Annotated in this window: 139 protein-coding genes, 2 tRNA genes and 1 pseudogene; 69 read left to right on the forward strand and 73 right to left on the reverse strand. The window is 41.3% G+C overall.

The features are described 5' to 3' along the window. Positions 1-138 precede the first annotated feature (138 nt). The 4 genes from P2W73_RS16625 to P2W73_RS16640 all read left to right on the forward strand — a co-directional run bounded on the left by P2W73_RS16625 (position 139) and on the right by P2W73_RS16640 (position 3728). Positions 139-870 (forward strand): DUF4435 domain-containing protein, encoded by a 732-nt coding sequence (locus tag P2W73_RS16625; RefSeq protein WP_276503207.1) that lies wholly within the window; start codon positions 139-141, stop codon positions 868-870. Between the two features lie 323 nt (positions 871-1193). Next, the gene (locus P2W73_RS16630; protein ID WP_276503208.1) at positions 1194-1853 is read left to right on the forward strand and encodes a DUF4145 domain-containing protein; all 660 of its coding nucleotides are present in this window, start codon (positions 1194-1196) and stop codon (positions 1851-1853) included. A gap of 196 nt (positions 1854-2049) precedes the next feature. Then, the gene (locus P2W73_RS16635) at positions 2050-2604 is read left to right on the forward strand and encodes a DinB family protein (protein ID WP_276503209.1); all 555 of its coding nucleotides are present in this window, start codon (positions 2050-2052) and stop codon (positions 2602-2604) included. Positions 2605-2654: 50 nt separating this feature from the next. Further along, the gene (locus P2W73_RS16640) at positions 2655-3728 is read left to right on the forward strand and encodes a serine hydrolase domain-containing protein (RefSeq protein WP_276503210.1); all 1074 of its coding nucleotides are present in this window, start codon (positions 2655-2657) and stop codon (positions 3726-3728) included. Between the two features lie 256 nt (positions 3729-3984). On the opposite strand, the gene P2W73_RS16645 is transcribed toward P2W73_RS16640, so the two are convergent. The 3 genes from P2W73_RS16645 to P2W73_RS16655 all read right to left on the reverse strand — a co-directional run bounded on the left by P2W73_RS16645 (position 3985) and on the right by P2W73_RS16655 (position 12014). After that, positions 3985-8739, reverse strand: a complete 4755-nt coding sequence (locus tag P2W73_RS16645) for an FG-GAP-like repeat-containing protein (RefSeq protein WP_276503211.1) — start codon at positions 8737-8739, stop codon at positions 3985-3987. A 541-nt stretch (positions 8740-9280) separates the two neighbouring features. Further along, a complete protein-coding gene (locus P2W73_RS16650; RefSeq protein ID WP_276503212.1) occupies positions 9281-11431 on the reverse strand; it encodes a xanthine dehydrogenase family protein molybdopterin-binding subunit in 2151 nt (716 codons plus the stop codon). A 124-nt stretch (positions 11432-11555) separates the two neighbouring features. Beyond that, a complete protein-coding gene (locus tag P2W73_RS16655) occupies positions 11556-12014 on the reverse strand; it encodes a (2Fe-2S)-binding protein (protein ID WP_276503213.1) in 459 nt (152 codons plus the stop codon). Between the two features lie 445 nt (positions 12015-12459). On the opposite strand from P2W73_RS16655, the gene P2W73_RS16660 reads away from it, so the two are divergent. From P2W73_RS16660 to moaCB, 5 genes are all read left to right on the forward strand, one after another. Then, the gene (locus P2W73_RS16660) at positions 12460-12693 is read left to right on the forward strand and encodes a MoaD/ThiS family protein (protein ID WP_276503214.1); all 234 of its coding nucleotides are present in this window, start codon (positions 12460-12462) and stop codon (positions 12691-12693) included. Between the two features lie 2 nt (positions 12694-12695). Continuing rightward, positions 12696-13829 (forward strand): HesA/MoeB/ThiF family protein, encoded by a 1134-nt coding sequence (locus P2W73_RS16665; RefSeq protein WP_276503215.1) that lies wholly within the window; start codon positions 12696-12698, stop codon positions 13827-13829. An 18-nt stretch (positions 13830-13847) separates the two neighbouring features. Continuing rightward, positions 13848-14291, forward strand: coding sequence for a molybdenum cofactor biosynthesis protein MoaE (locus tag P2W73_RS16670; protein WP_276503216.1), 444 nt, complete (start codon positions 13848-13850; stop codon positions 14289-14291). A gap of 123 nt (positions 14292-14414) precedes the next feature. Then, positions 14415-14825: a c-type cytochrome gene (locus tag P2W73_RS16675; RefSeq protein WP_276503217.1), complete on the forward strand. Its 411-nt coding sequence runs from the start codon at positions 14415-14417 to the stop codon at positions 14823-14825. A gap of 340 nt (positions 14826-15165) precedes the next feature. Further along, a complete protein-coding gene (gene moaCB / locus P2W73_RS16680) occupies positions 15166-16101 on the forward strand; it encodes a bifunctional molybdenum cofactor biosynthesis protein MoaC/MoaB (RefSeq protein ID WP_276503345.1) in 936 nt (311 codons plus the stop codon). A 101-nt stretch (positions 16102-16202) separates the two neighbouring features. Here moaCB and P2W73_RS16685 read toward each other — a convergent pair whose 3' ends face one another. The 4 genes from P2W73_RS16685 to fdhD all read right to left on the reverse strand — a co-directional run bounded on the left by P2W73_RS16685 (position 16203) and on the right by fdhD (position 20067). After that, on the reverse strand, positions 16203-16352 hold the full coding sequence (locus P2W73_RS16685) for a hypothetical protein (RefSeq protein WP_276503218.1): 150 nt from the start codon (positions 16350-16352) through the stop codon (positions 16203-16205). A 9-nt stretch (positions 16353-16361) separates the two neighbouring features. Then, positions 16362-16820: a DUF6934 family protein gene (locus tag P2W73_RS16690; RefSeq protein WP_276503219.1), complete on the reverse strand. Its 459-nt coding sequence runs from the start codon at positions 16818-16820 to the stop codon at positions 16362-16364. A gap of 91 nt (positions 16821-16911) precedes the next feature. Further along, positions 16912-19224: an FdhF/YdeP family oxidoreductase gene (locus P2W73_RS16695; protein ID WP_276503220.1), complete on the reverse strand. Its 2313-nt coding sequence runs from the start codon at positions 19222-19224 to the stop codon at positions 16912-16914. A 6-nt stretch (positions 19225-19230) separates the two neighbouring features. Beyond that, complete coding sequence (gene fdhD / locus P2W73_RS16700) at positions 19231-20067, reverse strand: formate dehydrogenase accessory sulfurtransferase FdhD (RefSeq protein WP_276503221.1); 837 nt, start codon at positions 20065-20067, stop codon at positions 19231-19233. 263 nt (positions 20068-20330) lie between these two features. Here fdhD and P2W73_RS16705 point away from each other — a divergent pair, with 263 nt between their 5' ends. From P2W73_RS16705 to P2W73_RS16715, 3 genes are all read left to right on the forward strand, one after another. Further along, the gene (locus P2W73_RS16705; RefSeq protein WP_276503222.1) at positions 20331-22502 is read left to right on the forward strand and encodes a xanthine dehydrogenase family protein molybdopterin-binding subunit; all 2172 of its coding nucleotides are present in this window, start codon (positions 20331-20333) and stop codon (positions 22500-22502) included. 153 nt (positions 22503-22655) lie between these two features. After that, a complete protein-coding gene (locus P2W73_RS16710; RefSeq protein ID WP_276503223.1) occupies positions 22656-23111 on the forward strand; it encodes a (2Fe-2S)-binding protein in 456 nt (151 codons plus the stop codon). 27 nt (positions 23112-23138) lie between these two features. Then, complete coding sequence (locus P2W73_RS16715) at positions 23139-23810, forward strand: hypothetical protein (RefSeq protein WP_276503224.1); 672 nt, start codon at positions 23139-23141, stop codon at positions 23808-23810. Positions 23811-23879: 69 nt separating this feature from the next. Here the strand turns inward: P2W73_RS16715 and P2W73_RS16720 are convergent, their stop codons facing one another. The 4 genes from P2W73_RS16720 to P2W73_RS16735 all read right to left on the reverse strand — a co-directional run bounded on the left by P2W73_RS16720 (position 23880) and on the right by P2W73_RS16735 (position 26777). After that, positions 23880-24632 carry an LVIVD repeat-containing protein gene (locus tag P2W73_RS16720; RefSeq protein ID WP_276503225.1) on the reverse strand — a complete coding sequence of 251 codons (753 nt, stop codon included), beginning with the start codon at positions 24630-24632 and terminating at the stop codon, positions 23880-23882. Between the two features lie 9 nt (positions 24633-24641). Continuing rightward, positions 24642-25238, reverse strand: a complete 597-nt coding sequence (locus tag P2W73_RS16725) for an LVIVD repeat-containing protein (RefSeq protein ID WP_276503226.1) — start codon at positions 25236-25238, stop codon at positions 24642-24644. 157 nt (positions 25239-25395) lie between these two features. Continuing rightward, positions 25396-26478, reverse strand: coding sequence for a WD40/YVTN/BNR-like repeat-containing protein (locus P2W73_RS16730; protein WP_276503227.1), 1083 nt, complete (start codon positions 26476-26478; stop codon positions 25396-25398). A 26-nt stretch (positions 26479-26504) separates the two neighbouring features. Further along, complete coding sequence (locus tag P2W73_RS16735; protein ID WP_276503228.1) at positions 26505-26777, reverse strand: MoaD/ThiS family protein; 273 nt, start codon at positions 26775-26777, stop codon at positions 26505-26507. A 324-nt stretch (positions 26778-27101) separates the two neighbouring features. Between P2W73_RS16735 and P2W73_RS16740 the strand changes: the two genes are divergently transcribed. Then, the gene (locus tag P2W73_RS16740; protein ID WP_276503229.1) at positions 27102-27317 is read left to right on the forward strand and encodes a type II toxin-antitoxin system HicB family antitoxin; all 216 of its coding nucleotides are present in this window, start codon (positions 27102-27104) and stop codon (positions 27315-27317) included. 53 nt (positions 27318-27370) lie between these two features. On the opposite strand, the gene fusA2 is transcribed toward P2W73_RS16740, so the two are convergent. Together fusA2 and P2W73_RS16750 are read right to left on the reverse strand one after the other, a co-directional pair. Continuing rightward, positions 27371-29506 carry an elongation factor G2 gene (fusA2, locus tag P2W73_RS16745; RefSeq protein ID WP_276503230.1) on the reverse strand — a complete coding sequence of 712 codons (2136 nt, stop codon included), beginning with the start codon at positions 29504-29506 and terminating at the stop codon, positions 27371-27373. A gap of 192 nt (positions 29507-29698) precedes the next feature. After that, positions 29699-30079 (reverse strand): hypothetical protein, encoded by a 381-nt coding sequence (locus P2W73_RS16750; RefSeq protein ID WP_276503231.1) that lies wholly within the window; start codon positions 30077-30079, stop codon positions 29699-29701. Positions 30080-30269: 190 nt separating this feature from the next. On the opposite strand from P2W73_RS16750, the gene dnaG reads away from it, so the two are divergent. Next, entirely contained in the window at positions 30270-32303 is a 2034-nt protein-coding gene (dnaG, locus tag P2W73_RS16755; protein WP_276503232.1) for a DNA primase, read from the forward strand. Between the two features lie 176 nt (positions 32304-32479). Here dnaG and P2W73_RS16760 read toward each other — a convergent pair whose 3' ends face one another. Then, on the reverse strand, positions 32480-32803 hold the full coding sequence (locus tag P2W73_RS16760; RefSeq protein WP_276503233.1) for a carboxypeptidase regulatory-like domain-containing protein: 324 nt from the start codon (positions 32801-32803) through the stop codon (positions 32480-32482). Positions 32804-33105: 302 nt separating this feature from the next. Here P2W73_RS16760 and P2W73_RS16765 point away from each other — a divergent pair, with 302 nt between their 5' ends. The 3 genes from P2W73_RS16765 to P2W73_RS16775 all read left to right on the forward strand — a co-directional run bounded on the left by P2W73_RS16765 (position 33106) and on the right by P2W73_RS16775 (position 35655). Next, positions 33106-33669 carry a Crp/Fnr family transcriptional regulator gene (locus tag P2W73_RS16765; protein WP_276503234.1) on the forward strand — a complete coding sequence of 188 codons (564 nt, stop codon included), beginning with the start codon at positions 33106-33108 and terminating at the stop codon, positions 33667-33669. 80 nt (positions 33670-33749) lie between these two features. Further along, on the forward strand, positions 33750-34163 hold the full coding sequence (yiaA, locus tag P2W73_RS16770; protein WP_276503235.1) for an inner membrane protein YiaA: 414 nt from the start codon (positions 33750-33752) through the stop codon (positions 34161-34163). Between the two features lie 127 nt (positions 34164-34290). Then, positions 34291-35655: a Gfo/Idh/MocA family protein gene (locus P2W73_RS16775; protein WP_276503236.1), complete on the forward strand. Its 1365-nt coding sequence runs from the start codon at positions 34291-34293 to the stop codon at positions 35653-35655. A 147-nt stretch (positions 35656-35802) separates the two neighbouring features. Here P2W73_RS16775 and P2W73_RS16780 read toward each other — a convergent pair whose 3' ends face one another. The 5 genes from P2W73_RS16780 to P2W73_RS16800 form a co-directional block, all read right to left on the reverse strand. Next, positions 35803-36825 carry a phosphotriesterase family protein gene (locus P2W73_RS16780; protein ID WP_276503237.1) on the reverse strand — a complete coding sequence of 341 codons (1023 nt, stop codon included), beginning with the start codon at positions 36823-36825 and terminating at the stop codon, positions 35803-35805. A gap of 131 nt (positions 36826-36956) precedes the next feature. Next, entirely contained in the window at positions 36957-37877 is a 921-nt protein-coding gene (locus tag P2W73_RS16785) for a LytR/AlgR family response regulator transcription factor (protein WP_276503238.1), read from the reverse strand. 67 nt (positions 37878-37944) lie between these two features. After that, positions 37945-38604, reverse strand: a complete 660-nt coding sequence (locus P2W73_RS16790) for a hypothetical protein (protein WP_276503239.1) — start codon at positions 38602-38604, stop codon at positions 37945-37947. A 33-nt stretch (positions 38605-38637) separates the two neighbouring features. Continuing rightward, entirely contained in the window at positions 38638-40830 is a 2193-nt protein-coding gene (locus tag P2W73_RS16795; protein WP_276503240.1) for a TonB-dependent receptor, read from the reverse strand. 130 nt (positions 40831-40960) lie between these two features. Continuing rightward, entirely contained in the window at positions 40961-41317 is a 357-nt protein-coding gene (locus P2W73_RS16800) for a glyoxalase superfamily protein (RefSeq protein WP_276503241.1), read from the reverse strand. A gap of 207 nt (positions 41318-41524) precedes the next feature. On the opposite strand from P2W73_RS16800, the gene P2W73_RS16805 reads away from it, so the two are divergent. Together P2W73_RS16805 and P2W73_RS16810 are read left to right on the forward strand one after the other, a co-directional pair. Further along, positions 41525-42091 (forward strand): dihydrofolate reductase family protein, encoded by a 567-nt coding sequence (locus P2W73_RS16805; RefSeq protein WP_276503242.1) that lies wholly within the window; start codon positions 41525-41527, stop codon positions 42089-42091. 82 nt (positions 42092-42173) lie between these two features. Beyond that, the gene (locus P2W73_RS16810; protein ID WP_276503243.1) at positions 42174-43097 is read left to right on the forward strand and encodes an alpha/beta fold hydrolase; all 924 of its coding nucleotides are present in this window, start codon (positions 42174-42176) and stop codon (positions 43095-43097) included. Between the two features lie 29 nt (positions 43098-43126). On the opposite strand, the gene P2W73_RS16815 is transcribed toward P2W73_RS16810, so the two are convergent. Further along, complete coding sequence (locus P2W73_RS16815; RefSeq protein WP_276503244.1) at positions 43127-44125, reverse strand: aldo/keto reductase; 999 nt, start codon at positions 44123-44125, stop codon at positions 43127-43129. Between the two features lie 235 nt (positions 44126-44360). Between P2W73_RS16815 and P2W73_RS16820 the strand changes: the two genes are divergently transcribed. Beyond that, on the forward strand, positions 44361-45266 hold the full coding sequence (locus P2W73_RS16820; protein ID WP_276503245.1) for an alpha/beta fold hydrolase: 906 nt from the start codon (positions 44361-44363) through the stop codon (positions 45264-45266). Between the two features lie 125 nt (positions 45267-45391). Here the strand turns inward: P2W73_RS16820 and P2W73_RS16825 are convergent, their stop codons facing one another. From P2W73_RS16825 to P2W73_RS16835, 3 genes are all read right to left on the reverse strand, one after another. After that, positions 45392-45601 (reverse strand): hypothetical protein, encoded by a 210-nt coding sequence (locus tag P2W73_RS16825; protein WP_276503246.1) that lies wholly within the window; start codon positions 45599-45601, stop codon positions 45392-45394. A 185-nt stretch (positions 45602-45786) separates the two neighbouring features. After that, positions 45787-46677: a helix-turn-helix domain-containing protein gene (locus P2W73_RS16830; protein WP_276503247.1), complete on the reverse strand. Its 891-nt coding sequence runs from the start codon at positions 46675-46677 to the stop codon at positions 45787-45789. A gap of 66 nt (positions 46678-46743) precedes the next feature. Next, entirely contained in the window at positions 46744-47559 is an 816-nt protein-coding gene (locus P2W73_RS16835; RefSeq protein WP_276503248.1) for an SDR family oxidoreductase, read from the reverse strand. Between the two features lie 175 nt (positions 47560-47734). On the opposite strand from P2W73_RS16835, the gene P2W73_RS16840 reads away from it, so the two are divergent. Continuing rightward, entirely contained in the window at positions 47735-48061 is a 327-nt protein-coding gene (locus P2W73_RS16840) for a YdhR family protein (protein WP_276503249.1), read from the forward strand. Between the two features lie 430 nt (positions 48062-48491). Then, complete coding sequence (locus tag P2W73_RS16845) at positions 48492-48806, forward strand: ferritin family protein (RefSeq protein WP_276503250.1); 315 nt, start codon at positions 48492-48494, stop codon at positions 48804-48806. Between the two features lie 188 nt (positions 48807-48994). On the opposite strand, the gene P2W73_RS16850 is transcribed toward P2W73_RS16845, so the two are convergent. Both P2W73_RS16850 and P2W73_RS16855 read right to left on the reverse strand, forming a co-directional pair. Then, entirely contained in the window at positions 48995-50545 is a 1551-nt protein-coding gene (locus P2W73_RS16850; protein ID WP_276503251.1) for a serine hydrolase domain-containing protein, read from the reverse strand. Between the two features lie 212 nt (positions 50546-50757). Continuing rightward, on the reverse strand, positions 50758-51036 hold the full coding sequence (locus P2W73_RS16855; protein WP_276503252.1) for a hypothetical protein: 279 nt from the start codon (positions 51034-51036) through the stop codon (positions 50758-50760). Between the two features lie 43 nt (positions 51037-51079). Between P2W73_RS16855 and P2W73_RS16860 the strand changes: the two genes are divergently transcribed. Then, the gene (locus P2W73_RS16860) at positions 51080-51235 is read left to right on the forward strand and encodes a hypothetical protein (RefSeq protein ID WP_276503253.1); all 156 of its coding nucleotides are present in this window, start codon (positions 51080-51082) and stop codon (positions 51233-51235) included. A gap of 163 nt (positions 51236-51398) precedes the next feature. Here the strand turns inward: P2W73_RS16860 and P2W73_RS16865 are convergent, their stop codons facing one another. From P2W73_RS16865 to P2W73_RS16880, 4 genes are all read right to left on the reverse strand, one after another. Next, a complete protein-coding gene (locus P2W73_RS16865) occupies positions 51399-52163 on the reverse strand; it encodes an SDR family NAD(P)-dependent oxidoreductase (protein ID WP_276503254.1) in 765 nt (254 codons plus the stop codon). An 85-nt stretch (positions 52164-52248) separates the two neighbouring features. Beyond that, a complete protein-coding gene (locus P2W73_RS16870; RefSeq protein ID WP_276503255.1) occupies positions 52249-52638 on the reverse strand; it encodes a helix-turn-helix domain-containing protein in 390 nt (129 codons plus the stop codon). Between the two features lie 55 nt (positions 52639-52693). Then, positions 52694-53182 carry a DinB family protein gene (locus P2W73_RS16875; protein ID WP_276503256.1) on the reverse strand — a complete coding sequence of 163 codons (489 nt, stop codon included), beginning with the start codon at positions 53180-53182 and terminating at the stop codon, positions 52694-52696. A 150-nt stretch (positions 53183-53332) separates the two neighbouring features. Then, entirely contained in the window at positions 53333-53719 is a 387-nt protein-coding gene (locus P2W73_RS16880; RefSeq protein WP_276503257.1) for a DUF2147 domain-containing protein, read from the reverse strand. Between the two features lie 264 nt (positions 53720-53983). Here P2W73_RS16880 and P2W73_RS16885 point away from each other — a divergent pair, with 264 nt between their 5' ends. Next, entirely contained in the window at positions 53984-54667 is a 684-nt protein-coding gene (locus tag P2W73_RS16885) for a murein L,D-transpeptidase catalytic domain-containing protein (protein ID WP_276503258.1), read from the forward strand. Between the two features lie 42 nt (positions 54668-54709). On the opposite strand, the gene P2W73_RS16890 is transcribed toward P2W73_RS16885, so the two are convergent. Next, positions 54710-55303 (reverse strand): hypothetical protein, encoded by a 594-nt coding sequence (locus P2W73_RS16890; protein ID WP_276503259.1) that lies wholly within the window; start codon positions 55301-55303, stop codon positions 54710-54712. A gap of 146 nt (positions 55304-55449) precedes the next feature. Continuing rightward, positions 55450-56565, reverse strand: coding sequence for a PAS domain-containing sensor histidine kinase (locus P2W73_RS16895; protein ID WP_276503260.1), 1116 nt, complete (start codon positions 56563-56565; stop codon positions 55450-55452). Between the two features lie 215 nt (positions 56566-56780). Here P2W73_RS16895 and P2W73_RS16900 point away from each other — a divergent pair, with 215 nt between their 5' ends. Both P2W73_RS16900 and P2W73_RS16905 read left to right on the forward strand, forming a co-directional pair. Further along, positions 56781-57185 (forward strand): fasciclin domain-containing protein, encoded by a 405-nt coding sequence (locus P2W73_RS16900; RefSeq protein ID WP_276503261.1) that lies wholly within the window; start codon positions 56781-56783, stop codon positions 57183-57185. A gap of 115 nt (positions 57186-57300) precedes the next feature. Continuing rightward, positions 57301-57654 carry a hypothetical protein gene (locus P2W73_RS16905; protein WP_276503262.1) on the forward strand — a complete coding sequence of 118 codons (354 nt, stop codon included), beginning with the start codon at positions 57301-57303 and terminating at the stop codon, positions 57652-57654. Positions 57655-57673: 19 nt separating this feature from the next. Here P2W73_RS16905 and P2W73_RS16910 read toward each other — a convergent pair whose 3' ends face one another. Beyond that, complete coding sequence (locus tag P2W73_RS16910) at positions 57674-58117, reverse strand: hypothetical protein (RefSeq protein WP_276503263.1); 444 nt, start codon at positions 58115-58117, stop codon at positions 57674-57676. Positions 58118-58412: 295 nt separating this feature from the next. Here P2W73_RS16910 and P2W73_RS16915 point away from each other — a divergent pair, with 295 nt between their 5' ends. After that, entirely contained in the window at positions 58413-58802 is a 390-nt protein-coding gene (locus P2W73_RS16915) for a hypothetical protein (RefSeq protein ID WP_276503264.1), read from the forward strand. Between the two features lie 544 nt (positions 58803-59346). Here the strand turns inward: P2W73_RS16915 and P2W73_RS16920 are convergent. Continuing rightward, the gene (locus P2W73_RS16920; protein ID WP_276503265.1) at positions 59347-61359 is read right to left on the reverse strand and encodes a serine hydrolase; all 2013 of its coding nucleotides are present in this window, start codon (positions 61357-61359) and stop codon (positions 59347-59349) included. A 367-nt stretch (positions 61360-61726) separates the two neighbouring features. Next, entirely contained in the window at positions 61727-62386 is a 660-nt protein-coding gene (locus P2W73_RS16925; RefSeq protein WP_276503266.1) for an alpha/beta hydrolase family protein, read from the reverse strand. Between the two features lie 320 nt (positions 62387-62706). Here P2W73_RS16925 and P2W73_RS16930 point away from each other — a divergent pair, with 320 nt between their 5' ends. Both P2W73_RS16930 and P2W73_RS16935 read left to right on the forward strand, forming a co-directional pair. Then, entirely contained in the window at positions 62707-62874 is a 168-nt protein-coding gene (locus P2W73_RS16930) for a hypothetical protein (protein WP_276503267.1), read from the forward strand. A gap of 233 nt (positions 62875-63107) precedes the next feature. Further along, positions 63108-63644: a YxeA family protein gene (locus P2W73_RS16935; RefSeq protein ID WP_276503268.1), complete on the forward strand. Its 537-nt coding sequence runs from the start codon at positions 63108-63110 to the stop codon at positions 63642-63644. 73 nt (positions 63645-63717) lie between these two features. Here the strand turns inward: P2W73_RS16935 and P2W73_RS16940 are convergent, their stop codons facing one another. Beyond that, entirely contained in the window at positions 63718-64695 is a 978-nt protein-coding gene (locus tag P2W73_RS16940; protein WP_276503269.1) for a helix-turn-helix transcriptional regulator, read from the reverse strand. A gap of 208 nt (positions 64696-64903) precedes the next feature. On the opposite strand from P2W73_RS16940, the gene P2W73_RS16945 reads away from it, so the two are divergent. Further along, positions 64904-65698, forward strand: a complete 795-nt coding sequence (locus P2W73_RS16945; protein WP_276503270.1) for a cupin domain-containing protein — start codon at positions 64904-64906, stop codon at positions 65696-65698. A 353-nt stretch (positions 65699-66051) separates the two neighbouring features. Beyond that, positions 66052-66867: a hypothetical protein gene (locus P2W73_RS16950; RefSeq protein ID WP_276503271.1), complete on the forward strand. Its 816-nt coding sequence runs from the start codon at positions 66052-66054 to the stop codon at positions 66865-66867. Positions 66868-66993: 126 nt separating this feature from the next. Here P2W73_RS16950 and P2W73_RS16955 read toward each other — a convergent pair whose 3' ends face one another. After that, complete coding sequence (locus P2W73_RS16955; RefSeq protein ID WP_276503272.1) at positions 66994-67767, reverse strand: cupin domain-containing protein; 774 nt, start codon at positions 67765-67767, stop codon at positions 66994-66996. Positions 67768-67849: 82 nt separating this feature from the next. After that, positions 67850-68611, reverse strand: a complete 762-nt coding sequence (locus P2W73_RS16960) for a hypothetical protein (protein WP_276503273.1) — start codon at positions 68609-68611, stop codon at positions 67850-67852. Positions 68612-69145: 534 nt separating this feature from the next. On the opposite strand from P2W73_RS16960, the gene P2W73_RS16965 reads away from it, so the two are divergent. Then, the gene (locus P2W73_RS16965) at positions 69146-71086 is read left to right on the forward strand and encodes an adenylate/guanylate cyclase domain-containing protein (RefSeq protein ID WP_276503274.1); all 1941 of its coding nucleotides are present in this window, start codon (positions 69146-69148) and stop codon (positions 71084-71086) included. An 89-nt stretch (positions 71087-71175) separates the two neighbouring features. On the opposite strand, the gene P2W73_RS16970 is transcribed toward P2W73_RS16965, so the two are convergent. Continuing rightward, complete coding sequence (locus tag P2W73_RS16970) at positions 71176-71724, reverse strand: hypothetical protein (RefSeq protein WP_276503275.1); 549 nt, start codon at positions 71722-71724, stop codon at positions 71176-71178. 176 nt (positions 71725-71900) lie between these two features. Between P2W73_RS16970 and P2W73_RS16975 the strand changes: the two genes are divergently transcribed. From P2W73_RS16975 to P2W73_RS16985, 3 genes are all read left to right on the forward strand, one after another. After that, positions 71901-74255 carry a DUF2330 domain-containing protein gene (locus P2W73_RS16975; protein WP_276503276.1) on the forward strand — a complete coding sequence of 785 codons (2355 nt, stop codon included), beginning with the start codon at positions 71901-71903 and terminating at the stop codon, positions 74253-74255. Positions 74256-75160: 905 nt separating this feature from the next. Beyond that, positions 75161-76225 carry a DUF3500 domain-containing protein gene (locus P2W73_RS16980; RefSeq protein WP_276503277.1) on the forward strand — a complete coding sequence of 355 codons (1065 nt, stop codon included), beginning with the start codon at positions 75161-75163 and terminating at the stop codon, positions 76223-76225. 371 nt (positions 76226-76596) lie between these two features. After that, positions 76597-76881 carry a hypothetical protein gene (locus P2W73_RS16985; RefSeq protein ID WP_276503278.1) on the forward strand — a complete coding sequence of 95 codons (285 nt, stop codon included), beginning with the start codon at positions 76597-76599 and terminating at the stop codon, positions 76879-76881. Between the two features lie 356 nt (positions 76882-77237). Here the strand turns inward: P2W73_RS16985 and P2W73_RS16990 are convergent, their stop codons facing one another. Together P2W73_RS16990 and P2W73_RS16995 are read right to left on the reverse strand one after the other, a co-directional pair. Then, positions 77238-79529, reverse strand: coding sequence for a DGQHR domain-containing protein (locus P2W73_RS16990; RefSeq protein ID WP_276503279.1), 2292 nt, complete (start codon positions 79527-79529; stop codon positions 77238-77240). A 7-nt stretch (positions 79530-79536) separates the two neighbouring features. Beyond that, positions 79537-80370, reverse strand: coding sequence for a DNA adenine methylase (locus P2W73_RS16995; protein WP_276503280.1), 834 nt, complete (start codon positions 80368-80370; stop codon positions 79537-79539). Positions 80371-80551: 181 nt separating this feature from the next. On the opposite strand from P2W73_RS16995, the gene P2W73_RS17000 reads away from it, so the two are divergent. After that, complete coding sequence (locus P2W73_RS17000; RefSeq protein ID WP_276503281.1) at positions 80552-81850, forward strand: NCS2 family permease; 1299 nt, start codon at positions 80552-80554, stop codon at positions 81848-81850. A 70-nt stretch (positions 81851-81920) separates the two neighbouring features. Here P2W73_RS17000 and P2W73_RS17005 read toward each other — a convergent pair whose 3' ends face one another. The 6 genes from P2W73_RS17005 to P2W73_RS17030 all read right to left on the reverse strand — a co-directional run bounded on the left by P2W73_RS17005 (position 81921) and on the right by P2W73_RS17030 (position 89517). Next, positions 81921-82400 (reverse strand): DUF5991 domain-containing protein, encoded by a 480-nt coding sequence (locus P2W73_RS17005; protein ID WP_276503282.1) that lies wholly within the window; start codon positions 82398-82400, stop codon positions 81921-81923. Positions 82401-82500: 100 nt separating this feature from the next. Further along, a complete protein-coding gene (gene hutU / locus P2W73_RS17010; RefSeq protein WP_276503283.1) occupies positions 82501-84174 on the reverse strand; it encodes a urocanate hydratase in 1674 nt (557 codons plus the stop codon). A 204-nt stretch (positions 84175-84378) separates the two neighbouring features. After that, complete coding sequence (locus P2W73_RS17015; protein WP_276503284.1) at positions 84379-84807, reverse strand: response regulator; 429 nt, start codon at positions 84805-84807, stop codon at positions 84379-84381. Positions 84808-84978: 171 nt separating this feature from the next. Further along, positions 84979-85692 (reverse strand): DUF6515 family protein, encoded by a 714-nt coding sequence (locus P2W73_RS17020; protein ID WP_276503285.1) that lies wholly within the window; start codon positions 85690-85692, stop codon positions 84979-84981. A 270-nt stretch (positions 85693-85962) separates the two neighbouring features. Continuing rightward, positions 85963-87522 (reverse strand): histidine ammonia-lyase, encoded by a 1560-nt coding sequence (gene hutH, locus P2W73_RS17025; protein WP_276503286.1) that lies wholly within the window; start codon positions 87520-87522, stop codon positions 85963-85965. A 150-nt stretch (positions 87523-87672) separates the two neighbouring features. Beyond that, a complete protein-coding gene (locus P2W73_RS17030) occupies positions 87673-89517 on the reverse strand; it encodes a BamA/TamA family outer membrane protein (RefSeq protein WP_276503287.1) in 1845 nt (614 codons plus the stop codon). Between the two features lie 237 nt (positions 89518-89754). Between P2W73_RS17030 and P2W73_RS17035 the strand changes: the two genes are divergently transcribed. Further along, positions 89755-90702 (forward strand): glycosyltransferase, encoded by a 948-nt coding sequence (locus tag P2W73_RS17035; RefSeq protein WP_276503288.1) that lies wholly within the window; start codon positions 89755-89757, stop codon positions 90700-90702. Between the two features lie 58 nt (positions 90703-90760). Here P2W73_RS17035 and P2W73_RS17040 read toward each other — a convergent pair. Next, positions 90761-90834, reverse strand: a tRNA-Arg gene (locus tag P2W73_RS17040). 138 nt (positions 90835-90972) lie between these two features. On the opposite strand from P2W73_RS17040, the gene ung reads away from it, so the two are divergent. From ung to P2W73_RS17055, 3 genes are all read left to right on the forward strand, one after another. Continuing rightward, positions 90973-91644, forward strand: a complete 672-nt coding sequence (ung, locus tag P2W73_RS17045) for a uracil-DNA glycosylase (RefSeq protein WP_276503289.1) — start codon at positions 90973-90975, stop codon at positions 91642-91644. 31 nt (positions 91645-91675) lie between these two features. Then, the gene (locus P2W73_RS17050) at positions 91676-92260 is read left to right on the forward strand and encodes a GNAT family N-acetyltransferase (RefSeq protein ID WP_276503290.1); all 585 of its coding nucleotides are present in this window, start codon (positions 91676-91678) and stop codon (positions 92258-92260) included. Positions 92261-92380: 120 nt separating this feature from the next. Beyond that, entirely contained in the window at positions 92381-93118 is a 738-nt protein-coding gene (locus tag P2W73_RS17055) for a lysophospholipid acyltransferase family protein (protein WP_276503291.1), read from the forward strand. Here P2W73_RS17055 and P2W73_RS17060 read toward each other — a convergent pair. Next, positions 93115-95799, reverse strand: coding sequence for a putative LPS assembly protein LptD (locus P2W73_RS17060; RefSeq protein ID WP_276503292.1), 2685 nt, complete (start codon positions 95797-95799; stop codon positions 93115-93117). The genes P2W73_RS17055 and P2W73_RS17060 overlap by 4 nt on opposite strands. Before the next feature lie 117 nt (positions 95800-95916). Here P2W73_RS17060 and P2W73_RS17065 point away from each other — a divergent pair, with 117 nt between their 5' ends. The 3 genes from P2W73_RS17065 (at position 95917) to P2W73_RS17075 (ending at position 99867) form a co-directional block, all read left to right on the forward strand. After that, positions 95917-96882: an N-acetylmuramoyl-L-alanine amidase family protein gene (locus P2W73_RS17065; protein ID WP_276503293.1), complete on the forward strand. Its 966-nt coding sequence runs from the start codon at positions 95917-95919 to the stop codon at positions 96880-96882. 122 nt (positions 96883-97004) lie between these two features. Continuing rightward, positions 97005-97994, forward strand: a complete 990-nt coding sequence (locus P2W73_RS17070) for an MlaD family protein (protein WP_276503294.1) — start codon at positions 97005-97007, stop codon at positions 97992-97994. Positions 97995-98001: 7 nt separating this feature from the next. Beyond that, positions 98002-99867 carry an OstA-like protein gene (locus P2W73_RS17075; RefSeq protein WP_276503295.1) on the forward strand — a complete coding sequence of 622 codons (1866 nt, stop codon included), beginning with the start codon at positions 98002-98004 and terminating at the stop codon, positions 99865-99867. A 299-nt stretch (positions 99868-100166) separates the two neighbouring features. On the opposite strand, the gene P2W73_RS17080 is transcribed toward P2W73_RS17075, so the two are convergent. Then, complete coding sequence (locus P2W73_RS17080; protein WP_276503296.1) at positions 100167-102317, reverse strand: carboxy terminal-processing peptidase; 2151 nt, start codon at positions 102315-102317, stop codon at positions 100167-100169. 278 nt (positions 102318-102595) lie between these two features. Between P2W73_RS17080 and P2W73_RS17085 the strand changes: the two genes are divergently transcribed. The 5 genes from P2W73_RS17085 to P2W73_RS17105 all read left to right on the forward strand — a co-directional run bounded on the left by P2W73_RS17085 (position 102596) and on the right by P2W73_RS17105 (position 108426). Then, positions 102596-102671, forward strand: a tRNA-His gene (locus P2W73_RS17085). Positions 102672-102727: 56 nt separating this feature from the next. After that, complete coding sequence (locus P2W73_RS17090; RefSeq protein WP_276503297.1) at positions 102728-103333, forward strand: DUF445 domain-containing protein; 606 nt, start codon at positions 102728-102730, stop codon at positions 103331-103333. A gap of 142 nt (positions 103334-103475) precedes the next feature. Next, on the forward strand, positions 103476-106085 hold the full coding sequence (locus P2W73_RS17095) for an outer membrane beta-barrel protein (protein ID WP_276503298.1): 2610 nt from the start codon (positions 103476-103478) through the stop codon (positions 106083-106085). 121 nt (positions 106086-106206) lie between these two features. Continuing rightward, on the forward strand, positions 106207-107295 hold the full coding sequence (locus tag P2W73_RS17100) for a glycosyltransferase (RefSeq protein ID WP_276503299.1): 1089 nt from the start codon (positions 106207-106209) through the stop codon (positions 107293-107295). Further along, the gene (locus P2W73_RS17105) at positions 107296-108426 is read left to right on the forward strand and encodes a glycosyltransferase (RefSeq protein WP_276503300.1); all 1131 of its coding nucleotides are present in this window, start codon (positions 107296-107298) and stop codon (positions 108424-108426) included. Here the strand turns inward: P2W73_RS17105 and P2W73_RS17110 are convergent. Further along, positions 108407-109096 carry a cell division ATP-binding protein FtsE gene (locus tag P2W73_RS17110; RefSeq protein WP_276503301.1) on the reverse strand — a complete coding sequence of 230 codons (690 nt, stop codon included), beginning with the start codon at positions 109094-109096 and terminating at the stop codon, positions 108407-108409. The genes P2W73_RS17105 and P2W73_RS17110 overlap by 20 nt on opposite strands. 127 nt (positions 109097-109223) lie before the next feature. Here P2W73_RS17110 and P2W73_RS17115 point away from each other — a divergent pair, with 127 nt between their 5' ends. The 3 genes from P2W73_RS17115 (at position 109224) to P2W73_RS17125 (ending at position 113438) form a co-directional block, all read left to right on the forward strand. Then, positions 109224-109595: a BlaI/MecI/CopY family transcriptional regulator gene (locus P2W73_RS17115; RefSeq protein WP_276503302.1), complete on the forward strand. Its 372-nt coding sequence runs from the start codon at positions 109224-109226 to the stop codon at positions 109593-109595. Further along, the gene (locus tag P2W73_RS17120; RefSeq protein WP_276503303.1) at positions 109592-112060 is read left to right on the forward strand and encodes an N-acetylmuramoyl-L-alanine amidase; all 2469 of its coding nucleotides are present in this window, start codon (positions 109592-109594) and stop codon (positions 112058-112060) included. Before P2W73_RS17115 ends, P2W73_RS17120 begins: the two co-directional genes overlap by 4 nt. A gap of 169 nt (positions 112061-112229) precedes the next feature. Next, positions 112230-113438 carry an IS256 family transposase gene (locus P2W73_RS17125; RefSeq protein WP_276503304.1) on the forward strand — a complete coding sequence of 403 codons (1209 nt, stop codon included), beginning with the start codon at positions 112230-112232 and terminating at the stop codon, positions 113436-113438. Between the two features lie 118 nt (positions 113439-113556). Here the strand turns inward: P2W73_RS17125 and P2W73_RS17130 are convergent, their stop codons facing one another. After that, complete coding sequence (locus tag P2W73_RS17130; protein ID WP_276503305.1) at positions 113557-114726, reverse strand: AIR synthase related protein; 1170 nt, start codon at positions 114724-114726, stop codon at positions 113557-113559. A 195-nt stretch (positions 114727-114921) separates the two neighbouring features. On the opposite strand from P2W73_RS17130, the gene P2W73_RS17135 reads away from it, so the two are divergent. Beyond that, positions 114922-115893, forward strand: coding sequence for a bifunctional riboflavin kinase/FAD synthetase (locus tag P2W73_RS17135; RefSeq protein ID WP_276503306.1), 972 nt, complete (start codon positions 114922-114924; stop codon positions 115891-115893). Between the two features lie 115 nt (positions 115894-116008). Here P2W73_RS17135 and P2W73_RS17140 read toward each other — a convergent pair whose 3' ends face one another. After that, positions 116009-116764 (reverse strand): hypothetical protein, encoded by a 756-nt coding sequence (locus tag P2W73_RS17140; RefSeq protein WP_276503307.1) that lies wholly within the window; start codon positions 116762-116764, stop codon positions 116009-116011. 151 nt (positions 116765-116915) lie between these two features. Continuing rightward, positions 116916-117914 (reverse strand): DNA polymerase III subunit delta, encoded by a 999-nt coding sequence (gene holA, locus P2W73_RS17145; protein ID WP_276503308.1) that lies wholly within the window; start codon positions 117912-117914, stop codon positions 116916-116918. Between the two features lie 195 nt (positions 117915-118109). On the opposite strand from holA, the gene P2W73_RS17150 reads away from it, so the two are divergent. Both P2W73_RS17150 and P2W73_RS17155 read left to right on the forward strand, forming a co-directional pair. Further along, positions 118110-119087 carry a DUF8428 domain-containing protein gene (locus P2W73_RS17150; RefSeq protein ID WP_276503309.1) on the forward strand — a complete coding sequence of 326 codons (978 nt, stop codon included), beginning with the start codon at positions 118110-118112 and terminating at the stop codon, positions 119085-119087. A 117-nt stretch (positions 119088-119204) separates the two neighbouring features. Beyond that, positions 119205-120140, forward strand: a complete 936-nt coding sequence (locus P2W73_RS17155; RefSeq protein ID WP_276503310.1) for a DUF8428 domain-containing protein — start codon at positions 119205-119207, stop codon at positions 120138-120140. A gap of 52 nt (positions 120141-120192) precedes the next feature. On the opposite strand, the gene P2W73_RS17160 is transcribed toward P2W73_RS17155, so the two are convergent. The 4 genes from P2W73_RS17160 to P2W73_RS17175 all read right to left on the reverse strand — a co-directional run bounded on the left by P2W73_RS17160 (position 120193) and on the right by P2W73_RS17175 (position 125202). Next, complete coding sequence (locus tag P2W73_RS17160; RefSeq protein ID WP_276503311.1) at positions 120193-121098, reverse strand: TraB/GumN family protein; 906 nt, start codon at positions 121096-121098, stop codon at positions 120193-120195. Positions 121099-121171: 73 nt separating this feature from the next. After that, positions 121172-123121 (reverse strand): menaquinone biosynthesis decarboxylase, encoded by a 1950-nt coding sequence (locus tag P2W73_RS17165; protein ID WP_276503312.1) that lies wholly within the window; start codon positions 123119-123121, stop codon positions 121172-121174. Positions 123122-123192: 71 nt separating this feature from the next. After that, positions 123193-124074 carry a DUF6089 family protein gene (locus tag P2W73_RS17170; protein ID WP_276503313.1) on the reverse strand — a complete coding sequence of 294 codons (882 nt, stop codon included), beginning with the start codon at positions 124072-124074 and terminating at the stop codon, positions 123193-123195. A 102-nt stretch (positions 124075-124176) separates the two neighbouring features. After that, entirely contained in the window at positions 124177-125202 is a 1026-nt protein-coding gene (locus P2W73_RS17175; RefSeq protein ID WP_276503314.1) for a dipeptide epimerase, read from the reverse strand. An 87-nt stretch (positions 125203-125289) separates the two neighbouring features. Here P2W73_RS17175 and idi point away from each other — a divergent pair, with 87 nt between their 5' ends. Then, a complete protein-coding gene (gene idi, locus P2W73_RS17180) occupies positions 125290-125820 on the forward strand; it encodes an isopentenyl-diphosphate Delta-isomerase (protein WP_276503315.1) in 531 nt (176 codons plus the stop codon). A 112-nt stretch (positions 125821-125932) separates the two neighbouring features. Here the strand turns inward: idi and P2W73_RS17185 are convergent, their stop codons facing one another. After that, on the reverse strand, positions 125933-128626 hold the full coding sequence (locus tag P2W73_RS17185; RefSeq protein ID WP_276503316.1) for a 4-alpha-glucanotransferase: 2694 nt from the start codon (positions 128624-128626) through the stop codon (positions 125933-125935). A 124-nt stretch (positions 128627-128750) separates the two neighbouring features. On the opposite strand from P2W73_RS17185, the gene P2W73_RS17190 reads away from it, so the two are divergent. From P2W73_RS17190 to P2W73_RS17200, 3 genes are all read left to right on the forward strand, one after another. After that, entirely contained in the window at positions 128751-129284 is a 534-nt protein-coding gene (locus P2W73_RS17190) for a hypothetical protein (RefSeq protein WP_276503317.1), read from the forward strand. Positions 129285-129489: 205 nt separating this feature from the next. Next, entirely contained in the window at positions 129490-129645 is a 156-nt protein-coding gene (locus P2W73_RS17195; protein ID WP_276503318.1) for a hypothetical protein, read from the forward strand. Positions 129646-129765: 120 nt separating this feature from the next. After that, positions 129766-130185, forward strand: a complete 420-nt coding sequence (locus P2W73_RS17200) for a YqaE/Pmp3 family membrane protein (RefSeq protein ID WP_276503319.1) — start codon at positions 129766-129768, stop codon at positions 130183-130185. Between the two features lie 112 nt (positions 130186-130297). On the opposite strand, the pseudogene P2W73_RS17205 reads toward P2W73_RS17200, so the two are convergent. The 7 genes and pseudogenes from P2W73_RS17205 to dnaK form a co-directional block, all read right to left on the reverse strand. Then, positions 130298-131002, reverse strand: a pseudogene (locus P2W73_RS17205) (transposase). Continuing rightward, positions 130972-131526 carry an REP-associated tyrosine transposase gene (locus tag P2W73_RS17210; RefSeq protein ID WP_276503320.1) on the reverse strand — a complete coding sequence of 185 codons (555 nt, stop codon included), beginning with the start codon at positions 131524-131526 and terminating at the stop codon, positions 130972-130974. The pseudogene P2W73_RS17205 and the gene P2W73_RS17210 overlap by 31 nt, the downstream one beginning before the upstream one ends. A 336-nt stretch (positions 131527-131862) precedes the next feature. Then, positions 131863-132228, reverse strand: coding sequence for a hypothetical protein (locus tag P2W73_RS17215; protein WP_276503321.1), 366 nt, complete (start codon positions 132226-132228; stop codon positions 131863-131865). Continuing rightward, positions 132221-133765, reverse strand: coding sequence for an RHS repeat domain-containing protein (locus P2W73_RS17220; protein ID WP_276503322.1), 1545 nt, complete (start codon positions 133763-133765; stop codon positions 132221-132223). Before P2W73_RS17220 ends, P2W73_RS17215 begins: the two co-directional genes overlap by 8 nt. Before the next feature lie 223 nt (positions 133766-133988). Continuing rightward, positions 133989-134177 carry a hypothetical protein gene (locus tag P2W73_RS17225; protein ID WP_276503323.1) on the reverse strand — a complete coding sequence of 63 codons (189 nt, stop codon included), beginning with the start codon at positions 134175-134177 and terminating at the stop codon, positions 133989-133991. Positions 134178-134426: 249 nt separating this feature from the next. Further along, positions 134427-134642 (reverse strand): hypothetical protein, encoded by a 216-nt coding sequence (locus P2W73_RS17230; protein WP_276503324.1) that lies wholly within the window; start codon positions 134640-134642, stop codon positions 134427-134429. A gap of 283 nt (positions 134643-134925) precedes the next feature. Then, positions 134926-136839 (reverse strand): molecular chaperone DnaK, encoded by a 1914-nt coding sequence (gene dnaK, locus P2W73_RS17235; RefSeq protein WP_276503325.1) that lies wholly within the window; start codon positions 136837-136839, stop codon positions 134926-134928. A 461-nt stretch (positions 136840-137300) separates the two neighbouring features. On the opposite strand from dnaK, the gene P2W73_RS17240 reads away from it, so the two are divergent. The 4 genes from P2W73_RS17240 to P2W73_RS17255 all read left to right on the forward strand — a co-directional run bounded on the left by P2W73_RS17240 (position 137301) and on the right by P2W73_RS17255 (position 140587). After that, positions 137301-137771, forward strand: a complete 471-nt coding sequence (locus P2W73_RS17240; RefSeq protein ID WP_276503326.1) for a DUF456 domain-containing protein — start codon at positions 137301-137303, stop codon at positions 137769-137771. A gap of 60 nt (positions 137772-137831) precedes the next feature. Continuing rightward, complete coding sequence (locus P2W73_RS17245) at positions 137832-138491, forward strand: YdeI/OmpD-associated family protein (protein ID WP_276503327.1); 660 nt, start codon at positions 137832-137834, stop codon at positions 138489-138491. Between the two features lie 137 nt (positions 138492-138628). Beyond that, positions 138629-139036: a VOC family protein gene (locus P2W73_RS17250; RefSeq protein WP_276503328.1), complete on the forward strand. Its 408-nt coding sequence runs from the start codon at positions 138629-138631 to the stop codon at positions 139034-139036. 123 nt (positions 139037-139159) lie between these two features. Next, the gene (locus P2W73_RS17255; RefSeq protein ID WP_276503329.1) at positions 139160-140587 is read left to right on the forward strand and encodes a DUF4403 family protein; all 1428 of its coding nucleotides are present in this window, start codon (positions 139160-139162) and stop codon (positions 140585-140587) included. A 37-nt stretch (positions 140588-140624) separates the two neighbouring features. Here the strand turns inward: P2W73_RS17255 and P2W73_RS17260 are convergent, their stop codons facing one another. Then, positions 140625-141140 (reverse strand): GtrA family protein, encoded by a 516-nt coding sequence (locus tag P2W73_RS17260; protein WP_276503330.1) that lies wholly within the window; start codon positions 141138-141140, stop codon positions 140625-140627. Between the two features lie 97 nt (positions 141141-141237). Here P2W73_RS17260 and argS point away from each other — a divergent pair, with 97 nt between their 5' ends. Beyond that, positions 141238-143037 carry an arginine--tRNA ligase gene (argS, locus tag P2W73_RS17265; RefSeq protein ID WP_276503331.1) on the forward strand — a complete coding sequence of 600 codons (1800 nt, stop codon included), beginning with the start codon at positions 141238-141240 and terminating at the stop codon, positions 143035-143037. Between the two features lie 5 nt (positions 143038-143042). On the opposite strand, the gene P2W73_RS17270 is transcribed toward argS, so the two are convergent. From P2W73_RS17270 to glgB, 3 genes are all read right to left on the reverse strand, one after another. Further along, positions 143043-143612, reverse strand: a complete 570-nt coding sequence (locus tag P2W73_RS17270) for a cupin (protein WP_276503332.1) — start codon at positions 143610-143612, stop codon at positions 143043-143045. A gap of 96 nt (positions 143613-143708) precedes the next feature. Continuing rightward, complete coding sequence (locus tag P2W73_RS17275) at positions 143709-144749, reverse strand: tetratricopeptide repeat protein (protein ID WP_276503333.1); 1041 nt, start codon at positions 144747-144749, stop codon at positions 143709-143711. 115 nt (positions 144750-144864) lie between these two features. Next, positions 144865-146916, reverse strand: a complete 2052-nt coding sequence (glgB, locus tag P2W73_RS17280; RefSeq protein WP_276503334.1) for a 1,4-alpha-glucan branching protein GlgB — start codon at positions 146914-146916, stop codon at positions 144865-144867. 184 nt (positions 146917-147100) lie between these two features. Here glgB and P2W73_RS17285 point away from each other — a divergent pair, with 184 nt between their 5' ends. From P2W73_RS17285 to P2W73_RS17300, 4 genes are all read left to right on the forward strand, one after another. Then, on the forward strand, positions 147101-149884 hold the full coding sequence (locus tag P2W73_RS17285) for an outer membrane beta-barrel family protein (protein WP_276503335.1): 2784 nt from the start codon (positions 147101-147103) through the stop codon (positions 149882-149884). Between the two features lie 28 nt (positions 149885-149912). Then, the gene (locus tag P2W73_RS17290) at positions 149913-150650 is read left to right on the forward strand and encodes a GLPGLI family protein (RefSeq protein ID WP_276503336.1); all 738 of its coding nucleotides are present in this window, start codon (positions 149913-149915) and stop codon (positions 150648-150650) included. A 217-nt stretch (positions 150651-150867) separates the two neighbouring features. Continuing rightward, positions 150868-153633, forward strand: a complete 2766-nt coding sequence (locus P2W73_RS17295; RefSeq protein ID WP_276503337.1) for an outer membrane beta-barrel protein — start codon at positions 150868-150870, stop codon at positions 153631-153633. A 24-nt stretch (positions 153634-153657) separates the two neighbouring features. After that, a complete protein-coding gene (locus P2W73_RS17300) occupies positions 153658-154392 on the forward strand; it encodes a GLPGLI family protein (RefSeq protein WP_276503338.1) in 735 nt (244 codons plus the stop codon). Positions 154393-154430: 38 nt separating this feature from the next. Here the strand turns inward: P2W73_RS17300 and P2W73_RS17305 are convergent, their stop codons facing one another. The 4 genes from P2W73_RS17305 to P2W73_RS17320 all read right to left on the reverse strand — a co-directional run bounded on the left by P2W73_RS17305 (position 154431) and on the right by P2W73_RS17320 (position 160728). Further along, positions 154431-156317 (reverse strand): glycoside hydrolase family 13 protein, encoded by a 1887-nt coding sequence (locus tag P2W73_RS17305; protein WP_276503339.1) that lies wholly within the window; start codon positions 156315-156317, stop codon positions 154431-154433. Between the two features lie 83 nt (positions 156318-156400). Next, positions 156401-157711, reverse strand: a complete 1311-nt coding sequence (locus P2W73_RS17310) for an MFS transporter (protein ID WP_276503340.1) — start codon at positions 157709-157711, stop codon at positions 156401-156403. A gap of 218 nt (positions 157712-157929) precedes the next feature. Next, positions 157930-159210: a glucose-1-phosphate adenylyltransferase gene (locus P2W73_RS17315; protein ID WP_276503341.1), complete on the reverse strand. Its 1281-nt coding sequence runs from the start codon at positions 159208-159210 to the stop codon at positions 157930-157932. A 96-nt stretch (positions 159211-159306) separates the two neighbouring features. After that, entirely contained in the window at positions 159307-160728 is a 1422-nt protein-coding gene (locus tag P2W73_RS17320; RefSeq protein WP_276503342.1) for a glycogen synthase, read from the reverse strand. A 134-nt stretch (positions 160729-160862) separates the two neighbouring features. Here P2W73_RS17320 and P2W73_RS17325 point away from each other — a divergent pair, with 134 nt between their 5' ends. Together P2W73_RS17325 and P2W73_RS17330 are read left to right on the forward strand one after the other, a co-directional pair. Next, the gene (locus P2W73_RS17325; protein ID WP_276503343.1) at positions 160863-162335 is read left to right on the forward strand and encodes an MFS transporter; all 1473 of its coding nucleotides are present in this window, start codon (positions 160863-160865) and stop codon (positions 162333-162335) included. Positions 162336-162415: 80 nt separating this feature from the next. Continuing rightward, the gene (locus P2W73_RS17330; RefSeq protein WP_276503344.1) at positions 162416-163390 is read left to right on the forward strand and encodes an ROK family protein; all 975 of its coding nucleotides are present in this window, start codon (positions 162416-162418) and stop codon (positions 163388-163390) included. The last annotated feature ends 259 nt before the right edge of the window (positions 163391-163649 follow it).

The following is a 163649-nucleotide window of genomic DNA, read 5'->3' on the forward strand; positions in this document are numbered from 1 at the left end:
ACTGACATATCTAGTTTTAGATGCACGGTTTTTTTTCGCTTTTGCCATTTTTCCTTGCACTTTGGTTAATCTAAATTAACCAAACTTCAACATGGGCAAGGCTTTGATACAAAATCAGCAAACCCTAATTAAGTACCCATGGCAATAACACTAACAAAGGAAGAATTATTAGCGTATCTGAAAAAAAGTAGTCTTAATACCATATTAGTAGAAGGTAAAGAAGATGCTTCTATTTATCGTTGGATTGAGAATGAACTTACTTCAGATTGCAGTTTTGACTTACTTCCTTGTGACGGAAGAGATACACTACTTGATATTTTTGAAAAGAAGCATGAAATTAATGATATCAAACTTTTATTTATTGCTGATAAGGATAAATTTGTTTATAGAGAAGTTCCAGATAAGTATAAAGACATTATTTGGACAAGTGGATATAGTATAGAAAATGACCTTTACTTTGGAGGATATCTAGAGGCTTTGTTAACTGAGCCTGAAAAAATTAAGTTTCAAAAAGGACTGGCTAATTTTATAATGTACTATAGCCACGATGTTGAAAAGGTTAAACGGGGAATAGACTCTGAATTGAGGTATCATCCTAATCAAATATTGGATACAGCTTTTGATTTGATTAAAACTAATAACTGCGGCTTCGATGTATCTGAGACAATTAATCAATTAACAGGATCTTATCAACTCTTAATTAGAGGCAAATCTCTCTTTAGTTTATTGTTCTTAATTCTTTGTGACAAAAATAGACCTATTAAACATAAGAAGTCATCTCTGATGGAAGTCTGCTTAAAATGTAATGAGAATAATTTAGTGCGTAACATAATCATGAAAATTAAGGAAGAATTACAGCTGCCAACATAAATATTCCAGTCCTTCCGGGGTTTACCTCAACCCGCCAAATAAGTAAGCGGTCCCGACGGGTTTTGCCATAACTAGATTGGTGTTTAGCTGCAACCCCGGCGTAAAGGAAAGTGTTCAAATATTATCCAGGTCCTTTGCGGTCAGGTGAAAAATCTGTCTAACGTGGCAATTGCATTGGCGCTATAAACAACTTGCCTACCGGCAGGCAGGTATAAAATGTATAATACTACTTGGCTGAATAGCAAGATTTAGTATTTTAGAGTAATAACATAGCATAATATAAATCTACGTGTTGTATGTAATTTTAAGACCCACCATACATAATGAAACATATCCCACCAACCTTAAAGCAAAAATCATTTCACTGCCCACATTGTGGTGTGTTGTCGGAGCAAACTTGGTCAGACAATGTATCTGGACAATATCCCTACGTTCCGCCCCACGGTGGACAAACTCATCTGGCTTCGTTTCGGTTGGTAAAATATTTAGCTGCACGATGCAGCCATTGTAATGACATTTCAATTTGGCTATTAGACAAAATGGTCTATCCATTGACAGGTAATGTTGAAATGGCAAATCCTGACTTGCCAGATGACATAAAAAACGACTACAACGAAGCGAAAGACATTGTAAATATTTCACCCAGAGGTGCAGCAGCTTTGTTACGACTTGCTGTACAAAAGCTTTGCATACACTTAGGAGAGAAAGGTAAAAATATAAATGACGACATTGAAAGTCTTGTAAAAAAGGGTTTACCAAAGACAATGCAACAGGCTCTTGACAGTGTTCGGGTTGTTGGCAACAACGCTGTTCATCCTGGGACAATTGATTTGAATGATAGAATTGAAATTGCATATGCTTTATTCGGCTTTGTAAATGTTATTTGTGAAGTTCTAATTAGCCAACCAAAGAAAATTCAAGAGTTCTATGAAAAGAATATTCCTGAAGGCATCAGAAACGGTATTGAAAAAAGAGACAGTTAATTATGTCCATTGGGGGTTTGCCGTGAATAGACTGGTGTTTAGCCGCAGCCCCCGGCGAATTGGAAACCGTCTCATCCGATTTTATTGACCTCGAATATTTAGTATTTTGAGTGGCCATAGCGCATAATACATCAATATACATGTTGGCTGTAATACGACTAATAATTCATCTGCCATATAAATTATGACCAATCATATGAAACTAATAAGCTTTTTTGTCTTCTATCTTACCTTCATTACTACATGTCTTGGACAACAGTCCATTACTTCTGCAATCGAAAGACAGTTTAATAAAATCGAAAGCGATATTTTGACGACTGCTGAAGCTATGCCAGAAGACAAATTTAATTTCACACCTGAAAACCTTCATATACAGAACAGCGACTTTAAAGGAAGTCGAACCTTTGCGGGACAAATCATGCATTTAGCGACTGACAATATTCTTATTTGGAGTGTAATCACTGGCGACTCAGTGCGTGCTGACATCGAAGATGTAAACGGTCCTAAAAGTATTAAAGCCAAAAAGGATATTATTGAATACCTTAAAAACTCTTTTGCGATTGGGCGTAAAGCAATTTCAACATTGACAAATCAAAATGCAATGGACATGATTGACTTTAGATGGAGAAAATTGCCAAGACTTGACCTTGCCTTTTATGCTCTGACACACGCTAATGAACATTATGGTCAAATGGCCATCTATCTCAGAATGTGCGGAATTATTCCACCACCAACAATTAGTGATAAATAAAATTGCTTCAGTTCTTTCGGGGTCTACCCTCAACCCGCCAACACATTTATATGCAGAAGCTCTTACTCCTTAGTTTACTATTCCCAGTTTTTACTCTTGCTCAAACATCAAAAACACTTAAAAGCTCTGTTGAAGTATATCCGGACAGCGTTTGGGAGAAAATAACAAGTCCAACTGAATATGGTTGGGACGCAGATAAGCTGAAACAACTACGAGGCTTTATAATAGATAGTGCCCACACAACAGGAATGCTGGTAGTTCAAAAAGGTAAAGTGCTTTTTGAATTTGGAGACATCCAGGAACTAAGCTACCTGGCATCCTGTAGAAAAAGTGTCCTTTCTATGCTTTACGGCCCCTTTGTGGAAAATGGAACAATTAAGCTTGACAGGACAATAAACCAATTGGGACTTGATGATATTGGTGGTTTGTTGCCTGTTGAAAAGAGAGCAACGATAAAAGATTTACTTACTGCCCGTTCCGGAGTATATCACCCTGCAAGCAATGAGGGAGATGCCTCCTCTATGGCGCCTGAAAGAGGTAGTGTTCAACCAGGTAGTTTTTGGCTGTATAATAACTGGGATTTTAATATAGCAGGTTATATTCTTGAGCAGCAAACCGGTAAAAACATTTATGATCTTACGGATTCTATTTTGGCAAAGCCGCTGCAAATGCAGGATTGGAAAAAAGAAACACAACGGAAAACCGGTGACACGACAAGGTCAAAATACCTTGCCTATCACATGTGGTTTTCCACCCGTGATATGGCCAGGCTTGGTTACCTGATGCTTAGAAAAGGAAAATGGAAGACTCAACAAGTCTTGCCTGCAAGCTGGGTAACAACAACTACTTTGCCGGTTACTACCTATAGAGAGTCGGAGCATAACAAGACTGCTTACTTTCACTTTGGCTATGGTTTTTTATGGTGGGTTTGGGACACGCCCTATAACAAGGGCATCTATGAAGGAGCATATACAGCAAGCGGCGCTTTTGGACAGTTTATTACCATCATTCCTAAGCTTGACCTGGTAGTTGCTCATAAAACCAAGTATGATTATGAACGCCAGGTACCAACAGATATTTATTTAAGAATCCTCGATAAACTAGTAAGTGCTCAAAAACGATAAAAATAAACCACCGCTAAGATTGTTGTAGTGGCCTACACACCGGGGTTGGCTTTGGCTAAACCCCGGTGAGACCGTTTCTGATTGTTGAAGACGTAAGACCCTGAATGAACGTAAAAAAATGATTACTGGCAAAGATAATTTTAAAATCTATCGGTGACAAAAGCAGCGGTGCATGGCTTTGTCGTTTTACAGATTATAATAATTATTTATTCCTTAAGTGACGGCTATAGTGAGGACACGCACTATGGCGCCGGCATTATCCTTTCATAAACCTCATATAAACTGTTTCCCCGGTTTTGCTTCTTAGAATTACCAGGTAAAGACCCGCAGGCAGGTTAGCTACATCCACTGATCCACGGGTTTGATTCCTGATATCCATTGTTAACAGCTTATGCTTTCCATCCATGGAGGCGATTTCCAGTGATTGCCAGTTGTCCGTTAATCGTAACGAATCAATCGTGAATGTCGTGGTAACCGGGTTGGGATAGATTCGGGGGGCCGTACTGTTTGCGGGCCTGTTGGTGGTAACGGTAAACCCCAGCACATTACTGAAAACGGTTGGCTCAACGATACACGCAGCCATACTGGTGAACCGGCAACGGAGTTTCGCTCCCGTGTGCGGTGGTATATAATCTATGGTAGACCTTTCTGCAAACGGAACGTCCTGCCACGAATGTGTTTCGGAACTGTCCTGCCACTGGTAAAGCGGCGCTGTACCTCCATTTAATGCAGCTGCTGTGATGTTAGATGCCTGTCCTGCAGGCACGGTTGTATTTCCTGAAATGGTCAACGACGCCGGTGCTGCTGGCGGGCTAATAGTAACAGTAATTATATTACTGATTGCTGTTGTTGACGTGGCACATGCTGAATTGCTGGTCATGATCACTTTTACCTGCGCCTGATCCGGCAGGGAATTCGAACTGAATGTTGAGCTATTTGTACCTGCATTCGCATCGTTAACCTGCCATTGATAAACCGGAGCCGTGCCTCCATCGACAGAAACAGCAGTAAATGTAGTATTGGCGCCCGCGCAAATAGTAGGAGACGGTGTGGTGATATTCACCGTAGGTGTGACAGCTTCTGTTACCGAAATGGTGATTGTATTGCTGGTAGCCGAAGGACCGGTAACGCAGCCTACATCGCTTGTCAAGACGACTTGTACCTGGTCGTTATTAGTCAAAGCAGAGGTTGTATAAAAAGGCGTGTTGGTTCCCGTGTTCACACCGTTTATTTGCCATTGATAGGCGGGTGTGCTTCCCCCGTTAATAGGTGCTGCGGTAAACGTTAGCGCAGCACCTGCGCAAATGGATGCAGAAGGCGCACTGATTGAAACAGCGGGTGTGACTTTCGGTTTTACTACCATCGAAATTGAATTGCTGTTTACAGGTGAAACTGCGCAGCTACCCACAGCTGTCATGATTACTTTCACTACATCGCCGTTGTTCAGCGATGCGGGGGTAAAGCTGGTGCTGTTGGTACCGGCATTCACACCGTTGATTTGCCATTGGTAGGATGGTGCTGTGCCCGCATAGACAGGTGTGGCGGTAAAAGTTGAGGTGCCGTCACCACAGATCACTGTGGTGGTTGCAGTAATAGACACCGATGGAATGCCGCCCGTAACTGTCATGGTGATAACATTGCTTGTATCTCTAGTAAGAATGGAGCAACCTCCGTAGCTAGAATAAATGACACGCACCCGGTCATTATTGTTTAATGTAGATGTCACATAACTGTTTGAATTATTGCCAACCGACACACCATTTTTCTCCCACCTGTAAACGGAGTTAGCCCCAGGATTTGCAACCTGTGCTGTAAACGTAATACCGCTGCCACCGCATACTGTGGTGCTGGCGGTGCTGATCGTTACTTTTGGGTTAACCGATGGAGCCACCTGTAGCAGGAATACACTGGAATAGTTTCCATCAACACGGCAACGATATCTATGATTATTCCATGTCAATGGAGTTTTGCTGATTGTCATTGCTGCAGTTTGGGTGCCCGAATAATTGCCATTATCATTGACGTTACTGAAGCCATTTCCACTATCCACCTGCCATTGGAAGTTTGTGCCGTTAACGCCTGCGTATAAGTTGAGGTCTGCCCCCTCACACGTAGCTGTAATGATGTCATCTCCCATGATGTTTCTATAAACGGATACCATTTTGTCTGCAGACCCAGAAAGGATCATGTCCGTTTTTCCATCAAGGTTGAAATCGGCAGTATTGGTGTAATAGGGTACAATATTATAGGGATATGGGCCTTCAATTTTGACAGGCGGTTCAATAGAAATCGTACCTGGAAGGGATATGTTTTTGTAAAGCCAATAATATCTATCACCCCAACTACCTCTTAGCAGGTCAGGTTTGTTATCTCCGTTGAGATTGTCAACTGTACCTCCCTGGCCTCTTCCGTCTATTGGATAAGTTACAGGTTCAGAAAAGGAAATCATTCCTCCCATACTTGTGTTACGGAAGATGTGATAGTTACGGTCTGTAAGGATGATCACATCGAGCTTATCATCGCCATCATAGTCACAGAGCCTGATATCTCTCCCCTGAAATCGAGAGTCGGGAAGCACAACGTCAACACTTGATGCAAAACTAATTTGGCCCACCGCACTAGTATTTTTAAAGAAACTGAAGGTGAGATTATTTGTCTTGTCGATCATGCCCACAATATCTTTTTTCCCATCATCGTCAAGGTCGCCAACTGCCATGCGTATGGATGTACCGTTTCCATCCAATTCCACCTTTGAAGCAAAAGAAAGTTGGCCGATTGAGCTTGTGTTGCGCATTACCGCGATCTTACCATAATTATACCCCCCTACAGCAACATCATTCCGGCCGTCCAGGTCAATGTCTTCAATATAAATTTCATTTGAGCCATTGGTTTGTGGTAAAAGCGCACCAGACTGGAAACTGATTGTACCCGGCGTACTGGTATTTAGGTACGCTGAGAGGCTACCACCGCCAGCGTTGGTTACTATTTCTTTCTTTCCATCACCATCAAGGTCGCCGGTATTAAACGGTGCATACCCGAACCCATACACAGAGTCGAGTCTTATAATTGGAGCAAATGAAAAATTTTCAACCGTACTGGTATTGCGATATATGCCAAGTGAGCCATATCCAGTGGCTGACGAAACCATCAGCTCGGGTTTGCCGTCACCGTCAAGATCGGTACCTGCCACATAACCCGGAGACATACCTTCTGGGCCGTAATTGACAGTGAGCATATGTTTAAAGGAAGTTCGTGTAAAGCTGGCGCCGCCATTCGCAAACGTCACGTGGAATGGCTTTGCCGCATGCCCTGTTAGTTTTGTAATTGTATTTAACACACACGGCGGAATAAAGCTTGCTCCTGTCGGCACGGTGCATGTAAGTCGGGTGGCACTAGCTGACGACACTACGGCTCTTGCTGATCCAAAAAAGACGAGATTGTTAGCTGGCAAAGGATCAAAGTTGGAACCATTGATTGTAACGACCGTACCGACAGGACCCGAGGCAGGTGTAAAAGAATTGATCCGGGGCGGATTTGCTGCGGGCGGCGGTATATAAGTAAAACCGGGCTTTATGAGAGTACTAAACAGATTACTGATCGTTATGTTTCCGCTTGCGCCACCCCCAACTATCGCAATGATCTTATTCGCTGACACTATAGTTAACGAAGCGGCCTTGGTTCCTCCGAAACTTACATCGAGAATGCTACTAAGATTGCTTCCGGTTATCGTCACGGCTGTACCGGTACTTCCTGTCGACGGATAAAAAGACGTCATGGCAGGCTGCAACGGCGGATTGAATCGCTGGTACTTTACCATCGTGTCTGACTGGCTGCCATTACTGGCAATCAACTTCACGGTGTCGATGATACTATTGATCGCATGTTGATAGGAGGTGTTATAATTATTGCTGATAAAAACATTATTTACATACCACTTGTACTGGTACTCGGTCCTGGAATAGTTTATAAGCTTCACTTTTAGGGCGGGAGTTACTTCGGCTGTGTCGATTTTAAAAAACGCTTTGGGCATTGAATTGCCGCCTCCATTATTTGTAATTTCAAGAAAACCATGACCGCCACCGGCCCAGAATTGTGTACTATCCCAAAAATGAAGATCGTTGTGCGAGTACCCCAGATACACAAAGTTATTGTCACGTGGCAGAGGTTCCCATATTTTACCGCCGTCTGTTGTTTTGCAAACCGTATTTTGAGGACCCGCGAGAGCATAACCTAGCTTGTCATTAAAAAATTTCATTTTGAAACAGCTAAATGGTGTGATGACAGGATCATTCTGAAGCGACCAGAATGATCCGCCGTTGGCCGTTTTGTAAACATATTCATCGTTATTTTGACCATACGTAGTCATCCATCCAATATCTTTCGTAAGGAAGTAAGCACTCGTAATCTTCCCGGCAGGAATTGTTAAAGGATACCAGTTTATTCCACCATTAATAGATTTCAGCAATTTGTTAGATTTATACTCAGTGCTAAAGGCAAATAAAATCAAATTGTTTATTGCCTGGATGTTTGTGAAATAGCTGCCAAGCTGTGTACTAATCACCGGCCAACTCAGCCCGCCGTCAGTCGTTTTGATCACCCTATCGCCCTCGACAGCAAATCCTATCGTATTATTCTCAGGGAACACCATATCCGTAATAGGGCCAGGAAAACTCCACGGGTCGAGTCGGGAATGGTAAACGAGCTTCCAGGTGTTGCCTCCGTTACTTGAATACAATATTGCGGGTATCAAACCATAATCACCATAGGCGATCAAAGTATTCTTGTCAAACGCTTTCACGCCGCTGAGTCCAAATCCAAAAGTGAGGTTTACGCTGTAGAATCCATAATCTACATTATAGAGCGTTATATATTTCCGGGTGAATGTCCTGCCGCTGTCCAGTGTATAACCAACCCAGTCATCAAATCCAACGTATCCTTCCGATGCGGAATAGAAACTCAGCTTATATAAATGGTTGTCTGGCTCGCTATTGTCTAGGAATATTTGACGCATTTGGCCGCTTGCGCCAAGAAAAGAATGCTGAAAAACAAAAAGAAAAAAAAGAAACTGGACAGATCTTTTAACAGGCAATGATAGTAAATGCACCATAGCAGCGTTTGGTATTAAAATAAAGGGACAATGACAATCAGGTAATAAAAGTTCAGCCCGAAAACGGGACCTGGTCGAACATATGAAACTGAATTGGAGGCTACAGAAGAGATTGGATAAAATGCGGGTAAATATCAATAAAAAAAAGTAAACATGCAAAGCTTATTTGTTGTCAATTACGCCGTTGCTGGTATTTCTCACCAGCAATCGAATTAAATTCAGTGGCAGTGATGTGAAAGAAATTCGTCCCCTTAGCTCTGAGAAACTTGCAATTTCGCAACCTTATTCTTTCGCTTCATGCGAATTGTTGAGCAGAATTACTGACCCCTCGAACGGAGCGCAAGGCGATGCCATGAAATAACTGCTGAGGGCTAAATAATTTTTACAATAAGGTACGATGACATAGCAGGACGTTTCCGTTTCGATTTGTCGTAAATAGGCCCCATCAAAATCCTTTCGCCGGCTTAAACAGCGGCTCATCAATAAATGGCTGATTCTTTAAACGCTTGCCTGTTGCCTTAAAGATTGCATTGGCAACGGCTCCGCCGGTTGGCGGCAGGGCCGGCTCACCCAGGCCGGTGGGATCTATTCCATTATCAATAAAATGCGCTTCTATCTCCGGAACTTCTTTCATGCGGATAAGGCGATAGGCACCAAAATTATTTTGTGCCGGCGCTCCATCTTTAAAAGTTAGTTTGCCATACATCGCATGTCCGTACCCATCAACGATGCCGCCCATCACCTGCTGCAATGCCCCGCTTTTATTAATGACCTCACCGCAATCGCACACAGCGACAATCTTTTTAACAACCGGCTTCCCCTCTTTCATTATTACATCACAAACCTGTGCCACATAAGATGAATGAGAGAAGTAAACACTGAACCCCTGTGAAACTCCTTTTTGTTTTCCCCATCCTGCTTTTTCAGCCGCCTCTTTGATCACTGTTTCCATCCTGTTGACATTATACCAGGTCTGGCCGACAGGATTCGTTTTTGCCTTTTGCAAAAGATCTAACCTGAATTGCACGGGATCTTTTCCCGCAGTCCAGGCCACTTCATCTAAAAAGCTTTGTTCCGCAAAGGCTAAAAAATTAGTAACCGGTGCCCGCCATGCACCTGTAGTAATGAGAGAAACATGTTCGACGGTATCGATGAGCAAATTATCAACTGCGCCTGAAGGAAAATTATTTTCTCTTGTTGAGTTATTTTGATTGATACCAACACCTCTTAGTTTATAGCCAACCATATTTCCTTTATCATCCAACGCCGCTTCAAAACGATAACGAACAGCGGGGCGGTAACTACCACCCATCATATCATCTTCCCGCGACCAAATTACCTTAACAGGCTTTTTAATCATGCTTGATAATTCTGCGGCTTCCAATACATAATCGAATTTTAACCGTCTTCCAAAGCCGCCACCCAGCCGGGTGATCGTTACGGTAATTTTATCTTCCGGTATATTCAACAATTTTGATACAGCAGTACGGGCACTGGCCGGTGTTTGTGTAGGCCCTACTAATTCTACGACATCCTCACGTACATCAGCGAAAAAATTCATCGGTTCCATCGGGTTGTGTGGAACAAAAGGGCACTGGTATTCGCTCTTAATAATTTTAGCAGCGTTCTTAAATGCTGTTTCCACATCCCCGTCTTTCCTACGCACGGTTGCCTTGTCACTGTTTAGCAGCGAAATAAATAACTGGTCGTGATCGGCAGAGCTTTCAGTATTGCCTTCTTTTTCGTATTCAATTTTCAATGTCTTTCTTGCCTTCATGATTTCCCAGGTGGATTTACCAATGACGGCTACATTGTTTTTGAATGTAACCACATCGATGATACCCGGCATCACTTTGGCCGCAGCCGCATCAACGGATTTTATTTTTGTGCCAAAAGCAGGTGGACGTTGTATCATGGCTAATACCATCCCTTCCCGATGAAAATCCAAACCAAAAACTCCTTTGCCGGTAATGATGTTTTTATTTTCTACATTCTTAATCGCTTTACCGATCAGTTTAAAATCTTTCCGGTCCTTGAGAGGAACATCAGCAGGCACGACCATCTTAGAAGCTTCTTCTGCCAACTCACTATAACCGAATTTATTTCCCGTTTTTTCATGTATCACAAAACCATTGCTGGCAGTGCACTCCGCTGCATCAACATTCCAGCGTTTGGCCGCAGCAGCAATTAATAAGTGCCTGGCTGTAGCACCGGCAGTGCGTAATCTTTTCCATGAATGGGGAATGGCGCCGCTTCCGCCCGTGAGCTGCCGGTCAAATTTTTTCGTATCAAGCGGAGCCTGGACGACTTTCACTTTTGTCCAGTCAGCATCCAGTTCTTCCGCCACAATCATTGGAAAAGAGGTCATGATGTTTTGACCCAACTCGGGATTGGGAGAAAATATAGTGATAGCACCATCTGTTGCAATGGACAGATAACTATTAAACTCCAGTTCACCGGCAACATTGGCGGCATTCATAATCACAGGAGTTCCCGCTTCCGCACTGAACCAGCTAAACCCCAGCAGCAGACCGCCACCGGTCATTGAAGTTATTTTCAGAAAATCTCTTCTGTTGGTTTTATTCAAGGTTGTCATGGTCTGGTGTTATTTAAATGTGACAGTTGTATCTCGTATGAGTGCTGAGTAGCCAGTTGTGAGAACGTTCTATTGGAAGTACATACTTACTATTCACCACTGACAACTCATATTTTATTGATCGCTATACTTTGGTGCTGGCCAATTGTACCGCTTCACGAATACGATGGTAAGCACAGCAGCGGCATATATTGCCCTGCATAGCATCGTCTATTTCCTGCGCAGTCGGTTTTGGCTTTCGTTTTAATAAAGCTGCGGCCGTCATGATCTGCCCGGCCTGGCAATAACCACATTGCGGAACATCTACTTCATCCCACGCCTGCTGCACAGGATGGTCACCGTTTTCCGACAAGCCTTCGATCGTCGTGACTTTTGATGTCCTTACACCTGAAACAGGAAGCATACAAGCCCTCACGGCGTTGGCATCCAGAAGTACCGTGCATGCTCCGCATTGGGCAACTCCGCATCCATACTTGGTTCCAACCAAACCGAGGTGATCCCTGAGCACCCATAAGAGCGGTGTATCGGCTGCTACATCTGCCTGGTATTTTTTTCCATTTACTTGTAATTCGAAAATAGGCATCTCGATAAATTTTGGGTGTTTGAAGTTAGTCAAAACGAATAGCTCTTTAAACAGAATTGTATAAAAGGCTAGAATTATATATAAATATATAGCAAGGCTGCGCCCAGGGGTTTGAAACGGCCTCAGAAAAATGGCGTTAAGAAATTTACGGAATGAAGCGTTAAGCCGAAAACGCTGCCCGGTTTTATTCAAAAGAAGATGTACTGCATCGTGACATCAAGGCCCAAAAGCCCGGCTTTAGACTCGTTTTCGGTAGCGGAATGCAGTAAATTTTAGCCATTTTTCTGAAGCCTTGATTTTTTTGTTACTTTTTGCATCAAGGCAAAAAGTAAATAGGTATAAAGAATTGTAAGAGAGATTTCATATTAACGATTTACTGCAACGGGGTGTAAAAAATCTGTACACTACCTGATTTAACAGTTATCTGAAGTAAATTCGTGTAAATATGCAGATACGAATTTTGATATTTGGCAAATTGGCTGATATAGTAAACACCAGCACACTTACACTTACGGGTATTGAAGATACCAATAGCCTCGTGAATGAATTGAATAAACGCTACCCCGCTCTTGCGGATTGTAAATACATCATGGCGGTCGATAAACAAACAATTACTACCAATACCATTTTAAAAGGAGAAAGCACTATTGCCCTTCTCCCACCCTTCTCAGGCGGATAAAAATGAAAGAAACTAAATCATTGGAAAGATACCAGCGCCAGGTGCTGTTAAAGGAATTTGGCGAAGCGGGACAACAAAAACTGCTAGGAGCTAAAGTAGTGGTGATTGGTGCAGGTGGCCTTGGGTGCCCGGTATTGCAATACCTGGTGGCTGCGGGTGTTGGGACCATCGGTATTGTTGATGATGATACAGTGTCGCTGACCAATCTTCACCGGCAACCCTTGTACACTGTAAAGGATATTGGCCTGTCTAAAGCGGAATTGGCAGCTTCGGGTTTGCGCCAGTTAAATCCGGACATCAATATCATCACCTATAATCAGCGGCTAACTGTTGAAAACGCCCTGGATATCCTTGAATCATTTGACATCATCGTTGATGGTACTGATAATTTTTCGACCCGTTATATGATCAATGATGCCTGTGTATTACTAGATAAACCTTTGGTATATGGAGCCATCTCACAGTTTGAAGGACAGGTGGCAGTTTTTAGCCCCCGTCCCCTAAAGGGGGGTATAGGTGGTGTTAACTACAGGGATCTTTTCCCAATTCCACCAAAGGAAGATGAAGTATTGAATTGTGCACAGGCAGGCGTGTTAGGCGTATTACCGGGAATTATTGGTACCATGATGGCCAATGAAACAATCAAACTGATAACCGGTATGGGCGAAGTGCTGATCAACCAATTGTTTACTTATAACGCTTTGAACAACCAGGTTTATAAATGGAAATTAACAGCAGGAGAAAACACTGCTTCGCTAATTCCAGCAGACGAAGATGCTTTTAAGAAAATGAATTATGCGTGGCTCTGTGGTTCTGCCACCGAAGTGCCGGAAATTGATAGTAATGAATTCGATGAACTGCGGGAAAACAAGGCTGTTGACATCATCGATGTTCGGGAGTTGGACGAATTGCCGGAAGTAAACGAGTTTTATCATCTGAGAATTCCACTGAAACAAATTGGTGAATCAACGCCTGCGATTGAAGCGGAAACGGTAGTGGTGTTTTGCCAATCGGGCATGCGGAGTAAAAAAGCTGTGACCCTCTTATCCGGTATTTTCGGTGACACTAAAAAAATATATAGCTTGAAAGGAGGCATTGTAAATTGGAAAAATCAACAGCATTCGCAACAAATATGAACGATATAAAATAACCGGATGAAAGATCGAAAACCAAAGAACATATTTATACAAGGGCCGGTTACGGCTGCTTTTGTAGCAGAAAGTATTCAAAAACACAGCTCACAAACGGCCATTGGCGGGCATAGTATTTTTTTAGGCCAGGTAAGGGCCGATGTAATTGATGATAAAAAAGTGATGGCAATAGATTACACCGCCTATGAAGAAATGGCCCTGGAAAAAATGCATGTGATAAGAGAAGATATTTTTTCAAAATATCAACTAACCTGTATGCATGTGTATCATAGCCTTGGCAAAGTAGCCGCCGGAGAAATCTCCCTGTTTGTTTTCACCTCCTCTGCGCATCGCAAGGCTGCCATAGAGGCTTGCGAAGAAACGGTTGAACGATTAAAAGCAGAACTGCCTGTGTGGGGAAAAGAATTATTTGAGGACGAAACATACCAATGGAAAGAGAACCCCTGATCCTTCGGCAAGCTCAGGAAATAACCCCTAAAGGGGGCTTTGAAACCTGACAGTAGAAATGATCCTGGAAAACAGTTTGAGGTTTTAAATTAAAATGTCGTCGCACTAAAAGAATAACTCTGTATGATAAAACTAGTAAGCATTATTTTGACCCTTCCCTGCATTTTTATTATCGGTAGTTCTTTTTTTCAAAGCGATGAGTTGGCTAAAAGTATTGAACGTGGTAAAGAAGTGTATGCAAGCTATTGTATGAGCTGTCATATGGAAGATGGGAAAGGCACGCCGGACATTAATCCCCCGCTTGCAAAAGCCGATTATATCAGGTCGCCTTCAAAAAACTTAATCAGGATTATTTTGGAAGGGCAGAGTGGTGAAATTGTGGTGAACAAGAAAAAGTACAACACCCCCATGCTCCCATTTTCTTATTTAAGTGACGAACAGGTAGCCGATGTACTCAATTATGTACGTAATTCCTGGGGAAACAAGGTGGCAGGCATTATAAAACCCGCACAGGTTAAAGCATTGCGTAATTAAAAACAATAGAGTACTTAATTTAAGCCACCTATAATATTGAAGACCGGCCTCGGAAAAAATGCGTTAAGAAAATTTGCCGGGAAGGCGTTAAAAAATGAAATAATTATTCTATTGCATGGCAATATCCTTAGCTCATTGTCGTTCTGGCGTCTGGCTTTGCACGACCGCTTGAGCTATTTCATTTTAGCCTGAGAGGAAAATTTTTAGCATTTTTCTGAAGCCTTGATTTTTTTGTTACTTTTTTGTGTCAAGACAAAAAAGTAAATAGGATATTCAGGATTTATTAGACTTTGCGATCTAAGTTAGGTTATCCTAAAAAGCAATTTATAGATTAACCCTCATCAACGGAAAGTATAAATATAACATGGTTAATATAACACACAAGTCAAATACACTCAGGCAGGCAATTGCGTCGGCAATCGTAACAGTTTCAAAGCAGGAGACCATCGACGCTATCAAAAATAAAAAAGTTCCCAAAGGCGACATCTTCGAATTTTCAAGAGCAGCAGGACTGTTAGCCATTAAAAAAACAAGTGATGTAATTCCCGACTGTCATCCGCTGCCGATTGAATATGCTGCTATCAGACATGAACTAGATGAATTGAAAATCATCATTACAGTTGAAGTGCATACTATTTATAAAACCGGTGTAGAGGTAGAAGCTATGCATGGTGCGTCCATCACAGCCTTAACTATCTATGACATGCTAAAACCCATTGACAAGGGAGTTGAAATTTCAACGATAAGATTGGAAAATAAAAAAGGCGGCAAGACTGATTTTAAAGACCAGGCTACAACTAATTTGAAAACGGCAGTCATTGTTTGTTCGGACGGCGTTTTTCATGGAAAAAAACAGGATACAAGCGGGCAAAAAATAATCGAGAAACTGGAACGTCTCAATATGACTGCAGCTTCGTATGAAATCATTCCGGATGAATTTGAACTAATTCAAGCGAAGGTAAAACAGTTGAGTGAAGAAGCATATAACCTTATTTTGTTGACTGGTGGTACCGGGCTTTCCCCGAGAGATGTAACACCGGAAGCCATCCAGCCATTACTCGACAGGGAAATTCCGGGCATCATGGAAGCAGCACGAAGCTACGGTCAGCAACGAACGCCTTATGCTATGTTGTCAAGGGGGATTGCAGGATTTATAAAAAGCACACTGGTGATCACCTTGCCCGGCTCTACCAAAGGCGTGGAAGAAACGATGGATGCACTGTTTCCTTATTTGCTGCATGTATTCAGGGTGGTGGAAGGAATGAGGCATAATTAACTACCGAAATTAAAGCCTATTGTTACGTCAGAAACAATGCTAAACATTCTGTAAAAAAATGCCACCCAATTGGATGGCATTAATTCATTATGAGATAAAGTTTAACTTGTCTTTAGTTTGCTGATGATTTTATTGGCTGCTTTTAATTTTTCAGGGAATAATACTTTGCCTGAAAGTTTATCCAGTGACTTGGATACCTTCACTTTTACTCCAACTACCTCAGCGCCTTTCAGTTTTTTTGTTTGTTTCATGCACTAAAATTACAATTTTTTTCTTTTAACCATAAAGCCGAAATAATCTACACCTTTCCTGAATAAAACCCTTTCGAAACTGTCCATTCCTTTTAATACGCCATAAATTCGGAAATCCTTTTTCAGTTCTTCAAGATTCACTGTCAATGCCATGCGGTAGAGCCTTGTTCTTTCGGCTGTAATGCCACAAAAGAAAATCATTTTATCAGGGTATTTTGCAGTAAACTCGTAAACAGTTGCGGCAACAGTAGCCAAAATTTTATTTCGGTCCTTATTATCATTTGTCGTCTCGTCATCAATCGAACCATCTTTATTCAGATTTCCAAAAGCAAGATTATAAATATCCTCATTTTGTGTTTGCGCAAACTGAACCATCTTTTTTATCGTCCCCTTAGGTCCCTCACTTTCGAACTGAAATTCCAATTTATCAGAAGATGCAATTACGCTTTCATATTTTTCATATTGCATGTGATAAACCTACTAATTTTTCGTCCCTTACACTGAATTTTGTGAAGCATACATTTAACGCCTATACCGCTACACCGTGCTTAACGGATCATTACAATTTATATTTATTCACTTTTACTATCACCAACTTCGACGTCGGCGTATTACTTTTATCCGCTACGCTGTTGATCGGCACCAATACATTCGCTTCCGGAAAATAAGTGGCTGTACAACTTTGGGGGATGGCATATGGCACCACAACAAATTTTCTGGCCACTCTTTCAACACTATCATGATAATTATACAGATCAACAACATCTTCTTTCTTTAAACCTCTTTTGCTCATATCAAGCTGGTTCATGAGTATCACCCGACGCTCATTGTAAATGCCCCGATAGCGATCATCCAACCCATAGATAGTGGTATTGAACTGGTCATGACTGCGAATGGTCATCATCATTAGTTCATCATCCGCAAGATCAATAGCCGTAGCAGTTGAAATACTGAAATGCGCTTTTTGTGAATGCGTGTTGAAACTGCCATCCCGGTTACAATTGGGCAAATAAAACCCACCAGGGATCCTGATCCGTTCGTTATAGTTTTCAAAACCGGGAATCGTTTTTTCTATATCATCACGGATATGATCATAATGCTGAAAGTATTTATCCCAGTTAACCCTGCTGTTTTTCAAAACAGCTTTTGCCAGCCTGCAAACTATAGCAGGTTCGCTTAGCAGCTCATCCGAAACAGGTTTTAAAACTCCCCTGGATGACTGTATGATACCCATCGAATTTTCGCAGGATACAAATTGTTCTTCACTCTGCTGTATGTCTTTATCACTTCTTCCAAGGCACGGCAGTATCAATGCTTCTTCACCATGCACCAGGTGGCTGCGGTTCAGCTTTGTTGAAACATGCACCGTGAGTTTACATTTTCGCAATGCTTCAGCTGTAAACTTTGTATCAGGTGTAGCGGAAAGAAAATTACCACCCATCGCCAAAAAAAATGTTGCTCTTCCTTCCTGCATGGCTTTGATTGACTCTACCGTATCGTAACCGGGACTAGTGGGTGGACTGAATCCAAAATTCTTTTCTAACGATTGTAAAAAAGCTGCTGAAGGCTTTTCATAGATCCCCATGGTGCGATCACCCTGCACATTACTATGACCTCGTACCGGGCAGGTGCCTGCTCCTGTTTTGCCAATGCTTCCTTTCAGCAATAACAGATTGACGATCTCTTTGATGGTATCAACGGCATTTTTATGCTGCGTAAGACCCATGGCCCAACAGGCAATGATCCTGCTTTTGTCTTTCAGTATTGTAGCCGCTTCCTTTATTTGAACAGGGTCGATACCACATATCCTGCTCAACTCATTTAGATCCTGCTTTTGCAGATGCGCAATGTATTCACTGAATCCTTCAGTCTTATTTTCTATAAATGCTTTATCAACTACCGTTCCCGGCACCTGCTGTTCTTCCTCTAAGAGTTGCAAATTGATGGCCTGCAACAATGCCATATCGCCGTTGATCCTTACCTGCAGAAAGAGATCAGTCAATCCGGTTCCCTGCCCTAGCCATCCCTTCAGTTGTTGCGGATCATTGAAACCCATCAACCCTGTTTCCGGTAGTGGATTAATTGAAATAATGATGGCGCCATTCGCCTTTGCTTTTTGCAAAGCAGTCAGCATCCGCGGGTGATTGGTGCCAGGATTCTGCCCTAATATGATGATGACTTCGGCATGATAAAAATCTTCCAGTTTTACGGACCCTTTACCAATGCCCAATGCTTCCGTCAATGCTACACCACTGCTTTCATGACACATGTTGCTGCAATCCGGCAGGTTGTTGGTTCCAAATTCGCGGACAAATAATTGGTAAAGAAAAGCCGCTTCGTTACTTGTTCTGCCCGAAGTGTAAAAAATGGCTTCATTGGGTGAAGCGAGTTCATGTAGGCGAACGGCAATTTTATTAAACGCATCTTCCCAACTGACCGGCTGATAATGTGTAGCGCCTTTGGGTAAAAACATGGGTTGGCCTATACGTCCTTTTTTCCCAATAGCATGGTCAGACAAAGCAGCCAGCTCGTTTACAGAATGAGAAGCGAAAAAATTGGCATCCAGTTTTTTCAACGTGGCTTCCTCCGCAATCGCCTTTGCCCCATTTTCACAATACTCGGTCTGGCCCCTCCTTTCATCATCAGGATCGGGCCAGGCGCAACTCGGGCAATCGAATCCATCTTTCTGGTTCATTTTGGCCAGGGCCTTCCATCCACGTATAATGCCGGGTTCCGCTGCTATGTGTTTAAATGTCGACAACACAGCTGGTATACCGGCCGCTGATTTTTTTACCGGTCCTAATTTTAATCCCGTCAACTTGCCGGGATTTTCTTCGGGTGCTGATGTATGTAAATTATCGTCTGCCTGCATGAAACATTACTTGTTAAAAATGATGCGGTCTTTACCGGCATAAATATTAAATCGTTCATCCCGTAAAAAACCAATCAATGTAATACCGCATTCCCGGGCTAAATCCACCGCCAGGCTTGATGGAGCCCCCACCGCTGTTACGATTCTGATACCAGCCATATTTGCCTTTTGTATCAACTCAAAACTTGCTCTTCCGCTTAATAGCAGGATATTGTCATCAAGCGGCAGTTGATCATTCAGCAAACAGGCGCCAATCGCCTTATCCAACGCATTATGGCGGCCCACATCCTCCCGAACCAAAAGAAAATTTCCCTGCTGATCAAACAAAGCAGAAGCATGCAGTCCGCCTGTGCAGTCAAACATCGTTTGCTCTACTCTCAACTTTTCATAAATGGTATAAAAAAGATTAGCTCTCAAAAAGATGTCGCCAGTTTTCTCCGTATAAGCAGACACTGTCCTGATACTGTCAATTCCTGATTTACCACAAACGCCGCAGCTGGAGTTGGTAAAAAAACTCCGTTCCAGTTTTTTAAGCCCGGGATCAATATCTTCTTTTAGTGTCACCGCTATCGTATTACCGTCGGAGTCATCCTGCTCAACACGCAAAACTTCTTCCTTGTTAGTGATGATCCCTTCGGTGAATAAAAAACCGATCGCTAATTCAAGGTCGTGGCCCGGGGTCCGCATAGTTACGGTTATATTTTTTCGTTGCCGCATTGCTGACGGACCATAGATCAATTCAATCTGCAACGGCTCCTCCACAGCCAGTTGGTCGTCCGCATCCATTCCCTGGCCAAAATTGATCTTTACAATTCTTGCTTTCGTTATAAAAGGTTGTTCCATTTTTCCTCTTTTAAATGGTGAACTGTTTATCCAACAAAATCAGTTATAAAGTTACAGCCATTTGTTAAGCTGAACGGGGGCAAATGTTTCGTTACTATGTTATCCGAAACAAATTGTCGTTATGAAATGATCTATTTTTTTAATTAGAAATAGTTCTAACTTCAAACAGTGAATCGGACCTGCGCTACAAGCATCCATCTCCTTCCTACCCTGACGTTGCTGCCATAATTTATCATAAGCCTCAAAAAATAAAGGAGGAAACTATGAATGACACAAATACCATCAGTCGTCGCAAATTCATTCAAACCGGCGCTGCTGCTGGCGGCGGATTGTTATTAAGTTTTTATCTCCCCGCCTTTGGAAAAGGAATAAAAAATGCCGGTATTCCGGCTCCTACCAATTTTGCCCCAAATGCATTTGTCCGCATTGGTAAGGACAATATCATTACCGTTATCGTCAATCACTCTGAAATGGGACAAGGCGCCTACACCTCTTTGCCCATGATCATTGCCGATGAACTGGATGCAGACTGGAGCAAAGTAAAATTTGAAGCAGCTCCTGTTGATCCTGTTTATAATCATCCGGGTTTTGGTATGCAGGGTACGGGTGGCAGCACCAGTACATGGGTTGAATGGGATCGTTTTCGCAATGCAGGTGCAACGGGCAGACATTTATTAGTTGCAGCCGCTGCACAAACATGGAATGTTGATCCGTCAACATGCCGTACAGAAAAAGGATTTGTTATTCATGATGCAACCGGGCGCAAACTATCTTATGGTGAATTGGTAGATAAAGCTGCAACGATTACTTCGCCAAAAGAAGTAAAACTAAAAGAGGCAAAAGATTTCAAGTTCATTGGTAAACCCATAAAACGTCTTGACACTCCTGAAAAAATTGACGGCTCAGGGATTTTTGGATTAGATGTAAAAATTCCCGGCTTGTTAACAGCAGTCATTGCAAGACCGCCAGTATTTGGTGGTAAAGTAAAAAGTTTTAATGCCGATAAAGCAAAGGCAATCCCCGGAGTAAAAGATGTTGTGCAAATTGATCGGAGTATTGCTGTTGTTGCAAATGGATTCTGGCCTGCAAAGCTTGGCCGTGAAGCATTGGAAATTGTTTGGGATGAAGGCCCGTTGTCAACATTGGATAGTAAAACACAAACCCAACAATACGCAGACCTCGCAAAACAAACCGGCGCTGTTGCAAAAAAGGAAGGCGATGTTGCTGCGGTAAAGAGTAAGGTAGTGAAAAACCTTGATGTGGTTTATGATATGCCTTACCTGGCTCATGCACCCATGGAACCACTCAATTGTGTGGCAGATGTAAAAGCAGATAGTTGTGAAATATGGGTAGGCACACAATTTCAAACCGTAGAAGCAATGACTGCTGCAGCTATTACCGGGTTAAAACCAAACCAGGTAAAGGTGCATACTACTTTATTGGGTGGCGGTTTTGGTCGTCGTGCTGTTCCTGACGGACATTTTGTAAGTGAAGCGGTGCAGGTTTCAAAAGCAATCAAGTCACCAGTGAAAGTTGTATGGACAAGAGAAGATGATATTCGCGGCGGTTATTATCGTCCGCGAGCCTATCATACGATCAGTGCAGGACTTGATGCTGCAGGCAAGCCATTATATTGGAAACAAAGTATCGTTTGCCAGTCATTCATAGTAGGTACGCCCTTTGAATCATTCATGATAAAAGATGGCGTAGATGCAGTGGCCGTAGAAGGAGCAAATGAATTGCCTTATCATGTTCCCAATCACCTGCTCCAATGGAATATGGCGCCGGGTGGTGTGCCTACACTTTGGTGGCGTTCGGTGGGAAGCTCCCATACTGCGTTTGCAGTGGAATGTTTTATTGATGAATTAGCAAAGGCTGCCGGCAAAGATCCGTTCGAATATCGGCGCATGCTGATGGATAAACATCCCCGACAGAAAAAAGTGCTGGAATATGTTGCGCAGAAAGCCGGATGGAAAAATCCATTGCCTGCGGGCAGAGGAAAAGGAATTGCCGTGCACGAATCATTCGGTAGCGTGGTGGCGATGGTAGCAGAAGTTTCCATAGCAAAAAATAATTTGAAAGTGCATAAAGTAACCGTTGCTGTTGATTGCGGACAGGTGGTAAACCCTGATACAATCAAAGCGCAGATGGAAGGTTGCGTTGTGTTTGGTCTTACCGCTGCGTTGTACGGCGAAATAAGTTTTGAAAATGGCAGAGTGAAACAAGGCAATTTTCATGACTATCGTATGGTTCGTATGAATGAGATGCCTGTGGTAGAAGTGCACATCATGGACAGCAAAGAAAAAATGGGCGGCGTTGGTGAGCCCGGAGTTCCGCCTGTTGCACCGGCTGTGATGAATGCATTGTTTACATTAACAGGAAAACGAGTGAGAAAACTTCCGCTTCAGCCTGATGATCTTAAAAAGAAAGTTTGATTTTTTATGAGGCCAGCGACAGTACTACTATCAGCTTTTGTTGTTGAGCGCAGCGAAATCCCGCAGCATTGCGGGACGTCGCTCCATTCATCGCCTGCCTGCCGGCAGGCAGGTTCTGTAATTCTATTCGACAAAAACTAAAAGAAACTACTCATGATAAGCTTAAAAGTAAACGGTAAAGAATACAATGTGGATGCAGATCCTTCCACGCCCATCTTATGGGTGTTAAGAGATACATTAGAGCTTACCGGAACAAAGTTTGGCTGTGGTGCTGCGCAATGCGGCGCCTGCATGGTTCATTTAAATGGTGATGCAATCCGTTCATGCATTACACCCGTTAAAAGAGCCGAAGGCCAGGAAATAAAAACTATTGAAGCATTGGCTAACGATCCCATTGGCAAGAGACTTCAAAAAGCCTGGATCGAAGAAGATGTGCCACAATGTGGTTATTGCCAAAGTGGGCAACTAATGGCCGCAGCAGTTTTATTAAAAGCCAAACCCAACCCAAGTGATAATGATATTGATTTGGCCATGTCAGGTAATATTTGCCGCTGCGGTACTTATCAGCGGGTAAGAAAAGCCATTCACAGGGCAGCCGCTATGAAGTAAGCATTCTCAACTCCAAAAGAAATTTTTATGCAAAAGAATTTTCGTTTCGGATTCAGGCATGTTTTATACATCCTGTTGTTATCGGGTTTTACAGTTGCCATTGCACAACCATTAAAGAATAAAACAATAACATCTGCTGCAAATAAGATTCCACCTGCAAATGATACAAAAGCAAAATCAATTAAGCCCGTTGACAAAACTGACGCTGAAATAAAAAGAGAACAGGAATCTGCTGCTGCATTCAATGAAGCTTATAAAGTCTTTATGCATCCTCGTTGTATGAACTGTCATCCCAAAGCTGATGCGCCTTTACAAGGTGACGACAGCCATATTCATGCACAAAATGTAACAAGAGGCCCTGACGGCAAAGGATTGTATGCAATGAAATGCTCTAATTGTCATCAATCAGAACATGTGCCGGGGCAACACATGCCGCCCGGTCATGCACTCTGGCATTTACCGCCGGCCAACAGGAAAATGGTTTTCGAAGGAAAAACACCGGCACAATTAGCTGCTCATTTCAAAGACAATAATTTTACCGGCTTTAAAGATTTTAAAAAAGATATGCTTCATCATGTGGAGCATGAGCCACTGGTATTAAATAGCTGGACTTATGGCACGCCGCCACCACTTAGCCACGAAGAGTTTGTTGCAAAAGTGAAAGAATGGATTGATAAAGGCGCTGTGGTGCCGAAATAAGTAAAAACATTTCTATGTTCGTTAATAACAGCTGTTTCTAAAAAATAAACCCTTTGAACAACCGTGACCTTAATAATCAACAGTTCCTATTTTCTTTATCTGCTTCAAGTCACTGATATCATATATCAATAATCCTGTACTTACATAACAAATCAGTAAATTATCGTAAGGAATCACGTCTTTGAAATTTCCGTCAGTAACAGTGTACATTAATTCAGGCGAAGAAGGCCTTTTTACGTTCACTAACGAAAGCCCTGAGCCCCCACGACAAACAAAGACTACGGAATCCTTTAATCCCAGGCCAAAAGGAGTAGAAATTGGAAACAAACTTTTTTGAACAGGAGCGGTAACATTTTTTATGTCATAAATATACAAACCATCTTGTGCAGGCCCGCAGGGGGAGCCACCTTGCAGCGTAACATAAGCAATAGAATCATTCGCTACTACAGGATCGCAACTGCGTACATGACGAGCTTCACCAAATTTTACAGGATGAGATGGATCGGTAATTGAATATATGAACATTCCATCACGGGAACCGATAAATAATTTATCCATGTAGGGATAAATAGTCTCTATACCCCAGCCACCAACATTCACGGACGTTTTTTTAACCGGGTTAGCCGCATCAGTAAGATCATATACTTCGATGCTGTTATAATCGGCGAGGTAAAGATGATTGGCCGCAATAGTAAACCTTGCCAATGATCCTCCTGTTCCCGTACCAGGCGCATCAGCAGATTTACTTCCGTCCTTAGTGCAGCTAATGGTAATCAACAATAAGAACAGTCCTGAACTAATTATCTTTTTTACTAGGCGCATATAATTTTTTTAGGGATAATAACAAGTATTGTCATACACTGAGTCACAGGTCCACCCGGTCTGGACATGTGCAAGCCCATTTGCATATTGCCAGGGACAATCATAATATACTCCATGCTCAGGCAGGGGTATAAAGTTATGCGCAGGATAACCTCCTGCCTGTGCACCCTGGTGAAAAGCTTCTTTTATTCTTTTCACTTCCCTCACAGCTTGCCAGTCACTTACATCCACTACAACCAGATCAGTAAATGAGTTAGCATACAACATATTTCCTTTGATGGATATCTCAGAATTTCCTAATATCTTAATAAAACCTGTCGGCGCCGGAGCGGAAGGATTTGAATTATCTATAACATGTACACCGCTGCCGAGATCATTTTGAAAGATCAGGTTGCCCTTTACATATATTTTTCCGGGAAATCTTACCGGTTGTGGGGCAACAGTCGCAATTTTCAAAATAGATGAATCGAGAGAAAATACCGGTTTATAGCCCCATACTTTTTTAGGAGGAATTATTGGAGGTTCAGGTATTCTGTGATTCGTAAAATCCCAACAGGATGATAACAATAAAATACCTGGCAATAGAAATATTGAAAATTTTCTCATAGCACCATGACAACGATAATATCAGAAGCGCTGCATTATTTCTTAAGTAGCCTAAATGAGCGGTCGAAAATTTTTTTGATGCGCTTCGATGTTTTCATAAGTATCAGTCAAGAGCGTTAAGTATACGAAAGTCTTTATCATTTAAAACCATTCAATCTTACTCCACAAACTGCACCGAATGCACCATCGGCAGATAATTATTTATCGCCTGCCAGTTCTCCCCACGATCAGGAGAGAAAAATAAATTACCCGTAGTAGTGCCAAATGCAACCGCATCGCCGGATGTGGCCAATGCGTGACGATACACAATATCAAAACAATTTTCCTGTGGTAATCCTTTTCTAAAATCCTTCCAGGTCTTGCCACCGTCATCGGTGCGGCAAATACATAAAGCTCCTTTGATCGCAGCTCTTATCTCGTCGCTTTTGGCTGGCGCCACCCAAGCCTGGTCGGGATTGTCATCGGCCACTGCCATGGCAAATCCAAATCTTGCAGGTCCTTCGGGTTGTCCAATATCGATCCAATTTTTTGCACCATCGGTAGACCGAAAAATACCACAATGATTTTGCTGCCACAGCACATCAGGATTGGTTGGAGCTGCCACCAATATATGCGGATCATATCCGGTTTCAGCATTAGGATCGGGAAGAAAATCAGCCCGCATGCCTTTATTTCTTATTGCCCATGTTTTTCCTGCATCGGTTGTCTCAAAGACACCGGCACAGCTAATACCAATATGAATACGATTTTCATCCCTGGGATCAACTACAATGGAGTGAATGCCCGGTTGGTCACGGCCACCGCCAAACCATCCTTCTTTGCGGGTTGGATGTTTCCATAATGATTCAACCAGTTGAAAACTGTTGCCAGTGTCTTCGCTTACAAACAAACCGCCGGGGTCCGTGCCTATCCATAACCGTGAAGGATTTTTTTTGCCGCCATGCGCCATCGCCCAGATATAACGGGTAGCAGCGGGCACCCCGTCTTTAACTTCTTCGCCTTCAGGATAAGCAGGCGCTGTAATTTCCTCCCATGTTTTGCCCCTGTCACCTGAGCGGTGAAGCTTTACCCCCCAATGGCCGTAATCGAGGCTTGCCCACCAGGTGCCTGTCCTGGGATCGGCATAGGCAATGGATACCGGAGCTCCTTCAAAGGAAAGATTCTCAACCGACCAGCGGTTATTTTTAAACTGGTAAGCGATAAGACCCTTGCGGGTTCCAAGCAGCATTGTTGATTGCATAAAAAATTAGTTGTTGATTGTTGAAATTATCCACCCGACAAAGCCTGTATGATATAAATTTCACTTTTCTCGGTAAAATGGTCGCTAAGCGCTACCCGGTCGTTGATCAACCTGCCATCGATAAAAATGTTAACATGCCTGCGCAGGCTCCCTTGTTCATCCAAAATATAATTGCGGATACCGGGATAATTACCATCCATTTCTTTCAACACTTCCTTTAAGGTAGCACCTGTCGCCGGGGTATCTTTCAACCCCGAAAAAAAACGATTAAGTGCATACGTGAATTTAACGGTTGGCATTACTAAAAAATATTGTGGTTACCGCCACACTAAAATTACAACTACACGGGCCTATAATAAATTTCTGTCTGAAACAAAGTTCCTATGAATTTATATAATTGTGAGACTTAAAATGCGACAAATTAAGGGGGCATTTGCGAAGCCTGGATTTTTAGAAATGCCCTACATCACTTCTTCACCGTGTTGTGCCTGCCTGGCATATTACAATACTTGCGCATTTATTATCGCTTAATTATATTTAGTAAATTCGACCATGAAAGCCCGGGAAGTTATCGCTCCCGGCACATTGAACAGCATTTTTAAACAAGCTCAAATTGATAAGAGATGAGAAAGTACCTTGTGGTTTACGAAAAAACAAAAACTGGATATTCGGCCTATGTGCCGGATCTTCCTGGCGTTATTGCTACAGGCAAAACAAAAGCTCTCGTTGAAAAGAATATTTTTGATGCCATTCAATTTCATCTTGAAGGCTTAAAAGAAGAAAATATTAGGATACCAAAAGCCACGGCGGAGAGTGAAATGATGGTGTTTACAGTTTAAGAGACTATAAAACCGGCCACCTTTTCAATGACCGGTTTCAGTATAAAAAAAGATCAAACCAATTCTTCTTTCGCCGTCTTACTATATTCATCAATTAACCGGCGTTGAATATCAAATGGCACCGGTTCATATGCATCAAAGCGCATTTTGAATTTGGCTCTTCCCTGCGTAATAGAACGTAATGAGGAAGAATAACCTTCCATTTCCGCCAGCGGTACTCTTGCTATTACTTTTTGAAAATGTCCTTCGCTATCGATGCCTTCCACTATGGCACGGCGGCTTTGCAAATCTCCCATAACAGCGCCGGTAAGATCATCGGGGCATAATACTTCCACCCGGTAGATGGGCTCCAGCACCTGTGGATCGGCCTGTTGAAATGCATGACGGAATGCCTGCAAGCCTGCAATTTTAAAAGAGATATCATTGCTGTCAACAGGGTGCATTTTGCCATCATATACACTAACACGGATGTCACGGGCATAAGAACCCGTCAATGGACCATTCTGCATCTTCTCCATCACTCCTTTTAAAATCGAGGGTAAAAATCTTGCATCAATCGCACCACCCACAATACAATTGTAGAAAACTAATTTACCTCCCCAATCCAGGTCATACGTATCCCGGCCTCTTACAGTCAGGTCTTTTGGTTCGGGCATACCCTCATGCCAGGGCTCAATGCGCAAAAATACTTCACCAAACTGACCGGCCCCGCCACTTTGCTTTTTATGGCGATAGCTGGCATCGGCCATTTTACGAATCGTTTCCCTGTAAGCGATCCTTGGTTTTACAAACTTCACTTCCAGCTTGTGATTATGTTCGATCTTCCACTTTGCAACTGCCAGGTGCATATCACCCTGGCAATGGATTAGTGTTTGTTTTAACTCAGGTGAAACTTCTACCAACAAAGTAGGATCCTCTTCCCGCAGCTGGTGCATGGCTTGTGACAACTTTTCCTCTTCACCTTTCTTCAGTGTCTCAATAGCCACCGTCATATTTGGCGGAGGAAATTCAATAGGAGGCAATTCATAGTTCCTGCTTCTCGAATGCAGGGTATTGTTAACATGTGTATTTTTTAGTTTTAAAGTAGCGCCAATATCGCCAGCCACCAGTTCATTCACATTGGTCCGCTTATTCCCTTCTACTAAAAACAACTGGGTTATTTTTTCTGTCACCCCGGTTGATTCATTTTCCAGCTCCATCCCTGTTTTAATCGTGCCTGAATACACTTTGAAAAAAGACAGCTCTCCCACATGCGGCTCAGAAACAGTTTTGTAAATGAATAGGCAGGGAGGCCCGCTGGCGTCACAAGCCAGCTTCTCTCCTTTCTTTGTTGTTTGCGGTGGCATTTCATTGGCGCTGGGGCAAACATTGTCGATAAAGCCCATCAGGCGACCGCTACCCATATTCCTTTCCGCCGATAAACAGAACAAAGGAAAGATATCATGACTGATCATGGCTTTCTTCAGTCCCATTTTCATTTCATCTTCATCCAATTCGCCTTTATCAAAATACTTTTCCATCAATGTTTCATCATTGCTGGCTATGGCTTCAATCAGTTCTTTATGTAATTCATCAGCCTTTGCTTTTTCTTCGTCAGGTATAGACAATTTTTCAGGTTTGCCTCCTGCATCTTTAAATTTATACATCGTCATCCGCAACACATCGATGATTTCATGAAAGCCGGATCCTGATTGCCGCGGGTATTGCACTACTACTACTTTGTTGCCAAAATGTGCTTTTGCTTCCCTGACGGTTTTGTCAAAGTCGGCATCGTCATCATCGAGTTTATTGACGGCGAAAATCATCGGCGTCTTAAACTTCTCGGTGTATTCCCAGATGATATCGGTGCCTACTTCAACTCCCATCACGGCATTTAAAAGCATCACGCCGGTATCGGCAACACGTAATGCAGAAATAACTTCTCCTACAAAATCATCATAGCCGGGAGTATCGAGGATATTGATCTTATAACCCCTCCATTTGGTATGAAGGAGCTTGCTAAAAATAGAATTACCACGTTCCTGTTCAAGTTCGTGGTAATCTCCTGTAGTATTTTTATCGTTTATATTTCCCCGGCGGGTTATGAGCTCAGCTTCGTACAACATGCACTCCGCTAAGCTCGTCTTCCCGGAGCCGGCATGGCCCAGCAAGACAATATTTTTTACATGTGAGGTATCAAACTCTGGCATGGCGAAAATGTTTTAAAGATGAATCCGAATGTTTACCTGTTCAATTATTATACTTGTTATACGTGTTCACAAGTTCCATTTCGAATCGGTATGCTAAAACAGTATCGTCAACAGATCTTTTCCATGCGTGAGGCTGGTCACAAGCATAAGCAAACTTGTGAATTATTGAACTTGCAAACTTTAGAACTTTTCTTACGACGTTCGGTTGAGAAAATCGTCAAACTCGTCGCGAAGATCCTGCAAAGTGAGCTCGAGGCTTTGATACTGGTCTAATAAATTTTCATGCTCCGCCATTGTTTCTCCATTCAATTTTCCATTGTTGACGTTCATCTCATAATTCATCTTTTGTTCATGTGTTTTTATGGCATGTTTAAGATCGTGAATGTTGATAAGCTGAATGTGAAATTGGTTGTGGAGATGTTCGACGTCCTGGAGTTGATCTTTGGAGAGTGTTCGGCTGGCGGCATCCTGGAGTTTTGATTTGTTTTTTGAAAATTCGTCGCGGTATTGACGAAGTTTTTCTCTCCAGGCGTTACACTCTCCTGTGAGCTGTGAAGTTTCTACCTGAACCATGGGATTTTAAATTTAAAAGTGAATAAATATGGCGTTACTCAATTCTTTCCCCGGGGTGCTGGATGGTATATGTAAATTAAAACTCTTTTTTGGTTTGAGCCAGCAATTTTTTTACCCAACATGCCATTGATCACCGGTTACCGATTGCCGGCCGGCCGCAACCAGTAACAATATATATTTGCAGTCCTGTATGATCTCTCAAAACACTATACAACAGATTCTCAGCAGAATAGACATCCTTGATGTGGTGGGAGAATTTGTAAAATTGAAGAAACGCGGAGCCAGCTACCTCGGGCTTTGTCCATTTCACAATGAAAAAACTCCTTCGTTTACCGTATCGCCCAGCAAAGAAATTTACAAATGCTTTGGATGTGGCAAAAGCGGCAATTCGATCAGCTTCATCATGGAGCATGAAAAGTATAGCTATGTAGACGCACTGAAATGGCTGGCAAAAAAATATGATATCGAAATTGAAGAGACTTTTGCCACAGACGAACAGCGCCAACAACAGCAGTCTGCCGAAAGCCTTTTTATTATCAACAATTTTGCCCAACAGTTTTTTTCCAAAACGCTGTTTGAAACGGACGAAGGCCAGGATATCGGGTTAAGCTACTTGAAAGAAAGAGGTTTTAGAGAAGAGATCATTCGCAAATTTCAATTGGGCTATTCGCCTGAACGACGGGATGCTTTTGCGAGAGAAGCGATTTCCAAACAGTTCAATACAGACTTATTATTAAAAACCGGCCTGGTTGTTTTACGCAATGAACAATTGGCTGACAATTATCGCGGCCGGGTTATTTTCCCGATCCATAATCATAGCGGTAAGGTTTTAGGATTTGGCGCCAGGATCTTAAAAAGCAATGATAAAGCTCCCAAATACATTAATACTCCCGAAAATGAGATTTATGTAAAAAGTAAGATTTTATATGGTTCTTACCAGGCAAGGCAAGCTATCGACAAAACCGATGAATGTTTGTTGGTGGAAGGATATACGGATGTTATATCACTGCACCAGGCAGGTATTGAAAATGTTGTCGCCTCCGGTGGTACAGCTTTAACACCCGACCAGCTTCGTTTAGTAAAAAAATACACCAATAATCTCACCATTGTTTATGACGGCGATGCTGCCGGTGTAAAAGCAGCCCTGCGGGGGTTGGATCTTGCATTGGAAGAAGGGCTGAATGTAAAACTGGTATTGATTCCCGATAAAGAAGACCCTGACAGTTATGTAAACAAAGTGGGAGCTTCTGCCTTTGCACAATTTGTGCAGCGCAACAAAAAAGATTTTGTCCTCTTCCAACTGGAAGTTGCGTTGAAAGATGCGGGTAATGACTCAGTAAAAAAAGCTGAGGTGGTCAGCAAAATGGCAGAGACCATAGCCCGAATTAATAAAGCAGAAGATTTTACCAAGCAACAAGATTACATAAAACAATGCGCAGAAATCTTAAAGATTGATGAGGCAGGTTTGCATTCACTCGTCAATAGATTCATCCGCGACCGTATCGCCACCCAGGAAAGAAAATTACCCTTCGAAGAGGCAAAAAAACATGAAGAGAATGCCAGGCAAGCTGAACAAACCAATTATGACGACGCTACTTTCAATTTGCTGTTCAAAGATGAATTGCAGGAAAGAGAACTCGCCAGGATTCTATTAGAATATGGCATCAAAAAATGGAACGACACAACGCTTGTGGCCGAATACATCTTTGATGAAATGATGGATGAAAGCCTGATTGATAACAAAGATGTGTTGATATTGCTGGCGACTTTTAAGGACCTGCTGCAAAAAGGAGTGACAGAACCAAACAAAAGCTATTTTGTTTATCACCCCGATACGAAGCTCAGCACTTTCGCTGTCTCGTTGCTCAATTTTCCTTATGAAGAAAGTGAACGCTGGCGGTCCGAATTCAGCCAGGACAGTGGCTTTCAAAAACAATTGTTTGAACAGAGCTATGAAGACTTTATGCGCACCATAGCCAAAGGCAATGACAAGCAGCTAATGGGATTTCTAAAAATAGACGAGGACAAAACCAATGAAGAAGTAGAGTCTGTGGTTAATTATCTAAAGCTCAGAAAAGTAAAACGTATGTTGCTCGAAAACCAGCTTGACCTCGAAAAACCTCACACTGCAGAAGAGTATGAAATGCTTCATCAAACCCATATTCATTTAAAGGGAATGGAGATCGATCTTACAAAGAAATTAGGGACGGTGATACTTAAGTAAGTAGCACCACCCTGGTTAAACGAAAATTGCCTCAACGATCAACGTTCTCCTTTATACTTTTTACACAAATGATATAAGATATAAACGAAACTATTCTTATAACTAAGTAGTTAAATAAAAGCGAGCCGCTAAGATTAGCGACCCGCCTTGCGTTCAGCGTTACTGATCGCAACTTATTATTTAGGCTGTAGCGCAATTTCACCCACATCTGTCACCAGGCTGTCTGCTATTACAACTACATCTTTTTTCCTGGTGCTCGCATATGGCTCCTGGGCCTGAATGATTACTGAATAGGTACCGGGCTTTACATCTTTAATTTCAAATGCACCATTCTTCACTTCCGCATTTAGCGTATCCGTTGGCGACATGGCCCATGCCCGGATCGCTTTATCGGCCGGCGTCACCGTTCCTTTTATCGAATTGCTTTGCAATACATCAAAAGAAAAAAGTGCTCCAGATGAAACTGCCAATGCTACTACTGCTAATTTTAGTTTTTTCATACATGTCCTTTTTTACAGTGTTATTAACCAGGTTAATGAATAAATGTTTTTGAAAAAGATCATTTGCCAATTAAGCAAATGCATCAAAAAGCAAGTTGTTAAACAATGACTGTGCCATATCATTACACTGTTAATTTTTTTACAACGAATGACATCATTTGGACTTAGCATTCTTAATGCTATTTTAGCTAGCAAAGTCGCAGCATTTAAGTGACACCATAGTTTTCAAAAACTTACGCTTTAAGAATACTGGTCAGCTATTTTTTTGTAGTTTAATTTTAGTTAATAACCGCAGCAATAACATGGAAAAGCTTTTAACACATATCAAAAACTATTACGAGTTGAGTGCGGAAGCACAAAATGTACTATACGATTGTTTTGAAGAAGTGGTGTCAGGTAAAAATGAATTTTTAGTAACGGAAGGAAAGGTCTGTCGTCATTTATATTTTGTGCAGCAAGGTGCATTACGAGGTTATTATACACTGGATGGAAAAGAAATAACGCATTGGTTTGGTTTTGAAAAAGATTTTGTCACCTCTTTTCACAGTTTCATTACGCAGGAACCTGCGGTAGAAAATATTCAATTGTTGGAGGGCAGTATTTTATGGAGCATTTCCAAAGACACCCTGACAAATCTTTTTAACCGCTACCATGAAATTGAACGACTGGTAAGAATTGCTTACGAAAAATATTATATCCGGTTAGAAGAAAGATTTGTGAATGCTCATTTTAAAAGCGCCACTGAACGATACGAAAACCTGCTGCAGCAAACCCCGCATATTTTAGAAAGAGTGCCCCTGGGATATATCGCCTCTTATCTTGGTATCAGCCAGGAAACATTGAGCCGGATACGCAGCCGGATTTAACATTCACCGAACCGGTTTTTGATTTTTGTCAAAAGAAATTCCCAACGAGGACAATAGATTCGTTGACTTAAACAACCATCATGGAACAAAAACAAAACCAACAACCGTCAGCCGCTTTTGTGGCTGCCTCCTGGCTGGCATTATTTATTGGCGTTATTGCTTTTTTGATCGGTCTCTGGAATGCCGAAATGGAACTCAACGAAAAAGGTTATTATTTCACCGTATTGATGTTTGGCCTGTTTTCAGCTATTTCCGTTCAGAAAGCCGTAAGAGATCAGATGGAAGGAATCCCGGTTACCAACCTATACTATGGCATCGCCTGGTTTACAACTCTCCTTTCGATCGTGTTATTAACAATCGGTCTCTGGAACGCCGATATAGCCAAAAGTGAAAAGGGATTTTATGCCATGGCTTTTGTTCTCAGCTTGTTTGCAGCTATCGCAGTACAAAAAAATACCAGGGACCTGAAAGCACGACAAAATAGTGAATCATAAAACTGTAGACAAGGTATAATAACAACATGCAGTGATGCGGACGATCCGCATCACTTTTTTATTGGCAAGTTTTGTTAAGCGGGTTAACTTTAAAACAGCGCACATTGATTCAATAAATAATTCCTGTATGAAGCCCCTGCACCGACGTCAATTTATCCGAAACACTTCCGCAACATTAGCCCTTGCTGCAATCGGCCGTTACGGACTGGATATTTTTAATCCGGCGCCGCCGCGGCGTGTAGCGCTGATCGGCACTGGCTGGTATGGTAAAAGTGACTTGTTTCGCCTGATGCAGGTAGCTCCAGTAGATGTTGTAGCGCTGTGTGATGTTGATAAAACCCTGTTGACCGAAGCTGCGCAAATGGTAACCCAGCGACAAGCCGCGAAAAAAAAACCTGCTTTGTATGGTGACTACCGGCAATTGTTATTCGAACAAAAGCCCGACATTGTATTGATCGGCACACCCGATCACTGGCATGCAGTGCAAACCATTGATGCGCTGAAAGCGGGTGCACATGTGTATGTGCAAAAACCCATCAGCGTAGACGTGATGGAAGGCGAAGCTATGCTGGCAGCAGCCCGCAAATACAACCGGGTGATACAAGTGGGTATGCAGCGAAGAAGCACCCCTCACCTGTTCGAAGCCAAAAAGAAAATTGTTGACGCCGGTTTACTTGGAAAAATTTCCCATGCCGAAATATGCTGTTACTATCATATGCGCAACAACGGCAACCCACCTGTGCAGTCAGTACCCGATTTTTTTGATTATGAAATGTGGACCGGTCCGGCACCACTTCGCCCTTTTGACGGATTACCACATACCCGGTGGTGGCGCACCTTTATGGAATATGGAAATGGCATCATGGGTGATATGTGTGTTCACATGCTGGATGCGGTACGCTGGATGCTTGACCTGGGCTGGCCCAAACAAATCAGTTCAACCGGCGGCATATATGTTGATAAAACCGGTAAAAGCAATATTGCTGATACGCAAACCGCCATTTTTGAATTCGATGACCTGAATTGTGTCTGGCAACACCGCAGTTGGGGCACTCCTGCTGATCCTGAATATCCGTGGGCATTTAAGATATATGGCGAAAAAGGCACGCTGATGGGTAGTACGATGAAATACGATTTCGTTCCCATAGGCGATGGACAAAAAATACATGGCGACGTCATGTATGAAAAAGAAAAATATCCGGCAGACCTGCAGGAGCCAAAAATAGAATTGAATGCCGCACCAGCTACCCGGTTACACATGTTGAATTTTTTGGAAGCCATTGATAAAAAAATAAAACCGGTAGCGGATATCGAACAGGGACATATTTCAACAGCCAGTTGTATTCTCGCAAATATTTCAATGCAATTGGGTGGCAGAGGATTGAGATATGATCCGGTAAAAAAAGAAGTCATCGGCGATACAGAAGCGACCAAACTTTTGCAAAGAGAATACAGGGCGCCCTGGGTTCATCCTGTGCACGGGAATGTGTAGCCTGAACCGGGATTTTGGGGATTGTTGGGAAAATAAAAATGGAACACAACGTTCACAAAGAATACACGAAGCACACAATGTATTAAAAACGGAATCTGACCACGTTGTGTCCGGTGTGATTTCTTCATATTACCCTTTGCTCCTCACTTATTGCTTTCTTATTTCAACAATAAATGCTCTTGCCGGGTTAGCAACAAAAAGAAGTTGTATTTCCTCTTGTGTAAATCCATTTTCCAATAATGCAGGGATCAGTTTGTCAGCAATAGTATTGTAATCATTATAAGTTCCACCGCCTGGCTCACCCACATGGTACCAACCTGAGTCGTGCGATAAAAGAACATGTTGAAGCAGGTGTTGCTCTTTCATATCTTTTAAGAAATCTACACACTGTGAAATAGCTCCCGGATTTACTCCATCATAAGAGATCCAGCCTCCCGCTTTGGCTGCACGAATATGTATTTTCCGGTCACTTTCATTTTGTGCATGTATCCAAATCCATGCGTCTGCTCTAACCCTTTTTGAATTAATAATCTTCAATTCTTCTATAGCCGCCTCACCATTGCCACTGTGCACACCGATTGTTAAACCAGTTGCCAAATGAGTGATCGCAGCAGCTTCAATCATTTTTACCTGCACGTCAGACAAAGGATATTTATCTACTCCGCATTTTATAAACCCGGGTTTGATGCCTTGCTCTATCCCATTATCCCATTCATTGATCCACCTCGCCGCTATTTGTTGCGCTGTTTCAGTCCACGCATGAGCCGGCAAATATTTTTCGCCAGCAGCACCATAGTATCCGGTATTGGTAAGAATATACATGCCGCTTGCATCGGCCAATCGTTTTAATAATTTCACATCACGCCCAATATAAGCCGGGGTGCATTCCATGATCGTTTGGAACCCCCTTTGTTTTAATTCCAAAAGGTTTGGCAAGGCCGCCTGGAAAACTTCTTCTGCATTATAACGGGAAGGATCAATTTTGCCGGCGCCGATAAAATCAACTAAAACATGTTCATGTGTCAATGAAAACCCTGGCTGCTCCGTCGTTATCCAGCCATTTACCGTCATTAATCTTTTCTTGTCCTCCAACAAATTATCCGAAAAAAATAAAGGACCGGCAGCAAGACCCGCTGTTTGAGTAATAAATTTTCTGCGATTGATGATCATAGCAATTGATTATTCAAATTTGGCCTGATCGTTACAAAAAAGTATTTACTTCCATTTAGCCGCTATTGGCCGTACATATAAGCAGAATGAATTCATCGTTACTAAAATTACAGTAATTGTCAAGGCCATTGTTAAGGCCCTGCATTATTCCCTGCCGGGTAAATATGAAGGGCACTTCGGATAGCGAGCAAGCGATCTGCAAACTCTTTGTTTAGATTTCTTGAAACAGGGATTCTTTCTTCGGTGCCGTTTAATTTTAACTTATACCCTTGAGCATTTCCCTCCACCTGTTCTATTTTATCAAGATTAACAATAAAAGCCCGGTGACAACGAAACATCCCAGCATTGTCTCCAAGTAGTTCTTCAACTTTTTTCATCGTGGTGCGCAGAATGGTAAACGAGAGTTTTTGCTGGTGCTCAAAATAGATTTTTACATAATTGCTGGCCGACTCGATATAAACCAGCCGGCTTTCTTCAATCGTTAGTTTTTCCTTCTCGTTATCACTGGTTATGGTGATGGCTGAATTCACCAAAGTATTGATAGCAGGCGGCTCTTTTTTCTTTTCGTCCAGTTTTTGCTGTAGCAAAGCAGCTTCCTGCTTAAACCTGTGCAGCCACCGGTTTTGCCGGAAGAGCGTATAGATAATAATAGGAAACACGCCGATGGAAAAAGTAAAGGCCTGCGCTTTAAAGAAATTGGACCAACCCGTATTCATGTTAAACAACAACGGAAACAAGAGGTAATTGACAGTACCTACGAGTAACACGACGAATGCAACATTCATCATTTGCTTTCCCAGCGTCCATTTCTCTTCAGCAAAAATGCCCGGGAAAATAATTTCGATAAGGTAGTTGGTTACGAATATGCAAAGGAACGTGACCAGCCCAAGAATTAAACTGCTTGTAATAATTTTTACCAGGGGCAATTCACCCATATCAAACGGACGAAAGATCAAGAGAAATACAAAAATAAAAATCCCAAACCCGGCGGCGGTGAGTAACCGGCTTTTAAAATCGCTGGCATGTGGAAATGGCTGGTTAAAGAAATGCATAGAATGATTGTACAAAAATATTGAGCCCGGCCGAACTAATATTTTTAATTATCAGCCGGGCCAACACCTATTTATTTAGTGACTGTGATAGTTTTTCCGCTTGCGCCTGTCCCCACACCGGAGCCATGTCATCGGCAGGCTTGAATTGTTTAAACCGGGTTAATGCTTCGGTGATAGCCGGCCTGGCCGCATCTGCACCCCCACCCAACGCACCGGGTGTAAATAGTTTTGTTCTTGCTTCGATAAGATAGGGTCGTGGATTAGCAGGGTCTTGCTCCCGTGATCTTTTCAATAATTCTGTTGATTGCACACTATAGTCTTTCCATCTCGCCATAGGATCAGCCAGGATCCTGGTATTGACGATCATCGCCTGCAGGGCTAAAATTTCGGAATTGTCGGGGCTAAGTACAATCGCTTTTTCCAGCAGCGCTTCTGCTTTTGCAGCCAGCGGATCTATTTTATCTTTCTCTTTTACACCCATTGCCATGATCGCATGACAGAGGGATGCATAATAAAACGGTTGCCAAAAAGTTTTTGCTGTTTCAGCTGCCCGTTCAAAATTATTGGCAAGCACGGCATAGGTAGCCGGATGTGCTGCTGTATCTAACCGGAGCAGGTTTTCTTTCATAACTGCCGCAAATTTTGTGATGCCTGTCGCCGAATTAGTTTGCGCCCAACTGCCTTGATAAAATACCGCCATGATGATTATGAATGTTACTTTTTTCATTGTTTGTATATTTTAAGTTGATTAATAGAATTGCTAATTGTCGATCACCTGTTTTCTCCTGTCATTACCCATGCTCAGGTAAATGCCAAAAAAGAAAAACCGTTTTGCCATAGGTGTAATGGCTTGCCCTGGGTATAGTCCCTCGATGTTTTGATCTTTTGCAAAATGATAACCAAAGACCTGCTTGCTACCCAAAATATTATTGGCGTTGAATATCAATACGGCATTGGCTTTACCAATCATAGTCAGGTAGTTCAATTGCAAGCCAACGTTGTGGTAGCCGGTTGTCCTTTCCGACATAAACTGATCTGGCGATAAGTTGGGATTGGCATAAGGCCTGCCGGAAGCATAGGTATAAGTCAGCGAAAAATTGGTGGCAATTTTTTCAACAAATTGTTTGATCACAACATTGAGGGTATGTTTGGCAGCAAAAGACGGCTGTACTTTTTTCGGGTAATCAATAAATTTTCTTTTGGTGTCGAGAAATGAATAGGCGATCCAGTAATCAAGATGACGAAGGGATTTTTTATCTCTCCAGAATAATTCAATTCCCCGGGCATAGCCGTTTCCTTTGTTGGCAATAATTGAAGGTTGATCGGGAGAAAAGTTTACCAGCTGTTGATATTTTTTATAAAAGATTTCTGTTCTTATGGTTTGTCCATCTTTGATCTGCTGATAATTGAACAGGTAATGGGTTGCTTTTGCGAAGGCAAGCTCTTTGTTGCGAAAAAGATAATTGGTTTCCGGTTTCTGGTAATACATGCCATAAGCCAATGAAAACTGTCCTCCCGTTTTTATCTTACAAGCAAAAGACAAACGGGGTGATAATTTACCCGTCACCATCAATGAACTGTATTCATACCGAATACCCTGCCTTGCCACAAGCCTGGCACTGATATAAATATCAGACTCAGCGAACAAAGCTGTATAATGATCAATCCTTGTTATAAATGGAATGCTGTCAGCAGCATGAATCTTATCTACAAGGTGTTGTTGCTCTATTCCAAAATTGAGCTTATGTAAGCCGGTAAAATTTTTGGTCAATACAGCCCTTGCCTGCGAATGATAATTGTTGATGCGCGGTAAAAATTTTCCCGTCATTGAATCTGCCGCCTTGGTGAATAGATTGATCACATCTTTGTTTGCCGTAAATGCCACACCGGTTTGAAGTCGCCAGTTTCTTTTTAGAATGCCATTATAGGTGAGCAGGGTAAACAGGTGCCGGTTGGTTAGCTGGAAGAAATCTTTCAACCCGTTCCCTCCTATCGAAGGCTTGTTGAAAGCAATGCTGTTATAGTTGCCATATCCATAATACTTCCATATTCCCTGTTTTGTTTGCAGCCGGCCAAACAATTCACCATTGATGACCTCGGGCTCGTGGGTGTAGTGTAGTTTTTGTTTTACAATACTGAAGTAAGGCTTTAAATTATTATAGTTAATGGTTACACCGGCACTGGCATTCCTGGCTTTGTTCAATTGTTGCCGGGTAACGCTGAGCTGCGGAGATGAGATGATCATATTGGTTTCAGACCTCGTCGGCAGGTCATGCGTTTCCAGTGTCAGTACAGCAGACAGACCTTGTCCATATTGGGCAGAATAACCACCACTGCTGAAATGAGTGCCTTTAAACAGTAAGGGTGAAAACCGGCCCCGTTGGGCAATATCCGGTACGCCACTGAAAAATGGGTTGGGCACCATCAGCCCATCAATAAAAACTTTTGTTTCAGCGCCGGTGCCCCCTCTCACAAACAGTCCCTCCTGCTCGCCTACTTGCTGTGCGCCGGGCAATGTCTTTAATGCAGCAACGATATCAGCTTGTTGTCCGGCTGTTGTTACAATATCAAGCGGCTTTAGCACAGTATTTCTCTTCTTATCGCTTGCTTCAAATACGCCGGCAGAAATAGTCACGGCAGTCAGTTCAGTGGTTTCTTCCTGTAATGTGGCGCTAACAATCACTGGCTTCGATCCTAAAACGACCGGCTTTTCAATTCGTTTGTAGCCTAACAGAGTAATGACAAGGGTAAACCGCCCCGTATCAGCAACGGAAAAAGAGTAATATCCATCATGCCCCGAGGTAGCACCATAATAAGTGCCGTCAATGCTGGCGCTGGCGCCTGCCATTGGCACTTTGTTTTTACCGGTGATGATGCCGCTTACCGTTAGCTGACCGGAAACCCGGGTGCAAAAACAGGTGATGCTGATTAAAATAAACAATTTGACTAGCACGATTTTTTTCTCAAAACTATCGTGGCAGTGAGGCGCTTACAAGTTTATGGGTTGTAATGAAGGAATGCGGGACGGAATGCAACACCGGGGATGAACAGAAGCTGCCAGGTATGATTGGTTTACTCCATATTCATTCACATTCTATCCGGTTGCCAAACCGGATGATATGGCCATCCGGATCTTTGATCAGCATTTCCCGCATATTCCATTCTTTGCTTTCCGGTAGTGCTATGATGTTGGCGCCTTTGTCCTTTATACTTTCATAATATTCATCTACGCTGTCCAACACAATACAAAGCCAGGTGCCTGGATGACCCTGGTCTTTTTCACAGAAAAATATTTCTACATCATCTTTCACCACTCCGCCAAAAGTCGGTGGACAGTCCCACTCCCATTTGTCGTCGAAACCCAATTTCTCAGTATAATAAGCAAGGCTTCTTTTGATGTCGGTTGAATAAAGAATGGTGATAGATTTTTCCAGCTTCATAACAACTTTTTTGTTGGAGAAATTTACTGCTTTTAAATCAGAGATGAATTTTCACTTTCAGATCAGCGTCGCCAGGATTTGAAATTGCGCGGAAAAAAATAGTTGTCGCAAAATGCCCTTCAAAAGTCGTTTGACCCACCCTCGCCCATTTGAAACTATTGACAACTTTGTATCACCAATCAATCACAACTTCTAAAAAATAAAAAAATGCGAATACTGAAATTACAAATGCAAATGACGATTGACGGATTTGTTGCCGGCCCGCAGGGTCAATTGGACTGGATGTCTTTTAACTGGAATGACGACCTGGTAGCTTTCGTCAATGAATTTACAGACAGCGGTGATACTATTTTAATGGGTCGCAAGATGACTGACGGATTTATTAACTACTGGGAAAATGTAGTCAATAATCAACCGGAGAGTCCTGAGTTCGAATTTGCCAAAAAAATGGTTGACCTGCCAAAAATTGTATTCAGTAAAACACAGTTGACAATTGCCGGGAAAAATGTAGCGGTCGAAAACGGGGACCTTGTTACTGCAGTCAATGTATTGAAGGCTAAACCCGGTAAAGATATTATTGTATACGGTGGGGCCGGCTTTGTTTCGTCATTAATTGATCATAACCTGATTGACGAATTGTATTTATATACCAATCCTATTGCCATCGGCGACGGGATGCGCATTTTCAACAAAAGGCACCCCCTGCAACTGGCAGCTTCAACCGCTTATAAAAACGGAATTGTTGTGAATAAATATGTCCCTGCTGGTCAATAAACATTAAACTATAAAACAGGATTATCTTAAAGTGGATTGCTGTGAAAAAAATAATGATAGTTTTGCCCGCAATCTATTTGTTATGCGTACCATTTGTTTAAGCATATTCATTTCCCTTTCGGATCCCGCATTTTGCCAATCCCATTTTGTTGATTCGTTATATGTAACCACTTCCGATTCCATTAAACTATTTGTGAAGCGTTCGGGCAACGGCTTTCCAGTTTTGTTTATACACGGCGGTCCGGGCTCCAATTCATTTTATTTCGAAAAAGAAGGCGGCGATATTTTTTCAAAAGATGTTCAGCTGGTATATCTCGACCAGCGGGGTTGCGGCAGATCGGATACAGCCAAAGACAATAACTACTCACTGGAGAGAGTTGTCAAAGACTTTGATGAGGTAAGAGAAAAATTGGGTTATAAACAATGGATAGTAATGGCGCATTCTTTTGGCGGCATACTAGCTACCGAATATTGTCATCAGTATCAGCCTACGATCAAAGCCATGATTTACCTGAACTGTACGATCAACTTAACGGCTACTGCCAAAGACGGAATCAGGAAAGGAGTTGAATTGCTGGGAAATAATCCACAGGATAAAAAACATTTTTTCAATGATTCCATCCCGCTTTTTCAACGCTGGGGTGAAATATTTGGCCGGCTTCAGCAAAAAGGAATTGTTTACAAACTCATGTTTGACAGGAAGGCAAGCAAGGAATACGATGATAGCCTGATGGCTCTCCCATTTTTAAAATATGTATATGCGCAAAGGGTATGGAGCTATCCCGAATATTTTTCCGATTTCGCGGCAAAAACTGAGAAAATTTCTGTTCCTGTTCTGATCATTAGTGGCACAAGAGACTATACTATTGGCGTCAATCATTATAAGCTCATGAAATTTCCCGCCAGTCACATTAAACTTGTGGAAGGCGGTCATGCCTTATATCTTGAGCATAATAAAGAACTCTACAAATCCGTAGCGCCGTTTCTTAAAAAATTCAGGCAGTAAGGAATTTGCCCGGTAGCAAAAAACTGACCTTATTGCTTTACCAGGACAAGTTTATTTAATTCATCTGTAATAAAATCAATTTCGTCCTTCGACAATTTCACCTGCAATGCTTTGGCGTTTTGAATGGCTTGTTCGGCGTTTCTTGCACCGACCAGTGCAATGGTGATGCCCGGTTGTTCTACCGTCCAACGGACCACTAATTGCGAAAGAGAAGCATTATACTTATCAGCCAATGATTTAATTGCCTGTAAAAAGTCGTTGGTGCGTTGAATGTTTTCAGGTTTGAAAAAATAAAGGTCCGCCCGGTGATCACCCTGCGAAAACTGATGACCTGGTTTTAATTTTCCTGTAAGCAATCCTCTTTCCAGCGGACTATAAGCAAGGATAGAAATATTGTTGTCAATACACCAGGGAACAACGGTTTGCCCGATATCTCTCTTCACCATGCTATAAGGCACTTGGTTTGAAACAATGGAAATATGCTGCTGTGCCTCTTTCAATAAGTCAACGCTGTAATTGCACACTGCCGCATGACGAATCTTTCCCTGTTGTTGCAATTTTTCGACAGCTTCCATTGTTTCGGAAACCGGGGTAGTGCTGTCGGACCAGTGTATTTGATAGAGGTCGATATAGTCAGTACCCAACCTGCGTAAACTGTTTTCACATTCCAGGATGACACTTTCTTTGCCGGCATACCGGTAGATGTCAATATCAATACCCTCATTGTTTTTGCTTTTGAAATAAAATTCGCCTTTGCGCAAATCCCATCGCAGCCCATATTTCGTCAATAGCTGCACCTTATCTCTTGGAATATTTTTTATTGCTTCACCTACTATCTCTTCACTGGCTCCTTGTCCATAAATTGGTGCCGTATCGATGGAGGTAACGCCGAGATCATAAGAAGCCTGTATCGCAGTAATGGCTTCCTTTCTTTCTGTTCCGCCCCACATCCAGCCGCCTGCTGCCCATGCACCAAAAGTTACCACTGACAATTCAAGATCTGATGTACCGATTTTTCTATATTCCATGATTAACTTTTATTTCAAACTAAAGTGCAAAAAAATTAGCGAAAGATTGCCCACATGCAGTGCAATGTTAGCGATAAATTTATTTCCGAAAAAGAGAATGGCGACACTGCGACTGGCATAACAATTATTAACAGCCCTTAAAATCAAAACGGCTTCGAATAGAGAAAACGCATCCGCTATTTTTTTAATCATTTGTTATTATAAAAATAAAAGCTCTTCCTAAATTTATATACCCATGCTGAAACAAGTACGAAAAGGAAGATGGTTGCGAAGGACATTGCGTGTCCTGGTAATACTGATCGGTATGATCATTATTGCCTGCCTCATTTTTGATCACTATGTCCAGTTTCGCCGTTCAGACGAAGAATTGAATAAAATATTTACCGAACAAAACATTGATGCAACAATACATTATTATACATCAAAGGGGCGCAGGTTGCGCTATGTAGCTGCGGGGAATGACACTCTCCCCACCTTGCTTTTTCTGCACGGTTCACCGGGTTCTATCAGTTACTACAGCCGGCGGTATAAAGACAGCGCCTTGCACGGACGTTTCAGGATGTATGCGGTAGATCGTCCCGGCTATGGTTATTCCGGTTTGGGTAATCCCGAGCCGTCAATTGAGAAACAAGTGGAAATGATTCGCCCTATATTGGATAGTCTTAATCATGCGCACCACCCCATCTTAGTGGTGGGGAGTTCATATGGCGCATCTATCGCTTGTCGCCTCGCAATGGATCACCCGGAGTTGGTGGATGGTTTGGTCCTGACAGGCCCTGCAATTGGACCAGGCCGCGAAACTTATTTTAGCATCACACCCTATATTGAGCACTGGTCACTGCGCTGGTTTATTCCCCGCATTTTCCGTTCTGCCAATACGGAGAAAGTATACCACAAACAAGAGTTGGAAAAAATGCTGCCACTATGGAAAAATATCCGGGTTCCGGTCTATTACCTGCAAGGCGCCAGGGACGATATTGTTGACACCTCCAATGCAGGGTTTGCCAGGCAACAATTGATAAATGTGCCTTCACTGGAAATAAAATTTTTAAATGGCAGAAAACATTTGCTGGCGCAGTATGAATGGCCAGCCATCAGGCAGGGCATCCTCGATACTTATGAAAAAGCTGCTAGAAAATAAGCAGAGAGTTATAGGAACTCATTTTACTATATCAGATTTTCTCTTTTACCAAAGTGAGAGATTTGACAGTTTCAGTTATCATGTTTGTGGCCGGAATTTCTGTTGATCGGGCTGCAAATTTTTCTTCATACATGCCGATTCTTTTCATCAGCGGATGGTAATGTGTTTCCGATAAAAGGGCTGTCACCATAGAGATCAATCACCTTTTCTTCCAATTTTTTTATTCCCGCCCAGGCCCTTTTATTTTCTTCCGGTGTATTTCCGCCGATGGCCACGATCTCATCTATTTTCTTGTTGATATCCCATCGCTGCCAGATATACTTTAACCCTATCACTGATTTAAAAACAGGGAAGAATAAGGTCAGAGCTGACAATAAGAAAACAATGATGCAACCGGAACATCTTTGAAACGATTTATTTTCCGGTCGACAGGAAGTGTTAGAAGAAAAGATAATAAGCGCAGATTACCTGCTGTTAGTATAAATGGCAAGAATAAATTGTAGTTGACAATCTTACTGCATTAATTCAAAAACTTCTCCCGGTATTCATTCGGACTTAATCCGACTTCCTTTTTAAACAACCGGGAAAAATATGGCGGGTTTTCAAAGCCAAGCCGGTAAGCTGTTTCGGCGATAGTGTTATCCGAGCCAACTAATAAATTTTTGGCTTCATTGACAAGAAAAATATGAATATGCTCAAGAGCAGTTTTGCCTGTTTCCTGTTTTAATAGATCACTCAGGTAGCGTGATGAAATATTTAATTGCAAAGCCATTTGCTTGACGGTGGGCAATCCATTTTCATTCAACAAGCCTTTCTCCGCATAATTCCGCAGTACAGTATTGAATTTTGTTACCAGGGTTCCCGATAGTTCGGTTCGGTTAATGAATTGCCGTTTATAAAAACGCTGGGCATATTTCAAAATGGAATCCAGGTGACCAAGAATAATTCCTTTACTGTATTCATCCTGGTTATTATAATACTCCGTCTCCATTTTATAAAATAGTTCCCAGATGATCTGCTCTTCCCGCGGCGTCAGGTGCAATGCCTCGTTCACTTCATAATCGAAGTAGCCATATTTTTTTATTTCATTATACAAAGGATGACCCATCAAAAAATCTTCGTGAACGTAAATGATGAATCCATTTTCTTCTAATTCAAGATTACGCATGCCAACGAACTGGCCGGGCTTCATAAACGACATGGTGCCACGGTCATGATCATACTTTGTTTTGCCATACAACATGGTTCCGGACTTGAATTTTTTGAACCCGATCATATAAAAATCGCTGCTGTGTTCGATGCCGGGGTTGGTACAGGTGCCGTTACATTTTATTAAACTGATCAGCGGATGTTCCGGCGGCGGAAACCCATGCTCATTGTGTAGATCACTTAAATTCTTTACATGTTTCATTGCTATCAGTTGAAAGCAAAATATACAAGGCGACACTTTGTATATTTTGCTTTTGAATAAATCATTTTAACCGTGTGCTTTCACAGCTACTTCATTCCAGCTTTCCCATTCTGCTAATCTTTCCGTATAAACCTGTTTTACCCATGGAAATGCTACTTTTCCAAGAAACAACCGCATCGGCGGGTTGGGCGAGTCAACCAGTTTAAGAATTGCTTCCGTTGTAGCTTCAGGCTTTCCAAAACTATCTTCAGTCAAACCTTGCTGGAAAGCCTCCTTCACCCTGCTGTAAGCTTCGATCGGTTGCGCATGGGCTGCGGATGTTCCAGCCCAGTCCGTTGCGAAACCATTGGGCTCAACCAATGTAATATTGATACCAAAATCTTTTACCTCGGCCGCCAGTGTTTCACTTAACCCTTCCACGGCAAACTTGGAAGCATTGTAAATACCCAATGTTGGTAAAGTGGCAATCCCCAGCACACTCGATACCTGTATGATATGGCCATGTCTTTGCTGCCGCATAATGGGCAATGCCGCTTGCGTCACCCACAGCAAACCAAATACATTGGCTTCAACCTGGCTCCTGGCTTCTTGTTCAGTCGTTTCTTCAATTGTACCGAATAATCCATAGCCGGCATTGTTTATAACAACATCCAGCCTGCCAAAATGTTCATGAGCTTTTTTTACTACGGCAAAGGATTGTGACCGGTCTGTAACATCGAGTTTTAACGGAAGTACGGCATCACCGTATTTTTTAACTAACTCTTCTAAAGCTTTTGTATTTCTTGCGGTGGCGATGACGTTGTCACCCCGTTGTAAAAATGCTTCCGCCCATATTCTTCCAAATCCGCGGGAAGCTCCGGTAATTAAAATTGTTTGTGCCATTTTTCTTTTGTTTTATAGCACAAAGTTGATTTGATCAAGGCAGCCGGTTGTTATACAAAAGTCGGGAATGGTGATACATTTTGACGTTGCCCGTCAAATCGGGTAACTTGTATTTCAATTGCCGCCTCCTGCCGTCTGGCAAAATTCTTGCGGCTTAAATCAAAAACCACTTGCCATGTCACAGCGAATTTTCATCACCAAATTCAACTACAACTTGCCCGCGAACGAGTTCAGAAGTTTGCTTTCATCGGTAGCTGATGAGTTTGCTAAAGTGCCGGGATGTCAGTGGAAAATCTGGCTGATCGACGAAGCAAAAAATGAAGGCGGCGCCGTTTATCTTTTCAACAGTAAAGAAGCACTGGAACAATTTAAAGCAAGCCCGCTGGTTGCTTCTGTTCTCTCCCATCCTGCCTTATTTAATTTTGATTTTAGGGAAACTGACATTGTAAAGGAACCCAGTGAAATCACCAGGGCGCCGTTAATGGAAATGGCTGTTGCCTGATGATTTGTACAGGTTATTGAAATTATAATCCCGGCAATTCAACCGGGATTATAATTCTTTTGCCAGCCATGAGTTGAAACGCTGATAGAACTTCCATCATCGTCGGGTAACTTTTTCCCCTAAAGATTTCGTATTGCTATCATCATAATTGACGGTAACAAAATTCTTTCTTCTCAGGTTGATGAATTGATTAAACTATTGCAACGATTAAGAGGAAAAGAATAACCGCCAGCACAGCTCCTTTGATTACATATTGCATGGTTATTTATTTTAGTCCCATAAAGAAACGAATACAGAAAGCCGAAGCAAATAACCTCAGTGATGAATTGCTAAATCGGACGGATGAAATGTATAGGAAATGAAACAATGAAAAAAACAGCATAGAATTTGTAACCTGTATTCCGTCACAATAAATATTCAAACAAATAATATGGGATTTGATCAATACCACGAGCCGCCGCAGGAGTTGCCGCAGCGGGTAAGAACTTTTGCCCGCATGATGCAATCACTAATAGAAGAAGCGGAAGCAATTGATTGGTACGAGCAACGTTTAGCGGTAGAAAAAGACAGGGAAGCTAAAAAAATCATGACGCAAACGCAACAGGAAGAGTTTATCCACTTTGCTATGGACCGGGAATTCCTGTTGCGGAAAAAAGAAAAATGGAGAACGATCATGAAAAATATTCTTTTCAAAGAAGGTGATATTGTAGAAAATGGTGAGAAGGCGGAGAAGAAGGTTGAATGATTATTTGATAGCGGCCACGGGCAATGAAAGGGTGACTCAAAAGTCGTCATTAACTGAGGCCATAAGAAGGATCTTCTTCACCAGAAAGAATATGGTTGTAAAGCCATTGCTTATTGGGTGGACGAGAAGCGGGAAACCAGGGGAGCGCTGAGAACTTTTCAACGCCCTATGCAACCTGCACAACGAACTCATTTGATCTCCACTCCGGTCAAGGTTATTTTCTTGTCAGGAGCTGCAAAGCTATCTTTCATGTCAACCGGAAATTTATCAGCATCAAAATGAAAGGTCATAATAAATGTATGGGGGCTATCGATATATCGCAACTGCATTTCCAGTACTGAGGAGCTTTTCCAATGGTAAGTGCCGGCTACCTGCGAAGGTGGCAAACCTTCAAAATGACCTTTTGCTGCTGCCACTAAGGAAGGCCCCAGCAGCCCGGTTGTACCTTCTATCCACTTTCCTTTTCCGAATTTCAGTAGATAAGCATTCTTTTCGGTTGTCAAACCAAGAGTGATTGCATGGTCCTTTTCAGTAAAATTGATTTGCTTAATCTTTTTAGGATTAGGCTCCATCGCAAATTTTTTACCGGAAATAACAGGAACTGCATAACTACTATCGGTCGCAACAGGAAGCGGCAATTTCAGCAGTGACAGTCGCTTTTTAAGAATGGCCGCATTCTTTTTATCCAGGACAGATTTATCTGCCCGCAAAGCTGGTAAGAGATATTTCCAAACAAGATCGAGCTGCCCCTGCATATCGTTCGTTTCAGAGGTAATGGCAATGACAGCATCTTCTTCGGGCAACACTAACATGTATTGACCGAATGCGCCATCGCCACGATAGGAGTTATGCCTGCTGCGCCAAAATTGATAGCAGTATCCCTGCATCCAGTCACTGGAGTCTTTCTTTGACTGTGTAGCACCCGGCGCATTATCGACTTTAAAACTTGTCGCCTCTTCTATCCAGGCCGCTGGTAAGATTTGTTTATTGTTCCATTTCCCTTTTTGCAGATACAATTGACCAAAGCGGGCAATATCTTCCGTCTTTACTCTTAATCCCCAGCCACCGGTGTTGACGCCCATCGGATCAGTTTCCCAATCCACACCTTGTATACCCAGTGGTCCAAACAAGCGGGGTTTCAGGTAGTCGATTATTTGTTGGCCTGTCAATTTTTGTACAATAGCTGAAAGCATATAAGTGGCTGCTGAATTATACAAAAAAACTGAACCGGGCTGGTAAAGTATCGGTGTTGCAAAAAAACCTTTGACCCAATCCGAGTCTTTAACAATCGGACCGGTTGGATCAGGGGCCTGACCTGCTGACATGGATAGCAGATCCTTCACCGTCAATGCAGCTAAGTAATCACTAACCTTTTCCGGTAGCTTATCAGGGAAAAAAGAAATCACCTTATCGTTTACCGTCAATAATTTTTCCTGCACGGCAAATCCAACAGCTGTAGATGTGAAACTTTTGCTGAGTGAATATAAAGTGTGCTTGAGTTCAGGACGATACGGGCTCCACCACCCTTCCGCAATCACGTTACCATGTCGCAAAATCATGAGGCTGTGCATCTCATGCTTGCTTTTATCTATGGCATCGAGAAAATCGATAATGCCTTTAGAGGAAACACCCTGTTCTTCGGGTGTGCTCCGGGGCAATGCAGTTGTTTGAGCGCTAAGTTGAATGGTCCATAGGACCAGTAATAGTAAGAATGGTGCAAAACGTAATCGTTGGTTCATTGCAAGGCTGGTTTAATAAAAGATCTATTAAATATAAATCTTTGTCAGGATACACGGCACCAGCACAAGGATGAAATATCTTAAATATTTTGTGCTACTGATGTTAAAACAAATGAAAGACTCAGCGTACGTTGAACAATAAACACGGTTGGACGTCGTGAGATATTCAGACTGAAACCCTTTATCCACAATCGTTTTAGCAAGTTATTGTTTCAGTGAACATCTATAAACCGGGCATAGTTTGATTTCAACAGACCTGCATCTTGTTTTAGTTTTGTGCCAGAGTTGATCGTACTAGTCTCCAACTTCGAAAGCCGGCCAATAACGGGCCGCACCTGATGGTTGCTCAACCAATTGCCAGCAAAATTATTTATGAACAAAAAAATGAAACTATGAAACGATTCCTGGTTATTCTCAGAAGGGTTTTTGAAAATATGGCCTACCCAATGCCATAAAGCTGTTAGCTCTTCATTTACATTATTCAATCTCATTGGCTAATGGTAGCATTAGTTCCAATGAATAAAATTATCAACTATGCATTTTAATACAAACGAATCACTACAAGAAAATAGTTCAGAAAAATCAGCTAATAAGTATAGGCTGTACAACCTGCTGTTCAACGGAAGAATTTCCCTGCAGGAATATTATGAAGCCCTCCGTGTGCTGGGCAGCCACAAAAAAGAAGGCTAAGATCTTTTTAGGAAATGATCATTAGGTGATGAAAAGGTAATTATTGGATATAAGAAAAGAGAAGTAAATAAGAAGGCCCCGGTGATTCCGGGGCTTTTGATTTTCGTTTAACTACATAAAACTTCGAAGGGCGGTTTTGATGTTTAACAATCAAAACGTCAATCTATCCATTTATACCGCCACTTACTTCAATCCGCTGCCCGTTGATCCAGCCTGCTTCCTCTGTGCATAGAAAAGCAACAACGCCACCAATATCATTTGCATTGCCAACTCGTCCAAGTGGTGATAGTGAACTAAGTCTTTCTTTCATCTGCGGATTGCTACGGATCGCTGCACTGTTAAAATCAGTTTCAATTGGGCCCGGAGCCACTACGTTGGCGGCAATGCCTTTTGCACCTAATTCTTTTGCCAGGTATTTTGTAAACACTTCGATGGCGCCTTTCATCGATGCATATACCGAATAACCGGGATTGGTAAATCGTGTAGTGCCGGTTGAAATATTGATGATTCTTCCACCGCCATTGATATGCGGTACTAACTTTTGGGTTAAAAAATAGATTCCTTTGAAATGAACATTCAGAAAATCATTGAACAACTCTTCGGTGACCTGTTCAAAAGGCACTGTAGCCCCCATCCCTGCGTTGTTGATCAAAAAGTCAAAGGAATTTGCCTGCCATTTTTGTCGAAGCGTTTCCTGTAATAAACTAACGAAATTATCCAGAGAAGAAAACTCGCTCATGTTGAGTTGTATAGCTGCTGCTTTCCTGCCTGTGGCTTCAATAACCGCTACTGTTTCTAATGCTTCTGCTTCTTTGGTACGATAGGTAAGAATTACATCGACCTCTTTTTTGGCGAGGGCCAGGGCCATATCTTTTCCGAGGCCGCGGCTGCCGCCCGTTACTACTGCAATCTTTTGCTGTACTGACATATTAATTGTTTTGTAAGCAAAATTCCTCCATAGATGTAAAAGAAAATGGTGACAGCTTAAGAATAAATGGTGACTATATTAGATTCTATCCGGTAGCAAGATGTTGTTCCCTGAATTTCTTAGGTGTCATTCCCGTAAACTTTTTGAAAAACTTGGTAAAATTCGATGGGTCGTAAGTAAGGCGGATTGCAATTTCGGCAATAGATAACCTTTTGTCCAACAACAATTCCTTAGACACATTCACGAGTCGCTCTTCAAACAGGTCGCAGGTAGAGTGACCTGTTACCTCTTTAATGGTATGACTAAGATGTACCGGGTGAATATGCAACATGCCGGCAAAATCTCTTATCTCCAACACTTCATCGGTTCTACCTTCTTTCAAATCCTGGATATATTTTGATAATTCAGCCAGGTATTGCCGGACGATCTCTTTTTTACGATATGAGCTTGTTTTGCCTGTTTCTATTGTCATCATATAAAGGTTAACTATTTTTCCTTGATTTAATTAATCTGCTCCAATAGTCACTAAACTATTTCAACAACAACATTTGCCCCAAATGATTGGCCAAATGGTTAGTGCGACTGATCACGACATTCAATTTATTGCGATGAGGCTCCTTGATAAAATCTTCGGGGGAAACAGACATGTGCCGGCTTAGCCATTCGTCAGCTGTGCAGGCTTGAAAATGCGCCGCCAGTTCGGCTGTTACTGTCTGCAATTTTTTTTTCAATGCTGAAACGGTGGGCATCGACTGTCCTGATTTATCAGGGGTTTTAATAAAGGGCACTTCTAACTCCGGGAACAACCGTTCTCCAAATCCCAATAACGGCAGTAGTCCGTCACTGACTGCTACCAGATGGCCCAGCAAATAAACACCAGTATTTTTACCCGGTGCAATTTCTTTGGCAAATTGTTCATCTGATAAAGAGCCGATTAATTTATTAAGCTGGTTGTTTTGTGTCTCCCATGCATTGAGTGTCATTTTCACCAATAAGTCCAGTTGTTCTGTAGCTTCCATATTTCTTATTTTAAATAATCAGGGTTTTAAAACGAAAAAACAATTAACGGGAACAAAAGGTTCAGATGATTGGAAATATTTCACCCCAAATTTCCATGTTTCCCGGAGTAAAAGCGGTGATTATTTACACCTGGCTGAAATGATTACACTTCATTTAACCCGCCGGAAATATTTTTTTCTACCAATAAATTTAAACCCCTTGTAGGCGAGGACCTCAAGCGTCCCATTTGACCGGATTCTGGCAGTAGCCTGATAAGTACCTGATGATTTGGGACGATGAATTTTTCCGCCTTCCCATACCTTTTCTTCAGTGGCATATCTCAACCCTTCCAAAATTTGAAACCCTTTAAGCCTGGCAGAATCATTGTCTCTCGTCCAGATTATCTTCCCCTGGTATTCGTCACCCGATTTGTATACTTCGATAATCAAGTCTTCTTTGGAAGTCTTTAACCATTTCCCGATAATTATATCAGCATCTGCCTGCGCATAACCAGTAAGGGATAAAAGCGACGCCATTAGTAGAATCATCCATCTCATAGGTTGCACTCATTAATTTGTTAAGTAGCTTACAAACCATCTGCCAGTTTTATGATCAATGAGCCATAGCATTATTCGATAGTGAATTTATTAGCCGATTTCACCTGCATGCCAATCATGATATGCGTCTGCAATGTATCACCTCGTATTATTTCTCGTAGTATCCCGACAATGGCCACCTGATTTCTCGATGCGCATTTGATAATGTGGCATTTATTCGCCGGCTCCCCGCTGATTTTTTTATATTGATCAAAATTCATTCCTATGAAAAAAACAGGTTTGTTACTGTTGTTGTTGACATCTTTTCTTCTTCTGGTATCATGCACCGCTGACAATAAAAATACTTCCGCTGAAACGGCTGATGCCGGGATTAAAATAACCCAGAAATCGACGAAGGTTGCTGCGAAAAAGAATAAGAAATCTGAGAAAAAGGTAAAAAAGTCTTCGCAAAGTTTAAGCAACCGGGCCAATGAGATGGCTGAATACGCAGAGAAGAAGGGTTACTCCATCGATTATTGTTTTCTGATTGATATGAGTATTCCCAGTGGCAAAAATCGCTTTTTTGTTTACGACCTTGAGAAAGGCGGGGTTGCCTATTCAGGTTTGGTTGCTCACGGAAGTTGTGAAGAACGCTTTCTTTCACGGGCAAGATTCTCCAACGTTGCCAATAGTGGTTGTAGTTCTATCGGTCGCTATAAAGTAGGCGTCTTCTACAATGGCAAATACGGTGAATCATTCAAGCTCCATGGCCTTGACAACAGCAACTCCAATGCTTTTTCGAGAGGAGTTGTTATCCATGGATACGATTGCGTACCTGATGAAGAAATTTTTCCGCGGGTTCTCTGCAATAGTTTAGGATGCCCGATGGTGTCGTATAATTTTTTCGACCGGCTATCCCGTATCATCCAACGTTCAGAAAAACCAATCCTGTTGTGGATTTACCGGTAAAACGAATAATATATTTCGGACACCGCGGAGGCAGTACACTTCCTATGCTGGTATGTTAAACTTCTTTTGAATCTGGTAAAGTATTTTCCATATGACAGCTGATTTTTCGAGAGGAGATGCAATAAAAACGAGGTAAGTTTTGTGGGCAGCGGCATCCACTAAAACTTTCACTTCCAAATTTAATTTTACCGGGGCGCCATCAACAAAAACTCCAAATATATTCATCGAAGCATTGTAAATGGTTTCATTTGCAGCTGTGTTTTTTTTCTTTTCTACAGTAGCAGTTATTTGAGACGTATCAATCACAAGGTTACGATCCTTCGCTGTAACGCTGCACAAACCTTTGTAATAGTTCAATAGATAGTTCCGGATATCGGTTTGTGAAATACCCGTAACATCGTCGAGTTGAACCACGAAAGCATAAGTAAAATAAGCTGCTGAATCTTTGTTGAACATTCCCGGCGCAAAGCGAAGCTCCTCTGCACCTCTATAAGTAATACCCCGTGCAAATGCCGGAGGCAACGCAAATCTTTCAAATTCCCAGCCAGCGGGTTCTTTTAATAGTTGCGGAGTATGCTCCTGTGCTGATGCGGCAAAGGAAAGGGAAACAATAAAAATTGCAAACAAATTTTTCATAGCGTGAAATTATGGTTTTAGGATCTTTTTATATACGAGTTGAAAGACCATACCAGTCATTTCTTTCTTTTATGAATGATGAATTTTCACGTATAAAAAATTGAAACTACTTCCTTACCGTGACCGTGAAAAAAATCGGGCAAAATTTAACCGCTCTTTTTTATAACAACTGAAATCCTCGCTCCTTTTCCTGTCTCGCTTTCTATGCTCAGCCGGCCATTGATCGAAACGGCCAGTTGCTGCATATTCAATAACCCCGGAGATGATACATGTCTTTTAACATCAAACCCTTTACCGTCATCGGCAATGCTAAGCATGATGGTATCGTTGTTGCAATGCAGCATAACGTTGACAGCTTTAGCTTCCGCATGTTCCATGATATTACTCAGCGCCTCCTGGCATATACGATAGAAATCGATTTTAATGCCAGCAGGCATATCGTCCTCGGCACAATGGCTGATAAACCGGCAGGGTATCCCGGTAAGTGCCCGAAACTCCTTGCATTCCCATTCGAGAGTGGCATTAAAACCCAAATCGTCCAGCATATTTGGTCTGACAGAAAAAGAAATTCTCCGGATCGTTCTCACCAGCCGGTCGGATAGCGACAGGGTCTCTTCTATTTTTTCCCTTACCGTTCCGGGTAAACCAGCCTGTTGATGATCGATCCCGGCTATATGTATTTTTATAGTCGCTGCCAGCTGGGCCACTTCCTCGTGTAATTCATGCGCCAGGTATTTTCTATCTTCTTCTGCACGGCTTTTAAAATGAGTGGCCATGCTCTTATACGTATGATACTTTTCCTCCGTTTCTTTTTCCCTGTGCTTGGTTGCTGTAATGTCTTTTGCAATGGCAAACACTATTTTTTTATCTGGCAAAAAGACCGATGTCCATTCCAGCCAGATCACGGTTCCGTTTTTTGCGACATAACGATTTTGAAAATTCAGCAGAGTTTTGCCCTTTAATAATTGACTTCTTTCCCTCGCTGTATACTCCCGGTCATCCGGGTGAATAAAAGTGGAAATCGGGCAGGAAAACAATTCCTCTTCCGTGTAGCCCAATTTATTGATTACAGCAGGATTTATTTTTCTGAAATAACCATCTTCGCCGGCGATGCATACAAGATCCGGTGTCATCTCAAAAAGAGCCAGCATCTCAAATTCAATATTTCCCTCGTTGTTCATAGTTCCGGTAAAAATAATGCCTGCGGACAGACTTTTCAGGCGAATGTAGGAATACATTTCCTGTTTCGTATTTCGCAACACCAGTGAAGTATTTGACTAGATTTAAAACTTTAGCTGTTTTCTATACCGTTAAAACATTTTCCTCCTGGCAAGCCGTTATTTTGTGGTTGTTTGTTAATGTTTTCAACAATTGGTGCTTTATGGTCTGTTTACTCAAAATATAAACTGGTTATTGCTTTATTAATGCTACATTACAGGTAATGCAGGTTATTCTATCTGCAAATCAAATTTATATCATGTTAAGCATTGTAGATGTTGTTGCAGCTGACAAAAACCTGGTTACACTTGCCATAGGGATGAAAGCTGCGGGGCTGAATGAACAATTAAGCAAAATGGGACCGTTTACAGTTTTTGCACCCACAGAACATGCCTTCGGCAAATTGCAAAGGGGTGAATGGCCGGATCTGTTGAGGCCGCAGAACAGGGTTAAACTGGCCGACATCATGAATCATCATGTGATAAATGGTACAATCCATTTTAAAGATCTAACTGACGGGCAAGAACTAACTACACTGAACGGCAAGAAACTTGCAGTTCATGTAAGAAATGGTGAAACCGACATTGACGGAGCAAAAATACAGGGAAGAGATATGGATGCTTCCAATGGCGTTGTACACTCTCTTGACAATTTAGTTCAATAACACCATTATGCCTCAATAGGTGAATCAACACACCAGCCACCCTGTTATAGGGGTGGCTTTTTAACTTCTTATTTCTTTATTTCAACAAAGAGCCTGGCATTATTCAACGCTATTTATGAAACAATATGAGAAATATCTTATCGGCAATCTGGATATATTTGAATCTGGGAATTACCCGGCTGTAAATACTGAGATTATAAACGTAAATCAAAAGACTGCTGGTTCTCCCCTTTTTTACAAAGAAGAGATTATTATTTCTTTCCTTAAAAACCATTCCCTGCGCAATGATTGGATAGATGCCAATCCGCAATTGACAAAACTGGTTACTTCGGGACAAATATTTACAGGAAATATTGAATCTTTATTTGAAGCATGCCGCGACAACAAAACTTTTAGTGACGAGCTTGAAAATCATTTAACCGAAAGGTTTGCCACAACAGGTAAAGGCGCAAAACTATGGGTGATGTAAAATCAATTGTGACGCATAATCAAAGATTCAGTTTTATCCTCAATGCAGGGAAACAGGCGGACACCAGTTTTTGATTATACAATTGAATGCTGTTCTCCATTTTAAACCTTACAGCGCCTGCTTTTCTCCGGTTCTTCTTTGACGCTATGAACAGCGGTATACTTGCAAGAGTCACCACGCCTCCGGCAATGAGCAAAGTCGTTTTAATACCGTCGTTTTTATATTTCTTATCGCAAAATGCGCCAACACAAATACCGTCCTCTTTCAATGTTCCCCTGGGAATAACAAAAGAACTAATGATCAGACCGGCGCCGCTTACCAACAATATCCGGGCTGTCTTTTTCTGGTTTTTACTTTTTTGGAGATAGTCCCGGTCATTTGACAGACGACCGGGAGTTGTTTGCTGGCTAAATAAATTCGCACAACACAAAAACAAGATCGCTGAAAAAATAATCTTTCTCATAACGGGTTAGTTTAGCTTTTTAAATCGATATGTCTGTAACAAAGAAGGAAACAAGAAGGGTCTGCCAGGAACCGATGCCTGGTCGTTTTAACCCCAAGCCTGAAGTGGAATGATATACTAACTTAAAGATAAGTGGAAAAGCTGGCTATGTTAAAAAAAAGAAATATATCCGCAGGGCCAGGGAAGAGATAGACTTGAAATCAACATGAGTTGTTCTGGGTTACAAGGTATAGCAGTGAAATAAAAAAAATCAGCTTTGAATGGGTAACTTAGAAATACAACTAAATACTAAATCATGAAAAAGCTTATTTCCATGGCTGTTATCTGCCTGGTAACTTTTTTTCTATTTGTCAATTTCATGCCTGTCAGACAACAAAAAACAGCAAAAACAACACAGGTGCGGATATTCACGATTAATAAGGGAAAGATGAATGAATTCGTCAGTGCCTGGCAAAAGGGAGTTTATCCATTGCGTGTCAAGCATGGTTTTACAATCGAAAAAGCATGGGTGGTACGGGGGAAAAATAAATTTATCCGGATCCTTAGCTATGACGGGCCCGAAAGCTTTGAAGTAAAAGATAGTCTTTACTATGCATCACAGGCAAGAATAACTCTGCAGCCCAACCCGGCGGATTATATTGCTGATGCTGAAAATTATTTTATCGACAACGCTTTGCCGGAGTAACGAAAAGTTTTCTCCGTAACACGGCGAGTGCCACAAGGCTATGCCCATTTCTATCCAGCAGTCACCTGTGAATTCCATTGCCCTGATGAATAATTTTTAAACGGGTTTGTCACCTAACAAGAATGGTTTTCAAAAACTCTTCTTGCATAAACTTTGATTGAGCTGCAAAGCTGAAATTTAATAAAGCACTGAAAACGGCTATAATGAATGAAATGAAAACAAGTAAATGAATTGAAATACTTATATGTTCTTTTGGCTTGAACCAAAAGAACTAAAAGTTCAAGGAAAAACGAATTGCTCCGCCCGTTTTTCCAGCCAACGCCAAAACAGTCTGATGATTTGAAAGCCTTTTCTTTTATCGAAATGGAAGGACGGAGACTCCACTTCGTGATATTGGAAACAACGAAAGGCGCTGCTTTTTCGCCGGGAGTGTTGATAGCTATACCATTTTTATACCAGGCGAAAAAGAGGCGCTGAATCCCTCCTAAATTGTATTAAATAATGCACTACAGACAGAGCACCGCCGATGATTTTTCTTCCATCTTTAGGGCGTATCCCTCCCTTCCACTAAAAACTTGCGCAGCGACTCTAACAACATATCGGATGTATTGGAATTGGTAAAAATGGCATAGCCCATTTTTAAATCTTTATACACTTCAAACTTGCATTTGAAATCGCCATTGTTACCGCCATGCCCAAATGATTTTCCAAACGGCGTCTCGCGGATCTCCAGGCTCATGCCCATATAAGCGGGTATCTTCGGTTTTTCATCGCCGGGATTATAGTTGAAGTCGGAATGCTTTTGAAACATCGTGTCATAGGTTGCTGCCTTCAGTCCTTTTTGTTCCAATAAATACAACATGAAGCGGGTGAATATGCTTGCTTCCGTATGCATCGAATAGGCCATGCCCGGCGACTCGGGCAAATTATTGTTACTGGGCAAACCATTATAATGACCGAAAGCAACCATGCGTTGCAGCGAATCGTTTTTGGAAAAGAAAGTGTGATACAACCCCATCGGTTCGATCACTTCTTCCTGCAGTACCTGCTCCACTTTCCTGCCGGTAATTTTTTCAATCACCATTTTCAAATATTCGAAACCTTCGCCTGAATAGCCATAGCCAGTGCCCGGTGTGAACTTAAGATTCAGTTTTCCATCTTCGTTCATCCATCGCCAGTTGGGGAAACCTGTGCGATGCGTTAATACATGTCTTGCCGTAATCAATTTATACCGATCGTCGTATTCGATATCGGGGTAAGGAAGATAGAGCCAGAGCGGCTTGTCAAGATCAATCATACCACGTTCTGCCAATCGTTGCACCGCAAAAGCGAATACCGGCTTGGTGATAGAAGCTGCTTCGAATAACGTATTCTCATCCACTTTGGCGCTTGTCATTGTATTACTGACACCGTATGTTTTATGATAAACCAGTTTCCCGTCTTTGATCAATGCCAGTGAAACGCCGGGTATGCCAAAGTACTGTTGATATGTTTTGATGAAGTGGTCCACCTGGCTTGCGTTGGCCGATGTAAAATTGTGAAGCACACCTTTAGCAGGAATTAAATCGGGCACAGGAGTGGCGGGTATAGTAAGATGAGGGACGACTGCCTTTCGACCTGTCTTTACTAAAACAGTGACGGGCTTTTTTTGACCGGTAGCATAAACCTTATTGCCATTTTGAAAATAAGCATCCGGCATGGTGATTTCATATTTGCCTGGCGGAACTTCTACCGAATAGTTTCCTAAACTATCCAGTCCGGTTTCCAACCAAAGTTTCTTATGCTGGATATCGTTTACCCGAACCTCGCCGGGCAACTGCTCTTTCATTTGCTTGTCCCAACCCACATTCCCTCTAATGGTTGCCAGTTTTGCACTAACCGGCAACAGGATCACATCTCCGAGGCTGTTTGGGTTCATGTATTTGGAGCCACCTCTGCCCCAGGCAGAATAGGAAAAACTTCCGTCCGCATCCCTGTCGAAAATATGAAAATCGAAGCCAACGGATTTGCCCACATTCATCTCATTTCCCAATATGATACGCCACTCATAGAAACGTGTAGTACCCCTGGTAGCCATGGCGACCTCCACGATATCCCATGTTGCATTTTTTGCAAAGGGGTCATAAAAGGCATTATTGGTATTGCGTAGTTTTTTACTATACATAAAAGAAGCAACTCCGGAACCGGAAAGCAAATGCCTGGCATCAATGCTTAGCTCCAAACCATCCTGGGTGTTCCACCGCACATTTTGACTGGTATCTTCTATAAAGTCGTCGTCTGTTACTGTAAAAGCAATATACAGGGAGCGGTTATCAAGCCGGTAGCCAAGCTGGAAAAAACCTGAAAAATCAGATTCACCTTTAGGTTTTGTATCCGACAAATGAGTTCCGATCATGTACTTCGTTGCACTCCCCGGCCAATCGGAAAAATCGCCGTCAACAGTGATCTTGCCAAGCGGATAAGCATAAGCTACACTGCCATTATGGGCGAATAAATTTTTACAAAACAAAAAGCAAATAAGAAGAAGGCAAATGGTTTTGCTGAATGTTTTTGACATAGTATTCCGGAGTTTAAGGTTTAAAGAATGGAGGGCTGGATTGCCAATTAGCTGTGACGGTTTGAAACATAGAAATGTTACAAAAACCTGCTATTAATAATGTAACGTTTGTAGAAAATATGTTGCATTGGGAGCTTAGTTTAAAAATATTTTTGTTTTTTATGTTCTTTTGACTTGAACCATCCTTCGACAAGCTCAGGAGAGCCAAAGCTCAAGCCCTGATAGTTATCGGGGCGGCCTACGCACGACAGATTCCGATAGACTGAAGGCCGTTTGCTTTTAAGAACGAAGCCCCCTGTCGTGATATGCGACGCAACTAAAGGCGCTGGAAAACTTTTTTATCTTTAGTCTGAATTTGCCTGAGGTATTATTTCTTTATCATTTTCTCAACCCAATCCCTTGTGGTGTCGGCAAGCAGTTGTAGTATATTTTGTTTCCCGGCTTTAAATGCATGATTCGCTCCTTCTATTTTTATAAGCGTAGCAAGTTTTAGTGATTTACATACCGGTTCCATTAAATCCCATGTAGCCAATTCATCTTTGGTTCCTTGTAAAAACAGCATCGGTGTCTTTACGTCTTTTAAATGTTCTGCTCTTTCAATTGATGGCTTGCCCGGGGGGTGTAAGGGAAAACCATAAAAGATAATTCCCTTTACTGCTGCATCGGGATGGGCTGATAAGTATTGAGAAGTCATTCGGCCACCAAAGGATTTTCCTGCCGCAAAAAGCGGGAGCTCCGGAAATAATTTCTGTGCATTAGCAATAGCTGATGCAATAGCTGCATGAGCCACCGCAGGTATATCGGGTCTTCCTTTTTTATTTTCAGCAAAGGGAAAATTAAAACGCAGCGTAGCGATGCCTTGTTCTGAAAGTAATTGCGCCAATGCTACCATGAAAGAATGATTCATACCAGCACCTGCACCATGTGCAAGGGTCATGATGCATTTACTTTTTTCCGGAATAATACATTCGGCTGAAACAGTACCGATGGAAGGCGAAATTTTCAGCGATAAAGATTTCGTTTTCATTTGCTAATTTTTTAAACCTGCAGTAAAAGTAAGAAGGATAATTATGCTGTCTCCTTAATACTGTTTATTGATGCTACATCTGCTTAGTACGGTCAAAGTCTGATGCCACCGGTGTGGCGGTTAAACTTTCTCTTTTTCTGACAGACGGTCCGGGTTGTAAAAAAATTTTTTCGATTTTTAATACATGGAATTGGCAAACCAAAGGCAAGAAAAATTCATATTGAACAAGCGGAATTGTTTTTGGACTAACTGAGGCATTGTATGGAGAGATTACCATTGAAAATGGAAAAGTACAGAAATCAAATTTTCATGATTATCGGATGATGAGAATGAATGAAATGCCGGAGATAGAAGTGCATATGGTTCCCGGTTCCGGAAAAATGGGAGGCGCCGGGGAGCCGCGTGTTCCACCTGTTGCACCGGCATTGGCCAATGCAATATTTGCTGCGACCGGAAAACGACTGAGAGATTTGCCGTTGCGGCTTTAAAAATAAACATACAAAACCTGGTACTGTTTTCGATTTATATACTGCGGTTATCCGCAGATATTAATGCAATGGGATGCAACTTGTTCTGTCAAAAAGGATACTTTAATATAAAATCTTATGGCCGGTCGGGATAATTTTTTCAATAAAAAATCGTTTAAGCAGGTTACTGAAAGATTTCAGCGGATCTATTAATACGCAACAATTCAAATAATAACTTCTTAACACATTATACTATGAAAAAAGCCTTCCTCCTATATCTATTGCCGGCTGTCCTACTATTTCTATCAGCCTGTTCAAAAAAATCAGATAGTGATCCAAATGACGAAACAGCAGAGAATAGTTGGACCTTCACCGAGGGATCAAAAGTGTTTTCCGGATCATTTCTTTTTGGAACAGCCTCTCTCAACACAACAAAACAAGCAAATAATACCTACACATTTACCATGTTAGGAGCAGAGAAAACTTCAGGGCACTTTTTTAATATAGCGTTGTCCCTTCTTGATCTCAATTTTACAACAAAGACCTACCAATCGGGTATTGATGGCAACGATCATCTTAATGCATTTTATTATACAGAAACACCTGCAAGCGTAGACGATATTTATAAATCTTCTAACCTGGATCCCGGGCCGGTCATGAATTATACTATTACCGCTTATGATGCCACTAATGACGTTGTAACAATCACTTTCAGCGGACAGGCTCAATTATCTAACGGAAACTATGTACCTATTGCTAACGGAAAGCTTAAAGTCAAAATAGAACGCTGATATAAATCTTACTTCAGTCAGTTTTCATCCAATAAATAAAGCAGGAAATATTGTAACATAAATACCCGTAGCACTACACGTTGCCCGGACTATATCCAAACATCTTCTTAAACGCATAGGAGAAACTGCTGAGGTTGTTGTAACCGATATGGTATGCTACTTCCGTAACATTCATGACCCGCTCTGCCAGCAGTTGTTTTGCCTGCTGCATACGTAGCTGGTGTATATCACCAAACACCGTGGTGCGGAAAAAATATTTATACCCCTTCTTCAGCTTGTATTCATTAAGCCCGAACCGGCAGGTAAGCTTCCTAAGGCTTAGTGGCTCCAGGAAGGATGTTGCTATAAATTCTTTTACAGCATACAGTTTCTCTTTGTCGGCTGCTGACCAATATTTTTCCGCAGCATTGGATTGCAGCGCATGCACCTGGTCCATTTGCAGCACAAACAGCTCAAGCAATTTGCTTTCAATAAAAATATAACGGGTAATGCCCTGGAAGGTACATTGCCGTATGGCCGTTATTAATTCCGCCATGCGCTGCTGCCAGCAGAGACCACCTGCAGCGCCAAGGAAATGCGTCTTCTTTTGCACGTGTTTACAAAACAAACCAAGGGCGCCGGTTGGTTCATCTTCTGCCAAGCTGTTTAAATAATCAGGATGGTAGGTAATGGTACACGCATGGAACTGTGGCGAATGAATAGTATGTGTGCCGGAAAAATTGGTATTATACTGTATGTTGTGCTGCTGCCTGCCAAAATAGATAGGCTCCGCGAAGTTGTCGAAGCGGGACTCCACATCGCCACTCAGCACAAATACCGACTCGGCCGTTTCTTTCGGCACGGCATCATATAAACTGAAAGGTTGATCCGCTTCCATAAACAGTTCGGTAAACAGCATACCCGGTGTATTGATGGCATTCAGCTTACCTGTGGCAAGGCCGGGCTGTTGAAACTGTACGGTGAAATGCGTATAGCGTTCACTGCTATGAACTAATTGCTGTTCCGTGGTACCGAAGTACTGGTCCCATTGAGTCAGATTGATTTTATCCATTTTTCCTAAATCTTAATCCGTTGATCTAAACAGGCACGGCGCTGTCGTTGCTCAACTTTGCCTAAAACTAAAAGCAACATGAAATGAGCCAGGTTAATCCTCACCAACCGGGATGATTATTTGGCGAAACAAAGTTCGATGAGGCCAAAATAAAATAACAAATGAACTCATCAATTCCATATGGCCAAAAAACAATAATAAATAACATATGAAAAACATGACTACCGATGCGGTACGTACTGGGGAAAAAGCTGGATTAACTGCACAAAAAAGCAAATGGAAATATAGGCTCTCGCTCCTGTTTTATCCCATAGGTGTAGTACGTATTTGGCGTGGAAATGCCAGGTTATGGGTGAAACTGCTCTACAGCATACTCGTACTACCGGTCTTTTTACTCGTAGCAGCCTGGTTCGGCATTATTTTGTTTGCAACCTTTCTGCCAAAGCTTGATCGCACCACAGGCAACCGTGCCGATAAAACTATTTACAACCAGGCAGGCAATTACTCGGCTACTTTTGTGCAAACAGGAACTGAAACAAACAATGCCTATGAACTCGTGCAGGTAGAACTGGAACCACACGGCGGCAACGACTGGCATTATCATACCAGGTTTGTGGAGCAGTTTACCGTTGTAGAAGGCAGCATAAAAATTGGCAGGAATGGTGAGGAAATTGTACTGGATAAAGGGCAAACCACAATGGCGAATAAAGAAGACATGCACTATTTTAAAAATGCCCTTGATCACAAATCAGTATTATTGGTAAAAGTGACGCCTGCCGGGGGACTGGAAAAAACACTAAGGGTCGCATATGGGCTCATGAATGATGGTTTGTTGAAAAACGATATGACTGAAAACCCCTGGCACATGTGCCTGTTGCTTGCCTACAGCGAATCATTCCTGCCCGGCATGCCCAACTGGTTCCAGGAGCCACTAATCAATGCGCTGGCTAAAATTGCACAATGGAAAGGTGAAGACAAAAGCCTGTATAAGTATTTTATGTAAACAGGGGATGTTGTGGAAACAATCCAGGCATTGGAAGATTTCTTTTGATTGTGGTGATGTGTGGTTCCTTAACCTTAGTAGAAGACCATTCTTTGTTTTTTGAAACCTTATTACCTTATTGAGCTAATAAGGTTGGGATACAGATGAGGATTATTTGCTACTAAGGTTTTTACAAAATGGGATCGTCTGTTTGGTATGATCTTTATCCACGGTACGACGAGTGCCGTAAGACCATGCACAATTGCTATCCGACATTCGCCTGAGACATTGGTGAAAAAGGGAACAATCGGCGGGGAAGCAGGACTAAGTTCCCGGCAGAGAAATAGTACTTTTGATATAGGAAACAGTAAGCCATGAAAATTGAAATATCCATTTCAATATTTCTATTTGTCACCATCACTGCGTCCTTTTCTCAAACCTCAATTAAGCGACAGCAAGAGTCTTTTCCAAAAAATACATGGTATTTTACCTTCGGCTGGCATCGTGCTTATTATACTAACAGCACAATCCATTTCAAAGATTTCAAAACCGCCAATTACGATTTCAAACTGGTAAAAGCAAAGGCCATTGATGATAATGACCTGCACATTGGCCGCGGCATTGATGCACCGCAGTATTCAGTACGCCTGGGTTTGTTTTTTAAAAATAAACCCAACACAGGCATTGAAATCAATTTTGACCATGCAAAATATATTCTGAAACAGGGACAGCGGGTTCATATCGAAGGAATCATTAACGGAAAATATTTGAATAAAGACACCGTGGTACATCCGGAGTTTATAGAATACGAACATACCGATGGCGCCAATTACTGGATAATTAATGTGGTGAAACGAAAAAAAATATGGCAAAGTAACCATCAAAAATACCAGCTTGATATTTTATTAAAACCAGGAATCGGTTTGGTTATTCCGCGTTCAGATACGCGGTTGTTTGGCAAACCACGTAATGACAAATATCATGTTTCGGGCTATGTGGCTGGTGTGGAAAGTGGCTTGCATGCTGTGTTATTCAAAAGCCTGGTTGCTGAATTTACTTTTAAAGGTGCTTATGCAAATTATACCGATATATTGCTGTATGGAAGTGGACGTGCCCGTCAGCATTGGTGGTCTTACCAGTATATTATGCTGGTTGGCTACCAACTCAGTTCTACCAGTGAAAAGAAATAATATTTATACCGGCAGGTGTTTTTTCCACCCGCCAGGATCCGTAGGTTGATCACGATGAGGAGAAAGAAATCCGTCCTGCACTTGCAAAGACGGAATTCCGTCTATAGAACCACGCCAAAGGAATATTTACTTAGCACGGTTCACTTCCACCAATATCGCTTTCAGGGTTGTAGTGCCAACATTCTTCACGCTGTGTGTATCCGCAGCACCTATCGCTGTCATCCCTTTTTTAAATTCCATCACATTTTTTGTCCCGTCCTTTCCTGTAAACTCGCCTTTTCCTCCTTCTATCACATAAAGTGCATTGTCAGGATGGGAATGCATAGCAGATGACTGGCCCGGCTTATAGCTAATTTCAAGCACCCTTATACCCAATGTATCATTTTTCAATTTGTACAAGGTCGGAGCTACTTTTGTTGCATCCAGTGTTGCATCCTGCGAGGTGGTTTGCATCGGGCGGTTCACTTCTACCAGTATTACCTTAAGGGTTGTTTTGCCTGCATTTTTCACACTGTGTACTTCACCGGGTCTTACTAAGCTTGTGCCCGTTTTCATTTCATTCTCCATTTTAGTCCCGTCTTTTCCATAAAACGCTACCGTACCACCTGCTGCCGCATAAGCGGCCAGATCAGGATGAGAATGCAGAGCAGATGAATCGCCGGGTTTGTAAGTGACTTCGACAATTCGTATGCCCATTGTATCATTTAATATTTTATAAAGATCAGGAGCTGCTTTTACTGCATCCATTACTGCATCTTGTGCGACGGGTTCGGCAGTCGCTGTTTGGGTGGTGTCGGTTGTTTCGGCTGGCGCTTCTTTTTTGTCAGGTCCCTTGCAGGCAGCAAGGATCAATAAGAGGGCTACCGTTAATATAAAATGGCTTTTGTCTATCTTTTGCATACATACTTTTTTACTGAATGATAAATGAGGCAGGACTAATAGTTAGTGCGGGAGTAGGATCACTGGTATATCCAGGGTGTAATTAATTTACTGCAAGTTCAGGTCTAATACTACCTGAAATTTCTTCCATTTTTGAAATATTTTTCATCATTTCCCCAAACACCTTACCTGCTTCTTCACCCAACAACTTATCATTTTCTGCATTCATGGTCTCATACGCCATTACATCTTTAGCCGCCAGGGCAACCAGGAAATAATCTCCCCCGGATCCGAATCCGCTTCTATAGATCCTATATTCCATTTTTGAACCTTTCTTTTGAAACATGTCTTTTATAGCCTTCAAACTGGCAACCAGTTTTTCTTCCTGCTGTGGCGTATAACGGAGATAATAGAAGCGCCGGTAATTTTTTCCCTCCGGAGTCTGGGTGATGCCTCCGGGCATATAAGTGAGTTCTTTGTCCAGTCTTAGAACATAGTCAAAATGCTTATCGTAACATTTACTAAACCGCTTAAAAAGATCACCAAATTTATCGGCGCCCATTTTATCTCTCAGCGATTTCCAGCTATCCTTATCCAGTTCGGCCATATTGGCAAGGGGGTATAAATACAGGTACCTGAAATCAGATGTGACTGCTGTAATCCATTTTAGTTCCTGGATATTGTACTTTTTGACGTTGGCCACCAGTTCCTTTACGGTAGCTTCGTATTCATTAACCATGGAAGGCAATACTACATCTTCGTGCACTCCGTAAGATTGAAAATTTTCATTTCCCTGGGCATTAAGCACGAAAGCGGAAGAAACAGCCATGACAAATGCAAGCAACATGATTTTTAGCTTTTTCATATATGAAAGTTTTGGTGAAAAATCTTTTGAATGTTCGATCACTTGCACCGGAAAAAATCAATTGTCTGGAAGGGAACTGATCAGGTAAACAACAAGCAGCTGAAGCATTTACTGAACAACAGAATAAATAACTGGTCTGGCAGAATAATAAATCCGGTATTAAAATTATGAATCTGTTTCCAGATTTGATTAAATAGGTGCATTGGGTTCATTCCAGATTGTCGCAGCGTTGCTGCCCTACGCAATAATAATATAGGATAATTACATAAGACCTCCGCCGGTCCGAAGGACTCCGGACTCTTTCGGAGAGGGGTTAAAGCATCTTCGTATAAAAAACTTTCGGGTGGGCCTGACGATAAATGTCTGGCTCCGAGCGAAGCGTCGGAGGTGGGTTTTGAATGGCGACAATTCGGAATGCACCCAGTGAAAACCCCTAAAAGGTCAAAAAAAACTTATCTTTAAATACCATACCTCCGGATATTCCAATGCTTACTTCCGTACACTATCTTTTTTCAGCATTTGAACCACTGCCAAATGTCCAACATACACCAGCTTGCCGCTATTGTATTTACTGATATTGTCGGTTATACCGCCATGATGCAGGAGGATGAGAATATGGCGGTAGAAAACATTAATCGCTTCCGGCAGGCCATTCAAATAAAAATTGAAGAATACAATGGAACTATCATTCAATACTACGGTGATGGATGTTTAATGCTGTTTAACAGCTCAGTAAATGCAGTGCTATTTGCGAAGAGCCTTCAAAAAGATTTTAATGTCTCACCATACTTACCTGTGCGTATCGGCATTCATATGGGCGATGTGCTTGTAAAAGAAGGAAACATCTTTGGGGATGTGGTAAACATTGCAGCCCGTATTCAGGCCCTGGCACCGGAGGGTCGCATCTATGTTTCAGAAACCGTATATGAGAATACAAAAAATAAAAAAGAAGCCGACAGTCGCTTTGTACAGCAGGTAATGTTGAAAAATGTTCAAACACCTGTAGGAATTTATGAAGTGATAATGGATGGTGATGAGAAAGCATTTTCTTTAAGCCATTTTGAGAAATACAATTATTCTCCCGCTGTTTCCACAAATAGTATTGCGGTCTTGCCGTTTTTGAATATCAGCGGCGATCCGGAACAAGAATATTTTAGTGAGGGCATGGCTGATGAAATAATTAACTCCCTAACGCATTTAGAGGATTTAAAAGTGGCCGGCCGGATATCTTCTCTACACGTTAAGAATAATAACGAAAATGTAAGGGAGCTGGGAAAAAAACTCGGCGTCAACTCTGTTCTCGAGGGCAGCATTCGCAAGCAGGGCAGCCGTATTCGTATTACCGCGCAATTGGTCAATGTTGAAGATGGCTTCCACCTCTGGTCTGAGAAATACGATCGTGAAATGAATGACATCTTCGCGATACAGGACGAGATCGCTCTATCTATAACGGAGAAACTAAGCATTGTCTTATTGAAGCGGGACAGGGATAAGATCACTAAAATTCATACGGCTGACCCGGAAGCCTACGAATTATATTTAAAGGGACGTTTTCATCTAAACCGGCGCGGCGCTTCTATCGTATCTGCTATGCAGTATTTTCTAAAAGCTATTGATATAGATCCGGATTTTGCCCTCGCCTACACGGGCTATGCAGACGCAAATTTATTACTTGGCAATTATGGCCTGGCCGCACCCAAACTAATAATGCCAGGAGCAAAGGAAGCCGCTGAAAAAGCCATTCAACTGGATCCGACACTTGCTGAGCCGTATTGCTCGCTTGGATTTTACTATACCCTTTTTGAATGGAACTGGGTAGAAGCAAAGAAAAATTTTCTAAAATCGCTGGAGATAAATCCCCGGTACACGCAGGCGCATTCATGGTACGGCTGGAATCTTGTAACTATGGTTGAAGGCAAATTTGAGGAAGGGGAAAAACATGGGGAGGCACTTATAAAACTCGAGCCGCTTAACGGGTCTTATTATGGTACTTTCTCCTTAACACTTTATACCATTGGCAAACTGAAAAAGGCTCTTGAGATTTGCAGGGCAGGTATTGAACTGGATGGGAACTCATTTATCTGTCTGATATCAGAAGGAAATATACTTTTGGAAATGGGTCGATATGAGGAGTCTATTTCTTCGTTTGAAAAGGCTATAAAAATTTCCAACAGGCATCATTTTGCCGTAAATGGTCTTATCTGGAATTATTGCCTCATGGGTGATATGGAAAAGGCCAATGCCCTGATGAATGAATTAAAGGAAAGATCGGAAAAGGAATATCTCGCAAAAACATTTACCGCCTTGTCCCTTGCATACCTGGGCAATTTCGATGAAGCTTTTGATTACCTGGAAAAGGCTTATATCGACCGTGATCCGATATTGCTTAATATCAGGTACGATAAATGGGGGCCTGCCGAATTTAGAAATGATCCCCGGTTTTTAAATATTTTAGATAAGGTTGGTTATCCCTAATCAGGGTCAACTGTTGAACTTTCTCTTATTTGTTAAAGACTGCTGCAGATGATTTTTTACCGACCGCAAACTTCATCATATTTAACCAACTACCGGGGCGAAGTCTGTACATCCCATTGTACATTAATATGGTGCTTTGCAGCGAATGATTTTCCTGCATCTGTCAGTTTGTCGAACAACTTTACAAATTTTGGATAATGTTTGTCGGAAATATATTTTACAAGCAAATCAATTTTTTCCCTCGGAGCATTCTCATCGTATAACGCAGCAAGCTGGCTGTATTCATTTTTGTATACCGGCAACACATAATCATACAAGGCAATAGATGCCTTCAGCATATTACGGGTATCGTCTGTTTCGTTTAACTTTTTAAGCTTTCCCCTGTTCTCTTCGATAAACTGTATTTTCCCGTCGATCACTTCTTTTCGTTTCATTGGGGCGATTTTGTCCTTATCACCATCGATCATTTTTACTGATGGGGTTTCTAATTCCCGTTGTATACCCGTACCGGCAAAGCCGTGCAGCCTGTTACAGTTGAGCACAGCAATGTCAAAATATTTTTCAGGCGTTACACTATTACAGCTTATAAACGGTGCACAGCAACCAAACAGGTAAAAGAAGAATAATAATTTTCTCATGGCCAGTTTTAAAATAAAGATAGTTTGTTTTATCGGGCAACCTGGGGTGATGCCGAGCTATCCGAAAATCCATATCAACAGGAACAAATTTTTGCTAACCCAGGATGCCCAAAAAAAAATTCAAAACTCTTTGTGTAATTCTCCGCATTGCTTCATCTGGAATTTAAACAAAGCTTATGCAACGAAAAGAACTGCACTTAGACCCGCGGTATTTCCAGGTGGTTTTCCAGGCAATTTTTCTCAGTTATGGTATTCTTATGCTACACTGGCATGCTGACTGGTTGCATTATTTCATCAGCATTGGCGGATGTTTGCTCTTTCAGTATACCGTCGATTCCTTTAAATCAAAACGCTTTTTGCAGCCCGGTGAGTTTGATCGCTGGGGATTCAGTTCACTCATCAGCGCTATGAGTCTTTGTCTTCTTCTAAAGACAAACGATTGGTGGATCAGCCTGCTGGCCGCTTTTCTCACCGTAGCCTCAAAATATATTTTCAAATGGAACCATAAACATATTTTCAATCCCTCAGCCTTCGGTATTGTAGCTACTATTTTCTTAACCAATGCTGCATGGCTTAATCCGGGTCAGTGGGGAAGTAATACCGTCATATTTTTCGGAGTGATCACACTGGGAACCATTGTGGTCACAAGGGTTCAAAAATTAGATGTTTCACTTGCCTTCCTGGTTACTTATGTAGGCCTCCTGTACTGGCGACAGGTTTATATATTGGGATGGCCGATGGATCATTTTATTCATTCTGTCAGCACGGGAAGCTTATTGCTCTTTACTTTTTTTATGATCAGCGATCCAAGAACATCGCCAAATCATTCTGTTGCCAGGATATTATGGGCTGTTTTGATTGCATGTGTTGCCTTTTATCTTTCCGCATTTAAGTGGAAATACAATACGATCATTTGGGTATTGGTAGCGGCAGCGCCACTGGTGCCGTTATTAGATAGAATATTTACATCAAAATCGTTTGAATGGAAAAACCATTTATTTATTAATCGCCCTAAACACCCCTTTAGGGGCTGGGGGTATCAACTCAAAAAAATAATCATGAAACCTTTTGCAAAAAAATTAGCTGCACTGATCATCCTCGCCGGCATGATCAGCCATGAAGCAGCGGCTTTCTGTGGCTTTTATGTTAGTAAGGCCGATGGCACATTGAAGAACAAAACATCACAGGTCATTTTGGTGAGGGATGGCAACCGGAATGTCATCACTATGTATAATGATTTCAAAGGCAATCTGAAAGATTTTGCAATGGTAGTGCCTGTACCCGTTGTATTGAAAAAGAATGATATCAAAGTAGTGGATCAGCAGATATTTAATGTGTTGAATGATTACAGCAAACCGAGATTGGTGGAGTATCATGATCAGAATCCCTGTCTGCAGTATAACTATAAACTGGAAGGCAGGGCCCCGGGTGTAGCACTGAATGAAGTAGTGGTTACGGGTTATGGTACTGCTAAAAGAAAAGACCTGGGAGTAAAAATAGAAGCCAAATATCTTGTTGGCGAATACGATATACTGATCCTTAGTGCTAAAGAAAGTTCAGGATTAAAAACATGGTTGGATGAAAATGGTTATAAAATACCGGCGGGTGCTGATGAAGTGCTGGAGCCTTATATCAAAAGCAACCTGAAATTTTTTGTCGTCAAGGTAAATGAAGAAGAGAAGAAAAAACTGCCTGGCAATTTTCTGCGGCCTATCCAGATCAGGTTTTCTTCACCAAAATTTATGCTGCCGATAAGATTGGGAATGGCCAATGCAGATGGCGACCAGGATATGATTGTTTATGCCTTTACCAAAAAAGGAAGAGTTGAATCCACCAACTACAGAACTGTTTCATTGCCTACCGGGAAAAACATTCCTTTGTTTGTTCAAAACAATTTTGGAAATTTTTATGCTAATCTGTTCCAGCACCAATGGGATAAGGAGGGTAAGGCGGTTACCATGCTTGAATATGCATGGGATGTCAGTCCGAAGAATTATGTGAAATGCGATCCCTGCGTAGCCACAGCGCCATCGGCACAGGACCTGGCACAGGCAGGAGTCTGGTGGATCAACCGCGACTGGAATGATTATAACGATATAGAGGAAGAAGATGATGATTATTCAGACAATGTTTATTTTACCCGTTTACATGTCAGGTATAACCGCAATAAGTTTCCGCAAGACCTTATGTTCCAGGTAACGCCTAATACGGAAAACTTCCAGGCGAGGTATATCATTACACATCCTGCTACAGGCGACTTCTCCTGTGATGCCGGAAAAAAATATTTGAAAGAATTAAAACAACGTCGTTCCGACGAGATGCAAATGCTTACTTATTTAACCGGCAAAAGTTATAATGACTGGGATGTTGTGCTGAATGATGAGGAAGAAAAGTTCATTCCTTCAGAGGCAACTTATGCAACAGTGTCTCATAGTATAAAAAACAAACCGTTTGAAAATAATGGGCTGCTGTTTGCACTGGTTGGAATAGCGGGGTTGGCTTCGCTGATCAGGTTCAGGAAACACAGTTAGGTTAATACATTGGTTTAAATAAATATTTCAAGCTTGTTAAAGTGATGCTTTTTTGTGCATCACTTTTTATTTTGTTCAAGTCAATTTGTCAAGACCTATTTCCGCTTTTTGCGATGCTTTAACCAACAAATATTCCGTTGCGTGAAGACACCATAGTGGTTAACTTAAGGTCCCTACACCCTGCACTTAAGGAAAACTTCAAGCGCCTCTTTTTCGCTTCCTGTCAACCTCGTATTATTATAAACACTATCAGCGAAAAAGCAGCGCCTCCCGTTAGTCCGCATATTACGCAGCGGAGTCTTCGTCCTTCCGCTGCGGATAAAAAACGACATATAAATTATTAGAATCTTCCCGTGCGTAGGCCCGGCAAAACCCGCGGAGCGTTGGTGTTTGCCTTGAACTTTTGGTTCTTTTGGTTCAAGCCAAAAGAACATAAAAGAAAAAGACATCTGCGGTGGTCAATAAAGGTCCCTACCCGTGTCTGCGAGCCAGAATCCTTTTATAATATTATGGGGAGAAAATAAACCACACAGGATCACTCCGCTGGAGCATTTTGCATCCCTTAATCTCAATCAAATATTCCTTAAGTTAACGACTATGGTGAAGACACGCAACGGGGCTTTCTAGTTTTTACGGACACTGACTAAGGCTGCAGGTAGGCTTAAGTTGCAGATGTCAGGACAACCGTTGAACTTTATTTATTTGTGTGACGAAAGACCGTTCCTGATTTACGCCGAGTCCATGCTACACAACAAAGCAACGCTATGAGACATCGGCTTGAAAACCTTAGTAAGGGATACTCGGGAAGGAAATACACCTCAAAGTACTAATTAGCTAAGAACGGGCACTTCTTATTTTTAACTACTTTTATAAAATAATTTTATGATTGTGTATCAATCTTATTTATGAAACCTGTCATAATCATCCTTCTTTTTATAACAGGAAGTTTTTTCTCCTGTCAGTCGCAATCAAATAATAATAATAACACCGATACACAACCGGCCGGAAAAAATCTGGGTGGCATGGCTGCGGCCGCTAATGAATTTTTAAAAACACTTTCGGCAAAGCAGAAAAATGAAATACAGTTTGACTTTGATGAAAAGGAACGGTACAACTGGCATTATGTTCCGAAGAGCAGGAAAGGTGTTCCGTTAAAAGATCTGGCCGAAGTACAACGAAAGGCGGCAATAGACTTATTGCGCACTGCACTCAGTGACACAGGTTTTGCAAAAACAACTGCCGTCATACAATTAGAAGGCATTCTAAGAGAAGCAGAAGGCCGTCCGTCAGATGATGATTATCGTAATCCCGGCAAATATTATTTTTCCATTTTTGGTAACCCGGCAAACGATCCCATCTGGGGATGGAGACTGGAAGGCCATCATGTTTCATTTAATTTTTCTGTAGAAAACAATTCGCTTGTTTCCGGCACACCCGGATTCCTGGGAACTAATCCTGCCATTGTATTATCAGGCCCGGAAAAAGGAAAACATATTCTGAAAAATGAAACGGAGCTTGGCTTTACTTTATTACATTCCCTTGATGCGGGCCAACAAAAAAAAGCAATCATTGATAAAGAAGCTCCGTCCGAAATTATTACAGAAGCGAGCCGGAAAGCAATGATTGAACAGCCAGAAGGGATTTTATATAGCGAACTAAGCAGTACCCAACAAAAAATATTTATACAATTACTGAGTGTTTATATTCATCGTTATACCCGCTTATTTGCTATGAATATGATGAAAGAAATAGAAACTGCGGGATTGAATAACCTGCGGTTTGCCTGGGCCGGTGCACCGCAACCCGGCATTGGTAATCCCCATTACTACCGCATACATGGCCCCACTATTATTATTGAGTATGACAATACTCAAAACAACGCTAACCATATTCACACGGTGACCAGGGACCTGCAAAATGATTTTGGCGGCGATGAGTTATTGGAACATTATAAGAAAGGCCGTCATTAGTTATTGTAAGTTGTTGTTCTCCACTTAGGAACTATCATCATGCTTGTCATTATAAATGTAAAAGTTTACTAAGCGCCTGGGTTGTTCCGTTCACATAACCCACACATGCCAAACCCCGGCGAAACCACTTACTTATTTGAAGATTGACGAAGACCCCCGCAAGAACTTAAAAACGAGCAACAGGTGGATTAAATATTTTTAATAGCATGCAATTCTAAAAATCTACTTTTGTTCCGGCTCCCGGATTTCTTCTCTCCAACCTGATCCGGTATAAGATGAAAACTTTTCTGTTTGATCCTCTTTATGTGTGAATTGATTTTTTTAAACCGTCCGGTCCCGGATTATTTTGGAGCGGGCACAAATCTTAAATTATGTTAATCATCGCACATCACACCAACATCAACGATCCGCAAGCTTTCTGGGCAAAAGCACAAGAAGTAATTCCCGCTGCTCCTGCCGGTACCAAAATTCACGCAGTATATCCAGCACAGGATGGCAAAACCGGCACCTGTGTTTGGGAAGCAGACACCGTGAAGGAAGTGCAACAATTTCTTGATAAGGAAGCTGGAGACATGGCCACCAATTTTTGTTATGAAGTAAATGAAGCAGTGGCAATCGGCGCACCAGCAACAAAAAAAACAGCCGCACTTAGCTGACCTTTTGTATGTTTTGAAATGTAAGAGGCTGTCTCAAAAATAAAAGAGGCAGCCCTTTTTTTATTTTCAGTTTTGAGGGTGGGTTTATGCACAAAGTGGCTGTATAAAATATGTACTCTGAGCTCTGCGAGGCTTGCAGCCTCACAGCAGTACCCTATAGCGTTTAGCAATGCTTCCGGTATATTTTTATTTGCTGCGGACAGAAACCAAGGCGAAGGAAACACAGTTAGGTCAAAACATTGGTTTAAACAAATATTTCAAGCTTGTTAAAGTGATGCTTTTTTGTGCGTCACTTTTTATTTTGTTCAAGTCAATTTGTTAATCGCCATATTACCGCTTTTTGCAATGCTTTGAAATCATTCAAAACTTAATGGTTCACTCATTTGCGCTTGAAACCATCTATAATACTCTTCAAGCCTTGCAAAATCTTCAATACTAACCGTCTTTCCAGAGGAAGCATGAGCAACAATCTTCCTCGTTTCATTTATAAATTCTATCCATTCAGTTCTTTTATCTTTACCCCCTTTACCGAACCCTAGCATTTTTTCAAACAACTCCCAATTGTCTGAAACAATTTTTCTGTAATCAATGAGGTCAAAATAATATTCTTTTCCTCCACGCCTATTTTTATCATCTTCCATTCTCGCAGTAGCCTTTGACCTAATAGAGCTGGGAACTCCTTCATACCACCAAACATCACTATCGTTGCCAAATTGATCTTTTAACTCATTAATTATATATTTCTGCAACTTTACTTCAATAACATCGATTATTTCCTTTGCACTCTTATTTGTTTGTTGCTTCTGAAGATTAATCCACTCATCTAAGCCATCTGGGGAAAAATCACTTTTTAGTAATCTAATTCCTTGTTGGCATTGTCGCGTTCTGAAAGTAACACCTGCAACGCCACGCAAATCTCTAAACGCTTTTCTTTTACTTTCGTCCAAAGTAGATAAATATTTGCCCAACGCCTCTCCGTAAGGCTTTATAACTTCTACTACTTCTGCATCTGAGTATCTTAAGAACTTGTAGCCCTTTGATTCCAAGAACTCAAACACACTTCTTAAAACCGATATTAAAGATGCAAGTCCGTCGTTCATGGCCAATCCTCCACCCTCGCCCGATCCGATATTCCACCAGTCCTTATTTGATCCTGCAATTATATTGATCCACGCTTTAATAATAGCCTTTGTCCTTTTTAAAGTGACTTCGTTTTCATCCCCACCCCAAAGTGGACCATATTCGATGATGCTTCCGTGCTTTTCACGTACAATAAAAAATCCTTTCTTCTCAATTTGTCCAAATAAACTCGTTAAGGTAATACATCGAATTTCATCCCTCTGACCATCTGTACTTTGAATCCGTTGATAAAGCATGCATTCGGGATCATTATTTAAATCCTGTATGGCTTTTGAGATTATTGCGCTTATTCTAATGGATGGATCTTCTGCATCCCAATGTAATTCAGCAAAAAGCTCCTGCAACAATGAAAGTTTAACACTCTTTTGTTTTGCGTTTATATCAATAAATAATTCAGCTTGTTTGCTAGGCTTGAGTCCTTCAAAAGCAAGAACCACTAATTTACTTTTTAAAGCTTTTTCATGACCGGAATAAGCAAATAGTCTATGCTGTCCATCAATTATCCAAGCGGATTTATATGCAGGTCGTATGTCAAGCCACCCAAGAACCCCTACTTCTAAATTATCATCGACATCCGTGGTTTGCTTAATTTTTTCAAAACTCAATCTTCCCCTCTCAAAATTTAGAATGATATTGGTTGGAAAAATTCCATCGTCACTGATATACTCCTTAATTTTTTTTAGCCTTGCCTTTGCTAACATTCTTTGGTAGGTATTTATGTCTGAAGCTTTGCCTTTCGATCGATGGGAGACATAAGAAACTTTTAACAGGTACTCCGGCGATATGGAAAATGAATAACAATTATAGCCACCCATCTTAGCTTTTATTGCTGGAATTCGAATCGTGAGTCCAGGAACATCCTTACCAGGAAGCATATCTGCTAAAACTTGATACTTAGCAGCAGGGCCAAGGTGACCAACCAGGTTTTCATAATATGCCAAATCCTTCTCATCAAATAAAATAACATTTGATTTTTTTGCACGTTCCTTATCATTATCGCTCAGAATTATTTTATTAAAAAACATAACAAGAACTACTTGCTTTTTTGTCCCTTCCTCGGAGTATTTGGACTTTATCGCCTTAGTTAGGGGTTCTTTTATTTGAACGAATTTCCCCAGTTCTTCTTGGAATTGAGGCCTTCTTTTATATTCTGTTGAAGATTTACATTCTACAGCTAAAGCAATTTCCTTATCAATTGCAAGAAGATCAATTTGGGATTTAATGCCATTTGAGTCTTTCGGATTCAAAACGAGTTTTGCTCCTTTGTCTGTCGAGAGATAAGGAAATTTCATTTTATAAAAAAGACTCCAAACCCTATCTTCTAATAACTCATTGTGCGGTTTCTCTTTTCTAACTTGAATACTGGTTTTTAAATTTTTGACATATTCCCACCCTTCAGATTTAAATTTATCCAAATCTGCTTTATGAATAGCTTTGGTGATGAAATGTTTAAAACGTAATCTTGCTAAACCAGTTAGACTTTCGTATTTTTCAATATTCTCAATCATTAATAGCCTAATAATTTTTAATTATATATTCTCTTATAGTATCTCGTTTTGCTCCTTTTCCACCTATTAAACTTTTTCGATCCAAAATATTAAAGCTTCCAACACCTTTGTAGATTTCATTGATTTTAGAATGATAGGCGTTTGTCATAATGAAGTATGCTCCGACAGAGGTTAATTTTTTTAAGCATTCTGCTAACCTATATTGATCCTCTAACGAAAAGAGTTTTTGATTATAAAGGATAAAACCATTGTTTTCGTGGGCAACAGTGTATGGGGGGTCTATAAAAACAAAGTCATTTTTTTTGACGACTTGCAAGGATTGCTCAAAATCCTGATGTTTTAATATAGCATTCTTTAATTTTTGATTAGCTAATATTAAAATATCCTCTTGGACAAAATCTATAGTAAATCTGTATCCGTAGGGTACATTATAGTTGCCTTGCCTATTCACCCTATAAATACCATTGAAAGAAGTCATATTTAGATAGATAAATTGGGCGGCTTTTGCATATGTTTCCTTAAAAGTTCTGCTTCTAATTTTGTAATATTCTTCCTCTGTGTTTTTAAACCGCTTCAATTGTGAGATTACTTTTCCAACATTATCTCTGATTTCAATGTATGTGTTTATCAATTCTTCATTAAGATCCGATAAATAATTTCTTTTTTGATTTTCAGTATTAAAAAAGACAGCTCCTCCTCCTAAAAATGGTTCGTGATAATTCTGAAAATTATTGGGAAGTTGACTACTAATATGTTTAAGAAACCATTTTTTGCCTCCAGCCCATCTTAAAAAGGGGCTGGCTTTTGTAACCGGTGGTTCGTCTACTATCTTCAATTGCATATAAATTCAAAGTAATTATATTTCAAATTGCAATTCAATTACATTTACTAACACTGTCTGAATAAACTGGCTGGCAGGAGTATCCACCTATTTTGATAAAATAGATAAACCCCTTGCGTAAGGGCCTTTTAAAGCAAGATAATACGCCTCAATTTGCGACTGATTGGCTTTATCTTTAATCATGCGCTTCTACTTTAATCTCCAACACCACAAGACTAGTCTCCAAACCGAAATCCTCGCCGGTATCGCTTCCTTCCTGGCCACGGCCTATATCATCGTAGTAAACCCCACCATCCTCAGTCAAACAGGTATGCCATTTAGTGGTGTATTGACGGCTACGGTGCTGGTTTGTTTTTTTAGTTCGCTGTTGATGGGATTATATGCAAAGAACCCGATTGTAGTGGCGCCGGGCATGGGGCTGAATGCATTTTTTACTTACACAGCAGTGATTGGAATGGGGGTGCCCTGGCAAACGGCATTGGGCGCCGTGTTTTGGTCGGGTATTTTCTTTTTGCTCTTATCTGTTTTTAATATCCGCACTTATATCGTCAAAGCCATACCCAAACCATTGCGCTATGCCATAGCGGCGGGCATTGGCTTATTCATCACCCTTATCGGTTTGGTAAACGGCGGCTTTGTGATCAGGAATGAAGCGACGCTGATTGGTCACGCATCGTTGAATGCAACGCTGATCATCTTTGTTGCCGGTGTATTGCTTACCGCTATCCTGCTGGTCAAAAAAATAAAAGGCGCTATTCTCATCGGCATCATTGTAACAACACTGCTGGCCGCAGGTATTGGCCGCTGGTGGAGCGGCGAAACCGTTGTCAACTTCAAAGGCGTGGTAGCGGCGCCTGATTTTAGCCTCGTTGGTAAATTGGATTTATTAGGTTCGTTACAATGGAGTGTGTTACCTGTCATCTTTGCTTTTGTGTTCACCGACCTGTTTGACAGCTTATCTACATTAGTCGGGTTAACCGAAGCGGCCAACCTGCTGGATGAAAATGGTGATCCGCGAAATATAAAAAAAGCATTGATCACCGATGCCATGGCCACCACCATTGCCGGTGTTGTTGGCAGCAGTCCCGGCACCGCCTATATCGAATCGGCCGTAGGTATTGAAGAAGGTGGCCGTACGGGTTTGACGGCTGTTGTGGCGGCCGTGCTCTTTCTTCCTTTTCTTTTTTTGGCTCCCCTGCTGAGCATGGTACCGGCCATTGCTACCGCACCTGCATTGGTATTGGTCGGTGCGTTTATGTTGCGGCCCATCACCAAGATCAACTGGCTTACCACCGATGAAGCCATCCCTGCTTTTATTGCCATGGTGGTGATACCCTTTACATATTCCATTACCCAGGGCATCATCTGGGGTTTTCTAAGCTGGACCATTGTGAAACTGGCGGCGGGTAAACGAAAAGATGTTTCGTGGACGCTGTTGGTGATCGATGTGTTTTGTGTGCTGGCGTTGCTGATGGAATAACTAGAAAATGTATAATTGTGTACTGCTGAAGTGTTGTCAAAACCCCACGGAATATAAATGAAAATTGATTTTATCGGGATACTCGAAGTATGTTATTATTTTCATTGACGCCGGTAAAAACAAAACAATTGCATTCTTTTGGCGGTTGCCCTGAAAGTATTGGCGATAGCTCCGTCCATTTTGTCTTAACTCCAATTGCTGCTTTCGATAGCACAAATAATGTATCTCCTTTTTGTAGGCTTTGTTTCATTCCGGACAAGGATTGGTCATATATTACGTAGAGTGTCGAATCGTTGCCTTTCAGGTCATTTAACAAAGAAAAAGTCGTTTGCTGGCCATTCACATTTAAGATGGCCTTATAAAATTTATCGATCTTGTTAACTGATAGATCCCATGACATGACCATATTGTAACCAGCCAAAGATTTAATTGGCGGTTCGCTATAGTTGTAATCTCCCAGCCATGAATCAAGTTTGTTGCTTTCCGAACATCCTATTATAACAAGAATTATTAAGTAACTCCACACAAGCCGGGAACGTTTGTTTTGCATATGTAGTCAAACTTATTGTAGAAACCTCATTATGAAAGATAATCGAAGGTAAATTAAGCTATCTCATATTCCCGACGCAATGATCGGAACTTCCACCGCTTTAGTCTCTCGCCAATTTATCGACTATGTCTAAGTCATAGTCTTTCGCTGTCTTTTTAGCTATCTCATAACCCGCATCCGCATGCCGAATTACACCCATGCCCGGATCATTTCGCAATACACGCTTTAATCTTGCTTCGGCATCGTCGGTACCATCGGCTACAATGACCATTCCTGCATGGATGCTATAGCCCATCCCTACTCCACCACCATGATGTAAAGAAACCCAGGATGCGCCACCGGCCGTATTCACCAATGCATTTAAGATGGGCCAGTCAGCTACCGCATCACTGCCATCGAGCATCGATTCTGTCTCTCTGTTGGGTGAAGCAACGGAACCGGTATCCAAATGATCACGGCCAATCACAATCGGGGCTTTTACTTTCCCGCTTCGCACCAATTCATTAAAAGCAAGGCCAGCTTTTTCCCTTTCACCCTGGCCGAGCCAGCAAATACGTGCCGGCAATCCCTGGAAGGCGATCTTTTCTTTGGCCATCTTCATCCATCGGATCAGCCCCTTATTATCGGGAAACATCTTCATGATCACCTCGTCGGTCACCGCAATATCATTGGGATCGCCGCTAAGCGCCGCCCAACGAAAAGGACCTTTTCCTTCACAGAAGAGAGGCCTTATATAAGCCGGTACAAACCCGGGAAAGTCAAAAGCATTTTGTAAACCCCGCTCCTGCGCCCTTGCCCGGATATTGTTGCCATAATCAAAGGTGATAGCACCTTTGTCTTGCAATTCCAACATTAGTTGCACATGCAGCAGCATGGAATTATAAGCATAGTCGATATACTGTTTGGGATTTTCGCCCCGTAATACTTTGGCGTATTCATAACTCATCTCATGCGGCCAGTACATAAGCGGGTCATGCGCCGACGTTTGGTCTGTGAGTGTATCGGGAACAATGTTGCGCTCGGCCATCCGCTTGAGCAAATGAACGGCATTGCATTCTACACCGATGCTGATGGCCTTGCCGGTTGCCCTTGCTTTGAGTGCCTGGTCTATGGCTTCATCAATATCGGTGATCTTTACATCGAGGTATCTTGAAGCAATGCGCTTATCAATGCGCCACGCTTCCACCTCTGCAATCAATGCCACACCTTCATTCATGGTGATAGCCAGTGGTTGTGCACCTCCCATACCACCAAGCCCGGCGGTAACGTTAAGTGTGCCCCTGAGTGTACCTTTAAAATATTTTTCAGCAATAGCCGCATAGGTTTCATAAGTACCCTGCACGATGCCCTGGCTGCCGATATAGATCCAGGAGCCGGCGGTCATCTGGCCATACATCATCAGGCCTTTCTTTTCCAGTTCGTCAAAATGATCCCAGTTGGCCCAGTTGGGTACAAGTTGACTATTACTGATGAGTACCCGCGGAGCATCTTTATGTGTTTTCATAATGCCCACCGGTTTCCCGCTTTGTATCAGCAGCGTTTCATCATTCTCCAGTACTTTGAGCGCTTTGATGATATTGTCAAGGGCTTCAAAGTTGCGGGCCGCTTTACCACGACCGCCATATACAATGAGCTCATCGGGTCGCTCCGCCACTTCGGGATTGAGATTGTTGAGCAGCATTCTTAATGCAGCTTCCTGTATCCAGCCTTTACAGGTAAGATCGTTGCCCGTGGGTGTTTTGTATTTGATGGCGTCGTATGTGGTCTGAACCATGATTTATGGGATTTTTTGGATTAGGGGGCTAAGAGTTTCACGCAAAGTTATAAAAGGAGCAAAGATGCAAAGAGGGATTTTCATCTCAACGAATATGTTTGGTCGTAATTAAAGACTGCTTTGATAATTACAAAGAGGCAAAGAAATATCTTTTTGGCAAAAGACAAAATGGCTGAAGGGTAATGCGGATTTAGCGATGATTGATTAGGTAAATGAGTTGGGATGTTGGCAGACACACCAGTAATCAATGACCAGCTTAATGGTCTCTTTATATTCCTGGAAGCTGCTGCTTTTTCGAAAATAGCCCTGGATAGTTAATTCCTTATATGCAATATCAACGGTTCTGCGATCAATGAAGGTGGAGAAGAAAATAAAGGGAATACTTTTCTCCCGTAAGTATGGTTCATCATCGATCTTTCGTTTGAATTCGACACCACTTTGCTGCGGAAGGTTGACGTCGCTGAAGATCACCAAAGGTTTGTCCCGGGTTGTTTGCAGGTATTCAAATGCATCAGCAGCCCTGGTAAAGAAAATCAGCTTGTTCACGATTCCGAGATCCTTTACGGCGAGTTGCATTATTTCATGATCGTCTTCGTCATCATCAATAACTACGATCGGTCCGTCGTTGATCATGGTATGCGATTTATAAGTGCATTGCACCAGGTATTTAAACCGCTACAATAGTGCCATTAAATTTACAGCGTAATCGACGCAGGTTGTTACTCAATGTGGGGAAACATCACAACAAAAAAGCCCTCCACCGGGGTGGAGAGCCATTGAAATATTCCATAATAAAGCAGAAACTTACTTGCCTACTACCTTGTAGCGGATGTTGTCACCCGAACCGATTTCCTCATAATATACATCATCGGGAGAAACATAATACCGGTTGCCATTTACCACCACTGTTTTACAATTAGGTGGTAATTCATTGACTGTATCGCCAATATAGGGCGCATCATCTTCGTACTCTTCATCCGTATTCAACTTACCATTCTTGCCAACAACGGTGTACCATATCTCATCATTATCCCTGATTTCTTCTTTGTAATAAGTGCCGTCGAGCTCATAATATTTCTGATCGTTGATGACAACCACTTTTGCGCCGTTGGGCAGATCAGGTACAGAAGCACCCAATGGAGCATCCACTACTTCATATTCATCGGGCCTGCCGCCTGGGCGATAGTATGTGCCGCCATAATAATAGTAAGGAACATCCCTGACATAAACTCTGCGGTAACCACGTGGCAAAATATTGATGTGTATACCAATAGGTGGAGCCACTACCCTGAAATAATTGCTATAAGGACGATAATAATAACCATTGGAATAATGGAAGCTGATACCGCCATAAGGGATAACAACTCTTGGTCCGCCAATATGAACAACCCGTTGCCCGCGGTAGGGACCATAGCCATAGTGACGGTAATATCCACGGCCACGCTGTGCTTCAGCATCCTGGATAAATAATAAGGCGATGGCTGTTATGGAGAAAGAACGTAGAATTAGTGATCGCATATAATTCGGTTTTAATTACAGACTAAATGTAGAAAAGCTAGTTTAAAAAGATTCTTAAACAAAGCCGGATAAGAAAGAATTTAACAAATTGTCTGAACCGGGATTGACAGGATTACTGGGATTATGGGGATAGAGATTTTAGCAGGAAAATTGTGGAGCTGGCAATACAACAAATATTTATACATGCACCTGGTAATCCCTGAAGCTGTGGTATAGGTTTATTTATTATCCCAAAAATCCCACACATCTCATGGTTCCCAGTTCAGACGTTCAGACAAATGATTCAAAGCCTTTGTTCAGTTCTATACTTATACCGGTTGCAAATTCATTTACTTTATGCACAAAGCTGAAATCGCTGATGATATTTTTGATTTTATTAATGTCATCTGCAAAAATTCTGTCTTCTTCCGCAAAGCCGACATGCCTGCGTACATAGTCATGTGCAAACTCCAGTATCTCGCTGCTTTTATGCGGCCGGCGAAACTCGATAGCCTGTGATGCGCTTAATAACTCAATAGCTAATATAAACTCGAGATTGTCTAATACTTTACTCAATTTTCTGCCGCTGATGCTGCCCATGCTTACATGATCCTCCTGTCCCAATGATGTAGGAATACTATCCGCACTGGCGGGGAAACACAGGGTTTTATTTTCTGTGACCAATGCTGCGGTGGTATATTGCGGAATCATGAAGCCGCTGTTTAACCCCACATTTTTCATCAGCAGCATGGGAAGTCCCCATTTTCCTTCGAGTAACAAATAACAACGCCGGTCAGAGATGTTTCCAATTTCAGCCGCTGCAAAACAAGCATAATCCAATGGCAAGGCTAAAGGCTGGCCGTGAAAGTTGCCGCCGCTGATAGTGTCATTGGCAGAAAATATGATGGGATTATCCGTCACCGCATTGAGCTCCGTTTCCGTCAATTCCTTTAAATGCAGCCAGGCATTCCTTGATGCGCCATGCACCTGTGGCATACAACGCAGCGAATAGGGATCCTGCACCCGGCCACAATCAATATGACTTTGCATAATGGCAGAGTTATGTAACAACAATCGCAGCCGCTGCGCTACTAATTGATTGCCGGCAAATGGACGCAGTTGATGCAATCGTTCATCGAAAGGAGCTTTGGTTCCTGTTAAGGCTTCAAGGCTCATCGCACCAATGATGTCTGCCGCTTCCAGGCAATTATGCATACGCTGCACTGCTTTGACGGCAAAAGCTAAAATGAATTGTGTACCATTGATCAATGCCAGGCCTTCCTTTGGTCCGAGATGGATGGGTGACAAATTCATTTCCTGCAATACTGCTGCGGTGTCCTTCACTTCATCTTTATAAAAAACTTTTCCCAACCCGATCAGCGGAAGAAATAAATGTGATAAGGGCGCCAGGTCACCACTGGCTCCCACACTGCCTTTCTCCGGCACTACCGGGATAATGTTATTTTCAATATGCCAGAGAATGCGTTGCAATGTTTGAAGTTGAACGCCACTAAAGCCTTGTGCCAGTGCATGCACTTTAGTGATGAGCATGATCTTCGCAATCTCTTTAGGGATAGCCTCCCCTACTCCTACACTGTGGCTTTGTAATATTTTATATTGTAAGGTCGCTGTGTCTTCATCCGAGATCGAAGTATTGGCGAGAATGCCAAAACCTGTATTGACCCCATACACCGTTCTGTTGCTTTCTACAATTTCTTTTACCGATTGATGGCTTGCCTCGATGTTGCGGATGGCTGTTTCGTTGAGGACAGCTTTTGTTTTTTCTGAGGCTATATCTATTACTGTGGCAATCGTTAATTGATCTACGCCGTAATTAAAATCGTTAGTCATAATTTCTAGAATGATCAAAAGTAAATGATTCGGGTAAAAATGAAACAAGCAGCTTTCGTATGCAAACTTTTTCCAACCAGAAATGAAAACTCACTATTTCCTTTTCACTTTTCTACCTTTCACTTCTCACTACTCACTATTCACAATTCACTAGTTCACCCTGACAAATTCCGGCCGTTTGATGAACTCCTGGTTGTATTTAAACCGGATACTGGTGTTGACTTCAATGCGCCAGCTTTCATTGCGAAAATTTTTCCGCGGAAAGTACATGCCCCTGAATTCGGTGGTGCCGAAGATCAAACTCTCATTCCGGATTCGAACGCCACCACCAATGGATGAATATAATTTCGGATCCGAAACATTTTCTGTTTTAAGGTTCAAATAAGAAACATTGCCAAAAGCAAAGGGCGCAAAACGAAAAAGTAATAAGGACCAGGGACTATAAAAAACGGTTTCACCTTTGAATGAAAAACGGGTATTGCCGGACTCGTTATTGTTTTTAAAATCGGGTAGGCCAAATTCACTTTCCAGCCGAAGCGGCTCACTCAGCAAGCTGTTGATTTGCCGTGTAGCACTGATGCTGAAAAAAAAGCGTTGTTTCCATTTTCCTTTCATATAATGCAGCCGACTGATATAATCCAGTCCTGCCAACAGGTCAATATCTTCGAATTTATCTTTATAAAAAAATGTTCCTGCACGAAGGTTATAATTGAAATAGTGCAGGCTGGGATTGAAATAATATCTCGTAAAACTAACACCGGCAAAAGGCCTTTCACGGCCATTTTTCTTAGTGTACCCGCCCGTAAAAGAAGCTTCTATACCTTCCGGCACATCTTCGTTTCTTCCAAAGCCATAAATATACCGGGTCTTATAAAAGTTTTGATTGAAAAAGGAGAAACTTCCCAGTACCGCCTGCAGGTCTGCGTAACTATAGTAATATTCATTGGCATACTTCAGGGGTTTGACCGGGAAATCTTTGTTTACTACTCTCAGGCCAATTAACCGGCGCCACCGGTCATTGTCTTTGCGGTAGCCTGCATCCAGGTTATACCCTACCCAGGCGTCCATGAGGCGATATTTGTATTTGAAATCCGAATCATACAGCGAGTCTGTGTTATAATAATTTTTTGTTTCATGCATTTCCATTTCGGAGCCATAGGTCCACTTCATATAGCGATTGACCAATGGCCGGGCAAAACGAACGTAGGCAATTTCTTCTTCCCGTTCCCCATTGCTAAATGACTTATTAAAGTTGAGAAAGCCGACAGAACCATCGACAAAGGTTCCGTAGATATTTCGTTTGATATACTCGAAACCCTGTCCAAATTTTTCTTTTCGTTTCATGTCAAACAAGCTTTCCAATTGAAAGCGATCGCCCCAGCCAAAGAAATTATCTTCTTTTGCCCGGAGAGAAAGACTTTCTGCATTGTGTAACCGGAAGCTTCCACCTATCGACAATACGTCTTTTGAAAGAACAATGATATCAACGGAATCACGGCTACCCCTCACCGGCACTACCCTGATCTTTGCATCCTGCAGGAAGGGCAGGTCACGCAGGTGCTTTTCATTATCACCCATTACATAAGGTGATAATTTTTCATTTTCTGAAAAGAACAGGTTATTACGGATGACATAGTCCCTTGACTGGCGGTGAAGTTTGTTCGCCAGCTTTTTAATCCCCCTCAGCTCTTTTTCGGTTTTTTGGGTCGTGTCAGCAATGGGCACACCAAAAGGCAGCACCTGTATTCTTATATTCCGTATCACCCGGTCCTTGTATCGTTGAAAGGGAATATCGTTTCTCAATAATCCCGGATCAATTTCGAAAGTATCTGTTAGCAGGTTTTTTGCCAGCTGACCTATGATTCCTTTTTGCCGGCGGATAAGGCTATCGAGAGAATGCGGTTTGGTTGAATCTATTTGACCAAATGATACAATAGAAATGAATAATACAACAGCTACCGACGATGATCTTCGCAAATAATTGTTGTGGCGCATAGTAGCTGTTTCCATATAAAATACAAACGGGATGCCATTGGCTAAATTAGGTACAAGCCTGCAAACGCAATAAGGTTTATTCAGTTTGAAAAATCGATCTTTTATAGGAAGGCGTCCTAAATTATAAAGTGTAACTAATTCGTTCTGGCGATAAGAATTTGCATAGTAAGGCTTTAATCATTAAATTTAAACAACCTTTGTTGGTATCCATCTTTAAATCTTTTGCAAACAGTTTTTATGAAAACGCTTGCTCCCATCGTTCTTTTCTGCTACAAAAGACTTGATACCCTTAAGCAAACCGTGGAATCGTTGCAACAAAATTACCTTGCTTCCGAAAGTGAACTTTATATTTTTTCTGATGGCGCTAAAAAGCAGGAGGACCAGGCGGCTATCCTTGCCGTGAGAGATTACCTAAAAACCATCACTGGCTTTAAAAACGTATTCATATTTGAAGCTCGCGGCAATAAAGGACTGGCAAATTCCATTATCAACGGAGTAACAGCGGTGATCAATAAATATGAAAAAGTGATTGTGCTGGAAGACGACCTGGTTACCAGCCACAATTTCCTGGTGTACATGAATGAGGGGCTTGACTATTACCAAAACAATCCAAAGATATTTTCGATTACCGGCTTTAGTATCCCGATAAAGGGACTGGATGAAAACAGTGTGTACTTTACGCAACGGGCCAATTCCTGCGGTTGGGGTACCTGGATTGACCGGTGGAAAGAAATTGATTGGGAAGTAAAAGATTATTCAGCGCTAATGCGAAGCCGCTCTACCCGCAGGGCATTTAACAGGATGGGCTCTGATATGACGGGACTACTCACCAAACAAGTAAAAGGCAAAATCAGTTCCTGGGCCATCCGCTGGTGTTATCATCAATTCAAATACGACCTTTACTCTGTACATCCTGTGGTTTCAAAAATAAAAAACATTGGCTATGACTCAGCCGATTCCACGCATACTAAAGAAAAATTCAACCGCTTTGAAACAAAGCTGGACAAAACCGATTGCACGGCTATCAATTTTGATGTTCCTGTCCGGCTGGAAAAAAAAGTGATCCGGCAATTCGTAAGACCTTATTCGATGCCGTACAGGGCTATCTACAAAATTCTCAACATTATTCTTGGCAGTGGCGCATTCGAGGAAATGCTTCTATTCCTGGAAAAATATAGCATATAGTGAATGGAAAATGTATTGGTATAAAAAAAGCGAACCTCAGTACAGGTTCGCTTTTTTGTGATCCGGATTGGATTCAAACCAATGACCTATTGCTTAGAAGGCAATTGCTCTATTCAGCTGAGCTACCGGACCATTTTTTAAAGCAGGGCGCAAATATACCACTTCGCCGCTTATCAGAAAAAAGAACAATGACTTTTTATTTACCTATCTGAACATTACTTCGGGTACACTACATATTTTTTTTAGCTTGCAGCCAAACCAATCTTAAAGATGGATGTTAAGATAGAGCCTTCCTGGAAAGAAATACTACAGGAAGAGTTTGATAAGCCTTATTTTCAACAGATTCCGTTACACTTAAAAACAGAAAAATTACAAGGCAAAACAATCTACCCACCCGGCAGCCAAATATTTAATGCCTTCAACACTACTCCCTTTGATAAAGTAAAAGTGGTGATTATTGGGCAAGACCCCTATCATGGACCGGGACAAGCCCACGGACTTTGCTTTTCTGTCCAAAATGGAGTGCCCCCCCCGCCATCACTTATCAATATATTTAAAGAACTACAGGAGGATATTGGAATGAAGATTCCTAATCATGGCAACCTTACCAAATGGGCCGAACATGGTGTTTTTTTATTAAATGCATCCTTAACGGTTAGAGCGTCCGAACCGATGAGTCATTCCAAAATTGGTTGGGCTCAATTTACCGATGCCGTTATTAAAATAATTTCCGCCCGGAAAGAGCATGTTGTTTTTTTTCTTTGGGGAAAATTTGCACAGGATAAACGGGTGTTAATTGACGAAAACAAACATTTGATTTTACGTGCAGCACACCCGTCCCCCCTTTCGGCTTTCAATGGCTTTTTTGGTTGTAAACATTTTTCAAAAGCCAACGAATACTTAATGAGTAAAGGCATTGATCCCGTCGACTGGAGTTTATAATTGGTTTACTTTGCGCACTAAAAAATTCAACATGATACCACCGGATCTCGTATTAGAAACAAATAGGGTCATTCTGCGACCCATTGCCAGCGAAGATTATGAAAGCTTTCTTGCGCTAGCCAAACAGGACCCGGATATGTGGCAATATTTTTCATTAAACCTGGGTGATGAAAAACAGTTGACCAAGTGGATGGACCTGGCCTTTGCAGATAAAAAAGCAGAAACCAGGCGCGCCTTCACTATTATTGACAAGGCCACCAACCAAATAGCCGGCAGTAGCAGCATGGGCAATATTTCTTATCATGATCTTCGGCTGGAGATCGGCTGGAGTTGGTTGGGAAAAGATTTTCGCAGCACCGGCATCAATAAACATGCGAAGTTTTCGATGATGCGGCATGCATTTGAAACATTGCATTTTGAAAGAGTAGAATTCAAAACCGATGTTCTCAACGAAAGAGCCAGGCAAGGCCTGAGAAATGTTGGGGGCATTGAAGAAGGTGTACTGCGTAGTCATATGACCATGTGGAACAACCGCCGCCGCTCATCGATCTATTATAGTGTGCTTAAAGATGAATGGCCAGCCTTAAAACAAGCTATTTTTAAAGAAATGGAATAAAATAGTTTATTGGGTTATCAGTTTATTGGGGGCTGATTAATCGATCAACAAAAAAAAGCAAAATAGTTTATTGGATTTTCCCGATTAACCAATTAACCAATCAACCAATTAGCCATAAAAATGAAACTACTCAAAGAAATATTTGGGCGCATCTGGGCTGTCTGGGGCATCATTAGTTTTATTGCCACCTTTCTTATCGTGTTTATTCCTTCGATGATTATGTACCTGGTACCCGAACCCAAAGGCACGGACATTTTTATCCGGCTGGCGAGAATATGGATGCGGGTATGGCTGACATTAGTGGGCTGCCCTGTCACAGTCAGCGGTAAAAAGAACTTTGCAAAGGGCAAGACTTATATTGTTACATTTAATCACAACTCGTTATTGGATGTGCCGCTCTCATGTCCTTTTGTACCCGGAGCCAATAAAACAATCGCTAAAAAATCATTCACCAAAATACCGCTCTTTGGTTGGTACTATCGAAAAGGATCTGTCCTGGTTGACCGAAAAAGTGAAACGAGTCGTCGTCAGAGTTTTGAAGAGATGAAAAACGTTTTGAAAAAAGGAATGCACATGTGCATCTACCCTGAAGGTACCCGCAACAGGACGACAGAGCCATTGAAAAAATTTTACGATGGAGCGTTTAAACTGGCAGTGGAAACAAAGACTCCTGTTATTCCCACATTAATTTTTAATACCAAAAAAGCTTTGCCGGTCAACAAATCTTTTTATTTTCTTCCGCAAAAATTAGAAATGCATTTTTTGGAACCGGTAGACTCCAATAATATTTCTACAGGGCAATTAAAAGAAAAGGTGTTTGAAATAATGAAGGATTATTTTGTTAAACACAATGCTTAATAACCAGCAAAGAAAGAACGGGTACGATTGATTCGAAGGTCCTGCAAAATTCCCGATTTGGGACTAATGGTGAAATTGAAAAAGCGATAGCTACCAATGGGTGTAACATTTATTGACATCTGCCAGCAATGCATTTCCCTATTGATAGACATACTGAATTGTTGCAATTTTTTGGTATCAAAATCATAATACCCATTGACACTAAAGTTCCATTTGGGTGTGAGGCTAAAGCTTCCATTAAAGTTGGCACTAGACCTCACCTGGCTTGTAAAACCACTGTAGTCCGGTTTGATTTGCTGCGTGAAATATAAAGAGTAAGAAAGGCTAATCTGCCAGGGAATATTAAAATCAACAAATTCCGCAGGGTTTTGCTGCATATACTCCAACAATCTTTGCCTGTCACCGGCAAGCACAGGGTCATTTAGATCCTGCTCCATCTGTTCTTTTTTGGCCTGGTCCTTTTGATCATCTCTTGGTTTACTTTGGAAGGTGGTTGACATAGAGATGCTTCCGGATGAAAGACGGCCGAGACTGAAGCCTCCATCTTCCCATACATATTCATCAATATTCTGACCAAGGGAATCTGATTCATAAGGATTCAAGATGCCGCCGGCATTGATATTAATTTTGTCAAAAAGATTCGTTCTGAAATACAAATTAAACGGCGATAATTTAAACTTTGGCGCCAGGAAATTATAAGCCGTTGAAAAACCAAAGCCATCGATCAGCCTTATCTTCTTAGTAGGTTCTTCACCCGTTGTATCCTTTTTATTGCGCACCTTCATCTCCAGGTTATTATCCAGTTGAAAGGACAAGCCTCCATTTTTCCCATTACCATAACCACTATACATGCCGCCCTGGAGTTGCGGCGCTATTATCTTATAGCCATCTTCCCTGATCTGTAAATTAGTATAATATTTTTTTGACAAATCAGGTTTATAGTTGGCACTTAAAGTAGGCCGGATCACATGGCGGATGGCAGACTTTTTAAATTGATAGGTGCCAAATAATGCAGTGTTAAAACTTAAACTAAAGGCAGCCTGCTGGTCAATAAACAAACCTTTTTCGATCGTGCTATCCACTTTTTTTGCTGCGGTATCCCATTCCTGTAGCAATCGTTGTTGTACCCATACCTGCGAATAACTTACACCCGGTGATACCACAATAGCTCCGCCTAATATCGGTGGCAATGATAAAGTGATGGGTATATTATGTTGTGCGCCCCATTGCAACGTATCGATCAGGTCGCTGACTTTAAAAGCAGTGTCATAGAAGGAAACCTGGTTTCTGAAATTGCCGTTGTAAGCAATCCCCAGCTGTTCATACCATTTTTTTGATCCTGAAAATTCTTTGCTTTGGAAAGGGTAAAGTGTGCTCACCGTAAAGCCAACATCCGGTAAACTTACATTTACCAGGCGGGTTTGGTTATTTTGATTATGATTAGCCGTTACCGTGAGATTATACGGTTTATCCACCCATGTTTTTGAATAGCTGATGGATGACCCTAATTGGTTTTGGATATTCAGGTTTGGATCATTCGGAACATTTTCATTATAGGTGGTAGAACTGGCATTCACACTGGCGGAGAATGTTGTTCCCGGCCTGGCACGGGCATCTGCAGCATGGCTCCAGGTCAGTGTATAACTGTTGTTGGAATAGAAATCCGGATCGCCTTTAAAATTTCGCTTTGTCTTTTGCAAACCAAAATTCAATGACCCCTGGTAGCGATAGCGTTTGCGATAAGTAGGATTGATATTTGCCGACCAACCACCGTACGAATAAATATTGCCATAAAATTTTGTATCCCAATATTGATTAAACACCTGGTAATAACCCAGCCCTTCCAACCCAAGACCAAATTGTTCGTTGGTGGCAAACTGTGGTGGCAATAAACCAGACTTGCGTCCCTGGCTTAAAGGATAAAAGCCGAACGGGATATAAACCGGGATTGGCACACCTTCAAATTCAGGATGAGCAGGACCAGAAACAGCTACTTTTTTATTGATCACTTTTAGCTGATTAGCTCTGAAGCCAAAATGCGGGTCATCCAAATTACACGTAGTAAAAAATCCTCTTTTAACAAAGGTTACATTAGCATCCACCTTTTTTACCAGTTCGCCATGTACAAACATTTCACCGGATTGGGTGATGGTGTTTTTCGTGAGACCCTTTTGCGTTTTAAAATTGTACACAATGGTATCACTGGTAAATTCATTTTCCGCCTGTTTAAAAACGGCATCCTCCGATACCGCACCCGTACTATCTTTACTGTTATAGGCCGTCAGTAATTGAGATTCCTGGTCAAGTGCGACCTTGGGCGCCGTCAGGGTGATGTCCTGGTACTCAGTTTTAGTCTTTCCATACAGGAATATCTTTTTTGATTTTATCATGACTACCACCGAGTCTTCCGCATAATATTGTAACGGTGCACTCAATGTATCCTTGGATAATTTTAAAGAAAAAGTATCTATCTTTTGCACTTGTATTGAATCATTGACGGGGATCGTATCGTTGATTGGAATGGTGTCGGAAGCGATGATGGTGACAGAGTCTTTAGGTGCAACAATGCGGGGTTTTATGGTGTCCCCTTTTTTTGTTAAAAGACTGTCAAAGTCTTTGGGAGGAATACGTTGGGCCTGTGATTGCGGCGTTACTACGAACAGAATTACAGCTATTAACACTGTTTTAAAAAAAATATTTAAACTAAATTTGCGCAGTCTGTTCATAGTGTGGGAACAAAAGTAAATGTTTCAATGCTAAACAATTTGTGAAGATTAGAAAATAACTCATTAATAAACATGAAAAGAATGATAAAAAGAGGTCTCCTGTTTCTATTTCCTATCAGTCTTTCTATCTTACTTTTTTCTTTTTCTGGTAAACACCAACAGCCATCACCAAAGGCTGCTCTAATAAAAACACTCATCATTGACCCCGGTCATGGGGGAATAGATCCCGGAGCAAGAGGCAGTTTTTCTAACGAGGCTGATGTAAGTCTTGCAGTCTCGCTGAAATTTGGAAAAGCATTGCAGGAAGAGTTTCCTGATTTGAAAATTGTTTATACCCGCACTACAGATGTTATGGCGGGCAATAAAAGAACCAAAGACGAAGGCTTGAGATATCGTGCTAACCTGGCCAATGAATCCGGCGGAGATCTTTTTATTGCTATCCATTGTAATTCGGCACCTGATATCCGTCATAGAGAATTTGCCGGTTATAAATCGGTAACTTCTTACGTGGGTAGGGGAAAAAAGAAAAGAAGGGTAACGAAGAAGGTTCCCCAATATCGTTATTGGACATCTCCGAATCCTGCACATGGTACCGAAACCTATATCTGGGCGGTAAGTAAAAATGATGCGAAAGTAAGTGCCGTTAATAAGATCGGTGAAGAATATGGTGAGCAGGACTCTACCTTAACTATAGCATTGCCCGATCCTTCTGACCCCGCAGAAAAAGCAAGAATGCTTATTTATGCTCAAAATTATTTTAGAAAAAGCCTGAACCTGGCAGACCTCGTAGAAAAAGAATTTATCGCTTCAGGCAGATTTAGCCGTGGAGTGAAACAAAGAAATCATGCTGGTATCTGGGTATTGCAGGCGACCGGCATGCCAAGTATATTGGTAGAGTTGGGCTTTATTTCTCACCCCGAAGATGAACGATATATTAACAGTGAAAAGGGACAGGATGAGATGGTGGAGGACCTTGTGAATGCTTTTAAAGCCTATAAACAAAAGATAGAATCAAGAAGCATCAGCACTTCAAATTAGTAATAAGAAATTGGTTGAAAATGGGTGAACGGACTTCACCCATTTTTTTTATGTTAGAAAATGTAACTAAAGCGTTTAAAAATAATTAGTTAATTTGGCGGCTGGGAAACGAAACCGGCATTATGAAGATTAAAAACGAAACCAAAGTAGGCGTATTGACCGTTGTGGCCCTCGCCTTGCTCATCATAGGCTTCAATTTTTTAAAGGGCAAAGACATTTTCAACAATACTACCAAGATCTATGCAGTTTTTTCGAAACTCGGATCACTGGCCAAATCAAACGAGGTAAAGATCAATGGCCTCACTGTGGGCACAGTGTATGCGATGGAAGAAACGGATAAAAATGTTAGCGGTATCAAGGTAACCATCAGCCTTACCCGTGATGTCAATATCCCCAGCAATTCCGTGGCGTATATCACTGCGCCTTTAGGCGGTTTAGGTTCCTCCTCCATAATTATTGAAAAAGGTGATGCTGCCACCTATTTAAAAGACGGTGATGTGATGCAGACAAGAATAGATGAAGGTCTTTTTGGTGGCTTGTCCGCAGAAGTATCTCCCACCCTCTCAAAAATCAGGAACTCATTGGATTCGCTAAACCGTGTATTTGGAAACATCAATTCCTTATTTGATGCAGGTGCTAAACGAAACCTGCAGCATACCATTGCGAATCTTGATATGGCCACCAGTTCGTTAAACAGAATCCTCGACCCTCAGAACAGTGCCCTGGCTTCCACTCTTAATAATGTAAATGCTATCACAGGCAACCTGAAGAATAACAATGATAGTATTACCGCCATTGTTGCCAATACAAAACAATTCACTGATAAATTATCAAAGCTTGACCTGCAACAAACAATGGATACATTGCAAGCGGCAATGACGCAGCTGAAAGCAACTATTACCAAGATATCCAGCAAAGATGGTTCACTGGGGGCTTTAATTAATGACAGGCAACTGTACAATAAACTGACTGATGCGATCCTGAGTGCAGAAATTTTGATCGACGATCTTCGTGCGCATCCCAAACGCTACGTTAATTTATCCATCTTTGGCAAAAAAGATAAAGGTGGGGCTTTAACTTCGCCCCTGAAAAAAGATACGGTTCCCCGGTGAGTCGCTAATGAATTACAATAAATTTTCCTCCTTCCTTATTTTATTGCTGCTGTTAAACGGCCATTGGGTGTTTGCGCAAAACAGTCCCGGCACCGTTGCTGAAGACACTACCAAAAAGGTTCATATACTTAGCAATACCCGCAACCTGGTGTTTCAAACACTTGACGATAGTACAAGGATTACCATCGTAACGGGCGATGTAAAACTAAGACAGGGAACGGCCTTGTTTTATTGTGATAGTTGTGTAATCAACTCCCGCACCAATATATTCGAAGCCTGGGGAAAAGTGCACATCAATGATTCAGACACGGCTCATATTTATGCTAACCATCTTCGCTATCTCAGTAAATCGAGGCTGGCCTACCTGGACGGCAACGTGAAATTAACCGATGGCAAAGCGACGCTTACCACTCCCGACCTGGAATATGATATGGAAACCAACCTGGGTATTTACAAAAATGGCGGTAAGGTGGTCAATAAAAAATCGGTGCTTACCAGCCAGGAAGGCTGGTATTATGCCGATCTGAAAGATGTGTATTTTAAAAAAAATGTGCTGCTGAAAGATCCGGCTTATACGATCGATACCGACTCCCTACTTTATAACACGACAACTCAAAGCACCCGGTTCATTTCCAGAACTACCATTAAGGATAGCAGTGGTCGTATCATTAAGACAAGAGAAGGCTATTATAACCAGCAAACTGGCAAAGCAGAATTTGGACAGCGGCCCGAGATCATTGATGGCAACCGGTTCATCACTGGCAATCGTATTGCATTTGATGATAGTACCGGCATGTACCAGGCCGAGGGTAATGCCGTTGTAAGGGATACGGCACAGGGAACTACCATCATTGGTGGATTGATTTACCAAAACCGGAAAACGGAAGCGGTGCTGGCGACTCGTAAACCACTTATGATCATCAAGCAACAGGAAGACTCCATTTATATTACGGCCGATACACTTTTCTCAGCTCGCCTCACCGACAGGTTTGGCAAAACTTCGCTGGAGATAGATACCATCAAAGGAACGAACGTAGTAGCCATCAATGAAAATGACAGTATAGGTATTACCACGGTTGACACCAATTTGACTGCGGCAATTACTGATACGTTGATAAGAATGGATTCAGTAATGAAAAATATGGCGGTGGAAAAAAAGTTGGCAGTGATCGACAGGAATGATAGCATCAAAAACAACAAGCCCGATAGCTCCTTATTGCAAAAGCCAATGGATATTTCGGTGGAGAACAAATTGCCGGAGGCAGATACTACGAAAGGGAGGCAGCTTGTTGTCAATGAAAAAGACAGCACCAATCGCTATTTTGAAGCTTACAGTCATGTACGCATTTTTTCTGACTCATTGCAATCCGTTTGTGACAGCCTGTTCTATTCCTTTAAAGATTCTGTATTCAGGTTATATAAAGACCCGGTAGTGTGGGCACAGAAAAGCCAGATCACAGGCGATACCATTCATCTGTTTACAAAAAATAAAAAAGCGGATAAGGTAGAGGCTTTTGAAAACAGTTTTTTAATTAACCGGTTGGACGATGATGTTTACAACCAGATCAAGTCCACCCGTATGGATGGATGGTTTATTGACGGTAATATTGATTCGGTAAGGGCACAGGCCTTTGCGGAATGCATCTATTATATACAAGATGATGACAGCGCCTATACAGGCATTAACCAGTCGCAGTGTGACATCATCGATATTTATTTTGAAAATAAAGAATTGGATAAAGTAGTATTTCGAAGTGCCGTTACCGGTACCATTTGGCCCGTCAAACAAAAAAGCCCCCAGGAAATGCAATTGCAGGGTTTTCGATGGCTGGACGAACGAAGACCAAAGACGAAGTATGAGATGTTTGAGTAAATTTCTTATTGAAAGTTTGCAACCACTCTACCAGCTATCCTGTTCTTGAACATTTGCAAACCACCATTCCTTTCATTTTGCTAGTATCATTCATCAGGACCATTAGCAAAATAAAGCCTTAGCAAAAAGTGACTTTAAGTTTCAGCCAGGAACAAGCATAAATTTATTTACTCGCTTACCCAAACAGCAGTTTTATGACATTATATGAAAGGAAGCCTAATGTAATGGTAAAAAAATTGGTGATATCTGTCCTTTATCAGGGTTAAATATCACCAGGTGTACTACAAGAATTAAATTAATTAAAAAGCCTTCTTCGGCAGCTCCTCGCCTTTTTTTGCTTTCACCAGGTTTTGCTGGCTGATCACATCATTCACTACTTTAACTGCCTGGTCGAGATAAATATCTTTTCTCAAATTTTTCAACCACTGGTTAAATCGTTCCTGTTTTGACTTGTCGTTTGCCCAGCGATCCGTTTCACCTGGAAGAGCTGAGAGATTGATATCATTTTTTAGCTTCATCAGGGATTCATTTTGTGTAAATGTGGCCCTGATTAGTTTTTGCTCTTTTCTGTATTTATCCAGTTGCAATGAATATTGCTTATCATTCTGGCTGGCCAGCCACTCGGTATTTTCTTTTATTAATTTAAATGCAGGATCGTTCTCAATACGTTGGTTGCTCAACTGCTGAATTACCTTCAAATCATAACCGGCATTCCAGGCTGAATAAGGCGATTTGTTGATCTCATCCCATGGCAATGCATCGGGATTATCCTTTTCTCTCACCTTCAGGTGCTCGAGTTGATCTGGCAAAACTATGTCAGAAGTAACACCTCTCAACTGAGTAGAACCACCGTTGATCCGATAGAACTTTTGTAAGGTCAATTTAACCGTTCCCAGTTCCGAATTAGACATGGAGAAACCTGTTTCAGGATCCAGGCCTATATTGCGCTGCACGGTTCCTTTACCGTAAGTGGAAGTACTTCCAATAACCACCCCCCGTCCATAATCCTGGATGGCAGCCGCGAATATTTCGGAAGCAGATGCGCTAAACTCGTTTACCATTACTGCCAGCGGACCCGTATATAAAACAGATTTGTCTTTATCCTTTAACACCTGCGGCCTGTTTTCCCTGTCTTTTACCTGTACTATTGGTCCGTCTTCAATAAACAAACCTGCCATTTGTACTACATCATATAAAGAACCTCCGCCATTGTTACGAAGATCTATCACGATACCATCAACACTCTGCTCTTTTAATTTTACGACTTCTTTTTGCACATCGATATAGCTGCGATTGCCATTTACATTTTCAAAATCTGCATAAAACTCAGGCAAGAAAATATAACCAATCTTGGAATTACCAGTTTTTACAATCGCACTACGGGCAAATGTTTCATCCTGCACGATTTCATCACGAATAAGTGAAACAACCTTAAGCGAACCATCGGCTTTTTTTAGAGTCAGTTTAACTTCAGTTCCCTTTTTACCGCGGATCAATTTTACTGCGTCTGTTACCAAATAACCGGTAAGATCGACAGGCTCTTCCTTGCCCTGTGCCACCTTCTGAATGATATCACCCGGTTTCAGCTCACCCGATTTCCAGGCTGGTGTTCCGGCAACAATGCTGCTTACTTTAATATTGCCTTCGTCATATTGCAATTGTGCACCAATACCAAAAAAACGACCGCTCATTTCTTCATCAAAATATCTTTTATCTACCGGTGGGAAAAATTCCGTATGAGGATCCATTGTATTGGTAATCGCATTGACAAACACATTGAACTTGTCATCATCATTGAATTTAAAACGGAAACGTTCAAACAACCGGTCGATGATCTTTTTCACTTTTTCACGAGCATCTGTTTCAAGCTCGGCATCTGTTTTGGCAACAAATCCTTCCTTGCCTTTATTCTTCTCCCTCGTGTCAAGCATATCGGAATAGCGCTCCAAAGTCAGGTACTTCAGCTTTTTTCTCCAGCGTTCTTTTATTTCACCTGCGGAGCCGGCATACTCCAATTTATCGCCATCAAGTATTACCTGCTCATCGATGGTAAAGTCAAACGGTTTAGCCAATACATCATTGCAGATAACTGCCGCTTCTTCCATTCTTGTATTAAACACCTTGCCAGCAGCCTGGAAAAATTCTACCGGTGCTCCTTTTATTTCATCATCAATTTTTGCTTCGTATTTTTTTTGCAGCGAAGTGATGTCACTTTGCAAAAACATATTTTTCTCGGGATCGAGATCAACCAGGTATTTGGAAAAAATCTTCCTGGAAAAATTATCATTTATGTCCTGCGGACTAAAATGCGCCTGGGTCAACATGCTTCCAACCAGTTTCAATATTTCTTCATATTTGTTTGGCGGATTCTTTGTTCCAGTTCCCATAGTTTGAAATGCCAGGAATGAGCCTGCCACAATCATCATGATCACAATTGGAAGTCGCTTCATATTCAATAGATATTTTAGTGCATTATGCATATCCAAAAATAACGCAAAATCAACGGTTTTAGTGCTTCTACTCCCTTTTAACAATGGTTTTTGATAAGCGGAAAAATGAAGCAAGAGCCCCGAAGTGTGACTTGTGCTAACGGCGTAAAACCGGCAGTTGGCAGTCTGTTTTTAATCAATACGACTCTTAACCGCTTCTGCTCCTACTATCTGGCTTCTTTTTTTCTGCGGATGATTTTTTTACTTCCCTTTTTTACCTATTTTTGCAGCTCTAAAATGGTGGTTGTAGCTCAGTTGGTTAGAGCATCAGATTGTGGTTCTGAGGGTCGCCGGTTCGAGCCCGGTTAGCCACCCTACCAAACCCCGATTTCGTCAGAAGCGAACGGGGTTTTTAATTTTAAGTACCAAGAATGAATTACTGGCTTCTTTCCATTCCCCTTCTTTCTGCTTTTGTTGGCTGGCTCACTATCAACCTGGCAGTTAAGTTGCTTTTTAAGCCTTATGTGCCAATTTCTTTTTTAGGCTTTAAAATCCACGGGGTATTTCCTGCCCGAAAGGATGAGATTGCCCGGGCTGCTTCAAACTATGCGGCTACACAGTTTGCGGATCTTAACGGGTTGGAACAAAAAATCAGCGATCCGAAAAATTTTGAAAATGTAAAACCGCTTATTGAAGACCACATGGATGATTTTCTGCGTAACAGGCTCAAAGAACAAATGCCTATGATCAGCATGTTCATTGGCGACAAAACCATCAGTTCATTAAAAGCAATTTTTATCCAGGAAATAGAGGACCTTTTCCCCCAGGTGATGCTACAGTTTAGTGACACATTAAAACAGCAATTTAATATTAAAGACCTCGTTAGAGAAAAAATCAAGGCGATTTCTCCGGAACAGCTTACTAATCTTGCTTACACCCAGCTTAATAAGCAATTACGATCAGCATCTATGCTTGGCACTGGCATTGGATTGTTAACTGGTCTTATACAACTAGCCATCATTTTACTTTCTTCCTGAACTGGTTTAATACTCCTACAAGGTCAATTCGGATAATATTCCCCGCCATTCGTGTAATAGTCACGATGATGTCAGCAAGTTCTGACAATTTTGGGCGTCAAATGTTCACACAACATATATTCCAACCTTCACACAACATATTATGAGATATTTTTTTACTGCCTCTTTTTTATTTTTTACAGCAATTTCATTTGCTCAGCCCCAATTTGGAGGAGGAAATCGTGGACAAGGACAATCTATAACCGGACGTTTGTACGGTAAAATTGTTGAATCTATTTCAGGTAAACCCGTCGAATATGCGTCCGTTCAACTTATACAAAATAAACTTGACACCGTTACCAGGCAGCGAAAGGAAACAGTAATAGGTGGTATGCTAACCAGGGCCAATGGCGATTTTACCGTTGAAAATGTACCTGTATTTGGTCCCTTGAAATTGAAAGTAACCGGCATAGGTTATAAAGAATATACTCAAAACGTCTCCTTTGAACTAAAGAGAGGTGGCGACCCGAGTGCTATGATGAATGCCCTTGATAAAGACCTTGGCAACATCAAAATTGAAATTGAAGAAAAGGTATTGGGAAACGTGACAGTTACTTCTGAAAGACCGGGATTACAGTTAGGAATCGACCGAAAAGTTTTTAATGTAGATAAAAACCTGGTATCCGCCGGGGGAACGGCAGTAGACATTATGCGTAATATTCCATCATTGAATGTAGATATTGATGGCAATGTCACTATGCGAAATAATACACCTCAACTGTTTGTGGATGGACGTCCCACTACCCTTACATTAGAACAGATTCCGGCTGATGCAATTCAAAGTGTTGAATTGATCACCAATCCTTCAGCAAAATTTGATGCGTCTGGCGGTACCTCTTGTATTCTGAATGTAGTGCTCAAAAAAGAAAAAAAGGTTGGCTACAATGGAAATGTAAGAACCAATGTGGATTCCCGTGGCCGTGTCGGTTTTGGAGGCGATATTAATCTTCGCCAGCAAAAAGTAAACTTGTTTGCAAGTGGTATGCTCAATCAGCGAAAATCGATCAGTACAGGAGAGACAACCCGCACCAATTTATTTGACGACCCGGATACTTATATCCTGCAGAATGATCGCTCAGTTCAAAGGGGACAATTTGGTTTTGGCCGTGCAGGACTGGATTATTTTATCAGCAACCGGAATACGTTATCACTGAGTGCCAACTTTGCACGGGGTAGCTTTAAACCGCACACTGAAAGCGATATCCTGGTTGATACATTATATTCCCCTGTTAAAAGCTCTTCGTTTTACAATCGAAGCTCCGACGTGAAAGGAAATTTTCGCAACCTTGGCACTACCATTAGTTTTAAGCATAACTTCCCGAGAGCCGGTCGTGAATGGACCGCGGATGCGACCTATAATAAAAGTAAAAACTCCAATAACAGCAATATTGTTACTGACACATTTAGCGTACCAGCGCATGATCTTGTCGGAACTTACAAGCAGCTACAACAGGTAAGAGGCAACAATGAAAATTTGGTGATACAAACTGATTTTGTTAATCCCCTCAATGACAAGTCAAAAATAGAAATGGGATTGCGGGCACAATTAAGGAAAACTAAGAGTGCCAGTGCTTTCTATCTTGATGACAATGGTCAATGGGTATTGCAACCAACTTCGCAAACAAATTATGAAAGTAATGACCAGGTGTATGCTGCCTATGCGGCTTATTCCAACCAGGTTGGTGCATTCGGTTATCAATTGGGGTTACGTGCAGAAAGTTCAAACTATGAAGGCAAATTGCTGAAGACCGGCGAAACCTTTGATATTAAATTTCCGGTAAGCCTCTTTCCCAGCATTTTTGTTTCTCAAAAATTAGGTGACGATCAAAGTTTGCAATTGAACTACAGCCGCCGGATCAACCGGCCCAACTTTTGGCAACTGACACCGATCACCGATTCATCAGACAGGCTGAATCCAAGAAAAGGTAATCCGGGACTAAAACCGGAATTCACCAATTCACTGGAGCTTTCGTATGAAAAAACATTTAAGAATAAAGGCAATTTCCTCGCATCCATTTATTATAAGCATACCGACGATCTGATCACCAGCTTCCAGGAACGCGGCACGGGTTCAGGCGGCGAAACCGTTGCATTAACTACCTTCATTAATGCCAATTCGAGCTATGTTACCGGTATTGAATTAACATCAAGAAATAATTTTACCAAGTGGTGGGAGTTTACACCCAATTTCAATCTTTATACATCGGATGTAAAGATCAATTTAGCCGGCGAAACTGATCAGCCTAGATTGACAAGCTACTTCGTAAAAGTGAATAATACATTCAAATTACCGAAGAATGTTTCCATTCAGCTATCTGGTGATTACCAGTCTAAAACTGTATTACCTCCCGGCGGCAGTGGTAGTGGCGGTGGTGGCCGGGGAATGGGACCAATGTTTGGAGGTCCGGCTTCTGCTTCACAAGGATATGTTCGTCCTAACTATGGCGTAGATGTCGCTGTTCGCTATGAATTTTTAAAGAACAAGGCTGCTTCTTTTTCAGTGAATATGAATGATATTTTCAGAACACGTCGCTCAGACATACATTCGGAATCCTCTTTCATTATTCAGGATGCATTCCGCCGTCGTGACCCACAAATTCTTCGCGTCAACTTCAGTTGGCGTTTTGGAAAAATTGATCCTAATCTCTTCAAACGCAAAAGTACAAGAGCCGACCAGGGAGGTGCAACAGAAGGAATGAATATGGGGCAATAAAGCTGGTAACGATAAAGAGATAACAAACAGAAGAGGTCTAATAATCACATGTAGAAACAAAACCTTCCGTGTACAAGCGGAAGGTTTTTTATTGGGGGCAGGAATGTATATTTGACGCTTTATGCGCCAACTTGTATTTACAGTAACTAACGACCTCACCTACGACCAGCGAATGATACGCATTTGCTCTTCGTTGGCTAATGCCGGCTTTGCTGTGACATTGGTTGGCCGAAAAATGAAAGACTCTGTGCAACTCCGGGCAATGCCCTTTTCGCAGAAAAGATTGTTTTGTTTTTTTTCAAAAGGAAAAATGTTTTATGCCGAATACAACATCCGGCTTTTCTTCTATTTACTCTTCCGAAAAATGGATCTTATCTGTGCGATAGACCTGGATACTATTTTACCCTGTCTTTGGATATCAAAAATCAAAGGCAAACAAAGAGTGTATGACGCACATGAACTTTTTTGTGAGATGAAAGAAATTGTTCAACGGCCGGGTGTTTACAAAATCTGGAAAAACATTGAACGAAAAACTGTTCCTCAATTTAAACTTGGCTACACAGTAAATGAGCCAATTGCACAAGAGTTTAAACGAATGTATGGCTGTGAATATATCGTTATCAAAAATGCACCGGTTCTCAAGCCATTTGTAATACCGGAAAAACAAGAGAAATACATTTATTACCAGGGTGCAGTCAATGAAGGCAGGAGCTTTGAAACCGTCATCCCGGCTATGAAAGAGGTAAATGCCCGCTTGCTGATCGCCGGAGATGGAAATTTTATGGAACCGGCAAGACAATTAGTAAAAGAACATGGGCTTGAAAAAAAAATAATTTTTCTCGGCAAAATAGAACCAAATCAACTTCCGCAATATTTACATAAAGCCTGGATTGGGCTCACTTTGTTTGAAAACAAAGGTCTTAGCAATTACTTCTCACTGGCCAACCGGTTTTTTGACTATATCCATGCTGGCGTACCACAACTTGGTGTAGACTACCCGGTATACCGGGAAATAAACAAAAATGCTCCCGTTGCTGTTCTAATTGAGGATTTGAGCAGCAGCAATATTGCGGCTCAACTGAACCTATTACTCGAAAATGATGTTTTGTATCATGAACTGCAGCAAAACTGCCTGCAAAAGAGAGAATTAATCAATTGGCAACATGAAGAACAAAAATTGCTCAGTTTTTATCAATCCATTTTTAAATAGGTGAGTCGTTATCTACATATTGTATGCCTCGATGTGCCCTGGCCTGCCGATTATGGCGGCGCTATTGATATGATGAATCGTATCAAAATGTTTCACAAACTTGGCGTTCGCATTCACCTGCATTATTTCAGTTATAATGACAGAGGCAACCCTAATGAATTAAACCAGTTTTGTGAAACAATCAGTGTTTACAAAAGAGAGAATAATCCATCAGGGTTTTCGCTAAAGACACCATTCATTGTTTCCTCCCGCATCAATGAGCAATTGATTGAAAGGCTGCAACAGGATAATCACCCCATATTATTGGAAGGCATTCATTGCACGGGTATATTACCAAAGCTGGATTTGAAAGCCCGGAAAATAATTGTGCGGATGCACAATGAAGAAAGCATTTATTACAAAGAACTGGCAATGGCCGAACATAGCCTTGTCAAAAAAATATTCTTCTACAACGAAAGCAGGCTTCTAAAAAAATACACGCATCATTTGCCACAGGATTGTGTTTATGCCTGCATTTCGGAAAATGATATTCGACTGCTACAGCACGACTATAAGTTAGACAAGGTAAAGTTTCTACCTGCATTCCCCAGTTGGCAAAAAGTAAATGGGCAAGAAGGTCAGGGATGCATTTGCCTGTATCATGGCAATCTTTCTGTAATCGAAAATGAGAAAGCGGCACTATGGCTGCTATGCGAGGTTTTTACAAAAGCGAGGGTTCCTTTTGTCATTGCGGGAAAAAAACCATCCAAAAGATTGCAGAAATTAGCCGGCCTTTGCCAGCATACCTGCCTCGTAGCTGACCCTGTTGAATCGGAGATGAATGATCTTGTTCACAAAGCGCAAATACATGTGTTGCCATGCTTCAATAAAAAAGTAACCGGCATCAGGCTTAAATTATTACATGCATTGTTTGAGGGAAGACATTGCGTCGTGAACCAGCAAATGGTAGATGGTACAGGGTTGGAAGATGCTTGCCATATAGGCAGCACGGCAAATGCTTTTGCATCTATCATTACGCAGCTATATCATCAGCCGTTTACAAGAGAGGAGATCATTTTGCGAAAGCAATTGCTGGGATCCACCTATGACAATGAAAAAAATGCTCACCAGCTTATTCAATGGTTATGGTAGCATTATCGATCACCCTTCCTCTTTCTGTCTTTATCGTCCTTGCCGGAAATTTTTGCACCACAATATAATCATGCGTTGCCATTACAATGGATGTATTAAAGTCACGGCTGATATGAAACAGCAAATTCATGATCTCATCGGACGTTTCAGGATCAAGATTACCCGTAGGCTCATCTGCCAATATCAGTTTGGGGGAATTCAATAAAGCACGGGCTATATCTACTCTTTGTTGTTCACCACCACTTAATTCAAATGGCATTTTAAAACCTTTCGCCTTCAAGCCCACTTTGTCTAACACATCCAACACTTTTTCATCCATCAGTTTTTCATCGGTCCATCCTGTTGCTTTCAAAACAAACTTCAGGTTGTTGTTTACATTGCGATCGGTCAGTAATTGAAAATCCTGGAATACAACACCCAATGTCCGGCGCAGGTAAGGAACTTTTCTCCAATCCAGGTTGCGAATACCAAAACCAGCTACTGTAGCTTCTCCTTCAGTTAATGCCAACTCACCATACAGTGTTTTTAAAAGACTGGATTTGCCGGTTCCTGTTTTACCAACCAAATACACAAACTCTCCTTTATTAACCGTAAGATTTACATCCTGCAACACAAGATTATTACCCTGGTATATGTTAGCATGACTTATTTCAATAATCGGCTCTGACATTATTTCCAACTTTTGTTGCAAAATAAAGGATTCTATCCTAAGAGGAGTTCAATTTTTTATTAAAACTAAAAAATTAGTTGTTAAACTAAAAAATTAGTTATACGTTTGAATCGTAATTTTTTCATGTATGAAAACATTGACCAAAGCAGAAGAGCAGGTAATGCAAGCTTTATGGAAATTAAATAAAGCATTTCTCAGGGATCTTGTAGAAGCAATGCCGGTACCAAAACCTCACCAAAATACTGTTGCTACCCTTTTAAAGATTTTAGTGGAAAAAGAATTTGTTGGTATTCATGTATTGGGGCGTCAACATGAATATTATCCGCTAATGAGCAAGGAAGAATATTCAAAACGCACCATGAAGCAAATGGTAAAAGGTTATTTCGAAGGTTCATTCAGCAATGTGGTGTCATTTATGGTAAAGGAAAACAATATTTCTATTGAAGAACTCGAAACGCTTTTGCAGCAAATTAAAAAACAGCAAAACCCTAAGAAATGAGAAATATACTGCTTTACCTGTTCCAGTCAATACTCAGTTCGGGAATTCTTTATGCCTATTATCACTTTTTTCTTCGTAATAAAAAATTTCATCGGTACAACCGATATTATCTGCTATCTATAGTAGTTATCAGCATTATTATTCCGTTTTTGCAGATTCCCGTTTATTTTGATGATGCTACAACAACACCATTTTTAGCAAACACCCTAACTACCATTTCATCCGGCGGTTTTGAAGAAGAAGCTGCGATCACTGCCGTAACGGCTAAAGAATCATGGTTTACTTTTAAAAATATTCTTTCACTTCTTTACATCATCGTGGGATTGATTTTGTTTGTCAGATTTCTTCTGGCATTGCTAAGAATAGCCCGGATGATTACTATCTATCCAAAAGAACAACTGGACAATATCCAATTTATTGCTACAACTGATCCTGCTACTCCCTTTTCTTTTTTCCGCTGGCTTTTTTGGAACAATAAAATCGAACTGAACTCGGATAATGGTCAGCAAATATTCCGTCATGAACTATTTCATATCCGGCAAAAACACAGCTGGGATATTATATTTCTCGAGATTATTTCTATGCTCGTTTGGATCAATCCATTCTTTCACCTGATAAAAAGAGAAATCAAGGTCATTCATGAATTCCTGGCTGACAAGTTTGCCGTTGAAGAAAATAAGGAATGGGATTATGCAGAACTGCTGCTGATGCAGGTATTAGGCTCTCCGAACACAAGATTAACCAATCCATTTTTCCATAACCAAATCAAAAGACGAATCGCTATGCTCACCACATCAAAAAAACCAGGTTATCAATACATGAGAAAAATAATGGTATTGCCCTTAGCGGCTATTGTTATGCTTTTGTTTGCTTTTACTTATAAAAATAAAGCTAACGGCAGCTCCATCTTGCCGGAAAAACCAATAACGATTGTGGTCGATGCAGGCCATGGCGGCGACGATCCAGGAGCCTGGACACTGGACGGAAAATATAATGAAGCCCAGCTGTCACTTGATATAGCTAAAACAATCCAGGAGTTGGCAAAGGAATATCACATCAATATAATAATGACAAGGGAAGATAAAAAGTTTCCGGGTGGCGCATCAGACAAGAATGAAGCTCTCAGGAAAATAGTTGCTTTAACCAATAACACAAAACCGGATGCATTTATATCCATTCATCTGAATACCATAACATCCAACAAAAAAAACCAGTCCATGCTTTCAGGTATAGATGCTTATGTATCTAACAAAAGAGAGGATGAAAAAGGAAAACAGCTGGCCTCTGTCATTTTGCAACAATTATCTCTCGTATATAAAACCCGTGAAGAGATAAAATACCGTACTTACAACGGCATATTTGTTTTAGACAAAAGTAATTGTCCCGCGGTTTTATTGGAATGTGGTTTTATTGATAATGCCAAAGACCTTGCGTTTATCACCGACAAGAATAACCAACAAAAAATAGCAAGAAGTATATTGGAAGGTATTGTAAAATTTAAAAATGCAAAAACTTCCGCAAACCCGGATCAATCACAATTAATGAACGACACTGTACCAAAATCTAAGGACGATAATATAATTTTTGAAAAACTGGAAATCGAGCCTTCATTTCCGGGCGGACAAACTGCATGGACTAACTACATCACCAAGCATATTGATACCAACCAGCCAATACAGAAAGGTGCCCCATCCGGCAATTATACTGTGTTTGTTCAGTTTGTGGTCAACAAAGAAGGTGGAATTACAGATGTGAAGCCGTTGACAAAACATGGTTATGGCATGGAGGAACAAGCGGTGGAAGCAATAAAGAAAGGGCCTCGCTGGATTCCCGGAGCGCAAAATGGATTTAAAGTAAATGCTTACAAAAAACAGCGTTTCGATTTCATTGTTGAAAAAAACAAAAAAACAGTATCATTTAACACAGACAATATAAAGCCCAATAATGAAGTGGTAGTGGTTGGCTATAAAACTAATCAAACGGATAATAAACCGGTTTTTGAAAAAGTGGAAATTGAACCGTCTTTCCCTGGCGGGGATGTAGCCTGGAGAAGATACCTGGAACGTAATGCAAACTCTATGGTGCCTGTTGATAAGGGTGCTCCTTCGGGTGTTTACAAAGTAATGGTTCAATATATTGTTAAAGACGACGGCTCGATACATGATGTGAAAGCCTTGACCTCTTTTGGTTACGGCATGGAAGCAGAGGCTATTCGGGTATTAGAAAACAGCCCCGCTTGGTTGCCAGCTATGCAAAATGGGAAAAAAGTTAACGCTTATAAAAAACAGCCTATTACTTTCATCGTGGAGGAGGAAAAGAATAACAGCTCTGAAAAAAATGAAACTACGGTAGCAGGTTATGCCAGAGATTCATCAAAACAAATAGAAGAAGTAAAGGTAGTTGGCTATGGCACTGGCAAACCAAACAAGGTAAAAGAAGTGACTGTCATCGGCTATCCGAGGTAGTATTTAATACTTTGTGTAAATAGATTACAAGTAACTGTATTGAAGAGTATAACCACCCGTGCAGGTGGAGCGAAGTGAGGCGGAGCGTAGCGGAGCCGAACGAAGCGGAACCTGCACGGGGACGGCGGCAAAAATTGCCCCGTTCTTTATTAACTTTAAATACAGTTTTATGGACAATCCACAACACAATCTTTCTAAAGATTTTTTCAAGCAATTCAAAAGCAAAGAAGACTTTCAATCATTTTTTAGTGAGCTATACAAGCAAGGTATAGCAGAGATGCTGCAGGCCGAGTTAGATGAACACTTGGGTTACGAAAAGCATAGCAAAGAAGGTCATAACACCGGTAACAGCCGCAACGGATCTTATTCCAAAAAAGTAAAGACCGAATCACTGGGTGATCTTGTGCTCAATATTCCCCGTGACCGTAACAGTGAGTTTGAGCCTAAACTGATACCTAAAGGCTCTCGTATGAGTGATAAGCTGGAAGAATCCATTATCGGTATGTATAGCCGGGGAATGACCACTTCTGATATATCCCGCCAGGTCAAAGAAGTATATGGAGTAGATGTCAGTGAAGGCACTATCTCCAATGTTACCAACCGCATTATTGAACACGTAAAAGAATGGCAAAACCGGCCGCTGGATACTGTTTACTTTACTGTATGGATGGATGCCATTGTATTGAAAGTAAAACAAAATGGCAAGTACATCAATAAGTGCATTTACCTGGTTATCGGACTCAAACAAGATGGCTTAAAAGAAGTGCTGGGAATGTGGATGGCAGAAACAGAGTCAGCTTCTTTTTGGATGAGCGTATTGACAGATTTGAAAGCCCGTGGCGTGGAAGATATTCTCATCGCCTGCACTGACAATCTGAAAGGATTTACCGACGCTATAAAAGGGGTTTTTCCCGGGACCGTCACTCAGCTTTGTATTGTACATCAAATACGCAACTCCTGCAAATACGTAGTCTGGAAAGACAGAAAAGCCTTCTGCACTGATCTGAAGAATGTTTATGGGGCTGTAAACCGACAGGCCGCCGAGCAAGCCATGGAGGACTTTGAAACTACCTGGGGACACAAATACAAACATGCCATTCAATCCTGGCGATCAAACTGGCAAGAACTTACCAGCTACTTTGATTTTCCTCTGGAGATCCGCAAGATCATTTATACTACCAATACCATTGAAAATCTCAATCGGGGAATCAGAAAATATATTAAAACGAAAGTTCAGTTTACTGATGATGCGGCTGCCGGGAAAGCCGTTTATCTCGCTATTATGAACATCGAACAAAAATGGAGTATGCCCATCCAAAATTGGGGTTACATACTCCATCAGTTCTTAACTATCTTTGAAAGCAGATGCCAACTCTAACTACAGTTGCTTATTCCATTTACACAAAATATTTTATACTCTCCTATCCGACCAAAGAACAGTCAAAAAAGTGAAACAATAATAAGCCTTTCGGATATGCATCAAACAATAAACCTGATCAATAAACCAGCTTGTTGTTTTTTACGTCGATCACCAATTCCTTTTTTTCACTCTCCTCTACCCTGCCAATCACCTGCGCATCCACACCAAAAGTTTTAGCAACGCTAATCATCTTATCGGCGTCTTTTTCGTTAGTGTATATTTCCAGCCGCGTTCCCATATTAAATACCTGGTACATTTCACGGTCATCAGCGCCACTGGCTTTTTGTATTAACTGGAAAATAACCGGCGGCTCAAACAAGTTATCTTTTACGATGCGAACATTTTCCGGAACATATTTTAAACATTTGGTTTGCCCGCCTCCACTGCAATGTATCAGTCCGTTGATGCTGTCAAAATGATTTTTCAACAGATCTTTCATCACCGGCGCAAAGGTCCGGGTCGGCGAGAGCAAAAGTTTTCCAATCTCCAATTGCTGATTTCCGACTTCTATCTCCTCCGTCATTTTATGAGGCCCGATATAAACCACGTCAGCCGAAAGCGAATTGTCAAACGTTTCGGGATATTGTTTTCCATAAACCTTATTCAGCACGTCATGCCTGGCGCTGGTAAGTCCATTACTGGCCAAACCGCTGTTGTAGGCTGATTCATAATTTGCCTGGCCAAAACCCGCTAAACCGACAATCACATTCCCCGGCTTTATCTTTTCATTCGTAACGATTTTATCCTTCGGCCAGCGGGCAGTCATCGTGCCATTGACGGCAATGGTACGAACCACATCGCCAACGTCGGCTGTTTCACCGCCCATGAAGTTGATGTTGACGCCAAAACCTTTCATGTTATCAAAAAACTCCTGTGTACCATTTATAACGGCTTCCAACACTTCGGCCGGGATATTTTTTTTATTACGATCAATGGTGGAAGAAAAAAGAAAGTTGTCATAAATCCCGACACAAAGCAAATCATCCAAATTCATCACGATGGCATCCTGTGCTATTCCCTTCCAAACAGATACGTCTCCTGTTTCTTTCCAGTATAGATAAGCCAGGATACTTTTGGTACCTGCACCATCCGCATGCATCACATTTACCCAGTTATTATCGCCACACAGTACATCCGGGTATACTTTACAAAACGCTTTGGGAAAAAGTCCCTGGTCAAGATGCTTTGTTGCTTCATGTACTTCTTCTTTCTGGGCTGATACACCTCTTTTTTCGTATAAACTCATATCCAAATTTGTGCGGCAAAGCTAAAAAGAAACAGGACACGGATTGAAAGATTCCCAATTGATTTTATGCAACCAAACAGGGTATGTTACCAGTTACCTGTTACCGGTAACCGGTAACCGGAAACTGGTAACGAATACTGACTATTAAACACCATATTTTGATTTAGCTTTTTCAATTAGTTTTGCTTCACTTTTATGAAGGTCCACTATGATATAGAAAATCTGCCCTTGTTTCATAACTCCGTTATCACGATAGGCACATTTGATGGGGTGCATATGGGGCACCGGCAGATCATTGAGAAGCTAAAGCACGAAGCAAAGGCTATTAATGGAGAGACGGTTATTATCACTTTTCATCCCCATCCCCGGAAGATCGTTTCCTCCACGATACTGGGCATCCGGTTGATTAACACCCTGGAAGAAAAAATCGGTTTATTGGAGCAACTGGGAATAGATCATCTCGTGATCGTGCCGTTTACCGATGCCTTTGCCAACCAGCGGGCGGAAGATTATGTTGAACATTTTTTGGTCAATAAATTCCACCCTCATACTATTATTATCGGTTATGATCACCGGTTTGGCAAAGAAAGAAAGGGCGATTATGTCTTGCTGGAAAACCTGGCCCCGGTTTTCAAATACCAGTTAAAAGAAATTCCCAAACATGTATTGGATGAAATTTCTATTAGTTCCACCCGCATCCGTGAGGCATTGCTGAATGGCCAAATAGAAATAGCAGATAAATTACTGGGCTATGAATTTTTCTTTACCGGTAAAGTAATTCATGGTGATAAACTGGGACGTAAGCTGGGCTACCCTACCGCCAACCTTAAAATACAGGATGAAGAAAAAATAACCCCGGGCAACGGTATTTACGCCGTATATGCCGAGTTGGTTGAAAATGTTCAAACGCTTACCGGAAAAAACCAGCCGTCTACTGAAAGTTCACAGCGTATCAAAGGAATGATGAGTATTGGCTTTCGCCCGACGGTAGATGGGAAAAAGCGGGTGATAGAGGTAAACCTTTTCGATTTCAACAGTGAAATTTATGACCGGTCGCTGCGGGTGTACGTAAAGAAATATTTACGGCAAGAAATAAAATTTGATTCACTGGATGAACTGGTGAAGCAAATTGACCAGGATAAAACAGACAGCCAGAAAGTATTGTGAAATAACAGGCAATTAGCAATAGACAATTGCCAATCTTCAGCCTGATTTTTTTATAAAGCAAAAGGGCAAACTTTTTTAGTGTTTGCCCTTTTGCCTATTGTATATTGCCTATTCCTTAGTATTCTATCCGGAACTCCAATTTGGTAATATCATCAAAAAAATCATCCACAGAACTTACGATCGTCACTTTCTTTTTGTCTTCAGATAGTTTTACATTTTTACCTTCTACTTTTTTTGCGGGGCTGGGCAAATTAAAGATCAGCGTATTGCTCATCGGCATTCCCTGGCCTGCCATTTCTTTCAAAGCCTGCATGCCTTTATCATCGTCCACTTTTGCATATTTTTCCGGGATATGTTTTTTAACGATCAGGTTTTTTCCATAAGTAGTCGTGAAATAATCATCCATTGAATTTTTAGGCATTTCATCATCCGGGATGGGTGGCGCATTTTCTCCGGCAGAAGCCTGTTTTTTCATTGCCTGTTGCATCACTTTTGAAGAAATAACATCCAATTTACTGATCTGTACGCCGGAGGTAAAGGGGAACTGGAGTTTGGTAATGAGTTTTTCGTCAGCCATATTAACATTAAGCCCTAATACGCCTTTTCTAACCAGGTCCTTTTCTTCAGGTGTGAGATCAGGAATACTATCTGCCATTTTATCAAGAGAAATGGTGGTGTCGATAGCTTTTTCAACACTATCCATTCCCTTTCCCTGGCCCGACATTTTTGCAATACCGATCAGGCTGCTCATGTCTGTAGTAGTGACCATGGTACCGCTGCCATCTTTGTTAAAGGAAATTTCACGGGTGGTTTCGCAACTGGTCAAGGCCAGCATTCCAGTTGCCAATAAAAAGCCCAATAATTTTTTCATTTTTCTTTTATTTGTTTCTTAGATGTTTTTCTGCCGAAAATAGTTGTGCAAAGAAAAGCTTTTCATAGCAAAACCCGGGGACTAAGGAGTAAACTGTCACTTAAATACATGGACGGCCGGCTTAGGCTGTAAACGATAAACCGATTGTTGCTCAAGCGATCATTTTACAAATCATTTCCTTCATCAGGGAGCCGTCTTCAGCACCGGCATTATTTATACCGATACTTTTGAGATTGTACTGATGCAACAATAATAATATTCTTTCGACGCCCTGGTAATCGTAAACCCTGGAAGCCTGTATATAGTCTTTGGCAAAAAATGGATTGACGCCGATAGCCGCTGCAATGGCTTTTTCATCACCACCGCCAGCACCGAACACCATAAATACTTTACTGAAAAAACTATACAACGATGGAAGAACTAATTGTATAGGGGCAGCTTTGGGATTTGATTCAAAATATTGAATGATGCGGATACTTTTTGCCAGATCCTTCCGGGCCAATGCCGATTGCAGTTCAAAGACGTTAAAGTCTTTACTTACGCCGACAAATTCCTCGATATCCTCTTCAGTAATTGTCTTTCTTTTTCCTAGATTGATCGAAATTTTTTCTATTTCATTTTCTATCCTGGAGAGATCGTTGCCGATATGATCCACCAGTAGCGCCAGTCCTTTTGGTGAAATCGATAATTGTTTTGATTGTAGTAACTCCTGCGTCCATTCAGGCAGTTGACTATCGTAGATTTTTCTGGTAGTAATCAATACCGCTTTTTGCTTGAGTAACTTTGCCAATTTAGAACGGCCATCAACTTTTTTGTCTTTATAGGAAACAACAAATACCGTGGAAGAAAGCGGGTTCTCTATATATGGCTCCAGTTTTTCAATGTCACGCATATGCTGTGCTTCTTTCAAAAGCACTACCTGCCTTTCTGCAAACATGGGATAGCGGCGACAGGCGTTTACTACATCGGCCCAGGAAGTATCACGGCCATAAAAAACGGTTAGATTAAACGATGCCTCACTTTCATTTAAAATATGATGTTCAGCGTAGTCAACTACTTTGTCAATAAAATATTCTTCATCGCCTTCCAGCCAATAAACCGGCTTATAGACGCTTTTCTTCCATTCTGTTATTATCTTGTCAATTGCCATAAAACGCTAAGTTACAGGGTTTCTGAACCCGGTTTAAGTTGAAAATAAACTTTTTCCGCATTACGATTTTTTCTGGCACGGTTTTCGGAATTGAGGACAACGAAAGAATCTACGGAACCGTAAACTACCTTGAAAACCCAATAATATCTGGTAAAATAAATAGTAAACCTAAAATCATTTTAAAAACCCACTTGTATGACAAACACAAATTATCCATCGGCGACTCCAAATGAACCTCGTACTCCGAACAGAGGCAATAAGAATCTTTTGATTGGTATTCTTGCTGCCGGTCTTTTGGGTACTTGGGGTTACCTGTTATACGACAAAAACAAAACAGGTGAAACAATACAGGTTGCGCAGACCCAGTCTGAAAATTATATGACACAACGTGACTCACTGAAGTTGTTATATGATGATGCTGAAATGCGTTTAGACTCTATCACAGGAGCTAACAACAACCTGCAAGGTGAAAAAAGCACATTGCAAAAACAGATCGATGCAAATAAAGCTGAGATCAGACGTATCTTAAATGATAAAAATGCTACTGCAGCTGATCTGAAAAGGGCGAAAGCAATGATCGCAGACCTTAACAACCAGATCGCAAGTCTTGAAGCAGAAGTATCAAGATTGACTGGCGAAAACCAGGAATTGACAGCTAACAACACTCAGCTTACTACTGAAAAGCAAGTGTTGGAGCAGAATCTTCAAACTTCAAGTGCTGAAAAAGAAGCATTGACCCAAGTTGTGGATGTAGGTTCAACTTTCAGCGCTTCAAATATTCAGATCACTCCGGTGAATGAAAAGAAAAGCGGTAAAGAAAAAACTACTTCGACAGCAAAAAAAGTTGACAAACTGGTTGTTTCTTTCGATATCGAAAACCGTATTGCAAGATCAGGTCCTGCTGACATGTACATCATGGTTACAGCTCCTGATGGCAAAGTGGTAACCAACACTGAATTGGGTTCTTCTACCCTGACTACACGTACTGATGGTGACAGACAGTTCACTACAAAAGTACCGGTAGAGTACGAACAAGGTACACGTAAAGCTGTATCATTCCCTATTCGCCAGGAAGATTTCCAAAGAGGTGATTACAAAATTGAAGTTTATCATAACGGGTTCAAAATCGGTGAAGGTGTAAGAACCCTGAAAAAAGGTGGTTTATTCGGTTAAAAGCGAAGTTGCACTCTTACGCAACACGACCGTCCCGATCTATCGGGACGGTTTTTTTATGCCTCTCTGCTTGCGGGTAGCTTGTAAAAAAAGACAATATGCTTTATCTTTCGAAAGATGCCCAGGGAAATAAAAGATATAAAGTCTCTCTTACTGGTACTGCTTTCAATCGGACTGGTGAGCACCTGGATCTATCATATTTACGATAAGACAATATACAGCCAGCGCCGTACCGAAGTTTATGTAAAGGATTCCGCTGCGGTGGCCGATGCGATAAAGGACTCGCTGACTAAAATATATTCAACCGCAATCAGTGACCTGGACTACCAGTTGGATTCATCACGGGTAAATGCCGATTCTCTTAAAATAAGGCTGGATGATAAGCTAAAAGAAATCAATCAGCTGAAAATGGAAATCACCGGAATTTTAAATAAGCAAGGCTTTTCCCAATCGGACCTCGGCCTCGCACGACAAAAAATTAATGAACTGCAACAGCGGGTGAATGAGCTAAGTGATCAGAACCTGAGCATGGAAGATGAAAAAAAACAAATCAGCACTGTGTTGGAACAATTAACGCTGAATGTAGACACACTACAGCGAAACATCCGCCGCCTCAGCGACGAAAACCAGTCGTTGATAGAAAAAGTAAATCTTGCTTCTATTTTTATTGCTTCTGATATTAAAATTGCTGCTATTGAAGTAAAAGGCTCCAGTGAAGAATCCACGTCACAGGCAAAAAAAACAGACAAGTTTGTTGCGTCATTCGTTGTCCAAAACCGCATTACCCAATTTACCAACGCCGAATTAACCACAGTGTTAGTTCAACCAGACGGGCAAGTACTGCAAAGTACCGTATGGGATAGCGGCAGTTTTAATACGAAAAATGAAGGCAAAAAAAAGTATACCCGTAAAATAAGGTTTGACTATGTCAAAGGAGAAGAAAAGCATTTATTGTTTTCTATAGACACCGAAAAATGCCAGAAGGGTACTTACACTTTTCAGCTCTGGCATAATGGAATCCTCATCGGCCAGGCAACAAAAACACTTGGATAGCCATTCTTTTTGGGGCGGGTTCTACTGCCCGATAAGAGTTTGCAGGATAAGATTAAATTTCCCGCATCCTGTTAATGGTATTCTTCACAGGGGTTACTTTATAGCCTTCTTTCCGAAGAAGATTAATACAGCCTTGTTTTCCGGGAAGATGGCCTGCTCCTACCGCAATAAGCACCGACTTATCAGGTAAAATATCTTTCAATTTATTTACCCAGTTTTGATTGCGGTTGTAAAGCAGGATATCTGTGTAGTTTGAAATGCTGGGATCACTTTTCATCAACATTTCTTCCAGCTTTTGAAGATCCTGTTGCTTGTAGGCATTCATCATGTCGGATAGTTCTTTATCCTCACCGTCACCTTTTTTTGCATTATCAATATAGCTTACCAATTGTTCAGCTTGTAACTTATAAGGAATGCTATCGAGCACACTCGCCTGGTAGCCCATGCTCTCCAAACCCCTAATGGATTTGCCATATTCCTTTGCTTCTTCCATGATCACTTGTTCCATCATGGCTGTAGCTTCACAGGCGAGGCCGCCTTGTTGCAAAGTAGAAGCAGCCAGCATCGGCTTATAAGTTTCCAGCATATTGAAAGGAAGCATGGACCCCTTCTCTTCAAAATAATTTTTTACTTTTTCATAGTCGGCTTCACTCAACAGATCCTGTAAAGTAGTATCACCCCGCATCTTCATTTTAGACAACATGCCGAGCATTTCAAACATATTGTCCAGGTCTACTTCAAAATAAACCTCTTTTACATTCCTGATCACCCGCTTCAGGCTATCGCTAAGAATAGCATCATCTTTACACAGCATGTGAATAGTGCCAAAAATATAGGATGGCTTAACAAGGCCATTACCGCTTATTTTCCAGAGAAGCGTATTATCTGTATTGCTTTTTTGAGCAACGCAAAAAATTGATATGAGGCTACCGAACAACACCGCACAAACTCGTTTCATCAATAGTTTATTTTTAAAGCAATTTACAGCCTAAAGCTGAGAGCTGAAAAGATTGGAGGGCTAACCTTGCATTTTATTGTACAACGGCTTCCTCACCGTATAACTGGTCTTTAAACTTTAACGAAGGGGAAGAAATAAAAGGGCCTATCGCCAGGTCTTCCCATTTTTCATCAACTGCTTTTATGGTATCGTTATCTGCCACAATAATATTCGGCCAATCGCGGTGAAAGCCGTCCAGTTCTTTAGTTTTCCTTGTGCCATCTAAGCCCATGCAGGCGAAGTATTGGCTTCCGGTTGCCGGTTGCCGGTTGCTGGTTGGTCTCCGGTACAAATAACTGTCCCGCTTAGGATCAAGGTTGTTGCAAAAACGCCACAAAGCAGTTGGCAAGTCATTAGCATCAACCGTATGCTCGACATATAAGATAATTTTTACCCCTTCTATTTCCGCCAACTCGCAAATCTGTTCATGCAATTCTTTTATATGACCTGGTTTGCTTTTTTCAACAGAAATAATAAGACAAGCAATTTCTTTTTTTAACAGAGAAAGGTTTACCTTTTTTATTTCAGTAAACTTTTCGGTAAGTAGTTCTTCCGTCAGTTGCCCCATTTCGACCAGCTCAGTGTCAACTGTCAACTGCACACTGTCATCAATCTCCTCATCAAACTTACTCGTCCCATCAACGCACATCTTGCCACCAAAACCCAGTTTGCTACAGCTGTGATCCAATACATCCATTGGGCCCTGTGAAAAATAAATGTCTGTAGCCGGGTTTAAATTTTTAAATACGTTTTTGGCCAGTTCAGGATAGTTTGTAATGGATGTCTTTTCATCTGCGATCACCAATATCTTATTGAACATCATTTGCCCGGCGCCCCACATGGCATTCATTACTTTTTGTCCCTGGCCGGCGTAATCTTTCTTTATTTTGGTAATAACAAGGTTGTGAAATACTCCTTCTACCGGCATTTCCATATCGATGATTTCCGGTACCATGGTCATTTTGATGGGTGCCAGGAAAATCCGTTCAGTTGCTTTTCCTAGCCATGCATCCTCCTGCGGAGGTATGCCCACGATAGTTGCGGGATAGACCGCATTTTTTTTATGCGTAATAGCTGTGATGTGAAAACGGGGATACCAATCCGGCAAGGAATAGTAGCCCGTATGATCACCAAAGGGACCTTCCCATATCATCTCATCATTGGGATCAACATAACCTTCTATGATAAAGTCTGCATCAGCGGGCACTTCTACTTCTGGCTGGGAAATACATTTGACCATTTCCACTTTTTTCTTACGAAGAAAACCTGCCAGCATGTATTCATCCACATTTTCCGGCAACGGAGCAGTAGCCGAGTAAGCGTATACCGGGTCACCGCCTAACGCAACCGCTATGGGCATGCGTTTGTTCAACTTTTTATATTCATTGAAATGTTTGGCAGATACTTTATGCTTGTGCCAGTGCATACCGGTCAAAGTGGGACCAAAAACCTGCATCCGGTACATGCCGACATTTCTTGATTGGGTATTCGGATCCTTTGTATGAATGATGGGCAACGTAACAAACGGGCCTCCATCTTTTGGCCAACAGGTAATAACAGGCAGTTTAGTGATATCGGGCTGGCTCATTTCAACCTCCTGGCATTCGCCCCGCCCCTTTTTTACTTTTGGCATCCATGAAGCAAACTGGCCAAGCTTCGGCAACAACTTTAATTTATCCAGGATACTTTCTTTCGGCGACGCAAGCAGCTTAAACAATTCTTCAATTTCCCGGGCAGTATCATCCAAATGCGCCACACCTAACGCCATGCACATTCTTTTTTCACTGCCATAGGCGTTCATCAGTACCGGGAAATCATAGCCGGTATTTTCAAAAAGTATTGCTTTTCCACCGCCCGGTTCTTTACTCATCCTGTCGCTGATCTCTGCCATCTCCAGCTTTGGATTGACGTAAGTTTTGATGCGAACAAGTTCCCCTGCTTTTTCCAGTGCTTCAATAAATTGCTGCTGATTTTTATAGGCCATGTCTTCAATAAATTACGCAAAGGTACAACACAGCCTGTGTGAGAATGTTGGAATAGTAAGAAGAAAAGATTTTAGTAAACATTCACGGGGCAACTGGTGCTATTCCTCGGCGCTCTTCGGCCACCGCCGCCACCAAAAATTCCACCACTTGATGAATTGCCACCACCTAACCGATATGTGAGATGGAGTCCCGTGAAATAATAAGTGTCTTTACGTTTTGGACTTCCACGTTGTGCGCCTTTTGCCGGATAACCAGCAATGCCTACGTCATCTCCACGGTAGGACATGTCAACGGATAATTGCCCTCTGCCGGCTAACAGATCATTAGGATCGGCATATACTGTACTTACATCATCAAAATAATCAGTGAAAATTTTTCTCAATCCTAATTCAAGACCAAGATGAAGATTGTCTGTAACCGCGAACTTAACACCTCCGCCATAAGGGATCGCAAACTGGGTGAGACTATATGGACTGTTTTCGGCATAGCCGGGCAATCCCTGCCCTTCAGTGCTTAATGGCTTCAGGTAAATTTTTTGCGTGGTGCCATTATACGCATATGGATTAAAGCGATAAACAGCAAGACCGACAAAAGCATACGGCGAAAAGCGATGATCATTTAAACTCAACAGATAATATTCGCCTAATAAACTAAATTCGGAAACTGCAGTTTCGAAACTAAGATTGCGGGCCCGAAGACTTGAATCGCTGTTGAAACGATCCGCTCCGCCGACTACAGCATAAGTGAAACCACCCCGAAGCATAATATTATTGGTTAGTTCATAATTGGCAGTTATCCCTATAGCGCCGTTGGTAACTTTTTTCGGGAATATTTTACTGGTAAGATCCCCATTGTAAGCAGCGAGTCCACCAAAAACGCCGATATGAAGACGTTGTGCGAAAAGAAGCTGTGAAAAGGCTAAAAAAAGGATCAATATCCAGGCTTTCTTCATAATAAACGTTTAGAACTTTAACAGTGCAAATTTAAGGCCGGAGGCGGTAGGTATGAATATACAGCGGAATTATTAAACCCCACAGGTGGATAAAAAAAACTGTTATTTTTTAAAAAGTCCACAATAATTTATACCGAGTCCTGGCTGGGTTGAATAATTTATTTTACCCATATCATAATCAATTCCCGTCGCCACATCTTCTTCCAGTAGCAACGGCCCATCCATATCGACATAATCAATAAACGGCAGTAAATGGGCTATAGCCGCCGAACCGACAGTTGATTCATTCATGCAACCAATCATCACTTTCAATTCAAGCTGCCTGGCTTTTTTGATCATTCGCAAAGCAGGTGTAATACCGCTGCATTTTGTTAATTTGATATTGATGCCATGAAAATGATCTTTGCATTTTTCGACATCCTGTTCAAACACACAAGCCTCGTCAGCAAAAAGCGGAAGCGGAGATTCTTTATATAATATCTTCATTCCGCCCCAATCATCTTTGGCAAGTGGCTGCTCTACAAATTCAACTCCTAGCTCTTTTAATGCCGGAATTAGTTTTAAAGCAGTTTCGAGGTCCCACCCTGCATTGGCATCCACCCGCAGAATAGCGTCCGTGTTTTCCCGCAAAGCCTTGACGATACCGATGTCATCCACTGTCCCGACCTTTACCTTATAGATCGGCCATCGCTTCTCCTTTAACTTATAAACCATCTTTTCTATACTATCGATACCAATAGTGTAGTCTGTCAATACGTTTTTTGAAATATCACCTTTCCACAGTTCATATAATCTTTTGTTTTGCAGTTTTCCAAACATGTCCCATGCAGCTATATCCAGGGCACAAACCAAAAAAGGATTTTGTGGCAACAGGTGATGCAGGTAATGCCAATAGCGGTCAGGTTCGGTAAAAGCAAATTTTTCTATGGCCTGCTTTTTCTTTTCCAGGTCTCCTATCATCTTGTCCACTGTAATATTATAATAGGTAATAGCCGGGGCTTCGCCATAACCTTTAACTCCAAAATGCTCAAGTTCTACAATCAATGTAGGCTGATGTGTTTTAGTACCCTTCGAAATAGTAAACGGGTGGCGAAATTTTAAATTATATGGATAATAAGCCAATTTCATAATGGCGACGAAGTTATTTAAAATAGTAAAGAACTATCCTGCTTATATTTGGCAAACAGTGTCTTACCTGTTTAAAGATCAAATGAAATGGATAAAGAGTTATTAATACTTGTAGATGAAAAAGATAATCAAATTGGAACATTGGATAAACTAACAGTACATCAGACAGGAAGGCTGCATCGTGCTTTTTCTGTTTTCATATTCAATTCAAAAAACGAATTACTGCTGCAACAAAGAGCAGACGACAAGTATCATTCACCGGGCTTGTGGAGCAATACATGCTGTAGTCATCCCACAAACGGGGAGCCAACTGGCAATGCGGTTTCACGTCGTCTGAAAGAAGAACTAAACATAGAGTGTCATTCCTCGTTTGCGTTTAGCTTTATCTATAAAACACAATTCACCAATGGCCTGACAGAACATGAATACGATCATGTATATTTTGGAAAATGTGATGCTGCACCTGTACCAAATCCCAGGGAAGTAAAGGACTGGAAATATATGAACTTACAAGATCTTCATCAGGATATCCTGGAAAACCCGGATAACTATACTGAATGGCTGAAAATTTGTTTACCCAAGGTAATGCAACACTTCGTCAATCAACATTGGCTCTGAAAAATGCAGATATCCTGTAATTATTTTAGCCGCGAGGTAGGTGAAACATGAGCTTGCCAGGAAACGGGCTTTGGAAGTGTATAAGAAATCGTTGGAATAAAAGAGGCTGATGTTATCGTCCACTATGGATGACATATCCTTTCAACTCTTCGTTAAAGTCTTTTTCTTTAATAAGATCTTCCAGTGAAATATGCATGCGGTATCGCCAATAATGTTTAGGCACGGCAGGATTATTTATTCGCTCATCATGAGGGTTTTCCCGGCGGAGTGTGTCACTCATTCCCAAAATATCCTGCAATTGAAATATGCTCCACATAGCCGGTGAATATAAATGCTGTAATATTATTGCCCGGCTAACCCATGACTCGCAGAAATAAGGTGCGTCGCCCCATTGTCCCAACACCTGATTATAAAAATGCTGCGTTTTTTCCCGGTTTTCTTCCCACCAACCCCGCACAGTGCTCATGTCATGCGTAGACGGAGTGATAACCGACAAATAAGGAGCTTCAGTCGGATTGAAAAATTCCTTGGCAGCATCCTTTGGCATTCTTTGAATTTCAAGACTAAGTATCCCCAATTGCTTCATCACTTCAGGAACACAATGTGGTACCATTCCCAAATCCTCTCCACAAATAAGCATATTAGTGGCTTCTTTCAATCTCGGCAATTTATGCATTGCTTCCTTTCTCCAAAACTCATCCTGGCGCCGGAAGAAATAATTGATATACATATTCCTCAACCTCTCCTGCACATGGGGAATCAGGTATTTAAAGGACAAGGTTTTTTCCATTGATATACGGAAATGGAACTCCTGCCCTCTTGATCCCTCCTGTCTGAAAAAAATCACATTGGAAATAAGATCGTAAAGACCCAATTTAAGCCGATTGTTTTCTTCTGTTTCTTCCTGTTTTTCAAACCATGCTTCCACCTTTCGCTGGGTAGCAAATTCTGGTTTAAGATCATACCCGCCCCGATCATTCGGAGTAATAAAGCACTGCTTTATTTTTCCGGTTAATCCGTCAAACACTTCATTTAATACTTCTTCAGTGATAAAGGGTTCGCAATATCTGGCTTCGTCAAACCAGATTCCATTCTCACCAAACTCAACATAATGAACAGGAATGCAGGGAACAAAGCGACCCATGATTCCCTGCACAGCATCGGCAGGAATACTCCAGATACGGAAGAACCCTAAAATATGATCGATACGAAACGTATCAAAGTAGTTGCTCATTTGCTCAAACCGTTGCTTCCACCAGGCAAAATCATCTTTCTGCATTCGCTTCCAGTTGTAGGTTGGAAACTCCCAATTTTGACCTATCGGCGTAAAATCATCGGGTGGCGCCCCTGCCTGCGCATCCATGTTGTATAGCTGCGGAGCTACCCACGCATCGCATCCATAACGGTAAATACCAATAGGAATATCACCTTTTAAAACAATACCTTTTTTATGGGCATAGTCAGCCGCTTCTTTTAACTGAAGATGCAATTGATATTGAACAAAACAGTAAAAGCCAATATCTTTTTTACTGGATGAGCTATGAAACAATTTATCGATAGCATCTTTATCATATACGGAATGAGTGTTCCAATCATTATAATGAGAGGAACCATATTTATCCCGTAAATAGCAGAAAGCTGCATAAGGAACGAGCCAATGCTTGTTATCTTCAAAAAAATGTTTGTATTCATGATCCTCCGATGAGGGCGAACCGATAGCATGATACAACTCTTTTAAAACAGCTAATTTGAACCTGACTACCTCCTCATAGTTAACCTCTGGTAGTTCATTGAGTTGCTTTTGCTTCTTTTTTAATGCATCTACCAACCCGCTGTGTTTTTTTCCGGCCACTTTTTCCAGGTTAATATAAAGTGGATGCAGAGCAAAGGCTGAAATTGCCGCATAAGGATAAGAGTCCATCCATGTATTGGTAGCGATTGTATCATTTACTGGTAAAATCTGGATTAGTTTTAGTCCCGCTTCTTTTGCCCAGTCAACAAGCAATTTGATATCAGCAAACTCACCTACCCCAAAACCATTTTTACTTCGCAAACTAAAAACGGGAATCGCAACGCCAGCCCCTTTCCACGTATCATTTGGCAACCGTATAAAACCATCGTGCAATACTGTTATCGAATGCGGCAACGCATCGGCATGCAGAAGACGGTTAGCACCGGCTTCATAATTAATAAATGTTTCTTCTTTCGAATTATATACTCCATACTTATAAGCAATGGGAAAGTTGCAACCGGTCAGATCAATACTGAGGGACCACCAATCATCTTCCTGCAAAAGGAGAATTGGATTCTCCGCTGACCAGTTGCCCAAAGCTTCCGTACTACCCGACAAGCATATTGTTTCGTGTTTATTTAGTAAAGGAGCTTTTATTTTGAAAATATGAGTATGCTGCTTTTCCGATCTCCACTTTGATTTTTGCGGATGCTTTAATAAAACGTTTTTGAAAGGGGCAGTGAAAAAAGCGTTTTCATATTCTCCTGCGTGGTTCCAGGTATCAATTAACTTGATTGATTCGACAGTTTTGGGAAAATTAGTAAGCACCCGGTCGTGTCCCAACTCACCTACCAGTTCACCGTCCTTTGTTTTTAGATAATACTTGTAAACGATACCTTTCTTCGGCCATTTTTTTTGAGGAATTGGGATACTGGCCTGCCAAAATTCATCATCCAGGTACACCATGGGAATTGCATTTGCGGGAACATCCATCCCCAATTCTTCGGTATTACCACTAATCCATAAACTCTGTCCAAACTCAGTGTGAAAGCGTAGATAAAACTGAAGATGCATAGCAATCGTTGGTTCAATATTTCTTAAACTGTGTCCAGGAGACACATTATGTAACGAAAGTATAATAAAACATGCAAGGTTCGTATTTTTATTTCAAGAAACTCCAAAAAATCTTTCTAATTGCATGAAATTGAGGACTAATTACTGGAACAAGCTATTTCTCTTTAGCCTCGGAATGTTTTTAGGAACCGCCTTTTGTATGAAGTGGATGGAGGCGGATTTTTGGGTCGGTAACGACAAATTCACGATAGTCGGGCTGGAGATATTCTACCCGAGGGAAAGAATAATTACCCTCCTCAATTCCCTTGATAACCGGGTGAGGACAATTTTAAGCTACCACCTATACTTTGACTTTGCATTTATGGCGGGGGCTTATCCCGGGATAAGCAGTCTTTGCATGATAACGAGAGCAAAAACAACCGTTCCCTCTCTTTCTAAATTATTATTGGTTGTAGCATTTCTGCAAATGCTGGCCTGGGCAGGCGACATCATTGAAAACTTTTACCTCCTGCAATGGCTGCGGCACCCAGCGATTAATGAAAGCACTTTTGCTTTTTATCATTTTGTCGTCATCCTGAAGTGGTTCATAGCGATAGGGGGTGTTTTATGCTGCACTGTTATTTTTCTGCTTAGAAAATTTGGTTCAAAAAACACTTGAAACCGGGCATGCTATTCCGATAGGTATCGGAATTCTCACTCGAAGAATGATCGTTTGCGAGGTTTCCCGCTCAAAGCGGGACTAAAAACCTGTCTGCCGATAGGCAGGCAATAAAAAATAAACAGCTGAAAAACAATTTTTGATTTAACTGTCGCTACCTATTTTTGCAGCGATTTAGCTGATCCTAACCACAAAAAATAAACTCATGGAACAACAAAAGAAGTATAAAGGAATTTACTGGCTCTTATTCTTTGCAAGTACTGCAGCTTTAGCTTTTGCTATATACAGTCACTGGGAATGGCTGACCCTTATACTTCCGTTTCAAACTACAGCGTTTGTAAAAGCAATGGACATTATCTAAAACTAGTTATACAGTATTGTGATAAAAAAACAGCCCACTTTTTGTGGGTTATTTTTTTGTTGATTTTCAAATACAATAATTTTATCACACAATTCATTCAAAACCCTAAATCAAATGAAGATGAGAAAAACTTTATTTTTTTTTATTGCAGTAGCAATAATCATAACCTCAGCCACCGGCTTTTCTAATGCCGCCATGGTAGTTCCGGCTTCTGCTACCAGCACACCTTCAGAACCTGATCCTGCCACTGTCAAAGCAGCGTTGGGCGAATTTAAAAGCCTCTCAAAAAAAGAAAGAAAGAGCCGTATAAAGGATGCGAAAAAAGAAGTTAAAGCTTATAAAGCAGCGAAAAAAGCAGGCTCCGAGCCCAGCACTAATACATTGTTATTGGTAATACTTGCCATTTTACTTCCGCCACTGGCTGTATACCTTCACCAGGGAGAGATCAACACCAAATTTTGGATCAGTCTTTTACTTACCTTATTGTTTTGGCTACCCGGTGTTATCTATGCACTGATTGTTATCCTGGGCGATCAATAATCATAAAAGCCTAAGTCATAAAAAGCCATCCGCCTCGGCGGATGGCTTTGCTTTTTGTATCCCAATTTTCAGGGATAAGGAAATCAATAAACTTCTTATTTATTTATACAGTCTACTTGCAGTCTACTTGCCGTTTTATTATCCGGGCTGTACTGGCTTTTGGCAAAACGGGTTTTCTTCCTTTTTTGGCCGTTTTTTCAGGGACACTTATTTGTGGCTCTTGTAAATAAACCCCATCTCTGCTATGAATATCCAGCATATAAGTAGGACCCATTGATGCTATACTGGCTCTGAATTTTATATCATGCCCATAAAGACCATCTCCACCCACCCAGTTAAACCGGATGCCTTTCTGCTTTTGATGAATAATCATTTCCAGCACAAGTTCCAGCCTGGTTTTAAACCTGATGCTGTCTTCAGGAATACCGGCCTGCTTACAGCGTTTTTTATCGGAAGCTTACTGTTCGGGCAGAAAAAGCCTTGCATCAATGAGGATGTAATACTTACTGGCAGACAGTACTGCATATACAGCCACCTGACAATTGTCCACTTTGCCAAGCTGGCCGCTGTATTGCCTTGCAACACCCACACTTTTGTCGCCCTTTTTTGTATGGGCGCTTTCATTAATCAGCAAATACACATCTTCAAATTCCGAAAACAGTTCCCCCGATATCGTTAGTTTGTTTTCTTTAGCTGCTGAATAAAAATAAAAAAGATGAATGGTTGTCATGAGTACCGAAGCAAGTCCGGTATTTGCAATCTGCGACTCATGACTGAAAATATGCTTTATAAAAATACCAAATCCAGCAAGCCACATTTCTTTGTGAACACATAATCCTTTGCACTGCTGTATAAAAAATGTTCCGGCTTTTCAACAATACCTGCCTCTACCGGGTTGTTATGAATATAACTTATCTTTTGAAAAGTAAAAGCAGGACTATACAACTCCTGTGGATGATTATCCTGCCGCCAGAACTGGCAGGTACTGTTACGACTGTTCCCTTCACCTTCTTTTCTGAATATTTCCAACATCCATTCCTTCCGGCTTTCTTTTGGATTAGTGTGGATAGCTGTAATTATTTGTTTGCTGGTAAATTTTTTAATATCACGAAGTATATCGCTGAGATCATTGTCTTTAGCTGAGGCTACCAAATGAAGATGATTGCTCATAATGCACCACGCATGAAGCATAAGCCCTCGTTCATTCTGGCAATGCCGGACGCTTTCCAGCACTATATCCCGGTAATCTTTTCTTGTAAAAACGTCCACCCATTCAACAACGGCAAAGGTTATAAAATGGATAGCTTGCTGGTTCCTGATTTTGTAACCACCTTCACTCATTTATTATCGTTTTAACTAAGATAATAAAACATGTAGCCGATATGAAAATAGTATTGCTATTGTTTGTGTGTTAGCAGGCTGGACGGCTTCTTTGAAGCCGATGCTGAGATGCAATCTCAGCACAACTATTCAACTTTTTTATTTTTTTTCATCTTTCGATACAAGACAAACTAAGAACAACGGGGGTTGATTGCTCAACGGCTATATTTTTTTGACGGCTTCTTTGAAGCCGATGTTTAGTCGCAGACTAAACACAACCATTCATCTTTTTTTATTTTTTCAGCTTTCCGGTTTCCTTTTCTTTTTGACGAACACTATGCAGAACTGGGGGCTGCCTCATCTTGGAAAATTTAGATCAAAATTGACATCTTCAGACAATGCACTCTTGCAATTCTCTAGAACATAATTATAAAAGGCCTCACTAAATTGTAAGACGCTATCCGCAGACGCTTTCGGAAGTTTTGACAATCGGTTCCCAAACATAACATTCCCCTGATATAGTCTAAAAAATCTATTATTAATAGCCATTTTACTGTTGCAAAGTATTCTTGCGTCAAAGAAATCATACTTTTTTTTATGTTCTTCAATGCAAGCGCAATATTCCCTAGCTAAAGATTTAGCATCAAAATCACTTTTATTTTCTTTGCAACCGAAAAAAATAATTATGACAAAAAACAATGACTGATACATCAACTTATTCATATGTGGAATTTGAGTGTGTTTGATTCTCATTTGTATTGTACGTATTTTTTGGAACAAAAGGTTTAATATCTGGTTCTTTTATATTATTGTCGATAAGAATTGCATCTCCTTTTTGGCCTCTGGGCGTTTTAGAACTTAAGAATCTCTTAAAATCAGATTTCTTATTATGAAAAGTCAGTCCAATCATTGAAATACCTGAACCAATTTTGTCATACTTTTTAAAAAGTCTTATAGCGACATTTTCATCAAAACTTTGTCCTCTTAATGTAGATACTTTAAAATTTCTGTAAGAGAGTCTCTCTCCCAAAAGATTTTCATCAAATCTGGCTCCATCTTCTCGTGTCGGTCCACTGTTAATAAACCCTCTGTATTTCCACATTCCCCAATGAGCGGTTTCGTGCATCGCTAACATAGAGGCTATAAACATTTCCTTTCTAACTGATTCGAAGTCTCCCTTGGAAATAGCAGCTTCAATTGCTGCTGCATTCTCTTCACTAATGACAATGTTGTCTGCATATGTTTGTTTAAAATCTCCTGTATTTCTTTGCTTATCCCAAGCAAATCCTGAACGTGGATCTATCATATTTTCTTCCGTCAAACCAAGTGTTATAAAAGGACCGCTTCCAAACGATACCATATCATGAAATGCCTTAATACCTTCATCTTTATTCTTGAAACCAACGGTTTTAATCCATGCATCACGGACTTGTTCATTTCCACAAAGATCATCCATTACATCAGAGAGGAATTTTGAAAAATTGGGATATTTTTTGATGAAATATGGAGATATTTTAAAGTATCCATTATAGTCTATTAGTGAAATCGGAGAATTTCCTGCGAATCCATACACCGTTTCAGATGGGGTCAATCCTTTCATAAAGTCAACACCCAAGAACCTTCCAATTCTTCCGTCATAAATTCTCGCTCCAAAGTCATAATTATTACTACCGGTACTATTATCCGTTTCTTGCCCATTGAAGCCATATCGGTAACTCCCTGTGGCACTAAATTTTCTTCCCGGCATCATCATCCCAAATGGATAATAATCATTTTGTGAAAGAACTTCTGCAATATAATGTGCAATGCCGCCACTTCCATTATCGACTCCTATCTTTTTATCAGAAATGGTCGATAGCACATTACCCAAATGATTGCTTAATTCATACATTCTTTTGCCCACTAACGTATTCGCGGCAGGATCATTTATAGAATTATAATTGGCATTGGCAAGCGGCTGGGATGAAAGAACTTCCAGTCCGGTGTTCATTATTCCAATACGGCTACTTCCATACAAATGCTGTTCTATCCATTTGAAGGTGGAACCTAAGAGTGTCCCATCAGCTTTATAATTCAAGTCATTTTTATATACTGCCAGCACATTGCCCTGTGCATCGCGAACATAAAAATCGGTATGATCCTTTCGGGTTGGCGGATATTGGAAAATAGTAGTATAGTCATATTTTTTTGTGATGCGATTCCCGGAAGGATCATAGGTATACTCGAGTGTGGTCTCCCCGGTATCGGAAAAAGAAAACATGCAAAGCGAATACGACAAAGAAACCAATCATAGCATTTAAAAAAGAGAAACAGGCTGAATGGTTAAAGACGATTGACCAGGCCCTTCTTGATTATAAAGACTTCGCCAGTTACAATTAAAAAAATAGATAGCCATTGAGCTAAAAAAAGCCATCCGCCGCGGCGGATGGCTTTGATTTTTGTATCCCAATTTTCAGGGATAAGGAACTCAATAAACTTCTTATTTATTTATACAGTCTACTTGCCGTTTTATTATTCCTGCGAATGTTCCAAAGATCAACTATTCCAAAAGTTTTTTTCTTTGGTTCGGGCAGTTCAACATCGGTCGCTACAGTTTCTTTTACTTCCGTTAGCAGTTCCTTCAATACTCCATACTCCATCTGTATAATAGATGGCATTACATCACTCTTCATGATTATGTCTCCTTTTATTAATTACTAAATATTTCTGAGCAACTGAGGGAGAAAAAACAATTAAGAATCGTTAGAAGAGGCAAGCTGCAAGCTAAATCACCCGGTTGTAAGTAAGTACTATACTTTGCTCAAATTGATGGCGCAAAGCTAATGCATTTAACGCAATTAGCAAAGGGAATTACAATGCATCATGTATGTTTACGATTGCTTTAACAAAAGCATTCATAAACAAAGGCATGAATAAGAACACTATACCAATGGATAAATTCTTGCTTTGTTTTTCCAAAGACGATTGGCTGTGTTCATACTTCTTCTTGCATTCCATAGATCTGTCGTACCAAAAGAAACTTTTTTCTTCTCAGTCAACACTACTTCTTTCGCCAATGTTTCTTTTACTTCAGTACATAATTTTTGAAGTTCACATTTTTCAATCTGCACCAGGCAGGGCATTATAGCACATTTCATAATAAGGTTTATTTAAGGTTTAATGATTAATCAGGTCTTTGAAAAATCAGTCATGCTTTCGAATGACGACGCAAAGCTACATCCGACTATAGCCATATAAAAAGACATAATGAATGAAACGTATGTTTTGATTAGCGAACGGCAAATTCTTACTGGCTAATTGCGAATGCAAATCCTTTTCAGTAGTGCTATCCTTAAGAATTATCGCCAAAAAAGCCCCTGCATTGCTGCAAGGGCTTTCTTATATTCTAATTAATCTAATAAATCCTGGTGGTTCAGACAATTATTTCACTTCCTCGTAAGGAACATCCGTTACATTGTCATCCGCTTTCGCACCTGCACCTGCTCCGGCACCATCGTGTGGTTGCTCAGCGCCAGGTTGACCTGCGCCTTGTTGAGTAGCATTGTACATATCCTGGCTGGCTGCAGTCCATGCCGCATTCAGCTCGGTCATTGCTGAATCGATCGCTGCCAGATCCTGCGCTTTATGAGCAGCTTTCAACTTCTCAGCACCCGCTTCGATAGCTGACTTCTTTTCTGCCGGGATTTTATCACCGTATTCCTTCAACTGCTTTTCAGTTTGGAACACTAAGCTGTCTGCCTGGTTGAGTTTGTCTACTTTTTCACGTTCAGCTTTATCTGTCGCTTCGTTGGCCTTTGCTTCAGCTTTCATTTTTTCTACTTCTTCTTTACTCAACCCGCTACCCGCTTCGATATGTATCTTTTGTTCCTTACCCGTTCCTTTATCTTTTGCCGTTACATGTAAGATACCATTGGCATCGATATCAAATATCACCTCGATCTGCGGAACACCTCTTGGTGCTGGTGGAATACCATCGAGGTTGAAAATACCAAGGCTCTTATTATCTTTTGCCATTGAACGTTCACCCTGCAACACATGGATCTGCACACCAGGCTGATTGTCGCTGGCTGTCGAGAATACTTCGGATTTTTTTGTAGGAATAGTTGTATTTGATGGTATCAGGGTTGTCATTACACTTCCCATGGTTTCGATACCTAAAGAAAGCGGTGTAACGTCCAGCAACAGTACGTCTTTTACTTCACCGGTCAATACCGCACCTTGTATAGCCGCGCCAACGGCTACCACTTCATCAGGGTTTACTCCTTTATTCGGTTTTTTACCAAAGAATTTTTCAACGATCTCCTGCACTTTAGGTATCCGCGTACTACCACCTACCAATATCACCTCATCAATTTCAGATGTGTTCATCCCTGCATCTTTTAATGCAGCTTCACAAGGCCTCAGGCAACGGGAGAATAAGTTATCCGCCAGTTGCTCAAATTTAGCACGGCTCAACTTTTTCACAAGGTGTTTGGGCACACCATCCACTGCCGTGATATACGGCAGATTGATTTCTGTTTCTGAAGAAGATGATAACTCCACCTTAGCTTTTTCAGCAGACTCTTTCAGGCGTTGTAAGGCCATTGGGTCTTTACGTAGATCTATCGCTTCATCTTTTTTAAATTCATCAGCCAGCCAATCCATGATCACCTTATCGAAGTCATCACCACCAAGGTGGGTGTCACCATTAGTGCTTTTTACTTCAAATACACCGTCACCCAATTCCAGGATGGAAATATCGAATGTACCGCCACCAAGGTCAAAAACGGCTATTTTATGATCTTTACCACCTTTGTCCAACCCATATGCTAAAGCTGCAGCAGTAGGCTCATTCACAATACGACGTACTGTCAAACCGGCAATTTCCCCGGCCTCTTTTGTAGCCTGGCGCTGGGCATCATTAAAGTAGGCCGGAACAGTAATAACAGCTTCTGTTACTTCCTGGCCGAGATAATCTTCCGCGGTTTTCTTCATTTTCTGAAGCACCATAGCCGAAATTTCCTGCGGCGTATAAAGGCGTCCGTCTATGTCAATTCGTACGGTATTATTGTCACCTTTCGCCACTTTGTAGCTCCAGTGAGTCATTTCTTCATTTACCTCATCAAAACGACGCCCCATAAAGCGTTTCACACTCATAATCGTATTATGAGGATTAGTGATAGCTTGGCGTTTAGCCGGGTCACCTACTTTACGTTCGCCATTTTTCAAAAAAGCCACTACCGAAGGGGTGGTGCGACGCCCTTCATCGTTGGCAATTACTACTGGCTCATTACCTTCCATAACGGCAACACAGCTATTAGTAGTTCCTAAGTCGATTCCAATTATCTTTGCCATAGTTAAAATTTCACTTTTTTATTATCCCATTCTTCAGGACGATAGTCAAATGACAATCATTGTGCCGCCCGGTGCAAATGTGCAAAAATGGCAGACTGAATTTTATTAGGTTACCGGCTAAAGTTCCCAGATTGAGCTTTGGTTGCGACGCTCCGTTCATCGTCCTGATCGCTGCTCGACAAACCTCACCTCCGACGCTTCGGTCGGAGTCAGTCATTTATCGTCTGACCTCCAACTCCCTTTCCAAAGCTGAGGGAGCGGGGATGCATTACAAATCCAAACTTCATAACTACCACATCAGCATCATATCGCTATTCACCATTTTTGAAAACTTCACTTATTTATCAGCATCTCCGAAAAGTGAGAACTGTGTGTTGGTGGCCGCCCTTTAGGGAGGTCGGGATTGGGCTTTTATCCTAACTTCAAGCATCTAACTACAAACTTCAAACCTGAGATAAAAAATGGATTGGCTTTGGATAACGCTGGGAATAATTTTGATTTTGGCTGGCATTGCGGGGAGTCTTCTCCCCTTGCTTCCGGGACCGCCAATTGCCTATGTGGGATTATTTATACAAATCTTCCGGGAACCTGATCCTTTTACAAGCAGGTTTCTTTGGATATGGGCAGGCATAGTCATCGTCTCTCTTATACTTGATTACCTGGTCCCAATTTGGGGAACCAAAAAATTTGGTGGCACTAAATACGGCATTTGGGGCTGCACTATTGGTTTCCTGCTGGCTTTCTGGATGGGGCCATGGGGAGTGATTATCGGTCCATTTATCGGCGCCTTTGTTGGAGAAATGATCGCTGGCCAGGATTCAAAAAAATCATTTAGAGCAGCACTGGGTTCTTTTGTTGGTTTTATCATGGGCTCTTTTTTAAAACTGGTTATTTGTTTCATGATGCTCTATCATGTTATTAAAACCATTTAAGCAAGTTTCGATAAATCAAATTTGACGGGATGGCCTTAATTTGGAAACCTAAATTTTGCTATGGTAAATACCATCTCACAAAAACTACGCATCAAAGAAAATTTCACGCTTCTTACCCTCAATGCACCCACTGATTTCAAAAAAGGATTGACCAATTTACCAGCAGGTGTAAAAATTGTCTCTTCAGGAAAAGATTATGACCAGGTGCATTGGTTTGTGACAACAAAAGCCCGGCTGGAAAAAGAAATGAGCAAGGTGATGAAGCTGGTCAAAGATGATGTAATAGTTTGGGTATATTATCCAAAAGGCACATCAGGGGTGCAGACAGATCTTACCCGCGACAAAGGATGGGATTGCCTGCTTAACGAAGGCGATAAGCTCACCTGGATAAGCCTTATTTCCTTCAATGATACCTGGTCAGTATTTGGCTTCCGGGCCAAAACAGCAGCAGATAAAAAGAAAGAGGCCCAACCAAAGGTTCGGGAAATATTTAATTGGGTTAACCCTAAAACCAAAGAAGTTCGTTTGCCCGATGATTTAGCAACAGTCTTTAAAAAAAATAAAAAACAAGCAGCCACATTTGACAACCTTTCTTTTACCAATAAGAAAGAATATATCGAATGGATCGTTACTGCCAAAAGAGGTGAAACAAGAAATGAACGGATAACCGGAACAATTGAAAGATTAGGCAAAGGCTGGAAAAATCCCAGGAATATGTAGATCAAACATTCAAAATAATTTCACTCTTAAAAAACTCAATATGAAATGAGCCATAAAATTTTCGAGGCAAATTATACCAACCCCCGATGAAAATTTTATGGCGAATTCCATGTGGCAAAAAAAATAAAAACTAACACATGAAAATTATTACCTACCTGCATTTTCCCGGCCAGGCCGAAGAAGCATTAAATTTTTATAAAGAAGTGATCGGAGGTGAAGTAATCATGCTTAGCCGGATGGGCGAAGGCCCAATGGACACTCCGGAACATTTAAAAAACAAGATCATGCATGCCCGAATGCAGATCGGCGATACGCTACTCTATCTATCCGATACATTTGATGAATTCAAGATCAATAAAGGCAATAATGTCGCTCTATCGCTGGAAGTAGATGAACCGGCAAAAGTGGACAGCCTTTTTGAAAAACTTTCCGCCGGCGGACTGGCCACTATGCCTCCTAATGATGCGTTTTGGGGATCAAGGTTCAGTATGCTCACCGACAAATTTGGTGTGAACTGGATGGTGAGCTGTGAATTAAAAAAGTAATTTCAATAAGCATTAAACGACGCCTGTTGACTTTTCAGCGAGCACAACGCCAACCCAACTTAACAGTTCATCTATACCCCCTTTTTCCTTTCTTTACTTATTTTTATCGAACTAATGTATTGTATGAAAGGAAAAGGACTTATTTTTTTAACATCGGTCATATTTTGTATCTCCTGCTCGCATAAGATAAATCCGGAAAGACCGTCACTGGCTGTCACCAATTTCAAACTGGATTCACTGCCTGATTCAGAGATCAATATTCCTATACAGATCAACCTGAAGCCTTTGTATGCGATGGCTGAAAGCCAGGTGGACACTTTATTTACGTCTCCTAATTATCCCGACGCTTGGGTGCAGCAAGGTTGCGATACCCGTTATAAATACCGCTTTCGCAGAAGCCCTTTGCAAATGAAAGCGTCAGGCACGTCGCTAAACCTGGGATTCACCGGCTATTACCAGATCATTGGATCAACAAGGGTATGTGTAGCAGGCGCCGCCATTTCTCCGTGGACATCTCCGTGCAGGTGTGGTTTTGATGAAGCCGAAAGAAGAGTAAATGTTTCATTTACCAACTCATTAACCTTGCTACCTGATTACAAAGTGAAACTGGCCATCAACCGAAATGAACCGCAGGCAATGGACAAATGCGAAGTTTGCTTTTGGGGACAGGATATCACCAAACAGGTTTTATCAGGGCTAAAAGAAGAATTGGATACCGCCCACGCTGTTCTTGAAAGAAATTATGGAACGATTGATCTGAAACCGCAGTTTCAACAAGTCTGGAACCAGTTGGTAAAGTCTTACAATATTTATGATATGGGCTGGCTGCAGGTGAACCCGCGGCAAATAAAGATCAATAATCTTTACGCCAAAGATGACTCCCTGTATGTGTATTTGGGGTTATCAGCAAGACCTGTTATAAGTTTTGAGAAACCGATCGACTATCCGTCCACCATTCCCGCTATTGGCAAGATTCACCGCCAACAAGGCTTCTCTGTTTTTTTAGACGCCATGTTAAACTATGATTCGCTCAGTACAATTCTCAACAGGCATATTGCCGGTAAGGAGTTTGATTTTAACAAAGGACCGGTGAAAAAGAAATTTATCATACAGGATTGCAGGTTGTACGGGACAGGCAATGAAAAAATAATCATCAAAGTGAATTTTACCGGCACTGATAACGGCACTTTTTATCTCACCGGCAAACCAGTCTACACGAAGGAGACGCATATCCTTGAAATAAGAAATATTGACTTTGACATCAAATCAAAAGACGCTTTGCTCAAAACATCCGAGTGGTTATTTAGCCGAAGGATCATCAATGAAATAAGTAAGACTACACGATTCGATCTCAACAACTATATCGATAGCGCCAAACTTCAAATTAATGAACAGTTGAACCGGGAATGGATAAAAGGTATTCGCAGCTATGGACAGATCGACGATATTCAGCTGATTGGTATTTACCCCTTGAATCAGTCACTTGTTATCCGGAGCAATTGCAGCGGTGACCTTTCTGTCAAAGTTGAGTCAATTGATTTTAGCTTGTAGTGATATCTTGCTAGTCACTCGCCGGTGAAGGAAAATATTATCCCCCGGCCTCTTCTTCAATAGCATTTGCCTTAAAAGAAAAATGTCGTTGTGCCAGGTAGCTAAACAAGATCACAATGGAAGTCGTTAGCACCTGTGCGAATACGGGGTATATAAGTGCACGTTCCACTAATATTTTCAGCAAAATATAATTTAACGCGAGGTTAAAAAGGCAAATCATGAAATACCGGAACAGTTGTATTCGCCCCTTCATCTGTGAATCATTGAATACAACATACTTCGACATAAAAAAACCTATCGGGAAAGTGATGAGAAAGGAAATGAACAAGGCAGCTGTGTGTGATTTAAAGGCATAAAAACCAAAGTGAAATTGTTTTTCCTCCAATATATAGCGATAGCTTATAAAGTAAATTAAAAATCCAAGCAAGGTATTACCTCCCCCTGATGCGGCATAACGGAAGGTCTGCAGGTTCATGATCCTGCGGAAAGGCGGATAAAAAAAATCAATAACCGGCAGTATAAAATCCCTGGCGCTATGAATATGACGTCTCATTAACCCGGTAAAAATATTGCAAGTTTTCTGTTTGTAGTAATGCTGGCGATAATCTCATGCAGGGTTTCGTACATTCGCAGCAAAAATTACAGCCAGGATGAGCATTGTAAATAAGATGAAGCCATTGGTGTTAACAGCCCTGAAAAACCTGTATGGCCACGATTTTGCTGAAAAAGACCTTACTATCAACCAGACCAAACCAGAATTTGAAGGCGACTATACGTTGGTACTTTTTTCATTTGTTAAACAACTGAGAAAATCACCCGAGCAACTGGGAAATGAAATTGGCGAATATCTGGTAAAAAATAATAAGGAGCTTTTTACATCTTACAATGTAATCAAAGGCTTTTTAAACCTGCTGGTTGCTGATAACTACTGGACAGGGTTTCTCCAGGCATCATATGCAGATCAAACGATAGGTCATCAACCCTCGAATGGTAAAAGGGTAATTGTTGAATACTCCTCTCCCAACACCAATAAGCCTTTACACCTTGGGCATTTAAGAAATAATTTTCTTGGTTGGAGCGTCGCTGAAATTCTGAAAGTGACGGGCCATACTGTTTTTAAAACCGCCATTATGAATGACAGGGGCATTCATATCTGCAAATCAATGGTGGCATGGCTGCAATTTGGTGAAGGCAAAACACCTGAATCAGAAGGCATCAAGGGTGATCATTTTGTGGGAGACTATTATGTATTATTTGGCCAGGAACATAAAAAAGAAGTTGAAAAATTGATCGCCGACGGAATGTCAAAAGACGATGCTGAAAAAAAAGCTCCCATCATGCAGGCCGCCCAGCAAATGTTGATTGATTGGGAAAGAGGTGAGCCAGAAGTAAGAAACCTTTGGCAAAAAATGAATGGTTGGGTGTATGAAGGCTTTAATGAAACCTATAAAAAGATAGGCAGCGACTTTGATAAAAATTATTTTGAAAGTGATACCTATTTGTTGGGAAAAGAATTTGTAGAAGACGGATTACAAAAAGGAGTGTTTTATAAAAAAGAAGATGGTAGTGTTTGGATAGACCTTACAGCAGATGGACTGGATGAAAAAATTGTACAGCGGAAAGATGGCACTTCCGTTTATATCACCCAGGACCTTGGTCTTGCCAATCAAAAGTTTGAAGAGTTCCATTATGACGAAAGTTTTTATGTGATAGCTGACGAGCAAAACTATCACATGAAAGTGCTGAAGTTGATCCTGCAAAAGCTGAACAAGCCCTACGCAGAAGGCATTTATCATCTTAGCTACGGCTTGGTGGAACTACCTACTGGCCGAATGAAAACCCGTGAGGGTACTGTTGTAGATGCGGACGATATTATTGAAGAATTAAAAAAGGTGGCCAGGGAAAAAACAGAAGAACTTGGTAAAGTAAAAGACTTTAATCCTGGCGAACTAAATGAATTATATGATACCATTGCGTTGGGTGCATTGAAATTCTTTTTGTTGAGGGTGGACCCTAAAAAAAGAATGGTTTTTAATCCTGAAGAAAGTATCGACTTCCATGGATTCACAGGGCCGTTTATACAATTTATACATGCGAGAATAAAATCAATTTTAAGAAAAGAAAGAGCCGTCGGCGGTCAGCAGTTGGTGATTGGGGGCCTGCCTGCCGGACAGGCAGGTTTGTTGCCGAAAGAAAAAGAATTGATTGTCTTGCTGGAACAATACCCTTCGATTATTGCACAAGCTCTTCTGGAACATAATCCTTCTTCGTTAGCTGTTTATATTTATGAAGTTGCCAAAACCTTCAGTTCCTTTTATACCGATCATTCTGTTTTAAGTGCTGAATCTGAAGAAAAGAAACAACTCCGTTTACAGTTGTGTGAGCTCACCGCAAATATCATCGCATCTGCCATGAACCTGCTTGGAATAAAGGTACCGGAGAGAATGTAGGTTTTTTAACTCCATATTTTTATAAGTCCATCCTTACTTCCAAATAAAGGATCCTGCAAGGGTATGGGTACAGCAGCTATGTTTTCATCAGCCTTTGGTCTTTCCGCCGGTTTGCCATAATTCATGTCCCACATTATACCATTGGGGTAGGCGCCGACAACACCTAAATTATCTGACTCAAGATTTTTATGTCCTACACCGGCGGGAATTACTATTACGTCACCTGCTTTTATCGTCAGCTTTTTTCCTTTTTCTCCTCCCATATGTACTATCGCCGATCCCCTGTAAATGCCCAATACTTCATGTGTGATGCTATGATAGTGATGAAAAGAAAAAATGCCGTTTCTCCAGGAATTGCTCCAGTTGTTACTTAAAAATTTTTGCTCCAGCCAGGTTGCACCATCATCACCTCTTTGACTAAACGCATCCCGGTACAACAGCATTGGATACCTGCTATTAGGTATCTCGCCGTCATCCTTAAAATAAAAAGTCTCCGGAGACCTTAATTTTTCAGCCATACTATTTTTTGCAGCCATTAGGCCGGTAGCCAAAAATAAAAAATGCCTGCGTTTCATTTTTTGTTATAAAGTTACATATCCTTAGCACTGCATAAAAAATGACAGCCGGGGCTGTCATTTCTCTCTTCTCTTAAATATTGTTAGATTATCTTTCTACAATCCACCCGGCATTTGTTTCTTTTGCTTCAATGCCGCCAGGCTTGGATCCATCTCGATGGCTTTGTCGCACAAATGTTGTCCTTTTTCTTTCTCTCCCTTCTTTTGATAACACATACCGATCATATAAAGAGCGGATGCATTCTGCTTATCGTAACCGAGTATCTTATCCCAGTAATCCATGGCGAGTTGAAATTTGCCTTTGTAATAATAAGCCTCTGCAATCATGTTGAGAATATTCATATCGCTGGGGCGTTTGTTTAATATTTCCCCGAGTATTTCAACGCCCTTGTCCAATTCACCTGCATTCAGGTAAGCTACGCCAAGGTTTTCCAGGTAATCATTATCTCTCCTATACCCCTTTTCACCAGCAAGGAGCATGTGTTGCAACGCATTCTTATCTTCATGAATGGCGTAATAAATTAGTGCCAGTTCATAGATCCAGTTGCTTTTTGTAGTGTCAAGGGCAATGGCCTTTTGAAAATACGGAATACTGTTTTTGTAGTTTTGCATATCAGCATAGCTACGGGCAATCATATAAGGCGCTTCAGCATTTAATTCATCTTCCTTCATGGCTGCAGCAAGGTACTTGATCGCTTCGCCATAGTTTTCCTGGTCATATTGTACTTTACCAACATAAAAACTTATTTTTTGACTGGGGTCAGCCTGCTTTAATTTGTTTGCATACACAATTACATCATCACTCTGCTTAAGGCTAAAAGAAAGATCCATCAACTGCTTATAAATAGCCGGTGATGCATCCCCCAGTGTCTCCAGTTTTTTATAGGTGTTTTTTGCATGTGTATACTTGCGAAGATCGTGGTATGCAATCGCCAGTTCGTTTACTATGCTCTTGTTAGTGCTGTCATATTTGTACGCTTTTTCAAAATTCTTCAGCGATTCCATTCTGCGGCCAATTTGTTTTTCCTGCAATCCTTTTTGCAAAAAATAATTGGCACTATCCGGGTTGGAGTTTTGAGAAAATGCCAGCGCAGAGCTGCACATACATACGAGGGATGTGAGGGTGTTACGGATCATTGGATTGGGTTTAGCCTTATTTTAAAAGGGTATCGCATGCAAGATAGATTTAAGTATCAATAATCACAAGACCCCTGTCTTATCTTCTTGTTGCCTGCCGGTAAAAAACCGTTATTTATTTCAGAATTACGCCAGCCAGTGGAGGTAAATTTATTCTAATCTTATAAGTCTTTTGATCCTTATCGATCAGCTCACAGCGAATATCAGGATTATAAACGTTGCCGGTACCCCAATATATTTTGTGATCGCTGTTAAATATTTCTTCACTATAAGGCTTTCCACTTACAACAACTTCCCAATCGTTTCGCACAACCGGAGTCATATTTAAGATAATTAATACATCCTCTCCCGGTGTTTTACTTATTCTCTTGTAAGACACCACCGACTCCTGCCGGTGGTTAAGGTCCACCCATTCAAATCCGTACTGATTAAATTGGTTCTGGTATAGAGCAGGCTCCTTTCTGAGTAATTTGTTCAGATCAGCAACACAGTCTTTTAAAAGCCGGTGTGCATCGTATTGAAATAAAAACCAATCGAGTTCAGACTTATAGTTCCATTCACTTGTCTGTCCAAACTCATCACCCATGAACAACAGCTTTCCCCCCGGATGCGTCCACATATAAGTATACATCAGGCGGAGGTTCGCAAATTTTTGCCATTCATCACCCGGCATTTTATACAGCATTGGGCTTTTCCCATGCACCACTTCATCATGACTAAAAGGAAGCATAAAATTTTCATCATAGTAATATGCCATGCTGAATGAAAACTTATCCTGGTTGTGCTGTCTTCCCAGCGGATCTATTTTAAAGTAATCGAGTGTATCATGCATCCAGCCCATCATCCATTTCATTCCAAAACCCAGCCCATCCCGCCAGGTTGGCCTTGAAATGCCGGGCCAGTCCGTCGCTTCCTCTGCTATGGTCTGCACATCAGGAAAATCACGGTAGATAGTTTCGTTCAGATCCTTGATAAAAGCAATAGCTTCCAGGTTTCCATTACCACCAAATTCATTAGGCTCCCACTCTCCTTCATCCCTGGAATAATCCAATTTTAAAATAGAGCTTACCGCATCCACCCGAACGCCATCAATATGAAATTTGTCAAACCAGAATATGGCGTTACTGATCAGAAACGATTTTACTTCTCCTCGCTTATAATTGAATATATAACTATTCCAATCAGGATGAAACCCTTTGCGCATATCCGCATATTCATATGTATGTGTGCCGTCAAACATAAACAGGCCATGTGAGTCATAGGGGAAATGCGAAGGCACCCAATCGAGGATCACACCAATTCCTTCGGCGTGAAATGCATCAATTAAAGCCATCAACCCCTGGGGATTGCCGAACCGTGATGTCGCTGCATAATATCCTGTAATCTGGTATCCCCAACTTCCATCAAAAGGGTGTTCCATCACAGGCATTAACTCCACGTGGGTAAAGCCCATTTCTTTTACATACGGAACAAGATTTTCTTTTATCTGCTCGTAGGTGTTATAACTTTCCTCATCATTTCTATCCGGACGTTGCCAACTTGTGAGGTGAACCTCATAAACACTCCAGGGTGCATCCAATGCGTTATGCTCTTTTCTTTTTTTCATCCATTCACCATCCTTCCATTCGTAATACATATCCCAGGTGATAGATGCAGTATGGGGCCTTTTTTCCCAGAAGTTAGCAAAGGGATCGCCTTTTACAGTTTTTCTTCCTTCGAATCCTACTATGTTATATTTATAAACCTCACCCAATTTGAACCCGGGTATAAAACCTTCCCAGATACCACTGTTGTCCCAGCGGGGTTGCAGTTCATATTCATGGTCCTTCCAGTGATTAAAGTTGCCAACGACAGAGACCGTTGTTGCATTTGGCGCCCATACACAGAAATACATTCCCCACACATTGTTTACCTGCAACGAGTGTGATCCAAATTTTTCATATAACCGATAATGCGTACCCTGCTGAAAATTCGTGACATCCTCATCGCTAAGCAGTGAGTAATTCCACACGGGTTTTGACGTGTCGATAAAATGCGTGTCTTCGTATTTTTTACCGGAACTATACTGCTCACTAAAAACATTCCCGGAGGATGAAGATAATTTTTGGTCAGCACCGCCGTTATTGGATTGTCTGTCTTCTCCAATATCTTGTTCTTTCCCGTTCATATTTGTGGAATTTTAAAGTTTGTGAGTCATATACAACTTACACATTTTTATTGAAATATTAACAGGCCGATAAAGATGTCATTAATAATTATCAACCGTAAATCAGCATTTTTGTGCTGTTTATGTAAATGTAGCTTGTGACAGTGTGATAAACTATATTTTGCATTTTATACCAGAACCAACTATGCGAAAATTCACAACTCTAGTTCTTGCTCTGACAGGATTTATTCAATTTGCAATTGCCCAATCAAGCGGCGTAAAAGGCTCAGTAGCCGACGAGGTAGATCACAAGTATCTTCAAAACACAGTAATTTCCCTGATGAGGGCCAAAGATTCGGTCCTTGTAAAATTTGCCCGTGCCGACAAGGCTGGAAATTTTAGCCTGCCCAACCTGAAGGCTGGAGAATATCTCGTTATGATCACCCACCCTTATCTCGGCGATTATTTTGACAAAATCCAGGTTAAGGAAGCCGAGGTTGCTGATCTCGGTAAAATTAAAATGATTCCCAAGAGCAAATTATTGGCAGAAGTCATTATTAAGAGCGGCTCACCCATCCGGATTAAAGGTGACACCACCGTTTATACGGCCGATAGTTTTAAAGTTCGGGAGGGGGCCAACGTGGAGGAATTACTAAGAAGATTGCCCGGCATACAGGTTGATAAAGATGGCAAAATAACCGCCATGGGTGAGAAGGTGACCAAGGTATTGGTTGATGGAGAAGAATTTTTCGGAACCGACCCGGGCATCGCCACTAAAAACCTGCGGGCGGATGTAGTAAAAGAAGTAGAAGTGTTCGATAAAAAAAGTGAACAGGCGGAATTCACCGGGATAGATGATGGTGTAAAAGACAAAACAATCAATCTGAAGCTGAAGGAAGATAAGAAGAAAGGCTATTTTGGAAAGATTGAAGCAGGTGGCGGGCTGAAGGACAAATACGATAATGCCGCCATGCTGAACGCCTTTAAAGGCAAGCGAAAGATAGCAGGATACGGCATCCTTAGCAATACGGGACAAACTAATCTCGATTGGCAGGATGCGAATAATTATGGCGGCGGAATGGAAGGAGTTGAAACCGGTATAAGTGATGATGGTGGTATGTACATGATGTGGAACGGGGACAATGACGATAACTACCGGGGCGGACGAAATGGTATACCCCGGAACTGGAACGGCGGCCTGCATTACAGCGATAAATTCAACAACAACAAGCAAAGTCTGAATGGAGGCTATAAATTCTCCAAAGTAAATTCGCCGGGTGTAACCAGTACGTTTTCTAAAACCTTCCTGCCTGATACCAGTTGGTCAACAAACAGTATAAGTAATAATTATTCGTCCACCAATAAGCATGCATTGAATTTCACGATGGAGACTACAATCGACTCCAACAATACGCTGAAATGGACAACGAGGGCCAATGAAAGGAAATCCCTGACAAGAAGTAATTATTATACTGAGTCCTTTACAGACAAAGGAGACTCAATCAATAACAGTAACCGTAACTCAAATAATGATGCAGTCAACGATGCAGTAACTACTACCCTGCTATGGAAACATAAATTCAAAAAACTTTCCCGCACTTTATCGATAAACACAGATTTAAATTGGAACCGTTCTAAAAATGATGGCCTTCTCTACTCGCTGAACAATTACTATAAAGATGGGATAATCGATCGGCGTGATACGCTTGACCAACAAAACATTCGTAATAACGAAGGGAAAAGTGTGAGCACAAAGATCGCCTACACGGAGCCCCTGCTAAAAGATATGTACCTCGAAGTGAGCTATTCCTTCAGCTACAACGCAAATAGTAACGAACGAATTACCAATGAAGATGATGGCTCTGGCAAATACAATAACCGCATAGACTCATTAAGCAATTCCTTTGAGTTTAATCGTCTTGTCAATACACCGGGCTTAAACTTCAGGGTGAATAAAAAGAAATACACCTATTCCTTCGGAAGTGCAGTGGCATTTAGTCATTTCGTCCAGAAAAACATCACTGACGATATCACCAGAAATTATGATTACACCAACTTCTTTCCCCGTGCTTCCTTAACATATAAGATAAAACCAAGTCAAAACCTTCGGTTTAACTATAATGGTTCTACGCAGGCTCCAACCCTCGAACAATTGCAGCCGATAACTGTGAATACAGATCCTTTAAACATTTATCTGGGAAATCCGGCTCTTGACCAATCCTTCCGTCATTCATTCAACTTGAACTATAGCTCATGGAATGCACTGAAAGAGAAAAATCTCTGGGGTGGATTGTCGTTTAATATGACGCAAAATGCGTTTACCCAATTCAGCACTATTGACGACGCCGGCCGAAGAACTTATCAGACAGTAAACGTAGACGGCATCTACAATTTGAATTTGTATAGCGATTATGGATTCAAAATACCCGACACAAAATGGAGGATCGGTTTTGGTCCTAATGCAAATATTAACCACAACATCGACTTTGTACGAGATCCAAAAACCAACAGAACGGTAAAAAACAAAACAGACGTAACCAGCTATGGTATCCGTTTAAATATCGGTCAATATGTAGCCGACAAATACAACTTCCATATTGGTCCCCATTTCACCTATAATAAAAGCAAGGCTTCAGTGAATTCATCCGCTAATGCTGAGTATTGGCAATTGAATGGCTGGGCTGAAGGCCGCGTTACCCTGCCTGGCAAAGTAGAAATTGGTTCAGATGTCAACTTCCAGATGAGGCAAAAAGATCCCCGGTTCCCCGATGATAACAGCTTTACAACCTGGAATGCGAATGTGATTAAACGCATCCTGAAAAATGAAATGGAATTCAAATTTGGCGTGTATGATATCCTGAATCAAAACAGGGGTTACAACCGTAGTTTTAGCGGTTACAGTTTTACTGAATCTTATTACAATACATTGAAACGTTTTTGGCTGCTGACTGTTACCTGGAATATTTCAAAAAATGGTAAACCACAATAATTCTGATTTTAATTTTTAACTCAGGGATATGAAAAAAATATTTTTAACAATACTGATTGGGCTGGCAGGCATCGCAAATGCCCAGCAGTTTATTGAATCAGGTGCAATCGAGTTTGAAGTACGTACCAATAACCACCGTGCATTGGGAGACGAAGGATTCTGGGTGCAAATGTGGAAGGACAAGATTCCCCAGTTTTCTACCACCTATTTTACCTATATTTTTAATGACAATAAATCCATTTATAAGTTTGACCGATATGATGAAAAAACCAAACTTCCCCGTGGGTTTGGAGTAAATAATCCCGAAGATGACGTATGGTACAATGACTATCAAACAGGAGCTTTTGCCAATTATAGATACATTCTCGGTGACAATTATTTACTCGCCGGTGAATTAATGAAAATTGATTGGAAGCTTACACCCAATGAAACCCGGGAGATTGCTGGCTTTAACTGCCGTAAGGCAACAGGTATCATTTTCGATAGCGTTTATGTTTTTGCTTTCTATACGGATGAGATAACCATCAGCGGTGGCCCGATGGGAATAAGCGGATTGCCAGGAATGATATTAGGTATTACAATTCCCCGCATGTTTACCAGTTACATTGCAACCAAATTGCAGGTTGCCGGTGTTGATGTAAGACAAATCATAGCCCCTCTAAAAGGAAAGAAAAAAGAATTTGTTGCCATTCGTAAAGATGTTGAAAAAGTAACAAAGGACTGGGGTAAGTGGGGACAACAAGCTTTGTGGAATATGTCGTTATGATATTTCATGTAAAGATCATCGGGTATACGGAAGGAATATAGCAAATCTCTTTACAGAGTTTTTATTACGTCTTATTTTCTTTATTATTCTTTTAGTGGAGTGTTGACAGCACAATAACTACGCTGGTGAACAAGAAGCAGCATTCTTGTTACGGTTATTGAAGCGATATAGGCAGGTTCTGATTTAGCACATTATTTACACCAACAGACAAATAGTAATGCGAAAACTTCTTTTTGTTCTCCTGCTGTGCTTTATCCTGCCGGAAGCATTCAGCCAGACTTCTTCCATTGAAGGTTCTATCCGGGACACTTTGGATAAGAAAAATCTCCCCCACGCCGTCATTGCTCTTTTGAGCAATAGGGATTCTGTATTGGTAAAATTCACCAGAACCGATACAAACGGCAGTTTCAGTATGAGTAACCTGGAGCCGGGTGAATATGTAATGCTGGTCAGCTTTCCAAAGTTTGCGGATTATTCAGATAAGATCACTGTACCTGACAAACAACTATTGAACCTTGGCGTGATTCCGCTTACACCTGCCAGTCTCCTGTTAAAAGAAGTAGTGATTCGAGCCAATGCAGCTATGCGCATCAAAGGGGATACTACTGAATTTACCGCGGATAGTTTTCACGTAAAAGAAGGAGCGACGGTAGAAGAATTGTTGAAACAAATACCTGGAATGCAGGTAAACAGTAAGGGTGAAATAACTGCACAGGGCAAAAGAGTAGACAAAGTATTGGTAGACGGCGAAGAATTCTTTGGTGACGATCCTACCATTGCCACGCAGAATATTGGAGCCAAAGCAGTGGACAAGGTACAGGTGTATGATACTAAATCGGAACAGGACCAGTTAAAAGGTATTGGGGCATCAGGTAGCGGTAATAAAACGATCAATATAAAATTAAAGGAAAGCTCTAAAAAAGGCTATTTCGGAAAAGTTGAAGGCAGCAGTGATTTCAATAAGCTGTACAATGGCAAGTTGATGTATAATAAATTCCAGGGTAACAAAAAGATATCATTCTACGCCACAAAAAGTAATACCAATACAGGCAGCCTTGGCTGGGAAGAAAGGAATAAACTGGGCATTGAAGATGACTACGAATATGATGAGATCAGTGGTTATTATTACAGTTATGGAGATAATGATAATGATTTCAGGGACTGGAGCCTGCGGGGTTTACCCAATGCCTATACAGTTGGTGCTTTGTTTGGCAATAAATGGCAAGAGGATAAAAATAAATTAAATCTCTCCTACCTGTATAACCGGCTTGAAACAACCAATACAACAACGAATCTTTCACAAACTTTGTTAGAGGATACCACTTTTTTCAATAATTCCATTTCAAAAAGTAAAGGGCTTTCACAACAACATGCGGTACGGGGAAAATACGAATGGCAGATAGATTCTTTGGCTTCGATTAAGTATACCGTTGCAGGTATTTATAAAAAGAAAAATTCCTTTACGAATAGTTACGGCGAGGCTTTGAACGAAGCATCGGAGTTTGTCAATACAAACACACGGACCAATGAGCTCAACAGTGAAAAAAGACAATTAGACAACGCTCTTACATACAAACAACTATTTAAAAAGAAGAACCGCCAGTTAATAGCTACCGTACGGTTAGGGATTGTCGAGGACGACCAGGATGGCATACTATCCTCAACAAGTCATTTTTATAGTACGGGCAATCCCGACTCGGTTGATATTATAGATCAGCAGAAGATCAACACCGGCAATTCAAGCACCATTGGCACCAAGATTACTTATAACGAACCGTTGAATGATAAATGGAATATCGTTTCAGAATATAGCTTGAACAGTAACCAGTCTGTTTCTCACCGGAATAGTTTCGACAAGGATGGCAATGGCAAGTATACCGAACTAAATCCTGTATTCAGCAATAATTTTAACCTTGATGCCTTGTCCAATAGTGGAACAATAACCGCAAGATATTTAGGTAAAAAATTACGGTTTGGTTTTGGAACAGGTCTCTCAGCAATCAGGTTAAACCTTAAAGATCTGGACCTGGATAAAACGACAACATATAAATTTACCGGGTTCACACCGCAGGCACAGATCGGGTATAAATTTAAAGCACAGACCGGCTTTTCATTATCTTATCGCGGCAATACCGTTCAGCCTACGATCACCCAGCTACAACCCCTTCGCAATAACGATGATCCATTGAGTATTTACGTTGGCAATCCAGATCTTAAGGTGGGTTTTAACCATAATGTTAATCTTAGTTTGCATGATTATAAAGTTCTCAGCGGGAGATATTTTTACCTGAGCGGAGGTATGAATTTTTCTGAAAATGCGATTACCAATTTCAGCAGTACGGATTCTTTTGGAAAGACAACCTATATCCCGGTCAACGTGAACGGAAATAATAACTGGTATTCTTATGGCTGGTGGACCTCAGGAGAAGGTGACAAAAAACTTAACCATGGTTTATCGCCTGAGGCCAATGGTGGACGATCAAAGAATTATATTAACGGAAAAGAAAACATCAATACCTATGCAAATCTTTCCATGCATTATTTTATGCGGTATTCCGTTAAGGAAAAATATAATTTCAATATAGGTCCAAAGGTTACACGGACTATTTCAAAATCATCACTTCGGCCTTCGGCGGATAATAATTACTGGACCTACGGTGGCAGGGCCGAAGGATATGTAAAGCTTCCCTGGAACTTTGAACTGGAATCGAATGTAGAAATGGAGCTGCGACAAAAAACAGCTGCATTCGCTAATAATGTAAATACTACGGTCTGGAATGCCGAGCTGAGCCGCAAATTCATGAAAGATAAATCGCTGAAGATGGGCCTCGTCGCTCATGATATCCTGAATCAGAATATTGGCTTCAATCGTACCATCAACAGCAACTTTATCAGCGAGCAACGCTATGACAGGCTAAGCCGTTATTTCCTGCTGACAGTTTCCTGGAATTTCAATAAAATGCCAGGACAAGAAAAAAAATAATATTAATTCATTTAATCGACCATCATGAAGCAAATCCATCTCTGCCTTATCCTTTTGATTTCGTGTCGTGCGACAAAAGCGCAACAGATTTTTTTAGATAAAGTAAGTATCGATTATGCAAAAACAGTAGCGGTATGGCCGCTGATGAAAGAATTAGAACCTGAGTGGTTTGAACAGAGCAAAAAATATATCCCAAAGGAGACAATCAGTTATTTCAACTTCAGCAGTGAAGGAAATAAATCCGTTTATAAGCGAACCAAAGAAGCGGATATTCCCCGCAATATGTGGTTCAAACCTTTTGCGGATGAAAATACCGTATTTAATGATTATAGTAACGGCTCTACGATTACGCAAAAACCCATCTATGAAGAAACTTACCTGGTGCAGGACAGCCTTCTGAAGATCAAATGGAAGATAACTGCCGATACAAGAAATATCGCGGGTTTTGAGTGCCGGAAAGCAATCGGTATTTTATTTGACACGGTTGCTGTTTTTGCTTTTTATACCAATGAGATCATGATTAGCGGTGGCCCCGAAGGCATTCACGGACTACCTGGTATGATATTGGGAATGGGTATTCCCCGTTTGCATACAACCTGGTTTGCAACGAGAGTCAGCCAGGAGGTAAACGCAAAACTCATCGCTCCTGCTACCAAAGGTAAAAAGCAAACCAGGAACTCTATGATTAATACATTGAATACAGCTTTGAAACGCTGGGAGAGCTATGGTCAGAAGCTGATCCTGGCTTTTGTCATCTAGTTTATCGGCAAATGATGATTCTTGGTCCAGTGAATTTTTTATTTCAACAATTCAAAAACAAAACTTTCTTTCGGCTTTATTTCAAAGCCTTCCATCGGTATACTATTTCCGGAAACAACATCTTTTAGTTGTTTAAAACCAGTTGTTCTCTCCGCATAATAATTCCAGTCGGGTTTCATTGATTTATCGCCGGTATTGGAAATCACCATCACTGTTTGCTTTGCATCATACCGGAAATAAACATACAATCCATTTTGAGGTACATACTGCATCAGCTTTCCTTTTGCAATGGCTGAAGAAGTCTTGCGGAAGTTTGCCAATGAAGATACATAGGTAAATGCCTGCTGCTCCTGTTCTGTTCTCCCTTCCTTCGTAAATTTATTTACCGTATCCTCTTTCCATCCACCCGGAAAATCTTTGCGTACTTCTGCATCAGTGGGGTTCTTGAAATTTTTCATCAGGATCTCGGTACCATAGTACATTTGAGGAATGCCTCTTAATGTAAGCAGCCAGTTGATGGCCATTTTATATTTATTATAATCTTCACCAACGACAGAATAGATCCTGTCCAAATCATGATTGTCCAAAAAAATGCAATTCCTTGTTGGATCTTTATAAAGGATATCCTGCGCTAAAGTAGAATACAACCTGTTAACACCATCAGTCCAACTAAAAGGTTGCCGTAATGCATCGATCATAGCATTTGTAAGCGGGAAATCAGTAATGCCCGGGCAATTGTGCTTAAAGGGAACGGTCAAATTGTTTTCGGAAAACCATGCTGCATTTACAACAGAAGGTACCAGGGTTTCACCGAACACGGTTAATGACGGAAACTCTTTTGCCAGCGCATCATTGATTTTATTTAAAAACTCACCATCGCTATAAAAATAAGTATCGATTCTCCAGCCATCAATTCCAAATTCCTCGGTAGCCCAGATGGCGTATTGGATCAAAAAATTAGCCACCAAAGGATTTCGCTGGTTAAGGTCTGCCATAAAAGGAGTAAACCACCCATTAACTGAAAGTTTTCTATCAATATCCGATGCATAGGGATCAACGATCGGTTGATCTTTATAGGAAGAATTGGTATACGAGGGCCATTGATTCACCCAGTCTTTCATTGGCATATCTTTTATTGACCAATGATCATCACCTATATGATTGTACACCGCGTCCTGGATAAATTTGATTCCTTTACTATGCGCTGCGTTCACCAATTTTTTATAGGCGTCATTACCACCCAATCTCCGGTCAACTGCATATTGATTGGTAAATGCGTAACCATGGTAAGTGCTTCTTGATATACCACCCTCCTGTGTCCTTGTCATATCGTTTTCTACCACAGGTGTTGGCCAGATAGCAGTTACTCCCAATTCGTTGAAATAATCCAGGTGATCCTCTATTCCTTTTAAATCACCACCATGACGATCAAAGGGATTCGCCCTGTCGTGACCTGTGTCACGCATATCAGTAAAATAATCATTGGAAGGATCGCCGTTGGCAAACCTGTCAGGCATGAGCAGGTAAATAAAATCGGCTTGTGTTACTCCCTGTATCCTTGTCTTGCCATTTTCTTTACTGCGGGCTTTTAATTCATATTTTATTTTGACCGCTTTGGATGGTGGACCAAAACTAAATGTTCGTGCACCGGGTTTAGCGTTTTTATCAATAACCAGGTCAAGAAAAACATAATTGGGATTTTCAACCCGTTGAATTGCCTTTAAGGTTACTCCCTCCGCCAATTTCATCCCTGCAGGAGATAATTTATACATGGGAATTTTTTCCGCTATTCCTTCCTGGTGAACGATCAATTGAAGTTTTGGATTCTTCATTCCTACCCACCAATGCGTGGGATATAAATCCTGGCTCCAAAGAGGAGTACTTATAATAAGAAGAGCACAAATAGCTAAATGCCTTTTTTTCATATGTGAAGTTTTAAGGGATCTGGCAAATTGGAACTTGCCGGGAGAAAAGTTTGTGGTACACTAAACTTTCTCATTCAAAATTTTTAAGCCAGCGCTTTTTCTTCTTTAATGCGCATAGCACCGGGATCATAAACATAGATGACGCTTATAGCGGCGCACAACATAAAAATGCCCGCCAGTACTATGGCATATACCGGTTGGTTGTTGTAGACATTTTTAACCATCGGACCGCCAACGATCCCATTCAGTATTTGAGGCATGGTGATAAAGAAATTAAAGATACCCATGTATATTCCCATCTTTCCTGGTGGTATCGAACCCGACAGAATTACGTAAGGCATTGCCAGGATGCTTGCCCAGGCTACTCCCACACAAGCCATCGAAAAGATCAGGAACTCTTTATTGGGAGCAAAGAAAAATGAGATCAGCCCTACACCGCCAATGATTAATGAAAGTGCATGCGTCTTCTTTCTACCAATGCGGAAAGCCAACGCCGGAAGACACAAAGCATAAACAGCGGACACTGCATTATACACCGCGAAAATAACACCCGTCCAATCCTGTGCTTCACGGTATGCTTTTGAACTTTTATCTTCTATGGGTAAATGAAAAATATGTGTTGCTATGGAATCAGTGGTAAACACCCACATACCAAACAAAGCGAACCAACTGAAAAACTGAACCAATCCTAACTGCTTCATGGTCTTTGGCATTTTTTTCAGATCGGTAAAAATGCTCATGATGCCCGCATGACTTTCCTCACTCTTGCCATGATATTTTTCATATTCTGCAGGTGGATATTCTTTTGTTTTTATAACGGTCCAGATAATACTTCCAATAAAAACAGCGGCGCCAATATAAAAAGCAGTCTTTACGTTGGCCGCTACGACTCCCGCAGGTGCTTCGTTTGAGATACCCACCCAGTTATGTAATATATAAGGTAAGAAAGAACCGACCACAGCTCCTATTCCGATGAGGAAAGTTTGAACAGAAAAGCCAAGTGTTCGTTGAGAGTCGGGTAAGTTGTCTGCCACCAATGCACGAAATGGTTCCATCGCCAGGTTAAAACAGGCATCCATGATCATCAAAAACCCGGCACCTATTATTACTAATGGAGCTATGCTTCCGAGTATCCCGGCATTAGGCATCAATGTAAGAGCACTTGATGAAAGAATGGCCCCTGCTAAAAAATATGGCCTTCTTCTACCCAGGCGGTTCCATGTTTTATCACTGTAATACCCCACAATTGGTTGGACAATTAATCCTACTAATGGGGCAGCTAACCAAAACCAGGATAAATGCTCCACATCCGCACCATAGTTTCTTAGAATACCGCTGGCATTTGAATTTTGTAATGCAAATCCAAACTGAATTCCAAGAAACCCAAAACTCATATTGAATATTTGCCAAAAACTTAAATGAGGCTTGGGAACAAGGTCATCTTTGTCCAGAATATAAGAGGAGGAGGCCATAGCAGTCGTTAATTTTTAGCTTTAGGCCGGGAAGATAATAATATTATGTAACAAGTACACATTTAGGATTGAGAAAAAAGCCTCCCGTTCCTGAAATTCTACCAGCTAAACGCATTACCCGTTCCCGTCAAAATGAATGGCTAAATAACAAACCCGTTTGGAATGATTGCTCCTTTTTTAACCACTACTATTCCATCTTTAATAGTGTAGAGTGGCTGATCAGTATTCTCCAAATGAGAACCACCATTGATCCGGACATCATCGCCGATGCGGCAGTTTTTATCAACAATGGCATTATTAATATAACAACGGTTGCCAATACCTAATAAAGGAACACCCTGTGCTTTATCCTTTGCAATATCAGTAAGCGTTTCGTAATAATCACTACCCATGATATAAGTATTCCTGACTGTAGACCCATGCCCTATCCGGGAACGTATACCGACAACACAGGTATCCATACGTGATGCGTTAATGATGGAGCCTTCAGCAATAACAGATTTCTCCAACGTTGTACCGCTGACTTTTGCAGGAGGTAACATCCGGGCACGGGTATAAATGGCCCTGTTGTTATCAAATAAATTAAAGTCGGGCAGATCGGCTGTCAAACCCAGGTTGGCTTCGAAGAAGGAATAAATATTACCGATGTCAGTCCAATAACCATCATATTGGTAGCTCGCTACTTTGCATTTGTCGATAGAATGAGGAATAATTTCTTTACCGAAATCAGTTGCATCGAGATAATTATTTTGCAGGTAATCGAATAAGAGCTTACGATTAAAAATATAAATACCCATGGATGCAAGGTATTTTCTGCCGGCTCTCTGCATCTCTTCGCCAGTATCGCTTACCCATTCACCTAACACGTCTTTCTTTGGTTTCTCAATGAAAGATGTAATCAATCCATTTTCATCTTTTTTTAAGATGCCAAATTCAGGAGCTTCCCTGTCCCCAACGGGAATGGTCGCTATAGAAATGTCTGCCCCTGTTTTTTTATGATTGTCCAGCATTTCCTGGAAATCCATTTGATACAGTTGATCGCCTGACAAGATCAATACATACTCACTTTCAAACGGAGTGATATGGCGAAGACTTTGCCGGACAGCATCTGCTGTACCCTGGTACCAGGTCGGATTGTCCGGCGTTTGCTCTGCTGCCAGGATATCTACAAAAGCTGAACTAAAAGCACTGAAATGGTAAGTATTTTTTATGTGCCTGTTTAGAGATGCTGAGTTGAATTGCGTCAATACAAACATGCGGTTAATACCCGAGTTCATACAGTTAGAGATAGGAATATCTACGAGCCGATACTTTCCCGCAATTGGAACAGCCGGTTTGGAACGGCTTGCTGTCAATGGATATAATCTTGATCCGGCGCCTCCACCTAATATTACAGTGAGTATTTCTTTAGAAATTGACATAGGCAAACTTGTTTTTGATAATTATACAGAAAAGTTAAGTAACAATTTGTATAAAAATTCCAACAAAAAATTATTTGATCAATATTTTTTTAACTGTTACTTCAAAGTTTTATAAAGATCAATATACTGTTGTGCCGAAGAATCCCATGAATGATCGATCGTCATCATGTGACTGCGCATCCATTGATACAGGTCGGGTTTATTCGTATATAGATCGATTGCTCTTCCTACGGAGTAAGTAATATCACCAACACTGGCCTGGTCGAAGCGGATACCATAGCCCTGCCAGTCACCAAAATCCTTAATCGTATCTTTTAATCCACCAATGCTCCTAACCATTGGCACCGTTCCGTAGCGCAAAGCATACATCTGGTTTAAGCCGCAAGGTTCAACGCGGCTTGGCATCAACAAAAAATCAGCACCAGCATATATCTGGTGACTCAGTGGCTCGCTGTATCCTATATAGGAGTTATAATATCCATTGAAGTGGTGCTTCATGTGATCCAGTTGTTCTTCCAAATAACCTTCTCCTGAACCAAGCACTAGAAAATTAGCTTTACCATGATGGTGATAAATTGACTGGGAAATAGCTTCAGGCAAGAGGTCGGCAGCTTTCTCTCCTACCAATCTCCCGATAAAAGCAATTAGTGGCTTTTCGGGGTCAAGACCAAACTGGTCGCAGATCTCTTTCTTATTTTTCTTCTTTCCTTTTTCTACCAGTTCCTTGTCATAGTTTTTTATAAGGAAATTATCTGTTTCAGGGTCCCACACCTGTGTATCTATACCATTCAATACACCAAAACTTTTCCCCTTTTCATATTCAAAAAGATTTTCCAAACCATTGGCCGAGTGTTTTAGTTCATCAAGGTAACTGTAACTAACGGTTGTCACTTTCCAGGCACATTTAACAGCGGAGGCCATTGGATTGATGGTGTTGTTCCAATCCAGCAAACCCCATTTCCAACTGTCATAGGCAGGAATAAGATAATATTTATCCCAGCTGATCCACCCCTGGTATTGACCATTGTGTACTGTAAATACCGTGGGAACATCCGCCAGCCTCAGGCGAAATTGATAACTATGCTTAACCATAAAAGGTATAAGCCCTGTATGATGATCGTGGCAATGTATGATATCCGGGACATGTTCCCATTGGCTTAGCCAATCGCAAACGGCAATCTGGAAAGCTGTAAACCGTTCAGTGTCGTCATCATACCCGTAAATTTTTTCTCTATCCAGCAAGCCATTTATATCTACTAAATAAAGATCGAAACCGAGTTTGTTTGTCTTTTCACGAATAACACTATAATGAAACCTATAGGACCCGAGATTCTGGCCACCTTCATGCACCAGTTCCCAATTATTCTGATACAGAAATTTTGTACGATACATCGGCATCACCACTTTTGTAACATGACCTAATTCGGCCTGGTATTTTGGCAACGCACCTACTACATCTCCAAGGCCACCGGCTTTTGCCACGGGATAACACTCTGCTGAAACATGTACAATTTCCATTCAAAAAAAATTGTGTTGAAGTAATTATTTTCAAATTAAGGTGTTTTTCCCATTGCTCCATTGTTATAATTAAAAATTTTTCACTAGCTGATTTATTTCTATTTTCAGTGCTTAAATAAAAACCCACGACTGCAATGAATCAACAAACAAAATGGTCGCAATTTGGAACACTTATAAGTGTATTCTTTTTTTGGGGCTTTGTTGCTGCAAGCAACGATATCTTAATTCCCGTTTTTAAAGAAAATCTTCATCTTTCACAAGTACAGAGCCAAATGGTTTCTTTTGCGTTCTATGTGGCTTATACGGTCGGATCAATTATTTACTTTTTGATCAGTAAAGCCCGGGGCGGTGATATTCTCAATAAAATCGGCTATAAAAATGGAATAGCACTTGGCTTAATTATTTCAGCAATCGGTACCTTGCTATTCTACCCTGCTGCCGAGCAATCATCTTTTGCGTTGTTCATTTCCGGGCTGTTTATTGTTGGCCTTGGTTTTTCTTTACAACAGACCGCAGCTAACCCGCTTGCAATCATAATGGGTGATCCAAAGTCAGGCGCACAGCGATTGAGCATGGCGGGTGGTGTTAATAATTTTGGAACTACTATTGGTCCGCTCTTAGTGAGTTTCGCCATTTTTGGTTCGGTTGCATCTGGCAATAGTAATGCTGATATTAGCAGTATTAAAGTGCCCTACCTGATATTGGGAGCTGTCTTTATCCTCGTAGCAATCGTTTTTAAATTTTCCGCCGTTCCTAATAAGATAGACCTGGATGCTGTCGCCGAGGAAGAAGCCGGTCAGGAAAAAGAAAAGGTGCTGCACAGAAGTGGGCCGACAAAATATCCGCAGCTTGTATTAGGCATGCTGGCCATATTTATATATGTGGGGGTGGAAGTAAGTACAGCTGCAAACCTTCCCGAGTTTATGAAACAACATATAAAAGGAGAAGATGGAGGTATATTCCCCACTGATAAAATTGCGCCATTTGTATCCTTATACTGGGCGAGTTTAATGATTGGTCGCTGGACGGCTTCGGTTGGAGCGTTTGCCCAATCAAAAAGCCTCAGGCAAATTTTACGATTCCTGATGCCTTACATAGCATTTGGTGTGTTCTTGCTGGTAAACTGGATAGCCGACCATGATCTCACGCCATTTTATATATACGCAGTAGTGATACTCGCTATAATAATTGGTGATATATTAAGCAAAGGGAATCCAGCCCGTCAGTTGCTAATTTTTAGTCTAATGGGGATCGTGGCTTTATTTATCGGTATAATAGCTGATGGTATGATCAGCGTTTATGCATTTATTAGCGTAGGTCTCTTCTGCGCTACTTTATGGCCTTGTATTTTTACCCTGGCCATTGCGGGTTTGGGGAAACACACCAACGAAGGAGCCAGTCTTCTTATCATGATGATCATGGGTGGAGGTATTGTAAGCTTATTACAGGGATGGCTGGCTGCCGACAATCTTTTGGGTATACAATGGTCATACCTCGTTGGCATTGCCTGCTTCCTATATCTTGCTTATTATGCCTGGAGTGTAAAAGGCATTTTAAGAAAACAAGGAATAGAATATGATGAGAAAGTAAGTGTCGGAGGTCATTAACAAATCAATTCATTTACTTCGTACATTTATCGCCCCGTTACGACAAAAGTAACGGGGCTTATTTATAAAAATAAAACACGATGGCTGATAAATCCGGCTTAGAAGCTCTGGCAATAGGAATTGATATTGGAGGCACAGGAACAAAGTTTGGTATAGTTGACAGGGACGGAAATGTTCTTTTTTCAAGTGAGATTTCCACCAGGAAACACGCAGAAGTAGATAGTTTTATTGACGATCTGTACTCGTCTTTGTCTGTATTAATAGAAAAAGCCGGTGGCATTGGCCGGATGAAAGGAATTGGCGTCGGAGCCCCAAACGGTAATTATTACACCGGGACGATCGAGTATGCGCCCAATCTTCCCTGGAAAGGAATTATCCCGCTGGCCAAATTGATTGAAGCAAAATTCAAATTGCCGGTAACTCTTACTAACGATGCGAATGCTGCTGCAATTGGTGAAATGATGTACGGTGCGGCCAAAGGAATGAAGGATTTTATCATGATCACTTTAGGCACCGGCGTCGGAAGTGGCATTGTTGCCAACGGTCACCTGATCTATGGTCATGATGGTTTCGCAGGCGAACTCGGGCATACCATTATCATTCCAGACGGCAGAGTGCACCCGGGAACAGGAAAAAAAGGTTCACTGGAAAGCTATGCATCGGCCACGGGTGTTTCTAATACCGCCCTTGACCTGATGGAAAAAACAGACACTCCCAGCATACTTCGCGACATTCCCAAAAAAGAAATCGATTCAAAAAAAGTATACGAGGCAGCCATCAAAGGCGATGAACTGGCCCGCTATATTTATGATTTTACAGGCCGGATTTTAGGACTCGCTTTGGCCAATGCGGTGATGTTTTCAAGCCCCGAAGCCATCATACTTTTTGGTGGACTGACCAAGGCCGGCGACCTTATTTTAAAACCAACCAAGGAGCATATGGAGGCAAACCTGATCCAGGTTTTCCAGAATAAAGTCAAGATCCTAATCAGTCATTTAAAGGAATCTGACGCCGCCATCCTCGGAGCAAGTGCCCTGGTTTGGGAGGCGAATTAGCTTTATAAAATACTTTTTTTCAGACTGCAAAAGCTTCAACGACTCAGTTGAAGCTTTTTCTTTTAGAGAAATATTCCCTGCCATTTTTTCCGATAGTCATCGCCCGGCTTTTTGTCCGGTAGAACATATCTCTCCTGTTTTCGTCACTGGGACACCCAAGCTAAATTTCAAGGTTAAAAAGCTCAACTAATTCAGATTGCTCCTCGTTTTTAATGACCAACCTGGAATATTTGTTTTTTGAGTAAGGGGTTGTGATTGT

Source organism: Terrimonas pollutisoli, assembly GCF_029360765.1.
GTDB classification, from domain to species: Bacteria; Bacteroidota; Bacteroidia; order Chitinophagales; family Chitinophagaceae; genus Terrimonas_B; species Terrimonas_B pollutisoli.

Coding starts and splice junctions, on each gene's coding strand:
- P2W73_RS16625 (WP_276503207.1), top strand. CDS start 139: ATGGCAATAACACTAACAAAGGAAGAATTATTAGCGTATCTGAAAAAA.
- P2W73_RS16630 (WP_276503208.1), top strand. CDS start 1,194: ATGAAACATATCCCACCAACCTTAAAGCAAAAATCATTTCACTGCCCA.
- P2W73_RS16635 (WP_276503209.1), top strand. CDS start 2,050: ATGAAACTAATAAGCTTTTTTGTCTTCTATCTTACCTTCATTACTACA.
- P2W73_RS16640 (WP_276503210.1), top strand. CDS start 2,655: ATGCAGAAGCTCTTACTCCTTAGTTTACTATTCCCAGTTTTTACTCTT.
- P2W73_RS16645 (WP_276503211.1), bottom strand. CDS start 8,739: ATGCGTCAAATATTCCTAGACAATAGCGAGCCAGACAACCATTTATAT.
- P2W73_RS16650 (WP_276503212.1), bottom strand. CDS start 11,431: ATGACAACCTTGAATAAAACCAACAGAAGAGATTTTCTGAAAATAACT.
- P2W73_RS16655 (WP_276503213.1), bottom strand. CDS start 12,014: ATGCCTATTTTCGAATTACAAGTAAATGGAAAAAAATACCAGGCAGAT.
- P2W73_RS16660 (WP_276503214.1), top strand. CDS start 12,460: ATGCAGATACGAATTTTGATATTTGGCAAATTGGCTGATATAGTAAAC.
- P2W73_RS16665 (WP_276503215.1), top strand. CDS start 12,696: ATGAAAGAAACTAAATCATTGGAAAGATACCAGCGCCAGGTGCTGTTA.
- P2W73_RS16670 (WP_276503216.1), top strand. CDS start 13,848: ATGAAAGATCGAAAACCAAAGAACATATTTATACAAGGGCCGGTTACG.
- P2W73_RS16675 (WP_276503217.1), top strand. CDS start 14,415: ATGATAAAACTAGTAAGCATTATTTTGACCCTTCCCTGCATTTTTATT.
- P2W73_RS16685 (WP_276503218.1), bottom strand. CDS start 16,352: ATGAAACAAACAAAAAAACTGAAAGGCGCTGAGGTAGTTGGAGTAAAA.
- P2W73_RS16690 (WP_276503219.1), bottom strand. CDS start 16,820: ATGCAATATGAAAAATATGAAAGCGTAATTGCATCTTCTGATAAATTG.
- P2W73_RS16695 (WP_276503220.1), bottom strand. CDS start 19,224: ATGCAGGCAGACGATAATTTACATACATCAGCACCCGAAGAAAATCCC.
- fdhD (WP_276503221.1), bottom strand. CDS start 20,067: ATGGAACAACCTTTTATAACGAAAGCAAGAATTGTAAAGATCAATTTT.
- P2W73_RS16705 (WP_276503222.1), top strand. CDS start 20,331: ATGAATGACACAAATACCATCAGTCGTCGCAAATTCATTCAAACCGGC.
- P2W73_RS16710 (WP_276503223.1), top strand. CDS start 22,656: ATGATAAGCTTAAAAGTAAACGGTAAAGAATACAATGTGGATGCAGAT.
- P2W73_RS16715 (WP_276503224.1), top strand. CDS start 23,139: ATGCAAAAGAATTTTCGTTTCGGATTCAGGCATGTTTTATACATCCTG.
- P2W73_RS16720 (WP_276503225.1), bottom strand. CDS start 24,632: ATGCGCCTAGTAAAAAAGATAATTAGTTCAGGACTGTTCTTATTGTTG.
- P2W73_RS16725 (WP_276503226.1), bottom strand. CDS start 25,238: ATGAGAAAATTTTCAATATTTCTATTGCCAGGTATTTTATTGTTATCA.
- P2W73_RS16730 (WP_276503227.1), bottom strand. CDS start 26,478: ATGCAATCAACAATGCTGCTTGGAACCCGCAAGGGTCTTATCGCTTAC.
- P2W73_RS16735 (WP_276503228.1), bottom strand. CDS start 26,777: ATGCCAACCGTTAAATTCACGTATGCACTTAATCGTTTTTTTTCGGGG.
- P2W73_RS16740 (WP_276503229.1), top strand. CDS start 27,102: ATGAGAAAGTACCTTGTGGTTTACGAAAAAACAAAAACTGGATATTCG.
- fusA2 (WP_276503230.1), bottom strand. CDS start 29,506: ATGCCAGAGTTTGATACCTCACATGTAAAAAATATTGTCTTGCTGGGC.
- P2W73_RS16750 (WP_276503231.1), bottom strand. CDS start 30,079: ATGGTTCAGGTAGAAACTTCACAGCTCACAGGAGAGTGTAACGCCTGG.
- dnaG (WP_276503232.1), top strand. CDS start 30,270: ATGATCTCTCAAAACACTATACAACAGATTCTCAGCAGAATAGACATC.
- P2W73_RS16760 (WP_276503233.1), bottom strand. CDS start 32,803: ATGAAAAAACTAAAATTAGCAGTAGTAGCATTGGCAGTTTCATCTGGA.
- P2W73_RS16765 (WP_276503234.1), top strand. CDS start 33,106: ATGGAAAAGCTTTTAACACATATCAAAAACTATTACGAGTTGAGTGCG.
- yiaA (WP_276503235.1), top strand. CDS start 33,750: ATGGAACAAAAACAAAACCAACAACCGTCAGCCGCTTTTGTGGCTGCC.
- P2W73_RS16775 (WP_276503236.1), top strand. CDS start 34,291: ATGAAGCCCCTGCACCGACGTCAATTTATCCGAAACACTTCCGCAACA.
- P2W73_RS16780 (WP_276503237.1), bottom strand. CDS start 36,825: ATGATCATCAATCGCAGAAAATTTATTACTCAAACAGCGGGTCTTGCT.
- P2W73_RS16785 (WP_276503238.1), bottom strand. CDS start 37,877: ATGCATTTCTTTAACCAGCCATTTCCACATGCCAGCGATTTTAAAAGC.
- P2W73_RS16790 (WP_276503239.1), bottom strand. CDS start 38,604: ATGAAAAAAGTAACATTCATAATCATCATGGCGGTATTTTATCAAGGC.
- P2W73_RS16800 (WP_276503241.1), bottom strand. CDS start 41,317: ATGAAGCTGGAAAAATCTATCACCATTCTTTATTCAACCGACATCAAA.
- P2W73_RS16805 (WP_276503242.1), top strand. CDS start 41,525: ATGCGAATACTGAAATTACAAATGCAAATGACGATTGACGGATTTGTT.
- P2W73_RS16810 (WP_276503243.1), top strand. CDS start 42,174: ATGCGTACCATTTGTTTAAGCATATTCATTTCCCTTTCGGATCCCGCA.
- P2W73_RS16815 (WP_276503244.1), bottom strand. CDS start 44,125: ATGGAATATAGAAAAATCGGTACATCAGATCTTGAATTGTCAGTGGTA.
- P2W73_RS16820 (WP_276503245.1), top strand. CDS start 44,361: ATGCTGAAACAAGTACGAAAAGGAAGATGGTTGCGAAGGACATTGCGT.
- P2W73_RS16830 (WP_276503247.1), bottom strand. CDS start 46,677: ATGAAACATGTAAAGAATTTAAGTGATCTACACAATGAGCATGGGTTT.
- P2W73_RS16835 (WP_276503248.1), bottom strand. CDS start 47,559: ATGGCACAAACAATTTTAATTACCGGAGCTTCCCGCGGATTTGGAAGA.
- P2W73_RS16840 (WP_276503249.1), top strand. CDS start 47,735: ATGTCACAGCGAATTTTCATCACCAAATTCAACTACAACTTGCCCGCG.
- P2W73_RS16845 (WP_276503250.1), top strand. CDS start 48,492: ATGGGATTTGATCAATACCACGAGCCGCCGCAGGAGTTGCCGCAGCGG.
- P2W73_RS16850 (WP_276503251.1), bottom strand. CDS start 50,545: ATGAACCAACGATTACGTTTTGCACCATTCTTACTATTACTGGTCCTA.
- P2W73_RS16855 (WP_276503252.1), bottom strand. CDS start 51,036: ATGAGATTGAATAATGTAAATGAAGAGCTAACAGCTTTATGGCATTGG.
- P2W73_RS16860 (WP_276503253.1), top strand. CDS start 51,080: ATGCATTTTAATACAAACGAATCACTACAAGAAAATAGTTCAGAAAAA.
- P2W73_RS16865 (WP_276503254.1), bottom strand. CDS start 52,163: ATGTCAGTACAGCAAAAGATTGCAGTAGTAACGGGCGGCAGCCGCGGC.
- P2W73_RS16870 (WP_276503255.1), bottom strand. CDS start 52,638: ATGATGACAATAGAAACAGGCAAAACAAGCTCATATCGTAAAAAAGAG.
- P2W73_RS16875 (WP_276503256.1), bottom strand. CDS start 53,182: ATGGAAGCTACAGAACAACTGGACTTATTGGTGAAAATGACACTCAAT.
- P2W73_RS16880 (WP_276503257.1), bottom strand. CDS start 53,719: ATGAGATGGATGATTCTACTAATGGCGTCGCTTTTATCCCTTACTGGT.
- P2W73_RS16885 (WP_276503258.1), top strand. CDS start 53,984: ATGAAAAAAACAGGTTTGTTACTGTTGTTGTTGACATCTTTTCTTCTT.
- P2W73_RS16890 (WP_276503259.1), bottom strand. CDS start 55,303: ATGAAAAATTTGTTTGCAATTTTTATTGTTTCCCTTTCCTTTGCCGCA.
- P2W73_RS16900 (WP_276503261.1), top strand. CDS start 56,781: ATGTTAAGCATTGTAGATGTTGTTGCAGCTGACAAAAACCTGGTTACA.
- P2W73_RS16905 (WP_276503262.1), top strand. CDS start 57,301: ATGAAACAATATGAGAAATATCTTATCGGCAATCTGGATATATTTGAA.
- P2W73_RS16910 (WP_276503263.1), bottom strand. CDS start 58,117: ATGAGAAAGATTATTTTTTCAGCGATCTTGTTTTTGTGTTGTGCGAAT.
- P2W73_RS16915 (WP_276503264.1), top strand. CDS start 58,413: ATGAAAAAGCTTATTTCCATGGCTGTTATCTGCCTGGTAACTTTTTTT.
- P2W73_RS16920 (WP_276503265.1), bottom strand. CDS start 61,359: ATGTCAAAAACATTCAGCAAAACCATTTGCCTTCTTCTTATTTGCTTT.
- P2W73_RS16925 (WP_276503266.1), bottom strand. CDS start 62,386: ATGAAAACGAAATCTTTATCGCTGAAAATTTCGCCTTCCATCGGTACT.
- P2W73_RS16930 (WP_276503267.1), top strand. CDS start 62,707: ATGATGAGAATGAATGAAATGCCGGAGATAGAAGTGCATATGGTTCCC.
- P2W73_RS16935 (WP_276503268.1), top strand. CDS start 63,108: ATGAAAAAAGCCTTCCTCCTATATCTATTGCCGGCTGTCCTACTATTT.
- P2W73_RS16940 (WP_276503269.1), bottom strand. CDS start 64,695: ATGGATAAAATCAATCTGACTCAATGGGACCAGTACTTCGGTACCACG.
- P2W73_RS16945 (WP_276503270.1), top strand. CDS start 64,904: ATGAAAAACATGACTACCGATGCGGTACGTACTGGGGAAAAAGCTGGA.
- P2W73_RS16950 (WP_276503271.1), top strand. CDS start 66,052: ATGAAAATTGAAATATCCATTTCAATATTTCTATTTGTCACCATCACT.
- P2W73_RS16955 (WP_276503272.1), bottom strand. CDS start 67,767: ATGCAAAAGATAGACAAAAGCCATTTTATATTAACGGTAGCCCTCTTA.
- P2W73_RS16960 (WP_276503273.1), bottom strand. CDS start 68,611: ATGAAAAAGCTAAAAATCATGTTGCTTGCATTTGTCATGGCTGTTTCT.
- P2W73_RS16965 (WP_276503274.1), top strand. CDS start 69,146: ATGTCCAACATACACCAGCTTGCCGCTATTGTATTTACTGATATTGTC.
- P2W73_RS16970 (WP_276503275.1), bottom strand. CDS start 71,724: ATGAGAAAATTATTATTCTTCTTTTACCTGTTTGGTTGCTGTGCACCG.
- P2W73_RS16975 (WP_276503276.1), top strand. CDS start 71,901: ATGCAACGAAAAGAACTGCACTTAGACCCGCGGTATTTCCAGGTGGTT.
- P2W73_RS16980 (WP_276503277.1), top strand. CDS start 75,161: ATGAAACCTGTCATAATCATCCTTCTTTTTATAACAGGAAGTTTTTTC.
- P2W73_RS16985 (WP_276503278.1), top strand. CDS start 76,597: ATGTTAATCATCGCACATCACACCAACATCAACGATCCGCAAGCTTTC.
- P2W73_RS16990 (WP_276503279.1), bottom strand. CDS start 79,529: ATGATTGAGAATATTGAAAAATACGAAAGTCTAACTGGTTTAGCAAGA.
- P2W73_RS16995 (WP_276503280.1), bottom strand. CDS start 80,370: ATGCAATTGAAGATAGTAGACGAACCACCGGTTACAAAAGCCAGCCCC.
- P2W73_RS17000 (WP_276503281.1), top strand. CDS start 80,552: ATGCGCTTCTACTTTAATCTCCAACACCACAAGACTAGTCTCCAAACC.
- P2W73_RS17005 (WP_276503282.1), bottom strand. CDS start 82,400: ATGCAAAACAAACGTTCCCGGCTTGTGTGGAGTTACTTAATAATTCTT.
- hutU (WP_276503283.1), bottom strand. CDS start 84,174: ATGGTTCAGACCACATACGACGCCATCAAATACAAAACACCCACGGGC.
- P2W73_RS17015 (WP_276503284.1), bottom strand. CDS start 84,807: ATGATCAACGACGGACCGATCGTAGTTATTGATGATGACGAAGACGAT.
- P2W73_RS17020 (WP_276503285.1), bottom strand. CDS start 85,692: ATGCGATCACTAATTCTACGTTCTTTCTCCATAACAGCCATCGCCTTA.
- hutH (WP_276503286.1), bottom strand. CDS start 87,522: ATGACTAACGATTTTAATTACGGCGTAGATCAATTAACGATTGCCACA.
- P2W73_RS17030 (WP_276503287.1), bottom strand. CDS start 89,517: ATGCGCCACAACAATTATTTGCGAAGATCATCGTCGGTAGCTGTTGTA.
- P2W73_RS17035 (WP_276503288.1), top strand. CDS start 89,755: ATGAAAACGCTTGCTCCCATCGTTCTTTTCTGCTACAAAAGACTTGAT.
- ung (WP_276503289.1), top strand. CDS start 90,973: ATGGATGTTAAGATAGAGCCTTCCTGGAAAGAAATACTACAGGAAGAG.
- P2W73_RS17050 (WP_276503290.1), top strand. CDS start 91,676: ATGATACCACCGGATCTCGTATTAGAAACAAATAGGGTCATTCTGCGA.
- P2W73_RS17055 (WP_276503291.1), top strand. CDS start 92,381: ATGAAACTACTCAAAGAAATATTTGGGCGCATCTGGGCTGTCTGGGGC.
- P2W73_RS17065 (WP_276503293.1), top strand. CDS start 95,917: ATGAAAAGAATGATAAAAAGAGGTCTCCTGTTTCTATTTCCTATCAGT.
- P2W73_RS17070 (WP_276503294.1), top strand. CDS start 97,005: ATGAAGATTAAAAACGAAACCAAAGTAGGCGTATTGACCGTTGTGGCC.
- P2W73_RS17075 (WP_276503295.1), top strand. CDS start 98,002: ATGAATTACAATAAATTTTCCTCCTTCCTTATTTTATTGCTGCTGTTA.
- P2W73_RS17080 (WP_276503296.1), bottom strand. CDS start 102,317: ATGAAGCGACTTCCAATTGTGATCATGATGATTGTGGCAGGCTCATTC.
- P2W73_RS17090 (WP_276503297.1), top strand. CDS start 102,728: ATGAATTACTGGCTTCTTTCCATTCCCCTTCTTTCTGCTTTTGTTGGC.
- P2W73_RS17095 (WP_276503298.1), top strand. CDS start 103,476: ATGAGATATTTTTTTACTGCCTCTTTTTTATTTTTTACAGCAATTTCA.
- P2W73_RS17100 (WP_276503299.1), top strand. CDS start 106,207: ATGCGCCAACTTGTATTTACAGTAACTAACGACCTCACCTACGACCAG.
- P2W73_RS17110 (WP_276503301.1), bottom strand. CDS start 109,096: ATGTCAGAGCCGATTATTGAAATAAGTCATGCTAACATATACCAGGGT.
- P2W73_RS17115 (WP_276503302.1), top strand. CDS start 109,224: ATGAAAACATTGACCAAAGCAGAAGAGCAGGTAATGCAAGCTTTATGG.
- P2W73_RS17120 (WP_276503303.1), top strand. CDS start 109,592: ATGAGAAATATACTGCTTTACCTGTTCCAGTCAATACTCAGTTCGGGA.
- P2W73_RS17125 (WP_276503304.1), top strand. CDS start 112,230: ATGGACAATCCACAACACAATCTTTCTAAAGATTTTTTCAAGCAATTC.
- P2W73_RS17130 (WP_276503305.1), bottom strand. CDS start 114,726: ATGAGTTTATACGAAAAAAGAGGTGTATCAGCCCAGAAAGAAGAAGTA.
- P2W73_RS17135 (WP_276503306.1), top strand. CDS start 114,922: ATGAAGGTCCACTATGATATAGAAAATCTGCCCTTGTTTCATAACTCC.
- P2W73_RS17140 (WP_276503307.1), bottom strand. CDS start 116,764: ATGAAAAAATTATTGGGCTTTTTATTGGCAACTGGAATGCTGGCCTTG.
- holA (WP_276503308.1), bottom strand. CDS start 117,914: ATGGCAATTGACAAGATAATAACAGAATGGAAGAAAAGCGTCTATAAG.
- P2W73_RS17150 (WP_276503309.1), top strand. CDS start 118,110: ATGACAAACACAAATTATCCATCGGCGACTCCAAATGAACCTCGTACT.
- P2W73_RS17155 (WP_276503310.1), top strand. CDS start 119,205: ATGCCCAGGGAAATAAAAGATATAAAGTCTCTCTTACTGGTACTGCTT.
- P2W73_RS17160 (WP_276503311.1), bottom strand. CDS start 121,098: ATGAAACGAGTTTGTGCGGTGTTGTTCGGTAGCCTCATATCAATTTTT.
- P2W73_RS17165 (WP_276503312.1), bottom strand. CDS start 123,121: ATGGCCTATAAAAATCAGCAGCAATTTATTGAAGCACTGGAAAAAGCA.
- P2W73_RS17170 (WP_276503313.1), bottom strand. CDS start 124,074: ATGAAGAAAGCCTGGATATTGATCCTTTTTTTAGCCTTTTCACAGCTT.
- P2W73_RS17175 (WP_276503314.1), bottom strand. CDS start 125,202: ATGAAATTGGCTTATTATCCATATAATTTAAAATTTCGCCACCCGTTT.
- idi (WP_276503315.1), top strand. CDS start 125,290: ATGGATAAAGAGTTATTAATACTTGTAGATGAAAAAGATAATCAAATT.
- P2W73_RS17185 (WP_276503316.1), bottom strand. CDS start 128,626: ATGCATCTTCAGTTTTATCTACGCTTTCACACTGAGTTTGGACAGAGT.
- P2W73_RS17190 (WP_276503317.1), top strand. CDS start 128,751: ATGAAATTGAGGACTAATTACTGGAACAAGCTATTTCTCTTTAGCCTC.
- P2W73_RS17195 (WP_276503318.1), top strand. CDS start 129,490: ATGGAACAACAAAAGAAGTATAAAGGAATTTACTGGCTCTTATTCTTT.
- P2W73_RS17200 (WP_276503319.1), top strand. CDS start 129,766: ATGAGAAAAACTTTATTTTTTTTTATTGCAGTAGCAATAATCATAACC.
- P2W73_RS17210 (WP_276503320.1), bottom strand. CDS start 131,526: ATGAGTGAAGGTGGTTACAAAATCAGGAACCAGCAAGCTATCCATTTT.
- P2W73_RS17215 (WP_276503321.1), bottom strand. CDS start 132,228: ATGAATAAGTTGATGTATCAGTCATTGTTTTTTGTCATAATTATTTTT.
- P2W73_RS17220 (WP_276503322.1), bottom strand. CDS start 133,765: ATGTTTTCTTTTTCCGATACCGGGGAGACCACACTCGAGTATACCTAT.
- P2W73_RS17225 (WP_276503323.1), bottom strand. CDS start 134,177: ATGAAGAGTGATGTAATGCCATCTATTATACAGATGGAGTATGGAGTA.
- P2W73_RS17230 (WP_276503324.1), bottom strand. CDS start 134,642: ATGAAATGTGCTATAATGCCCTGCCTGGTGCAGATTGAAAAATGTGAA.
- dnaK (WP_276503325.1), bottom strand. CDS start 136,839: ATGGCAAAGATAATTGGAATCGACTTAGGAACTACTAATAGCTGTGTT.
- P2W73_RS17240 (WP_276503326.1), top strand. CDS start 137,301: ATGGATTGGCTTTGGATAACGCTGGGAATAATTTTGATTTTGGCTGGC.
- P2W73_RS17245 (WP_276503327.1), top strand. CDS start 137,832: ATGGTAAATACCATCTCACAAAAACTACGCATCAAAGAAAATTTCACG.
- P2W73_RS17250 (WP_276503328.1), top strand. CDS start 138,629: ATGAAAATTATTACCTACCTGCATTTTCCCGGCCAGGCCGAAGAAGCA.
- P2W73_RS17255 (WP_276503329.1), top strand. CDS start 139,160: ATGAAAGGAAAAGGACTTATTTTTTTAACATCGGTCATATTTTGTATC.
- P2W73_RS17260 (WP_276503330.1), bottom strand. CDS start 141,140: ATGAGACGTCATATTCATAGCGCCAGGGATTTTATACTGCCGGTTATT.
- argS (WP_276503331.1), top strand. CDS start 141,238: ATGAGCATTGTAAATAAGATGAAGCCATTGGTGTTAACAGCCCTGAAA.
- P2W73_RS17270 (WP_276503332.1), bottom strand. CDS start 143,612: ATGAAACGCAGGCATTTTTTATTTTTGGCTACCGGCCTAATGGCTGCA.
- P2W73_RS17275 (WP_276503333.1), bottom strand. CDS start 144,749: ATGATCCGTAACACCCTCACATCCCTCGTATGTATGTGCAGCTCTGCG.
- glgB (WP_276503334.1), bottom strand. CDS start 146,916: ATGAACGGGAAAGAACAAGATATTGGAGAAGACAGACAATCCAATAAC.
- P2W73_RS17285 (WP_276503335.1), top strand. CDS start 147,101: ATGCGAAAATTCACAACTCTAGTTCTTGCTCTGACAGGATTTATTCAA.
- P2W73_RS17290 (WP_276503336.1), top strand. CDS start 149,913: ATGAAAAAAATATTTTTAACAATACTGATTGGGCTGGCAGGCATCGCA.
- P2W73_RS17295 (WP_276503337.1), top strand. CDS start 150,868: ATGCGAAAACTTCTTTTTGTTCTCCTGCTGTGCTTTATCCTGCCGGAA.
- P2W73_RS17300 (WP_276503338.1), top strand. CDS start 153,658: ATGAAGCAAATCCATCTCTGCCTTATCCTTTTGATTTCGTGTCGTGCG.
- P2W73_RS17305 (WP_276503339.1), bottom strand. CDS start 156,317: ATGAAAAAAAGGCATTTAGCTATTTGTGCTCTTCTTATTATAAGTACT.
- P2W73_RS17310 (WP_276503340.1), bottom strand. CDS start 157,711: ATGAGTTTTGGGTTTCTTGGAATTCAGTTTGGATTTGCATTACAAAAT.
- P2W73_RS17315 (WP_276503341.1), bottom strand. CDS start 159,210: ATGTCAATTTCTAAAGAAATACTCACTGTAATATTAGGTGGAGGCGCC.
- P2W73_RS17320 (WP_276503342.1), bottom strand. CDS start 160,728: ATGGAAATTGTACATGTTTCAGCAGAGTGTTATCCCGTGGCAAAAGCC.
- P2W73_RS17325 (WP_276503343.1), top strand. CDS start 160,863: ATGAATCAACAAACAAAATGGTCGCAATTTGGAACACTTATAAGTGTA.
- P2W73_RS17330 (WP_276503344.1), top strand. CDS start 162,416: ATGGCTGATAAATCCGGCTTAGAAGCTCTGGCAATAGGAATTGATATT.